Raw genomic sequence first — 165,323 nt, 5'->3', positions numbered from 1 at the left:
GGTGATGCTGCCAACTTACTGATTTAGTGTATGATGGTGTTTTTGAGGTGCTCCAGTGGCTTCTGTTTCTATCAGCTGTCCCTCCTGTTCAGCTACTGACGGGGTGGTGCGTAACGGCAAAAGCACTGCCGGACACCAGCGCTATCTCTGCTCTCACTGCCGTAAAACATGGCAACTGCAGTTCACTTACACCGCTTCTCAACCCGGTACGCACCAGAAAATCATTGATATGGCCATGAATGGCGTTGGATGCCGGGCAACTGCCCGCATTATGGGCGTTGGCCTCAACACGGTTTTACGTCACTTAAAAAACTCAGGCCGCAGTCGGTAACCTCGCGCATACAACCGGGCAGTGATGTGATTGTCTGCGCTGAAATGGACGAACAGTGGGGCTACGTCGGTGCTAAATCACGTCAGCGCTGGCTGTTTTACGCGTATGACAGGATACGGAGGACAGTTGTGGCGCACGTTTTCGGTGAACGCACTCTGGCCACACTGGAGCGTCTTCTGAGCCTGCTGTCACCCTTTGACGTGGTGATATGGATGACGGATGGCTGGCCGCTGTATGAATCCCGCCTGAAGGGAAAGCTGCACGTAATCAGCAAGCGATATACGCAGCGAATTGAGCGGCATAACCTGAATCTGAGGCAGCACCTGGCACGGCTGGGACGGAAGTCGCTGTCGTTCTCAAAATCGGTGGAGCTGCATGACAAAGTCATCGGGCATTATCTGAACATAAAACACTATCAATAAGTTGGAGTCATTACCCGTAAATCTGATCATTTTCGTACAGTAATTTTTCCACGGGGGTATTAAAGCGAAAGGTTACGCCCGCCTGCTCCGCCATGCGCGCCAGACGCTGGGTAAAGAGCTGACAGTCCCCGGTTTCATCATTCGGTAAGCGCAGTCCGCCGGTTAATTTATGCGCAACCTCAGCCAGAGCGGGTTCAACTTCCGCCAGTCGGCTGGATTCCAGGAGCTGATACGGCACCCCGGCATCTTCCAGCACGGCGATATCACGGGTGGCGTTCTCATACTGTTGCGCGGTGCGGAAGAGTTGTAGCGTTCCCCCCTGGCGGCCTTCATATTCGATACCGGTCGCGGCGCGTAGCGTTTTCAGGCAGTCGCGACTATATTCCGCCAGACGCACCATGCGGCCTTTATTTTCCATATAATGCCGGGTATCGCAGTTACGCAGCATTTGCCACATCCACTTCAGTTGAAACGGGGTGCCATCCAGACGCACCGCCAGCGGCGCATGGCGCTGGAACATCCATTTTATCGCCTTCAGCGGTACGCCAGGGGCCGCCCAGGGCGCCGCATATCCCGGTGAAATTTGTCCGGCATTCGCCGCGCTGGTTTCTTGCGCCGGGCCGGATTCGCGATCGATGACGGTGACATCATGCCCCGCCTGACTCAAATACCAGGCGCTGGTCACGCCAACTACGCCACTCCCCAGGATGACAACTCGCATAGCCACTCCGTTAATAGTAAAAGAACAATCTTCTGATTACATCTTGATAACCCAGATGAAAATATTATTCAACATATGACTTTTTTATGGTGACGTGCTTCACATATACCCTAAAGACAAGCGATCCCACTGGTTTGGGATCTCCTGCTACGCGGCATGGCTATACAGCATAAAATGATGCCAATACCCGTTTTTTTGCCGTTCAGATTGGAGGAAATCGCAAAGAAAAGTTTTCACGATCAAGTCGTTTTTTAACATGGTGTTCTATGCTTGAAAGGAGGCGCTCCATACAGAGAGCGTCGCCAACAATGAGGGTGCGCGAATGGCAACGATTGATTCCATGAACAAGGACACCACACGTTTGAGCGATGGACCCGACTGGACATTTGATCTGCTGGATGTCTATCTGGCAGAGATAGACCGCGTGGCGAAACTCTACCAACTGGATACTTACCCGCACCAAATTGAAGTCATCACTTCCGAACAGATGATGGACGCCTACTCCAGCGTCGGGATGCCGATCAACTATCCGCACTGGTCGTTTGGCAAAAAGTTCATTGAGACGGAACGTCTGTATAAGCATGGTCAACAAGGACTGGCTTATGAAATTGTGATCAACTCTAATCCCTGCATTGCCTACCTGATGGAAGAAAACACCATCACCATGCAGGCGCTGGTCATGGCGCACGCCTGTTACGGCCACAACTCCTTTTTTAAAAATAATTATCTCTTCCGGAGCTGGACGGATGCCAGCTCTATCGTCGATTACCTGATTTTCGCCCGGAATTACATTACCCGCTGTGAAGAACGCTACGGAGTGGATGAAGTAGAAAAACTGCTCGACTCCTGCCACGCGCTGATGAATTACGGCGTCGATCGCTATAAGCGCCCGCAGAAAATCTCGTTGCAGGAAGAGAAAGCGCGACAAAAAAGCCGGGAAGAGTATCTACAAAGCCAGGTGAATATGCTGTGGCGCACGCTGCCAAAACGCGAGGAAGAAAAAACTGTCGCCGAAGCACGCCGCTTTCCCGCTGAACCGCAGGAAAACCTGCTCTATTTTATGGAGAAAAACGCCCCGTTGCTCGAGCCGTGGCAGCGCGAAATTCTGCGCATCGTGCGTAAAGTCAGCCAGTATTTTTATCCGCAGAAACAGACTCAGGTCATGAACGAGGGCTGGGCGACCTTCTGGCACTACACCATCCTGAACCATCTGTATGATGAAGGCAAAGTGACGGAACGCTTTATGCTGGAGTTTTTACACAGCCATACCAATGTCGTATTTCAGCCGCCCTATAATAGCCCCTGGTATAGCGGAATTAACCCCTATGCGCTCGGCTTTGCCATGTTCCAGGATATCAAACGTATTTGTCAGTCGCCCACGGATGAAGATAAATACTGGTTTCCGGATATTGCCGGTTCCGACTGGCTGGAAACGCTGCACTTCGCCATGCGCGATTTTAAAGATGAAAGCTTTATCAGCCAGTTCCTGTCGCCAAAAGTGATGCGTGATTTCCGTTTCTTCACGGTACTTGATGATGACAGGCATAATTATCTGGAGATCTCCGCCATTCATAACGAAGAAGGTTATCGGGAGATTCGATCAAAACTGTCGTCACAGTATAACCTGAGCAACCTGGAGCCGAATATTCAGGTCTGGAATGTGGATTTACGCGGCGACAGATCGCTGACGTTGCGTTATATCCCGCATAACCGCGCACCGCTGGATAAAGGCCGCAAAGAGGTGCTGAAACATGTGCATCGGTTATGGGGCTTTGATGTGATGCTGGAGCAACAAAATGAGGATGGCAGCGTAGAACTGCTGGAGCGTTGTCCGCCGCGCATGAACACGCTGTAATCGAGATGCTGCCCGGTAGTGTTTGCGTCTACCGGGCATCGCGGGATTATCGTCCCTGAATCGCTAAATCGCCGGGCAGATTTTTCTGCATCCGATGCCAAATCTCGCCGCTGTCATGCCCATAACGCCGCACCGTTTCATACACCTGGTCGTGCGCGCCCTGCTCGCATAACGACGATAATTTATGATAGAAACCCAGTGCCAGACTGCGCGCTTCCGGATTGGCGAAATAGTGGCGACCAATGCGGGTGTATAACCCTTTCATGCCGTTCAGGATCAAGCCGTAAATAGGATTGCCGGAGGCAAATGCCAGACCACGAAAGATGTTATAGTCCAGATCGGCGAATGCATCGGCATGGTCGGCCACTTCGTGGGCAGTGGCCAGCACTTCCTGCGCCTTATCCGGGTGTTGACGCAATGCGGTACGAATAAAGATAGTAGAAATATTGGTACGCACCGACAACAAATTGTCGATCAGTTGCGGAACGCTTTCATGATCAAGGCGGGCCAGCGTTTCAAGGATATTCAGCCCTGACGTTTCCCAAAAATTATTAACCTTTGTCGGTTTGCCATGCTGAATGGTCAGCCAGCCATCTCGCGCCAGCCGCTGTAACACCTCGCGTAATGTCGTGCGCGTCACGCCGATCAGTTCGGAGAGTTCTCGTTCTGCCGGTAAGATCGTGCCAGGAGGAAAGCGGTTATTCCAGATACTTTCAATAATATACTCTTCCGCGAAACCCGCCGGGCTCTGCGCCTTAATGACCATAGTGAGATTTCCATTACACAGCAAAACATAGTTGTACTCATCATACCAGACGGGCGTAACACCTGATAGCGGACGCAATGAAGAAAAAGGGGATCAAGGCACCATTTCTGATATCGCCTGCCAATATCGTTAAGGACTTGCTTGCATTCGTCGCGCTCGCTACTCTCTGTGTTTAAACATAAAAACGCTATTTCATTTTTCTAGGTAAGGAAAAATTTCATGGAGATCTCATGGGGTCGCGCCATGTGGCGCAACTTTTTAGGCCAGTCGCCCGACTGGTACAAACTGGCACTACTTGTCTTTTTAATTGTTAACCCATTCATTTTCTTAGCTAATCCCTTTATTGCCGGTTGGCTGCTGGTGGCAGAGTTTATCTTCACTCTGGCGATGGCGTTAAAGTGTTACCCCCTGCTGCCCGGCGGGTTACTGGCCATTGAAGCCGTCATCATCGGTATGACCAGCGCCGCCCATGTACGTGAAGAGGTTGCCGCCAACCTGGAAGTCTTGCTGCTGCTGATGTTTATGGTGGCAGGCATCTACTTTATGAAGCAGTTATTGCTGTTTATTTTTACCCGTCTGTTACTCAGTATCCGCTCGAAGATGGTTCTGTCGCTGGCCTTTTGCGTCGCCGCCGCATTCTTGTCGGCTTTCCTTGACGCGCTTACCGTCGTTGCGGTGGTGATCAGCGTCGCCGTCGGTTTTTACGGGATTTACCATCGTGTGGCCTCATCGCGCGGCGAAGAGAACGATATGCTGGACGACAGCCATATCGATCCGCATTACAAAACGGTGCTGGAGCAATTCCGCGGATTCTTGCGCAGTCTGATGATGCATGCAGGCGTGGGGACGGCGCTGGGCGGCGTCATGACCATGGTCGGGGAGCCGCAAAACCTGATCATCGCTAAAGCGGCTGGCTGGCATTTCGGCGACTTCTTTTTGCGGATGTCGCCTGTCACCGTCCCGGTACTGGTATGTGGACTGTTAACCTGTATGCTGGTCGAGAAAATGCGCTGGTTTGGCTATGGCGAAACGTTGCCCGAAAAAGTCCGCGACGTCTTGCAGCAATTCGACGATCAAAGCCGTAAGAAGCGCACCCGCCAGGATAAAATTAAACTAATAGTCCAGGCGATTATTGGCGTCTGGCTGGTTACCGCCCTCGCCCTCCATCTCGCGGAGGTGGGACTGATTGGTCTGTCGGTCATTATTCTGGCCACCGCGTTAACGGGTGTCACCGATGAACACGCCATCGGCAAAGCGTTTACCGAGTCGCTGCCGTTTACTGCGCTGTTAACCGTTTTCTTCTCTATTGTGGCGGTTATTATCGATCAACATCTTTTCGCGCCGATTATTCAGTTCGTCTTGCAAGCCTCTGAACACGCGCAGCTAACGCTGTTCTATCTCTTTAACGGCCTGTTGTCCTCCATCTCAGATAACGTCTTTGTCGGCACCATTTATATCAACGAAGCGAAGGCGGCAATGGAAAACGGCGCTATCAGCTTAAAACAGTTTGAGCTTTTAGCCGTGGCCATCAATACCGGTACTAACCTGCCATCGGTAGCGACGCCAAATGGTCAGGCGGCATTCTTATTCCTGCTGACCTCCGCGCTGGCGCCGTTAATCCGTCTCTCCTATGGCCGTATGGTCTGGATGGCGTTACCGTACACTATCGTACTGACCCTGATAGGGCTACTGTGCGTCGAATTCACTCTTGCGCCGGCCACCGAATGGATGACTCAGGCAGGATGGTTAGCAACGCTTTCGTAACGTTTGGCCGGGCAATACACCGCCCGGCTCCGATTTTTGCCTGATAATTATCCAATTACACATTATTTCATTTCCCGCTAGTGGCGCACGAATTGAATTGGTTTACACTGCGGTCTCTACGCATGTTGCAGGGAAATTATTATGTTGCGATTTTTAAACCAGTGCTCACGGGGTCGGGGCGCATGGTTACTGATGGCGTTTACCGCCCTGGCGCTGGAAATGGTGGCGCTGTGGTTCCAGCACGTCATGTTACTTAAACCTTGCGTGCTATGTATTTACGAACGTTGCGCCCTGTTTGGCGTGATGGGCGCGGGTCTGGTCGGCGCAATAGCGCCGAAAACGCCGCTGCGATACGTGGCAATGGTTATCTGGATTTACAGCGCCTGGCGGGGTCTACAACTGGCGTATGAACATACGATGATTCAGTTGCATCCCTCGCCGTTCATGACCTGTGACTTTATGGCGCGCTTTCCAGACTGGTTGCCGTTGGGTAAATGGCTGCCGCAGGTGTTTGTGGCATCCGGTGATTGCGCCGAGCGCCAGTGGTCGTTTTTAACGCTGGAGATGCCGCAATGGCTGTTGGGGATCTTTGCCGCTTACCTTGTGGTGGCGATAGCCGTCGTCATAGCCCAGGCATTTAAGCCTAAAAAACGCGACCTGTTCGGTCGTTGATACACACGCTCCTTCGGGAGCGTTTTTTTGCCCGAAGCGTTGTTTGCCAGTGATTGAAAGGTGTATATTAAATACATCTTTCAATCACCACATCAGGGAGATGCCTTATGTCCCACTTACGCATCCCGGCAAACTGGAAAGTTAAACGCTCTACCCCCTTTTTCACCAAAGAGAATGTTCCGGCGGCACTGCTCTCTCATCACAACACAGCGGCAGGCGTTTTCGGACAACTCTGCGTGATGGAAGGCACCGTGACCTACTATGGCTTTGCGAATGAAACCGCGACAGAACCAGAAGTGAAAGTGGTGATTAATGCCGGGCAATTCGCCACCAGTCCGCCGCAATACTGGCATCGGGTAGAGCTGAGCGATGATGCGCGGTTCAACATTCATTTTTGGGTAGAGGAAGACCATCAGGGCGAGGAAATGTATCAACAGAAAAAAGCCTGACATCGGTAAACCAGTCACCACTGGGCGGCGTCCCGCCCAGTAGCCAGGTGATTAATGGCGCTAATTAAACGCTAGAGTAGTTTAATTTTAACGTGGTATCCCTCAAGCCCTTTCATCGTTTCTCGCGGCGCGAACTCTATTTCGGAAACCTCTTGCCCGGTTTTCTTCCGTAGTTCGGCGACCTTTTTGCTAATGAGTGCCGCGATTTCCTCTTCTGCTTTATGTGTCAACTCTTCGCTGTTCATTGATTTCCTCCTTTGAACTCGCAAACGGCTAAGCGCAATAAGACAGTGTCGTCATGGACGCGCTACTATTTTAACGTACAAAAAATTATAGGCTATCTTTCTGAGGATTATCAGGATGTTTCGCTTTAGAAGATGTAAAAAACCGCCTGGCACAGACGGTGCATCAGGCGGTTGGTTAATAGCACAAGACGCTATCTACGAGGATCTTCAACCTCATTCTGGGTATCCGGGTCGAGAGGATCGTCTCCCTCTGGCGTATCCGGAATATTTTCACCAGGAAGCGGCTCATCCTCTGGTAATGGATCGACTAAATCAGGACGTTCAGACATAAAGCCTCCAACGAACCATAGTTATTAAAGATACCCTACAGCACTACTTTTGGTTTTTCTTTGGATTTTTTCCTTCGTCTTCGGGTGTCTTATCAGGCTTCCTGGGCTGATCCTTTGAAACGCGCAACGGTTGGTTATTCATGGGGTAACTCCTCAGGATAGGCAGCGATATACTGCTTTGAAAGTATAGAGTCGCCGCCATACGTGCGCGAGCGCAGCGACAAGGCGCGTCAGGGAAGAAGAGAAGGCAGTGATAACGCCAGGTGACGGAATTTGCACGCAATTCCTGGTTTCAGGGGCCGCCTGGCGTAAATTAAAGAATTGTAAACAATCAGCCGTTTTGCCGAAGACTTATTCTGCCCACGACGGTTTATTTAAAATATGATCCTGCCAGTCCCGTACTTCAGATTCTTTAACCGCGATATGACGGACAGAAATTCGCTCGCCATGCATAGCGGCTTTCGATCCAGTCAGCAGCGGATGCCACGTCGGCAAGGGCTTACCTTCCGCTAACAAACGGTAGGCGCAGGTCATCGGCAACCATTCAAAGTCTGGCAAGTTTTCGCGAGTGAGTTTGATACAGTCGGGTTCAAATTCAAAACGGCGCTCATAATGGCGGCACTGGCACGTTTTGATATTTAATTGCCTGCACGCCACGTTGGTGAAGTAGATTTCATCTGTATCTTCATCCATCAGCTTATGCAGGCAGCATTGACCGCAGCCATCGCACAACGACTCCCACTCGGCATCGGTCATTTCATCCAGGGTTTTACGTTGCCAGAAAGGTGTATCGCTCATTAAAGTATCCGCCATTGCACTAAAGCTGCACCTTATAACCAGTCTGGCCTGCAGATGCAAGTTTTACCGCCGCTGAAGGCGGCAAGCAGATTTTACAGAACGCGGGTAGACAACGTTTCGCCATTAAAACGAATGTCCAGCTCATCGCCGCTTAATAATGGCCCCACGCCTGCCGGCGTGCCGGTTAGCACCACGTCCCCGGCTTTGAGCGTAAAATAGCGGCTCATATAGGCGATAAGGGGCACAATAGGATGAATCATATCCGCGGTCGACCCTTGCTGGCGAACCTCGCCATTAACGTTAAGTCCGATAACCGTATTTTGCGGATCGCCGCAGAAGGCCGCGACAGGGATGAAGCCTGAAATCGGACATGCGTTATCAAAACCTTTGGCTTTTTCCCAGGGCTGTCCTGCCTTTTTCATTTTCCCTTGAATATCGCGCAGGGTTAAATCAAGCGCCACGCCATAACCGGCTATCGCTTTACGTACATGATCTTCGGTCGCCTGGCGGAGCGTTGCGCCAATCAGCACAGCAAGCTCAACTTCATGATGAACAGCCCCCATATCCGCCGGAATCGCCAGCGGCTGGCGAATATCACACAATGCGGTTTCCGGCTTGATAAAAAGCACGGGTTCTTCCGGCGTCGCGCTGCCCATCTCCTTGATGTGATTTGCGTAATTACTGCCCACGCAGACCACTTTACTTACCGGGTAATCAAGCAAGGCACCTTGCCAGTTACGATGTTGATACATATTTTCCCCTAAGATCATGATGGAATTCAGGCGCGGCGCCGAATACCGTTTAACGGTCAGCGGGCGACGTATTTTGTCCCACCGAAGAAAGATGTTGTTTCAGCAAATCTTCCGGCGGCGGCGGCAATTGTAAATAATAGCCCTGCTCGCTTAACGCCTGTTTTACTTTTTCGAGCTCGGCATTGACTAATTTTTTACGTCCATCAAGCGGCAGCATCATCGCTAACTGCGGCTGACCGAATCCTTTCATCAACGCTTCAGGCACCCGCGAAAAATCGTCTTTTTTTTCGACATACAAATAGGTTTGATCGCGCTTGCTACTTCTATAGATCACACAAAACATACTTTTACTCTGAATTAACGGGATGGTGACTTGCCTCAATATAATACTGACTATAACATGCCTTCTGGACTTCGGAATATCACTCCGTATCGGAGATGATAAATAGCAAATTGAGTAAGGCCAGGATGTCAAACACGCCAATCGAGCTTAAAGGCAGTAGCTTCACCTTATCAGTGGTTCATTTGCATGAAGCGGAACCAGAGGTTATTCGTCAGGCGTTAGAAGACAAAATAGCGCAGGCTCCTGCGTTTTTAAAACACGCCCCTGTCGTTATTAACGTTAGCGGTCTTGAAAGCCCGGTAAACTGGCCGGAACTGCATAAGATCGTGACCTCAACCGGCTTACGCATTATCGGCGTGAGCGGCTGTAAAGACGCCAGCCTGAAAGTAGAAATCGATCGGATGGGTCTTCCTTTACTGACTGAAGGTAAAGATAAAGCGGTTCGGCCTGCGCCCGCTGAGCCGGCAACGCCCAGCGAACCGCCGCAAAACGCTAATCCCATCACAAAAACGCGATTAATTGATGTTCCGGTTCGTTCCGGTCAGCGCATTTATGCTCCACAATGTGATCTGATTGTTACAAGTCACGTCAGCGCTGGCGCAGAACTTATCGCTGACGGCAATATCCATGTCTATGGCATGATGAGAGGTCGCGCGCTGGCAGGGGCGAGCGGCGATCGGGAAGCGCAAATTTTTTGTACCCATCTGACGGCAGAACTGGTCTCTATCGCAGGTGTTTACTGGCTGAGTGATAAAATCCCGGCAGAATTTTATGGCAAAGCGGCGCGCCTGCGTTTAGCAGACAACGCTTTGACAGTTCAACCGTTGAATTGATCCCTTTTTAACAAGGAATTTTTATGGCACGCATTATTGTTGTTACTTCGGGTAAAGGGGGCGTTGGCAAGACCACCTCCAGCGCGGCCATCGCTACAGGTTTGGCCCAGAAGGGAAAGAAAACTGTCGTCATTGATTTTGATATCGGACTGCGTAACCTCGATCTGATTATGGGGTGCGAACGTCGTGTCGTTTACGATTTTGTAAACGTCATTCAGGGCGATGCGACACTGAATCAGGCGCTGATCAAAGATAAGCGTACTGAAAATCTCTTCATTCTTCCGGCGTCGCAGACCCGGGATAAAGACGCGCTAACGCGCGAAGGCGTCGCTAAGGTACTGGACTCACTGAAAGCGATGGACTTTGAGTTCATCGTTTGCGACTCGCCGGCGGGTATCGAAACCGGGGCGCTGATGGCGCTCTATTTTGCCGATGAAGCGATCATCACGACTAACCCGGAAGTCTCTTCTGTCCGTGACTCGGACCGTATTCTGGGTATTCTGGCATCGAAATCTCGTCGCGCAGAAAATGGCGAAGAACCGATTAAAGAACATCTCCTGTTGACGCGCTACAATCCAGGCCGCGTAAATAAAGGCGACATGCTCAGCATGGAAGATGTACTGGAGATTCTGCGTATTAAACTCGTCGGGGTGATCCCGGAAGATCAATCCGTACTGCGCGCATCGAACCAGGGCGAACCGGTGATTCTTGACGCCACTGCGGATGCGGGTAAAGCCTATGCAGATACCGTAGATCGTCTGTTGGGAGAAGAACGTCCTTTCCGCTTCATTGAAGAAGAGAAGAAAGGTTTCCTCAAACGCCTGTTCGGAGGATAAATTATGGCATTACTGGATTTTTTTCTCTCGCGGAAAAAGAGTACCGCTAATATTGCAAAAGAGCGGTTGCAAATCATTGTCGCGGAACGTCGCCGTAGCGATGCCGAACCGCATTATTTACCGCAGTTACGTAAAGATATTCTTGAGGTCATTTGTAAATACGTACAAATCGATCCGGAAATGGTTACCGTCCAGCTTGAGCAAAAAGATGGCGATATCTCCATCCTTGAACTTAACGTAACGCTGCCGGAAGCCGAAGAGTCAAAATAAGCTCTTTTATGGGAAAATTCCTGGATTAAAAAAGGCAGAAGAATCTGCCTTTTTTATTTTTTTACATTATTCCGAATACGGACATTTATTTCACTGGCCGTTTTCCCGGCAATTACCGTCGTTAACGCGGATACTCCTGCAACAGAAGAGTTAACTTCTCCGCCATCAGTTCGGCGCGCCAGCCGGAAATCAATTCCGGTTGCCCATTTTGCGGTTTTAATTTCCAGTGCCAGTTAAGCAACTGATTAATCTGCCGACGCGATGCCAGTAGCTCGCCGCTGACGTGATGTGACGCGCTCACCTCCGCCACCAGCGCTTTGATGGCCTTAAACGCTTTGCGATAGCCCGGCATGTCCATCAGATTCAACAGGGGTTCCGGCAATGCCTCTTCCGGTAATGCCTGCGCTTTCGCCACCAGCGATATCAACGTCTTGCCGTGAAAACGAATCTCGCTGCCGGAAAGCCCCAGGCTATCCAGCTCACCGAGACTGCCCGGCATATAACGCGCGACCGCCCACAGATTTTCTTCACGCACAACAAAGTTCACCGCCATATCACGCTCACGCGCCTTACGTAGCCGCCAGTCAGCTAAAAGTTGCAGACAGGCTAACTGGCGGGTACGCAGTTGCCAGGCATTGGTGATATCCCGCCATGCTTCTTCCGGCGCCTGAATCTCCTGACGACGCTGCTGCATCAATCGGCATTCATCAAGCGCGGCAGGCAGCCATCCTGCGGCTTCAGTTTCAATCATCAGCTTTTTGGCGATCGGTAACAGATACCAGACATCCGCCGCCGCGTATTCACACTGACGCTCGCTTAAAGGCCGGGCTAACCAGTCGGTACGAGATTCGCTTTTATCCAGCGCCACGCCCGTATACTCTTCTACCATCGCCGCAAATCCCCACGACAGCGGACGCCCGCAAAACGCCGCCAGGATTTGCGTATCAATCAGGGGTTCCGGCAGTTCGCCAAACGCATTCAGAAATACTTCCAGATCTTCGCTACCCGCGTGCAGAAATTTGGTGATTCCCGTATCGCGCAGCACCGCTTTTAACGGCGACCAGTCGCTGATGCCGAGCGGATCGATCAGGGCGACATTTGCCCCGTCAAATAACTGGATCAATCCTAACTGCGGGTAATAGGTGCGGGTACGGACAAATTCCGTATCTAAAGCAATAGCCGGACATGCGCGGACAGCCTCACACAGGCTCGCCAGCGCATCGTCCGTTTCAATCATTTGGTAATTCAAATCGTGTTCTCTTTGGTTCGCGCCAAAAAAAACGCCGGCTTAACCGGCGTCTCTCGTTAGCTGACTTAACGCTCAGGCTTTATTGTCTACTTTGCCACGGGCTTCGTCACGCAGTTCTCGTCGTAAAATTTTCCCAACGTTAGATTTTGGTAATTCCTCGCGAAACTCTACCTGTTTGGGCACCTTATATCCGGTCAGATGGCGACGGCAGAAGGTGATCAACGCATCGTCAGTCAATGCCGGATCTTTCTTAACCACAAAAAGCTTCACCGCTTCGCCGCTACTACCGGAAGGCACGCCAACCGCCGCGACTTCCTGCACGCCAGAATGCTGCATCACCACATCTTCAATTTCGTTTGGATAAACGTTGAAACCAGAAACCAGAATCATATCTTTCTTACGATCGACAATCCGCAGAAAGCCGTCTTCATCCATAACCGCAATATCGCCCGTATGCAGCCAGCCATCTTTAATGATTTCATCCGTCGCGTCAGGACGCTGCCAGTATCCCAGCATAACCTGCGGACCTTTCACGCAAAGCTCTCCGGCCTCACCCGGCGCGACTTCGTTGTCATCGTCATCCACCAGTTTGGCTTCTGTTGACGGTACTGGCAGGCCGATACTGCCGCTGTGATAATCAATATCATGCGGGTTGACGCTCACCAGCGGGGCGCACTCGGTCAGCCCGTAGCCTTCCAGCAGGTATTGCCCGGTCAGCTTTACCCAACGTTCCGCAACGACGTTTTGCACCGGCATCCCGCCGCCGGCTGACAGATGCAGCGAAGAAAAATCCAGCTGTTGAAACTCTTTATTATTGAGCAGAGCGTTGAATAGCGTATTAACGCCAGTCATCGCCGTAAATGGATATTTCGCCAGCTCCTTGACCAGGCCGGGGATATCACGCGGATTGGTAATCAGCAGGTTTTGCCCACCCAGCTCGATAAAAAGCAGACAGTTCATGGTTAAGGCAAAAATGTGATACAGCGGCAGCGCGGTCACTACCAGCTCTTTCCCCGGGTGCAGCAGCGGCCCATAGGTCGCTTTCACCTGCTCCAGATTCGCCAGCATATTGCGGTGGGTCAACATCGCGCCTTTCGCTACGCCCGTCGTACCGCCGGTATATTGCAGGAAAGCCAGATCTTCAGCGACAACCTCGGGTTTGACATACTGCATACGGTAGCCATGCTGTAGCGCGCTGCGAAACGAGATCGCATCTGGCAAGTGGTATTTTGGCACCAGACGCTTGATGTATTTCACGACAAAGTTAACAACCGTACCTTTGGCGGTAGAAAGCTGGTCGCCCATCCGCGTCAGAATAACGTGCTGTACCGACGTTTTCTCGACCACTTTTTCCAGCGTATGGGCAAAGTTAGAAACAATAATGATTGCCGCCGCGCCGCTATCGTTAAGCTGATGCTCAAGTTCGCGCGGCGTGTAAAGCGGGTTAACGTTCACCACAATCATGCCGGCGCGTAAAATACCAAATAGCGCGACGGGATACTGCAACAGGTTTGGCATCATCAGCGCCACACGGTCGCCTTTTTTGAGTCCCAGCCCTTGTTGTAAATAAGCCGCAAATGCCCGACTACGTTCTTCTAATTTGCGGAAGGTCATTACCTCCCCCATATTGACGAACGCAGGCTGATCGGCATAGCGCGTCGCCGCATGTTCAAACAGTTCAACCAGGGATTGATAACGGTCAGGGTTGATCTCCGCCGGAACATCAGCAGGATAACGGTTAAGCCAAACCTTCTTCAATGCATCACCTCTAAAATGAGTGTTCGTCGTCATCACAACCCCAGTTAATAAACAAGTCGTTAACATTATATTAACTCAGCGTACCAGTTTATTAATTACGCAACTGAAAGGTTGCGAAGCGCGTCACTATTTATTTTTATTATGTCTCTATGAATGCAGAAACAGCGGACCAGCCGCTGTTTCTTTTATTGATAAAACAAAGAGTTACTCTGTTACTATCGTCTGAACCTCCGCGGGTCCAGGGTTATACCATCCCCAACCGCCATAGCCATAAGGCCAGGCGCGTCCGCCGTAAAACCACGGATCGATCGGCTGTGGAGGCATGACGACCTGCTGAACAAGATGCCAGCGTTTATAGCCGGTAGCCTGCATCAGCATAAATTTATACGGCGTATTGCCGATTTTACCGTCAACCGTGCCGGTTATCGGGCCGACAACGGTAACTAACTGGCCACGGAAGTCCACCGGGTCCAGAAAACCGTTCACATCGGCAAAAATTCTGCCGCGCGAGGCTTCGCCCAGAACAGGACGCGCGCCGCTGTCGAGCGGTACGGTCGCGATTTCAAGCCGGGTTTTTCCCTGCTGATTTTGTACCGCCACAACTTTACCGCCGAAACGCGCCTCTTGCCCGATATAGAGTTGTGGCGCATTCATCACCCGCACCAAATCCTGCTGCGGCGTCGGACTCGAACCTTTAATGGCATCCGGGATAGTCACGCAACCACTCAGCATAAGCGCGAAAGCGCACGCCAGCGCCCCTTTTATTAACCTTTTTTGAACCGCCATGATGCGACTCCTTTTTCTCGACCTCTATTCCACCCCACAGCATAAAGTATGGGGGGTAATAGTAGTGAGAGTCATTCTTTGCCGGGAAGTTTCTTCCACGCCACTTCGTTACGCAAATAAACCGGCTCGGCATGTTCCACGGCAACGGTCTCTCCTGCCGCCAGCTTTTGACTGGCGATGGGCAACATATCTTCCGCTGCCGGGAGCGACACCTCCCCATCATGAAGCGTCAGGCCGCACTCCTTCGCCAGATCGGGCCATGCGGACCAACCCGTTCCTACGGTCGCCCACTCGCCGGAAAGCTGTTTCAACCGCTCACCGACCCGTTCCGGTTTCAGCACCGCTTCCGTCTCTTCGCCCTGCCAGACGCCCTGCGCATCACGCTGGTATTCCGCCCAGTACACTTCGCCCATCCGCGCGTCAATCGCGGCGAGTACGCGGGTCGCGCCGGTTTTACGCCACGCGCCCTGCGCCATCGTGGCAAGCGTCGAAACACCGATCATCGGCAGATTTGCCCCTAACGCCAGCCCTTGCGCAATGCCAATGCCGATACGCACGCCGGTAAAGCTGCCCGGGCCGCGCCCAAACGCCAGCGCATCTATCTCATTGAGCGAGACGCCGCCGGCGGCCAGAATCTCCTGCACCATGGGCAGGATACGTTGAGTGTGTTCTCGTGGACAAAGCTCAAAGTGAGCATTGATAGTACCGTTGTTCCACAGGGCGACAGAACAGGCCTCTGTGGCGGTATCGATAGCCAGAATTCGCATGAGGTTTCGTGCTTAGATCAATAAAATAGCGCGCATCTTACCATACTCCGTAACAAATTACTCGGCGGATGGAATCGCAAGAAAGCGAACGGCACGGGCGATATCACGCGTGCGCGGCGCAGGAGGCAGGCTGGCGAGAAACGTGGCGCCATAGGGCCGCATCACCAGCCGGTTATCACAAATCACTAACACCCCGCGATCGTCCGCATCGCGAATCAGCCGCCCTACTCCCTGCTTCAGCGTAATCACCGCGTCGGGCAGTTGAACCTCATCAAACGGATCGCCGCCGCGCAAACGACAGTCTTCCATTCGCGCTTTTAACAGCGGGTCGTCCGGGGAAGTAAACGGCAATTTGTCGATAATCACCAACGATAACGTATCGCCGCGCACGTCCACCCCTTCCCAGAAGCTGCTGGTGGCGACGAGCAGCGCGTTGCCGGCGCTAACAAATTGCTGTAACAGTTGGCCTTTACTGGTTTCCCCTTGCAACAATACCGGCAGCGTCATGGTGGCGCGAAACTGCTCCGCCAAATCGCGCATCATGGCGTGCGAGGTGCACAGCATAAAACATCGCCCGTTATTGGCTTCGATAATCGGCCTGAGCATAGCAGCCAACTGTCGCGCCGCGCCGGGCTGGTTGGTTTGCGGTAGGTTACGCGGTACGCAGAGTAACGCCTGGCGCGTATAGTCGAATGGGCTGGGCAGCAGCATGGATTCTGCCTGTTCAATTCCCAGACGGGCGGTAAAGTGGTGAAGATCATCATTTACCGACAACGTGGCCGAGGTAAAAATCCAGCTACCGGGTTTCTGTTCCATCACTTCTTTGAATTTGTCCGCCACGGTGAGCGGCGTCAGCGCCAGGGTGAAATGGCGCGAGGTGCACTCATACCAGTAGCTGTATCCCGGCTGATTGATCTCTTTTAAGCGTTTCAGCCGTGAACGGTATAGCGTGGCGCGTTCAAAAGCCGCATCCAGCAGCGCCGAACGGCCCAGCGACAGCTTCGCCACGTCGTAACAAAGCTCCAGCGTATCATCCAGCAGTAAAAATGCCCGTTGGATACGTGGGTCGGCTAACAGTTCACGCAAATTTCCCCGGTAGCCGGGCTCCCCCAGTTGCAGACGAAAATCCTGGGCGCTCTGGGCAAGGCGATCGGCGCATTTTTGCAACTGTTGAGTGTCTTTCAGTTCCGTCCGGTAGGCGATGGTGATGTCTTTTGCTAAATCCAGCAACTGACGGCTGGAGAGCGATTGTCCGAAATACTGGCTGGCGATGTCAGGCAGTTGGTGGGCTTCATCGAAGATCATTACTTCAGCCTGAGGGATAAGTTCGCCAAACCCGCTCTCTTTAACCACCATATCCGCAAGAAAAAGGTGGTGGTTTACAATCACCACATCCGCGTCCATCGCCTTTTTACGCGCTTTCACCACAAAGCACTCTTTGTAGAGCGGGCAATCGCTGCCAAGGCAGTTGTCGTTGGTACTGGTGACCAGCGGCCAGGCCTGGGAATCCTCCGCCACGCTGACGCAGGTGCTGATATCGCCATCCCGCGTCTGATTTGACCAGGAGCGCAGCAATATCACGTCGCTTAACGTTTGTACCGGTAAATCGCCGCCCGCCAGCGCTTGTTGTTCCAGACGCTCCAGGCAGAGGTAGTTTGAACGTCCTTTCAACAGGGCCGTCTTACCAGTAAACGCCAACGCTTTTGCTACCGTCGGCAGATCGCGGCTGTAGAGTTGATCCTGCAACGCTTTCGACCCGGTCGAAATAATGACTTTTTTCCCGGCGCGCAACGCCGGAGCGAGGTAAGCATAGGTCTTCCCGGTTCCGGTGCCGGCTTCAACAACCAGAGGCTGCGCATTTTCAATCGCTTGTGTTACGGCAACCGCCATTTGTCGCTGTGGTTCGCGCGGTTTAAAGCCGGTTATCGCTTTGGCCAGTTGGCCATCTGCTGCAAAATCGTCCGTCACACTGCCCCCTGTTAATTTGCACAGGGGATTATGTCAGGGTAGAAAGGCTTACGCCAGCTACAGAGGTGACGGCGGCGCCACATTGTGGCAGTCTTGAGCCATTCTAATGGAAAGCAAATGAGGAATAAGTGATGTCTATCGTGCGTATTGATGCCGAAGATCGTTGGTCAGACGTGGTGATCTACAATAATACGCTGTGGTATACCGGCGTGCCGGAAAACCTCGACGCCGATGCTTTTGAGCAAACGGCGAATACTCTGGCGCAAATTGATGCGGTGCTGGAAAAACAGGGCTCCAGTAAGTCACGTATTCTGGATGCCACTATTTTCCTGAGCGATAAAGCGGATTTTGCCGCCATGAATAAGGCGTGGGATGCGTGGGTCGTCTCAGGCCATGCGCCGGTACGCTGTACCGTACAGGCCGGGTTGATGAACCCGAAATATAAAGTTGAGATTAAGATTGTCGCGGCGGTATAAGCCGGTTATTCGTCTTCATCCTCAAAACGCGCCACTATCCGTTCGCCGGTATGGTTGGCGCGAAGTTCGCCCGCCACCTGGGCAATCGCTTCTCCGCTGCTCATACCTTGCGACATCAATTCCTGGATACGTTCTACGGCTTTTTGCTGTTGTTCATGACTGAGTGAAGGTAAACCTGCAAACATGATTAACTCCTGCTAAATTGTTAGCGCTAATTATTTCACGCTACCCGGCGGTAAGCCAGTAGTGTTGTAACGAGTCAGGAATGATGAAGACGTTATCTCCCACTGTTATCACCTTACCCTGGCGTCCGGACGCCGCTGAACACTATTTTGCGCCCGTAAACCATTTGCCCTGGGCGATGCTGCTGCATTCAGGTGATGCTATTCATCCCTATAACCGTTTTGATATTCTGGTCGCCGATCCTGTCACCACGCTGACCACGCGCGCGCAGGAAACCACGGTATGTACTGCGCGCACGACTACCGTCACTCTCGACGATCCGTTACACGTTTTGCAGACTCAACTGGAGGCTCTGCCTTTTCATCCTCAGCCTGACCCTGACTTACCCTTTCAGGGCGGCGCGCTGGGTCTGTTTGGTTATGATTTAGGGCGGCGTTTCGAAATTCTGCCCGATACTGCCGCGCGCGATATCGCTTTACCCGATATGGCGATTGGCCTTTACGACTGGGCGCTGATTGTCGATCACCATAAACAGGTGGTGTCGCTGATAAGCTATCACGATGCAGACGCCCGATATCGCTGGCTCACCAGCCAGCGCGCGCCAACCCGAACGCCCTTCAGGCTTACCTCGGCCTGGCAATCCAATATGACGCGTTGCGAGTATGGCGAGAAGTTTCGTCAGGTGCAGGCCTGGCTGCACAGCGGGGACTGCTATCAGGTCAATCTTTCCCAGCGTTTTCAGGCGAGCTACGAGGGTGATGAGTGGCAGGCTTTCGAACGCCTTAACCGCGCAAATCGCGCCCCGTTCAGCGCCTTTCTTCGTTTACATGACGGCGCCATATTGAGCCTTTCTCCCGAGCGTTTTATCCAACTGGAGAATGGTCATATTCAGACGCGCCCGATCAAAGGTACGCTTCCACGGCTTAACGATCCGCAGGCGGATCGTCAGCAGGCGCAGAAACTGGCTAATTCAATGAAAGATCGCGCTGAAAATTTGATGATCGTCGATTTGATGCGTAACGACATTGGCCGGGTCGCCGTGCCGGGTTCAGTGAAAGTGCCGGAACTGTTCGTCGTCGAACCATTTCCTGCCGTTCACCATCTGGTTAGCACCATTACCGCCCGTTTACCGGACTCGCTTCATGCTACCGACCTGCTGCGCGCGGCTTTCCCCGGCGGCTCCATTACCGGCGCGCCTAAAGTGCGGGCGATGGAAATTATCGACGAACTGGAGCCGCAGCGACGCAACGCCTGGTGCGGTAGCATCGGTTATCTGAGTTTCTGCGGCAAGATGGATACCAGTATTACTATCCGCACCGTCACGGCAACGCAGGGCCAACTCTATTGTTCAGCCGGCGGCGGTATCGTGGCCGATAGCAACGAAGAAGCGGAATATCAGGAAACTTTTGATAAAGTTAATCGTATCCTGCACCCACTGGAGAACTAATACGTGGATACCAGCCGTCTGACGCTCGATCATTTCTTATCGCGCTTTCAGCTTTTGCGCCCGCAGATAACTCATGAAACGTTAAACCAACGTCAGGCCGCCGTACTGATCCCTGTGGTTCGCCGCCCCCAACCGGGGCTGCTGTTGACCCAGCGGGCTATTCATTTGCGCAAACACGCCGGACAGGTCGCCTTTCCCGGCGGGGCCGTGGACAGTACCGATGCTTCGCTTATCGCCGCAGCGCTTCGCGAAGCGCAGGAGGAAGTCGCCATCCCGCCGCAAGCCGTGGAAGTGATTGGCGTTTTACCGCCGGTAGACAGCGTGACCGGTTTTCAGGTCACCCCGGTGGTCGGCATTATTCCGCCAAATCTCCCCTGGCGCGCCAGTGAAGACGAAGTGTCTGCGGTGTTTGAAATGCCGCTGGCGCAAGCGTTGCAACTGGGTCGATATCATCCGCTTGATGTTTACCGTCGCGGCAATTCGCACCGCGTATGGCTCTCCTGGTATGAGCATTATTTCGTCTGGGGCATGACCGCAAACATTCTTCGTGAGCTGGCGCTGCAAATCGGCGTAAAGCCCTGACTGTACACAACGCCATTCACGTTGCCTCAAGGCGGTAACAATCGCCTCCCCCAAAGAGGCAGCCTGAAGGGCAACGTGTATATACTTAACTTTACGCGCGCAAGACACGACTTGAGATTACTGTCGCAATATTAGTAAAAACGCGGTTATTCATTAGTTTAATTCATGTGAATAGTTAAGCTGATGCCAGCGTTCCCTCTTACACTATGCGCAGTTATAACATCGTAACCGGAAGCCCCGGTTGCCCTGTCAGGAGTATTATCGTGATTAGCCTATTCGACATGTTTAAGGTAGGGATTGGTCCCTCCTCTTCCCACACTGTTGGCCCGATGAAGGCCGGTAAACAGTTCGTCGATGACCTGGTCGAAAAAGGATTACTGGATAACGTTACCCGCGTCGCTGTCGATGTCTACGGCTCGCTGTCGCTGACGGGGAAAGGTCACCATACCGATATCGCCATTATTATGGGTCTGGCGGGTAATGAACCCGCTACCGTGGATATTGATAGTATCCCCGGTTTTATTCGCGACGTCGAAACGCGCGAGCGTCTGTTACTGGCCCAGGGACGTCACGAAGTCGACTTCCCGAAAGATGACGGAATGCGTTTTCACAACGGCAATTTGCCGCTGCATGAAAACGGGATGCAGATCCACGCCTGGCATGACGACACGGTCATTTATAGCAAGACGTACTATTCCATCGGCGGCGGCTTTATCGTTGATGAAGAGCATTTCGGCCAGGAAGCGACGAATGAGGTTACTGTACCTTATCCGTTTAAATCGGCGAAAGAAATGCTGGAGTATTGCAACAGCACCGGCCTTTCACTCTCCGGCATGGTGATGCAAAACGAACTGGCGCTGCATAGCAAGAAAGAGATTGAAGAGTATTTCGGTCACGTCTGGCAAACCATGCAGGCTTGTATTGATCGCGGTATGAATACCGAAGGCGTTCTGCCGGGGCCGCTGCGCGTACCGCGTCGCGCCTCCGCGCTGCGTCGTATGCTGGTTTCCAGCGATAAGCTTTCCAGCGATCCGATGAACGTCATTGACTGGGTGAACATGTTTGCTCTGGCGGTGAACGAAGAGAACGCCGCAGGTGGTCGCGTCGTGACGGCGCCAACCAACGGCGCGTGCGGCATCGTGCCTGCGGTACTGGCTTACTACGACCATTTTATTGAGTCTGTCAGCCCAGATATTTACACCCGCTACTTCCTGGCGGCAGGCGCTATTGGCGCGCTGTATAAGATGAACGCGTCTATTTCCGGCGCGGAAGTCGGCTGTCAGGGTGAAGTCGGGGTCGCCTGTTCGATGGCGGCGGCAGGCCTTGCTGAACTGTTGGGCGCCAGCCCGGAACAGGTTTGCGTTGCCGCTGAAATCGGCATGGAGCATAACCTGGGGCTGACCTGCGACCCGGTTGCCGGTCAGGTGCAGGTGCCGTGTATCGAGCGTAACGCCATTGCTTCGGTTAAAGCGATTAACGCTGCGCGTATGGCCATGCGTCGAACCAGCGCGCCGCGCGTCTCGCTGGATAAAGTCATCGAAACGATGTACGAGACCGGAAAAGACATGAACGCAAAATACCGCGAAACGTCGCGCGGCGGGCTGGCCATTAAAGTCCAGTGTGATTAAACGCCGTTTCCCCTCCCTTCGCCCATCTGCTACGGATGGGCGAAATTTTTATCTCTTCCTCGTCGACTCCACGTTTCCCCACTACACTTGCTGTGTCGCGGTTGGCTTTTGTCGCCAACGCTTATTGGGCGGCCCGCATGCAAACAGCACAACGGATCATCAATCATTATCGCCGTAATCGTTTCATTGTTTGCACGATTTGTGCACTGGTCACGCTCATTCTTACGCTGAGCATCCGATTTATTTCGGAGCGGAACTTAAATCACCATCGCACGGTTGCATTCGCGAATCATGCCGTTGATGCGCTGGATAATGTGCTGCATCCTCTCCTGGTCGGACGAAACATACTGCTACCCTTACTTGAGCTTCCGTGCGCGACCGCGCATTTGCCGTTGCGTAAGCAAGCCGCCCGCCTGCAAACCATTCGTTCTATCGGGCTGGTAAAAGAGGGAATTCTCTACTGCTCAAGCATTTTTGGCGCCCGTAATACTCCCATACGCCAGCTTCAGCCCGATCTTCCCGCAGCTGGCGATCTGCTGCTACTTTCCACGGACCAATCGTTACTCAAGGGAAGCCCGATCCTCATTCAGTGGTATCCCGCCTCTGCCAATGGACAGGATGGCGTGATGGAAATTGTGAATATTGGCTTGCTGACGACTATGCTACTTGAGCCGCAGCAGCCGCAAATTACCAGCGCCAGCCTGACGGTCGGCAAACGGCACCTGTTATATGGTCGGGGCGTGGTCGATACTCTTCCGGAATTAAAAAAAGATGAAGAGCGTTACCAGCTTTCATCGCGGCATTTCCCTTTTACTATCAGCGTCAGCGGGCCGTCGGCAGGCGTACTGGCGTTCAAACATCTCCCGACGCAGTTACCGCTGGCCGTATTGCTTAGCCTGTTGATCGGTTATATCGCCTGGCTGGCAACGGCCAGCAGAATGAGCTTTTCCTGGGAGATTAATCTGGCCCTTGCCGAACGGGAGTTTGAGCTATTTTGTCAGCCGTTGCTTAATGCCCGCACGCAGCAGTGTACCGGCGTTGAAATCCTGTTACGCTGGAACAACCCACGCCAGGGCTGGATCTCTCCGGATGTTTTTATTCCTATCGCCGAAGAGCATAACCTGATAGCGCCGCTGACCCGCTATGTGATTGCGGAAACCATTCGGCAACGGCACTACTTCCCCATCAACCATCAGTTTCATATCGGCATCAATGTGGCGGCAAGCCATTTCCGACACGGCGTGCTTCTCAAGGATCTTAATCAGTACTGGTTTAGTGCGGAACCTGTTCAGCAACTGGTGCTGGAGCTCACGGAACGCGACGCGTTGCTTGACGTTGATTACCGCCTGATGCGCGAGCTGCATCGTAAAGACGTGAAGTTAGCCATCGATGATTTTGGCACAGGAAACAGCTCGCTCTCCTGGCTGGAAAAACTGCGGCCGGATATTTTGAAAATCGATAAATCCTTCACCGCCGCCATCGGTACCGATGCGGTCAATTCAACGGTGACCGATATTATTATCGCGCTGGGGCAAAGACTGAATATTGAACTGGTGGCGGAAGGGGTCGAAAACCAGACGCAGGCACAGCATTTGCGCCAGCATGGCGTGCAAATGTTACAGGGCTATCTCTATGCGAAGCCGATGCCCATTAGCGAATTTCCACAGTGGCTGGCGGGCAGCGCGCCGCCGCCCGCCCGGCATAACGGACAGATTATGTCCGCGATGCCGCATCTATAGACTTGATTCCTGCGTGTGACGTTATTCCTCTTCGTCGTGGGCAGGCTGTTCTTTAACAATCCGAACCAGATCGACACGATAGTCGTTGGCCTCGACAATGGTGATCCGCAGTGGCGGAACATCAATGACATCGCCTACACGAGGAATATGGCCATTAGCGGCGATCACTAACCCCGCGACCGTCGCAATATCGCCCTCTTCGTTCACCAGATGGTCAACTTCCAGCGCCTGCTGTAGCGCATGAAGATCGGTGCCGCCCTTCACTATCCAGCCCTCGGCATCGGCAACGATTTCCGGCGTTTCATCGGCATCCGGGAACTCACCGGCAATCGCTTCCAGCACATCCAGCGGCGTAACCAGCCCCTGCACCACGCCGAACTCGTTAGTGACGATAACGAAACTGCCGCGCGCGCGACGCAAAACGCCTAACAGATTGATAGGATCAAGCGTTTCCGGCACCACTATCGCCGGGGAAGACGCGGCGATAGCCGCAACGTCCGCGCCCTCTTCCAGCGCCACCAGCAACTCTTTCGCCCGAACGATACCGATAATTTCATCCAGCTCGCCCCGACATACCGGGAACAGGCTATGCGGAGAAGAGAGTAACTGCTGACGGATTTCAGCTACGCTGAGATTCGCATCCACCCAACTAATTTCGCCTCGCGGCGTCATAATGCCGCGCAGGGAGCGCGACGCCAGAGTCAGTACGCCGTTAATCATGTAGCGTTCTTCTTCGGCGAAGGCGCCTTCCGACACCGATATAGCGGCCGGGCTATCCGTTTCATGTTGCGTACTCGCCTGGCGTTTACCGCCCATCAGACGCAGGATAGCGTCCGCAGTACGCGCGCGCAGCGGCAACGTGGACTGATGACGAATAAAGTTGCGGCGCGCAATCTGGTTAAACACCTCGATAACGATCGAGAAACCAATTGCCGCGTACAGGTAGCCTTTCGGAATATGGAAACCGAACCCTTCCGCCACCAGGCTCAAGCCGATCATCAGCAGGAAACTCAGACAGAGCACCACCACCGTCGGATGCTGGTTGACAAAACGGGTCAGCGGTTTTGACGCCAGTAGCATCACCGCCATCGCAATCACCACCGCCGCCATCATAACCGGCAGATGGTTTACCATACCTACCGCCGTAATCACGGCGTCCAGCGAGAAGACCGCATCCAGGATGACAATCTGCGTGACTACCACCCAGAAGCTCGCATAGCCTTTACCGTGTCCGGTGTCATGCTCGCGGTTTTCCAGACGTTCATGCAGCTCGGTGGTCGCTTTAAACAGCAGGAATATACCGCCCAGCAGCATAATTAAATCGCGGCCGGAGAAGGTAAAATCCCAGACGGTAAAGAGCGGCTTTGTTAAGGTCACCAGCCACGAAATAATGGACAGCAGCGCCAGACGCATAATCAGCGCCAGCGAGAGCCCGATAAGACGCGCTTTGTCACGCTGCTTTGGCGGCAATTTATCGGCGAGGATCGCGATAAAGACCAGGTTATCGATACCCAGGACAATTTCCAGGACGACGAGCGTGAGTAAACCCACCCAAATTGAGGGATCCATTAATAATTCCATGACAAGCTCCTGCTTAAGGAATGACTAAACGGCGCCCACAACATCTCAAAGGATGCAGGCGGTAACGCAATAAACAAAGTAAGGCTATGGCAAGATATGCCAGATTGACAGGCGCAAAACGGCCAAAGAGTGAAATGACGTCGGTGACGATCCATACAACGGGCTGCTGCCCTATACCCCATTCTAATTAAACGGAAGCTAAACATAACAGAGACAACTGGTTTTTGGCAAAGATTTACCTTCCTTTGCAAAGAGATGTAACCGGGATATTTTACACTTCGAAATTTCTCATTATCGAAAACAAAATTACGGATCTCCATCACACAAAATATTTTTTTCGATATCTAAAATAATTCACGAAAATCATGCGTTTTTCGTTGTAACCCTCATCTGAATCGATTCGCTTGCGGACGGCGATTCAAAAAATACATCTGTCAAGTTGATGTGTTGACAATAATAAAGGAGGTAGCAAGTGACCATTGCTATTGTTATAGGCACACATGGTTGGGCTGCAGAGCAGTTACTTAAAACAGCCGAAATGCTGTTAGGCGAGCAGGAAAACGTCGGCTGGATCGATTTCGTTCCAGGCGAAAATGCCGAAACGCTGATCGAAAAGTACAACGCTCAGTTGGCTAAACTCGATACCAGTAAAGGCGTGCTATTTCTCGTTGATACATGGGGAGGCAGTCCGTTTAATGCTGCCAGCCGCATTGTCGTCGATAAAGAGCGCTATGAAGTTATTGCCGGCGTCAACATCCCGATGCTGGTCGAAACGTTTATGGCTCGTGACGACGATCCGAGCTTTGACGAGCTGGTCGCACTGGCGGTAGAAACCGGTCGTGAAGGCGTAAAAGCGCTGAAAGCGAAACCGGTAGAAAAAGCCGCGCCAGCGCCAGTCGCCGCCGCGCCAAAAGCGGCCGCACCGGCAAAACCGATGGGCCCGAATGATTATATGGTTATCGGGCTTGCCCGTATTGATGACCGCCTCATTCACGGTCAGGTCGCTACCCGCTGGACCAAAGAGACCAATGTCAGCCGTATTATTGTTGTGAGCGATGAAGTCGCGGCGGATACCGTACGTAAAACGCTGCTGACGCAAGTTGCGCCGCCGGGCGTTACGGCGCATGTGGTTGACGTCGCGAAAATGATTCGCGTCTACAATAACCCGAAATACGCCGGTGAACGCGTGATGCTTCTGTTTACCAATCCTACCGACGTCGAGCGCATCGTTGAGGGCGGCGTGAAAGTCACTTCCGTGAACATTGGCGGTATGGCCTATCGTCAAGGTAAAACGCAGGTGAACAACGCCGTTTCCGTCGATGAAAAGGATATCGAAGCCTTTAAAAAGCTCAACGAGCGCGGCATCGAGCTTGAGGTGCGTAAAGTTTCCACCGATCCGAAACTGAAAATGATGGATTTAATTGCCAAAGTGGCGAAATAACCGCCGGCATTTAATTAGCTTTCACACTTAAGATAGCAATAGGAGAAGTACAATGGAGATTACCACTCTTCAGATTGTGCTGGTGTTCATCGTCGCATGTATCGCAGGTATGGAGTCGGTACTTGATGAATTTCAGTTCCACCGTCCGCTGATCGCCTGTACCTTAATCGGCGCCGTTCTGGGGGACATGAAAACCGGTATTATCATCGGCGGTACTCTGGAAATGATCGCGCTGGGCTGGATGAACATCGGTGCTGCCGTTGCGCCTGATGCCGCACTGGCGTCCATCATCTCTACCGTTCTGGTCATCGCCGGGCATCAAAGCATTGGTGCCGGTATCGCGCTGGCGATTCCGCTGGCGGCAGCAGGCCAGGTACTGACCATTATCGTACGTACCATCACCGTGGCATTCCAGCACGCGGCGGACAAGGCGGCTGAAAACGGCAACCTGACGGCGCTCTCCTGGCTGCACGTTTCTTCTCTGTTCCTGCAGGCAATGCGTATCGCTATCCCGGCGGTTATCGTTGCCATCTCCGTAGGCACCAGCGAAGTACAGGGAATGCTGAATGCGATTCCTGAAGTCGTCACAGGCGGTCTGAACATCGCCGGCGGCATGATCGTCGTGGTTGGTTATGCGATGGTTATCAACATGATGCGCGCAGGCTACCTGATGCCGTTCTTCTACCTCGGTTTCGTCACCGCGGCTTTCACAAACTTCAACCTGGTCGCACTGGGTGTCATCGGCGCAGTGATGGCTATTCTTTACATCCAGCTGAGCCCGAAATACAACCGTGTAGCGGGCGCGCCTGCAGCGGCTGCTGGCAATAACGATCTCGACAACGAACTGGACTAACAGGTGAGCGAAATGGTTGATATGACTAAAACTACCACCGAGAAAAAACTCACTCCGAGCGATATTCGCGGCGTATTTCTTCGTTCTAACCTGTTCCAGGGGTCATGGAACTTCGAACGTATGCAAGCGCTGGGCTTCTGCTTCTCTATGGTGCCGGCGATTCGTCGCCTGTATCCGGAGAATAATGACGCGCGTAAACAGGCGATTAAACGTCACCTGGAGTTCTTTAACACCCATCCTTACGTTGCGGCGCCGGTACTGGGCGTGACGCTGGCAATGGAAGAAAAGCGTGCGAACGGCGCAGAGATTGACGATGGCGCTATCAACGGTATCAAAGTCGGTCTGATGGGACCGCTGGCAGGCGTCGGCGACCCTATCTTCTGGGGTACCGTCCGTCCGGTATTCGCGGCGCTGGGCGCAGGTATTGCAATGAGCGGCAGCCTGCTTGGTCCGCTGCTGTTTTTCATCCTGTTTAACCTGGTGCGTCTGGCGACCCGCTATTATGGCGTGGCTTATGGCTACCGCAAAGGCGTCGATATCGTTAAAGATATGGGCGGCGGCTTCCTGCAAAAACTGACTGAGGGGGCGTCAATCCTCGGCCTGTTTGTCATGGGGGCATTGGTTAACAAGTGGACGCATGTGAATATCCCGCTGGTGGTCTCCACCATCACCGGTCAGGATGGTCAGACACGCGTTACCACCGTGCAAACCATTCTCGACCAGCTGATGCCGGGTCTGGTTCCGCTACTGTTGACCTTTGCCTGTATGTGGCTGCTGCGTAAGAAAGTTAACCCGCTGTGGATTATCGTGGGCTTCTTCGTCATTGGTATCGCCGGCTACTCCGTAGGACTGCTGGGCCAGTAAGACTGTTGTACACTACCGGGGCCAAACGGCCCCGTTTTTTTATTTCTCTGGAGGATAAATGACTATCACGGACCTGGTGCTGATTCTCTTTATTGCCGCATTATTGGCTTACGCTCTCTACGATCAGTTCATCATGCCCCGTCGCAATGGCCCCACTCTGCTTTCTATAGCCCTGCTCCGCCGCGGTCGCGTAGACAGCGTTATCTTCGTTGGGTTGGTCGCCATCCTTATTTATAACAACGTAACCAGCCACGGAGCGCAGATGACCACATGGTTATTAAGTGCGCTGGCGTTAATGGGGTTTTATATATTCTGGATCCGCACGCCACGGATCATCTTTAAACAACGTGGCTTTTTCTTCGCCAATGTCTGGATAGAATATAACCGTATTAAAGAGATGAATTTATCGGAAGACGGCGTACTGGTGATGCAATTAGAACAACGACGCTTGCTTATCCGTGTACGCAATATCGACGATCTGGAAAAAATATATAAACTTCTTATTGAAAATCAATAATCTAAGATATAGCCTCAACTATGTTTTTCGAATTTTATTTCGAATCATAATATAGCTAAGGCTATATTTCCTATTGACCAATTGTTATTTAATTTAACGTTTTATTGATGAACAAATCTAAATGAAAATCGTTTTCAATTAGAAGACAAATAATATTTTATCGCTGTTGTTTTATATTCTAAAAATATGTTAATGTTGCGCCGTCAATTGGGGAGTAGCCGATTTCCAGACTCCGGAAATGTACGCGTCAACATACTCGTTGCAAAACGTGGCGCGTACGGACCAGCCGCCGCTGGTCAGGCGAGACCATAGGCGCATCAACTGCTGTGTATTTCGTCACAGAATGGCGACATGCATGTTTGCTGGGGGCAGTGATGTGTTTAATGGATACCCCGGTCAGGACGCTGTCATGCACTTTACTGCTACTGTTCTTCTCGCTTTCGGCATGTCGATGGATGCTTTCGCGGCATCAATTGGCAAAGGCGCCACCCTACATAAACCCAAATTCTCAGAAGCGTTGCGTACCGGCCTTATCTTTGGCGCGGTTGAAACGCTGACCCCGTTAATCGGCTGGGGGCTGGGGATATTGGCGAGTAAATTCGTTCTGGAATGGAACCACTGGATAGCCTTTGTTCTGCTGATCTTTCTGGGCGGACGCATGATCATCGAAGGTATCCGCGGCGGTAGCGATGAAGATGAAACACCGTTACGTCGCCACAGCTTTTGGCTATTAGTCACGACGGCTATCGCGACCAGCCTCGATGCGATGGCGGTTGGCGTCGGTCTGGCGTTTTTGCAGGTAAACATCATCGCTACCGCATTAGCTATCGGTTGCGCCACGCTTATCATGTCCACCCTCGGAATGATGATCGGTCGCTTTATCGGCCCAATGCTGGGTAAGCGTGCTGAAATTCTCGGCGGGGTCGTACTGATAGGAATTGGCGTCCAGATCCTCTGGACGCATTTTCACGGTTAACGGTTACGCTGCCAGAGATGAAGGTTGAAATCCGTCTGGCAGCTAAGTCCGGCGCTGGCGGCCAGTTGTTCCCACACGTCTGGCCTGGCGCGCCAGGCAAATGGCGTCATTTGCAACAGTGCTACAGCCGCTTCGGCGGTGAGCTGCATGTGATAAGCAAGGCGGGTACTCTGCAGCAATGTGAATCCGTCGAGCTGCTCGGTATACGGCGCATGTAAACGCACCTCATCATAAATGAGCCCTTTTAGTTCCATCAGATGATGAGGCCCCGGCGTGGCGGTAACGACCCAACCACCAGGTTTCACCACACGCGCCAATTCCTGCGCCTTACACGGGGCGTAGATTCTGATCACCGCATCCATTGACGCATCGGCAAAGGGCAGTCGATGGCTTGACGCCACACAAAACTTCACCTGCGAATAGCGCTTCGCCGCCGCTTTGATCGCCGTTTTAGCAACGTCCAGTCCAAACGTGGTGACTCCCGGCAACGCCTCGGCAAAAGCATGAGTGTAATACCCCTCGCCGCAGCCGATATCCAGAATCGCCGTGGCCGACTGATCCAGCCGCTCGCGCAACAGGTTAATCACCGCATCGCGCAGCGGCTGATAATGGCCCGCATCAAGAAACGCTCTCCTCGCCTGCATCATTTCGGCGCTGTCGCCCGGATCGCGCGAACGTTTATGCTGTACCGGCAGCAGATTGATGTAGCCCTCTTTCGCCACATCAAACTGATGGCGCTGTGGACATATAACGCTGTTATTAATCTGCGTAAGCGGCTGATGGCAAAGCGGACAGGTAAACGACATGACAACTCCGGACTGGGGCGCTAAAGGGCGCAAGTGTAACGCGAATTGCGCCCCGGGAAAATCCTTTACGAGCCCGGAACCGCAACGTGGCTGCCATGCATCACCAGAAGGTGATCTGAATCGGCTGGCATACCGTCTGGCTCAACATTTTCCAGCCGCAGCACATCGCCCATGATCTGGCTGAATACGGGCGCAGATACCGCGCCGCCATAATAAGCCCCGTTTTGCGGATTATTAATCACCACCACCAGCGCAAATCTGGGGTTACTTGCCGGCGCGACGCCTGCGGTATATGCCACATACTTATCGACGTATTTACCATCATCGCCAATTTTTTTCGCCGTCCCGGTTTTGACCGCAATACGGTAGTCTCTTACTGCGGCTTTTGTTCCGCCGCCGCCAGGCAACGCGACGCTCTCCATCATATGTTCCACCTCGTGCACCAGTTCTTCCGGCATTACCCGCGTGCCGATCACGGGCGGATCAACTTTGGTGATCGATAACGGACGGTAGATACCAAAGCTGCCAATCGTGGCATAAACATGCGCCAGTTGCAGCGGCGTCACCATTAATCCATAGCCAAAAGCGAAGGTAGCGCGATCTAAATCACTCCAGTAACGGCGTTTCGGTAATAACCCGCTGCTCTCTCCGGTGAGACCCAGTCCGGTAGGCACGCCGAAACCAAAGCTTTTATAAGTATCCATTAATTTCTGCACCGGCATCGCCAGAGAAAGGTGAGAAACGCCGGTATCGCTGGATTTTTGCAAAATGCCGGTTAATGTCAGTTCCGGATAGTAACCGACGTCGCGGATACGGTGTCCATCGAGAGTAAAAGGATGGGTATCGATAACGCTGTCCGGCTGCACGATGCCCTGCTGTAACGCAGTCATAATGACCAATGGCTTCACAGTAGAACCGGGTTCGAAAGTATCGCTAATCGCGCGGTTACGAAAATCGTCCAACTGCGCGCCTTCACGGTTGTTCGGGTTGAAATCCGGGTAGCTCGCCATCGAGAGAATTTCACCCGTTGGGATGTTAATCAATACGGCAGCGCCGGATTCCGCTTTGTTCCAGATGACGGCGTTATCCAGCGCATCTTCGGTAACCGTTTGCAGACGTTCATCAATGCTAAGCTGAAGTTCATGAGCAGGAACCGGATTCACTTCCGTAATGTTCTCAATAACGTGACCAAATTTATCTTTACGCACCAGTCGGGAGCCCGGTTTTCCCGTCAGTTGCGCGTTAAAGCTCTTTTCAATACCTTCTATTCCCTGCCCGTCGATATTGGTAAAGCCGATCAAATTGGCCGCTACGTGTCCGGCAGGGTAAAAACGGCGCGACTCTTCCCGCAGGTTAATACCCGGTAGATTCAGTTTATCTATCCATTCGGCTTGCTGGGGTGAAACCTGGCGCGCGAGGTAGATAAAACGGCCAGCCGGGTTACTGTTTACCCGTTCCGCAAGCGTACTGAGCGACAGATGCAGGGCGCTGGCCAGCGCCTGCCAGCGCTCATTGTAGCCAACGCCGCCTTTGCTTATGATAGTCTTCGGATCGGCCCAGACAGCATTAACTGGAACACTCACCGCTAAGGGCCGCCCTTCTCTGTCGGTGATCATGCCGCGTGGAGAGGCCGTGGTCACTTCACGAAGCGAGCGCATATCTTCTTGTTTCACCAGTTTCGACGGCGTAACAATTTGCAACCATGCCACCCGCCCTAACAACAATGCCATACTGAGCAGAATGGCAATGCAAAGTAGTGCAAAACGTATGGGCGTAAAATTACGGGTATCGCCGTCGCTTTTCTTTTTCACCTGATCTCCAGCCGAATCATTTTTCAGGTGATTGATTTAACGGGAAACGGACGGAAAAACCAGAAAAAACAATGCTAATAACCTCGCGCCTTTGCAACAAATCGCTAACGAGAGCGCATCCAGACACATTTTGAAGGATATTGAATTAAAAAGCCCCGCTTTTAGCGAGGCTTTATATCTGAGGCTGACGCGACAAACGCATCAAATCAGTGGTGTCGATCAGATAGCTGTTACGTTAACAGCAGCCGGACCTTTCTGGCCGTCCTGAATTTCGAACTCAACGTTCTGGCCTTCCGCCAGAGTTTTGAAACCATTGCCCTGGATAGCGGAGAAGTGTACGAACACATCTTTGCTGCCGTCAGCCGGAGTAATGAAGCCAAAACCTTTGGATTCGTTGAACCACTTAACTTGACCTTTAATCTTTGCCATTTGCAAAATTCCTTAGAGTGTTTTCTTTGCCCGTAGGCATAACATAGATAAAACTGAGACATTACTGCTTGAGGCACTAATATAAGGTTCGGCAGAGAAGCGGTATTCAACGTCAACGTGTTTACTCAGGACTTCTTTACTGAAAATGCCACACATAAACAGAACTGTACCTCGTTTAACCCAAAGCCTGTTATCACATACAACGTTAATTATGGCAAGCCATTTTTAAACGTGTCTCGATCCGTCGCACAAATTACGAGAACCTTCACAAATTGACAGCACGTTTATGCAACAAAATTGCGAAAGATATATCCTCACGCGCTGACGGACTCCTGACAACGTCACTGCTGAAAAGCCATTTTTCTACCATAGCTCAATAACTTCGCTTCTTCCAGTGCATCAAATCACATTTAAAAGCTGTATTTTTCATATCACTTTTTATGCTGAGTTATGCATAAATTGTCACAATGATAAAAAACACCTTTTAATCAAAATAATAGAAAAGAAAAGCGATTTTCGACACCGCTTTTTGTGATGTTCTGCGTCTTTACAGAATGCCTTAAAATAATGAACAAACAATGACAATCCATAAAGAGAGAGAAACGTTTCGCTTTTAATAGAGAATGAGCGGTATCACAAAAATGCCATATGTCCATTTGTTATACATATAAAACTATGTTGCATATAAAGCCATATATTATGTAAGGTGTTGATGCTGTAGTATCAGTTGCAAACGGCAACGCGGAGAGATCCGACGGGGAAATGGGGCGTATGGCACTGGCGCCATTTGCGCCCCGGTAAGCATTATCGTTCTGCAACCAGACGAATGATGTCCTCATCCTCTTTTGGTTCGCTTGCCGCTGTTGCGGGTTCCGCTTCTTTTTCTGGTTCGTTTGCTTCGCAAAGGCGACGTAACAACGCGTTTTGCCGCTTCTGTTGATCCAATAACGCTTCGAGCAGTTCTATCTGCTCGTTGGCACGGGAACTTGCCCGGTTGACAAAGAACCAGAGCGCCAGCCCCACCACCAGAACCACCATTGATACTATTAAAGATGCAAGAGAAAACGCACCAGAGTTTAAAACGTCGTTCATTTCACCACCTCAATGTAGAGACGTCATTCTACCACTGCTACACGGGAAGGAAATCTCTGGTGTAAAACGTTTACCAGGGAATAAATTTATTGATGGCGCAAATACCGCTGAAAAATTGTACATCCTGATCGCACATGATATTAAACACCTGCGCCCACAGCAACAGGCATACTACCACCACGATGCCGAGAACGACCCATCGAAATTTTTTCACTCCACTCTCCGATCTTACATCTTATGTCGCTAAATTATCATGAGTTACTTAAACCAGGAGTAACTGTAGCGGCATTATATGTTTTTAGGAATGATTCACTTGTTTCAATCAATGTACACGCTACTCTTATTCTAACTAAAAAAGAAAAGAGGTAGTAATGCGTTTGATCATTCGCGCAATTGTATTGTTTGCCCTGGTGTGGATAGGCCTGCTGATGAGCGGCTATGGCGTCCTGGTGGGAAGTAAAGTGAACGCTGCGGGGCTGGGTTTACAGTGCCATTACCTGACCGCACGCGGCACCAGCACGGCGCAATATCTCCATACCAACAGCGGCATTATTGGCTTTTCCGACTGTCCCATTTTCAGAAAAATCGCCACCGTGGTGGATAATGGCTAAGCGGCAATAAATAATTTCACAGTGAAACTATCGCCAATAATTCCCCTATATTGGCTGTTGTTCATAAGTACTGTTAAATAATATTTTAATAACCGTTAAATAAGCCGACAGACATTATCTTCTTTTACGATTTCATCCCACCCGATGTTATAAAAAAAGCAGCTACATTTTTCGCAGCTGCTTTTTTTTTAACGTCATGCTAATAACGTTGCTTAGAAGGGATAATCGTTGTAACCCATTTGTTCAGAAATTTTACGCGCGGCGGCGTGTAACATAGCCACATATTCCTGTAGGCGTTCTTCTGAAAAACGCAGCGTCGGGAACGAAATGCTTAACCCTGCGATGACTACGCCAAAACGGTCAAATACCGGTACGCCGATACAACGTAACCCTTCTTCCTGTTCTTCGTTATCTTCACCGTAGCCTTGCGCACGCACTTCATCCAACAGCGGCAGCAACGCTTCAGTGCTGGTAATCGTGCGTCCAGTGCTTTGCTTATACTCTACACCGTCGAGAATCTGCTTAACCTCATCACGGTCGCGCCAGGCCAGAAGCACTTTACCGATGGCCGTACTGTACAGCGGATTACGACGCCCAATACGTGAGTACATCCGCAGATTGTACATAGAGTCAATTTTATGGATATAGACAATGCTGTCTTCATCCAGCGCGCCAAGATGGATAGTTTCTTTTGTCAGACGAGACAGTTCGCGCATCTGAATGTCCGCACTGCGGATGAGATCAACATTTTGCAAAGCTCGTGCGCCCAGCTCAAACAGCTTTAGCGTCAGAGAGTATTTTTCAGACTCCCCCTCCTGAGCCACGTAGCCCAGCGTTTTCATGGTTTGCAAAAAGCGATAAACGGTGCTTTTCGACATCATGACGCGCTGCGATAGCTCGGTAATCCCTATTTCACGCTCTTCACCCAGCGCCTGCAGAATGCCGAAAACTTTCAGCACAGAAGATACAGAATCAGGCTGCTTATCCAGATCTGCGTTTGCCATTTATCACCTCATTACGAGCGTTTTATAAAATTCAGAACGAGTTTTTATTATAATTTCACGCCAGGTCGCCCGCAATCCATCTTTGCTTACTTCGTTACAAATCTACGACATAACAACTCAGTATTAATGCTAACATTATTATTCAGCTCATAATTCCCCTTATTACAAAATACTTATGGAAAAAACACGGGCCGATGGCCTGCCCCTCCCGCAGAGATACGGCGCTATCCTGACGATTATTATCGGTATTTCGATGGCGGTTCTGGATGGCGCAATCGCTAATGTCGCGCTGCCAACCATTGCGACTGATTTACATGCCTCCCCTGCCAGCTCTATCTGGATTGTCAATGCATACCAAATCGCCATTGTCGTCTCACTGCTTTCCCTGTCTTTTTTAGGCGACATGTTTGGTTATCGCCGGATCTACAAATGTGGTTTAGTGGTATTTCTGCTTTCATCATTGTTTTGCGCGCTTTCAGACTCGCTGCAGATGCTGACGCTGGCGCGCATCGCGCAGGGATTTGGCGGCGCGGCGCTAATGAGCGTAAACACGGCGCTGATTCGTCTTATCTACCCCCAGCGTCATCTGGGACGAGGCATGGGAATTAACTCTTTTATCGTCGCAGTCTCTTCCGCCGCGGGTCCGACGATCGCCGCGGCGATTTTGTCCATCTCATCATGGAAATGGCTGTTTCTGATTAATGTCCCGTTAGGTATCATCGCGTTAATTCTGGCCATACGCTTTTTACCAGCAAACATCGCCCATGACACTAAGCCGCGCTTTGACTTACCGAGCGCGGTAATGAATGCGCTCACATTTGGCCTGCTGATTACCGCATTGAGCGGATTTGCCCAGGGACAGTCGCTAACGTTGATTGGCGCAGAGCTGCTCGTTCTGGTCGTGGTCGGGTTTTTCTTCGTGCGCCGCCAGCTTTCTTTGCCCGTCCCTTTGTTACCCATCGACTTGTTACGCATTCCGCTTTTTTCACTCTCGATCGGCACGTCAATTTGCTCGTTCTGCGCGCAAATGTTAGCCATGGTCTCGCTACCTTTTTATCTGCAAACCGTGCTGGGCCGTAGCGAAGTAGAAACCGGCCTGTTATTGACGCCCTGGCCACTGGCAACGATGGTGATGGCGCCGCTGGCGGGATACCTGATAGAACGTCTTCATGCCGGTTTGCTGGGGGCGCTGGGAATGGTGATAATGGCAGCCGGGTTGTTTGCGCTGGTCATGTTGCCAGCCTCCCCCTCCGATCTGAATATTATCTGGCCGATGATCCTTTGCGGCGCAGGGTTTGGCCTGTTCCAGTCGCCGAATAATCACACCATTATCACTTCCGCGCCGCGTGAGCGCAGCGGTGGCGCCAGCGGGATGCTGGGCACGGCGCGACTGTTAGGCCAAAGTACTGGCGCCGCGCTGGTAGCGCTGATGTTGAACCAGTTTGGCGATAGCGGTACGCATCTTTCTCTGCTCGCGGCGGCGATCCTGGCGACTCTCGCGGCGGTAGTGAGCGGTTTACGTATTACGCAGCCACGCGTTCAGGCGTAAAAAAAGCGCGTCATTCGACGCGCTTTTCATACTTGCCAGTGGGCTGATTATTTCAGGTACTCACCGCTACGTAGCGCTTCAATGCGTTTATCCAGCGGTGGGTGCGTCATAAACAGCTCGCTTAACGATTTCGATTTACCGTTAATACAAAACGCCATCATGCTGGTCGCTTCTTGCGGCTCGTAGCTGGTTTTCAGGCGCTGCAGCGCGGCAATCATTTTTTCACGGCCAACCAGCTTCGCCGATCCCGCATCGGCATGAAACTCACGGTAACGGGAGAACCACATGGTGATGATGCTCGCCAGAATACCGAAGACCAGTTCCAGCACCGTCGCAACGGCGAAATAGATTAGCGGATTACCGTTACTTCCTTCGCCTTCATCGCGGTTGCCGCCCAGAAAACCAGCGGCAATTTGCGCGATAATGCGCGAAATAAAGATAACGAAGGTGTTAACCACCCCCTGAATCAACGTCATCGTCACCATATCGCCATTGGCAATATGGCTGATTTCATGCGCAATGACGGCTTCCGCTTCGTCAGGGCTCATGTTTTGCAACAAACCGGTGCTCACAGCGACCAGTGAGGCGTCACGGCGTGCGCCCGTCGCAAACGCGTTAATGTCCGGCGCATGGTAGATAGCAACCTGCGGCATGGCGATACCGGCCTGGCGCGCTTGCGTTGCTACGGTGTTCATCAACCAGCGTTCTCTTTCATTGCGAGGCTGTTCAATAACTTCCCCTCCTACGGATTTTAACGCCATCCATTTGGACATCAGCAATGAAATAAAAGAACCGCCAAAACCAAACAGCAGCGCCATGATCAGCAAGCCTTGCACGCTGCTCGACTGTATCCCTGTCAGGCTCAGAACCAGCCCGAAAACGACCATCACGGCCAGGTTCGTCAGCAGGAAGAGCGCGATTCGCATCATAATTTTCTTTTAACCTCAATTTAACAAAGCGCACTATGCGATTACCCACATCGTATGGGTCTTATGGCTATTTTCAAGCATCACCAGGCGGTAAGTCACGAGAAAAACACAACTTTACATTTTGTAGCATTATCCTGACGACTTCTGCGCTTGTTAAAAAAAAACAGGCACAATTTTTTGTGCCTGTTTAGCGTTACTTATTGGCTGCCGCCTGCTCCGCTGGTTTTTCTTTTTCAAGATGCGCCAGGTCCAGAGCAATCTTCACCGTTTCATCAAGGTACGGGTCCGGCTCCTGGTAATCCTTTGGCAGATCGTCCAGTTTCTTCAGCAACGGTTTACCCTCACGTTTAAACCGATCGTTAATACGCGCCAGACGCAGAGCGTCTTCTTCATTGTTCTCTTTCTCACGCTGCGCATAATTCAGAGAGACGATGTTGCGCTTATCCTTCATGGCATTGAAACGTGCGATATCCTTCATGATGTACTGAAACTCAGGATCTTTGGCGATACGCGCGTTGTGTTCTTTCAATAATTCCGGGCCAAACGGGGCCAAATCGTCCGATTTCACGTATTTCGCCGCATCAATGCTATCCCACGGCAAGGCGTTATCTTCAAATTTTTCTCCGGTTTCCGTCTCTTCATTGCCAGTCGGCATGATGATATCCGGCGTGACCCCTTTACGCTGCGTACTGCCGCCGTTGACACGGTAAAACTTCTGAATGGTGTACTGCACCGAACCCAGCGCAGGCCATTCCGGGCGAAGCATCTGATCGTAAATTCGGTTTAGCGAACGATATTGTTGTACCGTCCCTTTACCGAAGGTCGGCTCACCGACAATCAGCGCGCGCCCATAATCCTGCATCGCGGCAGCAAAGATTTCCGATGCCGAGGCACTGAAACGATCGACCAGCACCACCAGCGGGCCTTTGTAGTAGACCACGCCGTCGGTGTCGCTATCCTCACGCACTTTGCCGTTATTGTCGCGCACCTGAACTATCGGACCAGAAGGGATAAACAGACCGGAAAGCGAAACGGCTTCCGTCAGCGCCCCACCGCCGTTTGAACGCAGATCGATAACGATGCTGTTAACGTTCTGTTTTTCCAGCTTCTGAAGCTGAACTTTGACATCATCGGTCAAGCCGACATAGAAGCCTGGAATATCCAGTACGCCAACTTTTTCCTTGCCGACGGTTTTCACCGACATTTTAACCGCGCGATCTTCAAGACGAATCCGTTCACGCGTCAGCGTGATAATACGCGTTTTCGTCCCTTTGCCAGCCGGCAGTATTTCCAGTCGAACCTTGCTGCCTTTTGGCCCTTTAATCAGCGCCACCACATCGTCAAGACGCCAGCCAATGACGTCGACCATCGGCTTTCCGGCTTGCCCTACGCCGACGATACGATCGCCGACGCTAATCGACTTGCTCTTCGCTGCCGGGCCGCCGGCAACCAATGAGTTAATGACAGTATAATCGTCATCCATTTGCAGCACCGCGCCGATACCTTCCAGAGACAGGCTCATTTCGGTATTAAACTGCTCGGTATTGCGGGGAGAAAGATAATTCGTATGTGGGTCGATTTCACGCGCAAAAGCGGTCATCGCCAGCGAGAACACATCTTCACTGTTGGTCTGCGCCAGGCGACGAATAGCGAATTTGTAGCGACGCGTCAGCGTTTCGCGAATTTCTTTGTCGCTCTTGCCGGTGAGTTTCAGACTGAGCTCATCGAATTTCACTTTACCATCCCACAGCGCATTTAGCTCAGCCTCATCTTTCGGCCAGGGCGCTTTACTGCGGTCCAGGTTAAACGTATCGTTTCCGGTGAAATCCATTGGCCGTTCCAGCACTTTTAGCGCGTACTGGTAACGTTCAAACCGGCGCTTTTGTGCCAGGTTATAAAGATCGTAAAAAACATCCAGCTTACCCGTGCGCAGCTCATCGCCCAACACGGTTTTCTTTTTCGCAAACTGCTCGACATCGCTCGCCAACAAAACGTTGTGGCTATAGTCGAGAAGATTCAGATAGCGATCAAAAATCTTTGCCGAAAATGCCTCATCCAGATCGAACTGGCGATAGTGGGAGCGGGTAAAACGCGACGTTACGCGCTCGCTCACCGTCGCATGTTGCGTCTCTTCCTTTAGTACGGGAATTTGATCGGCACGCGTAATATCTTCCACGGCGAAGGACTGGCCTGCTAATGCAAGCAGGCCAGCTAACGCGGTAAGCCTAAAAAAAGTGTTCATGCCAGGCCTGGCCTCCGTTTCAGAACACCAGGTGTTCTGCGCGTACAATCAAAGACATACCCGAATTCAGCTGTACACGGACACCATCTTTGGTGATTTCTAATACGGTGGCATCCATCGCATTATTACCCGCTTTCACCTTGAGGGACTGCCCTACGGTCAATACTGAAATATCAGAAACCGGCGTGTGCTTCTCTTCGCGAGGCGCACGCGGCGCTTTCGTCGTCGGTTTATCAGCGCGAGGTTTACGTTCAGCGCCTTCTTTACGACGCGCTACCGGGCGAGGTTTACGCTCGCGTCGCGGCGCGTCTTCTTTTTCGCCAGCCGCCGCGGCAGCTTCGCGTTTTTTCGCTTGCTGCTCTGCGCGCTGCGCCTGAACACGGGCTTTGGCTTCTTCAAGCTGCTTACGCGCATGTTCGACATGCTGTTCTTCCAGCTCGCCGCACGGATTGCCATCAAGGTCGACGCGCGTTGCGCCCGGCTTAACGCCGTACAGGTAACGCCAGCTTGAAGTATAAAGACGTAAAGCGGAACGAAGTTGCGTTTTGCTGAGGTTCATTTCGCCCCCAACTCGCTCTACCAGATCCTGAAAAATACCAATTTTCAGCGGGCGAGCTTCGCCTTCCGCACTAAAACAGTGAGGAAAACGCTCGGCCAGAAACGCGATAACTTCTTTACTGCTATTCAACTTAGGTTGATTTTCCATGAAATTTCCTGATTACAACGGACGTAGCCAACAAGCAGCAGGCATGAACAGGCGTCATTATAATGACGCCATCAGTAATTGCTACGTTATCCGTTGATTATCCTGCGACGCTCGCAAAGAATTTTTTGTAATCCGTCGTTGCAAGCACGGTTTCAAGCTGTGCGACCAGCGTACGCAGGCCGTGTTCATCTTCTTCGGTAAAACGGCCAAACGCCGTGCTATCTATATCCAGCACGCCGATAATCCGTTCGCCAACCGTGACAGGCAGCACAATTTCGGCGTTGCTGGCGGCATCACAGGCAATATGGCCGTCAAACGCATGAACATCATCAATACGTTGAACCTTATTCTGCGCTACCGCTGCGCCGCACACGCCGCGACCAACCGGAATCCGCACACAGGCGATTCGCCCCTGAAACGGCCCCAACACCAGCGTATCGCCTTCGAGGAGATAAAACCCTGCCCAGTTCACCTCGGTAAGACGTTCGAACAGTAGCGCGCTGGTATTCGCCAGCGTGGCCAGAAAACTGGTTTCACCTGCCATTAACGACTGAAAATCGCGGTTTAACGCCGCGTATAGTTCTGTTTTGCTCATTATATAATCACTTCGTGGTCTTACTCCTAAACACAGGCTATTAAAATAAGCATTAAATGCGTTCTTGCTCAAGATTATTCCTGTCATGAGTTAAGATTACATTATTCTAACACTTTGATTCACGATACATGGCTCTGAACACCTCACACGTCACGCCAACAAAAAAGCTAACGATCAGGTCAATTAGCGAAGCGCTGCCGCGCAGCCACTACCAGCGCTGCCCTGAATGCGACATGCTGTTCAGCTTGCCGGAGATGAGCGCTCATCAAAGCGCTTATTGTCCTCGTTGCCAGGCCAAAATTCGCGATGGGCGCGACTGGTCGCTGACGCGGCTGACCGCGATGGCGGTAACCATGCTGCTATTGATGCCGTTTGCCTGGAGCGAACCGTTACTCCATATCTACCTGTTGGGCGTACGCATTGATGCCAATGTGATGCACGGCATCTGGCAAATGACGCAGCAGGGCGATCCGTTAACCGCCGCAATGGTGCTCTTTTGCGTGGTGGGCGCGCCGCTTATTCTGGTTTTTTCAATTGCTTACCTGTGGTTTGGCAGCCTCCTCGGCATGAATCTGCGTCCAGTCCTGCTGATGCTGGAAAAACTGAAAGAGTGGGTGATGCTGGACATCTATCTGGTCGGTATTGGCGTTGCCTCTATCAAAGTGCAGGACTATGCCTTTCTGCAGCCGGGCATCGGGCTTTTAGCGTTCGTCTCGTTGGTGGTTCTTAGCATTCTGACTATGATTCATCTGAATGTGGAGCAACTATGGGAACGATTTTATCCGCAGCGCCCTGCTCAACGTGCGGACGAAAGATTGCGCGTCTGTCTTGGCTGCCACTTTAGCGGCTATCCGGATGCGAAAGGACGCTGCCCGCGTTGTCATATTCCGCTACGGTTACGCAGAAAACAGAGCATACAGAAGTGTTGGGCGGCCTTGCTGGCGTCTATTGTCTTTTTGCTGCCGGCAAACCTGCTGCCTATCTCGGTAATCTACATTAATGGCGGGCGTCAGGAAGATACTATCCTGTCGGGCATTATGTCGCTTGCCAGCAGCAATATCGCCGTCGCCGCCGTCGTTTTTATCGCCAGTATTTTGGTGCCGTTTACCAAAGTCATCGTGATGTTTACGCTACTGTTGAGTATCCATTTTAAATGCCAACAGGGACTGCGGACGCGAATTCTGTTGCTGCGTCTGGTGACATGGATAGGCCGTTGGTCGATGCTGGATCTTTTCGTTATCTCGTTAACCATGTCTCTGATTAATCGCGATCAGATTCTGGCTTTTACTATGGGACCGGCTGCGTTTTATTTCGGCGCAGCGGTAATTTTGACTATTCTTGCAGTGGAATGGCTGGATAGCCGCTTACTTTGGGATGCACATGAGTCAGGAAACGCCCGCTTCGAAGACTGAAGCGCAAATTAAAACCAAACGCCGTATTTCACCTTTCTGGCTGCTACCGCTTATCGCGCTAATGATCGCGGGGTGGCTGGTATGGGATAGCTACCAGGATCGCGGCAATAGCGTGACTATCGATTTTATGTCGGCGGATGGTATCGTACCAGGCCGGACTCCCGTTCGTTATCAGGGAGTAGAAGTCGGCACCGTGGAAGATGTCAGCCTGAGCAAAGATCTGCGCAAAATTGAAGTTCGCGTCAGTATCAAATCAGATATGGAAGATGCGTTGCGCGAAGAGACGCAATTCTGGCTGGTGACGCCCAAAGCCTCGCTGGCGGGCGTTTCCGGCCTGGATGCGTTGGTCGGCGGGAATTACATCGGTATGATGCCAGGTAAAGGCAAGCCCAGAGATCATTTCGTCGCCCTGGATACACAGCCTAAATACCGGCTTAGCAACGGCGATCTGATGATTCATCTCAATGCGCCGGATCTCGGTTCGCTTAATAGCGGTTCACTGGTCTATTTCCGTAAAATCCCTGTCGGACGGGTGTATGACTATTCGATTAACCCTAACAAACAGGGCGTGACGATTGACGTTCTGATTGAGCGACGGTTTACCGATCTGGTGAAAAAAGGCAGCCGTTTCTGGAATGTCTCCGGCATTGACGCCGATCTAAGCCTGAGCGGCGCGAAGGTGAAACTGGAGAGCCTCGCGGCCCTGGTCAATGGTGCGATTGCGTTTGATTCGCCGGACAATTCCAAACCCGCCGCCCAGGATGACACGTTCGGCTTATATAAAGATTTAGCCCACAGCCAACGAGGGGTAATCGTTAAACTTGAGCTGCCCAGCGGAGACGGTCTGAAGGCGGAATCTACGCCGCTCATGTACCAGGGACTGGAGGTGGGTGAGCTTTCTAAACTGACGCTCAACCCTGGCGGTAAAGTCACCGGAGAGATGACCGTCGATCCCAGCGTTGTTCCGCTGATGCGGGAAAATACGCGTATTGAGTTACGCAATCCCAAACTGTCGCTAAGTGACGCGAATATCAGTTCGTTGTTAACCGGAAAAACCTTCGAGCTGGTGCCGGGCGACGGCGAACCGCGCAGTGAATTTGTGGTGGTGCCGGGTGAAAAAGCCCTGCTGCATGAGGCGAATGCCTTAACCCTGACGCTGACGGCCCCGGAAAGTTACGGCATCGAACCGGGCCAGCCGTTAATTTTACATGGTGTAAAAATTGGCCAGGTCATTGAGCGCAACTTATCCAGTAAAGGCGTGTCATTCACCGTCGCGATTGAACCGCAGCACCGGGATTTGGTACAGGGCGACAGTAAATTCGTGGTCAACAGCCGGGTGGATGTCAAAGTCGGCCTTGACGGCGTAGAGTTCCTTGGCGCCAGCGCCAGCGAGTGGATTGACGGCGGAATTCGTATTTTACCCGGTACGAGCGGGAAGATGAAATCCACCTACCCGCTCTATGCTAACCTGGAAAAAGCGCTGGAAAATAGCCTCAGTGACTTACCGACTACCACCTTAACGCTGACGGCCGAAACGTTGCCGGATGTCCAGGCAGGTTCCGTCGTACTGTATCGAAAATTTGAAGTAGGCGAAGTCATCACCGTTCGCCCACGCGCCAATACCTTTGACATCGACCTGCATATTAAGCCGGAGTATCGCCACCTGTTAACCAGCAATAGTGTGTTCTGGGCGGAAGGCGGCGCGAAGGTGCAACTTAACGGCAGCGGCCTAACGGTACAGGCCTCGCCACTCTCCCGCGCGCTGAAAGGGGCCATTAGTTTTGATAACCTGAGCGGCGCCAGCGCCAGTCGGCGCAAAGGCGATAAACGCATTCTTTATGCTTCAGAAACCTCCGCTCGCGCGGTAGGCGGACAAATTACGCTGCACGCGTTCGACGCCGGAAAATTGGCGGAAGGGATGCCAATTCGTTACCTCGGTATTGATATCGGCCAGATCCAGACGCTGGAATTGATCACCGCACGTAATGAAGTGCAGGCAAAAGCCGTACTTTATCCGGAGTACGTACAGACATTTGCCCGCGCCGGGACACGTTTTTCCGTTATTACGCCACAAATTTCCGCGGCGGGCGTCGAGCATCTGGATACGATTCTCCAGCCCTATATTAACGTTGAGCCAGGACGCGGCGCGGCGCGGCGCGACTTTGAACTGCAGGAAGCCACGATTACCGACTCACGCTATCTGGATGGGTTAAGCATCGTCGTGGAGGCGCCAGAAGCTGGCTCGCTTAATATTGGCACCCCCGTCCTGTTCCGCGGTATCGAAGTGGGAACGGTCACCGGAATGTCCCTGGGGTCGCTCTCCGATCGCGTGATGATCACCTTGCGTATCAGTAAGCGTTACCAATATCTGGTGCGTAATAACTCCGTATTCTGGCTTGCCTCCGGCTATAGTCTCGACTTTGGTCTGACAGGCGGCGTGGTGAAAACGGGGACATTTAATCAATTCATCCGTGGCGGTATCGCCTTCGCTACTCCACCTGGTACGCCGCTGGCGCCAAAAGCGCAAGCCGGTAAGCATTTCCTGTTACAAGAGAGCGAACCGAAAGAGTGGCGTGAATGGGGCACCGCTCTGCCACGTTAAACACCAGGCTCCGGCGTACTCGCGCCGGAGCGTTTTATGCTACACTGCGCGCCTGTTTTTTTGCCGGCGATACACCTGTGGCTCAACACGCTGTCTATTTTCCTGACGCTTTTCTGACGCAAATGCGTGAAGCAATGCCTTCCACGCTCTCTTTTGATGAATTTATTTCGGCCTGCCAACGCCCGTTGCGCCGCAGTATACGCATCAATACGCTTAAAATCTCCGTGGCTGATTTCCTTGCCCTAATCGCGCCCTACGGCTGGTCGCTCACGCCAATTCCGTGGTGTCATGAAGGATTCTGGATCGAGCGCGATGATGAAGAGGCATTGCCGCTTGGCAGTACCGCTGAGCATTTAAGCGGCCTGTTTTACATTCAGGAGGCCAGTTCGATGCTGCCGGTCGCGGCCCTGTTCGCCGATGATAATCATCCGCAGCGGGTCATGGATATGGCAGCGGCGCCTGGCTCCAAAACCACGCAGATCGCTGCCCGCATGGGGAACCACGGCGCCATTCTGGCCAACGAATTTTCGGCCAGCCGCGTCAAAGTTCTGCACGCTAATATCAGCCGATGTGGAATCGCCAATACCGCACTGACGCATTTCGATGGCCGCGTATTTGGCGCTGCGTTACCGGAGATGTTTGACGCTATCCTGCTGGATGCGCCCTGCTCTGGCGAAGGCGTAGTACGTAAAGATCCTGATGCGCTAAAAAACTGGTCGCCAGAAAGCAATCTGGATATCGCGGCGACACAGCGGGAACTGCTCGACAGCGCTTTTCATGCTTTACGACCCGGCGGCACGCTGGTCTACTCCACCTGCACGTTAAATCGCCAGGAAAACGAAGCGGTCTGCCTCTGGCTGAAAGAGACCTACGCCGACGCCGTTGAATTTTTGCCGCTGGGTGATCTGTTTCCTGACGCTGACCGCGCCCTCACCCCGGAAGGCTTCCTGCACGTCTTCCCACAAATTTACGACTGCGAAGGATTCTTCGTCGCACGTCTGCGTAAAATGTCATCCCTTCCAGCCATGCCCGCGCCGGGGTATAAAGTGGGGACGTTTCCTTTTACCCCCCTCAAAGGCCGCGAAGCATTACACGTTACCCAGGCGGCCAACGCCGTCGGACTGCTATGGGATGAAAATCTCCATCTTTGGCAGCGTGAAAAAGAGGTCTGGCTGTTCCCGGCAGAAATTGAATCACTGATCGGAAAAGTCCGTTTTTCCCGGCTCGGCATTAAGCTGGCCGAAAGTCATAATAAAGGCTATCGCTGGCAACATGAGGCGACGATAGCCCTTGCCAGCCCGACTCATGCTCACGCGTTCGAACTTTCTGTGCAAGAGGCGGAGGAGTGGTATCGCGGTCGGGATATTTATCCGCAAACCCCCCCTGCCGCTGATGATGTCCTGGTGACGTTCCAGCATCAGCCACTTGGTCTGGCAAAACGTATCGGCGCCAGAATAAAGAACAGTTACCCGCGTGAACTGGTACGTGATGGCAAACTCTTTACTGGTAATAGTTAAAAGGCGCACAAAAAAACCGCACTTTTTGACTGGCGCTTTTGCGTACGTTGACTACGCTGAAAAATGGACGGCTAAACTGGTCGTACCACAATTAGCGTATTAACGGAGAGCACGATGATGAAAACCAGTGTGCGCATTGGCGCTTTTGAAATCGACGATGCCGAATTACATGGCGAATCGCCGGGGGAGCGAACGTTAACAATCCCCTGTAAATCCGATCCGGATTTATGTATGCAACTGGACGCCTGGGATGCCGAAACCAGCGTTCCCGCCATTCTCAACGGGGAACATTCCGTTTTGTTCCGTAATCATTACGATCCTAAATCTGATGCCTGGGTCATGCGTCTTGCCTGACTCAAAAAGAACCCGTCGCCAGGCGGGTTATTTATTCTTCCTTTTCTCATTTCCCCCCTGCGCTAACCTCTCCTACACTATCGTGTAAAGTAGTTAACATTGAGGATGTAATGTTCGCGCTGGTACTTTTTGTATGTTACCTGGATGGAGGATGCGAGGATATTGTCGTGGACATCTACGATACCGAGCAGCAATGTCTTTATTCGATGGACGATCAACGGATTCGCCATGGCGGCTGTTTTCCGGTAGAGGATTTTATCGACGGCTTCTGGCGACCTGCGCAGCAATATAGCGATTTTTAACCCTGGTCGCTGATACCGCTATTGTATCCGCGCTAACGTCAATTGCCCGCCAAATACCGCGCCCGTATCAATATAGTGTACGTTGGCAAAATCCATGCGCCGACGCAACGGCGTATGGCCAAACCAAAAATGATCGGCACCGCTAATCCCGCCGCGCTTATTTATGAGCCGTTCGCGGCTCCAGAGAACCTGATGTAAATCGACCTTTTTTTGCCATTGATAGGTTGACGCGGGGTAATCAGCATGAGCGATCACATGCGTGCTATGGCGGCAGCGAACTTCCAGTATCCAGGGCAGCCGCTGACAAAGAATAAAAAGCGCTTCAGCTTGCGCAGCGTGTTCAGCCGTCAGGCGGGTAAACCAGTCGCCACCATTCATCAACCACAGCGTCGACTGCGATGAGGCCCGCGCATCCAGCGCCATTTGTTCATGATTGCCGCGAACCGCCGTCATCCAGGACTCACGCAGTAAAGCCAGGCAACCCAGGCTGTCCGGGCCTCTATCAATGAGATCGCCCACAGAAACTAACAAGTCTTGTTGCGGATCAAATCGACACTCACGTAACTTTTTCATTAACATTGAAAAACAGCCGTGGATATCACCGACCACCCAGACATGCCGCCAATTCTTTGCCTCTATTCGCTGATAAATCTCTTCAGGCCGCATCATATTTTTCCTGTCGTTCATTATCCAGGACAGATATAAAAGGATAGCGTGTGCAGATTTTCTTGCTTAGTAAATGTGCTCTGTTGTAAATAGCGAATTTCATCAGTAGCGAGTAAATACTTTGTTATTATCGCAATAAAATATAACTGGCTGCGCCAGGGGAGTGTTATCCCCTGGCGCAGCGAGCTACTCACTATCGCCTGTTCACGTTCAATATTCTCCCTCCTTAAAAGCATGCCAAAAACATAAACCACATATCGACACCACAGGCTTCAGCACACTCTTGAGCTGAGTGAGTTGCAAGGCAAACCAGCGCCAATGCAGGTGTCGTTACCGTGGCGACCATCGCCCCCACAAACAGGAGCAGCATAATTTTTTTTAAAGGCGGCATAACCTCTCCTGACAGTTAACAGACCATTAATCCTTATCGAGACATCATCCGTGCGCGGGTATCATAGACTTAACAACACGCAGCGTTACAAAAAAAGCTGTCTGGTTATGCCGGTATTTAGAGTAATAACAATTATTTTAAGTTTTAAGGGTATCCATTTGATTTTTATATTAAAATAAAGATGACGACGTTTTGTTAAAAGCGTCGCCATAAAAATGAATATATACTTTCAGAAAATCTGCTATTAATTCATATGGTTAATAGCAGTATTGTGTTTGCTATCTTCAGGAGGCATTCTGAAGATGCTTATTCGCAATATTTTCTATAGTTAACTGAAATTGTTGTGGCGTTGGCATCGTCCCCTTATTAAACAGCGGCGTAACCTCTTTCATAACGATTTTCTCAGCATACGCTTTAAAAGACACCTGCTGATTATGATTTATAAACATATGCGGATATTTAATGCTTGCTGCAGCAATGAGGGGGACGACAAAAGGATTCGCCCCTGCCCCACCTGGAGTAAATACGCCGTTTTTTATCTCCCCAGGTAGCCCCGCATTCTGCGCAGCCTCTCCTATCTCTTTCAGAAAGGGGGTAATACTGACCCCTTTACTGATGAGTAATTTACAACAGTGATCTTTATTATTACTGTACACGGCTGATAACATGGCTTCGCATGTCTGACGAGCATAGGCCGGATCTTTACTCGCATTACCTTTGATATCCAGGCTATTGAGCTTTTGCAGCATAAAATCTTTAACAGTTTTACTGGTTAATACTGCCCTACCCTCAGAGGCGCTCCCACGATGAAAATGGCTAGTCGGTATGTCTGTTTGCAGATGCAGGCTCAAGCGATCTGACAGACTCGTCGACAGGCTGATAAAGCTATTTCTAACGGCAGTAATACTTTTTGCAAAAATGTCCTTCTCCGTTGTTTTTTCTTTTACTGGTTCAACGTCACTTCTATGGATTCTGTAGTGCTGGGTGGATAGTGTTATATTAGTCACGGTAGTTCTCCTTTTAGATAACTATGCATAGCTACACTTTATTTATATTTCTTGCTTTCAAAAAATAGCCACCTTCTCCACAACCATTTTTACTCATTGATCTGCATAAATTTTATTTTCCTGATGAATTTTGTTCTTCTGTCACTTAGCCTGTTTTTTTTCGGCACAAGGTGATCGACTTTTATCGAGGAACATTTTTATCGGGACAATCCTGAACAGGCAAAACATCACTTCAATTCAACTGCTGCGTCACACAAAACATTCATGAATATTATTATTTATGCTGATGTTGTTACGATTTTGCCCCCATTCAAACGCTGACTGTCAGTTATCCTGCCAGCGAGTTAGCTGCTTTTTCAAAACCTATAAAGTCGCCACGCCAAACCTCTCCACCACTGTAATCCTTATCTAAATATCAATTAATTAACTGATTTTTATATATTATGACTTTTCATGGCGTTCAGAAAAACTACAAATGAAATGGATTGACTCATCTATTAGTGGTCAAAAAAACGCGCTACGAGAAATAATCAGTAACAATTGCAACACTATTCCAATCATAACGTAAACTATATGATACCAGGCGATTATTATTGCTTTTAGGTAACATCTTTGTATGGCTGCTTTTAAGCAACAATACTCTAACACAACATATAACATTATAACTTACAATAGGTTAACAAATGGAATTACAGCTTATGCTTAACCACTTTTTCGAGCGCGTCAGAAAGGATGCAAATTTCAACGCATTTCTAATCGATCTGGAATATAATAATATCGCTTATTACATCTATTTTGTTGCTACCGGTAATGTGAAAATTATCACTCATGCAGGCCACTTCATTTCTATTAAAAGCAATAGAAAGCTGATTAAAGTCAATTCAACACCGAATACGCAATTAATAAAATTGACTTCAGCCAAACACTTTTCTGGGGAGCATTCCTATGAAAAATACTGTACCGATCTGGCAACAGCAGGCGTTTTTAAATGGATTGTGGAATTAAACCAAAAAACTCGACAATACTGGTCGAAAGACAACCAATTATTATATATAGAAAATGTGGTCATGCCGCTTTAACAAGCCAGGGTAATAATAGCGTCAGTCGTGACATCCGGCGTGTTGCGACTGCGGGTTATCCATTTAGAGACCATAATGAGAGTCTGACTGCGAGAGTTACCCTGTGCAGTCCGACCGACGCAGCAACGTTTGACACGATGCTCGACAATAGCATCTCCTGATGCAGGAGAAATGATATTCAAAGCGATATCGACTAAAAGCTCAAAATATTTGCCTGCTATTTATATTCTATCTAATTAATACCCTCCAGGAAGTGTGGCATAATTGCAGAATCTGTCAGGATTCCGGGAACATACCGGAGCGTAATCGAAAAACCATCTGGAGATGTATGAGCAAGGATGAAATCAGTTATCAAATTCTTTACCGGTACTCTCTGGAAAAGCTGTACAGTACTCTTACCAGAAGAGTAGATAACCTGCTGTCATTCGCCCTCGTTTTTCTCGGGGTCGGCGTCACCATAAACGTCGGGAGTCCCTTTATTCTGGGGCCAGGCATTGTGGGTATCGCCATACTAAAAAGAGTACTCCGCTTCGGCACGCGATCAGCACAGGCCGACCGGCAGTCCCGCGCCTGGCTGAAACTTTTTAATACTCAGCACCGCTTTCCTTCAGATAAAACACTGTTCCTTGCCTTCACATCGCTTGAGCAAGACGCGAGCGAAGTATGGTCCATGCTTATTGGTCCTGCCATCGTCATGACTGAGACCGCCCTCGGAAAAACGCCCATTGAGCCATTGACGGCGTGTGAAAAACTCTGCGCATTTTTGAGTGGCGCGACGAAATCCCAGCCAGCAGCTCGCAATTGACCTGTCTTCTAAACGTCTGTGCCATACCACAGAGATTTAGTATAAAATTAATTACGTTTATGTGGAGTGATCTCCTCCTAATATCGAACTGTACGAGCGCGACATACTGGCGAAGTTAAATCCTGAGCAGACGTGGAATGAGCTGCACCTGTTGATGGGGAATGTGGAGCCGGTGCTGCTGTGCTGGGAAAAGCCTGGGGAGTTCTGCCACCGGCAACTGGTTGCACGATGGTTCCGACGTGAGCTGGGAATTGCGGTTGAAGAGTACGATCCTCGGGCCACGCCGCAGTTTGATTTTTTTTGAGCCAGCCCCGTTTCGGCGGGGCTGGCTTTTGCGGGAATACCCTAACTTCAATTCAGGGTAATTTTTCTCGGTAAGTCACTCAATAGAAAAAAATCGACTGCAAATAAAAAATTATAATTCAATGAGCATTATTATAGATGAGATCAATGCCAACTCAGGTTTACTTACCTTACCTGCAACAAATTGGGCACCTTTAATTCGAAGGTTTTCTAACTCTTCTTTTAATTCTGAATTATTATGTTGCTTCAAATAAATTACACCTCTCATATCTACTTCAATACTTGCTTTCAAAAATTCTTTCCTATGCTTACACTCCGGATCTTTAGAAAGATCTTTTGGTAGGCTTATCAAACATTGTTGATAAGCCACCAATGTATCAATCAATTGAAGTCTTGAATTTTCCTTATATTGTGGCTTCCATTGATGTAATGATCTCCACGCTACACCTATACCAACAATCGTTGCAAAACACGATATACATGCAGCAATAGCGGCAACACCAGCCCACTTTGCTGCTTGCTGAGTCGCCACCAATGTGTCTAAGCTTATAAAATCAGTATCTACTTGCACTAAAAAACTCTCCCAAGTAAAAAGGCTTGAATTTACTTACTTTGTCTCAATATTGCAAGCTAATATAAACCTAAAAATATTTTATCCCTTACAGTCATTAAAATTCTAAATAGTTATTCGAAATAGCCCTATACCTTTTATTTCACTTGTAAATCGGAGGGTTGTTGCCACTCCATTAATAAACATCACAGCGTCTGCTCTGCTTTTTTACCATTGAGTTACTTCATGTGTCAATAAATTGAAAAATTTAACAACATTCAAATGAATCGCCACAGGTTTAACAGACACCTCAGAGTCATTTAAGATGACTTAAAGAGAGGTGCCCATGAGCGGTAAGCGTTATCCCGAAGAGTTTAAAATTGAAGCGGTCAAACAGGTTGTTGATCGTGGTTATTCTGTTTCCAGCGTTGCAACACGTCTTGATATCACCACCCACAGCCTTTACGCCTGGATAAAAAAGTACGGTCCGGATTCTTCCACTAATAAAGAACAGTCAGATGCTCAGGCTGAGATCTTCCGTCTCCAGAAGGAGCTGAAGCGGGTTACCGACGAACGGGACATATTAAAAAAAGCCGCGGCGTACTTCGCAAAGCTGTCCGACTGAGGTACGCCTTTATCCGTGACAACACCCGTTGCTGGCCTGTTCGCCTGCTCTGTCGGGTGCTGGATGTTCATCCCAGTGGCTTTTACGCCTGGCTTCAGCAGCCGCATTCACAGCGAGAGCAGGCGAACCAGATGCTGACCGGGCAGATCAAACAGTTCTGGCTTGAGTCAGGCTGCGTCTATGGTTATCGCAAGATCCACCTCGATCTGCGTGACACCGGGCAGCAGTGTGGGGTGAACCGTGTCTGGCGGCTGATGAAGCGGGCCGGCATAAAGGCTCAGGTCGGATACCGGAGCCCGCGGGCACGCAAAGGTGAAGACAGTATCGTGGCGCCTGACCGACTCCAGCGGCAGTTTAATCCGGATGCTCCCGATGAACGTTGGGTAACGGACATAACCTACATCCGAACCCACGAAGGCTGGCTGTATCTGGCCGTGGTTGTTGATCTGTTCTCCCGGAAAGTTATCGGCTGGTCAATGCAGCCCCGGATGACCAAAGAGATCGTCCTGAATGCGCTTTTGATGGCCTTGTGGCGGCGTAATCCGCAAAAGGCGGTGCTGGTTCACTCTGACCAGGGCAGTCAATATACAAGCTATGAATGGCAGTCGTTTTTGAAATCACACGGCCTGGAAGGCAGTATGAGTCGTCGTGGTAACTGCCACGATAATGCGGTCGCAGAAAGCTTTTTTCAGCTACTAAAACGTGAACGGATAAAGAAAAAGATCTACGGAACGCGGGAAGAAGCCCGCAGCGATATTTTTGATTACATCGAAATGTTTTATAACAGTAAGCGTCGGCATGGTTCGAGCGATAAGATGCCACCGACAGAATATGAAAACCGATATTACCGACGACTCGAAAGTGTCTAGATTATCCGTGGCAACTCAAAACTCGGTTATTTAATTGAAGTTCTGAAGAACATTCCTTATACCCATTTTAATTTTTTCTATTGCGGCTTCTACATTAGTAGCCTCCTTGTCAAAGATAGTTAAACCCTTATCCCGATCCAATGCCCCGTTGATTACCGCATGGTAAATTTTATGTCCTTCTGACAAATGTTCTCGAACTTCCTTCATAAATTTATCCAATGATGGGAAGTAGAGATATAACAATGCATCCATTCTGTCGTGAACATCGCCACCAGTTGAAAGCTCAGCCGCAAGCGAGTGTAACTGGTCCTCTGTTAATACTCCCTTAATCACTCGAAGTTGGTAAAGCTGGTAATTAATAGTCGCCTTTCCCCATTTTGAGACAAGGATGTGTAATTCCTCACCCTTTTCCCGAAGCATCGCGATACGCTCTTTCTCTTTTTCAAAAGAAACCTGTTTGTACCATCTGTTTTCGGCAAATTTATTTGCCAGAAATGCACCACCAAGTGCACCAGATAGCCCAGCAATAGCAGTAATCAACGCAGCCCAGGGAAACTGGACAGCAATAGAAGTAATCTCGGTAGCCATAAATCCCCCATATTATACAGGGATAATTTACCATTATCGAAGCCCCTCGTCGAAGAGCTTCTGTAATGCTTAAAAAACCATCGTCAAACTTAGCGGATGTTTATTATTCGGCCTGTTGTGCTGGCTGCTGCTCACACACTCCACCACCAGAATTAATACACCCACCGTTCGCTATAACCGCACTGGTTTCCGGCGCCACAGCAACATGCTTCACCGTTGTCCCGTTAGGGCCAGTTGCTTCGGTGTAAGTCGAGTACGCCGATAACGCGCACAGCGAAGCCGCCGCAAGTACAGCTAATACAATTTTTTTCATTTGGATTTCCTCAGTCAGAATTTACAAGATCACTTTTTCGCGATCATCGTCATTACCTTGTGCTCAACAACCTGAACGAACCGGCCACCGGCCCAGCCAGCGATTGAACAGACACTCCCCGCTGTTTCAGCGCTCCAGTTAAAGCGGATGGCAATGAGGATTGCCAGCAGCCCGGCGAACGACGCGACGATCAGTTGCAGAATGACACCAATGACAGTGACATCATCACCCACCAGCACACGAAACGCTGAATGCGCAATAGAGCCAAGCCAGATACAGCCGATCCAGAAGTATGCGGCCCAGGGCCAGTTAAGTTCAGGAAGTTTCATTGTCTGTCCGTTGATGGAAAGCGCCTCGCCCACGGTGTCAGGGTATGTGATATGTAGGTGGCTGATTGGGCGGGCGTGTAATTGAAGTGTGTTCAAAACCAAACCGTTCACATATTGTAAACGAAAAGCATCACTGGTATAATATTCACATAATGTAAACAGGCAGGTTTAACGCTTAATGCATGTCATATCAAAAGAGCCTTTTGATGAAGCGGCAAGACGATATCCCAATGACTCGTTAGCCATAAAAGCCCTGTATCGCTTAGTCCGCGAAAAAGATTTCTCTTCTCCGGCAGAGCTACGAAAGGTCATACCGAGTCTCGATAACTTTAAGTACCGTAACAAGTGGTGGGTACTGGATGTCGGAGGCAACAACCTGAGGGTGATCGCTTACATCAACTTTATAAACAAACGCTTTTATGTGAAACACATCGCCACTCACGCTGAATATGACAAGCTGACCCGCTACTACAGGGAGAATAAAGAATGATTGCCAACACCGCAAAAGCTATCGAAGCCACAAAGGCGCTGGTCGCCGCCGTTCCTTTCCTGGGTGGCAGCGCGTCAGAGAAAGATTATCGTGATGCGCTGGCGCTGGTTGATTATCTTATCGAAAATGACGATGAAAACCCGCTGATTGACTTCCTGGCAAGCAAAATTGCCGAGTACGAAGATAACAGCAAGCAGTTCGCCGAGTTCAACAAATCTGTTGCTGAAATGCCGGTTGGCGTTGCCCTGCTGCGCACGCTAATTGACCAGTACAAACTCTCATACTCAGATCTTAAAGAAGAAATCGGTTCCAAATCACTGGTAAGTCAGATCCTGTCCGGACAGCGCTCGTTAACGATTACGCACATCAAAGCGCTTTCAGCACGATTTGGCGTGAAACCTGAGTGGTTCTTATAAAACAACGCTTAGCAGTGGAAGCTGCTATTTGCCCTCACTTCCATTGGATGGTTTTGATGTGATCTGCAGAAAAAGATTGCCGCCAGGACATTTTCTGGCGGCGTATTACCTCGCCTGATATCGTTGCGATGCGAAAGTAACCAGATAAAAGGAGAGATAGATCATGAACGATATACCAGTAGATGGCCCGGTTATTCCTTTGAATATCGACGAAGTTAAAAAGGTAGAATTCTCCCCGGAAACAAAATCACTAACATGTTTTTGAAGAAGCATTATCAGGCGTACCTGCCGGATGCTGATATCGCTATCGTCCCTAATGGTATTGACCTGGAGGCCTATCAGAAAAACGCTGTACTACTGCAAAAGTCTGACCAGGGAATAACTCCGGAGAAAAAACGATTTTCTTTGCAGGCCGTATATCACCGGATAAGGGAGTGACTTTGCTTTTACAGGCGTTCGAACAACTCCTCAAGGAACGCAACAATATAGAGTTAGTTGTCGTTGGTAACTATATGAGTAAAAGTAAAGGTGAAAAAGCAACCTATCAGCGTGAGGTGCGGGAATTAGCAGTACGGCTAAAACCACACTGTCATATGGTTGGAGGTGTAACGCCTGAAGAGATATACAACTACTATTCGTTAGCAGATCTGGTTGTTATTCCCTTTCAATTCCAGGAACCGTTCTGCATGGTTGCAATTGAAGCAATGGGGGCAGGAAAGCCTGTACTGGTCAGTACACGCGGCGGGATGACTGAGCTCGTAAAAGAGGGGGATACCGGCTTCCATTTGCAGGAGCCAATGACCCCGGAGACCATTGCCAGGGACATTAATAAAGCGCTGGCATCCCCTGATTTAAACGATATTGCCTTACATGGACAACGTTGTGTGGAAGAGAAATTCCCGTGAGAAAAAGTAACCCAGCGGTTTGAGGAAGTGGTTAATAACTGGTTTAGATAATTAATGTGTATTAGCTCAAATGTGAGCTGACATATCTATGGCACAGCGCCAAACCTAATCTGACTGTCCGCCCTGTGCCAGAAGCGGACGCTGAACATGGTGTGTACAGGCCAACAGTACGATATATTTTAAAGCTACCTGATTGCAGCTTTCATAAAGCTATGGGTATTCAAATGCAGCAAAGCTATAAACCAGGCTTAATTAAATAATGCCTTTGCGAACCTACTTTAGGAAAGTCCGGTAGCGACATTTGAAGTATATAACCCTGTTTTTCATAAAAAGGGAGAGCCTGGAAGCTAAAGGTATCTACAAGTCCATGAACACAGCCTTTCCGCAAACCTTCTTTTTCGGCCATATCCATAAGTTTGCTCCCCAGACCGTTGCTCCTTGCAGATTCACTTACCCAAAGATAGTCGATGCAGAGCCACGGACCTTTTCTGTCAGCAATTAATCCGCCTACCATTTCGCCGCTTTCGTTTCTGCAGTAGACCCCAAGCTGCCCATTTTTACTAAAATCGACGAACTGAGCATTGTAGCTTCTTAATCCGGCTAATAGTTCTTCTTTATCAAATTCAGTAACTTGATGTGTAATTTGAATGTCCATACATATCCAATTGAACAAGTTTGCATTTGGAATATAACGTTATAAATAAGTTAATTAAATGTATCAATAGAAAGTTTGTTTTTACTCCTGGGGGCAGGCCACGTCCGCTACTCGCTTAAAGCAGACCGTCAGTTGGAGTCTGAGCTGGTACAATTAATGTGCCACTGGTTAGAAATCAGTAATACGATTTTATCAGGCTGATGCTCTGGCCTGTCAGGATTTGAGGTATCCACCCGGTTTACCAGCACCCTGTATTTGGCACCAGTGGAACCCACTTCCCGATCCAGGATATCCAGTACCCACCACCGAACCTTTTTCCCCAAAAGACATGAGCAACCTCAAGCGCCTTGTCTGGATGATAACCACGGCATGAAGTTTGATAACGCGTGGAATCAGGGCGTTTGGTACGCTCTCTGTTCAGCAACTAGACGCCCTTCTCCCCAGCCTTTCAGCGTTGAAAATTTGCCAGCGCTGGGTGAAAAGTGTAGGCGAATTATGAAAATCACTTCTGCCGTTTATACTTCGAAAAAGACGTTATCAAAAAGGTGGTTCGCAAGCACGGAGTTATTAAACCTTTACTTAACGAAATACGGTTTAAGTTGCTTGAATTGCAGCAGAAAGAAAACGACGGCTTGCTGATGCTGGACAAATTAAGCGAGCATGGCATCAATGGACTGATACGCCGTCAATAAAAGGAAGGGTGCATGGACGATCCCGTCACATCACCAATCACAACAGAAGAGCACAAAACAACATTTCACAGCGTAAAGGATAAAACACGATGCCATTTTCAATCAAAAACATATGTTCAGGTCCACAAGGACACTACCCAGAAATCTCCAGACCTATACAGAACAAGCCAGTACCGAGGAATTGCACACTGATCTCAACAACATGCAAAATACAGGAGTATACAGTATTCAGCAGATGTTCCTGCAGTTTTGAAATGCGCCCACCCGGTACAGAAGAAAGAACCCCACGACTAAAACTCTCAGCAACGGAGCTCTTATGGCTATCTAAAACAATAGAAACAGAGATGCGCAACACAAAAGAATGAGCCTATCAGTAATTCTGTGTAACTGCCCAGTTATTAAAGGTGATCGCTCAGGCGGTCACCGAACTCGATAATAAAACGGCTCATCGCCAGCCACCAGTTCTGGATCGGCATACTCCATTTTTTTGACGCATCCTTGATTGCCAGATAAATAACTTTTCGTACTGAGTCATCCGTTGGGAACACCTTGCGTTTCTTAATCGCGGCACGGATCACGCAGTTCAGGGATTCGATTGCGTTTGTCGTATAGATGGCCTTGCGGATATCCGGCGGATAACTGAAGAGCGTATTGAGGTTTTCCCGGTGCGCACGCCAGCTTTTGCTGATTTGCGGATATTTATCGTCCCGGACTTTCGCGAACGCATCCATCGCCATCAGTGCCGCCTCTTCGGTCGGGCCTGATAGACCATCTTCCGGCCGCTGGTGACGGCTTTGTAGTCTTTCCAGGCTACGTATTTCAGGCTGTTACGCACCATATGGATAATGCATAGCTGGATATGGGTTTGCGGGAAGACGCTGTTTATCGCATCCGGGCAGCCCTTCAGACCATCCACACAGGCAATCAGGATGTCCTTAACATCAGGAAGAAGCAGGTCTTCATAGCGGGTGGTGTACCGGGGCGAAAGCATTTCTCGCTTCATAGCCCACTGTTGCGGCATCCCCTGCCCGGCGAAGTACAACGTCCCCCATTCGCCTGGCGCGGTGAATATCATGTTCAGTTAAGGCGCTAGATAGCTACCCAGCATCTCCTCCACAAGAGGTCGCAGGCCATCCAAAAATGTCTTTTTCGCGCTCTCCATCGCTCTTGCTCCGATAGTGCGCTCTGCATCGGTATTACCGACAAGCCCAAACGGTCTCAGCTCTGTGTCAGACAGCATCCGGTACGTTTCCTCATAATCCGATATTTGCTTTTCACGAAGCGCGTTAACGCGTTCCGGCGCTTTGCGCTCCAGCACGCTGTGTAACGGCCCCCACTGCAGTATCCACTCCCTGAGCTCGCTTTTTTCAGCGGCTTTCACCTGAAGCTCCGCAGCCTGAAGGTCTGAAACCGTCACGCCGGATACGCCAAAGAAACGCATTTCTGCCGTCACGCTGGTCAGCCCGAGTGCTTTCTTCAGCTTATTCTGATACGCCAGATAGACTTCAACATCATCGGCCAAGGCCAGCGTTCCGGCCTTTTCCCGGGCAATCTGTTCCAGTTTTTCCAGACGGAACATCTCACGCCCCGTGGCAACCAGCGCCGCGAGATTGTTATCGTATTGCCCTTTTTCTGCATCATGTACCAGTTGCACGTTCTTCATCTGGTGCAGAGCAAGTGTGACCCGATCCTGGCAACTTGCTGTTGCCTCTGTTGCCATGGCAAAGGTTTTTGCTCTCAGCGCCTCATCTTCAGCCAGTTGTACCAGCCAGGACGATATCTGTGCCTTAAACCCCGCGTCCTTCATGAAGTTTTCCGTCTCACTCAGTCTGTCCAGGAAGAGGCTGAAGGCAGCAGCGTTATCTTCCTGTCCGAACATATGCCATCTGTCTGCAGGAGCCGGTTCGCCCTCCCGGGCAGGCACCAGCCAGCCAGCGGCCGCCAGGTGCAGTGCCCGGGCTTCCCGGGGGGCTGAGGCTCCCGCCATATCGAATAGTATCCTGGGGCCTGAATAGCCTGGCGCGCTGGTGATCTCCCGCAGCGCCTGCAGAGTGCGTTCAGACAGAGGATTGCCTTCCAGATTTACGCTTGCCTCTGAAGACAGACCCGTGATGCTTTCCGGCAGGCGGGTCAGTTGGTTATTGCGGGCATACAACCGTTGTAGGCCTGACGGCAGCGCCGGCAGGCGGGTCAACTGTGGGTTAGCATCAACCGACAGCGTCTGTAGTCCTTCCGGCAACGGCGGCAGGCGCACCAGTTGTGGATTGCGCTCGAGCGTCAGCAACTCCAGTCCTGCCGGCAACAGCGGCAGGCTGGTCAGTTGATTATCTGATACCGACAGCACCTGTAGTCCTGCCGGCAACGGCGGCAGGCTGGTCAGTTGGTTACCTGCTACCAACAGCCTCCGTAGTCCTGCCGGCAACGGCGGCAGGCGGGTCAGTTGATTACCTGCTACCGACAGCATCTGTAGTCCTGCCGGCAACGGCGGCAGGCTGGTCAGTTGGTTACGTGCTACCAACAGCATCTGTAGTCCTGCCGGCAACGGCGGCAGGCTGGTCAGTTGGTTACCTGCTACCGACAGCGTCTGTAGTCCTGCCGGCAACGGCGGCAGACTGGTCAGTTGGTTACCTGATACCGTCAGCACCACCAGTCCTGCCGGCAATGGCGGCAGGCTGGTCAGTTGGTTATCTTCGACAGTAAGTACCTCCAGTCCTGACGGCAACGGCGGCAGGCTGGTCAGTTGGTTATCTTCGACAGTAAGCACCTCCAGTCCTGACGGCAGCGTCGGCAGGCTGGTCAGATAATTATTATGAGGAATAACCAATGTTGTTATATGCGCTGGTAAACGGTCTGGTAAGGCGGTAAGGCCTGACTCTCCCACATTAAGCTCTCGACTGCCGTTATTCAGGCAGGTACATATTCTCTGTACCGTCGCAGCACGACCGCGTAACTCTTCTGCTGGCGCAGCCCCCTTCCATTCTGACCAGACAGCATCATACTCTGCTGGTGTCTGTGGAGCCGCCGGAGCCGGAAGGGGGGATACCTGGAGTGTCCCGGATGCCCCTTCCGCATGTTCTGTACATTCCTCTCCCTGTTCTATGTCCATGGTGAAGCGATATGTTTCATTGTGCCCCTGGCAATTCACGGTATAGTTCCCGGCGTCATCAAGGGTGACCGACAATATCTCCTGGTTGTCTGCATCCAGGATACAGAAGTGGCTTTCCCCGTGGCGGCCGGAGTGAATGCTTTCCTCGTATCCGGCATACACGAGCATCCTGAGCTGTTCAAATCTGCTGACTACATCCTCCCGCGTCGTTCCGACCGAAGGGTGGCAAATCGTCCAGATACATTCCTGCGCTTCAGTCTGGTGCGTTGAGCAGAAAAACTCCTTAATTTTTTCCCATAAGCTCATTTCAGGCGGGGTTGCAGATTGGGCTATACAGTTAATACGAAGATTAGTAATTGTGGCGGGAAGACATCCGCGTCCAACATGCAAGGGCATAATAAAAAACCTTTATAAATTTACAAATAATGTCTGTCTGGCGGACATCCTCTTTCCCTGGTCTTAATTTCACAATAAGGTTATCGACGGATTCATGGTCGTCCTGCCATGGCGGGCTTCAGTAGGTGCAGAAGAAAAATCCGTTATGATGACCGGATGGCGGGACTGTCATTTTGCAGCTAAAGGTGTCGATTTTTTCAGGGGCGCTTTCTACGATGACCAGATCATCCGGCATCAGCGCCCGGGCGTTCAATTTTGGCAGGCAGATCCCTGACCCTTGAGGTGCCAGGGTTACGTCCGGGAACGGTTATCGATCGCTGCCGGCTGGTAAGCAGAACTGATTTCATGATCAGTGCAGGAATCAGGAAAAATAGCCCGACCGGGAATATTCACCCGGATGGGCTGACAAAGAAATTTGTAAAAGCCAGAAAAATTTCAGACGTTAAATGTAGTGATAACCCACCGACATTTCACGAGATCCGTAGCCTGGCTGGTCGGCTGTACAAAGACGAACTCGGCGAGGAATTCGCTCAAAAACTCCTGGGCCACACCTCAGAGAACACCACGAAACTCTATCTCGATGAACGCGATAATAAAGCTTACGTGATGCTCTGATTTTGTTGTAAAAGAAATGTTAAACTGGATTTGGATGTGATATAACCAAAAAGACCGGAATACAGAAATTCGAGGAAATTTCGAGGAATTTCGAGGGGAAACACATAACCCATTGATTTATAATCTAAATAAAAAGAGACCGAATACGATTCCTGTATTCGGTCCAGGGAAATGGCTCTTGGGAGAGAGCCGTGCGCTAAAAGTTGGCATTAATGCAGGCTAAATCGCCTTGCCCTTTAAGAATAGATGACGACGCCAGGTTTTCCAGTTTGTGACGAAGGTGATTGAAAAAACCTGGCGTATTGTCTGTCATCAGAGATAAAAAAACCGTAAGCCTTTTCGTGAAGGTTTACGGTTTTTTATTAAAAATCAGTCAGCTATTGGATGGATCACAAAGCTTTTGCGCACGTTCGATAAACGGCGCCAGACTCATTTTCTCACCGGGCTTCGCCGGGTTATCGATTTGAATGACGGCAATAGGCTGAGCGCGCGTTTTACCCTCCGCTACTTGCTGTTCGGCAATGGCATTCAAGGGATACTGCACCAGCGTACTGGGGTTGATCACATAGAGCGCCTGGCCAGGCCGACAGGTCAACATGACCTCTTCCCGATTAAACGCCCACTTGTCTTTTCCTACTTCAAAACGACTTACGGTAATCACCTGCGGCGCCGCCAACGCTACGCCCGAAGTGGCCAGCAGAAGCGCCGGAAGGAGTATTTTTTTCATTCGTTATGCCAGTCCATCAGAAAGGTTCGAGGGTTGCAAACAGGCTGACGATCGCCAGAACTATGCCTCCAACTCCCCATTCAATTTGCGTCATCCTGACAAACCATAGGTCAGTCCGGGAATTTTCCTGTCGCATACGTGGTACGAGAACATACCGATTCGTCAGCGCAATTGCTACCATAAGCACCACCAGCGCACATTTTAACAAAAGCAACTGTCCATAGGTGGTCTGCCAGATGGCGGTAAATCCCGTGATAAATAGCGTGTTGCCAATGCCTGTGAGCAATACGCCCGCCACAAAAAAGTGACCATAACGAGAAAAACGCATCATGGCGCTAATAGCATGTTGACGCCAGCGTCCCTGAGCCATGCGCATACAATAAACCACTGGCAACAGCCCACCAAACCAGGCTGCGGCACAGAGTAAATGCAGAGCATGGTTAATCTGCTGTAATGTTCCCGCTACACCGTCGCGCATCGTCGCATGTCCAACGCCTGCCAGCAGGATAAACTGAGCAACGGTGAGAATAAGAAGCCGTCGTTGCATTTTTACCGGCGCAATGACTACCACCGCCAGCGTGACCAGCGCGAGGATAATTTGCCATATCCAGACCGCGCCAAAGCGGGTTTGCAGTACCGCGCCCCACACAGAGACGGAAAAAACATCGGGCCAGCCGCCACCCATCAGTCCGCCCTGAATTGCCAGCATAAAAGCCGCGCTGATAACGCTCCAGGCGGCGGCATGTCGTTGCAGATGTAAAAATCGACGCGTCATTAAACGACGAATTGATGCGGGTGCCAGCCAGGCGCCGTAAAGCGCGCAGCCGTAGACCAGCATCAAACTAGCAAAATGAATAAATCGGAGAGTTATCCAGACGAATGTCAGCATCATTTATTTCACGCTGAAGGTGTATTTCCCTTTTGTTTTATGTCCATCCACCGACACAACGTGCCAGTCTACCGTGTAAGCGCCAGATTTTAACGGCTGCTCAAGCGGGATAATCAACTGCGTTTTATCCTGTTCATTTCGCTTTGCCGGGCGCGTTTTGATGAGCTCTTGCTGAGGGCCAGTAATGGTTGCGCCGCTGAACCCTGGCTCAATCCCTTCAGAAAAATTCAGAGTCAGCGCCTGTGGCGAGGCCGTAACGGCAGCATTCGCCGCTGGATACTGATGCGTCAGGTGCGCATGTGCCCAGGCCGCTGGCGTCGCAAATGTCGATGCCAGCAACAGTAAAGCTAAACGTCGCGATGGTGCAGAAGAAGCCATATTCACTATTCCTTTTTGTTATGCCTACGTTACAAAGAATAACCTTCAACAATCAATGAGTCGAGGATCATCATTTCCACCTTGCCATTACCGCGGACTCTTAGTACCTTCTGGCGGCAACAAAAAAGGAGACGCGTATGAAAACGAATCTGGCTCAGCTTGAACAAGCGGAAATGGATAAAGTCAATGTGGACCTGGCGGCAGCCGGGGTGGCATTTAAAGAGCGCTACAATATGCCAGTTGTCGCGGAGGCGGTCGAACGTGAGCAGCCAGAGCACCTACGCGCCTGGTTTCGCGAGCGGCTGATTGCCCATCGTCTGGCTTCCGTATCACTATCCCGACTCCCTTACGAACCCAAAGTTAAATAAAAATTATATAACGTTACACTTCCTTACATGCAGACGACTACATTATAAGGCGATTCTTAACCTATGCTTTTTAGAATGGCTGTAGAGACTATGAAAAGGAAGTCATTATGTCCTCCTGGAAAATTGCTGCTGCGCAGTATGCGCCCCTGAACGCCTCGCCGGCGGAGCATGTCGCCCATCATCTGGAATATATTGAGCTTGCGGCTCGTCAACAGTGCGAACTGCTGGTCTTTCCGTCACTGTCGCTATTAGGCTGCGACGAAAGGAATAAATCGTTGCCCGCCCCGCCTGACGAGGCGCTTTTACAGCCGCTCACTCATGCGGCCGATACCCACCATATGACTATCATTGTGGGTATGCCTGTTGAGCATAACTGCCGCTTCGTAAAAGGCATCGCTATTTTTGCCCCATGGCTAACGTCGCCGCTCATGTTTCACAAAAGTCATGGCGCCTGTATTGCCAGGCAGCGAAGCGCTATCAACGTGGTGGATGAGCAGCCAGAAGGTGGTGATATAGATCCCTCATTTACGTTATTCACAACCAGTCAATGTCTTAACGAACCTGAACTACATGCTTCTACCTCACGCTTACAACGTTTTTCGCATAAATATGCGCTGGCCGTACTGATGGCCAATGCCTGTGGCAGTAGCGCGCTGTGGGATGAAAGCGGGCAACTTATTGTTCGTGCCGATTGCGGTTCGCTATTACTGACGGGTCTGCGCACAACGGAGGGTTGGCAAGGCGATATCATTCCATTACGCTAAGGTCTTTCGGTGAGGAATGAATCATGTTGCGGATTATAGACACGGAAACCTGCGGGCTGCAGGGCGGGATCGTAGAGATAGCCTCTGTAGATGTCATTGATGGCAACATTGTCAATCCCATGAGTCACCTGATACGCCCCGATCGCCCTATTACGCCGCAGGCGATGGCGATACACCGTATTACCGAAGCCATGGTCGCCGATAAGCCGTGGATTGAAGATGTCATACCGCTTTATTACGGTAGTGAGTGGTATGTCGCTCACAATGCCAGTTTCGACAGACGCGTATTACCTGAATTGCCGGGTGAGTGGATCTGTACCATGAAGTTGTCGCGACGCCTGTGGCCGGGAATAAAATACAGCAATATGGCGCTCTATAAATCGCGTAAACTAAGCGTACAAACGCCGCCGGGGCTGCATCATCACCGGGCGCTTTATGATTGCTATATCACCGCCGCCTTGCTGATTGATATTATGCGAACCACCGGCTGGACCGCGGAAGAGATGGTCAATATCACGGGCCGTCCTGCGCTGTTAACCACTTTCCCGTTCGGTAAATACCGCGGTAAGGCGGTATCTGAAGTCGCAAAACGCGATCCGGGCTATTTACGCTGGCTTTTTAATAACCTTGATAATATGAGCCCGGAACTTCGCCTGACGCTTAAACACTACCTGGAAGATGTTCAGGCTGGCGAGCAACGCAGCAATGGAACACCACAATAACCCGCGACGCTCACAAGCCATTGCGGGCGCACGTCTATGCGCTATGTAAGGTTCCCTGCGCCAGGCCGATTAAAAAGGCGAACTCCAGCGCGACGCCTTCGTAGGATTTAAACCGCCCCGACTTACCACCGTGCCCGGAGTCCATATCCGTACATAACAGCAGCAGACGTTGGTCCGTTTTTAGCTCGCGTAATTTTGCCACCCACTTCGCCGGCTCCCAGTATTGCACCTGGGAATCGTGCAATCCTGTCGTCACCAGCAGGTGCGGATAGTCCTGCGCTTTGACATTGTCATAAGGACTATAGCTTTTCATATAGTCATAATATTCAATATCCTGCGGGTTCCCCCACTCTTCAAACTCTCCTGTCGTTAGTGGGATCGACTCATCCAGCATCGTGGTTAATACATCAACAAAGGGTACCTGGGCAATAACGCCGTGGAAAAGCTCGGGGCGTTCGTTGATAGCGACGCCCATTAGCATTCCGCCCGCGCTCCCGCCCATCCCATAACACAGCGACGGTGAACCGTAACCCAGTTTTAATAAGGCATCGCAGGCATCAAGATAGTCATTAAAAGTATTCCGCTTTTTGAGGAATTTGCCATCTTCATACCACTGCTGCCCCAGCTCACCGCCGCCGCGAACGTGTACGATTGCGTAAACAAAGCCACGATCCAGCAAGCTCAGTCGGCTGCTGCTGAAGTCGGCGTCAATACTGGAACCGTAAGATCCGTAGCCGTAAACCAGAAGCGGATTTTGCCCTTTACGAAAATACTTCTGATGATAAACCAGCGATACCGGCACTTCGACACCGTCGCGTGCGGTGATCCACAGGTGTTCGCTCTGATAACAGCCAGAATCAAACCCAGGCACTTCCGTCTGTTTAAGTACCCGTCGCTCTCCGGTATCCATATCCAGTTCAAACAAGGTATCTGGCGTCGTCATTGAAGAATAGCCGTAACGCAGCCGGGAGGTCTCAGGTTCGGGATTATAGGCAAGCCACGTCACGTAGGCCGGATCGTCAAAGGCGATGCCTATCACTTCACGGGTTTTACGGTTAATTTGCCGCAGGCTGGTAAGCCCCCGTTGACGCTCTTCGACCACTAACCAGTCGGTAAACAGGGTAAACCCTTCCAGCATGATATGCTCGCGCGGAGGGATCAGCTCTTCCCAGGCGTTTTCATTGCGCACGCGGGTACGGTACAACCCAAAGTTTTTACCGTTCCGGTTAGAGCGCAGGTAAAACTTATGTTGATAGTGATCGAGACTATATTCGTGGTCTTTGCGGCGCGGTAAGAATGAAAACGGCTCGGCATCGGCCAGTTCCGCGTCAAGTAATAGCACTTCGCTAGTGGTGGCGCTGGCAAGATGAATTACCACATAATGCTGCGAAGTGGTTTTATGCAGGCTGACATAAAAGGTGTCGTCTTTCTCTTCATATACCAGTTCATCTTGCGATGACGGAGTGCCAATCGTGTGCCGCCAAACCTGATAGGGCAGCAGCGTCTTCTTATGCTTACGCACATAGTAAAGGGTCAGGGAATCATTGGCCCAGACAAATTCAGGCGCAACGTTATCCAGCAGTTCCGGATACCAGTTACCGCTTTCGAGGTTACGAAAACGCAACCCATACTGACGACGGGATAAATAATCTTCCGCCAGCGCCATGATGGTATTATCCGGCGTAATGGCAAGTCCGCCGAGCGTATAAAATTCGCTGTGCGCGGCCCGCTGGTTCGCATCGAGCAAGGTTTCCCACACATCCCACTCTTCGCTTAACGCCGATTGTCGTTGATAGATGGCATATTCGCAGCCGGGTTCATAGATATAACGGTAGCGATAGCCATTTTTCACATACGGAGCGGAAACTTCTCTGGGCGGGATACGATCGATAATTTCTTTTAGAATGCGGTCCTGTAACGCCTGCTGAGAGGTCATGACCTTCCGGCCATACTCATTTTCCTGATGCAGGTAATCAAGGACTTCCGGCTGCGAGCGAGTGTCATCTCGCAGCCAGTAATAATTATCAATGCGCGTATCGCCATGTACGGTCATGGCATAGGGAATTCGATTGGCTTTTGGCAACATGTCGTTTTTTCTTTTGCGTTAATATTTGTTATATATCACGCGGCAAACACAGCGGCGTAGCATGGTAGTCCCGGTCGCTCACCTCGGTAAGCGCCTGAGATGTCACTGCTTCGCCGCTATCCTGCAACATGAATGACGTAAACTATCCATCCTATAAGGGTGGCAAAAGACACGCATGATGCAAGCGAAACATGTTACTTAATGGCAGGTTATCAGCCTGGTAGCGCCTGTTTTTGCTGCTGCAAGTCCTGCTCGATACCGTCCCGAACCTCCTGAGGAATTTTTAGTGCGTCTCCTAACGCATTCAGATAGCTACGTTCCATAAAGTGGTCAATATCAATGGCGGCGCAGCTCAGGAAGTAGATTTCCAGGGCTTCTTCTTCATTGCGAACACCCTGTGCGAGACGTTGTGGATCAAGCGGCTGCTCAATAGCTTTTTCGATAAACACACGCCCTTGCTCTTCAACACCTGATTCTCGCAGTTGGTGCTCAATCGCCGCGCGTTCTTTGGCATCAATATGCCCATCGCTTTTTGCAGCAAAAACCAGCGCCAGGATCAGTCGCTCAGTGCGAACATCCAGCGGCGTACTTTGGCTGCCGAATTGCGGCTCCCCCTGATGCGCAGCGCGTACTTTATCTTTGTACTTATTCCACAATACGGAACCCGCTACCGCGCCGCCGCCCACCAGCAAAGCGCCAGTACCGTATTTAGTTAATAATTTGCGCGAAGACTTATTGGCGACCAACAGTCCAGCCAGACCGCCCAGCGCGCCGGGAACCAGCAGTTTATTTAACCCCTGTTCACCGGAAGGCGATGCAGAAGCGCCTTTTTGCCCAAGAAGTGATTGTAATTGGTTCAACCAGTTAGCCATAGTACCCCTCAAATACAGACCAATAATGGTCAAGCGTACCTGAGGGGATGTCAGGAATTGTCTGTTCCGGCAAAAGAAGCGCAAATTACGCTGCTAGCGGGGCTTATATTCCGCCTTGCCGGCTTTGCAATCAACGATGACCTGATAATGGATATCGGCGCTTTTACCGCGAACAGTTAGCGGAACTGTCCATTTATCATTTTGACCTACAACGTCCTGCACATTAACCCACGCGACCGGGTCAGCCTGCCCGACCTTTTTTTGGTCGTCTGCCCACCGCACGATACGATTTTGCTGGTAGTCGCGCTTCACGCTTGCCGCAATCCCCGCGGCATCCAGCCCTTCGCACTGCGGAAACTTAACCGATTTACTCTCGGTGGATGCCGCAAATGCCGATACGCTGGCGGATAACAACAGCAGGCTCAACAACGCTCCTCTTTTATTCATACTTTTCTCCTTAGCACAATGATTCAGGAAAAGCATGGTACAAAACGCCGGGAGCGCAAGTGTGGGTTCAGGCGGCTTGCTTTTTCGTTTTACTCGCGGCGTCCTTTTCAACCGCCTGCGGAGAAGGCAACTTACCGGTTTTGAGGATAGTGCTTAACACCTCTTTATGTTCCGCCAGCCACAGCGACAACGCCTCGCGCTGCCCATCTTCCAGCACGACTGGCGACTGCTCAAGCCAGGTATCAAGAAGATCGGCAGTATCGAGCATTTTGTCCCAGGCGTCGGCTTCCTTTTTACTGGTAAATGACATCTTCTCCTCACCCTCGCGAATGACTACGTATTTAACTTCAACCGCCATTTTGCAGCCCCTTATTTACCTGTGTTTATATACAGTATATTGCAAGGCGGCAAGAAAAGCAATCTATTCGAAAAGACATGCGCAAACGTTTTCGTATATACTGCGCGCAGGTAAATAAGGGGACAGAAATATGACGCTATTAGGCACTGCGCTGCGTCCGGCAGCAACGCGGGTGATGTTATTAGGGGCAGGAGAATTAGGAAAAGAGGTGGCGATTGAATGCCAACGCCTGGGGATCGAGGTTATCGCCGTCGATCGCTATCCTGATGCTCCCGCCATGCATGTGACTCACCGTTCACACGTCATTAATATGCTGGACGGCGAAGCGCTACGTCATGTGATTGCAGAGGAAAAACCGCATTATATCGTGCCGGAAATAGAAGCGATCGCCACCGATACGCTGCGCGAGCTGGAGGGCGAAGGGCTGAATGTCGTGCCTTGCGCCCGTGCAACGCAGCTCACGATGAACCGCGAAGGGATCCGTCGCCTGGCCGCAGAAGAATTAGGTCTGCCGACATCGACGTATCGCTTTGCCGACAGTGAGGCCAGTTTTCATGATGCGGTAGCCGCAGTGGGTTTTCCTTGCATCGTCAAACCGGTCATGAGCTCTTCCGGCAAAGGCCAGAGCTTTATCCGCTCGGCCGAACAACTCGCGCAGGCATGGGAGTATGCTCAACAGGGCGGACGCGCTGGCGCGGGTCGCGTGATTGTGGAAGGCGTGGTTAAATTTGATTTTGAAATTACGCTGCTCACCGTTAGCGCCGTCGATGGCGTGCATTTCTGCGCGCCGGTCGGTCATCGTCAGCAAGATGGCGACTATCGCGAATCCTGGCAGCCACAGCAGATGAGCGAACTGGCGCTGAAGCGGGCGCAAGAGATTGCTCGTCATGTGGTACTGGCGTTAGGCGGTCATGGTCTGTTCGGCGTTGAACTCTTCGTCTGTGGCGATGAAGTCATTTTCAGCGAAGTCTCCCCTCGTCCGCACGATACCGGAATGGTCACGTTGATTTCTCAGGATCTCTCTGAGTTTGCGCTGCATGTGCGCGCCTTTCTGGGAATGCCCGTAGGCGCTATTCGCCAGTATGGTCCCGCTGCCTCGGCCGTGATTCTGCCGCAGCTTACCAGTCGAAATGTGACGTTTGATAATGTACACGCGGCGGTAGGAGCCGGAGTGCAGGTACGGCTGTTTGGTAAGCCTGAGATCGACGGCAGCCGTCGTCTTGGTGTAGCGTTAGCGACAGGTGAAAACGTTGAAGAAGCGGTGATAAGAGCGAAAAAGGCCGCCAGCCGCGTGACGGTAAAAGGCTAATGCGCCATCGCCTGATGGCGACGTTAGCGCATTTTTATCAGACCTGCCTGATCGCCACTCGTAAGCCCGATAAGCAAGCGCCATCGGGCATTTAACTGTTTACTGCTTTGCGCCTTCTACCGCTTCGCGCGCCAGTTTGGTGATGCGATCGTAATCACCCGCTTCCAGCGCGTCGGCCGGCACCAGCCAGGAACCGCCGATGCACAACACGCTTTTCAGCGCCAGATAGTCACGATAGTTTGCCGGAGAGATGCCGCCAGTTGGGCAGAAACGTACCTGAGAGAACGGGCCGGCAATCGCCTGCAACGCTTTAGTGCCGCCATTCGCTTCCGCCGGGAAGAATTTGAACTCTTTCAGACCATAGTCCATGCCCAACATCAGTTCAGAAACGGTGCTAATACCGGGAATCAATGGGATAGTGCCTGCCGTCGCGGCTTTCAGCAGTGGCTCAGTCAGTCCCGGGCTAATCGCAAACTGCGCGCCCGCTTCCGTCACCTCCGCCAACTGCTGCGGATTGAGAACGGTTCCGGCGCCGACAATCGCTTCCGGCACGTCTTTAGCGATAGCGCGAATAGCATCCATCGCGCAGGCCGTACGTAAAGTCACTTCCAGAACGCGAACGCCCCCGGCCACCAGCGCTTTAGCCATCGGCACCGCGTGCTCCAGTTTATTGACTACAATGACCGGGACAACCGGGCCGGTGGTCAGGATTGCTTCTGCACTTGTTTTCCAGTTTTTCATCGGAATTCTTCTCTCGCCTGATTACTAGTGTGTCATCTTAAAAAGTGATACAGGTTGCGCCCTGCTCCGCACCCGACAGCTTTTCGCGCAGCGCGCCAAACAACTCACGCCCTGTTCCGACGCGCGACGCGCTCAGGTCCGGAATATGAGGCTGACGAGCGGCAAGTTCCGCCTCGTCGACCAGCAGAGTTAACTCACCTGTCTGCCCATTCACGCGAATGATGTCGCCATCGCGCACTTTTGCCAGTAAGCCGCCATCGTAGGCTTCCGGCGTTACGTGGATAGCTGAAGGCACTTTACCCGAAGCGCCTGAAAGTCGTCCATCAGTAACTAACGCGATTTTGAAACGGCGGTCCAATAATACACCAAGTGGCGGCATGAGTTTATGTAATTCTGGCATTCCATTCGCTTTTGGTCCCTGATGACGCACGACAACGACACAATCCCGGTCAAGCAGGCCCGCGTCAAACGCAGGCAGCACATCATGCTGACTTTCAAATACCATGGCAGGCGCTTCAATGATCTGGTTTTCAACCGGTACCGCAGACGTCTTCATTACTGCGCGCCCCAGATTACCGCTTAGCACCTTAGTACCGCCGTGAGGAGAGAACGGCTTATCAAAAGAGGCAATGACATCGTTATCCAGTGACCTTTCCGCGCCTTCACGCCAGTCCAGCTCGCCGTTGTTGAGCCAGGGCTCCAGCGTATAGCGTTTCAGGCCGAAGCCTGCGACAGTATTAACGTCTTCGTGCAGCAATCCGGCATTGAGCAGCTCACGCATCAATACCGGTACGCCGCCCGCCGCCTGGAAGTGGTTAATGTCCGCCGGACCGTTCGGGTACAGACGCGCCATCAACGGAACCACTTCCGACAAATCCGAGAAGTCATCCCAGTTGATCAGAATGCCCGCCGCGCGCGCCATTGCAACCAGATGCATGGTGTGGTTGGTGGAACCGCCGGTAGCCAGCAGCGCGACAATGCCGTTCACCACGACTTTTTCGTCGATCATTTTACCGAGCGGCATCCACGTATTGCCGTTGCCGGTAAGACGTGTTACCTGACGTGCGGCAGCGGCAGTCAATGCCTCGCGCAGCGGCGCATCCGGATGCACAAACGAAGAACCCGGCAACTGCATTCCCATAAACTCCACCACCATCTGGTTGGTGTTGGCGGTGCCGTAAAATGTACAGGTGCCCGGCGCATGGTAAGAGGCGGCTTCTGACTCCAGCAGCGCCATTCTGTCTACTTTTCCTTCCGCATATAGCTGACGAATACGGACTTTTTCTTTATTCGGCAGGCCGCTCGCCATCGGGCCTGACGGAACAAAAATCGCGGGTAAATGACCAAAAGAGAGCGCGGCCATCGCCAGCCCCGGAACGATTTTGTCGCATACGCCGAGGAATAACGCGCCGTCAAACATATTGTGAGAGAGGCCTACTGCTGCCGACATCGCTATCACTTCGCGGCTGAGTAATGACAACTCCATGCCATCCTGCCCTTGCGTAACGCCATCGCACATTGCCGGTACGCCGCCTGCGACCTGACCTACCGCATTCACGGAATGCAGGGCCTGACGAATAATCTGCGGATAATGTTCATACGGTTGATGCGCAGAGAGCATGTCATTGTAGGAGGTAATAATGGCGATATTATTGCGCAACATACTTTTCAGCGAGGCTTTGTCCTCTGGCTGACAGGCGGCGAAGCCATGCGCCAGGTTGCCGCAGGCCAGTTGAGATCGGTGGACCGTGGCGGTTTTCGCCTGCTCAATGCGGGCAAGATAGGCTTCTCGGGTCTGCTGCGAGCGTTCGACAATACGCTGTGTTACGCGTAACAAATTAGGATTCATAGAGGCTCCTGAAATTTATCTGTCCGGCTACCGGGTTTACCATGCGTTTCATCAATGTGGAAAGACAGTGAAATACATGATGTCCGGTGATAATGGGGCAAAATCGTTTCAGGCAGTGTAATAAAAAAAGCCTCGCAGGTGAATCCACACGAGGCTTAAAAGTGCAAAAATGATTCTACAATCTGTGTTAGATCATGTTACCGGTAAAATACCACCTAAGAGTGAGTGGCAAATTTACTCAAACTCATTCCACGAACGACCGTCACGGGTAATCATCGCCACGGACGCTACCGGTCCCCAGGTGCCCGCCTGATACGGCTTCGGCGCGTCGTTGTCCATCGCCCATGCTTCGGTAATGGAGTCCACCCACTTCCAGGCTTCTTCCACTTCGTCACGGCGGACAAACAGCGCCTGAATGCCACGCATCGTTTCCAGCAGCAGGCGCTCATATGCATCCGCCAGGTGCGTCTGATTAAAGGTCTCGGAGTAGCTCAGATCAAGCTTCGTGATCTGCAGATTATGCTTATGATCCAGCCCCGGTACTTTGTTAAGCACCTGAATATCTACGCCTTCATCCGGCTGCAGGCGAATCGTCAATTTGTTCTGCGGCAGGTCTTGCCAGGACTCTTTAAAGAGATTCAGTTCAGGCGTCTTGAAATAAACCACGACTTCAGAGCACTTGGTTGGCAGACGCTTGCCGGTACGCAGATAGAATGGCACGCCCGCCCAACGCCAGTTATCGATGTCGACGCGGATCGCGACGAACGTTTCGGTGTTGCTGCTTTTATTCGCGCCCTCTTCTTCCAGATAGCCCGGCACCTTTTGACCCTGCGCAAAGCCCGCGGTGTATTGACCACGAACCGTTTTTTCACGCACGTTGGAGCGATCAATACGGCGCAGCGATTTCAACACTTTGACTTTTTCATCGCGAATACTGTCGGCGCTCAGGTCAGACGGCGGTGACATGGCAATCATGCAGAGAATTTGTAGCAAGTGGTTCTGGATCATATCGCGCATCTGACCGGCCTGGTCAAAGTATCCCCAGCGCCCTTCAATCCCCACCTCTTCCGCTACGGTAATCTCAACGTGATCGATAGTGCGGTTATCCCAGTTATTAACGAATAACGAGTTGGCAAAACGCAGCGCCAGCAGGTTGAGAACCGTTTCTTTACCCAGATAGTGGTCGATACGATATACCTGGCATTCTTCAAAGTATTCGCCGACCCGATCGTTAATCTCACGCGAGGTCGCCAGCGAAGTACCCAACGGTTTTTCCATCACGACGCGCGCCGGTTTGGCGTTGAGTTTAGCCTCTCCTAACCCTTTGCAAATAGCGCCAAAGGTGCTGGGCGGCATCGCAAAATAGTTAATGGTGGTGCGGTTTTTTTGATCCAGCATATCGCCCAGGCGACTAAACGCAGGCGTATCGTTAACGTCAAGATTACAAAAATCCAGACGGCCGCTCAGCGTATCCCACAAGCCTTCATCAATTTTTTCCTTCATGAAGGTTTCCAGCGCCTCACGCACGACGTGGGTATAAGCTTCTTTATCCCAGTCCGCGCGCCCCACCCCAATGATACGGGTATCCGGATGGATCTGGCCGGCTTTCTCAAGCTGATACAGGGAAGGCAGCAGTTTCCGGCGCGCCAGGTCGCCTTTCGCGCCGAAAATGACCAGGTCACATGCCTGGGCTGTTTGCGTTACCGCCATGTCATTCTCCTCAGTTAATCTCCTGGTACTTTAGCCAGGATATCGTTGTAATTTTATTACACAGCACTGTACTGCTTTTACGAGATTACGGAAACCGTAAACGCCTTTTCATGGGTGAACCGGCGTTTGATTGGCAATATAATCGGCAAAACGCCTAATAAAATTGTCGCTTTTCCACACAAGCTGGAACTTAAAATCCGACGTCGGTCATGTAATGAAAAAAAACGACACCTTTTTTAGCCATTTTGCCCCCTTTGACAGCCGCCAGGAGTAATATCTAACAAAACGCGCTCGGTTTCGCGCATCATTGAAATCGCTAATACCCATGAGCCTTGCTAATCATGAATATGCTGGAAAAAGTCCAGTCTCAACTGGAACATTTAAGCAAATCTGAACGAAAAGTCGCCGATGTTATTCTGGCCGCCCCAGGCAGATCGATTCACTTAAGCATTGCCATGCTGGCCCAGGAAGCTAACGTTAGCGAGCCAACGGTGAACCGTTTCTGTCGCAGCATGAATACCCGCGGCTTTCCTGATTTTAAACTGCATCTGGCGCAAAGTCTGGCAAATGGCACCCCCTATGTTAATCGCAATGTGGATGAAGATGACAGTGTTGAGGCCTATACAGGAAAAATCTTCGAGTCCGCCATGGCCAGTCTCGACCATGTTCGTCAGTCGCTGGATAAATCGGCCGTCAACCGCGCCGTCGATTTACTGACCCAGGCAAAAAAAATCGCCTTTTTTGGTCTTGGTTCCTCCGCCGCAGTCGCGCATGACGCCATGAATAAGTTTTTTCGCTTCAATGTGCCGGTGATTTACTCCGACGATATCGTGCTGCAACGGATGAGCTGTATGAATTGTAACGATGATGACGTCGTCGTGCTCATTTCGCATACTGGCAGAACCAAGAGCCTGGTGGAACTGGCGCAGTTGGCGCGGGAAAACGATGCGATGGTGATCGCCCTGACCTCCGCTGGAACGCCGCTGGCGCGCGAAGCCACGCTGGCCATTACCCTCGACGTACCGGAAGATACAGACATTTATATGCCCATGGTCTCTCGACTTGCTCAGCTGACCGTGATAGATGTGCTGGCAACGGGATTTACTTTGCGTCGCGGGGCAAAATTCAGAGATAACTTGAAGCGTGTCAAGGAAGCGCTCAAGGAATCGCGTTTTGATAAAGAATTACTCATCAAGAGTGATGACCGCTAAAAGCAATAACAATGTTCTACCCTTTTCGTCATCCGGGGACGTTCATTTTATACCGTTAAGGTTTCGGAACGACCGGATCAATGTTCACGCAACACCAAGTTGTTTTAGTCAACGGAGTATTACATGTCCAGAAGGCTTCGCAGAACCAAAATCGTTACCACGTTAGGCCCGGCAACTGACCGCGATAACAACCTTGAGAAGGTTATCGCCGCGGGCGCAAACGTCGTACGTATGAACTTCTCTCACGGCTCGCCGGAAGATCATAAAATGCGTGCTGATAAAGTCCGTGAGATTGCCGCCAAATTGGGGCGTCATGTGGCTATTTTAGGCGACCTGCAAGGGCCAAAAATTCGCGTTTCCACTTTTAAAGAAGGCAAAGTGTTCCTCAATATCGGGGATAAATTTCTGTTAGACGCTAACCTGGGTAAAGGCGAAGGCGATAAAGAAAAAGTCGGCATTGATTACAAAGGGTTGCCGGCAGACGTCGTTCCTGGCGATATCCTGCTGCTTGACGATGGTCGAGTGCAGTTGAAAGTGCTTGAAGTCCAGGGCATGAAAGTCTTTACCGAGGTCACCGTCGGCGGCCCGCTGTCTAACAATAAAGGCATTAACAAGCTCGGCGGCGGACTTTCTGCTGAAGCGCTGACCGAAAAAGATAAAGCCGATATTCAAACCGCTGCGCTGATAGGCGTTGACTATCTGGCCGTATCCTTCCCGCGCTGCGGCGAAGATCTGAACTATGCACGCCGCCTGGCGCGCGACGCCGGCTGCGACGCGAAAATTGTGGCTAAGGTCGAACGCGCCGAAGCGGTATGCGATCAAAACGCCATGGACGATATCATTCTGGCCTCTGACGTTGTGATGGTCGCACGTGGCGACCTGGGCGTTGAAATCGGCGATCCGGAGCTGGTTGGTATCCAGAAGGCGCTGATTCGCCGTGCGCGTCAGCTAAACCGCGCAGTCATCACCGCAACGCAGATGATGGAGTCGATGATCACCAACCCGATGCCGACCCGTGCGGAAGTGATGGACGTGGCGAACGCCGTCCTGGATGGCACGGATGCGGTTATGCTGTCTGCCGAAACCGCAGCCGGTCAGTATCCTTCTGAAACCGTTGCCGCAATGGCGCGCGTCTGCCTGGGCGCAGAAAAAATCCCCAGCATCAATGTGTCTAAACACCGTCTCGACGTGCAGTTCGACAACGTTGAAGAAGCCATTGCCATGTCTGCGATGTATGCGGCAAACCATCTGAAAGGTGTTACCGCGATCATCACCATGACGGAATCCGGTCGTACCGCGCTAATGACTTCCCGTATCAGCTCCGGCCTGCCGATTTTCGCCATGTCGCGCCATGAACGCACGCTGAACCTGACCGCGCTCTACCGCGGAGTAACGCCAGTGCATTTTGATAGCGCGGCTGATGGCGTTGTCGCGGCGCATGAAGCTGTTAATCTGCTGCGCGATAAAGGGTATCTGGTTTCCGGCGACCTGGTTATCGTGACTCAGGGCGATGTCATGAGCACCGTCGGTTCAACCAATACCACGCGTATTTTGACCGTTGAGTAAAACTCCTCCACGCCTGTTCATCAGGTAGTACAGGGTTTGTCAGCATAAAGCCTCTCTTACGAGAGGCTTTATTTATTTGATGGGATAAAGATCTTTACGCTTATACGGCTGAATCTCGCCTGGCTTGCGGGTTTTGAGCAGCTTCAGGATCCAGGTGTACTGTTCCGGATGCGGGCCGACAAAAATTTCGACCTCTTCGTTCATCCGTCTGGCGATTGTGTGATCGTCAGCCGTGAGCAGATCGTCCATTGGCGGGCGAATCTGGATAGTCAGGCGATGCGTTTTACCATTATACACCGGGAAAAGCGGTATCACGCGTGCGCGGCACACTTTCATCAGCCGACCAATCGCAGGCAGCGTCGCTTTGTATGTCGCAAAGAAATCAACGAATTCACTATGCTCCGGGCCGTGATCCTGGTCCGGCAGGTAGTAGCCCCAGTAGCCCTGACGAACAGACTGAATAAAGGGTTTAATCCCGTCATTACGCGCATGCAAACGTCCGCCGAAACGCCGACGCACTGTGTTCCAGATATAGTCAAAAACCGGATTACCCTGATTATGAAACATCGCCGCCATTTTTTGCCCCTGAGAGGCCATCAGCATGGCTGGAATGTCGACGCCCCAACCATGCGGTACGAGAAAAATGACTTTTTCGTCGTTACGACGCATCTCCTCAATGATTTCCAGACCTTCCCAGTCAACACGCTGTTGGATTTTTTTCGGACCGCGCATCGCCAACTCAGCCATCATCGCCATTGCCTGTGGCGCGGTGGCGAACATCTCATCGACAATCGCTTCGCGCTCAGCTTCGCTACGCTGCGGAAAGCACAACGACAGATTAATTAGCGCCCGGCGACGAGAACTCTTCCCCAGCCGTCCGGCAAAACGCCCCAGCGTCGCCAGCAAAGGGTCGCGGAATGATGCCGGTGTTAGTGCGATCCCCGCCATTGCCGCAGCGCCCAACCAGGCGCCCCAATACTGCGGATAGCGAAAGGATTTTTCGAATTCAGGGATATACTCACTATTATTTTTTTTGGTTTCCATGCTTTTCCAGGGTCTGCTGACGCGAAAAGGAATTGTGAATAGTGTAGCGACGTCTGCGTCTCACACAAAACAAAAAAGCCGGCACACATCGCGTACCGGCTCTGTCAGCGCATTTGTTAATCGAAGCGCAGTTGCGGCAGAACCTCTTTCACCTGTGCCAGGTATTCACGACGATCTGACCCCGTCAGACCTTCCGTACGCGGCAATTTTGCTGTCAGAGGGTTAACGGCTTGCTGGTTGATCCATACCTCATAATGCAGATGCGGCCCTGTGGAACGCCCGGTGTTACCAGAAAGCGCAATACGATCGCCACGTTTCACTTTTTGCCCCGGTTTCACCAGCAGCTTACGCAAGTGCATGTAACGTGTGGTGTAGGTGCGTCCATGACGAATCGCAATGTAGTAACCGGCAGCGCCGCTACGTTTAGCGACCACGACCTCGCCATCCCCCACCGACAGCACCGGCGTACCCTGCGGCATCGCAAAGTCAACGCCACGATGCGGCGCAACGCGTCCGGTAACCGGGTTCAGACGACGCGGATTGAAGTTGGAGGAGATGCGGAACTGTTTGGCGGTCGGGAAGCGTAAAAAGCCTTTCGCCAGGCCAACCCCATTACGGTCATAGAATTTACCGTCAGCGGCGCGAATGGCGTAGTAATCTTTACCATCGGAACGCATCCGCACGCCCAACAACTGACTCTGTTCACGCTTGCCATCCAGCATCTCGCGCGACATCAGAACCGAAAATTCATCGCCCTTTTTCAGCTTCCGAAAATCCATCTGCCACTGCATGGCTTTTATCACTGCGCTGATTTCGCTGCTGGTTAAACCGGCCTCTTTCGCGCTGGCGACAAAGCTACCCCCTACCGTACCTTTCAGCAGACTGTTAACCCAGTCCCCCTGCTGCATTTCACTGCTCATTTTAAAACCGTTGGCAGTGCGATCGTAGGTACGCGTTTCACGGCGGGAGACTTCCCATGTCAGACGCTGTAAATCGCCATCGGCGGTCAGTGTCCAGGAAAGCTGTTGGCCAATTTTCAGATTGCGCAGCTCCTTATCAGAAGCGGCAAGTCGGCTAATATCGCTCATATCGATGCCGTACTGATTCAGAATGCTGCTTAACGTATCGCCTGTGGAGACGACGTATTCATGGACGCCGACTTCGCCTGCGGTTTTATCGTCCAGCTCATCCTGAGGAATAGCTTCATCTTCCTGCGCGGCCTGATCGATGGGTTCGCTGGCCTCCGGTAAGAGGGAACGAATCTCGCTTTTCTCCAGTTCAATAGTTTTAACGATTGGTGCGGATTCTGGGTGGTAAACATAGGGCCGCCATACGGCGACGGCCAGTGTCAGAACGGTAAGTGACCCCAGCATAACGCGGTGGGGTCGGGGCAGATTATTAAATGCCAGGGCGACAGAGCGGGCTATCTGTTGCACGTATTCACTTCCTCGTTAATCTCCTTTCAGGCAGCTCGCATACTGGTTGGCTAATTGGCTTAAAAACGCTGAATAGCTTGTTTTACCCAGTTTAATGTTCGTCCCGAGGGGGTCCAGTGTTCCCATTCGAACGGATGTCCCTCTCGCCACGGCTTCCACGACCGCTGGCCTGAATTGTGGCTCAGCAAAAACGCAGGTTGCTTTTTGCTCAACCAACTGTGTTCTTATTTCATGTAAACGCTGCGCGCCAGGTTGTATCTCAGGGTTCACGGTAAAGTGACCGAGCGGGGTGAGTCCGTAGTGTTTTTCGTAGTAACCGTAGGCGTCATGAAAAACGAAATACCCTTTCCCCTTGAGCGGCGCGAGCTCGTTACCGACCTGTTTATCGGTTGCGGCTAATTGTGCCTCAAAATCCTTCAGGTTGGCGTCGAGTTTGGCTCGACTTTGCGGCATAAGTTCCACTAATTTTTCATGGATTGCAACCGCTGTAGCCCGCGCTATCTCTGGGGAGAGCCAAAGATGCATGTTATATTCGCCGTGATGGTGATGTACGTCACCTTTTTCCTCATCGGCGCCCGTATGCGCATGTTCATCCTCATCATCATCCGCGCCCTTCATGAGTAACGGTTTTACATCGGCAAGTTGCGCAATGGTAACCTGCTTATTATCAGGGATATTCCTGACCGACTTCTCCATAAAGGCTTCCATTTCCGGGCCAACCCAGACGACTAAGTCCGCGCCCTGTAAGCGTTTTACGTCTGATGGACGCAATGAATAATCATGCTCGGATGCCCCATCCGGAAGTAATACTTGCGTATCCGTAACGCCATCAGCAATGGCGGAAGCGATAAACCCAAGTGGTTTAAGCGAAGCGACAACGGCGGCGTCGGCAGCCTGGGTTGCACTCCCCCAAAGCGCGGCGGATAATGCTGCGAAAAGAAGCGTATTTTTCTGTAACATAATGCGACTAATCATCGTAATGAATGTGTGAAATGTGATATTATAACATTCTATCACTTCTGCAAGCCTAAAATTAACATGACAAGTTTAGTTTCACTGGAAAACGTCTCGGTCTCATTTGGTCAACGCCGCGTCCTCTCTGACGTGTCGCTTGAATTGAGCCCCGGAAAAATTTTAACGCTTCTCGGCCCTAACGGCGCGGGGAAGTCAACGCTTGTACGCGTGGTTTTAGGACTGGTAGCCCCTGATGAAGGGGTGATCAAGCGCAACGGGCAACTCCGTATCGGCTATGTCCCGCAAAAGCTCTATCTCGATACCACGCTTCCGCTGACGGTAAACCGATTTTTACGTTTACGTCCCGGCACGCAAAAAACGGATATTCTCCCGGCGCTTAAACGCGTTCAGGCCGGACATTTGATTGACGCGCCCATGCAAAAACTCTCCGGCGGCGAGACACAGCGCGTACTGCTGGCGCGTGCTCTGCTTAACAGGCCGCAGTTGCTGGTACTTGATGAGCCGACGCAAGGCGTGGATGTCAACGGCCAGGTCGCGTTATACGACCTTATCGATCAGCTGCGTCGCGAACTCGATTGCGCCGTGTTGATGGTGTCACATGATCTACATCTGGTCATGGCAAAGACGGATGAAGTGTTATGCCTGAACCATCATATTTGCTGTTCCGGCGCGCCGGAAGTGGTGTCTATGCATCCGGAATTTATCTCTATGTTTGGCCCGCGAGGCGCGGAGCAATTAGGGATTTATCGCCATCATCATAATCATCGCCACGATTTACAGGGTCGTATTGTACTGCGCCGGGGAAATGGTCACTCATGATTGAATTATTACTGCCCGGCTGGCTGGCCGGGATGATGCTGGCGTGCGCCGCTGGTCCTTTGGGCTCATTTGTGGTCTGGCGTCGGATGTCCTATTTTGGCGATACGCTGGCTCACGCGTCGCTTCTGGGCGTGGCGTTTGGCCTGTTGCTGGACGTTAACCCCTTTTATGCGGTAATCGCCGTTACGCTGCTGCTGGCCGCCGGTCTGGTATGGCTGGAGAAGCGTCCTCACCTCGCGATTGATACCTTACTGGGCATTATGGCGCACAGCGCCTTATCTTTAGGACTGGTCGTGGTCAGCCTGATGTCCAACGTCCGCGTTGATTTAATGGCTTATCTGTTTGGCGATTTGCTGGCCGTCACGCCGGAAGATCTTATCTCGATCGCTATTGGGGTCGTTATTGTGCTGGCCATTCTCTTCTGGCAGTGGCGCAACTTGCTGTCAATGACTATCAGTCCGGATCTTGCCTTTGTCGATGGCGTGAAGTTACAGCGCGTGAAGCTGCTATTGATGCTGGTAACGGCGTTAACTATCGGCGTAGCGATGAAGTTTGTCGGAGCGCTGATCATTACGTCGCTGCTGATTATCCCCGCCGCAACCGCGCGTCGCTTTGCCCGTACGCCGGAACAGATGGCGGGCGTCGCCGTTGGTGTAGGTATGATAGCGGTTACAGGTGGACTGACCTTCTCAGCCTTATATGATACCCCAGCAGGGCCATCCGTAGTGCTGTGTGCCGCGCTGCTGTTTATCTTCAGTATGATGAAAAAGCAGGCAAGCTAAGCGTGTGTTGCCCGGTGACGCTGCGCTTACCGGGCCTACAAAATCGCCCAGGTCTGATGAGCGCAGCGACTTCAGGCGCTAAGGCATCTCTGGCGGCGTGATCCCGAAATGGTTCCAGGCGCGCACCGTTGCCATACGCCCACGCGGCGTGCGCTGCAAAAAGCCTTGCTGAATCAGATACGGCTCCAGCACATCCTCAATGGTTTCACGCTCTTCGCCAATCGCCGCCGCCAGATTATCCAGTCCCACCGGGCCACCGAAGAATTTATCAATAACCGCCAGCAGCAGCTTGCGATCCATATAATCAAACCCTTCCGCATCGACGTTCAGCATATCCAGCGCCTGCGCGGCAATTTCCGCTGAAATAGCCCCGTCATGCTTCACCTCGGCGAAATCACGCACACGTCTGAGCAGGCGGTTGGCTATACGCGGCGTACCGCGCGCCCGACGCGCCACTTCCAGCGCGCCGTCATCGCTCATCTCAAGCCCCATGTGCCTTGCGCTGCGCCCGACGATGTGCTGCAGATCGGGCACCTGGTAGAACTCCAGGCGCTGCACAATACCAAAACGGTCGCGTAGCGGCGAGGTCAGCGAACCTGCTCGCGTCGTCGCGCCAATGAGCGTAAACGGCGGCAGATCGATCTTAATTGAACGTGCGGCAGGCCCTTCGCCAATCATAATATCCAGCTGGTAATCTTCCATCGCCGGATAGAGTACCTCTTCCACCACCGGTGAAAGCCGGTGAATCTCATCAATAAACAGCACATCATGCGGTTCAAGATTGGTGAGCATAGCCGCCAGATCGCCTGCTTTTTCCAGCACCGGGCCGGACGTGGTTCGGAGATTGACGCCCATTTCATTGGCAACGATATTCGCCAGAGTCGTTTTACCTAACCCTGGCGGGCCGAAAATCAGCAAGTGATCTAGTGCGTCGCCACGCAGTTTTGCCGCCTGAATAAAGATCTCCATCTGGGAGCGCACCTGCGGTTGGCCGACATATTCCGCCAATAGCTTCGGGCGAATGGCGCGATCGGCGACGTCTTCTGCGATCGTGGCGCCTGCTGAAATCAGGCGATCTGCTTCTATCATCCTTTACCTCATAACGCGGCGCGTAACGCGTCGCGAATCAGTGTTTCACTGCTTGCATCCGGACGGGCGATCTTGCTTACCATCCGACTGGCTTCTTGCGGTTTATAACCCAGCGCCACCAGCGCAGCAACTGCTTCTTGTTCTGCATCTTCCGAGGTTGGGCTGGCCGGCGATGTCAATACCAGATCGACCGCTGGCGTAAAGAGATCGCCATGTAGCCCTTTAAAGCGGTCTTTCATTTCGACAATCAGCCTTTCGGCGGTTTTCTTGCCGATACCCGGCAGCTTCACCAGTGCGCCAAGCTCTTCGCGCTCAACCGCATTCACAAACTGCTGCGCCGACATGCCGGAGAGGATCGCCAGCGCCAGCTTAGGCCCGACGCCATTCGTTTTAATTAGCTCTTTAAATAGCGTGCGCTCTTGCTTATTGTTGAATCCGTACAGCAACTGCGCATCTTCACGCACCACAAAGTGGGTGAAGACGATTGCCTCCTGCCCGGCCTCCGGCAGCTCGTAAAAGCAGGTCATAGGCATATGTACTTCATAGCCTACGCCCCCTGTCTCCAGCAGCACGATCGGGGGTTGTTTTTCGAGAATAATGCCTCTGAGTCTGCCTATCACATGACGCTCCTGCGTAAAGGGCTGAAAAGATAATGCACTATCATAAAAAAAGACTGGATGTTTATCCAGATGAAAAACACGTATCCCGATATTTCTCTACTCCGACAACCCGCGATGGTTAACGACGGGTACGCTCCCCGCTGCGTACAAAATAAGTCGTACACTCATTGACAACTTTTTGCGTCCTACGCGAATAACTTTTTGCCAACATGCCGTGGCGCACGTTCGGTAGTCTTCAATAATGAGTATCCTGATAACACTAATAATGTATCCAGTACGAATGCCAACAGCGGAACATCGGGCCTCCCAAAAACAGACCCGAGAATAGATTTAATAATATTAACCACTAGCGCTGAATTTAATCGCATGTTGTTTTATCGTCGCGCGCAACAGATTTTAATTCGCCATGACACAATAAATATTGTACAAACTCATTTTTCATGCCATCGAAATTCACGGCTGGCATCCCTTCTGAATAACTATAATAAATATTCACATACTCTTCGCTACTAAAAAGTGCCTGTCGTTTTGCTGCTAACCCACGGCCTTTTGCTGCAATATACTGGAAGCAGTGGCCGCTGGCGCCACAGCTCCGCCCATCATCAACGATATATATATCGGCAGCGTTAAACAGCTGTTCCAGCCAGCACTGGCGAATCGTTCCGGCCGCACAAATCAAAAATAATGATGCGCTAATCATCCACCCGGATTTTTTTACCGATGTCATAGCCAGGAAAGCCATAAAGCACGCTGCCTGCACGCACAATACCAGTTTTTTATTCCCGGCAACCAAATGCCACTGGTTAAATACTAAGGTAATGAAAACTGAACTCAATGTTGCCAACAGTCTGGTTCTGAACCGCCTGGCAGGGAGAAGCAAAAATAATAATGAAATCGTCCCTGGCTTTAATAAAAAAACAACAGTATTAGCCTCTGCCATATCAATACTCAAACAATAACAAAAACTAATAAACAGATGAAAGATAATAGCAACAAAAATATAAGAAAAATAAAATACCCAACCTATTCTCATTGGTTTATCATCAACCACGTCATACTCCCTGTCAATATGAGAGATCAGATGATGAGAAATTTACCACCTTAATTCTCCCCCAAATATATTTGCGACATTAATTCCAATGAATGAAATATTCACCATACATATTTCGATGACACTAAGGCTTGTCATTTATCTGGTATAATGCTAACTACCCTGTAGAATAAATAAAAGGAATTTATTTCAAATAATGGAATGCAGAGATGAAAAAACATTATTCTGTCCAATATGAAACCGGGGATATCGTCTTTACCTGTATAAGTGCCGCGCTTTTCGGCCAGATATCCACCGCTTCACAGTGCTGGAGCAACCATGTTGGGATTATTATTGGTCATAATGGTGATGACTATCTGGTGGCGGAAAGTCGCGTCCCCCTCTCAACCGTCACCACGCTGTCACTGTTTATACAACGTTCAGCCGGACAACGTTACGCCGTTCGTCGCCTGTGCGGCGGTCTGACGGTCGAACAGAAACTCGCCATCATGGAGCAGGTTCCCGCCCGGCTGAATAAGTTTTATCACACGGGGTTTAAATATGAGTCATCGCGCCAGTTCTGCTCGAAATTTGTGTTTGATATCTATAAAGAAGCATTGTGTATTCCGGTAGGCGATATTGAGACATTCGAAGAATTACTTCACAGCAATCCTGATGCGAAACTCGCCTTCTGGAAGTTCTGGTTTTTAGGTTCAATCCCGTGGGATCGTAAGACGGTGACGCCAGCCAGCCTGTGGCAACATCCCAATTTAGAATTAATTAGTGCCTGTGGAATTGAAACCCCTCAACGCGAGGCTGAGGGAGAATGATTTAGCGCAACCTTCCCCGCGCCAGATTGAGTCGGCTCTCGCTCATTTGCATCGCGTTCTGGCTAACGTGGCAATGCGTAATGGCGATAGCCAGCGCATCTGCGGCATCGGCCTGCGGGTTAGCGGGGAGCTTTAGCAACGTACGAACCATATGCTGTACCTGGCTTTTTTCCGCGCTACCAATACCGACGACGGTTTGCTTCACCTGACGCGCCGCGTATTCAAACACGGGCAGTTCCTGATTGACCGCGGCGACAATCGCGACGCCGCGCGCCTGTCCCAGCTTGAGGGCTGAATCGGCGTTCTTCGCCATAAACACCTGTTCGATAGCAAAATAGTCCGGCTGGAACTGCGTGATGATTTCCGTCACGCCTGCGTATATGAGCTTCAAACGAGACGGCAAATCATCGACTTTGGTACGAATACATCCGCTGCCCAGATAGGTCAGTTGTCTGCCTACCTGGCGGATAACGCCATAACCGGTAATGCGCGAGCCGGGGTCAATACCGAGAATAATCGACACGCTATACCCCCTGCCCGCCGGCGTTTAACAGCACCATTACAGGGTCGCCGCCACCTCATCAGAGATCTCACCGTTATGGTAGACTTCCTGAACATCGTCACAGTCTTCCAGCATATCGATCAGACGTAGCAGTTTCGGCGCGGTTTCCGCATCCATATCCGCTTTGGTTGACGGGATCATGGACACTTCGGCGCTGTCCGCTTTCAGACCCGCCGCTTCCAGCGCGTCACGCACTTTACCCATCTCTTCCCAGGCAGTGTAAACATCAATCGCGCCATCATCATAGGTCACAACATCTTCCGCGCCAGCTTCCAGAGCGGCTTCCATGATGGTGTCTTCATCGCCTTTCTCAAAGGAGATGACCCCTTTCTTACTGAACAGGTACGCCACTGAGCCATCGGTACCCAGATTACCACCGCACTTGCTGAAAGCATGACGCACTTCCGCTACGGTACGGTTACGGTTGTCACTCAGACACTCAATCATAATGGCCGTGCCGCCAGGACCATAACCTTCATAGATGATGGTTTCCATGTTCGAGTCTTCATCACCACCCACACCGCGAGCGATGGCACGGTTCAGAGTGTCGCGGGTCATGTTGTTGGCCAGCGCTTTATCTACGGCCGCGCGCAGACGCGGGTTGGCATCCGGATCGCCGCCGCCCAATTTAGCTGCCGTTACCAGTTCACGAATAATTTTAGTGAAGATTTTACCGCGCTTGGCATCCTGCGCAGCTTTACGATGTCTGGTGTTGGCCCATTTACTATGACCTGCCATAAATATTTCCTCAAAAAAAGCGCGCCTTTTCAGGCGACGTTAATGACAAACTCTTCAATCGCTTGCCGGTTACTCCAGGACTTGGTAAGCGCCGCCGCGTCAGGCGCATCAAGCCACTGGTACGTCAGATGTTCAGTGAATATCACTTGCCGCTCATGCGGTAACGCAAGGCAGAACCAGAATTCTGTATTGTGCATGACGCCCGGCGCATAGCGATGACGTAAATGTGAAAAAATTTCAAACTCCACCGTACGTTGGCAGTCGATTAAGGTCAGTTGCTCTGCCGCAACATCAATCGTGACCTCCTCTTTGACTTCACGTACGGCGGCCTGCAACGCGGTCTCCCCTTCTTCTATGCTGCCAGTCACTGACTGCCAAAAATCCGGGTCGTCGCGTCGCTGCAACATTAGCACCCGTTTCGTATCCTGCGCGAAAATAACCACCAGGACCGAAACGGGGCGCTTGTACACTTTATCCTTCACGCGACCTCGTTGTTGGCTGTTGGGTGACGCCGCGCATTGATGAGACTCCCCCTTGCGGGCCGCCGCGATATCACGCGAATGATGTCGTGTACATTGTTCATATCAGTTATTCTCGGCTTTCTTCACAACCTGAATCCCCAACTCCGTCAACGCTGCCTGGTTGGCGAAACTCGGCGCTTCGGTCATCAGACACGCGGCGGCGGTCGTTTTCGGGAAGGCGATAACATCACGAATATTGTCGGTGCCGGTCAACAGCATGGTCAGACGGTCCAGACCAAACGCCAGGCCCGCATGCGGCGGCGTACCGTATTTCAACGCATCCAACAGGAAGCCGAACTTCTCGCGCTGCTCCTGCTCATTGATACCGAGAATACCAAATACGGTTTGCTGCATTTCACCGTTGTGAATACGCACCGAACCGCCGCCCACTTCATAGCCGTTAATCACCATATCGTAAGCGTTAGCGACGGCTTCTTCCGGCGCAGTTTTCAGTTCAGACGCCGTCATGTCACGCGGGGCGGTGAACGGATGGTGCATCGCGGTCAGACCGCCTTCGCCGTCGTCTTCGAACATCGGGAAGTCAATCACCCACAGCGGCGCCCATTTGTCTTCGTCGGTCAGGCTCAGGTCTTTGCCCAGTTTCAGACGCAGCGCGCCCAGCGCATCGGCAACCACTTTTTTGTTATCTGCGCCGAAGAAGATCATGTCGCCGTCCTGCGCGCCGGTACGTTCAAGGATAGCGTCGACAATGTCGGCGGTCAGGAACTTGGCCACCGGACTGTTAATCCCGTCCAGACCTTTCGCGCGCTCGTTAACTTTGATATATGCCAGGCCTTTCGCGCCGTAGATCTTAACAAAGTTACCGTAATCGTCGATCTGCTTACGGCTAAGCTGTGCGCCGCCAGGCACACGCAGCGCTGCCACGCGGCCTTTCGGATCGTTAGCCGGGCCCGCGAAGACCGCGAACTCTACCGATTTCAGCAGGTCAGCGACATCTACCAGTTCCATCGGGTTACGCAGGTCTGGCTTGTCGGAACCGTAGCGACGTTCCGCTTCGGCAAACGTCATGACCGGGAAATCCCCCAGATCCACGCCTTTCACTTCCAGCCACAAATGGCGCACCAGCGCTTCCATCACTTCGCGCACTTGTGGCGCGGTCATGAAGGAGGTCTCGACGTCGATCTGAGTAAACTCCGGCTGACGGTCAGCACGTAAGTCTTCATCACGGAAGCATTTTACGATCTGATAGTAGCGGTCGAAACCGGACATCATCAGGAGCTGTTTGAACAGCTGCGGCGACTGCGGCAGCGCGTAGAATTTACCTTTGTGCACGCGCGAAGGCACCAGATAGTCGCGCGCGCCTTCCGGCGTGGCTTTGGTCAGCATCGGCGTTTCAATATCAAGGAAACCGTGATCGTCCATAAAACGACGCACCAGGCTGGTAATTTTGGCGCGGGTTTTCAGGCGCTGCGCCATTTCCGGACGACGCAAATCCAGATAGCGGTACTTGAGACGCGCCTCTTCGGTATTAACGTGGTTAGCGTCAAGCGGCAGTGAGTCTGCGCGGTTGATGATAGTGAGAGAGGACGCCAGCACTTCAATTTCGCCGGTCGCCATATCCGCATTGACGTTTTTCGCGTCACGCGCACGCACGGTGCCCGTAACCTGAATGCAGAACTCATTACGCAGTTCAGAGGCCAGCTTTAACGCGTCCGCACGATCCGGATCGAAGAACACCTGCACAATACCTTCGCGGTCGCGCATATCGATAAAGATCAGGCTGCCAAGATCACGACGACGGTTGACCCAACCACACAGAGTCACCTGCTGCCCCACGTGGGACAGACGTAGCTGTCCGCAATATTCTGTACGCATGAGATATCCCTTAACTTAGCCGCAGGCGGATTGTTGCCTGCCATGCAGGCGACGAAGTCGCAGCTTTAGCTGTATGTCACAACTGGATGAAAAAAGGCGGCTATTATACTGGAAATTCTGCCGCACGATAAGAGTCAATCCAGCATGGGAGCGATAACTTGCCCGTTTCATGCGGTATCGACGCCTGGTTCATACTGACTGTACCCGGCTTTTTCACGCGGGTATTGCGTATGCTCACAAAAATTAACAATATTTGTCGCCGCTTTCCTCTTTAATCGCGCTTAAGGTGTAATGAAATCCGCTATTTTTAGGAGAGTGATTATCATGTTGAAACTCAACGCGACCACAACCGCCCTGGTGGTTATTGATTTACAGGAAGGAATTCTTCCGTTTGCCGGCGGCCCGTATACGGCAAATGAGGTGGTCGCCCGCGCCGCGCGGCTGGCGGAAAAGTGTCGTGCCAACGGCTCGCCCGTGGTTATGGTACGCGTCGGATGGTCTGATGATTATGCCGAAGCGTTAAAACAGCCGGTGGATGCCGCAACGCCTGCGCACGCGTTGCCGGAAAACTGGTGGACCTGGCCTACGGCATTGGGTAAAAAGGACAGCGATCTGGTAGTGACTAAACGCCAGTGGGGCGCGTTTTACGGCACCGACCTGGAATTACAGCTTCGCCGCCGGGGTATCGACACCATCATATTGTGCGGGATCTCAACCAATATCGGCGTCGAATCCACAGCGCGTAACGCCTGGGAGTTGGGATTTAACCTTATTATTGCCGAAGATGCCTGTAGCGCCGCCAGCAGTGAGCAGCATCAGAGCAGTATGACGCATATTTTCCCGCGCATTGGCCGGGTACGCAGCGTAGAGGATATTTTAAACGCCTTATGATCTACATTGGCTTGCCGCAATGGTCGCACCCGAAATGGGCGCGGCTCGGCATCACCAGTCTGGAAGAGTATGCCCGCCACTTTAACTGCGTGGAGGGCAACACCACGCTTTACGCGTTGCCGAAAGCGGAAATTGTCGATCGCTGGTATGCGCAAACTACGGACGATTTCCGTTTTTGCTTTAAATTTCCCGCCACCATTTCTCACCAGGCCGCGCTGCGTCATTGCGACGATCTGGTACAGGCGTTTTTTACCCGGCTGGCGCCGCTGGAAACGCGTATTGGCCAATACTGGCTGCAGTTGCCCGCCGCCTTTGGACCGCGCGATCTCCCCGCCTTATGGCAGTTTCTTGATGCGCTCCCCGCCACGTTTACCTATGGCGTAGAAGTTCGTCATCCGTGTTTTTTTGACAAAGGTGAGGATGAACAGCGGCTCAATCGCGGGTTACACGCGCGCGGCGTAAACCGCGTGATCCTGGATAGTCGTCCGGTACATGCCGCCCATCCCCACAGCGAGGCCGTCCGCGACGCGCAGCGAAAAAAACCCAAAGTTCCGGTACATGCGGTCGTGACGGCCAGCCATCCAATGGTGCGTTTTATCGGTAGCGATAATATGGCGCAAAACCGTGAATTTTTCGCCGCCTGGTTGCAGAAACTCCCGCAGTGGCGGCAGACCGCCACGCCTTTTCTGTTTTTACATACTCCGGATATCGCGCAGGCGCCGGAACTGGTGAATACGCTTTGGCATGATTTACGCAGCGTCTTACCGGAAATCGGCACTGCTCCGTCCATTCCACAGCAATCTTCTCTTTTCTGAAAATGCCCCCTATCATAGACAGTGCCATCAGCCATTTTAAAAGGGAGTTTGTATGGTAAGCGCGCTGTATGCCGTTTTGGGTGCGTTATTATTAATGAAGTTCTCTTTTAATGTCGTTCGCTTGCGAATGCAGTACCGTGTCGCCTATGGCGACGGCGGTTTTAGCGAATTGCAAAGCGCCATCCGTATTCATGGCAACGCGGTGGAATATATTCCTGTCGCGCTGGTGCTGCTGCTGTTTATGGAAATGAACGGCGCCGAAACGTGGATGGTGCATATCTGCGGCATCATTTTAATCGCCGGTCGGCTGATGCATTATTACGGTTTTCACCACCGCCTGTTCCGCTGGCGGCGGGCGGGGATGAGCGCGACCTGGTGCGCATTGTTGCTGATGGTGCTGGCAAACCTGTGGTATATGCCCTGGGAGTTGGTTTTCTCCCTGTATTAGCGCACAATATGCGCCTTTATTTTTCCCGGATGTATACGTTATGTCTCACCGCGACACGCTTTTTTCTGCGCCTATCGCCCGTCTCGGCGACTGGACTTTTGATGAACGAGTAGCCGAAGTTTTCCCCGACATGATTCAGCGTTCGGTACCAGGCTACTCCAACATCATCTCCATGATCGGCATGTTAGCTGAACGCTTTGTGCAGCCGAACACGCAGGTCTACGATCTGGGCTGCTCGCTGGGCGCCGCGACGCTGTCTGTTCGGCGTAATATCCGCCATGAGCATTGTCGCATTATCGCCGTCGATAACTCCCCGGCCATGATTGAACGCTGCCGCCGTCATATTGATGCGTATAAAGCGCCTACGCCGGTTGAAGTCGTTGAAGGCGATATCCGCGATATCACTATTGAAAACGCCTCGATGGTGGTGCTGAATTTTACCCTGCAATTCCTTGAACCTGCCGAACGCCAGGCATTGCTGGATAAGATTTACCTGGGGTTGAATCCCGGCGGCGCGCTGGTACTGTCGGAAAAATTTAGCTTTGAAGACGCGAAAGTGGGCGAGCTGTTATTCAACATGCACCACGATTTTAAACGCGCTAATGGGTACAGCGAACTGGAGATCAGCCAGAAGCGCAGTATGCTGGAAAACGTGATGCTCACCGACTCGGTGGAAACACATAAAGCGCGCCTGCGTCAGGCGGGTTTCGAACACAGTGAACTGTGGTTCCAGTGCTTTAATTTCGGGTCGCTTGTCGCGTTAAAAGCCGGAGTTGCCGCATGATCGAGTTTGGTAACTTTTATCAGCTCATTGCTAAAAATCATCTCTCCCACTGGCTGGAAACATTGCCCGCGCAGATTGCCGCCTGGCAACGCGAGCAGCAGCATGGCTTGTTTAAACAGTGGTCGAACGCGGTAGAATTTTTACCGGAAATTACGCCCTGGCGGCTGGATTTACTGCACAGTGTCACGGCGGAAAGCGAAACGCCGCTCAGCGAAGGTCAGCTAAAGCGTATTGATACATTGCTGCGTAATCTGATGCCGTGGCGTAAAGGCCCGTTCTCGCTTTATGGCGTAGATATTGATACCGAATGGCGCTCAGACTGGAAGTGGGATCGCGTACTGCCGCATCTGTCAGATTTAACTGGCCGGACGATCCTTGATGTCGGCTGCGGCAGCGGCTATCACCTGTGGCGGATGATTGGCGCGGGTGCACATCTGGCGGTCGGCATCGATCCTACACAGCTTTTCCTCTGCCAGTTTGAGGCGGTGCGTAAACTGTTGGGTAACGATCAGCGCGCGCATCTGCTGCCGTTGGGCATTGAACAACTCCCGGCGCTGAAAGCATTTGATACCGTCTTCTCGATGGGGGTGCTTTATCACCGTCGCTCGCCGCTGGAGCATCTGTGGCAGTTAAAAGATCAGTTGGTCAACGAGGGTGAACTGGTACTGGAAACGCTGGTCATCGACGGCGACGAAAATACCGTTTTGGTGCCGGGTGACCGCTACGCGCAGATGCGTAACGTCTATTTTATTCCTTCCGCGCCGGCATTAAAAAAATGGCTGGAAAAATGCGGCCTTGTTGATGTGCGTATCGCTGACGTTTGCGTCACTACCACCGAAGAGCAGCGCCGTACCGAATGGATGGTTACCGAGTCGCTGGCCGATTTCCTCGACCCGAACGATCGCAGCAAGACGGTGGAAGGCTATCCCGCCCCGCAGCGCGCGGTGCTGATTGCGCGTAAACCGTGATGGATTGTCGAATGATCGTTACGTATAGCACCGTTTCTCCAAAATAGTTCAAGTTGCAGCAAGGCGGCAACGCAGCAAATCCCCGGGAACGTAGGTAGCTACGTGACCGGGGTGCGCGAGGCGGCCAACGCTGCTGCGGCTTGAAATATGAAGGAGAAAAAAAGGCCCCTGTTGAATTGGCAGGGGCCTGGTACGAGCAAGCATCATATTGGGCGACATGATGCAACGGTAAAAATCATTTGGCCTGATGGCGAACAATGATTCCTTTCATTTCAGCGACCGCCGCACCCTCTACTCTATAGCGAGAATACTCGTCCGCCTGAATATCGGCAGACATCGATAACCCCTGATTGCGATAGCGCATCGGCGAAGGCAGTAAGACTCCGGCGGAACTGTGTACTTCCCGTACTCCGGCATCGAGGAAATTCTGCAGGTTATTTGCACGAACCCCCGCACCAGCCATAATGGTTGGAGCATCCCCCTGGGCAATAAGTTCCATAATTATTGATAAACCTTGCGCCGCATCGGCTTTTTGCCCGGAAGTCAGTACTCTTGCTACGCCTGCGTCAGCCAGATTCTTTAGCGCATTGAAGGGATTAGCGCACATATCGAAGGCGCGGTGGAATGTCACCGCCAGAGATCCGGCCGCCGCCATTATTTTTTCCATTCGCGACACATCGACATCCCCATCAACGGTCAACACGCCAGTAACCAGCCCGGGAAACCCCAACTCTCTGACGAGGCGGATATCTTCCAGCATGGCGGCAAATTCGCCGTCAGTGTAGTAAAAATCCCCGCCGCGAGGACGAATAATCGGATGTACGGGAATCGTAATATGCTCGCGCACGCTGCGTAAGACGCCCAGCGAAGGCGTAAGCCCCCCTTCTTTCGGCGCGGCGCACAGTTCGATACGATCCGCACCGTTTCGCTGCGCGGTGAGCGCGCATTCCATGCTGTAACAACAGATCTCAAGTAACGCCATATTCACTCCGCTCGGCAGGTTAATGGGCCGCCTGTTCGCTGGCGACAATCGCTTCAATCGACCATGGATGAAATTTTACCGTGATGCGGCCATCGGTCACGGCCAGCGTAGGGTTTGGCAAACGTTCATGCTCGCCCTGTGGCGAACTGGTTTTAACCACGATCCCCGGCTGACTAAGCCCCTCATCCGACAACAACGCCAGAGCCCTCGCGTTCAAGGTCTCCGGCTCGCCGGGCAGCACGATTTCAATATGCTCCCACCCTTCGTGTGGATAGCGTTTTTCTCCCGGCCACGGTAATTCAATAACAGAAAACCGCCAGTGTTCCACACATACCGGTTCATGCAGTTTAAACAGACAAATCGGCCTGCCGTTGATGATATTTTCCGACAGTAGCTCGCCGCATTGTTCAAAACCGCGACGCCAACGCTCCGCCGTCGTATTCTGGTGACAGCGCAATGAAATGTGATCGGCCTCAAGGGCGCTAATCTGCAGACCAAGGCGAGTGGAAAGTTCTCTGAACGCCAGAGTGAATCGCGGTAAATCTGCGGAAATATCATGCAGTTCATCAATGTGTTGCCAGTTCGCCATATCAGGACGCTCTTCTTGCTGTGAAAACCGCTAATTTACGCTGTTGCGCCCCGGTAACCAACCTTTGATTTGGTTGGGCGTTTATTGAATGCTTATGCAGATTATTGTTGCGTATATTTCAGGCGACGCGCCGCGCGCGCAATGCTGACGCCAACGGGCATTTGCAGTATACTCCCGCCCTAATTCTTAAACTGGCGCGGGCAATACAGCCCGCTTCATAAACGTAAGGTATTCCGGTGAATATTCAGGCTCTTCTCTCAGAAAAAGTTAGTCAGGCCATGATTGCTGCAGGCGCGCCTGCAGATTGCGAGCCCCAGGTTCGTCAGTCAGCCAAAGTTCAGTTCGGCGACTATCAGGCCAACGGCATGATGGCAGTTGCGAAAAAACTGGGTATGGCCCCCCGACAACTTGCAGAGCAGGTGCTGACTCATCTGGATCTCAGCGGCATCGCCAGCAAGGTTGAAATCGCCGGCCCTGGCTTTATCAATATTTTCCTCGAACCGGCTTTTCTCGCTGAACAGGTGCAACAGGCGCTGGCCTCCGATCGTCTGGGCGTTTCTCAGCCGACTCGTCAGACGATTGTCGTCGACTACTCCGCGCCCAACGTCGCGAAAGAGATGCACGTCGGTCATCTACGCTCCACGATTATCGGCGATGCGGCAGTACGCACGCTGGAGTTTCTGGGCCATCATGTTATTCGCGCTAACCACGTCGGCGACTGGGGCACCCAGTTCGGTATGCTTATCGCCTGGCTGGAAAAACAGCAGCAGGAAAACGCGGGCGACATGGCGCTGGCGGATCTCGAAGGATTCTACCGCGATGCGAAAAAGCATTATGACGAAGATGAAGCGTTTGCCGAGCGCGCGCGTAACTACGTCGTCAAATTACAGAGCGGTGATGCCTATTTCCGTGAGATGTGGCGTAAGCTGGTTGATATCACGATGACGCAAAACCAGATCACCTATGATCGCCTGAACGTCACTCTGACGCGTGACGATGTGATGGGCGAAAGTCTGTATAATCCGATGCTGCCGGGCATCGTCGCCGATCTGAAAGCCAAAGGCCTGGCGGTTGAAAGCGAAGGCGCAACGGTGGTTTTCCTTGATGAGTTTAAAAACAAGGAAGGCGACCCGATGGGCGTCATTATTCAGAAGAAAGATGGCGGTTATCTGTATACCACTACCGATATCGCCTGCGCCAAATACCGTTACGAAACGCTGCACGCCGACCGCGTGCTCTACTACATTGACTCCCGTCAGCACCAGCACCTGATGCAAGCCTGGACCATTGTGCGCAAAGCCGGTTATGTGCCGGATTCCGTTCCGCTGGAACACCACATGTTCGGCATGATGTTGGGTAAAGACGGTAAACCGTTTAAAACTCGCGCGGGCGGTACGGTGAAACTGGCGGACCTGCTGGATGAGGCGCTGGAGCGCGCGCGTCGTCTGGTGGCGGAGAAGAACCCGAATATGCCGGCTGACGAGCTGGAAAAACTGGCTAACGCCGTCGGTATTGGCGCGGTGAAATACGCCGATCTGTCAAAAAACCGCACCACTGACTATATCTTCGACTGGGATAATATGTTGGCTTTCGAAGGCAATACCGCTCCTTATATGCAGTATGCCTATACGCGTGTGCTGTCTGTTTTCCGTAAAGCGGACATCGACGAGCAGGCGCTGGCGAGCGCACCGGTTATCATTAGCGAAGATCGCGAAGCGCAGCTCGCTGCCCGTCTGCTGCAGTTTGAAGAAACCCTGACGGTGGTCGCGCGTGAAGGTACGCCGCACGTCATGTGCGCGTATCTGTATGACGTCGCCGGGCTGTTCTCCGGCTTCTACGAGCACTGCCCTATTCTCAGCGCCGAGAATGACGCGGTTCGCAATAGCCGCCTAAAACTGGCGCAACTGACGGCGAAGACGCTGAAACTGGGTCTGGATACGTTGGGTATCGAAACCGTAGAACGCATGTAAACGCGCCGTCGTTAACATCATCAGGCCTGATTCCGGGGAACGGACTCAGGCCTTTTTATTGCCACAGCGGTATATCTGTAACAAATCACAAGGAATGACACATTTCTATAGAGAGATGGAACATCTTTTACCTGTGCTGGCGCTGACCGCCCCGTATCATTAGGCGGCGGATTGTTCAGGTACAGGTAATGACTTTTAAAGACTTTGATGCGGAAGAGAAACTCTTCCTGAGACGTGTGATTGTGGCGTTTGGTGTAGTGGTTGTCTGCTTTGGTATCCTGATCTTCAACCTCTATAACTTGCAAATCCGCCAGCACCACTACTACACCACCCGTTCGAATGAGAACGATATCAAGATGCTACCCGTCGCGCCCACGCGCGGCATCATTTACGATCGCAACGGCATTCCGCTGGTGCGTAACGTAACCTGGTATGATATCGCGGTTACGCCCTATAAAATTGCCGATATGGATGCGCTGCTAAAACAGCTCACCCCTATTGTTGATCTCTCCCCCGACGATATCGCCGACTTTCGCCATGCGCTAAAATCCAGTAGCCTCTATCGTCCGGTGGTGCTCAAAAACGCGCTAACGGATGTTGAAATCGCACGCTTTGCGGTCAATCAGTTTCATTTCAACGGCGTCACGATCAATAGCTATCAGGATCGGCAGTATCCTTACGGCGCGGAGCTGGCGCATGTTCTCGGTTACGTGTCAAAGATAAACGATAACGACCTTAAAGCGCTGGATAAAAAAGGGCTGGCAGAGAATTACGCGGCGGACCATAACATCGGTAAACAGGGGATTGAGCGTTACTACGAAAACGATCTTCATGGCAAAACCGGTTATCAGGAGGTCGAGGTGGATAATCACGGGCGTATTGTCCGCCTGCTGAAAGACGTTCCTCCCATCGCGGGTAAGAACATTCACCTGACGCTGGATCTCCATTTACAAGAGTACATTGAAAGTTTGCTGGCCGGGCAGCGTGCTGCCGTACTGGTTGAAGATCCGCACGATGGTTCAGTGCTGGCGATGGTATCTATGCCCAGCTACGACCCGAACCCCTTTGTAAAAGGCATTAGCTATCAGGATTACGGCAAACTGCTGCACGATAAAAATCTGCCGCTGATCAACCGCGTGACGCAAGGGCTTTATCCCCCGGCGTCAACGGTTAAACCCTATATGGCGATGTCCGCGCTGTTATGCGGGATTATTACGCCGCAAACCACCTTCTTTGGCGCGCCAACCTGGACGCTTCCCGGCACGCAGCGTCATTACCGGGACTGGAAAAAAACCGGACACGGTATGCTGGATGTCACTAAAGCGATTGAGGAATCTGCGGATACCTTTTTCTATCAGGTCGCTTATATGATGGGTATTGACCGTATCGACACGATGTTGTCTCAGTTCGGCTATGGCAAACCGACGGGCATCGACCTTAATGAAGAGTATGACGGGCTGCTTCCCAGCCGCGCATGGAAACAGCGGGTCCATAAAAAAGCCTGGTATCAGGGCGATACCATCTCTGTCGGCATCGGCCAGGGTTACTGGATTGCCACCCCCATCCAGATGGTAAAAGCGATGGTGGCGCTCATCAACAACGGTAAGGTGATTGCCCCTCACCTGTTACTCAATGAAGAGAGCGGCAAAACGGTGGTTCCGTATCGTCCTTCCGGAACAGCGGCACAGATAGCCGATCCGGCGTCGCCATACTGGGGACTGGTGCGTCAGGCGATGTATGGCATGGCGAATGCACCCAACGGAACGGGCTATAAGTTCTTTCACACCGCGCCCTACGGCATTGCGGCCAAAAGCGGCACGTCGCAGGTATTTAGCCTGAAAGAAAATCAGACCTACAACGCGAAAATGATCCCCATTCGCCTGCGCGATCATGTGTTTTATACCGCTTTTGCACCGTATAAAAACCCTAAGGTCGCTATTGCCTTGATTCTGGAAAACGGCGGAAGCGACGGCGTTACCGCCGCGCCCATCATGCGAAAAATCCTTGACCACCTGTTTGATCCACAGGCTGATACCACGCAGCCGGGTCAGGCGCCATAGTCAAATAAGCAAAGCGCCATCAGACAAGGATACGGCCGGAATATCTGCATACATCAGAAATAGTTACGCAGATATTCCGTCAAACACAGCATTGCCATCGCCTGCCCGTAAGGCATAGAGGTCAACGGAATATGACGGTAAAAATCGAGATCGTGGCCCATGCCAGTGCCAAATGACGTTTGCAGCAGTTCGCCTTCCGGCGAGATATGTTTCACTATCCCCCGAATGGCTTTTTCCGCCACCTGCGCATAGTGCCGCCCGACATAGCGTTTGCGCACCGCTTTAAGAATACCGTAGGCAAAACCCGCCGTCGCCGACGCCTCAAGATAAGAGTGCGGATCGTCAAGCAGCGTATGCCACAAACCACTTTCATCCTGACATTTCGCCAGCGCGGCGATCTGCGCATTCAGTACCTGGACCAGGTAACGGCGCACGGCATTGTTTTCCGGCAAGTCCAGCAGTTCAAGAAAATCCGGGATCACAATGGTCAGCCAACTGTTGCCGCGCGCCCAGCGAGCGTTAGCGAAGTTATGATGACCGTCATAGCTCCAGCCGTGGAACCACAGCCCCGTCTCTTTATCCATCAAATTCTGCACGTGTAGCAGGAACTGATAGGTTGCCTCTTCCACATATTCCGGCCGGTTCAACAGCTTACCGATTTTCGCCAGCGGCAGCACCGTCATCATTAGCGTGTCGTCCCACATCTGCTGATGATTTTCCTCCGCCAGCGTGATGTGCTGCATTCCGCCGTGATCGGTACGGGGCATTTCATTCATCGCCCATTCGGCCCACGTTTCCAGCCACGGTAAATACGCTGGATTACGCGTCTCTTCATAGCGATACGCCAACGTTAAAAACGGCGCCATCGTATTAACGTTTTTCGTCGTCGCGCCTTCCGCAAAACGATCGGCAAACCAGTCATCAATGATCTTACGCATCGTCTGGTCGCCGGTCTGTTGGTAATAGTGATACATTCCGTACAGGCCCACGCCGTGCGTCCACTCCCATCCGGCCCAGCCTTTAGTATCGATCACGCGTCCGTCGTCCAGTCGCAATAAAAATTCGCCTGTCTCATCTTTAATATTGACCAGGTTATGCGTCACCTTTTGCACCAGGGCTTTTAGTTCATCTCTGGCGATAAAATGCTCAGGCTGACGCAATAGCGGACTGTGTTTGACTGGATAAACCATCATTTGCTTAACCTCTGTGTAATGTCGAATTCAGTACTGCGTGCAGTTTTACCGCCGACGCAGTCGATTCGCTACAGTAAAAGCTAAGCTGGGCGGAAACCTTTTTGTTTCTGCCATTGCCAGAGCGTAAATGGCAAAAACGCAAAGAGTCCGGCAACCTACCTCACTATTTTATAAAACGGCGTTTCTATTTATTCAAAAAGAGAGTCAGGTTTGCTATCTGGCAAAGAAAGGGGCGGTTAGCGGTAGTTCACAATCACCTGATTGCTCCGCACTTTTAACGCCGGGATAAGCCGGCCGCCGCCGGGGACTTCCCAGACAAAGCGGAGCGGCTCGACTGCGGGAACATGAGCAAAACCGTGGGTCGTGCCACTCTGACCATCAAGTTCTACGCAACGGGACTGGGAACATAAACGTACCCGTAAGCCCGCGGGAGTCGGGCCATTCAGTTCATAACGCCAGGCGACCAGCGTCATCACACCGGAAACCGGCTGGCGCGCCGACAATGGCGAAGACGATGCGGAAACACCCCGGTAATTTAAGGTTACGCCCATACCGCTATCCTGCCACGCGCCTTCGCCTGCGGCCTGAACCGTCAGGGGAAAGAGCAACAATGCCAGCCATTTACGCATTATTTTCCTCCAATGGTCGCCGTCATGCGGATATGACGGTTATCGGAAAGCTCAAGGTTCGACAACACCACCAGCTGCGGTAAACTGCGCCGCAAAAAGCGGGACAATAATGGACGTAGCGCATGGTTAACCAGTAATACCGGCGGCGCGCCCAGCATCTCCTGGCGAGAAAGCGCCTCTTGCGTCTGCGCCAGCAGGCGATCCGCCAACCCAGGCTCAAGTCCACCGCCGCCCTGCAATGCCTGAAGCAGCAAACGCTCCAGCGCGGTATCCAGGCCAATCACCTGCACTTCTTCATTACCGGGGAACCACTGTTGCGTAATCGCTCGCCCTAATGCCACGCGTACCACGGCGGTTAATTCATGCGGATCGCTTTGTAACGGCGCATGTTCCGCCAGCGTTTCCAGAATGGTGCGCATATCGCGAATAGGGACTTTTTCCGCCAGTAAGTTTTGCAGGACTTTGTGTAAAGTCGTGAGGGTCACGACGCCGGGGACCAGATCTTCCGTGAGTTTAGGCATCTCCTGAGAGACACGATCCAACAGTTGCTGCGCTTCCTGGCGGCCAAACAGTTCAGCGGAGAATTGGCCAATCAAGTGGTTAAGGTGCGTCGCCACAACGGTACTGGCTTCAACAACGGTAAAGCCCTGAATTTGCGCCTGCTCTTTCAGGGCGCTTTCAATCCAGATGGCATCAAGGCCAAAAGCTGGATCGACGGTTTTCTCGCCCGGTAGCGTTCCCGCCGCCGTGCCGGGGTTAATAGCCAGCCAGCGCCCCGGATAGGCGTCCCCGCTGCCGATCTCTACCCCTTTCATCAAAATACGGTAGCGCGCAGGCTGTAAATCCATATTGTCGCGAATATGGACAACCGGTGGCAGGAACCCCATATCCTGCGCGAATTTTTTACGAATGCTGCGAATACGTCCGAGCAATTCGCCATCCTGTTGAAAATCCACCATCGGGATCAGGCGGTAGCCTACTTCCATTCCCAGTGAATCCTCAAGCTGTACGTCATTCCAGGTGGCTTCGACCACCGAGTTATTTTCCGGCATTTTTACCGGCTGCGGCTCCTCCGGCGCTTTTTCTTCACGCCCGCGCAGCCACCATGCCAGGCCGAGCAAAGCGGCGGTAAAAAGTAAAAATACCAGGTTAGGCATTCCTGGCACCATGCCAAGCAGCCCCAGCACCGCCGCCGCCAGCAGCATCACCCTTGGATTACTGAACAGTTGGCCAACCATCTGCTCGCCTACATCCTGATCGGTACTGACGCGGGTCACAATGACGCCCGCCGCCGTGGAGATAACCAGCGCCGGGATCTGGGCGACCAGGCCGTCGCCAATGGTCAGCAGGGTGTAGCTTTCCGCCGCGCTGCCCATGCTCATTCCGTGCTGCAATACGCCGACCAGCAGCCCGCCGACCACGTTAATGACCATGATGAGAATACCGGCGATGGCGTCGCCGCGTACAAATTTACTTGCCCCGTCCATCGAGCCGTAGAAGTCGGCTTCCTGAGTGACTTCCGAACGCCGTTTTTTGGCCTCGTCTTCACCAATCAGACCGGCATTAAGATCGGCGTCAATCGCCATTTGCTTGCCGGGCATACCGTCCAGCACAAAGCGCGCGCCGACTTCGGCAATACGTCCGGCGCCTTTGGTGATGACCATGAAGTTGATAATGACGAGGATGATAAAAACCACAATCCCGATCGCGAAGTTACCGCCGACCAGGAAATGACCGAACGCCTCTACCACCTTTCCCGCCGCCGCCGCGCCGGTATGCCCTTCCATCAAAATAATGCGCGTTGAGGCAACGTTAAGCGCCAGACGCAGTAGCGTGGTAAACAGCAGAATGGTTGGAAACGCGGCAAAATCCAGAGTGCGCTGGGTAAACATCGCCACCAGCAGCACCATGATCGATAGCGCAATATTAAAGGTAAACAATAAGTCGAGGATAAAAGCAGGCAGCGGCAGCACCATCATCGACAAAATCAGCAGAATGAGGATCGGCCCGGCAAGAATTTGCCATTGCGTCGATTTCAGGTTGCTGGGCAGGCGCAGCATCGCGACCAGATTAGCCATCAGTAGTCTTCTCGTTCATAAAATCCAGCGCTTCTGGCACCGGAAGGTTCTCAGGTTGTGGAGGACGTTGCCCGCCCGCAAGCCGCCAGCGTTTAAGCTGCCAGACCCAGGCCAACACTTCCGCAACGGCAGCATATAACTGTCCGGGAATTTGCTGACCGATTTCGGCGTGGCGATATAATGCCCGCGCCAGCGGCGGCGCTTCTAAAGTGGGAACCCGATGTTCAGCGCCGATCTCGCGAATGCGCAGCGCTATTAATCCAGCCCCCTTCGCGACCACTTTCGGCGCGCTCATTTTGTTTTCGTCATACTGCAGCGCCACGGAATAGTGCGTCGGGTTAGTGACAATGACGTCCGCTTTCGGCACATCTTCCATCATGCGGCGCTGCGCGGCGGCGCGTTGCATCTGGCGAATTTTGCCCTTAACATGCGGATCGCCTTCGCTCTCTTTAAATTCGTCGCGAATGTCCTGCCGCGACATGCGTAATTTTTTCAGGTGGCTAAAGATCTGGAAAAACACGTCAAATCCCACCATCGGAATCACGCCCAGTACCACCAGTAACGCGCAGAGTCCAACCAGATCCAGCGCATTCCCCATTGCGACGATCGGCGACTCCGCCATCAGGCGCATCATTTGCGGCCAGTGATGCCAGAGATAAAAGCCGGTAACGCAGCCGACCAGCGTGGATTTCAACACCGCTTTTAGCAGTTCCGCGCCGGTCTGCGCCGAAAACATGCGCTTAATTCCCGGCAGCGGGTTTAATTTAGAAAATTTTGGCTGTAGCGACTTACCGCTAAAAATCAGGCCGCCAAGCATAACCGGCGAGATAAGCGCCACCAGCACCACGCCCGCGATGAGCGGTAGCAGTGCCATCATCGCCGCTTTAATCAGCAAAATTATCTGCCCCAGGATCAGGTTAGGATCGTTCACCATACGGTGATCGAAGTGCAGGCCTGCTGAGAGCATTCCCGCCAGTTGCCGCGCTAACGACTCGCCGCCGAACCAAATAATACAAACGCCCACCAGCAATATCAGCAGTGAGGTCAGTTCTCTGGAACGGGGGATCTGCCCTTCTTCCCGCGCTTTTTCAAGTCGGTGGGGTGTGGGGGCTTCTGTTTTGTCGTCGTCGCTCTCTTCTGCCACGCAGCAAACCCTGGATAGATTGATAAGCGAGAATGATGCCAGAACCGCTTTACGCCAATGGGCAGAGTAAGCGGTAAAAAAGGCGGGGTTTATGGCGTTAATAGAGATAGCCGGATACGATAAGAAAGTATCGTATCCGGCCGGGTTGACGGATTCGGACCCGATAAGCGCCGCGCCATCAGGTCAAAAAAGCTTAAAAGCCAAGACTGTCCAGCAGGTCGTCCACCTGATCCTGACTGGCAACGACGCCAGCTTTCGAGGTATCCACCTGCGGGCCGTTGAGCAAGCTTTCGTTCTCGCGTTTTGGTCGCGCGCTCTGTTCCGGGATGTTTTCCAGCAGCACCATTAACAACTGGCGTTCAATCTCCTGAATCACGTCCATCATGCGTTTGATCACCTGACCCGTCAGATCCTGGAAATCCTGCGCCATCATGATGTCCAGCAGTTGCGCGTTAGTAAAGCTGGTATGGCCCGGGACATCCCTGAGAAACTGGCGCGTATCCGTCACCAGTTCACGGGCGTCGGAAAGCTCGATCGGATTGTCAAACCACTCGTCCCAACGTTGGGTTAGCGCTTTCGCCTCTTTTTCCATCGCATCCTGATGCGGCTGCGAGGCTTCGACGCTGTTTAGCGCGCGTTCCGCCGCCTGCGCCGTCATCTGGACGACGTAATCCAGACGGTCGCGCGCATCAGGGATCGCCTCCGCCGCTTCGGCAATCGCCTGGTCCAGCCCCAGTTCACGCAGGCTGTCGCGCAGCATTCGGGTCAGACTACCGATGCGCGCAATGATGTCTCCTGCTGAGCCTTCATCAGCAGGCTTGATAGATGGTTGCATCATCATCGCATCCTCACATGCCCAGTTTCTCAAAGATTTTGTTGAGCTTCTCTTCCAGAGTCGCTGCGGTAAACGGTTTTACGACATAACCGCTGGCGCCAGCCTGTGCGGCGGCGATAATATTCTCTTTCTTGGCTTCCGCCGTGACCATCAACACGGGTAACGCCGACATGGCGCTATCGGCGCGAATGGTTTTCAGCAGCTCCAGGCCATCCATATTCGGCATGTTCCAGTCGGAGATAATAAAACCAAAGCCGCCCGCCTGGAGCTTGTTCAGAGCATCGACGCCGTCTTCGGCCTCTTCCACATTGTTAAATCCAAGCTCTTTTAAGAGGTTACGCACGATACGACGCATGGTCGAAAAGTCATCCACAACCAAAAATTTAAGCTCTTTATCCGCCATAAAATACTACTCCTGGTTCAAATACGTATCGCCTGTCCGGCACTGATTTTCGCCAGCATCTGCTGGCTTACCTGGCTAAGATCGACCACTTCGCTTACGCCACCCATATTGATGGCCTCGCGCGGCATGCCGAACACCACACAACTTGCTTCGTTTTGCGCAATGGTCCAGGCGCCAGCCTGGTACATCGCTAACATTCCAGCGGCGCCATCGTTGCCCATCCCCGTAAGAATGACGCCTACGGCGTTGCGCCCCGCGTGTTTCGCCACCGAATGAAACAGCACATCCACGGAAGGCCGATGCCGGTTTACCGGCGGGCCATCATGAATTTTGATTTGATAATTCGCCCCGCTACGCGCCAGCTCCATATGCTTGTCGCCGGGCGCAATGTAGGCATGACCTGGCAATACGCGTTCGCCGTCCTCCGCCTCCTTCACGCTGATTTGACAGAGTTTATTCAGACGCTCGGCAAACGAGCGGGTAAAGCCAGGCGGCATATGCTGCGTAATAATCACTGCCGGACTGGAAAGCGGCAGCGGTTGCAGCACATGTCGGATAGCTTCAGTACCGCCCGTTGAAGCGCCGATAGCAATCAGTTTTTCCGAACTGAGCAGCGGACCCGCTTTTAAGGTTGTCGGGGCCGCCATCGGTTTATGTGCGGCGATGCGGGCCCGCGCGGCGGTACGCACTTTTTCGGCGATCATCTCGCTATACGCCAGCATACCTTCACGAATGCCAAGCTGCGGTTTAGTGACAAAATCGATGGCCCCCAACTCCAGCGCCCGTAGCGTCACTTCGGAACCTTTCCCGGTCAGCGAAGAGACCATCACCACCGGCATCGGTCGCAGGCGCATCAGTTTTTCCAGAAAATCGAGGCCGTCCATACGCGGCATCTCAACGTCCAGGGTCAATACGTCCGGATTAAATTTTTTGATGAGATCCCTGGCGACCAACGGGTCCGGCGCAGTCGCCACCATCTCCATATCGCTATGGCTATTAATAATTTCAGTCATGATTTGGCGCATTAGCGCGGAATCATCAACTGACAATACCCTGATTTTACTCATGCTTTATCCTTACTTAGCGCATACACCGTCTGTCCGCGCAGGCTAAACTCGCGCACGAGGTTGCTAAAGTTTTCTGAGTGACCGGCAAACAACAGTCCGTCAGGTTTAAGGAGTGGAACAAAACGGCGCAGAATGTCCTCCTGAGTCGTTTTATCAAAATAGATCATGACGTTACGGCAAAAAATCGCGTCAAAGGGACCGGGTACGTTGTACTGCTTTTCCAACAAATTAACGGAGGAAAATTCAACATAATTGGCCAGTTCCTGACGCACGCGCACCAGTCCTTCATGCGGCCCCGTACCACGCATGAAGTAACGTTGTAGCTGCTGCGGCGATAACGTTTTCAGTTCGCTGAGGCGATAAATACCGCTTCTCGCTTTTTCCAGCACTTCAGTATCAATATCGCTGGCGAATACTTTCCAGCGACCGGGGGCCATCCCCAACGCATCCGCCAGCGTAATGGCGATACTGTAAGGTTCTTCTCCTGTCGATGCCGCCGCACTCCAGACGCGATACTCGCCGTGGCGGCGACGCGCATGTTCCGCAAGGATGGGAAAATGGTGCGCCTCGCGAAAAAAGGCGGTCAGGTTGGTAGTCAGAGCGTTGATAAAAGCCTGCCACTCAGCGCTGTTTTGATTAGCCTCCAGCATACTGAGATAACGGCCAAAATCATCCAGTCCCAGGGCACGCAGCCGACGGACCAGGCGGTTATAAACCATATCCCGCTTATGGTCGGCCAGCACGATCCCTGCGCGCTGGTAGATTAATTGACATATCCGACGAAAATGCGCGTCGGACAGCGCGAGGCGCTGTGTCATCTGTAACAATACTGACGTTTGCCCGGAGGGCAGAGATGATGTCATAGCGCCTTCTTAATCACATTCAAAGTACAACGGGCGCGCCCTGCGGCAGCGCCATGCTTCCCGTATTACACATTTTTTGCTTTTATCTATGCGAACCAGACGAAAGGTATCGGCGGGTTCGCAAATTAATCGAGAACCGACAGCGCACGTCGATCAGAAGGTTTCCCAGTTCGCATCATCCCCGGCGGCTAAGGGCCGCGGCGTATTGCCGGACTGAGCGTCCACTGATAAACGCATATCAGGTTTATTTGCCACCAGCGGTCGCGATGCCAGGCGGAAAGCCGATACCGCCTGGGTCAGACGGCTGGCCTGCTCTTCCAGCGCGGCGGCGGCCGCTGCGGATTCCTGAACCAGCGAGGCGTTCTGTTGCGTTACGCGATCCATTTCGGAAACGGCCAAAGCGACCTGATCGATACCCCGGCTTTGCTCATCCGAGGCGGAGGCGATTTCGCCCATGATATCCGTGACGCGCGTAACGGCATTGACGATGTCAGTCATGGTTTCCCCGGCGCTTTCCACCAGCACAGAACCGGTATCGACACGCGAGACGGAATCTTCAATCAACGCTTTTATTTCTTTCGCCGCCTGGGCGCTGCGGCTGGCCAGATTACGCACCTCGCCTGCCACGACCGCAAAACCGCGCCCCTGCTCTCCCGCGCGCGCCGCTTCTACCGCCGCGTTCAGCGCCAGAATGTTAGTCTGGAAGGCAATACCGTCGATAACGCTGATAATGTCAGCGATTTTTTTCGAACTGTCGGCAATTTCGTGCATGGTGTTTACCACGCCGTCGACCACTTTGCCGCCATGACGCGCGGTCTCGGAGGCGCTTTGCGCCAGTTGCGAAGCCTGACGGGCGTTATCGGCGTTTTGCTTCACGGTAGCCGTCAGTTGTTCCATGCTGGCCGCCGTCTCTTCCAGAGCGGATGCCTGCTGTTCGGTACGGGAAGAGAGGTCGGTATTACCGGCGGCAATTTCACTGGTGCCGGAATAAATCGCATCCGAACCTTCACGAACCTGCGTTACGGTGTCAATCAGCGAGCGTTGCATATGTTCAACCGTTCCCGCCAGTTCGCCAATTTCATTACGTCCTGAGACAGTGAGCGTTTTCGTCAGATCGCCGCTGGCAATTTCACGGATATGAGTAATCACTCGCGCTAATGGGTTAAGCAGGGCATGACGAATGCCGAACCAAACCACCATCAAAATCAGCACCAGCACGACCGCAAGCCCCCCCAGTTGCCATTGCGCAAAACGGTAGTCATGAGCGCTTTGATCAAATGTCTGGCGGTACAGGTTTTCGCTCACCCGGGCGTAATTGCCCAGCGCCTCGCCCAACGCGTTTTGCATTCCCTGGGTTGGCTGGGCGAAGTAGGCATCCATATTGCCATTGTCCAGAAACTGAATAAGTTCGGCTAATGCGGCCTGATAGCGCTGATATTTTTCATCGACGTTCGCGCTGGCCTCCGCCATCGCTGGCAATGGCGTCATGTTTTTGAAATTGGCGTAGTGCGCCGCCGCCTGTGCGAGAGTCGTTTTTGCATTCTGGAGTAAATCCGTTTTGGCGCTGCTCTGCTGGTTAGAAGCGTCCATCATCATGCGTGCGGCGGAGCGGCTCAGGTTAATGCGCGTTTGCAGCATTAAGTCCCATGTCGACGTGAGTTCGCTTTGTTGCTGACGTAATTCGTTAGAAATAACAAAACCTTGCTGGTTATGCTGTAATGAAGAAAACAGCAAACCACCGGAAACAAGCTGTAGCAGTGCGAAAACCCCCAGCACCATCATCAGCATTGTGACAACGCGGATACGGTTAAACATAAGGCACCTTCCTGATAACGAGTTATCAACGTTATCGGCACCTGCGGTGATAACTTTACTTTTGCAAAAAGGAAATACGCTGTTCCGGAAGACGATATTGACAATAATAGTGTCGCAGCGGCGATGCCGGCGCAAAATGCAGGGGCTGAGCGCGAGCGATGAACAGGCACTCTCACCGCTGGCGGAAGCATAACGGTGAATATTGCCGGATGGCGCGACGCCATCCGGCAACGTTATTACGCGACGTGTGATGCTGCGATATCCAGCAGCGCCATCTCTTCGCTGTTAAGCAGTTTTTCGATATTCACCAGAATCAGCATACGCTCGCCGAGCGCACCCAATCCCGTCAAATATTCTGTTGACAAGGTCACGGCAAATTCTGGCGCCGGACGGATTTGTTCCGCCGTTAATGACAGTACGTCAGACACACCGTCTACCACTATCCCGACGACGCGTTGCCCCAGATTCAGTACGATCACTACCGTATTGTCATCATACTCAACGTCGCCTTCGCAGAATTTCACGCGCAGATCGACAATGGGGACAATCACGCCGCGCAGGTTAGTCACCCCTTTTATAAAGGCCGGTGTATTGGCGATGCGCGTCACCTGGTCATAGCCACGGATCTCCTGCACTTTCAGGATATCGATGCCGTACTCTTCATTTCCCAGTGTAAACACCAGGAATTCCTGACCTGACGGCTCGCCGGCCAGTTTGCTTACATTACTCATACCGGTCATATTATTCCCTTCTCACTCAATCAGGCGGCTGTGATCGCCATACGTTGTTCGCGGTTTAAACCCTGCAATGCGGAAACATCAACAATCAGCGCGACGCTGCCGTCGCCCAGGATCGTCGCGGCGGAAATCCCCGGTACCTTGCGATAATTGCTTTCCAGATTTTTGACCACCACCTGGTGCTGACCGATGAGCTGATCGACCAGCAGCGCGTAACGGCGTCCCGCGCTTTGCAGGATCACAACAATGCCCTGCGTGGCTTCGGTTTTCGCCCCGTCCACGTCAAACACTTTCCACAATTCGACCAGCGGCAAATACTCGCCGCGAACTTCCAGAACCCGTTCGCCGCCCGCCAGCGGATGAAGATCCTCTTCACGCGGTTGCAGCGACTCCATCACCGCATTCAACGGCAGGATAAAAACTTCCCCCGCCACGCGAACCGACATCCCATCGAGGATGGCCAGCGTCAGCGGCAGCAGAATACGAATCGTGGTGCCGGAGCCTTGTTTTGACTGGATCTCAACGTGACCGCCCATCTCCTGAATGTTACGTTTCACCACATCCATGCCAACGCCGCGACCGGAGACATCCGTGACCTGTTCCGCAGTTGAGAATCCCGGCGCGAAGATCAACATGCCTACTTCATCGTCGGTCATGTTTTCATTCACCGCCATCCCCTGCGACATGGCCTTCGCCAGGATACGCTCACGGTTAAGCCCCGCGCCGTCATCGGTCACTTCAATACAAATATTCCCGCCCTGATGTTCTGCGGAAAGGATCAGATTGCCGACAACATTTTTCCCCGCCTCAAGGCGTTTTTCCGGCATTTCAATCCCGTGGTCGAGACTGTTGCGCACCAGGTGCGTCAGCGGGTCGATAATGCGTTCGATCAGGCTTTTATCAAGTTCAGTGGAGCTCCCCACCAGCGTCAGCTCTACCTGCTTGCCCAGTTTGCCCGCTAAATCGCGTACCAGACGCGGGAAACGGCTGAAGACGTACTCCATAGGCATCATACGAATCGACATCACCGACTCTTGTAAGTCGCGGGCGTTACGTTGTAACTGCCCCATACTGGTAATGAGATCGCCGTGGTTTACCGGGTCCAGCTCGTTAGAACGCTGGGCCAACATTGACTGGGTAATCACTAACTCGCCGACCAGGTTTATGAGCTGATCCACTTTCTCTACCGCCACGCGAATGCTGGTGGACTCGCGTTCACGCGCAGGTTTTTCGCGCCCCGCATGATGTTCATGGGCCGCGCTTTTGGCGGCTGGCGCAACGACTGCCGGAGACGCTACCGGTGCTACCTCGGTTTTCTCTTGCGCTTTTTCAACCGGCGCGGTGACCACTTTTTCAAAAGCGATCTGATCGGCCTCGATGACAAAACAGAGCACCGCGACAATGTCATCTTCCGCGACGCTGCCATCCAGAGTTGCCGACAGTGAATCCGCCCCCTTAACGACATCCGTCAGAGTAGCCAGATTGCCCAACTCTTCTTCAAGCAGATCGACCTCATTGGCTTTCAACCGTGAAAGTACAATGCGCAGTTTACTCTCGTCACGAGGCGATTCGGTTTCGGCTACGCTCTCTTCCTGGATCGCCGCGCTTAGTGCCGCGGTTTCTACGACCGCCGGCGTGGTTTCGCCTTTCGCCTCCAGCGCCAACTGGCGTAGCGCATTGCAGATATATTCGAAGCTTGCGGCATCCGGCTCTTCGGAGTTTTTATAGGCGTCGAGCTGTTCCTGCATAATATCTTTCGTTTCCAAAAACAGGTTGATAATGTCGGTATTGAGCTGCATTTCACCGCGTCGGGCTTCATCCAGCAGGTTTTCCATTAAATGCGTGGTTTCCTGCAGAATAGTGAAGCCGAATGTGCCCGCGCCGCCTTTAATGGAGTGCGCCGCGCGAAAAATGGCGTTCAGTTGTTCAGCGTCCGGGGATTCCGGCACCAAATCCAGCAGATGCTGCTCCATATCAGCCAACAGCTCGTCAGCTTCATCAAAAAATGTCTGATAAAAATCGCTAATATCCATGCTCACGCTATCACCTCGGTTCCGCTTTTGGCGATGTGGGTACGCTTGCCGGCGGGGCTGCCGCAGGCTGTTGTAATACACTTACCGGCTCATTCTGGCTTTCAGCGTTTTCATGCAAAATGGCCTGTTCCGCCTGTTTGTTTAACACCAGCAGGCTTATACGGCGGTTGATGGCGTCATCAGGACCGCGATCGCTCAGCCGCATCGTGGCGGCCATGCCAACCACCCGTAATACTTTTCCGTTATCCAGCCCGCCAGCGACCAGTTCGCGACGCGAGGCATTGGCGCGATCGGCGGATAACTCCCAGTTGCTATAGCCTTTTTCGCCGTTCGCGTAGGGAAAGTCATCGGTATGGCCGGCCAGGCTAATGCGATTAGGTATACCGTTTAACACTGGCGCAATCGCACGCAGGATATCGCGCATATACGGCTCAACTTCGGCGCTGCCGGTTTTAAACATCGGGCGGTTCTGGCTGTCGATAATCTGGATGCGCAACCCCTCCTGAACCAAATCAATTTTCAGATGCGGACGTAACGCGCGCAGTTTGGGATCGGATTCGATCAGTTGATCCAGATCGCCGCGCAGTTTGTTTAACCGACTCTGCTCCATCCGTTTTTTCAGCTCGTCGATATTCGGCTGCTTTTCCACTTCACCCTGCTGTTGGGTGTAATCATCGCCGCCGCCTGGTATCGGGCTCTCGCTATTGGCAATCCGATTCCCCCCCGTTACCGCGGTGGCCAACGGCGTACGAAAATATTCGGCAATCTGAATTAATTCTTTAGGGCTGGAGATGGAAATCAGCCACATCACCAGAAAAAAAGCCATCATCGCCGTCATAAAATCGGCGTAGGCAATTTTCCAGGAACCGTGCGCCCCGCCGCCGTGCGGTTTGTGCCTGCGGCGTTTTACGACGACAATGGGATGAGCCTGATTTTTCATGCTTCCTCAGTCGTCTGCTGCTGGTTTGGGTTTCTCACTGCGCGAACGTGTTCTTCCAACTCAATAAACGATGGACGCTCACTGGAATAAAGCGTTTTACGACCAAATTCCACGGCAATCGGCGGCGCATAGCCGTTCAGATTAGACAGCAGTGTAATTTTTACGCACTGCATCATCTTGGTGGTTTCGGCGCTCTTCTGGCGCAAAACGGTCGCTAACGGTGAAATGAATCCATAAGCCAGTAAAATACCGAGGAACGTACCTACCATGGCATGGGCAATCAGCGCCCCCAACTCCGCTGCCGGACGATCGGCTGAAGCCAGAGCGTGAACCACCCCCATTACCGCCGCGACGATACCAAAGGCAGGCAGCGAATCCCCCACCATCGCCAGACTGTTGGCAGGGACTTCCGCCTCGCTTTCATGGGTTTCAATCTCTTCATCCATCAACGCTTCAATTTCGAACGTATTCATGTTGCCGCTGATGATCAGGCGCAGATAATCGACAATAAAATCAAGCATTACCGCATCGGCCAGAATACGCGGATAACTGGCGAAGATTTCACTCTCTTTCGGATTTTCAATATCGCGTTCAAGGGAGAACATCCCCTGCTGGCGTGATTTGGCCATCAGGCGATAGAGCAACGCCAGCAAATCCATGTACATAGATTTCGTGTATTTCGAACGACGAAATAACAACGGGATCGCTTTCATCGTGCCTTTGATGGCTTTCCCGTTGTTGCCGACAATGAACGCCCCTATCCCCGCGCCGCCAATGATGACCAGTTCAGCAGGTTGATAGAGTGCCCCAAGGTGTCCGCCGGTCATGACATAACCGCCGAAAACTGTACCGATAACCACCAGGTAACCTAATAAGATAAGCACGACATCATCCTTCCGCTGTTGACTATGACAGGATGCGCAGTCGGGCGATTAACGCGAAGGCAAGGCAAAAAAAAGCAGCGGTAATGGCTTACCGCTGCTGGAGTGTTTGTCCACACCGTTTCGGTTAAACAGCCTGTTCGATCTGTTCATCCAGCAGTTGTGGAATAATATCGGCAGCATCTCGGGAAAGTTTACGTCTTTTTACTGCGCGGGATGGCGGCTGGCATAAACTACACGCAAAGCTGCCCACGGGCTGATGCGCATGGGTAATAAAGTTCCCACCGCAGCAGTTACAGCTCGACAATTCAAGCAACCCACTTTCAACAAAACGCACCAGCGTCCATGCGCGAGTCAGCGCCAACAACGGCCCTTCAGGCGGTTGCGGACACTGCTCAAGATAAAGCCGATAAGCTTTAATCACCGCATCCACACCGCTGCATAAGCCGGTCTTCAGTAAAAATTGCCAGGCGTTGCAGAACATGGAGGCATGAATATTTTGCTCCCAGGTCATAAACCAGTCTGTCGAAAATGGCAGCATCCCTTTAGGCGGCGGGCTACCGCGTAATTCTTTGTACAGCCTGATGAGGCGACCACGGCTGAGCTGTGTTTCGCTTTCCAGCATTTGTAGACGAGCGCCAAGATTAATCAACTCCATCGCCAACTGGATATCGCGAGCTTCCTGAACAATGCTTTTTTCACTCATTATCATGCCCTTTTCTTACGCGCCGTATCGTCCACTTCATTGAGCAGACGCGTTGAAAGCATGATACCTGTGTGAATCTGCTGTAAATCATCGACGCGCGAATCCTGAGTCAAACGGGTGATCGTCTGATGATCGTCAAACCGGAAATGACAAACTAACTGGTTCGTCTCCGCCAGTTTGACCATCTGCGGCAGGGTCAACGCGCCCAGTGTGTTTGCCATCTCTTCGTTGATACCGAGGCGGAACATCGCAGATGCTTTGTCCTGGACGATCAAACGCTGTGCAAGGAGTAAATATGACAAATTGATGTCATAAATGTGTTTTAGCAACTCGGATGTATGCATTGTTCCCATCCAGAATAACCAACTTTATTTTTGTGCGACGTAGCCGCACCCCGTGATGTCGCCGGGAAGGCCCGGTAAAAGAAGCAAAAAGGTCAAATGCATAGCAGCGCTCAGACATTGTGGACATTGTGACGTATAACGCAGCTTCCCACTGAGATTCGCCTTACACGTTTACATCAATTTTTACAAATGCCTAAGATTTTTCCTAATTCGACGCAACTCTACTCGTCAGCTTCGTGACATACAACGGAGCGGGACGGCGATTTTAGAAAATATGTGATGCAGATCACATAATTTAACGGAATACTTACGATAAAACCATCAGCATGGCTTTTACTTTGTTTAATTAATAACCTAATGTTCACTTTTTCTATTCCACACTGCTGAATAGGGGTACGTCAACACCAAATTCTTTTTTGTTTCTCTCTGTTAAAATAACACCAGGATAATAGATAACAGGCTATTATTTCTATTTTAGAAACGATTTTATTTTACCTTTAGTAAACAGTGGCTTAAATATTAAACGTTATTAATTAATCTCGTCACAGCATACGCCCTCCGCTGTTAAAAATAAGCTCATTTGATTTAACTTTTAGCTTTCATTGTTCACCCGTTTAAATGAAGCATCCTGGTGGTGTGTAAAAAGTGTCTTATGCCACGATTCTTTACATAAGAATAATTAATGATTAATTATGATGTCCTTCACATTAATGTGGCATTAGCGCATTGCAGAAATGCGATAAACAGAGTAAAGCTAAAGCACAATCTCATATTCTTGCAATCAAGGAGCGAGTTATGAGCTACACCCATATTCTTGTCGCCGTTGCCGTCACCCCGGAAAGTCACCAGCTACTGGCTAAAGCGGTCTCTATCGCCCGCCCTGTTCAGGCGAAAGTAAGCCTGATTACTCTCGCTTCCGATCCTGAACTGTATAACCAGTTCGCCGCGCCCATGATGGAGGATTTACGCGCGGTTATGCATGAGGAAACCGAGAATTTTCTTAAGATGCTGGGGGAAAAGGCGGATTATCCAATTGAACAAACTTTCATCGCATCAGGTGAGTTAAGCCAGCATATTTTGGCTGTGTGCCGCAAACACCATGTTGATCTGGTCATTTGCGGCAACCATAACCACAGTTTCTTTTCGCGCGCGTCCTGCTCGGCAAAAAGTGTCGTCAGCGCCAGTCAGGTAGATGTGTTGCTGGTACCGTTAGCGGGCGACTAGTCGCCGCTCGCGATATTTCAGGCCAGCTTAGGGAACGTCGCCACGTTGTTCTGCTGCTGACGCTCAGGGCTACGCGGCGTGACCTCCTTTAGGTCATGAATAAAACGCTCCTGCCAGCGGTTAATGTCATTTTTAACGATCACGTCCAGCATTTCCGCATGGCGCGAAATACGCTCGGCAAGGGGCATCGTTAACGCACGATTGAGCGCCGCCGCCACGTCATCCCGATCGTAAGGATTGACGATTAACGCCGACGTCAGTTCATTCGCCGCGCCGGCAAACTGTGACAGTACCAGTACGCCAGGATTAGCGGGGTCCTGCGCGGCGACAAACTCTTTCGCCACCAGGTTCATCCCGTCACGCAACGGGGTGACGAGCCCGACGTCTGAATAACGGAATATCTTCATTAACAGTTTACGGTCGAAATGCTGATTCAGATAATAGAGCGGCGTCCAGCCCAATTGTCCATATTTCCCATTAATCCGGCCTGCTTCCGTCTCAAGCTGGTGGCGAATATCCTGATATGCCTGTACTTCGCCGCGTGACGTAGGCGCAATTTGGGTATAACGAATTTTTCCCCGATGCTGCGGGTAGTTTTCCAGTAGTGCTTCATACGCCAGAAAACGTTCCGGCAGCCCTTTCGAATAATCCAGCCGCTCAACGGAAAAAATATTCTTCACATTTTTCAGTTCCGCCTTGAGCTGCGCCAGTTTAGGCGGCAACGGCCCGGCAGCCTGCAGAGCAATCTCATCGGGCTCAATACCGATAGGATACACTTCTGTCTGGAAGTCTTTACCCCACGCGATATGCTGCTTGCCACTGCGAGTCGTGACTCGCGTTTGACTCGAAAGGCTATCCAGAAAAGCCAGGCGATCATTTTCGGTCTGGAACCCTAGCAGATCAAAGTCACACAACTGCTCCAGCAGTTCATCATGCGGCGGTAAAGCGTTAAAAATCTCCGGGGTCGGGAATGGAATATGCAGGAAAAAACCAATTCGGTTGTTCACGCCGCGTTTACGCAGTTCGCTGGCGAACGGTAACAGGTGGTAGTCATGCACCCAAATGATGTCGTTCTCTTTAATGAGGGGCAATAACTTATCCGCTAATAACGCATTCACCCGCATATAGCCTTCCCATGCAGGACGCTGAAACTGTACCAGGTCCAGACGATAGTGGAACGCAGGCCAGAGAACCGCATTGGAAAATTGACAGTAATAATCTTCGTAGTCTTGTTCACTCAGGTTAAACGATGCCCAGGTAATATTACCTTTTGTCACCTTTTTTAATGGCTCATCCTCGTTACCTGTCTCGCCACTCCAGCCGAACCACAACCCGCCAGCCGCTTTTAGCGCGCCAAGCACGCCAACGGCGAGGCCGCCGGCGCCGCCTTTATTATCCGGGGGGGCAATTCGATTAGATACTACGACTAAACGACTCATAGCCATCTCTCCTGTTATTCATTACTTGTTGTTCTTGTTGTGGATAATTGATTTGTTCCAGCCAGCGCCAGACATCGGGTACGCTTTCCAGCCGCCATGCCGCCTGGGTTGCCCCGACGCCCACTTTTACGGAAATTCCGCCAGCGTGATTCACCACGCTAAAGCCAGCCTCATCGGTCAAATCGTCGCCCACAAAAACGGGAATCCGTCCCGCAAAGGGCGCCTCCTGCATAAAGGCGGCAATGGCTTCGCCTTTATTGGTTCCCTTAGGTTTGATTTCCACAACACATTTACCAGGCTGCAACGCCAGTTGCGGCCAGTGCTGCGTAACGTGTTGCGCAAGCGCCAACAGCGCCGCTTCATGTTCCGGAGCCTGACGGTAGTGCAGCGCAAACGCCATCCCCTTCGTCTCCAGCTCCGTTCCGGGCAGCGCTACAAGCGTCGAACGTAATAACGCCTCCACCTCACGGACTACCGCTTCAGGAAGGCGCACGATATGGGTTTTACCATTGATGTCACGACGCTCTGCCCCGTGAACGCCAGCGAGCGGAAAGCGAAAAGGCTTCGCCAAAGCATCCAGCTCAGTCATTGAACGCCCTGAAATCAATGCCAGTGCCCCTGCGTTGTGCGCCGCGAGACGGTCTAACAACTGAAGGATTTTATGCGGTACCACTACCTGATCGGGATGAGGCTTTATCTCTGCCAATGTGCCATCAAGGTCAAAAAAATACGCATAGTTCGCAGTGAGTTCGGGGGATACGGTTAACGGTTCTGCCACCCTGGTCTCCTCCTTATCATCATATTGAGACTCACAAACGGTCTCATTAGTCATGTAAGTATAGACAGTGTGACGCTGCTCGCCATTTAGAAAGACCATCGCCAGCCGGGGTAGCGGCTGGCGATGACGTGAAGCTATACTGTTTAGTTGAGTGTTAATTCATCAAATCGTACGCTTCGCTTTTTGCTTATAATGGTCGAAGATAACTGCTGCCAGAAGGATTCAGCCGCGAACCACGTACTGTGCAAAAGGTGAAATGTTGAACAGGTTCATCGCGTTCTCCACCGTTCCTGATATCAGTACGCTCGCCACCACATATGAGACTTTTCCGAGGCCGCCTTTCAGGAATACCCCCTAAGACACACGCAGAAATAACGATTAACTCATAACCCAGGGAAGTCATTGACCAGCATGACATAACCCAGAGCGAATTCATCAGCCAAAAGGCAGGAAAGCCAGCACATTAATCCATAACATCAGCCAGCTAATCCTTATGGCCCTGGGTGAATAACGATTACCAGGGATAATAGATATGTTCAGCCTGTTCGCGAACCGGCGCATCGTCTCCCAGCAGTCTGGCGGAAAGGGTTAGCGCGAAATCAAAGACATGACCCAAGCCTTTACCGCTAATTAAATTACCATCTTCAACAACGGGCGCATCCACATAGACACCTTCCGGAACCGCTTTCCACAGGTCGCCGGAACAGACATAACGACGCCCCTTCAGCAATCCGTGAGCACCCAGCACCCTTGCCGCCGCGGAACAGATAGGACAAATTAATTTGCCTGCCGCATCATGACGCGCAACGAAAGCGATCACCGCCGGATTAGCCGCCAGATTAGCGCTCCCCTGCGGACCGCCCGGCAGCACTACCGCATCGAAAAGCGCCTGCTGGCGTTCACTCAGCGTGCTGTCCGCAACCACAGGAATATCATGGTAACTCACCACCGCCCGTGATTCAGCACACGCCAGCGTTTCGACGTCGATATGCAAACGTCGCAGAATATCAAGAGTAACAATGGCCTCTGCTTCTTCAAATCCTGGTGCCAACAGCACCGCGACCTTTTTCATTGACTGCTCCTTGTTAACGAGTCACCCATCAAAACTGCGCTCAACCGAATAACGTGCTCGTATGATTAATGACATTAAAAATGATCTACCGCAAAATCGGCTAGTTTATAAAAACAGGCATATTTGCTCTCAACCGTTTATGCGTGTGATATCCAGACTGACTAATGTTTATTTTATTGAAATTACCATACTTGAAAGGCTCACCTCATGATCTGAAACAATGTTTCATAAATCAGAAAACCATATAATATCGTTTAACTTTCAAACGGTTGCAATTTCTCCACACTCAAAATCATTACACCTGAAAAAATCACACCGCTGAAAATGTAAAAAAAGATAAACAATTGCATTTAAGGATTTTCTTATTTTTATTGACGCGCTATTCTCATTACCGATCGATAAACAGGAAATGAGATCGCATAAGGGACTGGCGGAACGGAGTTCTTCTGCTAAGAGTATTTATTGTGCATAGAGGTAAGAATGTGACAACGGCCCGTTGCATTCTCGTCTGTCATGCACATCAACACTTTCTGGAAATAAGGATATTGTTATGGCAGCTGTAGGAATGGTTCAAAAGCTCAACACGCCAATGAACCTTGAGTTTTACGCATCAAATCTTTACCTCCATCTAAGCGAATGGTGTTCTGAACACAGTTTAACAGGCACCGCCACCTTTCTTCGTACCCAGGCGCAAGGCAACGTGACGCAAATGATGCGCATGTTTAATTTTATGAAAAACGCCGGCGCCACCCCTATCGTTAAAGCCATTGACGTTCCGGGTGAAGAGCTCTGCTCTCTGGAAGAATTGTTCCAGAAAACCCTGGAGGATTATCAGCAACGCGCCAGCACGCTGTCGCGTCTGGCAGATGAAGCGAAAGCGCTGAATGATGCCTCAACGCTTGATTTTCTCCATACCCTGGAAAAAGAGCAGCAGCAGGATGGCGTACTTTTACAAACTATTCTCGAAGAAGTTCGCAGCGCTAAACGAGCAGGGCTATGCCTGGCGCAAACCGATCAGCATCTCCTTAACGTCGTGACCTATCAGCATCACTGATAGCGGCACCCCGAGCGACAATATTGAGACGTTATGAGCCGGATAGCAACGCGAAGCAGCTTATCCGGCCTACACCGTTTCTGATCTGTTTGCCAGAGGTGGCGCCTGTCGCTACTGGCGTATTATCGGCACATCATGCCAGCCGACAGGCGCGAAACGCCTCTGTCTTGTCCGGGCATTACCCCAGCATCTCACGTACAAACGCTTCTATTTCTTTATTCTGGCCGTTTTCAAACAAACATTGCTGGAAACGCGGCCCTGAAACCGCCGTTTTAACCAGTTCAGGATCGATAGCCCGTAGTGTATCCAGATAATTCTCTTTGACGACCGCGGCCTTAACCTGGTTCAAAATGCCCGCATTGCGTACCTGCGGCGCTTTGCGCTCAGGCGGATACCCCTCGCCTTTACGCCCGGTAAACGCTTTTTCAAAGATGAAACGCACGTTCAGCTCAGCGCCCCAGCCAAAGCCTTTCGCAAATGGCAGGGACAACGCATTGCCGTTGTTGATCTGCGCAAACAGAAAAGCATCTGCCGGATCGATGCAATAGCCACAAATGACACCTGGATGAATATTTAACGACATCAGCGCGCCCTGACCGGTGCCACAGCCAGTAACCACAAAATCAACCGCGTTTGCATTAAGCAGAATACTCGCCATGATGCCTAAATGAATGTACGTCAGGTGATGGTCATTTTCGTCGCACATGCCGACGTTAAAAACGGGAAATCCCTTTTCATTGGCGACGGCGCTAAGTTCGTTATAAATGATGGCATTTTTGCTGGCCTGGCTATTTTCCATCATCAGTGCAATTTTCATCGTGTTCCTCCTGAATGCAGACGGTCGCGTCTGCGTAAATCATGACGTTTTGCCCACACTACACATTTGCGAACACGCATTCAAATTTAATGAAACCAAGTTTCATTAAATGAAGGGACGCTCACACATTTTCTGTTCCCGCTGTAAACCTCCTGCCGTTACCTTTAATCAAGGCGAATCCGTAAGTTATTCCAGCCATTGACGGTGCAAGACACGAGGTAGCATGGTCTGATACCGAACTGTCGGAGCGATTTTATGAAGCCTCTTATTTTTACTCTTTCACTGCTAGCCCTGACGGGATGCACCATTACTCGACAAGCGCAGGTCAGCGAAGCCAGCCCGATAAGCGGCATCGTGCGCCTGACGTATAACCAGCCGCTGTTTTTTACTTCACGGACAGATGACTATGTATCTCACGGGACCGCAACACGCGAATGCCAGCAGATGGGCTATGCCGATGCCGTTTCGTTTGGTCAGCCAGTAGGAACCTGTAGCATTTATGCGGGCTCGTTGTGTCTGAACACCCGATTTACCCTCTCCTGGCAGTGCCGGGGCGTTGCCGTCCCGCAAATCATGCCGCTTTATTATTAAGGCGGCTGGCTTAACGCCGACACCATGTACAATAGAGGAGAGTGCAGGGTCGCTATTGCCAGCATGAAGGTGCTGGCTTTCCTTTATTTTTATACGCTATACACTGGCGTTAATGCGTTTTATTCCCATTCGTATTTTTAATAATTAAATTTAATATTTTACCTTTTGCAAATAATAAAATAACAAATTATAGTGGCGCCACATTACTGTATATCTTTTGCTATTTGTGGAGCGGAACCATGCTGAAAACAGAAATGATCGACAAACTGAATGAGCAAATGAATCTGGAGTTGTATTCCTCCCTGCTCTATCAACAAATGAGCGCGTGGTGCAGCTATCACAGCTTTGAAGGCGCGGCCGCATTTCTTCGTCGCCATGCGCAAGAAGAGATGACGCATATGCAGCGCCTGTTTGACTACCTTACCGATACCGGAAGCCTGCCGCGCATTAATACCGTTTCTTCGCCCTTCGCTGAGTACACCTCACTGGATGAGCTGTTCCGCGCGACCTATGAGCATGAGCAGATTATTACGCAAAAAATTAATGAACTGGCTCATGCCGCAATGACCAGCCAGGATTATCCGACATTTAATTTCTTGCAGTGGTATGTGGCCGAGCAGCATGAAGAAGAAAAATTATTCAAATCTATTATTGATAAATTAACGCTGGCGGGAAAAAGCGGCGAAGGGCTTTATTTCATTGATAAAGAACTCTCCACCCTGGATACGCAAAATTAATCCAGCAAGTCCTTACACGGTGAGACGCGCTCTCACCGTGGCGTATTAATGGCGGCAGATTTTACTCTCATGCGTTGAAAAACCGTCCTCCACGGCAATAAACTTTCCTTTCGCCGCCAGAAACGCGACCAGTTCCGCCGCCGTCATATCTGACGCTGAACAGGTGTGAAATCGTGCCCGCTCGCCAAAGCGCGCTTTTATTGCCGCCTCCAGCGAGGTATGCGTGTACTGCTCGCCAGACTCAATCATCATGTTGAGTACTTCGTGACCGTGAATGGAATCCATAACCCCTCCTGAATAAAACTCGTAGCCTAATGTGTCCGTGTGCGAGCGACTTTGCGCTAGCGCAGGTTTGCGGCGGTTGTCTGCGTCTCCTCCCATATTCGCTTTTACGCCCGGAACTGTAAATTTTACAGTACACCCATTGTAACGACCATTTGACGAAAATAGCGTAATGCCTTACCCTGCGCCGCGGATATCACCGTTCTTTGTTACCGGGGTAGTAGAAAGCGTGAAAAACAGAACTCTGGGCAGTATTTTTATCGTGGCAGGCACCACTATCGGCGCCGGGATGCTGGCAATGCCGCTGGCAGCGGCTGGCGTTGGTTTCAGCGTCACGCTGGGATTGTTGATTGGCCTGTGGGCGCTGATGTGTTATACCGCGCTACTATTACTGGAGGTATATCAACACGTTCCGGCGGATACCGGGCTGGGCTCGTTGGCAAAACGCTATCTTGGACGTTACGGACAGTGGCTTACGGGATTCAGTATGATGTTCTTAATGTATGCGCTCACCGCCGCCTACATTTCCGGAGCCGGAGAATTACTGGCATCCAGTATTAATAACTGGCTTGGCGCCACGCTCTCGCCCGCTGCCGGAGTACTGCTGTTCACCTTTGTTGCCGGTGGGGTGGTGTGTGTGGGCACCTCGCTGGTCGACCTTTTTAACCGCTTCCTGTTTAGCGCAAAGATCATTTTTCTGGTCATCATGCTTGCGTTGCTCACGCCACATATTCATAAAGTAAATCTTCTTACGCTTCCTTTACAGCAGGGGCTGGCGTTATCCGCCATACCGGTCATTTTCACCTCGTTTGGTTTTCACGGAAGCGTACCGAGTATTGTGAGTTATATGAACGGCAACATTCGCCGGCTGCGTTGGGTCTTTATGACGGGTAGCGCCATTCCGCTAGTGGCCTATATTTTTTGGCAGCTCGCCACGCTGGGAAGTATCGACTCGCCGACATTCAGAGGGCTACTGGCCAGCCATGCCGGGTTAAATGGCTTGCTGCAGGCGCTCAGAGAAGTGGTCGCTTCGCCACATGTCGAACTGGCGGTCCACCTGTTCGCCGATCTGGCGCTGGCGACCTCTTTTCTGGGCGTAGCGCTAGGATTATTTGATTACCTGGCCGATCTCTTCCAGCGCCGCAGTACGGTGTCCGGACGCCTGCAAACCGGGCTGATTACCTTTCTGCCGCCGCTGGCGTTTGCGCTTTTCTACCCACGCGGATTTGTGATGGCATTAGGCTATGCCGGCGTAGCGCTGGCAGTGCTGGCACTGCTCATCCCTGCCATGCTGGTCTGGCAATGCCGTAAACAGAGCCCTCAGGCGGGATATCGTGTGGCAGGCGGCACGCCAGCGCTGGCGCTGGTGTTTATCTGCGGCATTGTCGTGATTGGCGTCCAGTTTTCGATCGCATTGGGGTTCCTGCCCGATCCAGGTTAACGCCAGGCAAAGATTACCGGGCCCGGACGCCGTCCAGGCTCGATAATCATCACGCTATGGCCGTTTACGAGCCATTAATGCAGGCAGCACTGCTTAAATTTTTTGCCGCTCCCGCATGGACAAGGATCGTTACGCCCCACTTTCACCTCTGCTTTTATCGGCATCTGTAGCGGCGTCGTGTGCGGATGCGCCATCCACCAGGCATGCAGCTCAAGCGCCGCGATACGGATAGCATCAACGCTTTTATCGAACGCTTCCGGGCTCATTTTATCCAACAGCGCAAAGTTTTCTTCCGTGCCGTGTAAGGCAATCGCTTCCAGCGCCGGTTTTAGCGTATCCGGCAAGTCAGACCAGTCGGACAGCGACACTCCGCGCATGTAACCAAAGCACCATTCTTCAACAATCGTTAATTCATGGCCATCAACTTCTCGCAGGCCAAACAGCGGCTCGAACTGTTCTGGATAGTCTTCAAGCCGGGCGGCTGTGTCCGCCATGTGCTGGAACACCAGATCCATAAATCGCGTCATTTCTTTTTCAGATGTCCAGCGCGGTACGTACGCGGGCCCCCCCCATATCGCGACCAGCCACTGTTCCGGCTCGATGGGACGCGGAGAACTTAGTACCGCAGTAATCAGACCGTCCAGCTCCGCGACATCCAAAATGGCCTGATCGGTATTGTATTTCGTCAGCACATCATCCAGCCATTCCAGCTCGTTCTCGTTTAATGGTTCCATTTTCATAACGCTTTTCCTCAGTGATAACTTCCGCCTGTAGGCCTCTTACATTGCAGCGGATAAAAATAATTTTTTTGCAGGCAGTTTGGATGGCAACCATCAGGGGCCAGATTAACACGAAATGAGGAGGATTCCGGAAGTTAACGCACAAAAGGAGGATCAGGGCGCAGATTTTCCGCCGGGAAGCGCTCGCCCCACACAAAAGCGAGAGATAGGTTTCTCGCTATATTATACTCATGCTAACTTATACCACCGCCGCGGACAGATAAAACCGCCCTCTCAAATAGAGCTTATTTTCAGTAAAAAAGTGTTTAATGAGTTCGTCTACCGCTTCTCTGTCAGCAGAAAAGGTTATTTCCATAAACAGCGTATCGTACCCTATTTTGATATTTTTTTTCTTACAGTAAACACGGATCTCATCCTGCACACTCAGCAACGGCAGGCTAAATGTGTATAGCGGTTGCGGTTCTTTTTTCGCCGCTTTCTCAAAAACTTTAGTGACCAGATCCCCAAGATCGCGCTCCGACCGGGCACCGTTATTAAAATGCAATAAATTACGTCTTTTTACCACCCAGCCTCCAGCCAGATACCGCCAACAATAACTCTCACTTCAATGTGTGAGGCAGATAATCACATCCAGAATCAGCTCCAGATAGTATTTCAAATAAACAGCCCGCACTATAGCGCATACTTTTTTCAGACACAGTTTACAGGGATACTCTCTTTATATCCACGCGCACGGCTGCCTTAATCATGTCTTCCGCGATAACACAGTTTGTCAACCTATTCTATATAACCAAGCTTAAACAGAACCTTACCAGCCAGCGATATCAGCTCAGGATTTTCAGGATAAAAACGCAGTAACGGCAAAAATACTGCCTCACCGATAATGCTCCGGCTATTAGCATGGTTTGGGCGCAATCCCCAGATATTCTGATAAGTCATCGGCACAACCTGCCCATTCATGGTTGTGTTACCGATATACAGCATAATATGCCCTGGAATATAGACCAGCGTAGTAAACGGCTTTCCGTATCTGGTGAGATAATCGATCCGCATTTGGGGATTTTTATGACTAAGATCGACCCCCCGTCCAGCAGACTCTACCTGCGCGGATGAATGTCTGGGCAGGAATATGCCAAACGGCATTAACAGGCTGCGGACTTCGGCTGAACAATCATTATAAAAGTTAAAATTTCCCCAACCGTAGGGGGCGCCGTGCATTGCTTTCATTAGCACGGCGATATTTTCCGGCGTCATTTTCCACGGCATAGCCGTAAACTCGTTACCGCTTAGCCAGACCCAATGGATAGACGCACGACCATTGCTATCGCGAACTGGCGCCGCAATCAGGAACTGGCCCGCCCGTTGATGTCGGAACGGTAAAATAGTGCCCGGTCGCCCGGTGAAATAATAGACGCCTGCGGCATGGACAGAAACCGGCGCGTTGATAAATGCCCCCAGTTGCTTATAAGCAAGCAAAACCCACTGTGTTATAAATTTCTGATCCGTACTGGCAATATCTTCACTATGAACCCAGCCAGTTACCGCTGGTGAAACGACATATTGCCAGCGTTGGTCTTTGCTCTTCGCCAGCGTATAGACCGGCGTACCGGGACGCAGCGAAGACATTTGTAAATTATCAAACGGGTACCCCTCGCCCGCCTGACGGGGATCGTTAAAGAGCGGGTCGTCCGTTGGCAGCGCTCTGACTAAACTTTCTCTGACCATAATGCCTCGCCGGGAGGCATGATAGATATTGTCAATCTGCGTATGCGTATTCCCTCTAACCTCCTCTTTCCAGCGAGAGGTATAAAGTCTGAAGTTTTCCCCCCAATAAGCACTGCCGTCGCTAAGAAACTGCTTAATACTGGCATCCCGGACCTGTGCTGCGTTTTTTTTCAGCAATGCGGTAATATAAAAACCATTCCACGGCGAGTGCGCTTCACTGTCCATTCCGAAATAATGAGATTTTAGTGCGTTAAAGTAGCGTTGTTGGGTAGCACTATCAATAACCGGAATAGTGTAATCAGCCGAGTCCGGAGGTATCCATTTATCAACCGACTGTGAATAATCCGCTAACGGAAAGCGTGTTTTTGTCGGGTCAATATAGCTCCCTGTGAGAATTTCATCTTTGGCTGTTGATCGGTTGGTCGTCTGGTGGCAAGCGGTGAGGCACAATGGTATCAATAAAACGGCCCAGGTTTTCTTTTGCATCATCATCTCCGTAAAGCGGGGAAAGCATAATATAGAGACTGACCAAAACCGCCATTCACGAAAACCCGAAATTATCTGTAGTTGACCTGTTATTAAGACAATATTGCAAAACGTGATTAAAGCATGAAGCGGATCACATTACCTAGTGATGAATATTAGTTCGCTATCTACCTTTAATTAAATTGTGCAGAAAACACCCCTGAACAGTTATATACTCGTTTAATTTGCATAAATACTCCACTGGCCCGCCCCTGTTTTTTTCAGACAATACATACTGTAGCGCGTCAGTTCTACTTTTTTTATATACTCTGCAAAGTCATTTTCATCGACGTTGCCAATAAAATTACGCGCATCACATGTCGAAGAGGAAAGCTCACCGGGAAGAGAGTAGGTTACGATTGCACTCTCAGGCTCATACAAAATAAAAAAAAGTAAAAAAGCGCAACCTACAATCCCAATATTAATGAAGCTAATAAATAATTTTGCATTATCGGTATATTTCACTGGCAGACCTACTCTCTTTAATAAAGCAGGCATAAAACATATCAGCATTTTTTATAGAGATTAATGGATTTTATCGGCTGATTTACCCGACGTTTAGTATTTACCAGCCATAAGTTCTTGCGGGTCGGTAGCACATAACTGCTGTACTGGCAGAAATGCCGCTACCGGTGTTTTTTTACTGTGTATCGCGCTGGAAAGTTCACGCTCGCGGTCGGCATACAAACTGAAGGCACAAAAAAACCACCCGTAGGTGGTTTCACGACACTGCTTATTGCTTTGATTATTCTTGTCTTTCCCATGGTACCCGGAGCGGGACTTGAACCCGCACAGCGCGAACGCCGAGGGATTTTAAATCCCTTGTGTCTACCGATTCCACCATCCGGGCTCGGGAAAAATTGGAGGCGCGTTCCGGAGTCGAACCGGACTAGACGGATTTGCAATCCGCTACATAACCGCTTTGTTAACGCGCCAAATTTTTTGGCTTTTCAGCCAGCATCCGCTTTACGCCAATGCTTTTAAACTGGAGCGGGAAACGAGACTCGAACTCGCGACCCCGACCTTGGCAAGGTCGTGCTCTACCAACTGAGCTATTCCCGCAGTATCAAGCAACTTTGTTAATCACTTGATTTTGTTATCGTCTGGCAATCAGTGCTGCCGTTCGATGCGTTGCATTCTACTTACCTGACGCACTGAGTCAACGATATTTTTCGTCACTCACGATCGTTTGCTGAAATTTGCGGCGAAACGATCACTGATCAAGCAAATCTCCGCGTGCAGCGCTCAAATATTGCAACATGGACCACAACGTTAGCACCGCTGCGACAAAGAAAAGCGCGATCCCGGCATACTCTACCCAGATATTCGGACGCCACAAGAGCCACGCCAGCGCCACCATCTGCGCGGTAGTTTTGACTTTACCGATCCAGGAGACAGCTACACTACTGCGTTTGCCCAGCTCCGCCATCCATTCACGCAGAGCAGAGATAATAATTTCGCGGGCTATCATCGTCGCCGCAGGTAACGTCACCCACCAGCTATGATAATGCTCGGTGACCAGCACCATGGCGATCGCTACCAGCACCTTGTCGGCGACGGGGTCGAGGAAAGCGCCGAAACGCGTACTCTGGTTCCAGCGTCGCGCCAGAAAGCCGTCAAACCAGTCGGTAATAGCGGCAATACAGAAAATCAGCGCGCTGACCATCGGCGCCCAGGCGAACGGCAAATAAAACACCACGACAAAGAATGGAATCAGGATGACGCGAAACAGCGTGAGCAACGTAGGGATATTAAATTGCATAGTGACGGGTAACTATCTGTTGTCAGTGAAATTACCCCTATGTTGCTACAGTGGCCTCAATGTTTCAACGACCAGAAGATCTTTTCTGCCAGACCTTGCGAAATACCCGGCACTTTTGCAATTTCTTCTACGCTGGCGTTACGTAGCCCTTGCAAACCGCCCATATATTTCAGCAGCATCTGGCGACGTTTAGGCCCAACGCCTTCAATGGTTTCCAGCGTACTGGTATTTTTAACCTTCGCGCGTTTTTTACGGTGCCCGCCGATCGCGTGATCGTGCGACTCATCGCGAATATGCTGAATAACATGCAGCGCCGGCGAGTCCGGCGGCAGGCTAAACCCCTCGCCTTCCGGTTCAAAAAAGAGTGTTTCCAGACCGGCCTTTCTGTCCGCGCCTTTGGCGACGCCGAGCAGCAAAGGGCGATGCTTATCCCAGGGGACATCGAGCTCAGCGAAAACGGCTTTCGCCTGGGCGAGCTGCCCTTTTCCGCCGTCGATCAGAATAACGTCCGGAATCTTACTTTCTTCTATGGCCTTGCCATAACGCCGACGTAGCACCTGATTCATCGCCGCGTAGTCATCACCCGGCGTGATGCCCGCGATATTATAACGACGATACTCAGCGCGTAACGGCCCGTTAGCGTCAAATACCACACAGGATGCGACCGTTTGCTCCCCCATGGTATGGCTGATGTCAAAACATTCCATCCGCTTGATCGCAGGAAGTTTTAATACCGCCGCCAGCGCAGTCAAACGCTGCGTGATGGTGGACTGCTGCGAGAGTTTAGTGATTAAGGCCGTTGCCGCGTTTGTCCGCGCCAGCTTGAGATAACGGGCGCGATCGCCGCGCGGTTTTGTCTGAACATGAATACGCCGTCCGGCAAGTTCCGACAACGAGTCGGCGAGCAGCGTTTTATCACTAAGATTAAAATCGAGCAGTATCTCGCCCGGTAGCGTGCGCATCTGGCTACCCTGCAGGTAAAACTGCCCGACAAAGGTTTCCACCACTTCGCCCAGTTCCGTACCGCCAGGCACTTTTGGAAAATAGCTGCGGCTGCCCAGCACCTTACCCTGGCGAATAAACAGCACATGCACACAGGCCATACCCGCATCAAAAGCCACGCCGATAACGTCGAGATCGTCGCCCGCATTGGAGACAAACTGTTTTTCCGTGACCCGGCGTACCGCCTGGATCTGATCGCGAATACGCGCCGCCTCTTCAAATGCCAGATCCTGGCTGGCCTTTTCCATCCGGGCAATCAGCTGTGTTAAGACCTGGTCGTCCTTACCGGACAAAAACAACCGGACATACTCCACCTGTTGCGCATACTCCTCCTCGCTGACCAGTCCTGCAACGCAGGGGCCTAAGCAGCGGCCAATCTGGTATTGCAGGCAAGGACGCGAGCGGTTGCGATACACGCTGTTTTCGCACTGGCGGATAGGGAAAATTTTCTGTAACAGCGCCAGCGTTTCCCGCACGGCATAGCCATTAGGAAATGGGCCGAAGTACTCGCCTTTCGCATGTTTGGCGCCACGGTGCATCGCCAGACGCGGATGGGTATCGCCGCTCAGAAAAATAAAAGGATAGGATTTATCATCACGCAACAACACGTTGTAACGCGGTTGATACAACTTGATGTAATTATGCTCAAGCAGCAGCGCTTCCGTTTCGGTATGCGTTACCGTGACATCAATGTGTTGAATTTGCGCAACTAGCGCTTCGGTTTTACGCGAAGCCAGGTTGCTGCGAAAGTAGCTGGAAAGACGCTTTTTCAGGTCTTTTGCTTTACCGACATAAATAACCGTACCGCCGGCGTCATACATACGATAGACACCGGGTTGGCTGGTAACGGTTTTCAAAAACGCCTTTGCGTCAAATATTTCACTCACTGGCTTGTTAACGTCTCCGCATTACACAGGCCATGGCGGATTGCCAGGTGAGTCAGCTCAACATCACCATGAATGTTTAATTTACTGAACATACGATAGCGATAGCTGTTCACCGTTTTAGGACTGAGATTCAGCTGTTCTGAAATCTCATTGACCTTCTGACCCTTGGTGATCATCAGCATAATCTGCAACTCGCGTTCAGACAAACTGGCGAACGGCGTTTCCGTTTTTGCAGGCTCGATCTGACTGAGCGCCATCTGCTGAGCGATATCGGAGGCGATATAACGTTGTCCGGAATACACCGAACGAATAGCGCTCACCACCTCCTGAGGCGCAGCGCCTTTGCTGAGATAGCCAGCTGCGCCAGCCTGCATCACTTTGGCGGGCAACGGGTTCTCCGTATGGACGGTCAGCATGATCACTTTGATATCCGCTGTCGATCGGGCAATTTTACGCGTCGCCTCAAGGCCGCCAATACCGGGCATGTTCATATCCATCAGCACGACGTCAACGGCGTTAGTACGGCACCATTTTACCGCATCCTCTCCGCAGCACGCTTCACCGACAACTTTAATGCCCTTTATATCTTCAAGAATGCGTCGTATCCCTGCGCGCACCAGTTCGTGGTCATCAACAAGAAGAACGTTGATCAAAGGAATATCTCCAGAATAGGGATAACGCTACTGATAGTTAATCGCCCTTATATTAGCTGGTTTTATCTCAACTTTGAAACGTAAAAAAACACCGGGTATTCGATTTTGCTCTCGTTTTTGGAAATTATGTTGTACGTCGTGTGGCAACTGCCAACGTTGTAGCCCCTTCTGACGGCGCTGTCCCGGGCTGCTATTTCATAATGGTGACAAAAATTTCACGTTCCGCTGTCTAAACACTAATTAGGGAATCAACTTTGTAACAATAATTAACGAGTAAAATACGCGTAATAAACAAAGAATGAAGAAAATATATGCATCACGCGGCAACGTTTATTTTGTGGGTAACCCCCTCCGCTTTTTGATCAAAAAACAACCACTGCTATTTTTAGCGTAGCTTATGGTATACTCCGCCGCCTTAACATCTGCTATCGCACATTTTCACTGAAACATAACGAGGAAAATAAATGAGTACGCCTGATTTTTCCACCGCTGAGAATAATCAAGAACTGGCTACTGAAGTCAACTGCCTGAAAGCCATGTTAACGCTGATGCTGCAGGCGATGGGCCAGGCCGATGCTGGGCGCGTGATTCTTAAAATGGAAAAACAGATCGCGCAGATGGATGATGAAGCACAAGCGGCGGTATTTTCCAGTACGGTTAAGCAAATTAAACAGGCTTACCGCCAGTAGTAAAAAACCGGCTGTTAGCATCGCTTTCAGCCGGTTTCGCGTCTGGCGCGAAGCATCGTCAGCACGTCATATCAGACCTGTCGCCGCAGCGTAGCAGGCAATCTGTGTTTTATTTGGCGCATTGAATTTCTTCTGCATGTTTTTCTGATGGAAGTTAACGGTATTTTCAGAAATCGACAGAATAATGGCGATCTCCGATGAGGTCTTCCCTTCCGCCGTCCACTTCAGAATCTCTTTCTCACGTTTACTGAAACGCATCTCAGGCGCCATCACCATGTCGTCTTCAAATCTTGTCAGCGCCGAAAGACTCTCCCGCGCCAGCAGTTGTAACCTCAGCTCCACTTCATCGTAGGTAAACGAGGAGCAGCGTAAACTGCTACGGGAGAAAGATAAAAAGCCCAGCGCCCGGTTCGGCAACATCACACATTGGGTTACGCCTCTGCGTAATCCGAAACGCTGGGCGGCATCCCACATCGCCTGCGCTTCATGAAATAGCACGTCATCCCAATGTAAATGACCTTGCCTGAAATTTTCCGGCTTTAATACCGGATCGATCGCGAAATAGTTTTCGGACTGGTAATGCGTTACCCACGCCGGAGGATAAGTGGTACGAAGCGATATTTTAGGCCGGGTAAAGGGGACGGGATGACGAACACACAGGGCATAATAATCAAATTCCAGCCGCTGTGTCTGATATTGCAATTCAGTATAAACATCCTCTGCTGCCGCCATCTCCTGAAAGCGTAACAACATTGCGCGTCGCCAGGTGAAGAAATCATTTTCCTGCATATTTTATGGTCACGCCTTTGATATTGATAATCATTATTATGAATGGCTTAAATTAACACATAAATAGTGTTTATATATAAGAAATATCGGACGAAACGTAGAATACTTGAGCGGCATTACAGTTTTTTGGTTTCCGCCTGAGAGCGAGGTTAATAATCTGGCAGAATGACTTCATAATTATTCATTGCGCTCGCCCAAGGCGCGGCTAATTCGGGCGAGCGTTGAAAAGGTATTATTTCACTAAAAATTTCTCAAGGAACTGGCGGGTACGCGGATGCTGAGGGTCGGCGAACAAGGTTTTCGCCGGCCCCTGCTCAACGATTTGCCCCTGATCCATAAATATCGCCCGATCAGCCACGTCACGCGCAAAGCCCATTTCGTGAGTAACGATCACCATCGTGCGCTTTTCCTGCGCCAGCTGGCGAATCGTATTAAGCACCTCGCCGACTAATTCAGGATCAAGCGCCGACGTCGGCTCATCAAACAGAATCACTTCCGGGCGCATCGCCAGCGCGCGTGCAATCGCCACGCGCTGCTGTTGCCCGCCCGACAGGCGGCGCGGATAACGGGTCTCTTTACCGGCCAACCCGACTTTGGCTAACAGTTCCCGCGCCAGCGCCGTCGCCTCGGCTTTCGGCTCTCCCTTTACAATCACCGGACCTTCAATGATATTTTCCAGCACGGTACGATGCGGGAACAGGTTAAAACTCTGAAAGACAAAGCCGACATGCTGACGCAACTGGCGAATCAACCCTTTTTGCTGGCTGAATGGGCGGGCGGTATCGATGATAATATCGCCCACTTTAATGGTGCCCGCTTCCGGTTGTTCCAGTAGGTTAATACAGCGTAATAACGTTGTCTTCCCTGAGCCGCTCGGGCCGATAATGGCGACGACTTCTCCGGGCTTCACCTCAAGGTCAATACCGTGCAGCACCGTTTGACCATGAAATTTTTTGACCAGGTTGGTGACTTCGATCGCACTCATTTTGGCTCTCTCTCCTGGCGGTTAAGTTGGTTTTCAAAATAGTTTTGCAGTGCCGATAAGACGGTCGCCATTACCCAGTAGATTAACGACGCGGCCAGATACATGGTAAACACCTCCAGCGTTCGCGAGGTAATTAACTGCGCCTGGCGGAACAACTCCGGCACCTGAATCGTCGCGGCGAGCGACGTATCTTTCACCAGGCTGATAAAGCTGTTGCTCAACGGCGGAAGCGCAACGCGAGCCGCCTGCGGCAAAATAGCGCGACGTAGCGTTTGCCACGGCGTCATGCCAATGCTCGCCGCCGCTTCCCATTGTCCCTTGTCGATAGCCGAGATCGCCGCGCGCAGCGTCTCGGACGTGTAAGCCGCGGTATTGAGCGATAAACCAATCATCGCCGCCGGGATAGGGTCCAGCTCAATCCCAAATTGCGGCAGGCCGTAATAGATCATAAATAACTGGGCGATAAGCGGCGTACCGCGAAAAATCGAGATATAAAAGCGCGCCAGCCAGCGAACCGGCCATAGCGGAGACATCCGCATCAGCGCCAGCACAAATCCCAGCAGCAGACCAAAAAACATACCGCCAATACTCAGTTGCAGGGTAAAGACGGCGCCTTTAAGCAAATACGGCAGCGATTCAATAACCAGTTGGATACTTTCTTGCATTCGCGTTGATTACCTGGAGGTTATACATGAGGATGGTAGGCAAACAGCGCAGGCGCCCCACCGGTGTGAATAAAGAGAATCGGCCCGTCATCGTTAAAGCGTTTCTGGCTGATGCCGTCTATCAGACCCGCCATCGCTTTACCGGTATATACCGGATCCAGCAGCACTCCCTCCAGGCTCGCCAGCAGTTTCACCGCCTCCATCCCCGCGTCATTTGGCACGCCGTAACCCGGGGCAAAATAGTCATCCCATAAATGAATATCCGCCGTCGCCGTCAGCGCCAGCTGACCGGCAATAGCCTGCTGCAAGGCAATCACTTTGGGTTTCTGCTCGGCGACAGAACGTGAAACGGTCACGCCAATCAGTTCGACATCCGGCATCAGATGTTCCAGCCCGACAGCTAACCCGGCGTGCGTTCCGGCGCTGCCGGAGGCCACCACCACCGAAGAGAGCCCGACGACCTCTTCACACTGCTGGGCGATTTCCAGGGCGCTCTCTACGTATCCCATTGCGCCCAGCGCGCTGGAGCCGCCGACCGGAATCACATAGGGCCTGAACCCTTGCGCTTCAATGCGCGTCGCCAGCGTTTGCAGCTGCGCATCCGGATCGGTTAGCGCATCGCACATCTCAATTTGCGTATTAAATAAATCCAGTAACAGGCGATTACCATTCGTCAGGTAATTTTCCGCGGTGGTACCGATTGGATTTTCCAGCAAGGCGACGCAATGCAGTCCCAATTTGGCCGCGACTGCCGCCGTCTGACGGACATGGTTCGACTGAATCGCCCCTGCGGTTATCAGCGTATCCGCCCCTTCTCGCAGCGCGTCGGCCACCAAAAACTCCAGCTTGCGCAGTTTATTGCCGCCCATTGCAATGGGCGTAACGTCATCGCGCTTAATGTAAATCTCACGGCCAAGATAATCAGACAATCGCGGCAGGTATTCGAGCGGGGTCGGCGCGCCAATAAGCTCCAGGCGAGGGAAGCGCGTTAAGTGATGTAGTGGCATTGAGCCTCCGGTAACGTTGTGGTGTGTTCTTTTTATTATGCACGTTGATCCAACGGAAATAAAAAAGGCGCCGATTCACGCGCCTCCGTTTGCTGACATAGTATGAGGTTGATATTGCCCGGCGGCGCACTGCCTGCCGGGCAACGTAGAGCATTATTGGGTCACGTCAGCGCCAAACCATTTTTCAGAGAGCGCTTTTAAGGTGCCATCTTTTTGCATTTCCGCAATGGCGTTATCTACCGCCTTCAGCAAGTCTTCGTTGCCTTTACGTAACGCAACGCCGGACTCCTGACGCGAAAACGCATCACCGGTGACGGCCAGCGTACCTTTGGTTTTTTTCACCAGATCCAGCGCCGCCAGACGATCGACTAAAATCGCGTCAATACGGCCTACGCGCAGATCCTGATATTTTGTAGGATCATCGTCATAGGTACGGATATCCACGCCCTGCACATGTTGACGTAGCCACTCTTCATAGTTAGTCCCCAGCCCAACGCCGACTTTTTTGCCCTGCAGATCGGCCGCCGTTTTGATCGTGCCTTCATTGCCTTTTTTCACCAGCGCCTGAACGCCGGAGACAGTGTAAGGCGTAGAGAAATCATATTTTTTCTTGCGGACGTCTGAAATCGTGACCTGGTTTATCACTACATCAATGCGTTTAGCGTCCAGCGACGCCAGTATTCCGTCCCATTTGGTCGGCTTCAACGACGCTTTAACGCCCAGATGTTTTGCCAACGCCTCGGCGAAATCGACTTCAAAACCGGTTAATTTGCCGTCTTCGCCCTGAAAGCTAAACGGCGGATAGGTACCTTCCAGCCCTACCAGCAGCGTGCCGCGTTCTTTAACTTTGTTCAGCAAACCCTCATCGGCAAAGCTCTTCGCGCTCATTCCCGCCACCAGCGCTACAGCCATTACTCCCATCAGTGCCTGACGTCCCAGCAGTGCTAATTTCATAGTAACCCCGAATATTGCCGTTAATGACCATAGACTGTGTCCCGCCATGGCGCATCGTCACGTCTCGCGAACCTTTGGGGGACTCAGCCTAATGTAGAAGGTTTGCCACGTTTCACCAACACGACTCTGCTACATCTTATGCTTTTTTAATATATATCAGAACTGGCGGTAAAGGGGGATTTCTGTCTGGGCGCAATCTGCTGATGCGCTTTATATTGCTGGTATTTACGTAGTGCGATACGGTAATTATTGGTGCTGGTTTCCGGCAACCATGGCGCCAGGCTTTCATCGAGAAAACCGTCCTGCAGCAGATCGTGGGAAATGTTTTGCTCGCTGAGGTAATTGCCAAGACGTCGTAAACGCACGACATATTCCCGCACCGTGCCATGACTCATCTCGGTTTGTTCAAACAAATACTGTTTGAAACCGATAATATCGAAAAAATCACTCTGCTTTTTGCAGTGCAAATCGCCGCAAAAGCGACATAGCGCCACCCACTCCTTCTGCTCCCGCTGCCAGGCAGCGTCGTCAAGTAGCATATCCAGCTGTGAAATAGCGATTTTATTAACGATCTTGCCACGGCGAACCAGCGTAATGCGGTCGAGCAGTTTGTGACAATGCGCGCAATGCGTCTGGCTGTGTTTAAAGTCTTTAAGATAGCGGCTCAAGGGCCGCCTTTTAGGTTGCTGCACCGTCATGAGAACTCCTGGTAGTCTATACGTTGTGCGGCACTTTTCGGGTGCGACCATGCGCGACCTATAACTTACCCAGTTTGGTGCGTAATCGTTTGATGGCCTGACTATGCAACTGGCTGACCCGCGATTCGCCAACTTCCAGTACCGCGCCAATCTCTTTGAGATTGAGCTCTTCCTGGTAATACAGCGTTAACACCAGTTGCTCGCGTTCCGGCAGCGATTCAATCGCGTCCATTACCCGCTGTCGCAGGTCGCCCTCCAGCAGTTGATGTAACGGGTTTTCCTGTTGATGTTCTTCAGTCACCAGTTCGATGCTATCGCCATGCTCTTCCCGCCACTCATCGTAAGAGAAAAGTTGGCTGTTGTTGGTATCGAGCAACATCTGACGATACTCCGCAACAGGGATGCCAAGACGTTCCGCCACTTCGGTTTCCGTCGCATTACGCCCCAGTTCCTGCTCCAGTTGTCCCATCGCCTGCGCCACTTCGCGGGCATTACGCCGGACGCTACGCGGCACCCAATCGCGGCTGCGTAATTCATCCAGCATCGCCCCACGAATACGCTGCACTGCGTAAGTGGTAAATGCCGTTCCTTGCAAAGCGTCATATCGGTCGACCGCATTTAATAACCCGATGCCGCCCGCTTGTAGCAGATCGTCCAGTTCCACGCTCGCCGGCAATCGCACCTGCAGGCGCAATGCTTCGTGACGCACCAGCGGTACATAACGCTGCCACAGCGAGTGTTTATCCATTACACCTTCAGCGGTATACAGTGAATTCACGATAAACAGCCCTGCGTTAAATGAGTTATCGGCATGATTATCCGTTTCTACAGAGGGTTCTATCGAAGGAATAAGGCTATAAAAGAAGGGTTATTTCACTTATGTAACCTGTAGCGCCTTTTTAGCGGCTCAAAGAGCAGAATAAAATCAGCCAGATAGGACAAACGGGATGCGCAAGCGCCCACCCCGAACAAAACTATGTCAGAAGATGAATCATCGACAGATCGTCGCCAGTACGCACCGTTTCTATATGGCGATGAAAATTCTTCGCCACCTCGCTGTTATGCTGGCTGCGGGAGTGAAAACTATACACAATATTGGTAACGTCATCCCACTCTATACGCCCGCGCTCATGCACGCTGGCTGCCGTTAATAGCTTAATAAAGGCATATTCCGCCACGATAATATACAGCGCGCGTAACGGGTCGACATTCGGCTGGTTGGGGAAATTATTTTCCCAAATTTTATAGAGAATTAAATTTCTGAAAGCCCAGTTCTTCTGCTGCTCATCCGCCTGTAAACAGCGCGCTAATGAGGACTCAATATCGCTCACCTTCTGCTCCATTGAAACGCCCTCTTCCGCCGTCAGCACCCGCAGAAGACACTGGATGTAGTGATCGAGGACATAGCTTCCTCTGCTCGGTGGGAGAGCCCTGAAATAATCCTGCATCAACAGTACCAGGGATGTTTTGAATTTCTTATCCGGCGTAATATTAGCGAGTTCCTGAGTTAACGAACCGGACTGCAGCTGGGAAACTAACGTGCCATACACTTGCTCAATCTCCCCTAATGCAGCGTCATCAATCCGGGGAAACTTCTGCACATACATTACAAACTTGATCAACGCGTATAATGCCGCATCCGGATTGCTGGCAGCATGGTTAATCAAACTCAGGCAAAACAAGTTAAGTAGTTTTTGCTGTGGGGAGAATAGCGGCGCGGTATTGTACTTCTGCTGTATGATCGCCTTTTCATTGAGTGCTACCGCATCAGCATCGTTTAAAATATGCGCAGTCACTTCCGGGCAGGCAAGGCTTAGAGAATGTCGTACCTCGTTTTTATAAGTATGGAACACCCGCGGAAACGTAGTGCAGGTATAACTTAATGCTTTAGCTCCCAGTGTTTTTTGTACCCTGCACAGACGATCGTCATCCAGATAAGGGCAGCTGCCTGTCCCAGATGGTAATTTAATCTCCCCCCAGTTATTTGGGTCTTTCTTTAAAAGAATAATACTATTTTTGGCAATCTCTCTGATGGTTACATCCTTGCTGGTAAGGTACTTTTTGACCGTCGTCTTATCCAGCGTGATTTTCCAGCCCTTACAACAGTGGTCGCGGCAGGCCGAGCCAGAACAGGAAAAGCGGGTGACAAAGGCAGGTTCAGTGACGGTGATTTCTTTCATTACACAGGCTCCGGAATTAAAAAAGGCAGCTTTCGCTGCCTTGATTGTGTACCACGTGTCGGTGAATCAATCGCCGGATTAACGCAGTAAAGAGAGGACGTTTTGCGGAACCTGGTTAGCCTGCGCCAGAACGGAAGTACCAGCCTGCTGCAGAATCTGCGCTTTAGACATATTAGAAACTTCCGTTGCATAGTCAGCATCTTCGATACGGCTACGCGCGGAGTTCAGATTGGTTACCGTATTGCCAAGGTTGGTAATGGCTGAATCAAAACGGTTTTGAATTGCCCCCAGAGAAGAACGAACTGCGTCCACTTTTGACAATGCAGAATCAATTGAAGCCAGTGGGTTAGCGGTACTTTTCTTAGCAGCGGCAGCGTCTTCATTGATTAATGTACTAACGCCAGAAGCTGTTTTGTCAATAAACATGGTTTTGCCTGCTAAGGTGATCTTATCACCCGTGGCGTTAGCAGTATATTCAGCCCCATTTACTGTAATTTTACTTTCGCCTTTAACAGCATTGTTTGCTTCCAAATCAGAAAGTTTCGCACTCTCGTTTTTGGTTTTATCATCAAAAGTAAACTGACCGTTCACTACAGATGTAAAAACATTTTTGCTTGATTGTAAGGTAGCAGCATCAACATTCGCCGCACCACCGGTAATATCAGCGACAGTTAACGTAACTTTTTCACCATTGATGGTAGTAGAAACCTTACCATTACCGTCATTACCAGTTTTTGTATCAATAGTAAAAGTCACGCCTTTATAATCAAAGGTATCTCCTTCCTTACCACCCTTAATGGCACCAGCTATCGCTTTGGCTTCAGCGGTACCAGCAGTAGATTTAGTGGTCTTAAAGAGGTCAACCGCAGTGTTATTTTCCGCATCGTCAGTTGTTAACTGACCGTTTGCTGCATTTACATATACTTTTTTCGGTGCTGCTGCATCAGTCACTACAGCACCGGAATTAATATCTACACGATATTTATCGGCACCCGCTGCATAGGTGTCGTAACCCGTAACATTCTTGAAGCTGGACTTCAGATCACCCACTGTCGCTTCTTTTGGCCCATTAACATTGAACCCATCAAGGCCAAGGCTTTTCACATCAATTTTTTGCAGATCGATGGTAATGGTTTCACCATCGTTAGCACCAACCTGGATTTTCATCTGGTTGTCCTGAGACAGGACTTTAACACCGTTAAATTGAGTCTGATTAGAAACGCGATCGATTTCTTCCAGACGTTGCTGAATTTCATCCTGGATAGATTTCAGATCGGAATCAGAGTTAGTCCCGTTAGTGGCCTGAACAGACAACTCACGCACACGCTGCAGGTTGTTGTTAATTTCGTTCAGCGCACCTTCAGTGGTCTGCGCAATAGAAATGCCGTCGTTAGCGTTACGGGAAGCCTGAGTCAGACCTTTGATATTAGACGTGAAACGGTTAGCAATCGCCTGGCCTGCCGCATCGTCTTTCGCGCTGTTGATACGCAGACCAGAGGACAGACGCTCAATAGCGGAACTCAGTGAGGACTGAGATTTGTTCAGGTTATTCTGGGTCAACAGCGACAGGCTGTTTGTATTAATGACTTGTGCCATGATCTTTTCCTTATCAATTACAACTTGATGTTATTGGGCTGTTGCCCACGGTTTCTCACCGTAACCCTTGTATCGGCACCTGAATTTCGAACTTTAGAAAATTTTTCACTTCCCCCGATCTTTTTCTTAGCCTGCGAAATAGCCGCTTTATGCATCATTATTCCACGCATTATTTTTGCAAAATTATCATTAAACTTTGCTTCCAGATTGCCGATAACGCGTTTAACTACTGTTTGCAATCGAAAGGAAGATGGCATGGCTTCAATTTCATCATTAGGTGTAGGGTCAAACTTACCTCTGGATTCACTGCTGACTAAACTGACCAACGCTGAAAAAGGACGCTTAACGCCGATCACACAGCAGCAGAGTGCTAATACGGCCCGTCTAACGGCATACGGTACTTTAAAAAGTGCACTGGAGAAGTTTCAAACAGCAAACACGGCGTTAAATAAAGCCGATCTGTTTAAAAGTACGAATGTCACCAGCAGTACAGAAGACCTGAAAGTCTCGACGGAAGCTGGGGCCGCACCTGGAACTTATGTGGTTAGCGTAACTCAGTTAGCACAAGCACAATCTTTGAGTACAGCAACCAAAATTACATCTACCAAAGAAGTGCTGGGAGATACCACATCTGACAGCCGTACCATAAAAATTGAACAGAAAGGCCGTAAAGAACCACTTGAAATCAAACTCACTAAAGATCAAACCTCTTTAGAGGGTATCCGTGACGCCATTAATGATGCTGACAGTGGTATTTCCGCCAGTATCGTTAAAGTTAAAGAAGGCGATTATCAGCTTGTACTGACCGCAGATAGTGGCACGGATAATCAAATGACTATCTCTGTGGAAGGCGATAGCAAACTCAGCGATCTGTTGTCCTATGATAGTAATACTGGCACGGGCAAAATGAAGCAACTGGTTGCTGCAGATAATGCTTTGTTAACCGTTAACGGCATTGATATTGAGCGACCGAGTAATAAAATCACTGACGCTCCACAAGGCGTGACGCTTGAACTAACCAAAGAAGTAAAAGATGCCCGTATTACCGTCACAAAAGATAATGAAAAGGCGACCGAAGCCGTCAAAGGTTGGGTTGATGCCTACAACTCACTGCTTGATACCTTTAGTTCATTAACAAAATATACAGAGGTTGATCCAGGGGCTGAAGAACAGGACAAAAACAACGGTGCACTACTTGGAGATACCGTGGTGCGAACGATTCAAACTGGAATCCGCGCTCAGTTCGCTAATGGTGCAAGTACAGGTACATTTAAGACCCTGAATGAAATTGGTATTACTTCTGATGGTACCACCGGAAAACTAAAAATTGATGATACCAAGCTTAAAAAAGCGCTGGATGAAAATACCGCTTCTGTACGTGAGCTGCTGGTAGGTGATGGTAAAGAAACGGGGATCACCACCAAAATTGCCACCGAAGTGAAAGGTTATCTGGCCGATGACGGCATTATTGACAGCGCCCAGGACAGTATTAACGCCACGCTGAAAAAACTAACTAAGCAATATCTGACCGTCAGCAGTAGCATTGACGACACCGTTGCCCGTTACAAGGCCCAGTTTACCCAACTGGATACCATGATGAGTAAGCTGAATAACACCAGTACTTATTTGACCCAGCAATTTAATGCTATGAACAAGTCCTGATAACAGAGGTTACCATGTACACCGCGAGCGGTATCAAAGCTTATGCGCAAGTCAGCGTGGAAAGCGCCGTGATGAGCGCCAGCCCGCATCAGTTGATTGAAATGTTGTTTGATGGCGCGAATAGCGCTCTGGTGCGCGCTCGCCTGTTTTTAGAACAAGGCGATGTTGTCGCGAAAGGTGAAGCGTTAAGCAAAGCCATCAATATTATCGATAACGGGCTGAAAGCCGGTCTCGATCAGGAAAAAGGCGGTGAGATTGCGACGAATCTTTCCGAGCTATACGACTATATGATTCGCCGTTTACTGCAGGCTAATTTGCGTAACGACGCTCAGGCCATCGAAGAAGTGGAAGGGTTACTCAGCAATATTGCAGAAGCCTGGAAACAGATTTCACCGAAAGCATCTTTCCAGGAGTCTCGTTAATGACCTCAACCGTGGAGTTTATCAACCGTTGGCAGCGTATTGCGCTGCTCAGTCAATCGCTGCTTGAACTTGCGCAGCGAGGTGAATGGGATCTCTTACTGCAACAAGAGGTCTCCTATCTGCAAAGTATTGAAACGGTGATGGAAAAGCAAACTCCACCGGGCATTACGCGAAGTATTCAGGATATGGTCGCCGGATACATCAAACAAACGCTGGATAATGAGCAGCTCCTGAAAGGGCTGCTGCAACAGCGACTGGATGAACTCAGCAGTTTGATCGGACAATCCACCCGCCAAAAATCACTCAACAACGCTTATGGCCGTCTTTCCGGTATGTTACTCGTGCCAGACGCGCCTGGCGCCTCATAATATTTTCCCGTCTCGTATGAAAATTCTTCCATACTCCAGAGGTCGGCTAAACGACTTCTGGAGCACGGAAGATGAAAAACCCCACGTTATTGCAGTACTTCCACTGGTATTATCCCGACGGCGGTAAACTCTGGTCTGAGCTGGCGGAACGTGCTGATGGGCTGAATGATATCGGTATCAATATGGTCTGGCTACCGCCCGCCTGTAAAGGCGCCTCCGGCGGCTATTCCGTAGGCTATGATACCTACGACCTGTTTGACCTCGGCGAATTTGACCAAAAAGGAACTATCGCGACAAAGTACGGCGATAAACGCCAGTTACTGACGGCGATAGACGCGCTAAAAAAAAATAATATTGCGGTGCTGCTCGACGTCGTCGTGAACCACAAAATGGGCGCAGACGAAAAAGAACGTATCCGCGTTCAGCGCGTGAATCAGGATGACCGCACGCAAATCGATGACAACATCATTGAATGCGAAGGCTGGACGCGCTACACCTTCCCTGCCCGCGCGGGCCAGTATTCCAACTTTATTTGGGACTACCACTGTTTCAGCGGCATTGATCACATCGAGAATCCCGACGAAGACTGCATTTTTAAGATCGTCAATGACTATACCGGCGATGGCTGGAACGATCAGGTTGATGATGAGATGGGTAATTTCGACTATCTGATGGGTGAAAATATCGATTTTCGCAATCACGCGGTTACGGAAGAGATTAAATATTGGGCTCGTTGGGTCATGGAACAAACCCACTGTGACGGCTTTCGCCTGGACGCGGTAAAACATATACCCGCCTGGTTTTATAAAGAATGGATTGAGCATGTACAGGCGGTTGCACCAAAACCGCTGTTTATTGTCGCAGAATACTGGTCGCATGAAGTGGATAAACTGCAAACGTACATCGATCAGGTCGACGGGAAAACCATGCTGTTCGACGCGCCGTTGCAGATGAAATTTCATGAAGCCTCGCGCCAGGGCGCGGAGTATGACATGCGCCACATTTTCACCGGCACGCTGGTAGAAGCCGACCCTTTTCATGCGGTGACGCTGGTCGCTAACCACGATACACAACCGTTACAGGCGCTGGAAGCGCCGGTAGAACCCTGGTTCAAACCATTGGCCTATGCGCTGATCCTGCTTCGTGAAAACGGCGTGCCGTCGGTGTTTTATCCCGATTTATACGGCGCCAGCTATGAGGATAGCGGCGAAAATGGCGAGATCTGTCGGGTCGACATGCCGGTGATTAACCAACTGGATCGGCTGATCCTTGCTCGTCAGCGTTTTGCGCACGGTATACAAACTCTCTTTTTCGATCATCCTAACTGTATCGCCTTTAGTCGCAGCGGTACTGAAGAGAATCCGGGCTGTGTGGTTGTACTTTCCAATGGCGACGACGGTGAAAAAACCCTCCTGCTCGGCGACAATTACGCTAACAAGACCTGGCGTGATTTTCTGGGAAACCGCAATGAGCATGTTGTAACTAATGATCAAGGCGAAGCGACGTTCTTCTGCAACGCAGGCAGCGTCAGCGTGTGGGTCATTGAGGACGTGTGATGAGCGTTCCCGGCGGCAGAGCGCTGCCGGGAAGCGAAATTACGGCAGCGGCGTCGGCAGCGGCGTTTTTTCTAACGCGGCGGCGCACTCCGGCGTCGGACGAGCGACCCGTTGCAGCGTCATGCCATCATATTCCAGGGTATTCCCGTCGCGCTCAATTTCATAGAGCTCACGCTTAACCGTAACATTGGTTAAGTCATCGGAGAGCATGGTCAGCTTGCCCGGCAGAGCAATAACGCGCTGCCATTGGCGGCAGTCCAGCGTATCGCCTTCTTTAGTCACTACCAGGCTGGCGATAGCTTCAGGGCTCACCAGCTTACGTTGCGGGCCTTTTGACTGCCAGTACCCTTCCAGACCGGCCGGCGCGGGCGTTTTCACCACATCATTATAGTTTTCCACCTCGGCGCATCCGGCCAGAACCAGCAATGCGCCAACGATCGCTACTTTTTTCATCATTCATCCTGCATCAGAAGAAAGAGGAATTGTGGCATTAAAGCCCTGACGCCGCCAGCCTTTCCAGGCGCTGGCCGCAATTTGATCCAGTCGGTATTACTGCTTATTAGGTGTAGGCAAATTCTGTGATCGGTGTAGTATGCGCACTTCTTGTTTCACACCTTCTGAGTTCAGAGGCTAAACACATGTCATGGCAACACTTCAAGCAAACCTGGTTAATTAAATTCTGGGCGCCGGCCCCTGCGGTGATCGCAGCCGGTATTCTCTCTACCTACTATTTTGGCATCACCGGCACGTTTTGGGCCGTGACGGGCGAATTTACCCGCTGGGGCGGGCAAATTTTGCAGCTTTTTGGCGTTCATGCCGAACAGTGGGGCTACTACAAGCTGATTCATCTGGAAGGTACGCCGCTGACGCGTATCGACGGAATGATGATCCTCGGCATGTTCGGCGGCTGTTTCGCCGCGGCGCTGTGGGCCAACAACGTAAAATTGCGTATGCCGCGCAGCCGAATCCGTATCGTACAGGCGGTGGTCGGAGGCATGATCGCTGGCTTCGGCGCGCGTCTGGCGATGGGGTGTAACCTGGCCGCCTTTTTTACCGGGATCCCGCAGTTCTCCCTACACGCGTGGTTCTTTGCGCTGGCGACCGCTATCGGCTCCTGGTTCGGCGCCCGCTTTACGTTGCTGCCGATATTTCGCATACCGGTGAAAATGCAAAAGGTCTCCGCGGCTTCGCCACTGACGCAGAAACCGGATCAGGCAAGACGGCGTTTCAGGCTCGGTATGCTGGTCTTTATCGGCATGATTGGCTGGGCGTTATTAACGGCAATGCATCAGCCGAAACTGGGGCTGGCGATGCTGTTCGGCGTCGGGTTTGGGCTGCTGATCGAGCGCGCGCAAATCTGCTTTACTTCGGCCTTTCGCGATCTGTGGATCTCCGGACGCGCCCATATGGCGAAAGCGATTATTTTCGGCATGGCGGTCAGCGCTATTGGTATTTTCAGCTACGTGCAGTTGGGCGTTGCACCTAAAATTATGTGGGCTGGCCCGAATGCGGTCATTGGCGGACTGCTGTTCGGTTTTGGCATCGTGCTGGCGGGCGGCTGCGAAACCGGCTGGATGTACCGCGCCGTAGAAGGCCAGGTGCATTACTGGTGGGTAGGCCTCGGCAATGTCATCGGTTCGACCATCCTGGCTTACTACTGGGATGATTTCGCGCCCGCGCTGGCGACCAGTTGGGATAAAGTTAACCTGCTGAATACCTTTGGTCCGCTGGGGGGGCTGCTGGTCACCTATCTGTTGTTATTTACCGCGCTGATGTTAATTATCGGCTGGGAAAAACGTTTTTTCCGCCGTGCGGGGCTGACGCCTGCTAAGGAATCTGTATGAAAAATATCGTCCCTGATTACCGTCTGGATATGGTTGGCGAACCTTGCCCGTACCCGGCGGTCGCCACTCTGGAAGCGATGCCGCAGCTAAAAAAAGGTGAGATCCTGGAAGTGGTGAGCGACTGTCCGCAGTCCATTAATAATATTCCACTGGATGCGCGCAATCACGGTTATACGGTGCTGGATATCCAACAGGATGGCCCGACAATTCGTTATCTGATTCAAAAATAAGCGCATACTCCCGCTGTACGTTACGGCGGGAGACCTTTTTACGGCATAACCGGCAAAAATCTACAACGCATAAAAGAAATCAGACAAGGTCGTCTTGTGCGCCGTGGCATAAATCTATTATATAACGTATACCGTTTTAATTTTGTCTGAGCCGATGAAAAACCCAGGGTTATTTTAATCAAAACATAAAACAATTATTATTTTCCGTCTACGCCATAAAAGACTATCAGGTATTTATATTTTTACTCACTGACACCATCAGGTGATGATTTATGCACAGCAGAAGCCCAAAAAATGATAAAAATTATTTTCATCTCCATTATTGGAGTCGTCTGTCTTGCCGCTGCCCGTTACTCACCCGTCACAGTGGTCAATGCACATCCGAGCGCCATTGCCCGCTGTCTCGCTGATAATCTGTCCCCGTATGGGTATATACTGGATCTCCATGAAACAGATATTCCAGGCATTAATAAAGAATTTACCGTGTATTATCGCAACGGCGCATATATTGCAGGAACATTCTGGATTGCAAACTCAATGACAATCGCGTCAGAACGAATAGTAGGAATGAATGGCGTCAGTAAACAGGCGTACCCTATTTTTAATAAGTCCCTGCAACAATGTGCAACCCGCTTATCAATAAAATGAGCGCGCCTCGCAAAAAACAAGCCCACATAATCACGCACTGGTTGCATGGGCGTCGCGTCCCCCGCCGCTGACTTAGGTAAGCGCCCGGGAGTTCGCTGCGGATGTGTTGTCAACCCTGGCTTAAACCTGCATGGACATGACTTCCTGATACGCGGCGACCAGCTTGTTGCGCACCTGAATCCCCATTTGCATGGAGACGGACGCTTTTTGCATATCGGCCATTACGTCATTAAGCGCAATGCCCGGCTCACCCAGAGTGAATTTTTCCGCCTGAACGCGCGCCGCCGTCTGTCTGTCGCTAATACGATCCAGCGCAGCATGTAGCTGGCCGGCAAAACTCACCGTCGACTGCGAGTGCGTGTCTTGCCCGCGCGCGGCCATCGCCGTCGCCTGTAACTGGCTAATAACCCCTTCAATCCCCTGTATTGCTGCCATGCTATTCCCCTGGATGATTTTTTACGCAGCAGAGATTACCAGTTTGTCAATAAGATAAAGGCGTTAAATAACGATAAAAAACCTCGGTTTTTAGCGCATAGAAAAATTCGAAACCACAAATAATGAGACCGTCAATTTTTCGAGTTTGCTGACCCGGGAGTGAGTCTTGTTCCACTTTGCAAAAAACGCCGTCCACGATCAGTCACGAGGTGCGAGATGAGTGCGACTGCATCGACTGCAACCCAACCTAAACCTCTCGAGTGGCTTAATCGCCTACGCGCGAATCCCCGAATTCCGTTAATTGTGGCGGGTTCCGCTGCCGTGGCGATCGTCGTTGCGATGGTGCTGTGGGCCAAAACGCCCGATTACCGCACGCTATTTAGCAACCTTTCCGATCAGGACGGCGGCGCGATCGTCGCGCAGTTGACCCAGATGAATATCCCCTATCGCTTTGCCAATGGCAGCGGCGCGATTGAAGTGCCCGCCGACAAAGTGCATGAGCTGCGTCTGCGTCTGGCGCAGCAGGGGCTGCCTAAAGGCGGCGCGGTAGGCTTTGAACTGCTTGATCAGGAAAAATTCGGTATCAGCCAGTTCAGCGAGCAGGTGAATTATCAGCGCGCGCTGGAAGGTGAACTGGCCCGGACGATCGAGACGCTGGGTCCGGTAAAAAGCGCCCGCGTTCACCTGGCGATGCCAAAGCCGTCGCTATTTGTGCGGGAACAAAAATCCCCTTCTGCTTCCGTCACCGTCACACTTGAACCGGGACGGGCGCTGGATGAAGGACAAATTAGCGCCGTGGTACATCTGGTTTCCAGCGCTGTCGCCGGTTTGCCGCCAGGAAACGTCACTCTGGTCGATCAATCCGGTCATCTGCTCACGCAATCCAATACCAGCGGTCGCGACCTTAATGACGCGCAATTAAAATTTGCTAATGATGTGGAAAGCCGTATCCAACGCCGTATCGAAGCCATTCTGTCGCCTATCGTCGGGAACGGTAATGTTCACGCTCAGGTAACCGCCCAGTTGGATTTTGCCAATAAAGAGCAGACGGAAGAGCACTACAGCCCGAACGGCGATGCGTCGAAGGCCACCCTGCGTTCACGTCAGTTGAATATTAGCGAACAGGTAGGCGCGGGCTATCCCGGCGGCGTGCCTGGCGCGCTGTCGAACCAACCAGCGCCGCCTAACGAGGCGCCGATCGCCACGCCGCCGACCAATCAACAAAACGCGCAGAATACGCCACAAACCAGCACCAGTACCAGTACCAACAGTAACAACGCTGGCCCGCGCAGTACACAACGTAATGAAACCAGTAACTACGAAGTGGACCGCACCATTCGTCACACCAAAATGAATGTAGGCGATATTGAGCGTCTCTCCGTGGCCGTCGTGGTGAATTACAAAACGCTGGCGGATGGCAAACCGCTGCCATTGACCGCCGATCAGATGAAACAGATCGAGGATCTAACCCGTGAGGCGATGGGTTTTTCTGATAAACGCGGCGATACGCTAAACGTGGTGAATTCACCGTTTAGCGCAGTGGATGACACCGGCGGCGAACTGCCCTTCTGGCAACAGCAGTCCTTTATCGATCAGTTGCTCGCGGCAGGTCGCTGGTTGCTGGTGCTGGTGGTGGCCTGGATTCTGTGGCGCAAAGCAGTACGTCCGCAGTTGACGCGCCGCGTTGAAGAAGCGAAAGCGGCGCAGGAACAGGCACAGGTTCGCCAGGAAACCGAAGAAGCCGTGGAAGTACGCCTTAGCAAAGACGAGCAGCTCCAGCAACGCCGAGCTAACCAGCGTCTGGGCGCCGAGGTGATGAGCCAGCGTATTCGCGAAATGTCAGACAACGATCCGCGCGTGGTGGCGCTGGTCATTCGCCAGTGGATGAGTAACGATCATGAGTAATCTTAGCGGTACCGATAAAAGCGTCATTTTGTTGATGACCATTGGCGAAGACCGGGCGGCAGAGGTGTTTAAACACCTCTCCACCCGCGAAGTACAGGCGTTAAGTACGGCGATGGCTAACGTGCGTCAGATCTCCAACAAACAACTGACGGACGTACTATCAGAGTTTGAGCAAGAAGCGGAGCAGTTCGCCGCGCTGAATATCAACGCCAACGAATACCTGCGCTCCGTACTGGTTAAAGCGCTGGGCGAAGAACGCGCCTCCAGCCTGCTGGAAGATATTCTGGAAACGCGCGATACCACCAGCGGTATCGAAACGCTCAACTTTATGGAACCGCAGAGTGCCGCCGACCTGATTCGCGACGAACACCCGCAGATTATCGCCACCATTCTGGTCCACCTCAAACGCAGTCAGGCCGCCGATATTCTGGCGCTGTTTGACGAGCGTCTGCGTCATGATGTGATGCTGCGTATCGCGACATTTGGCGGCGTACAGCCGGCGGCGCTGGCGGAGTTGACCGAAGTGCTGAATGGCCTGCTCGACGGTCAGAACCTGAAACGCAGCAAAATGGGCGGCGTAAGAACCGCGGCGGAAATTATCAACCTGATGAAAACGCAGCAGGAAGAAGCGGTTATTACCGCTGTGCGCGAATTCGACGGCGAACTGGCGCAGAAAATCATCGACGAGATGTTCCTGTTCGAAAATCTGGTGGATGTGGACGATCGCAGTATCCAGCGTCTGTTGCAGGAAGTGGATTCCGAATCGCTGCTGATCGCTCTGAAAGGCGCCGAACCGCCATTACGCGAGAAGTTCCTGCGCAATATGTCCCAGCGCGCCGCCGATATCCTGCGCGACGACCTTGCCAACCGTGGCCCGGTTCGTCTGTCTCAGGTGGAAAACGAGCAGAAAGCGATTCTGCTTATTGTGCGTCGTCTGGCGGAAACCGGCGAAATGGTGATTGGCAGCGGCGAGGATACCTATGTCTAATGAATTGCCGTGGCAAGTCTGGACCCCCGACGATCTCGCCCCGCCGCCGGAGACGTTTGTGCCGGTTGAGGCTGATAACGTGACCTTGACAGACGATACGCCGGAGCCCGAACTCACTGCCGAACAGCAGCTGGAGCAGGAGCTGGCGCAGCTAAAAATACAGGCCCATGAACAAGGTTATAACGCCGGGCTGGCGGAGGGACGGCAAAAAGGACACGCGCAGGGATACCAGGAAGGGTTAGCGCAGGGGCTGGAGCAAGGACAAGCCCAGGCGCAGACGCAGCAGGCGCCGATTCATGCCCGTATGCAGCAGTTAGTGAGCGAGTTTCAGAACACGCTTGACGCGCTCGATAGCGTTATCGCCTCACGGCTGATGCAAATGGCCCTGGAGGCTGCGCGTCAGGTCATCGGCCAAACGCCGGCGGTGGACAACTCGGCGCTGATTAAACAGATTCAACAACTGTTGCAGCAAGAGCCGCTCTTTAGCGGCAAGCCGCAGTTGCGCGTGCATCCGGACGACTTACAGCGGGTGGAAGAGATGCTGGGCGCCACGCTCAGTCTTCACGGATGGAGGTTACGCGGCGATCCAACGTTGCATCACGGCGGGTGTAAAGTCTCTGCCGATGAGGGCGATCTGGACGCCAGCGTCGCTACTCGCTGGCAAGAGTTGTGTCGCCTGGCGGCGCCGGGAGTGCTCTGATGACCACGCGCCTGACCCGCTGGCTTACCGCGCTCGACAACTTTGAAGCCAAAATGGCGTTATTGCCGGCGGTGCGTCGTTATGGACGTTTAACCCGCGCCACTGGCCTGGTACTGGAGGCCACCGGTCTCCAGCTTCCGCTGGGCGCCACCTGCATTATTGAGCGCCAGGACGGCCCTGAAACCAAAGAGGTGGAATCGGAAGTCGTCGGTTTTAACGGCCAGCGTCTGTTTTTAATGCCGCTGGAAGAGGTCGAAGGCATTCTGCCCGGTGCCCGCGTTTACGCCCGTAACGGGCATGGCGACGGTCTGCAAAGCGGCAAACAGCTACCGCTCGGCCCGGCCCTGCTTGGTCGGGTGCTGGATGGCGGCGGTAAACCGCTCGACGGACTGCCTGCGCCGGATACGCTGGAAACCGGCGCGTTAATCACGCCGCCGTTTAACCCGCTACAGCGAACGCCAATCGAACATGTGTTGGATACCGGCGTACGCGCTATCAACGCGTTGTTAACCGTAGGGCGCGGTCAGCGTATGGGACTCTTTGCCGGTTCCGGCGTCGGTAAGTCGGTTCTGCTTGGCATGATGGCGCGCTACACGCGGGCGGACGTGATTGTCGTGGGACTTATCGGCGAACGTGGCCGCGAAGTTAAAGATTTTATCGAAAATATTCTCGGCCCCGACGGCCGCGCGCGTTCGGTGGTGATCGCCGCCCCGGCGGATGTTTCGCCACTGCTGCGAATGCAGGGCGCCGCCTATGCCACCCGCATCGCCGAAGACTTTCGCGATCGCGGACAGCATGTGTTGCTGATTATGGATTCGCTGACGCGCTATGCGATGGCACAGCGTGAAATTGCGCTGGCAATCGGCGAACCGCCAGCCACCAAAGGTTATCCGCCCTCGGTGTTCGCAAAGCTACCGGCGCTGGTCGAGCGTGCCGGTAATGGTATCCATGGCGGCGGCTCTATCACCGCGTTTTATACCGTGTTGACCGAGGGGGACGACCAACAAGATCCCATTGCCGACTCGGCACGCGCAATCCTCGACGGACACATTGTCTTGTCCCGCCGTCTGGCGGAGGCCGGGCACTATCCGGCCATTGATATAGAGGCGTCAATCAGCCGGGCGATGACCGCGCTCATTACCGAGCAGCACTATGCGCGGGTACGGCTATTTAAACAGTTGCTTTCCAGTTTCCAGCGTAACCGCGATCTGGTCAGCGTCGGCGCCTATGCCAAAGGTAGCGATCCGATGCTCGATAAAGCCATTACCTTATGGCCGCAACTGGAAGCGTTTTTACAGCAAGGCATTTTTGAACGGGCCGACTGGGAGGACTCTCTGCAGGCGCTCGATTTAATTTTCCCGACGGTGTGATAAAGCAGGAGGGCGACGATCATGGCACAACATGGCGCTCTGGAAACACTCAAAGATCTGGCCGAAAAAGAGGTAGATGACGCGGCGCGTTTACTGGGCGAAATGCGTCGCGGCTGCCAACAGGCGGAAGAACAGCTCAAAATGCTGATCGATTATCAGAATGAGTATCGCAGTAATTTGAACACCGATATGGGCAACGGCATCGCCAGTAATCGCTGGATCAACTATCAGCAGTTTATTCAGACACTGGAAAAGGCGATAGAGCAGCATCGCCTCCAGCTTACGCAGTGGACGCAAAAAGTCGACCTGGCGCTGAAGAGCTGGCGTGAGAAAAAGCAGCGACTTCAGGCCTGGCAAACCTTACAGGACCGACAAACCGCGGCAGCGCTGTTAGCTGAAAACCGCATGGATCAGAAAAAGATGGATGAATTTGCTCAGCGTGCAGCAATGAGGAAACCCGAATGATCACCCTGCCCCAACTGATCACCACCGATACCGACATGACCGCGGGTCTGACGTCAGGAAAAACCACCGGTTCAGCCGAGGACTTTCTGGCGCTCCTGGCGGGCGCGTTAGGCGCAGACGGCGCACAGGGCAAAGACGCCCGCATCACGCTGGCCGATTTACAGGCGGCAGGCGGCAAGTTATCGAAAGAGCTACTGACCCAACATGGCGAGCCGGGCCAGGCGGTGAAGCTTGCCGACCTGCTGGCGCAAAAAGCGAATGCGACGGATGGAACGCTTACCGATCTGACACAAGCGCAGCATCTACTGTCTACGCTAACGCCATCGTTGAAAACCAGCGCTCTGGCCGCACTGAGTAAGACGGCGCAGCATGATGAGAAAACGCCCGCGCTGAGCGATGAGGATCTTGCCAGTCTGAGCGCCTTATTCGCCATGCTGCCCGGACAACCTGTCGCGACGCCTGTCGCCGGAGAGACGCCGGCTGAAAATCACATCGCCTTGCCGTCACTGTTGCGCGGCGACATGCCATCGGCGCCGCAGGAAGAGACACATACGCTCTCTTTTAGCGAGCATGAAAAAGGGAAAACCGAGGCGTCGCTTGCGCGCGCCAGCGACGATCGCGCCACGGGGCCATCACTGACGCCGCTGGTGGTCGCTGCCGCCGCGACCAGCGCGAAAGTGGAGGTGGATAGCCCGCCCGCGCCAGTAACGCATGGCGCGGCAATGCCGACGCTCAGCAGCGCCACGGCGCAACCGCAACCGCTACCTGTCGCCTCAGCCCCGGTACTCAGCGCGCCGTTAGGCAGCCATGAATGGCAGCAAACGTTCAGTCAGCAGGTCATGTTATTTACGCGTCAGGGACAGCAAAGCGCGCAGCTTCGATTGCATCCGGAAGAGTTAGGTCAGGTGCATATTTCGCTCAAGCTGGATGACAATCAGGCGCAGCTCCAGATGGTATCGCCGCACAGCCATGTCCGCGCCGCGCTGGAAGCCGCCCTGCCCATGTTGCGCACTCAGTTGGCGGAAAGCGGCATTCAGTTGGGACAAAGCAGCATCAGTAGCGAAAGCTTTGCCGGACAGCAGCAGTCTTCATCGCAACAACACTCTTCCCGCGCCCAACACACGGACGCGTTTGGCGCTGAAGATGACATAGCGTTAGCGGCGCCGGCCTCGCTTCAGGCCGCCGCGCGCGGCAATGGCGCAGTGGATATCTTCGCCTAACGCCAGAGGTAGCATGATTATCCGCGTCTTTTCCACGCTTTGTCGTGGACAGGACACGGGATAATCAGCCAATAAGCAGTACCGAAACAGGAAGCCCGTATCAGATGACTGACTCCGCGATTAACAAAAAGAGCAAACGCTCGATTTGGATACCTTTGCTGGTGTTGATTACCCTCGCCGCCTGCGCGACCGCCGGTTATAGCTACTGGCGTATGCAGCAGCAACCGACCACGAACGCTAAAGCGGAACCGGCTCCGCCGCCCGCGCCGGTATTTTTTGCGCTGGATACGTTTACCGTCAATCTGGGCGATGCGGATCGCGTGTTGTATATCGGCGTGACCCTGCGTCTGAAAGACGAAGCGACACGCGCGCGATTAAATGAATATCTGCCGGAAGTGCGCAGCCGTCTGCTGTTGTTGTTTTCCCGCCAGAATGCCGCCGAGCTCTCAACAGAAGCTGGCAAACAAAAACTGATTGCCGCCATTAAAGAGACGCTGGCCGCGCCGCTCGTTGCCGGACAACCAAAACAGGTCGTCACTGACGTGCTTTATACAGCTTTTATTCTGCGGTAACGATATGGGCGATAGTATTCTTTCTCAGGCTGAAATCGATGCGCTGTTGAACGGCGACAGCGACACCAAAGACGAACCCACTCCCGGTATCGCAAGCGATAGCGATATTCGCCCTTACGATCCCAATACCCAGCGTCGCGTCGTGCGTGAACGCTTGCAGGCGCTGGAGATTATTAACGAGCGTTTCGCACGCCAGTTCCGGATGGGATTATTTAACCTGCTGCGCCGCAGCCCGGATATTACCGTGGGCGCCATACGTATTCAGCCGTATCACGAATTTGCGCGTAACCTGCCGGTACCGACCAACCTGAACCTGATCCACCTGAAGCCGCTACGCGGCACCGGGCTGGTGGTGTTCTCGCCGAGTCTGGTGTTTATTGCCGTCGATAACCTGTTCGGCGGCGACGGCCGCTTTCCGACCAAAGTCGAGGGCCGCGAGTTTACCCATACGGAACAGCGGGTCATCAACCGTATGTTGAAACTGGCGCTGGAAGGCTATAGCGACGCATGGAAAGCCATTAATCCGCTGGAAGTGGAGTATGTGCGTTCCGAAATGCAGGTGAAATTTACCAATATCACCACCTCGCCGAACGATATCGTCGTCAATACGCCGTTTCATGTGGAGATCGGCAATCTGACCGGTGAATTTAACATCTGTCTGCCATTTAGCATGATCGAGCCGCTGCGTGAGCTGCTGGTGAATCCGCCGCTGGAAAACTCGCGCCATGAAGATCAGAACTGGCGTGATAACCTGGTACGCCAGGTTCAGCACTCTGAACTGGAGCTGGTGGCCAATTTTGCCGATATTCCGTTACGTCTTTCCCAGATTTTGAAGCTGAAACCCGGCGATGTACTGCCGATTGAAAAACCCGACCGCATTATTGCTCATGTGGACGGCGTTCCGGTACTCACCAGCCAATATGGCACCGTAAACGGACAGTATGCGCTACGCGTAGAACATTTGATCAACCCAATTTTGAATTCGCTGAATGAGGAACAGCCCAAATGAGTGACATGAATAATCCGTCCGATGAGAATACTGGCGCATTGGATGATCTGTGGGCTGACGCGTTAAACGAGCAAAAAGCGACCACCAATAAAAGCGCCGCCGACGCGGTTTTCCAACAGCTTGGCGGCGGCGATGTCAGCGGTGCTATGCAGGATATCGATCTGATTATGGATATCCCGGTCAAACTGACCGTAGAGCTGGGCCGCACGCGAATGACCATTAAAGAACTGCTGCGTCTGACGCAGGGGTCGGTCGTCGCGCTGGACGGGCTGGCGGGCGAGCCGCTGGATATCCTGATTAATGGCTACCTGATTGCCCAGGGTGAAGTGGTCGTCGTGGCGGATAAATACGGCGTACGTATCACCGATATTATTACGCCATCCGAGCGTATGCGTCGTTTGAGTCGTTAATGATGAAGACAGAGGCCACGGTTTCTCAGCCCACCGCGCCAGCCGGATCGCCGCTCATGCAGGTGAGCGGCGCATTAATTGGCATTATTGCGCTCATTCTGGCGGCGGCCTGGGTGATTAAGCGTATGGGATTCGCGCCCAAAGGAAATAGCGTCCGGGGGCTCAAGGTGTCAGCCAGCGCCTCGCTTGGCCCGCGCGAACGCGTGGTGATTGTCGAGGTCGAAAATGCGCGTCTGGTACTGGGCGTGACCGCCTCGCAGATCAACCTGCTGCACACCCTCCCGCCCGCGGAGAATGACACGGAAGCGCCCGTTGCCCCACCGGCGGATTTCCAGAACATGATGAAGAGCTTACTCAAGCGTTCCGGGAGATCCTGATGCGCCGTTTGTTATTTCTTTCTCTGGCGGGTCTGTGGCTTTTTAGTCCCGCCGCCGCTGCGCAACTGCCGGGGCTTATCAGCCAACCATTAGCGGGCGGAGGCCAAAGCTGGTCATTATCCGTCCAGACGCTGGTATTCATCACCTCGCTGACGTTTCTGCCGGCGATTTTACTGATGATGACGAGCTTCACGCGTATCATCATTGTTTTTGGCCTGTTGCGTAACGCGCTGGGCACGCCCTCGGCACCGCCAAATCAGGTGTTACTCGGGCTGGCGTTGTTTTTGACCTTTTTTATTATGTCGCCCGTCATTGACAAGATTTACGTGGATGCTTACCAGCCGTTTAGCGAGCAGAAAATTTCTATGCAGGAAGCGCTGGATAAAGGCGCGCAACCGTTACGCGCGTTCATGCTGCGCCAAACCCGCGAAGCCGATCTGGCGCTGTTTGCCCGTCTGGCCAACAGCGGTCCGTTACAGGGACCGGAAGCAGTACCGATGCGTATCCTCCTGCCCGCTTATGTCACCAGCGAATTAAAGACGGCGTTTCAGATCGGTTTTACGATTTTCATCCCTTTTTTGATTATCGACCTGGTGATCGCCAGCGTATTGATGGCGTTGGGGATGATGATGGTGCCGCCAGCGACAATCGCCCTACCGTTTAAGCTGATGCTGTTTGTGCTGGTCGATGGTTGGCAATTGCTTGTGGGGTCGCTGGCCCAAAGCTTTTACAGTTAGAGGCGCAAAATGACTCCTGAATCCGTCATGATGATGGGCACCGAGGCGATGAAAGTCGCTCTCGCCCTGGCTGCGCCGCTGTTACTCGTCGCGCTGATTACCGGCCTCATTATCAGCATCTTGCAGGCCGCGACTCAGATTAATGAAATGACGCTGTCGTTTATCCCTAAAATCGTCGCGGTATTCATCGCAATTATCGTTGCCGGCCCGTGGATGCTCAACCTGCTGCTGGACTACGTACGCACTCTGTTCAGCAATTTACCTTATATCATCGGATAAACAGAACGATGATTCAGGTTACAAGCGAGCAATGGCTATACTGGCTGCATCTCTATTTCTGGCCTTTGCTGCGCGTACTGGCGCTGATTTCAACGGCGCCCATTCTCAGTGAGCGCGCTATTCCCAAGCGGGTAAAACTGGGGTTGGGAATAATGATTACCCTCGTTATCGCGCCGTCGCTACCGGCAAACGATACGCCGCTTTTTTCTATTGCCGCCTTATGGCTGGCGATGCAACAAATTCTGATCGGTATTGCGCTGGGATTTACCATGCAATTCGCCTTTGCGGCGGTGCGTACCGCAGGTGAGTTTATCGGTCTGCAAATGGGGCTTTCCTTTGCCACCTTCGTCGACCCGGGCAGCCACCTGAATATGCCGGTTCTGGCGCGTATTATGGATATGCTCGCCATGCTACTGTTTCTCACCTTTAATGGCCATTTGTGGCTTATTTCGCTGCTGGTCGATACCTTCCATACTCTGCCCATCGGTAGTAACCCGGTGAACAGTAATGCATTTATGGCGCTCGCCAGGGCCGGTGGGCTCATTTTCTTAAACGGACTGATGCTGGCATTGCCGGTCATTACCCTCCTGCTTACGCTCAACCTGGCGCTGGGGCTATTAAACCGCATGGCGCCGCAGCTCTCGATATTTGTTATCGGTTTCCCGCTTACCCTCACCGTCGGCATTATGCTGATGGCCGCGCTAATGCCATTAATTGCGCCGTTTTGCGAACATTTATTCAGCGAAATTTTCAATTTGCTTGCTGATATTGTTAGCGAGATGCCGATAAATAATAACCCATAATTTTTATCCTGTTTTACTAAGGTTTATCCGAAAATAAATTTTAAAAAACATTCACCAGGATATATCCGCTGCCCCTTATTTGTTTTTACTTCACTCACATAACGCAACATTCACTTTACTTTAAGATGATTCCTGGCAAATTATATGTAACTTTACGGGATAGTAAGTTCGCCTGAAAAACCGCGTAAGCGTTGTCTAAGGTGACTATTCGTGTTCCGTCTGATTATGGTGAGTTATTCAGGTAAGGGGAATTATCGTTACGCATTGAGTGAGGGTATGCCATGTCAACGATTATTATGGATTTATGCAGTTACACCCGGCTAGGGTTAAGCGGGTATCTGGTCAGCAGAGGGGTGAAAAAAAGGGAAATCAACGACATCGAAACCGTTGACGAACTCGCTATCGCTTGTGGCGCGCATCAGCCTTCGGTGGTGTTTATTAATGAGGACTGTTTCATTCATACGCCTTCAGACAGTCAACAAATAAAGCAAATCATTAATCAACATCCTGACACGTTATTTATTGTTTTTATGGCAATTGCTAATGTGCATTTTGATGAATATTTATTAGTAAGAAAAAACTTATTGATTAGCTCGAAATCGATTAAACCTGACTCGCTGGATACCATTCTTGGCGATATTCTGAAAAAAGAGTCGGGTATTTCAGGAACCATAAATTTACCAACATTATCGTTAAGTCGAACTGAATCCAGCATGTTGCGAATGTGGATGGAAGGTCAGGGAACCATTCAGATTTCTGACAGAATGAATATTAAAGCAAAAACAGTATCCTCCCATAAGGGGAATATAAAAAGAAAGATAAAAACGCATAATAAACAAGTGATCTATCACGTAGTGCGGCTGACAGATAACGTCACTAACGGCATTTTTGTTAACATGCGCTGAGACATCCGGACTGGCAATGTACCTCCAGTCCGGCTCAATTAGTCCTGCTCCGCCTTCTCGACAAAAATACCATCCTGGTGACCTGACTCATTGAAGAACCAGATGCCGAGCGGGTAATCCTCCAGCGAAACCAGGTACATTGTGCCTTCACTAAATTCTTCCACTGCCAGTACCACGCCTGGTCGGCGGGGACCGCCGTCCGTTTTAACGGTTACCCGATCATTCACCTTCATCATTTTCCTCCTGTCGCTTTGTGCCAGTGTAGAACAATTTTCTGCGTCTGACAGCGCCTTGCTGGCGTGTTTGCTGGTTTTCTCAACGGTCTATACTTAGGCTGTCAGGAACCCGTGAGGTAGTGAAGATGAAAACGGCAAAAGAGTACAGTGATACGGCCAAGCGCGAAGTGAGCGTCGATGTAGATGCGCTACTGGCGGCCATCAATGAAATCAGCGAAAGCGAGGTTCACCGTAGCCAGGAAGATCCTGAGCGGGTGAGCGTAGACGGACGGGAATATCATACATGGCATGAATTAGCTGAAGCATTCGAGCTGGATATTCATGATTTTAGTGTAACAGAAGTAAACCGTTAAAAATGGCCGAAAAAAATCCCGGCCCTACGGGTCGGGATCAAACTTGCTTATGCAAGAAGCACTTGAAAATTCGTTACACCAGGAAATCTGATGTGAGATTTACCTTATCTGCAATTTTTTTGCATGACAAGTAAATATTTTTTACATGAATGATTAAGCGCGCTAATAGTTCGGTAGCAAAAGTGTGACAACGCATGTGCTGCCTGGAAGCGACGGGATCGGTTCCAGTTAGCGTTCGACTTCTTTCGGGTGTGCTTTAGGACTTTTCCTGGAAATAAGCCCGCCGTTGCAACGGAAAATGAGGAAAAAATGCTCTCAATCCATGACCCCTTGCTGATTTTTACCGATCTGGACGGCACACTGCTGAACAGCCACACTTTTGAGTGGCAGCCCGCGGCCCCCTGGCTTACTCGCCTGCATGAAAGCGGCGTGCCCGTGATCCTCTGTAGCAGTAAAACCGCGGCTGAAATGCTCCAGCTCCAGACGACGTTAAATCTACAGGGACTGCCGCTGATTGCGGAAAACGGCGCGGTGATCCAACTGGACGTTCATTGGGAAGACCATCCCAACTATCCCCGTCTGATAGCCGGTATTTCTCACAACGAAATCCGCCTCGTCCTGCATAAATTGCGTGAAAAGGAACAGTTTAAGTTCACCACGTTTGATGACGTTGACGATCAGGTGATAAGCGAATGGACGGGCCTAAACCGGGCACAGTCTGCCCTAACCCGTCTGCATGAAGCGTCGGTGTCGCTGATCTGGCGCGATAGCGATGAACGCATGGCGCAGTTTGTCACCCATTTAAATGACCTGGGACTGCAATTTGTCCATGGCGCCCGTTTCTGGCATGTGCTGGACGCCTCCGCCGGTAAAGATCAGGCTGCTAACTGGCTGATAGAAGCATATCGTCGGCAGTGGCGCGCGCGTCCTCTGACGTTGGGGCTAGGAGACGGCCCCAATGATGCGCCTTTACTGGATGTGATGGATTATGCGGTTGTCGTCAAAGGGCTAAACCGGGAGGGTGTACATTTGCGTAACGACGATCCTCAGCGCGTCTACCGTAGCCAGAACGAAGGGCCGGATGGCTGGCGCGAAGGAATGGACTATTTCTTTTCCCGCTCCTGAGTCGCGTCGCTGGCGCAAATACGGTTACGTCCGGACTGTTTGGCGTAATAAAGCCGTTTGTCGGCCAGTGACTGCAACTGCTCAAAATCATAGTCGCCGTATTCCTCCGCGCTACTGATCCCCATTGACGCGCTGATACGAAGCGTCGTGCTTTTCGTCACCAGAATCTCTTTGTCATTAATGCGCTGGCGTATGCGTTCGGCAATCTGCAGCGCCTGCGCTTTCGTCGCGCCGGGCAGCACGATACAAAACTCTTCGCCCCCTACCCGTCCGGCGATGTCGTGCGCTCGAATGGTGCTGCCAATGAGCCCAGCGGCATGGGACAACACGCGATCGCCTGCCTGATGACCAAAGCGATCGTTAACGCTTTTAAAATAATCTAAATCCAGCTGTATCACAGAAAATGGCTGGCGGGCTTCCCGATAGCGCTTTGCCAGCCTGGACGCTTTTTCAAACAGCGCGCCACGGTTATACAGCCGGGTCAGCGGATCGTGCCATGCCTGCCATTGCAGCGAATTTTGCAGAACAAACATGTTTTTGACCATATGTCGAATAACGCCCCAGGAGATCAACAGCATCGCCGTAAAAAGCACCCATAACAGCGTCAGCGCGATACTAATACTGCCAAAATTCCCTTGTATGCCTTCACGTAATGTATGCACGCGCAGCAGGACGCCATCAAAATGATCCAGCCGCTCCCAGCTTACATAATGCGTTCCTAAACGCAGCCCGCCCAGGGTATCTTTTTCTATTTCACGCGCCAGTAAGGCGCGCTCACGGTCATTTAACGTATTCGCGGTTTGTTGTTCCGGCGCGGAGTCCGTCAACAAACGGAGATGGTTATCGTATAGCTGATATTCCCCTTCAATATCCTTTTCGGCCGCATCGCGCAGGAACCGCTGTAATGACGCGACGGGAATATCCATTGCCAGTACGCCATACCAGTAATTATCGTGATCCAGCGGTAGACTGGCTGTCACTTTTTTCTGCTCGTCAGTAACATAGGGCTGTGCGGAGGTAAACCACCGCACGCCGCGCTGTGGGTTACGCCGTTGGCTTTGCTCGATAAACCAGGGCTGAGTCACGTACTGATAGTAACGGGAGACAATATCGCTACCGTACGCCGTAGGGAGAGTTGAGAGGTAAAACCCTGAGCGAGAAACATACATCGTCTCCAGCGTCAGCATGGCTGATGAGCGCGCCAGACGCGCCAGATACCCTAACTCCAGCGTGGCGGTTAATTCATTTGCCAGGTCACGACTCTCCCGCGAAAGAAGCGTCGTCCGGGCGACAAATTGATCGGAAACGCCATATAACGGCAATGTCCGCCGCTTATCCAGCTCCAGTTGCCAGAAATGTCTGACGCGTCGTTGCTCAAACTGCGTCACCGCGCTTTGCAATGCGGAAAAAGCCAGCGGCGCCACCAGTGCTTCATGCATACCGTTGCGTAAAAAGATCAACCTGTCCATGTTGAATTGCAGTTGGCGGTCAAGGACATTCGCGACGCTCCCCAGATGATTGCGCTGACTGGCGACATACGCGTCTTTCAGTATCATCACTTCCCGCCAGGTAAGTAGCGTCGAGAACAGCATCACGATCAGAAAACAGGTGTTGACGACATGACCGGGACCAAAACGCCGCGCCAGCTTTTTAAACCAGCCTTGATTGTCTAACAGTGTTTCGTGCGGCACCCTGGTAACTCCTGGTTATTGATACAACTCCCCCTGATGGCTTACGGTAGCCAGACCTCATCAAGGGATACCACTCAATCCTGGCATAACCAGGTAGCAGCATGTCGCAGCGCGACGACTCTTTTTCTCCACAGCAAAACGCCCGGCATTAACCGGGCGTTTTGTCATCGGGCTTCGTCCCGCACGCGCCTTTCCTTGCCTGGCACGAGCTCATTCTCATGGAATGCCTCCCGCTTTACGCCAAAACCATCATACCAGCGACACTCTACCATTCCGCTGGAATAACCGGTGACGATCATCCGGGG

Annotated in this window: 179 protein-coding genes, 3 tRNA genes, 6 pseudogenes and 1 riboswitch (1 of these 189 only partly in view); of the genes and pseudogenes, 82 read left to right on the top strand and 106 right to left on the bottom strand. The window is 51.7% G+C overall.

Features of this window, described 5'->3' with window-relative positions; genetic code table 11:
- The first annotated feature begins 55 nt into the window (after positions 1 to 55).
- Positions 56 to 753 (top strand): IS1 family transposase gene (locus ABVN36_RS13585; protein WP_223367361.1). Its coding sequence is split into 2 segments (ribosomal slippage): positions 56 to 305 and positions 305 to 753, totalling 699 coding nucleotides; the frame shifts between segments, so codons are not numbered across the junction.
- 13 nt (positions 754 to 766) lie between these two features.
- Here the strand turns inward: ABVN36_RS13585 and ABVN36_RS13580 are convergent.
- Positions 767 to 1,474: pseudogene (locus ABVN36_RS13580) on the bottom strand (D-amino acid dehydrogenase); the annotation flags it as partial.
- Between the two features lie 322 nt (positions 1,475 to 1,796).
- Between ABVN36_RS13580 and ABVN36_RS13575 the strand changes: the two are divergent.
- On the top strand, positions 1,797 to 3,329 hold the full coding sequence (locus ABVN36_RS13575) for a SpoVR family protein (protein WP_000190832.1): 1,533 nt from the start codon (positions 1,797 to 1,799) through the stop codon (positions 3,327 to 3,329).
- A gap of 46 nt (positions 3,330 to 3,375) precedes the next feature.
- On the opposite strand, the gene fadR is transcribed toward ABVN36_RS13575, so the two are convergent.
- The gene (gene fadR, locus ABVN36_RS13570; protein WP_000234826.1) at positions 3,376 to 4,095 is read right to left on the bottom strand and encodes a fatty acid metabolism transcriptional regulator FadR; all 720 of its coding nucleotides are present in this window, start codon (positions 4,093 to 4,095) and stop codon (positions 3,376 to 3,378) included.
- 219 nt (positions 4,096 to 4,314) lie between these two features.
- On the opposite strand from fadR, the gene nhaB reads away from it, so the two are divergent.
- From nhaB to ABVN36_RS13555, 3 genes are all read left to right on the top strand, one after another.
- Positions 4,315 to 5,859, top strand: a complete 1,545-nt coding sequence (gene nhaB, locus ABVN36_RS13565) for a Na(+)/H(+) antiporter NhaB (RefSeq protein ID WP_000406435.1) — start codon at positions 4,315 to 4,317, stop codon at positions 5,857 to 5,859.
- A 141-nt stretch (positions 5,860 to 6,000) separates the two neighbouring features.
- Positions 6,001 to 6,531, top strand: a complete 531-nt coding sequence (gene dsbB / locus ABVN36_RS13560; RefSeq protein WP_000943475.1) for a disulfide bond formation protein DsbB — start codon at positions 6,001 to 6,003, stop codon at positions 6,529 to 6,531.
- 107 nt (positions 6,532 to 6,638) lie between these two features.
- Positions 6,639 to 6,980 (top strand): DUF1971 domain-containing protein, encoded by a 342-nt coding sequence (locus ABVN36_RS13555; protein ID WP_000018967.1) that lies wholly within the window; start codon positions 6,639 to 6,641, stop codon positions 6,978 to 6,980.
- Positions 6,981 to 7,051: 71 nt separating this feature from the next.
- Here the strand turns inward: ABVN36_RS13555 and ABVN36_RS13550 are convergent, their stop codons facing one another.
- The 5 genes from ABVN36_RS13550 to ABVN36_RS13530 form a co-directional block, all read right to left on the bottom strand.
- Entirely contained in the window at positions 7,052 to 7,225 is a 174-nt protein-coding gene (locus ABVN36_RS13550; RefSeq protein ID WP_001083582.1) for a GnsA/GnsB family addiction module toxin, read from the bottom strand.
- 191 nt (positions 7,226 to 7,416) lie between these two features.
- Entirely contained in the window at positions 7,417 to 7,554 is a 138-nt protein-coding gene (locus ABVN36_RS13545) for a hypothetical protein (RefSeq protein ID WP_001519337.1), read from the bottom strand.
- Positions 7,555 to 7,905: 351 nt separating this feature from the next.
- The gene (locus ABVN36_RS13540; protein WP_001285703.1) at positions 7,906 to 8,352 is read right to left on the bottom strand and encodes a YcgN family cysteine cluster protein; all 447 of its coding nucleotides are present in this window, start codon (positions 8,350 to 8,352) and stop codon (positions 7,906 to 7,908) included.
- 92 nt (positions 8,353 to 8,444) lie between these two features.
- Complete coding sequence (locus ABVN36_RS13535; RefSeq protein ID WP_001519895.1) at positions 8,445 to 9,104, bottom strand: fumarylacetoacetate hydrolase family protein; 660 nt, start codon at positions 9,102 to 9,104, stop codon at positions 8,445 to 8,447.
- Positions 9,105 to 9,153: 49 nt separating this feature from the next.
- Positions 9,154 to 9,447, bottom strand: a complete 294-nt coding sequence (locus tag ABVN36_RS13530) for a YcgL domain-containing protein (RefSeq protein WP_001525604.1) — start codon at positions 9,445 to 9,447, stop codon at positions 9,154 to 9,156.
- Positions 9,448 to 9,572: 125 nt separating this feature from the next.
- On the opposite strand from ABVN36_RS13530, the gene minC reads away from it, so the two are divergent.
- Genes minC through minE form a run of 3 tightly spaced genes read left to right on the top strand, consistent with a single transcriptional unit; the run spans position 9,573 to position 11,386 of the window.
- A complete protein-coding gene (gene minC, locus ABVN36_RS13525) occupies positions 9,573 to 10,280 on the top strand; it encodes a septum site-determining protein MinC (RefSeq protein ID WP_023138817.1) in 708 nt (235 codons plus the stop codon).
- 23 nt (positions 10,281 to 10,303) lie between these two features.
- The gene (gene minD, locus ABVN36_RS13520) at positions 10,304 to 11,116 is read left to right on the top strand and encodes a septum site-determining protein MinD (protein ID WP_000101047.1); all 813 of its coding nucleotides are present in this window, start codon (positions 10,304 to 10,306) and stop codon (positions 11,114 to 11,116) included.
- A 3-nt stretch (positions 11,117 to 11,119) separates the two neighbouring features.
- Positions 11,120 to 11,386, top strand: a complete 267-nt coding sequence (gene minE / locus ABVN36_RS13515) for a cell division topological specificity factor MinE (protein ID WP_001185666.1) — start codon at positions 11,120 to 11,122, stop codon at positions 11,384 to 11,386.
- Positions 11,387 to 11,507: 121 nt separating this feature from the next.
- Here minE and rnd read toward each other — a convergent pair whose 3' ends face one another.
- From rnd to ABVN36_RS13490, 5 genes are all read right to left on the bottom strand, one after another.
- Positions 11,508 to 12,635, bottom strand: coding sequence for a ribonuclease D (gene rnd / locus ABVN36_RS13510; RefSeq protein ID WP_001109124.1), 1,128 nt, complete (start codon positions 12,633 to 12,635; stop codon positions 11,508 to 11,510).
- 72 nt (positions 12,636 to 12,707) lie between these two features.
- A complete protein-coding gene (gene fadD, locus ABVN36_RS13505; protein ID WP_000758418.1) occupies positions 12,708 to 14,393 on the bottom strand; it encodes a long-chain-fatty-acid--CoA ligase FadD in 1,686 nt (561 codons plus the stop codon).
- Between the two features lie 204 nt (positions 14,394 to 14,597).
- Positions 14,598 to 15,179: a Slp family lipoprotein gene (locus ABVN36_RS13500; protein ID WP_000290594.1), complete on the bottom strand. Its 582-nt coding sequence runs from the start codon at positions 15,177 to 15,179 to the stop codon at positions 14,598 to 14,600.
- Positions 15,180 to 15,250: 71 nt separating this feature from the next.
- Complete coding sequence (gene tsaB / locus ABVN36_RS13495; protein ID WP_001221008.1) at positions 15,251 to 15,946, bottom strand: tRNA (adenosine(37)-N6)-threonylcarbamoyltransferase complex dimerization subunit type 1 TsaB; 696 nt, start codon at positions 15,944 to 15,946, stop codon at positions 15,251 to 15,253.
- Positions 15,947 to 16,003: 57 nt separating this feature from the next.
- The gene (locus ABVN36_RS13490) at positions 16,004 to 17,914 is read right to left on the bottom strand and encodes an ATP-dependent DNA helicase (protein WP_000128801.1); all 1,911 of its coding nucleotides are present in this window, start codon (positions 17,912 to 17,914) and stop codon (positions 16,004 to 16,006) included.
- A gap of 131 nt (positions 17,915 to 18,045) precedes the next feature.
- Here ABVN36_RS13490 and ABVN36_RS13485 point away from each other — a divergent pair, with 131 nt between their 5' ends.
- Positions 18,046 to 18,390 (top strand): RidA family protein, encoded by a 345-nt coding sequence (locus tag ABVN36_RS13485; protein WP_023138818.1) that lies wholly within the window; start codon positions 18,046 to 18,048, stop codon positions 18,388 to 18,390.
- A gap of 5 nt (positions 18,391 to 18,395) precedes the next feature.
- Here ABVN36_RS13485 and ABVN36_RS13480 read toward each other — a convergent pair whose 3' ends face one another.
- Positions 18,396 to 18,575, bottom strand: a complete 180-nt coding sequence (locus ABVN36_RS13480) for a YoaH family protein (RefSeq protein WP_000457328.1) — start codon at positions 18,573 to 18,575, stop codon at positions 18,396 to 18,398.
- 80 nt (positions 18,576 to 18,655) lie between these two features.
- Here ABVN36_RS13480 and pabB point away from each other — a divergent pair, with 80 nt between their 5' ends.
- The 4 genes from pabB (at position 18,656) to ABVN36_RS13460 (ending at position 23,969) form a co-directional block, all read left to right on the top strand.
- On the top strand, positions 18,656 to 20,020 hold the full coding sequence (gene pabB, locus ABVN36_RS13475) for an aminodeoxychorismate synthase component 1 (RefSeq protein WP_023994269.1): 1,365 nt from the start codon (positions 18,656 to 18,658) through the stop codon (positions 20,018 to 20,020).
- Positions 20,021 to 20,023: 3 nt separating this feature from the next.
- Positions 20,024 to 20,602 carry a CoA pyrophosphatase gene (locus tag ABVN36_RS13470; RefSeq protein WP_000381531.1) on the top strand — a complete coding sequence of 193 codons (579 nt, stop codon included), beginning with the start codon at positions 20,024 to 20,026 and terminating at the stop codon, positions 20,600 to 20,602.
- 263 nt (positions 20,603 to 20,865) lie between these two features.
- Entirely contained in the window at positions 20,866 to 22,230 is a 1,365-nt protein-coding gene (sdaA, locus tag ABVN36_RS13465; RefSeq protein WP_000624277.1) for an L-serine ammonia-lyase, read from the top strand.
- Positions 22,231 to 22,367: 137 nt separating this feature from the next.
- On the top strand, positions 22,368 to 23,969 hold the full coding sequence (locus ABVN36_RS13460) for an EAL domain-containing protein (protein WP_023138820.1): 1,602 nt from the start codon (positions 22,368 to 22,370) through the stop codon (positions 23,967 to 23,969).
- Positions 23,970 to 23,990: 21 nt separating this feature from the next.
- Here the strand turns inward: ABVN36_RS13460 and yoaE are convergent, their stop codons facing one another.
- Positions 23,991 to 25,550, bottom strand: a complete 1,560-nt coding sequence (gene yoaE, locus ABVN36_RS13455; RefSeq protein WP_000421815.1) for a CNNM family cation transport protein YoaE — start codon at positions 25,548 to 25,550, stop codon at positions 23,991 to 23,993.
- Complete coding sequence (locus ABVN36_RS13450; protein ID WP_370739650.1) at positions 25,538 to 25,705, bottom strand: protein YoaL; 168 nt, start codon at positions 25,703 to 25,705, stop codon at positions 25,538 to 25,540. Before ABVN36_RS13450 ends, yoaE begins: the two co-directional genes overlap by 13 nt.
- A gap of 317 nt (positions 25,706 to 26,022) precedes the next feature.
- Between ABVN36_RS13450 and manX the strand changes: the two genes are divergently transcribed.
- From manX to mntP, 5 genes are all read left to right on the top strand, one after another.
- A complete protein-coding gene (gene manX / locus ABVN36_RS13445) occupies positions 26,023 to 26,991 on the top strand; it encodes a PTS mannose transporter subunit IIAB (RefSeq protein WP_000150521.1) in 969 nt (322 codons plus the stop codon).
- A 52-nt stretch (positions 26,992 to 27,043) separates the two neighbouring features.
- The gene (gene manY / locus ABVN36_RS13440; protein WP_000406918.1) at positions 27,044 to 27,844 is read left to right on the top strand and encodes a PTS mannose transporter subunit IIC; all 801 of its coding nucleotides are present in this window, start codon (positions 27,044 to 27,046) and stop codon (positions 27,842 to 27,844) included.
- 12 nt (positions 27,845 to 27,856) lie between these two features.
- Positions 27,857 to 28,708 (top strand): PTS mannose transporter subunit IID, encoded by an 852-nt coding sequence (locus ABVN36_RS13435; RefSeq protein WP_001518647.1) that lies wholly within the window; start codon positions 27,857 to 27,859, stop codon positions 28,706 to 28,708.
- A gap of 58 nt (positions 28,709 to 28,766) precedes the next feature.
- Positions 28,767 to 29,225, top strand: a complete 459-nt coding sequence (locus ABVN36_RS13430) for a DUF986 family protein (protein WP_000156280.1) — start codon at positions 28,767 to 28,769, stop codon at positions 29,223 to 29,225.
- Between the two features lie 196 nt (positions 29,226 to 29,421).
- A riboswitch (yybP-ykoY riboswitch) is annotated at positions 29,422 to 29,523 on the top strand.
- Between the two features lie 111 nt (positions 29,524 to 29,634).
- A complete protein-coding gene (mntP, locus tag ABVN36_RS13425; protein ID WP_001518359.1) occupies positions 29,635 to 30,201 on the top strand; it encodes a manganese efflux pump MntP in 567 nt (188 codons plus the stop codon).
- On the opposite strand, the gene rlmA is transcribed toward mntP, so the two are convergent.
- The 6 genes from rlmA to mgrB all read right to left on the bottom strand — a co-directional run bounded on the left by rlmA (position 30,198) and on the right by mgrB (position 34,553).
- Positions 30,198 to 31,007, bottom strand: a complete 810-nt coding sequence (gene rlmA, locus ABVN36_RS13420; RefSeq protein ID WP_000010920.1) for a 23S rRNA (guanine(745)-N(1))-methyltransferase — start codon at positions 31,005 to 31,007, stop codon at positions 30,198 to 30,200. The two genes, mntP and rlmA, sit on opposite strands and share 4 nt — an antisense overlap.
- A 65-nt stretch (positions 31,008 to 31,072) precedes the next feature.
- Positions 31,073 to 32,818 (bottom strand): peptidoglycan glycosyltransferase FtsI, encoded by a 1,746-nt coding sequence (ftsI, locus tag ABVN36_RS13415; protein ID WP_023138821.1) that lies wholly within the window; start codon positions 32,816 to 32,818, stop codon positions 31,073 to 31,075.
- Between the two features lie 219 nt (positions 32,819 to 33,037).
- Complete coding sequence (cspE, locus tag ABVN36_RS13410; RefSeq protein ID WP_001062678.1) at positions 33,038 to 33,247, bottom strand: transcription antiterminator/RNA stability regulator CspE; 210 nt, start codon at positions 33,245 to 33,247, stop codon at positions 33,038 to 33,040.
- 12 nt (positions 33,248 to 33,259) lie between these two features.
- Entirely contained in the window at positions 33,260 to 33,403 is a 144-nt protein-coding gene (locus tag ABVN36_RS13405; RefSeq protein WP_001537930.1) for a DUF2627 domain-containing protein, read from the bottom strand.
- Positions 33,404 to 34,051: 648 nt separating this feature from the next.
- A complete protein-coding gene (locus ABVN36_RS13400) occupies positions 34,052 to 34,339 on the bottom strand; it encodes a YebO family protein (RefSeq protein ID WP_001000660.1) in 288 nt (95 codons plus the stop codon).
- 70 nt (positions 34,340 to 34,409) lie between these two features.
- Positions 34,410 to 34,553 (bottom strand): PhoP/PhoQ regulator MgrB, encoded by a 144-nt coding sequence (mgrB, locus tag ABVN36_RS13395; RefSeq protein ID WP_000714547.1) that lies wholly within the window; start codon positions 34,551 to 34,553, stop codon positions 34,410 to 34,412.
- A gap of 157 nt (positions 34,554 to 34,710) precedes the next feature.
- Here mgrB and yobH point away from each other — a divergent pair, with 157 nt between their 5' ends.
- Positions 34,711 to 34,950 carry an invasion protein YobH gene (gene yobH / locus ABVN36_RS13390; protein ID WP_001236780.1) on the top strand — a complete coding sequence of 80 codons (240 nt, stop codon included), beginning with the start codon at positions 34,711 to 34,713 and terminating at the stop codon, positions 34,948 to 34,950.
- Positions 34,951 to 35,162: 212 nt separating this feature from the next.
- Here the strand turns inward: yobH and kdgR are convergent, their stop codons facing one another.
- Complete coding sequence (gene kdgR / locus ABVN36_RS13385) at positions 35,163 to 35,954, bottom strand: DNA-binding transcriptional regulator KdgR (protein WP_001262195.1); 792 nt, start codon at positions 35,952 to 35,954, stop codon at positions 35,163 to 35,165.
- 175 nt (positions 35,955 to 36,129) lie between these two features.
- Between kdgR and ABVN36_RS13380 the strand changes: the two genes are divergently transcribed.
- Positions 36,130 to 37,503 carry an MFS transporter gene (locus ABVN36_RS13380; RefSeq protein ID WP_000416139.1) on the top strand — a complete coding sequence of 458 codons (1,374 nt, stop codon included), beginning with the start codon at positions 36,130 to 36,132 and terminating at the stop codon, positions 37,501 to 37,503.
- Positions 37,504 to 37,550: 47 nt separating this feature from the next.
- Here ABVN36_RS13380 and htpX read toward each other — a convergent pair whose 3' ends face one another.
- The 4 genes from htpX to ABVN36_RS13360 all read right to left on the bottom strand — a co-directional run bounded on the left by htpX (position 37,551) and on the right by ABVN36_RS13360 (position 41,975).
- Positions 37,551 to 38,432, bottom strand: a complete 882-nt coding sequence (gene htpX, locus ABVN36_RS13375) for a protease HtpX (protein ID WP_000984498.1) — start codon at positions 38,430 to 38,432, stop codon at positions 37,551 to 37,553.
- Positions 38,433 to 38,625: 193 nt separating this feature from the next.
- A complete protein-coding gene (gene prc, locus ABVN36_RS13370) occupies positions 38,626 to 40,674 on the bottom strand; it encodes a carboxy terminal-processing peptidase (protein WP_001091237.1) in 2,049 nt (682 codons plus the stop codon).
- 19 nt (positions 40,675 to 40,693) lie between these two features.
- Positions 40,694 to 41,380, bottom strand: coding sequence for an RNA chaperone ProQ (gene proQ / locus ABVN36_RS13365; protein ID WP_000431401.1), 687 nt, complete (start codon positions 41,378 to 41,380; stop codon positions 40,694 to 40,696).
- 97 nt (positions 41,381 to 41,477) lie between these two features.
- Positions 41,478 to 41,975 (bottom strand): GAF domain-containing protein, encoded by a 498-nt coding sequence (locus tag ABVN36_RS13360; protein WP_001518229.1) that lies wholly within the window; start codon positions 41,973 to 41,975, stop codon positions 41,478 to 41,480.
- A 128-nt stretch (positions 41,976 to 42,103) separates the two neighbouring features.
- On the opposite strand from ABVN36_RS13360, the gene yebS reads away from it, so the two are divergent.
- The 5 genes from yebS (at position 42,104) to ABVN36_RS13335 (ending at position 48,162) form a co-directional block, all read left to right on the top strand.
- Positions 42,104 to 43,387, top strand: coding sequence for a membrane integrity lipid transport subunit YebS (yebS, locus tag ABVN36_RS13355; protein WP_001207294.1), 1,284 nt, complete (start codon positions 42,104 to 42,106; stop codon positions 43,385 to 43,387).
- Complete coding sequence (locus ABVN36_RS13350) at positions 43,356 to 45,989, top strand: PqiB family protein (RefSeq protein ID WP_001529852.1); 2,634 nt, start codon at positions 43,356 to 43,358, stop codon at positions 45,987 to 45,989. The genes yebS and ABVN36_RS13350 overlap by 32 nt, the downstream gene beginning before the upstream one ends.
- 77 nt (positions 45,990 to 46,066) lie before the next feature.
- A complete protein-coding gene (gene rsmF, locus ABVN36_RS13345) occupies positions 46,067 to 47,506 on the top strand; it encodes a 16S rRNA (cytosine(1407)-C(5))-methyltransferase RsmF (RefSeq protein WP_033903650.1) in 1,440 nt (479 codons plus the stop codon).
- 117 nt (positions 47,507 to 47,623) lie between these two features.
- Positions 47,624 to 47,860, top strand: coding sequence for a YebV family protein (locus tag ABVN36_RS13340; RefSeq protein ID WP_024131167.1), 237 nt, complete (start codon positions 47,624 to 47,626; stop codon positions 47,858 to 47,860).
- 110 nt (positions 47,861 to 47,970) lie between these two features.
- Complete coding sequence (locus ABVN36_RS13335; RefSeq protein ID WP_000457838.1) at positions 47,971 to 48,162, top strand: YebW family protein; 192 nt, start codon at positions 47,971 to 47,973, stop codon at positions 48,160 to 48,162.
- 18 nt (positions 48,163 to 48,180) lie between these two features.
- Here the strand turns inward: ABVN36_RS13335 and pphA are convergent, their stop codons facing one another.
- The 4 genes from pphA to sopE2 form a co-directional block, all read right to left on the bottom strand.
- Complete coding sequence (gene pphA, locus ABVN36_RS13330; RefSeq protein WP_000986168.1) at positions 48,181 to 48,831, bottom strand: protein-serine/threonine phosphatase; 651 nt, start codon at positions 48,829 to 48,831, stop codon at positions 48,181 to 48,183.
- A 17-nt stretch (positions 48,832 to 48,848) separates the two neighbouring features.
- Positions 48,849 to 49,064 carry a hypothetical protein gene (locus tag ABVN36_RS13325; RefSeq protein WP_024132346.1) on the bottom strand — a complete coding sequence of 72 codons (216 nt, stop codon included), beginning with the start codon at positions 49,062 to 49,064 and terminating at the stop codon, positions 48,849 to 48,851.
- Entirely contained in the window at positions 49,055 to 49,219 is a 165-nt protein-coding gene (locus ABVN36_RS13320) for a hypothetical protein (RefSeq protein WP_001134851.1), read from the bottom strand. The genes ABVN36_RS13325 and ABVN36_RS13320 overlap by 10 nt, the downstream gene beginning before the upstream one ends.
- 284 nt (positions 49,220 to 49,503) lie before the next feature.
- Complete coding sequence (gene sopE2 / locus ABVN36_RS13315) at positions 49,504 to 50,226, bottom strand: SPI-1 type III secretion system guanine nucleotide exchange factor SopE2 (protein WP_000182076.1); 723 nt, start codon at positions 50,224 to 50,226, stop codon at positions 49,504 to 49,506.
- 683 nt (positions 50,227 to 50,909) lie between these two features.
- On the opposite strand from sopE2, the gene ABVN36_RS13310 reads away from it, so the two are divergent.
- The 3 genes from ABVN36_RS13310 to ABVN36_RS13300 all read left to right on the top strand — a co-directional run bounded on the left by ABVN36_RS13310 (position 50,910) and on the right by ABVN36_RS13300 (position 52,414).
- Positions 50,910 to 51,305, top strand: coding sequence for a DUF1398 domain-containing protein (locus tag ABVN36_RS13310; RefSeq protein WP_000422887.1), 396 nt, complete (start codon positions 50,910 to 50,912; stop codon positions 51,303 to 51,305).
- 328 nt (positions 51,306 to 51,633) lie between these two features.
- Entirely contained in the window at positions 51,634 to 52,110 is a 477-nt protein-coding gene (locus tag ABVN36_RS13305; RefSeq protein WP_023138823.1) for a hypothetical protein, read from the top strand.
- Between the two features lie 151 nt (positions 52,111 to 52,261).
- Entirely contained in the window at positions 52,262 to 52,414 is a 153-nt protein-coding gene (locus ABVN36_RS13300) for a hypothetical protein (RefSeq protein WP_157794946.1), read from the top strand.
- Between the two features lie 111 nt (positions 52,415 to 52,525).
- Here ABVN36_RS13300 and ABVN36_RS13295 read toward each other — a convergent pair whose 3' ends face one another.
- On the bottom strand, positions 52,526 to 52,984 hold the full coding sequence (locus ABVN36_RS13295; protein ID WP_001195655.1) for a hypothetical protein: 459 nt from the start codon (positions 52,982 to 52,984) through the stop codon (positions 52,526 to 52,528).
- A gap of 325 nt (positions 52,985 to 53,309) precedes the next feature.
- Between ABVN36_RS13295 and ABVN36_RS13290 the strand changes: the two genes are divergently transcribed.
- A protein-coding gene (locus tag ABVN36_RS13290) for an IS3 family transposase (RefSeq protein WP_112324583.1) occupies positions 53,310 to 54,457 on the top strand; the annotation gives its coding sequence in 2 pieces (ribosomal slippage) (positions 53,310 to 53,547 and positions 53,547 to 54,457; 1,149 coding nt in all).
- Positions 54,458 to 54,487: 30 nt separating this feature from the next.
- Here ABVN36_RS13290 and ABVN36_RS13285 read toward each other — a convergent pair.
- The 3 genes from ABVN36_RS13285 to ABVN36_RS13275 form a co-directional block, all read right to left on the bottom strand.
- Positions 54,488 to 55,045, bottom strand: coding sequence for a hypothetical protein (locus tag ABVN36_RS13285; RefSeq protein WP_000179886.1), 558 nt, complete (start codon positions 55,043 to 55,045; stop codon positions 54,488 to 54,490).
- Between the two features lie 103 nt (positions 55,046 to 55,148).
- On the bottom strand, positions 55,149 to 55,358 hold the full coding sequence (locus tag ABVN36_RS13280) for a hypothetical protein (protein WP_023137948.1): 210 nt from the start codon (positions 55,356 to 55,358) through the stop codon (positions 55,149 to 55,151).
- A 29-nt stretch (positions 55,359 to 55,387) separates the two neighbouring features.
- Positions 55,388 to 55,687, bottom strand: a complete 300-nt coding sequence (locus ABVN36_RS13275) for a hypothetical protein (RefSeq protein WP_000775225.1) — start codon at positions 55,685 to 55,687, stop codon at positions 55,388 to 55,390.
- Between the two features lie 178 nt (positions 55,688 to 55,865).
- Between ABVN36_RS13275 and ABVN36_RS13270 the strand changes: the two genes are divergently transcribed.
- From ABVN36_RS13270 to ABVN36_RS13260, 3 genes are all read left to right on the top strand, one after another.
- Positions 55,866 to 56,177 carry a type II toxin-antitoxin system HigB family toxin gene (locus ABVN36_RS13270; RefSeq protein ID WP_000558157.1) on the top strand — a complete coding sequence of 104 codons (312 nt, stop codon included), beginning with the start codon at positions 55,866 to 55,868 and terminating at the stop codon, positions 56,175 to 56,177.
- Positions 56,174 to 56,593 (top strand): type II toxin-antitoxin system HigA family antitoxin, encoded by a 420-nt coding sequence (locus ABVN36_RS13265; protein ID WP_000561389.1) that lies wholly within the window; start codon positions 56,174 to 56,176, stop codon positions 56,591 to 56,593. Before ABVN36_RS13270 ends, ABVN36_RS13265 begins: the two co-directional genes overlap by 4 nt.
- A gap of 434 nt (positions 56,594 to 57,027) precedes the next feature.
- Complete coding sequence (locus ABVN36_RS13260) at positions 57,028 to 57,498, top strand: glycosyltransferase (RefSeq protein ID WP_023137950.1); 471 nt, start codon at positions 57,028 to 57,030, stop codon at positions 57,496 to 57,498.
- A 235-nt stretch (positions 57,499 to 57,733) separates the two neighbouring features.
- Here ABVN36_RS13260 and ABVN36_RS13255 read toward each other — a convergent pair whose 3' ends face one another.
- A complete protein-coding gene (locus ABVN36_RS13255; RefSeq protein WP_023137951.1) occupies positions 57,734 to 58,153 on the bottom strand; it encodes a GNAT family N-acetyltransferase in 420 nt (139 codons plus the stop codon).
- A gap of 369 nt (positions 58,154 to 58,522) precedes the next feature.
- Here ABVN36_RS13255 and ABVN36_RS13250 point away from each other — a divergent pair, with 369 nt between their 5' ends.
- Positions 58,523 to 58,792, top strand: coding sequence for a hypothetical protein (locus tag ABVN36_RS13250; RefSeq protein ID WP_077908593.1), 270 nt, complete (start codon positions 58,523 to 58,525; stop codon positions 58,790 to 58,792).
- A 165-nt stretch (positions 58,793 to 58,957) separates the two neighbouring features.
- The gene (locus ABVN36_RS13245; RefSeq protein ID WP_001576018.1) at positions 58,958 to 59,098 is read left to right on the top strand and encodes a hypothetical protein; all 141 of its coding nucleotides are present in this window, start codon (positions 58,958 to 58,960) and stop codon (positions 59,096 to 59,098) included.
- A 145-nt stretch (positions 59,099 to 59,243) separates the two neighbouring features.
- Here ABVN36_RS13245 and ABVN36_RS13240 read toward each other — a convergent pair.
- The 3 genes and pseudogenes from ABVN36_RS13240 to sspH3 all read right to left on the bottom strand — a co-directional run.
- Positions 59,244 to 59,785 (bottom strand): annotated as a pseudogene (locus ABVN36_RS13240) (transposase); the annotation flags it as partial.
- A gap of 9 nt (positions 59,786 to 59,794) precedes the next feature.
- Positions 59,795 to 59,893 (bottom strand): annotated as a pseudogene (locus tag ABVN36_RS13235) (DUF4113 domain-containing protein); the annotation flags it as partial.
- Between the two features lie 33 nt (positions 59,894 to 59,926).
- On the bottom strand, positions 59,927 to 62,347 hold the full coding sequence (sspH3, locus tag ABVN36_RS13230; protein ID WP_024149295.1) for a type III secretion system effector SspH3: 2,421 nt from the start codon (positions 62,345 to 62,347) through the stop codon (positions 59,927 to 59,929).
- Between the two features lie 261 nt (positions 62,348 to 62,608).
- Here sspH3 and ABVN36_RS13225 point away from each other — a divergent pair.
- Positions 62,609 to 62,962 (top strand): annotated as a pseudogene (locus ABVN36_RS13225) (tyrosine-type recombinase/integrase); the annotation flags it as partial.
- A 373-nt stretch (positions 62,963 to 63,335) separates the two neighbouring features.
- Here the strand turns inward: ABVN36_RS13225 and ABVN36_RS13220 are convergent.
- Genes ABVN36_RS13220 through yobA form a run of 3 tightly spaced genes read right to left on the bottom strand, consistent with a single transcriptional unit; the run spans position 63,336 to position 64,956 of the window.
- Positions 63,336 to 63,689: a YebY family protein gene (locus tag ABVN36_RS13220; RefSeq protein ID WP_000722368.1), complete on the bottom strand. Its 354-nt coding sequence runs from the start codon at positions 63,687 to 63,689 to the stop codon at positions 63,336 to 63,338.
- 16 nt (positions 63,690 to 63,705) lie between these two features.
- Entirely contained in the window at positions 63,706 to 64,581 is an 876-nt protein-coding gene (gene copD / locus ABVN36_RS13215; protein ID WP_023137953.1) for a copper homeostasis membrane protein CopD, read from the bottom strand.
- Positions 64,582 to 64,956, bottom strand: coding sequence for a CopC domain-containing protein YobA (gene yobA / locus ABVN36_RS13210; protein ID WP_000168393.1), 375 nt, complete (start codon positions 64,954 to 64,956; stop codon positions 64,582 to 64,584).
- A gap of 137 nt (positions 64,957 to 65,093) precedes the next feature.
- Here yobA and ABVN36_RS13205 point away from each other — a divergent pair, with 137 nt between their 5' ends.
- The 3 genes from ABVN36_RS13205 to exoX all read left to right on the top strand — a co-directional run bounded on the left by ABVN36_RS13205 (position 65,094) and on the right by exoX (position 66,810).
- Positions 65,094 to 65,324, top strand: a complete 231-nt coding sequence (locus tag ABVN36_RS13205; RefSeq protein WP_000856224.1) for a DNA polymerase III subunit theta — start codon at positions 65,094 to 65,096, stop codon at positions 65,322 to 65,324.
- A gap of 107 nt (positions 65,325 to 65,431) precedes the next feature.
- Positions 65,432 to 66,088 (top strand): carbon-nitrogen hydrolase family protein, encoded by a 657-nt coding sequence (locus tag ABVN36_RS13200; protein WP_000100257.1) that lies wholly within the window; start codon positions 65,432 to 65,434, stop codon positions 66,086 to 66,088.
- 23 nt (positions 66,089 to 66,111) lie between these two features.
- Positions 66,112 to 66,810, top strand: coding sequence for an exodeoxyribonuclease X (gene exoX / locus ABVN36_RS13195; RefSeq protein WP_000944282.1), 699 nt, complete (start codon positions 66,112 to 66,114; stop codon positions 66,808 to 66,810).
- A gap of 34 nt (positions 66,811 to 66,844) precedes the next feature.
- On the opposite strand, the gene ptrB is transcribed toward exoX, so the two are convergent.
- From ptrB to yebG, 4 genes are all read right to left on the bottom strand, one after another.
- Positions 66,845 to 68,896, bottom strand: a complete 2,052-nt coding sequence (gene ptrB / locus ABVN36_RS13190) for an oligopeptidase B (RefSeq protein ID WP_000936999.1) — start codon at positions 68,894 to 68,896, stop codon at positions 66,845 to 66,847.
- Between the two features lie 212 nt (positions 68,897 to 69,108).
- Entirely contained in the window at positions 69,109 to 69,768 is a 660-nt protein-coding gene (locus tag ABVN36_RS13185; RefSeq protein WP_000024707.1) for a tellurite resistance TerB family protein, read from the bottom strand.
- A gap of 93 nt (positions 69,769 to 69,861) precedes the next feature.
- A complete protein-coding gene (gene yebF / locus ABVN36_RS13180; protein ID WP_001042123.1) occupies positions 69,862 to 70,215 on the bottom strand; it encodes a protein YebF in 354 nt (117 codons plus the stop codon).
- A gap of 67 nt (positions 70,216 to 70,282) precedes the next feature.
- Positions 70,283 to 70,573 (bottom strand): DNA damage-inducible protein YebG, encoded by a 291-nt coding sequence (yebG, locus tag ABVN36_RS13175; protein WP_000257723.1) that lies wholly within the window; start codon positions 70,571 to 70,573, stop codon positions 70,283 to 70,285.
- Between the two features lie 130 nt (positions 70,574 to 70,703).
- Between yebG and purT the strand changes: the two genes are divergently transcribed.
- Positions 70,704 to 71,882, top strand: a complete 1,179-nt coding sequence (gene purT / locus ABVN36_RS13170) for a formate-dependent phosphoribosylglycinamide formyltransferase (RefSeq protein ID WP_112324584.1) — start codon at positions 70,704 to 70,706, stop codon at positions 71,880 to 71,882.
- A 99-nt stretch (positions 71,883 to 71,981) separates the two neighbouring features.
- On the opposite strand, the gene kdgA is transcribed toward purT, so the two are convergent.
- The 3 genes from kdgA to zwf all read right to left on the bottom strand — a co-directional run bounded on the left by kdgA (position 71,982) and on the right by zwf (position 76,182).
- Positions 71,982 to 72,623: a bifunctional 4-hydroxy-2-oxoglutarate aldolase/2-dehydro-3-deoxy-phosphogluconate aldolase gene (gene kdgA / locus ABVN36_RS13165; protein ID WP_000800494.1), complete on the bottom strand. Its 642-nt coding sequence runs from the start codon at positions 72,621 to 72,623 to the stop codon at positions 71,982 to 71,984.
- 37 nt (positions 72,624 to 72,660) lie between these two features.
- Positions 72,661 to 74,472 (bottom strand): phosphogluconate dehydratase, encoded by a 1,812-nt coding sequence (gene edd / locus ABVN36_RS13160; protein ID WP_001069113.1) that lies wholly within the window; start codon positions 74,470 to 74,472, stop codon positions 72,661 to 72,663.
- Between the two features lie 234 nt (positions 74,473 to 74,706).
- A complete protein-coding gene (zwf, locus tag ABVN36_RS13155; protein WP_000301711.1) occupies positions 74,707 to 76,182 on the bottom strand; it encodes a glucose-6-phosphate dehydrogenase in 1,476 nt (491 codons plus the stop codon).
- 341 nt (positions 76,183 to 76,523) lie between these two features.
- Here zwf and ABVN36_RS13150 point away from each other — a divergent pair, with 341 nt between their 5' ends.
- Both ABVN36_RS13150 and pyk read left to right on the top strand, forming a co-directional pair.
- Entirely contained in the window at positions 76,524 to 77,393 is an 870-nt protein-coding gene (locus ABVN36_RS13150; RefSeq protein ID WP_020898861.1) for a MurR/RpiR family transcriptional regulator, read from the top strand.
- A 123-nt stretch (positions 77,394 to 77,516) separates the two neighbouring features.
- The gene (gene pyk / locus ABVN36_RS13145; RefSeq protein ID WP_000091156.1) at positions 77,517 to 78,959 is read left to right on the top strand and encodes a pyruvate kinase; all 1,443 of its coding nucleotides are present in this window, start codon (positions 77,517 to 77,519) and stop codon (positions 78,957 to 78,959) included.
- 72 nt (positions 78,960 to 79,031) lie between these two features.
- Here the strand turns inward: pyk and lpxM are convergent, their stop codons facing one another.
- The 3 genes from lpxM to znuA all read right to left on the bottom strand — a co-directional run bounded on the left by lpxM (position 79,032) and on the right by znuA (position 82,399).
- Positions 79,032 to 80,003 carry a lauroyl-Kdo(2)-lipid IV(A) myristoyltransferase gene (gene lpxM, locus ABVN36_RS13140; protein ID WP_000448401.1) on the bottom strand — a complete coding sequence of 324 codons (972 nt, stop codon included), beginning with the start codon at positions 80,001 to 80,003 and terminating at the stop codon, positions 79,032 to 79,034.
- Between the two features lie 116 nt (positions 80,004 to 80,119).
- The gene (gene mepM, locus ABVN36_RS13135) at positions 80,120 to 81,439 is read right to left on the bottom strand and encodes a murein DD-endopeptidase MepM (RefSeq protein WP_001184028.1); all 1,320 of its coding nucleotides are present in this window, start codon (positions 81,437 to 81,439) and stop codon (positions 80,120 to 80,122) included.
- A gap of 15 nt (positions 81,440 to 81,454) precedes the next feature.
- On the bottom strand, positions 81,455 to 82,399 hold the full coding sequence (znuA, locus tag ABVN36_RS13130; protein ID WP_000939597.1) for a zinc ABC transporter substrate-binding protein ZnuA: 945 nt from the start codon (positions 82,397 to 82,399) through the stop codon (positions 81,455 to 81,457).
- A 78-nt stretch (positions 82,400 to 82,477) separates the two neighbouring features.
- Between znuA and znuC the strand changes: the two genes are divergently transcribed.
- Both znuC and znuB read left to right on the top strand, forming a co-directional pair.
- Positions 82,478 to 83,233: a zinc ABC transporter ATP-binding protein ZnuC gene (gene znuC, locus ABVN36_RS13125; protein ID WP_000203023.1), complete on the top strand. Its 756-nt coding sequence runs from the start codon at positions 82,478 to 82,480 to the stop codon at positions 83,231 to 83,233.
- Positions 83,230 to 84,015, top strand: coding sequence for a zinc ABC transporter permease subunit ZnuB (gene znuB, locus ABVN36_RS13120; RefSeq protein WP_000571512.1), 786 nt, complete (start codon positions 83,230 to 83,232; stop codon positions 84,013 to 84,015). Before znuC ends, znuB begins: the two co-directional genes overlap by 4 nt.
- 78 nt (positions 84,016 to 84,093) lie before the next feature.
- On the opposite strand, the gene ruvB is transcribed toward znuB, so the two are convergent.
- The 3 genes from ruvB to ABVN36_RS13105 all read right to left on the bottom strand — a co-directional run bounded on the left by ruvB (position 84,094) and on the right by ABVN36_RS13105 (position 86,775).
- Positions 84,094 to 85,104, bottom strand: a complete 1,011-nt coding sequence (ruvB, locus tag ABVN36_RS13115) for a Holliday junction branch migration DNA helicase RuvB (RefSeq protein WP_000568504.1) — start codon at positions 85,102 to 85,104, stop codon at positions 84,094 to 84,096.
- Positions 85,105 to 85,112: 8 nt separating this feature from the next.
- Positions 85,113 to 85,724: a Holliday junction branch migration protein RuvA gene (gene ruvA, locus ABVN36_RS13110; RefSeq protein ID WP_000580335.1), complete on the bottom strand. Its 612-nt coding sequence runs from the start codon at positions 85,722 to 85,724 to the stop codon at positions 85,113 to 85,115.
- A 358-nt stretch (positions 85,725 to 86,082) separates the two neighbouring features.
- Positions 86,083 to 86,775, bottom strand: coding sequence for a hypothetical protein (locus ABVN36_RS13105; protein WP_023137955.1), 693 nt, complete (start codon positions 86,773 to 86,775; stop codon positions 86,083 to 86,085).
- A gap of 209 nt (positions 86,776 to 86,984) precedes the next feature.
- On the opposite strand from ABVN36_RS13105, the gene ABVN36_RS13100 reads away from it, so the two are divergent.
- Positions 86,985 to 87,584, top strand: coding sequence for a YebB family permuted papain-like enzyme (locus tag ABVN36_RS13100; protein WP_023137956.1), 600 nt, complete (start codon positions 86,985 to 86,987; stop codon positions 87,582 to 87,584).
- Between the two features lies 1 nt (position 87,585).
- Here the strand turns inward: ABVN36_RS13100 and ruvC are convergent, their stop codons facing one another.
- From ruvC to aspS, 4 genes are all read right to left on the bottom strand, one after another.
- Positions 87,586 to 88,107 carry a crossover junction endodeoxyribonuclease RuvC gene (ruvC, locus tag ABVN36_RS13095; protein WP_000022509.1) on the bottom strand — a complete coding sequence of 174 codons (522 nt, stop codon included), beginning with the start codon at positions 88,105 to 88,107 and terminating at the stop codon, positions 87,586 to 87,588.
- A gap of 36 nt (positions 88,108 to 88,143) precedes the next feature.
- On the bottom strand, positions 88,144 to 88,884 hold the full coding sequence (locus ABVN36_RS13090) for a YebC/PmpR family DNA-binding transcriptional regulator (protein WP_000907242.1): 741 nt from the start codon (positions 88,882 to 88,884) through the stop codon (positions 88,144 to 88,146).
- Between the two features lie 29 nt (positions 88,885 to 88,913).
- Positions 88,914 to 89,366 carry a dihydroneopterin triphosphate diphosphatase gene (gene nudB / locus ABVN36_RS13085; RefSeq protein WP_000653693.1) on the bottom strand — a complete coding sequence of 151 codons (453 nt, stop codon included), beginning with the start codon at positions 89,364 to 89,366 and terminating at the stop codon, positions 88,914 to 88,916.
- A gap of 102 nt (positions 89,367 to 89,468) precedes the next feature.
- Complete coding sequence (aspS, locus tag ABVN36_RS13080; RefSeq protein ID WP_001258629.1) at positions 89,469 to 91,241, bottom strand: aspartate--tRNA ligase; 1,773 nt, start codon at positions 91,239 to 91,241, stop codon at positions 89,469 to 89,471.
- Between the two features lie 324 nt (positions 91,242 to 91,565).
- Here aspS and ABVN36_RS13075 point away from each other — a divergent pair, with 324 nt between their 5' ends.
- Genes ABVN36_RS13075 through cmoB form a run of 5 tightly spaced genes read left to right on the top strand, consistent with a single transcriptional unit; the run spans position 91,566 to position 95,147 of the window.
- Positions 91,566 to 92,132: a hydrolase gene (locus ABVN36_RS13075; protein ID WP_000916146.1), complete on the top strand. Its 567-nt coding sequence runs from the start codon at positions 91,566 to 91,568 to the stop codon at positions 92,130 to 92,132.
- Positions 92,129 to 92,947, top strand: a complete 819-nt coding sequence (locus ABVN36_RS13070; protein ID WP_023137957.1) for a DUF72 domain-containing protein — start codon at positions 92,129 to 92,131, stop codon at positions 92,945 to 92,947. The genes ABVN36_RS13075 and ABVN36_RS13070 overlap by 4 nt, the downstream gene beginning before the upstream one ends.
- Before the next feature lie 52 nt (positions 92,948 to 92,999).
- Positions 93,000 to 93,395, top strand: coding sequence for an MAPEG family protein (locus ABVN36_RS13065; RefSeq protein ID WP_000252975.1), 396 nt, complete (start codon positions 93,000 to 93,002; stop codon positions 93,393 to 93,395).
- 40 nt (positions 93,396 to 93,435) lie between these two features.
- Complete coding sequence (gene cmoA / locus ABVN36_RS13060) at positions 93,436 to 94,179, top strand: carboxy-S-adenosyl-L-methionine synthase CmoA (RefSeq protein WP_000019609.1); 744 nt, start codon at positions 93,436 to 93,438, stop codon at positions 94,177 to 94,179.
- Positions 94,176 to 95,147 carry a tRNA 5-methoxyuridine(34)/uridine 5-oxyacetic acid(34) synthase CmoB gene (cmoB, locus tag ABVN36_RS13055; RefSeq protein WP_023137958.1) on the top strand — a complete coding sequence of 324 codons (972 nt, stop codon included), beginning with the start codon at positions 94,176 to 94,178 and terminating at the stop codon, positions 95,145 to 95,147. Before cmoA ends, cmoB begins: the two co-directional genes overlap by 4 nt.
- 235 nt (positions 95,148 to 95,382) lie before the next feature.
- Here the strand turns inward: cmoB and cutC are convergent, their stop codons facing one another.
- On the bottom strand, positions 95,383 to 96,129 hold the full coding sequence (gene cutC / locus ABVN36_RS13050) for a copper homeostasis protein CutC (RefSeq protein WP_023137959.1): 747 nt from the start codon (positions 96,127 to 96,129) through the stop codon (positions 95,383 to 95,385).
- Positions 96,130 to 96,148: 19 nt separating this feature from the next.
- The gene (locus ABVN36_RS13045; RefSeq protein ID WP_000024794.1) at positions 96,149 to 96,718 is read right to left on the bottom strand and encodes a VOC family protein; all 570 of its coding nucleotides are present in this window, start codon (positions 96,716 to 96,718) and stop codon (positions 96,149 to 96,151) included.
- Positions 96,719 to 96,954: 236 nt separating this feature from the next.
- On the opposite strand from ABVN36_RS13045, the gene argS reads away from it, so the two are divergent.
- Both argS and mrdA read left to right on the top strand, forming a co-directional pair.
- Positions 96,955 to 98,688, top strand: coding sequence for an arginine--tRNA ligase (gene argS / locus ABVN36_RS13040; protein WP_023137960.1), 1,734 nt, complete (start codon positions 96,955 to 96,957; stop codon positions 98,686 to 98,688).
- A gap of 188 nt (positions 98,689 to 98,876) precedes the next feature.
- Positions 98,877 to 100,748 carry a penicillin-binding protein 2 gene (mrdA, locus tag ABVN36_RS13035; protein WP_023137961.1) on the top strand — a complete coding sequence of 624 codons (1,872 nt, stop codon included), beginning with the start codon at positions 98,877 to 98,879 and terminating at the stop codon, positions 100,746 to 100,748.
- A 53-nt stretch (positions 100,749 to 100,801) separates the two neighbouring features.
- Here mrdA and ABVN36_RS13030 read toward each other — a convergent pair whose 3' ends face one another.
- The 15 genes from ABVN36_RS13030 to flhD all read right to left on the bottom strand — a co-directional run bounded on the left by ABVN36_RS13030 (position 100,802) and on the right by flhD (position 116,416).
- Positions 100,802 to 101,941 carry a glycoside hydrolase family 105 protein gene (locus ABVN36_RS13030; RefSeq protein ID WP_000989909.1) on the bottom strand — a complete coding sequence of 380 codons (1,140 nt, stop codon included), beginning with the start codon at positions 101,939 to 101,941 and terminating at the stop codon, positions 100,802 to 100,804.
- A gap of 236 nt (positions 101,942 to 102,177) precedes the next feature.
- The gene (gene flhe, locus ABVN36_RS13025; RefSeq protein WP_001233619.1) at positions 102,178 to 102,570 is read right to left on the bottom strand and encodes a flagellar protein FlhE; all 393 of its coding nucleotides are present in this window, start codon (positions 102,568 to 102,570) and stop codon (positions 102,178 to 102,180) included.
- The gene (gene flhA / locus ABVN36_RS13020; RefSeq protein WP_000002392.1) at positions 102,570 to 104,648 is read right to left on the bottom strand and encodes a flagellar biosynthesis protein FlhA; all 2,079 of its coding nucleotides are present in this window, start codon (positions 104,646 to 104,648) and stop codon (positions 102,570 to 102,572) included. The genes flhe and flhA overlap by 1 nt, the downstream gene beginning before the upstream one ends.
- On the bottom strand, positions 104,641 to 105,792 hold the full coding sequence (gene flhB, locus ABVN36_RS13015; protein WP_001748515.1) for a flagellar biosynthesis protein FlhB: 1,152 nt from the start codon (positions 105,790 to 105,792) through the stop codon (positions 104,641 to 104,643). The genes flhA and flhB overlap by 8 nt, the downstream gene beginning before the upstream one ends.
- Before the next feature lie 193 nt (positions 105,793 to 105,985).
- A complete protein-coding gene (gene cheZ, locus ABVN36_RS13010) occupies positions 105,986 to 106,630 on the bottom strand; it encodes a protein phosphatase CheZ (RefSeq protein WP_000983586.1) in 645 nt (214 codons plus the stop codon).
- 10 nt (positions 106,631 to 106,640) lie between these two features.
- Complete coding sequence (gene cheY / locus ABVN36_RS13005) at positions 106,641 to 107,030, bottom strand: chemotaxis response regulator CheY (RefSeq protein WP_000763861.1); 390 nt, start codon at positions 107,028 to 107,030, stop codon at positions 106,641 to 106,643.
- Positions 107,031 to 107,047: 17 nt separating this feature from the next.
- Positions 107,048 to 108,097 (bottom strand): protein-glutamate methylesterase/protein glutamine deamidase, encoded by a 1,050-nt coding sequence (gene cheB / locus ABVN36_RS13000; protein ID WP_000036392.1) that lies wholly within the window; start codon positions 108,095 to 108,097, stop codon positions 107,048 to 107,050.
- Complete coding sequence (gene cheR / locus ABVN36_RS12995; protein ID WP_000204362.1) at positions 108,094 to 108,960, bottom strand: protein-glutamate O-methyltransferase CheR; 867 nt, start codon at positions 108,958 to 108,960, stop codon at positions 108,094 to 108,096. The genes cheB and cheR overlap by 4 nt, the downstream gene beginning before the upstream one ends.
- A 153-nt stretch (positions 108,961 to 109,113) precedes the next feature.
- Entirely contained in the window at positions 109,114 to 110,775 is a 1,662-nt protein-coding gene (tar, locus tag ABVN36_RS12990) for a methyl-accepting chemotaxis protein II (RefSeq protein ID WP_023137962.1), read from the bottom strand.
- A 236-nt stretch (positions 110,776 to 111,011) separates the two neighbouring features.
- Entirely contained in the window at positions 111,012 to 111,515 is a 504-nt protein-coding gene (gene cheW, locus ABVN36_RS12985) for a chemotaxis protein CheW (RefSeq protein ID WP_000147295.1), read from the bottom strand.
- A 20-nt stretch (positions 111,516 to 111,535) separates the two neighbouring features.
- Positions 111,536 to 113,551: a chemotaxis protein CheA gene (gene cheA, locus ABVN36_RS12980; RefSeq protein WP_000061307.1), complete on the bottom strand. Its 2,016-nt coding sequence runs from the start codon at positions 113,549 to 113,551 to the stop codon at positions 111,536 to 111,538.
- A gap of 4 nt (positions 113,552 to 113,555) precedes the next feature.
- A complete protein-coding gene (gene motB / locus ABVN36_RS12975) occupies positions 113,556 to 114,485 on the bottom strand; it encodes a flagellar motor protein MotB (RefSeq protein ID WP_000795653.1) in 930 nt (309 codons plus the stop codon).
- A complete protein-coding gene (motA, locus tag ABVN36_RS12970) occupies positions 114,482 to 115,369 on the bottom strand; it encodes a flagellar motor stator protein MotA (protein WP_000906312.1) in 888 nt (295 codons plus the stop codon). The genes motB and motA overlap by 4 nt, the downstream gene beginning before the upstream one ends.
- A gap of 124 nt (positions 115,370 to 115,493) precedes the next feature.
- Positions 115,494 to 116,078 carry a flagellar transcriptional regulator FlhC gene (gene flhC, locus ABVN36_RS12965; RefSeq protein WP_000605987.1) on the bottom strand — a complete coding sequence of 195 codons (585 nt, stop codon included), beginning with the start codon at positions 116,076 to 116,078 and terminating at the stop codon, positions 115,494 to 115,496.
- Complete coding sequence (flhD, locus tag ABVN36_RS12960) at positions 116,075 to 116,416, bottom strand: flagellar transcriptional regulator FlhD (protein ID WP_001518146.1); 342 nt, start codon at positions 116,414 to 116,416, stop codon at positions 116,075 to 116,077. Before flhD ends, flhC begins: the two co-directional genes overlap by 4 nt.
- A 682-nt stretch (positions 116,417 to 117,098) precedes the next feature.
- On the opposite strand from flhD, the gene ABVN36_RS12955 reads away from it, so the two are divergent.
- Together ABVN36_RS12955 and uspC are read left to right on the top strand one after the other, a co-directional pair.
- Entirely contained in the window at positions 117,099 to 117,215 is a 117-nt protein-coding gene (locus ABVN36_RS12955) for a hypothetical protein (RefSeq protein ID WP_001617301.1), read from the top strand.
- Positions 117,212 to 117,640, top strand: coding sequence for a universal stress protein UspC (gene uspC / locus ABVN36_RS12950; protein WP_000122606.1), 429 nt, complete (start codon positions 117,212 to 117,214; stop codon positions 117,638 to 117,640). The genes ABVN36_RS12955 and uspC overlap by 4 nt, the downstream gene beginning before the upstream one ends.
- A 17-nt stretch (positions 117,641 to 117,657) precedes the next feature.
- On the opposite strand, the gene otsA is transcribed toward uspC, so the two are convergent.
- The 4 genes and pseudogenes from otsA to ABVN36_RS12930 form a co-directional block, all read right to left on the bottom strand.
- On the bottom strand, positions 117,658 to 119,079 hold the full coding sequence (otsA, locus tag ABVN36_RS12945) for an alpha,alpha-trehalose-phosphate synthase (RefSeq protein WP_000089042.1): 1,422 nt from the start codon (positions 119,077 to 119,079) through the stop codon (positions 117,658 to 117,660).
- A complete protein-coding gene (gene otsB, locus ABVN36_RS12940; protein ID WP_023137963.1) occupies positions 119,054 to 119,857 on the bottom strand; it encodes a trehalose-phosphatase in 804 nt (267 codons plus the stop codon). Before otsB ends, otsA begins: the two co-directional genes overlap by 26 nt.
- Positions 119,858 to 120,079: 222 nt before the next feature.
- Positions 120,080 to 120,260, bottom strand: a pseudogene (araH, locus tag ABVN36_RS12935) (L-arabinose ABC transporter permease AraH); the annotation flags it as partial.
- Between the two features lie 111 nt (positions 120,261 to 120,371).
- Positions 120,372 to 120,929, bottom strand: a complete 558-nt coding sequence (locus ABVN36_RS12930; protein WP_020898904.1) for a DJ-1/PfpI family protein — start codon at positions 120,927 to 120,929, stop codon at positions 120,372 to 120,374.
- A gap of 550 nt (positions 120,930 to 121,479) precedes the next feature.
- Between ABVN36_RS12930 and ABVN36_RS12925 the strand changes: the two genes are divergently transcribed.
- Complete coding sequence (locus tag ABVN36_RS12925) at positions 121,480 to 121,983, top strand: non-heme ferritin-like protein (protein ID WP_000741707.1); 504 nt, start codon at positions 121,480 to 121,482, stop codon at positions 121,981 to 121,983.
- A gap of 178 nt (positions 121,984 to 122,161) precedes the next feature.
- On the opposite strand, the gene ABVN36_RS12920 is transcribed toward ABVN36_RS12925, so the two are convergent.
- Positions 122,162 to 122,800: an RpiB/LacA/LacB family sugar-phosphate isomerase gene (locus tag ABVN36_RS12920; protein ID WP_000684804.1), complete on the bottom strand. Its 639-nt coding sequence runs from the start codon at positions 122,798 to 122,800 to the stop codon at positions 122,162 to 122,164.
- Between the two features lie 255 nt (positions 122,801 to 123,055).
- Here ABVN36_RS12920 and ABVN36_RS12915 point away from each other — a divergent pair, with 255 nt between their 5' ends.
- On the top strand, positions 123,056 to 123,391 hold the full coding sequence (locus ABVN36_RS12915; RefSeq protein WP_000803229.1) for a YecR-like lipofamily protein: 336 nt from the start codon (positions 123,056 to 123,058) through the stop codon (positions 123,389 to 123,391).
- A gap of 239 nt (positions 123,392 to 123,630) precedes the next feature.
- Entirely contained in the window at positions 123,631 to 124,128 is a 498-nt protein-coding gene (ftnA, locus tag ABVN36_RS12910) for a non-heme ferritin (protein ID WP_000920618.1), read from the top strand.
- Between the two features lie 45 nt (positions 124,129 to 124,173).
- Here ftnA and ABVN36_RS12905 read toward each other — a convergent pair whose 3' ends face one another.
- The gene (locus ABVN36_RS12905) at positions 124,174 to 124,413 is read right to left on the bottom strand and encodes a YecH family metal-binding protein (protein WP_000377238.1); all 240 of its coding nucleotides are present in this window, start codon (positions 124,411 to 124,413) and stop codon (positions 124,174 to 124,176) included.
- A gap of 226 nt (positions 124,414 to 124,639) precedes the next feature.
- On the opposite strand from ABVN36_RS12905, the gene tyrP reads away from it, so the two are divergent.
- Positions 124,640 to 125,851: a tyrosine transporter TyrP gene (gene tyrP / locus ABVN36_RS12900; protein WP_001562965.1), complete on the top strand. Its 1,212-nt coding sequence runs from the start codon at positions 124,640 to 124,642 to the stop codon at positions 125,849 to 125,851.
- A 74-nt stretch (positions 125,852 to 125,925) separates the two neighbouring features.
- Here tyrP and ABVN36_RS12895 read toward each other — a convergent pair whose 3' ends face one another.
- The 10 genes from ABVN36_RS12895 to uvrY form a co-directional block, all read right to left on the bottom strand.
- Positions 125,926 to 126,591, bottom strand: coding sequence for a YecA family protein (locus ABVN36_RS12895; RefSeq protein ID WP_000781521.1), 666 nt, complete (start codon positions 126,589 to 126,591; stop codon positions 125,926 to 125,928).
- A gap of 238 nt (positions 126,592 to 126,829) precedes the next feature.
- The gene (locus tag ABVN36_RS12890; RefSeq protein ID WP_000240837.1) at positions 126,830 to 127,156 is read right to left on the bottom strand and encodes a glucose-6-phosphate dehydrogenase; all 327 of its coding nucleotides are present in this window, start codon (positions 127,154 to 127,156) and stop codon (positions 126,830 to 126,832) included.
- Positions 127,157 to 127,368: 212 nt separating this feature from the next.
- Entirely contained in the window at positions 127,369 to 128,808 is a 1,440-nt protein-coding gene (locus ABVN36_RS12885) for an SH3 domain-containing C40 family peptidase (protein ID WP_077908594.1), read from the bottom strand.
- 213 nt (positions 128,809 to 129,021) lie between these two features.
- Complete coding sequence (locus ABVN36_RS12880) at positions 129,022 to 129,354, bottom strand: hypothetical protein (protein ID WP_023137966.1); 333 nt, start codon at positions 129,352 to 129,354, stop codon at positions 129,022 to 129,024.
- A gap of 250 nt (positions 129,355 to 129,604) precedes the next feature.
- A tRNA-Leu gene (locus tag ABVN36_RS12875) sits at positions 129,605 to 129,691 on the bottom strand.
- Between the two features lie 11 nt (positions 129,692 to 129,702).
- Positions 129,703 to 129,776, bottom strand: a tRNA-Cys gene (locus tag ABVN36_RS12870).
- A 51-nt stretch (positions 129,777 to 129,827) separates the two neighbouring features.
- A tRNA-Gly gene (locus tag ABVN36_RS12865) sits at positions 129,828 to 129,903 on the bottom strand.
- A 151-nt stretch (positions 129,904 to 130,054) separates the two neighbouring features.
- Positions 130,055 to 130,603, bottom strand: a complete 549-nt coding sequence (gene pgsA / locus ABVN36_RS12860; RefSeq protein ID WP_001160192.1) for a CDP-diacylglycerol--glycerol-3-phosphate 3-phosphatidyltransferase — start codon at positions 130,601 to 130,603, stop codon at positions 130,055 to 130,057.
- Between the two features lie 56 nt (positions 130,604 to 130,659).
- Complete coding sequence (uvrC, locus tag ABVN36_RS12855) at positions 130,660 to 132,492, bottom strand: excinuclease ABC subunit UvrC (protein ID WP_001289464.1); 1,833 nt, start codon at positions 132,490 to 132,492, stop codon at positions 130,660 to 130,662.
- Complete coding sequence (gene uvrY / locus ABVN36_RS12850) at positions 132,489 to 133,145, bottom strand: UvrY/SirA/GacA family response regulator transcription factor (RefSeq protein WP_000611323.1); 657 nt, start codon at positions 133,143 to 133,145, stop codon at positions 132,489 to 132,491. Before uvrY ends, uvrC begins: the two co-directional genes overlap by 4 nt.
- 311 nt (positions 133,146 to 133,456) lie before the next feature.
- Here uvrY and ABVN36_RS12845 point away from each other — a divergent pair.
- Positions 133,457 to 133,613 (top strand): annotated as a pseudogene (locus ABVN36_RS12845) (hypothetical protein).
- The gene (locus ABVN36_RS12840; protein ID WP_000106483.1) at positions 133,610 to 133,834 is read left to right on the top strand and encodes a DUF2594 family protein; all 225 of its coding nucleotides are present in this window, start codon (positions 133,610 to 133,612) and stop codon (positions 133,832 to 133,834) included. The pseudogene ABVN36_RS12845 and the gene ABVN36_RS12840 overlap by 4 nt, the downstream one beginning before the upstream one ends.
- A gap of 66 nt (positions 133,835 to 133,900) precedes the next feature.
- On the opposite strand, the gene sdiA is transcribed toward ABVN36_RS12840, so the two are convergent.
- From sdiA to ABVN36_RS12790, 10 genes are all read right to left on the bottom strand, one after another.
- Entirely contained in the window at positions 133,901 to 134,623 is a 723-nt protein-coding gene (gene sdiA / locus ABVN36_RS12835; protein ID WP_001157167.1) for a transcriptional regulator SdiA, read from the bottom strand.
- 232 nt (positions 134,624 to 134,855) lie between these two features.
- Positions 134,856 to 135,608 carry an L-cystine ABC transporter ATP-binding protein TcyN gene (tcyN, locus tag ABVN36_RS12830; protein WP_001273033.1) on the bottom strand — a complete coding sequence of 251 codons (753 nt, stop codon included), beginning with the start codon at positions 135,606 to 135,608 and terminating at the stop codon, positions 134,856 to 134,858.
- Positions 135,605 to 136,273, bottom strand: a complete 669-nt coding sequence (gene tcyL, locus ABVN36_RS12825; protein WP_001158238.1) for a cystine ABC transporter permease — start codon at positions 136,271 to 136,273, stop codon at positions 135,605 to 135,607. The genes tcyN and tcyL overlap by 4 nt, the downstream gene beginning before the upstream one ends.
- Before the next feature lie 20 nt (positions 136,274 to 136,293).
- Positions 136,294 to 137,280 carry a D-cysteine desulfhydrase gene (gene dcyD, locus ABVN36_RS12820; RefSeq protein WP_001128188.1) on the bottom strand — a complete coding sequence of 329 codons (987 nt, stop codon included), beginning with the start codon at positions 137,278 to 137,280 and terminating at the stop codon, positions 136,294 to 136,296.
- Between the two features lie 153 nt (positions 137,281 to 137,433).
- A complete protein-coding gene (tcyJ, locus tag ABVN36_RS12815; protein ID WP_000761634.1) occupies positions 137,434 to 138,234 on the bottom strand; it encodes a cystine ABC transporter substrate-binding protein in 801 nt (266 codons plus the stop codon).
- Positions 138,235 to 138,380: 146 nt separating this feature from the next.
- On the bottom strand, positions 138,381 to 138,932 hold the full coding sequence (gene fliZ, locus ABVN36_RS12810) for a flagella biosynthesis regulatory protein FliZ (RefSeq protein WP_000218080.1): 552 nt from the start codon (positions 138,930 to 138,932) through the stop codon (positions 138,381 to 138,383).
- Positions 138,933 to 138,990: 58 nt separating this feature from the next.
- Positions 138,991 to 139,710: an RNA polymerase sigma factor FliA gene (locus ABVN36_RS12805; RefSeq protein ID WP_001087453.1), complete on the bottom strand. Its 720-nt coding sequence runs from the start codon at positions 139,708 to 139,710 to the stop codon at positions 138,991 to 138,993.
- 196 nt (positions 139,711 to 139,906) lie between these two features.
- Positions 139,907 to 141,112 (bottom strand): flagellin lysine-N-methylase, encoded by a 1,206-nt coding sequence (gene fliB / locus ABVN36_RS12800; protein WP_023137967.1) that lies wholly within the window; start codon positions 141,110 to 141,112, stop codon positions 139,907 to 139,909.
- Between the two features lie 78 nt (positions 141,113 to 141,190).
- Complete coding sequence (locus ABVN36_RS12795; protein WP_231923106.1) at positions 141,191 to 142,708, bottom strand: flagellin; 1,518 nt, start codon at positions 142,706 to 142,708, stop codon at positions 141,191 to 141,193.
- Positions 142,709 to 142,725: 17 nt separating this feature from the next.
- Positions 142,726 to 142,965, bottom strand: coding sequence for a hypothetical protein (locus tag ABVN36_RS12790; RefSeq protein WP_001141165.1), 240 nt, complete (start codon positions 142,963 to 142,965; stop codon positions 142,726 to 142,728).
- Here ABVN36_RS12790 and fliD point away from each other — a divergent pair.
- The 4 genes from fliD to amyA all read left to right on the top strand — a co-directional run bounded on the left by fliD (position 142,964) and on the right by amyA (position 146,716).
- Entirely contained in the window at positions 142,964 to 144,370 is a 1,407-nt protein-coding gene (fliD, locus tag ABVN36_RS12785) for a flagellar filament capping protein FliD (protein ID WP_023137969.1), read from the top strand. The two genes, ABVN36_RS12790 and fliD, sit on opposite strands and share 2 nt — an antisense overlap.
- 14 nt (positions 144,371 to 144,384) lie before the next feature.
- A complete protein-coding gene (gene fliS, locus ABVN36_RS12780; RefSeq protein ID WP_000287764.1) occupies positions 144,385 to 144,792 on the top strand; it encodes a flagellar export chaperone FliS in 408 nt (135 codons plus the stop codon).
- Positions 144,792 to 145,160, top strand: coding sequence for a flagella biosynthesis regulatory protein FliT (gene fliT, locus ABVN36_RS12775; protein WP_000204899.1), 369 nt, complete (start codon positions 144,792 to 144,794; stop codon positions 145,158 to 145,160). Before fliS ends, fliT begins: the two co-directional genes overlap by 1 nt.
- 71 nt (positions 145,161 to 145,231) lie before the next feature.
- Entirely contained in the window at positions 145,232 to 146,716 is a 1,485-nt protein-coding gene (amyA, locus tag ABVN36_RS12770; protein WP_050901239.1) for an alpha-amylase, read from the top strand.
- A gap of 39 nt (positions 146,717 to 146,755) precedes the next feature.
- On the opposite strand, the gene yedD is transcribed toward amyA, so the two are convergent.
- Positions 146,756 to 147,169 carry a lipoprotein YedD gene (yedD, locus tag ABVN36_RS12765; RefSeq protein ID WP_000754694.1) on the bottom strand — a complete coding sequence of 138 codons (414 nt, stop codon included), beginning with the start codon at positions 147,167 to 147,169 and terminating at the stop codon, positions 146,756 to 146,758.
- A 185-nt stretch (positions 147,170 to 147,354) separates the two neighbouring features.
- On the opposite strand from yedD, the gene yedE reads away from it, so the two are divergent.
- The 3 genes from yedE to ABVN36_RS12750 all read left to right on the top strand — a co-directional run bounded on the left by yedE (position 147,355) and on the right by ABVN36_RS12750 (position 149,438).
- Positions 147,355 to 148,560, top strand: coding sequence for a selenium metabolism membrane protein YedE/FdhT (gene yedE, locus ABVN36_RS12760; RefSeq protein WP_001519382.1), 1,206 nt, complete (start codon positions 147,355 to 147,357; stop codon positions 148,558 to 148,560).
- On the top strand, positions 148,557 to 148,790 hold the full coding sequence (gene yedF, locus ABVN36_RS12755) for a sulfurtransferase-like selenium metabolism protein YedF (RefSeq protein WP_000790504.1): 234 nt from the start codon (positions 148,557 to 148,559) through the stop codon (positions 148,788 to 148,790). Before yedE ends, yedF begins: the two co-directional genes overlap by 4 nt.
- A 294-nt stretch (positions 148,791 to 149,084) precedes the next feature.
- Complete coding sequence (locus tag ABVN36_RS12750) at positions 149,085 to 149,438, top strand: hypothetical protein (protein ID WP_000590435.1); 354 nt, start codon at positions 149,085 to 149,087, stop codon at positions 149,436 to 149,438.
- Positions 149,439 to 149,558: 120 nt separating this feature from the next.
- On the opposite strand, the gene fliE is transcribed toward ABVN36_RS12750, so the two are convergent.
- Entirely contained in the window at positions 149,559 to 149,873 is a 315-nt protein-coding gene (gene fliE, locus ABVN36_RS12745) for a flagellar hook-basal body complex protein FliE (protein WP_000719037.1), read from the bottom strand.
- A 216-nt stretch (positions 149,874 to 150,089) separates the two neighbouring features.
- Here fliE and fliF point away from each other — a divergent pair, with 216 nt between their 5' ends.
- The 14 genes from fliF to rcsA all read left to right on the top strand — a co-directional run bounded on the left by fliF (position 150,090) and on the right by rcsA (position 161,613).
- On the top strand, positions 150,090 to 151,778 hold the full coding sequence (fliF, locus tag ABVN36_RS12740; RefSeq protein WP_023137970.1) for a flagellar basal-body MS-ring/collar protein FliF: 1,689 nt from the start codon (positions 150,090 to 150,092) through the stop codon (positions 151,776 to 151,778).
- Positions 151,771 to 152,766 carry a flagellar motor switch protein FliG gene (fliG, locus tag ABVN36_RS12735; RefSeq protein WP_000067735.1) on the top strand — a complete coding sequence of 332 codons (996 nt, stop codon included), beginning with the start codon at positions 151,771 to 151,773 and terminating at the stop codon, positions 152,764 to 152,766. Before fliF ends, fliG begins: the two co-directional genes overlap by 8 nt.
- A complete protein-coding gene (gene fliH, locus ABVN36_RS12730; RefSeq protein WP_000064158.1) occupies positions 152,759 to 153,466 on the top strand; it encodes a flagellar assembly protein FliH in 708 nt (235 codons plus the stop codon). The genes fliG and fliH overlap by 8 nt, the downstream gene beginning before the upstream one ends.
- Positions 153,466 to 154,836 (top strand): flagellar protein export ATPase FliI, encoded by a 1,371-nt coding sequence (gene fliI, locus ABVN36_RS12725; protein ID WP_000213257.1) that lies wholly within the window; start codon positions 153,466 to 153,468, stop codon positions 154,834 to 154,836. Before fliH ends, fliI begins: the two co-directional genes overlap by 1 nt.
- A 21-nt stretch (positions 154,837 to 154,857) precedes the next feature.
- Positions 154,858 to 155,301: a flagellar export protein FliJ gene (gene fliJ, locus ABVN36_RS12720; RefSeq protein WP_000046981.1), complete on the top strand. Its 444-nt coding sequence runs from the start codon at positions 154,858 to 154,860 to the stop codon at positions 155,299 to 155,301.
- Complete coding sequence (fliK, locus tag ABVN36_RS12715) at positions 155,298 to 156,521, top strand: flagellar hook length control protein FliK (protein ID WP_023137971.1); 1,224 nt, start codon at positions 155,298 to 155,300, stop codon at positions 156,519 to 156,521. The genes fliJ and fliK overlap by 4 nt, the downstream gene beginning before the upstream one ends.
- Positions 156,522 to 156,625: 104 nt before the next feature.
- The gene (gene fliL, locus ABVN36_RS12710; protein WP_000132169.1) at positions 156,626 to 157,093 is read left to right on the top strand and encodes a flagellar basal body-associated protein FliL; all 468 of its coding nucleotides are present in this window, start codon (positions 156,626 to 156,628) and stop codon (positions 157,091 to 157,093) included.
- A 4-nt stretch (positions 157,094 to 157,097) separates the two neighbouring features.
- Positions 157,098 to 158,102, top strand: coding sequence for a flagellar motor switch protein FliM (gene fliM / locus ABVN36_RS12705; protein ID WP_000502811.1), 1,005 nt, complete (start codon positions 157,098 to 157,100; stop codon positions 158,100 to 158,102).
- Positions 158,099 to 158,512 (top strand): flagellar motor switch protein FliN, encoded by a 414-nt coding sequence (fliN, locus tag ABVN36_RS12700; RefSeq protein WP_001282111.1) that lies wholly within the window; start codon positions 158,099 to 158,101, stop codon positions 158,510 to 158,512. The genes fliM and fliN overlap by 4 nt, the downstream gene beginning before the upstream one ends.
- Positions 158,512 to 158,889 carry a flagellar biosynthetic protein FliO gene (fliO, locus tag ABVN36_RS12695; RefSeq protein WP_000978276.1) on the top strand — a complete coding sequence of 126 codons (378 nt, stop codon included), beginning with the start codon at positions 158,512 to 158,514 and terminating at the stop codon, positions 158,887 to 158,889. The genes fliN and fliO overlap by 1 nt, the downstream gene beginning before the upstream one ends.
- Entirely contained in the window at positions 158,889 to 159,626 is a 738-nt protein-coding gene (fliP, locus tag ABVN36_RS12690; RefSeq protein ID WP_001253411.1) for a flagellar type III secretion system pore protein FliP, read from the top strand. Before fliO ends, fliP begins: the two co-directional genes overlap by 1 nt.
- A 9-nt stretch (positions 159,627 to 159,635) precedes the next feature.
- The gene (gene fliQ / locus ABVN36_RS12685) at positions 159,636 to 159,905 is read left to right on the top strand and encodes a flagellar biosynthesis protein FliQ (protein WP_000187355.1); all 270 of its coding nucleotides are present in this window, start codon (positions 159,636 to 159,638) and stop codon (positions 159,903 to 159,905) included.
- 8 nt (positions 159,906 to 159,913) lie between these two features.
- Entirely contained in the window at positions 159,914 to 160,708 is a 795-nt protein-coding gene (gene fliR, locus ABVN36_RS12680; protein ID WP_000616953.1) for a flagellar biosynthetic protein FliR, read from the top strand.
- 281 nt (positions 160,709 to 160,989) lie between these two features.
- Entirely contained in the window at positions 160,990 to 161,613 is a 624-nt protein-coding gene (gene rcsA / locus ABVN36_RS12675) for a transcriptional regulator RcsA (RefSeq protein WP_000103971.1), read from the top strand.
- A 38-nt stretch (positions 161,614 to 161,651) separates the two neighbouring features.
- On the opposite strand, the gene dsrB is transcribed toward rcsA, so the two are convergent.
- Positions 161,652 to 161,846, bottom strand: a complete 195-nt coding sequence (dsrB, locus tag ABVN36_RS12670; protein WP_000867218.1) for a protein DsrB — start codon at positions 161,844 to 161,846, stop codon at positions 161,652 to 161,654.
- Between the two features lie 128 nt (positions 161,847 to 161,974).
- On the opposite strand from dsrB, the gene yodD reads away from it, so the two are divergent.
- Both yodD and ABVN36_RS12660 read left to right on the top strand, forming a co-directional pair.
- Entirely contained in the window at positions 161,975 to 162,202 is a 228-nt protein-coding gene (gene yodD, locus ABVN36_RS12665) for a YodD family peroxide/acid resistance protein (protein WP_000844798.1), read from the top strand.
- Positions 162,203 to 162,511: 309 nt separating this feature from the next.
- Positions 162,512 to 163,327 (top strand): mannosyl-3-phosphoglycerate phosphatase-related protein, encoded by an 816-nt coding sequence (locus tag ABVN36_RS12660; protein ID WP_023137972.1) that lies wholly within the window; start codon positions 162,512 to 162,514, stop codon positions 163,325 to 163,327.
- On the opposite strand, the gene dgcQ is transcribed toward ABVN36_RS12660, so the two are convergent.
- Positions 163,306 to 165,018 (bottom strand): cellulose biosynthesis regulator diguanylate cyclase DgcQ, encoded by a 1,713-nt coding sequence (gene dgcQ / locus ABVN36_RS12655; protein WP_001119833.1) that lies wholly within the window; start codon positions 165,016 to 165,018, stop codon positions 163,306 to 163,308. The genes ABVN36_RS12660 and dgcQ overlap by 22 nt on opposite strands.
- A gap of 164 nt (positions 165,019 to 165,182) precedes the next feature.
- On the bottom strand, positions 165,183 to 165,323 hold the 3' portion of the coding sequence (locus ABVN36_RS12650; RefSeq protein ID WP_000232161.1) for a YodC family protein. The gene runs 45 nt beyond the window's last position; the window shows 141 of its 186 coding nt (coding positions 46–186); its start codon lies beyond the right edge, outside the window; it ends in the stop codon at positions 165,183 to 165,185.

The sequence above is a fragment of the Salmonella sp. SJTUF15581 genome, assembly GCF_043356775.1.
In the GTDB taxonomy this organism is placed as follows: Bacteria; Pseudomonadota; Gammaproteobacteria; order Enterobacterales; family Enterobacteriaceae; genus Salmonella; species Salmonella enterica.
Note: the sequence above shows the minus strand (reverse complement) of the source record. Positions and strands in the feature narration are given on the sequence as shown.

What these genes read in the sequence shown, in the direction of transcription:
- kdgR (WP_001262195.1), bottom strand. Translation starts at nt 35,954, where the DNA reads ATGGCAAACGCAGATCTGGATAAGCAGCCTGATTCTGTATCTTCTGTG.
- fliH (WP_000064158.1), top strand. Translation starts at nt 152,759, where the DNA reads ATGTCTAATGAATTGCCGTGGCAAGTCTGGACCCCCGACGATCTCGCC.
- flhC (WP_000605987.1), bottom strand. Translation starts at nt 116,078, where the DNA reads ATGATAATGAGTGAAAAAAGCATTGTTCAGGAAGCTCGCGATATCCAG.
- yedD (WP_000754694.1), bottom strand. Translation starts at nt 147,169, where the DNA reads ATGAAAAAAGTAGCGATCGTTGGCGCATTGCTGGTTCTGGCCGGATGC.
- fliK (WP_023137971.1), top strand. Translation starts at nt 155,298, where the DNA reads ATGATCACCCTGCCCCAACTGATCACCACCGATACCGACATGACCGCG.
- prc (WP_001091237.1), bottom strand. Translation starts at nt 40,674, where the DNA reads ATGAACACTTTTTTTAGGCTTACCGCGTTAGCTGGCCTGCTTGCATTA.
- ABVN36_RS13500 (WP_000290594.1), bottom strand. Translation starts at nt 15,179, where the DNA reads ATGGCGGTTCAAAAAAGGTTAATAAAAGGGGCGCTGGCGTGCGCTTTC.
- ABVN36_RS12905 (WP_000377238.1), bottom strand. Translation starts at nt 124,413, where the DNA reads ATGGATTCCATTCACGGTCACGAAGTACTCAACATGATGATTGAGTCT.
- ABVN36_RS13305 (WP_023138823.1), top strand. Translation starts at nt 51,634, where the DNA reads ATGAGCAAGGATGAAATCAGTTATCAAATTCTTTACCGGTACTCTCTG.
- ABVN36_RS13100 (WP_023137956.1), top strand. Translation starts at nt 86,985, where the DNA reads ATGAAAAAACATTATTCTGTCCAATATGAAACCGGGGATATCGTCTTT.
- fliQ (WP_000187355.1), top strand. Translation starts at nt 159,636, where the DNA reads ATGACTCCTGAATCCGTCATGATGATGGGCACCGAGGCGATGAAAGTC.
- ABVN36_RS13250 (WP_077908593.1), top strand. Translation starts at nt 58,523, where the DNA reads ATGAAGTTTGATAACGCGTGGAATCAGGGCGTTTGGTACGCTCTCTGT.
- ABVN36_RS13220 (WP_000722368.1), bottom strand. Translation starts at nt 63,689, where the DNA reads ATGAAAAAAATACTCCTTCCGGCGCTTCTGCTGGCCACTTCGGGCGTA.
- fliB (WP_023137967.1), bottom strand. Translation starts at nt 141,112, where the DNA reads ATGAAAGAAATCACCGTCACTGAACCTGCCTTTGTCACCCGCTTTTCC.
- ABVN36_RS13245 (WP_001576018.1), top strand. Translation starts at nt 58,958, where the DNA reads ATGTTCAGGTCCACAAGGACACTACCCAGAAATCTCCAGACCTATACA.
- ABVN36_RS13270 (WP_000558157.1), top strand. Translation starts at nt 55,866, where the DNA reads ATGCATGTCATATCAAAAGAGCCTTTTGATGAAGCGGCAAGACGATAT.
- yebF (WP_001042123.1), bottom strand. Translation starts at nt 70,215, where the DNA reads ATGAATAAAAGAGGAGCGTTGTTGAGCCTGCTGTTGTTATCCGCCAGC.
- ABVN36_RS13310 (WP_000422887.1), top strand. Translation starts at nt 50,910, where the DNA reads ATGGAATTACAGCTTATGCTTAACCACTTTTTCGAGCGCGTCAGAAAG.
- ABVN36_RS13275 (WP_000775225.1), bottom strand. Translation starts at nt 55,687, where the DNA reads ATGAAACTTCCTGAACTTAACTGGCCCTGGGCCGCATACTTCTGGATC.
- ABVN36_RS13340 (WP_024131167.1), top strand. Translation starts at nt 47,624, where the DNA reads ATGAAAACCAGTGTGCGCATTGGCGCTTTTGAAATCGACGATGCCGAA.
- flhA (WP_000002392.1), bottom strand. Translation starts at nt 104,648, where the DNA reads ATGGCTAATCTGGTCGCGATGCTGCGCCTGCCCAGCAACCTGAAATCG.
- znuC (WP_000203023.1), top strand. Translation starts at nt 82,478, where the DNA reads ATGACAAGTTTAGTTTCACTGGAAAACGTCTCGGTCTCATTTGGTCAA.
- dsrB (WP_000867218.1), bottom strand. Translation starts at nt 161,846, where the DNA reads ATGAAGGTGAATGATCGGGTAACCGTTAAAACGGACGGCGGTCCCCGC.
- fliG (WP_000067735.1), top strand. Translation starts at nt 151,771, where the DNA reads ATGAGTAATCTTAGCGGTACCGATAAAAGCGTCATTTTGTTGATGACC.
- fliM (WP_000502811.1), top strand. Translation starts at nt 157,098, where the DNA reads ATGGGCGATAGTATTCTTTCTCAGGCTGAAATCGATGCGCTGTTGAAC.
- fliI (WP_000213257.1), top strand. Translation starts at nt 153,466, where the DNA reads ATGACCACGCGCCTGACCCGCTGGCTTACCGCGCTCGACAACTTTGAA.
- ABVN36_RS13430 (WP_000156280.1), top strand. Translation starts at nt 28,767, where the DNA reads ATGACTATCACGGACCTGGTGCTGATTCTCTTTATTGCCGCATTATTG.
- fliS (WP_000287764.1), top strand. Translation starts at nt 144,385, where the DNA reads ATGTACACCGCGAGCGGTATCAAAGCTTATGCGCAAGTCAGCGTGGAA.
- ptrB (WP_000936999.1), bottom strand. Translation starts at nt 68,896, where the DNA reads ATGTTGCCAAAAGCCAATCGAATTCCCTATGCCATGACCGTACATGGC.
- ABVN36_RS13285 (WP_000179886.1), bottom strand. Translation starts at nt 55,045, where the DNA reads ATGGCTACCGAGATTACTTCTATTGCTGTCCAGTTTCCCTGGGCTGCG.
- cmoB (WP_023137958.1), top strand. Translation starts at nt 94,176, where the DNA reads ATGATCGAGTTTGGTAACTTTTATCAGCTCATTGCTAAAAATCATCTC.
- ABVN36_RS13255 (WP_023137951.1), bottom strand. Translation starts at nt 58,153, where the DNA reads ATGGACATTCAAATTACACATCAAGTTACTGAATTTGATAAAGAAGAA.
- cspE (WP_001062678.1), bottom strand. Translation starts at nt 33,247, where the DNA reads ATGGCAAAGATTAAAGGTCAAGTTAAGTGGTTCAACGAATCCAAAGGT.
- pabB (WP_023994269.1), top strand. Translation starts at nt 18,656, where the DNA reads ATGATGAAGACGTTATCTCCCACTGTTATCACCTTACCCTGGCGTCCG.
- sspH3 (WP_024149295.1), bottom strand. Translation starts at nt 62,347, where the DNA reads ATGCCCTTGCATGTTGGACGCGGATGTCTTCCCGCCACAATTACTAAT.
- manY (WP_000406918.1), top strand. Translation starts at nt 27,044, where the DNA reads ATGGAGATTACCACTCTTCAGATTGTGCTGGTGTTCATCGTCGCATGT.
- pyk (WP_000091156.1), top strand. Translation starts at nt 77,517, where the DNA reads ATGTCCAGAAGGCTTCGCAGAACCAAAATCGTTACCACGTTAGGCCCG.
- fliD (WP_023137969.1), top strand. Translation starts at nt 142,964, where the DNA reads ATGGCTTCAATTTCATCATTAGGTGTAGGGTCAAACTTACCTCTGGAT.
- ABVN36_RS13405 (WP_001537930.1), bottom strand. Translation starts at nt 33,403, where the DNA reads ATGTGTGGCATTTTCAGTAAAGAAGTCCTGAGTAAACACGTTGACGTT.
- ABVN36_RS12955 (WP_001617301.1), top strand. Translation starts at nt 117,099, where the DNA reads ATGATTAATTATGATGTCCTTCACATTAATGTGGCATTAGCGCATTGC.
- lpxM (WP_000448401.1), bottom strand. Translation starts at nt 80,003, where the DNA reads ATGGAAACCAAAAAAAATAATAGTGAGTATATCCCTGAATTCGAAAAA.
- minC (WP_023138817.1), top strand. Translation starts at nt 9,573, where the DNA reads ATGTCAAACACGCCAATCGAGCTTAAAGGCAGTAGCTTCACCTTATCA.
- ABVN36_RS13480 (WP_000457328.1), bottom strand. Translation starts at nt 18,575, where the DNA reads ATGTTTGCAGGTTTACCTTCACTCAGTCATGAACAACAGCAAAAAGCC.
- exoX (WP_000944282.1), top strand. Translation starts at nt 66,112, where the DNA reads ATGTTGCGGATTATAGACACGGAAACCTGCGGGCTGCAGGGCGGGATC.
- fliN (WP_001282111.1), top strand. Translation starts at nt 158,099, where the DNA reads ATGAGTGACATGAATAATCCGTCCGATGAGAATACTGGCGCATTGGAT.
- ABVN36_RS13575 (WP_000190832.1), top strand. Translation starts at nt 1,797, where the DNA reads ATGGCAACGATTGATTCCATGAACAAGGACACCACACGTTTGAGCGAT.
- mrdA (WP_023137961.1), top strand. Translation starts at nt 98,877, where the DNA reads ATGACTTTTAAAGACTTTGATGCGGAAGAGAAACTCTTCCTGAGACGT.
- purT (WP_112324584.1), top strand. Translation starts at nt 70,704, where the DNA reads ATGACGCTATTAGGCACTGCGCTGCGTCCGGCAGCAACGCGGGTGATG.
- rlmA (WP_000010920.1), bottom strand. Translation starts at nt 31,007, where the DNA reads ATGTCGTTTACCTGTCCGCTTTGCCATCAGCCGCTTACGCAGATTAAT.
- znuA (WP_000939597.1), bottom strand. Translation starts at nt 82,399, where the DNA reads ATGTTACAGAAAAATACGCTTCTTTTCGCAGCATTATCCGCCGCGCTT.
- fliR (WP_000616953.1), top strand. Translation starts at nt 159,914, where the DNA reads ATGATTCAGGTTACAAGCGAGCAATGGCTATACTGGCTGCATCTCTAT.
- ABVN36_RS13550 (WP_001083582.1), bottom strand. Translation starts at nt 7,225, where the DNA reads ATGAACAGCGAAGAGTTGACACATAAAGCAGAAGAGGAAATCGCGGCA.
- fliL (WP_000132169.1), top strand. Translation starts at nt 156,626, where the DNA reads ATGACTGACTCCGCGATTAACAAAAAGAGCAAACGCTCGATTTGGATA.
- rcsA (WP_000103971.1), top strand. Translation starts at nt 160,990, where the DNA reads ATGTCAACGATTATTATGGATTTATGCAGTTACACCCGGCTAGGGTTA.
- ABVN36_RS12895 (WP_000781521.1), bottom strand. Translation starts at nt 126,591, where the DNA reads ATGAAAATGGAACCATTAAACGAGAACGAGCTGGAATGGCTGGATGAT.
- cutC (WP_023137959.1), bottom strand. Translation starts at nt 96,129, where the DNA reads ATGGCGTTACTTGAGATCTGTTGTTACAGCATGGAATGCGCGCTCACC.
- tar (WP_023137962.1), bottom strand. Translation starts at nt 110,775, where the DNA reads ATGTTTAACCGTATCCGCGTTGTCACAATGCTGATGATGGTGCTGGGG.
- flhe (WP_001233619.1), bottom strand. Translation starts at nt 102,570, where the DNA reads ATGCGTAAATGGCTGGCATTGTTGCTCTTTCCCCTGACGGTTCAGGCC.
- tcyN (WP_001273033.1), bottom strand. Translation starts at nt 135,608, where the DNA reads ATGAGTGCGATCGAAGTCACCAACCTGGTCAAAAAATTTCATGGTCAA.
- fliE (WP_000719037.1), bottom strand. Translation starts at nt 149,873, where the DNA reads ATGGCAGCAATACAGGGGATTGAAGGGGTTATTAGCCAGTTACAGGCG.
- ABVN36_RS13335 (WP_000457838.1), top strand. Translation starts at nt 47,971, where the DNA reads ATGTTCGCGCTGGTACTTTTTGTATGTTACCTGGATGGAGGATGCGAG.
- ABVN36_RS13325 (WP_024132346.1), bottom strand. Translation starts at nt 49,064, where the DNA reads ATGCTTTTAAGGAGGGAGAATATTGAACGTGAACAGGCGATAGTGAGT.
- ABVN36_RS12880 (WP_023137966.1), bottom strand. Translation starts at nt 129,354, where the DNA reads ATGCTGATATGTTTTATGCCTGCTTTATTAAAGAGAGTAGGTCTGCCA.
- ABVN36_RS13185 (WP_000024707.1), bottom strand. Translation starts at nt 69,768, where the DNA reads ATGGCTAACTGGTTGAACCAATTACAATCACTTCTTGGGCAAAAAGGC.
- aspS (WP_001258629.1), bottom strand. Translation starts at nt 91,241, where the DNA reads ATGCGTACAGAATATTGCGGACAGCTACGTCTGTCCCACGTGGGGCAG.
- ABVN36_RS12840 (WP_000106483.1), top strand. Translation starts at nt 133,610, where the DNA reads ATGAGTACGCCTGATTTTTCCACCGCTGAGAATAATCAAGAACTGGCT.
- proQ (WP_000431401.1), bottom strand. Translation starts at nt 41,380, where the DNA reads ATGGAAAATCAACCTAAGTTGAATAGCAGTAAAGAAGTTATCGCGTTT.
- flhD (WP_001518146.1), bottom strand. Translation starts at nt 116,416, where the DNA reads ATGCATACATCCGAGTTGCTAAAACACATTTATGACATCAATTTGTCA.
- ABVN36_RS13380 (WP_000416139.1), top strand. Translation starts at nt 36,130, where the DNA reads ATGGAAAAAACACGGGCCGATGGCCTGCCCCTCCCGCAGAGATACGGC.
- ABVN36_RS13530 (WP_001525604.1), bottom strand. Translation starts at nt 9,447, where the DNA reads ATGTTTTGTGTGATCTATAGAAGTAGCAAGCGCGATCAAACCTATTTG.
- ABVN36_RS13030 (WP_000989909.1), bottom strand. Translation starts at nt 101,941, where the DNA reads ATGATGGTTTATCCAGTCAAACACAGTCCGCTATTGCGTCAGCCTGAG.
- ABVN36_RS13045 (WP_000024794.1), bottom strand. Translation starts at nt 96,718, where the DNA reads ATGGCGAACTGGCAACACATTGATGAACTGCATGATATTTCCGCAGAT.
- znuB (WP_000571512.1), top strand. Translation starts at nt 83,230, where the DNA reads ATGATTGAATTATTACTGCCCGGCTGGCTGGCCGGGATGATGCTGGCG.
- kdgA (WP_000800494.1), bottom strand. Translation starts at nt 72,623, where the DNA reads ATGAAAAACTGGAAAACAAGTGCAGAAGCAATCCTGACCACCGGCCCG.
- pgsA (WP_001160192.1), bottom strand. Translation starts at nt 130,603, where the DNA reads ATGCAATTTAATATCCCTACGTTGCTCACGCTGTTTCGCGTCATCCTG.
- ABVN36_RS12930 (WP_020898904.1), bottom strand. Translation starts at nt 120,929, where the DNA reads ATGAAAAAGGTCGCGGTGCTGTTGGCACCAGGATTTGAAGAAGCAGAG.
- ABVN36_RS13090 (WP_000907242.1), bottom strand. Translation starts at nt 88,884, where the DNA reads ATGGCAGGTCATAGTAAATGGGCCAACACCAGACATCGTAAAGCTGCG.
- ABVN36_RS13360 (WP_001518229.1), bottom strand. Translation starts at nt 41,975, where the DNA reads ATGAGCAAAACAGAACTATACGCGGCGTTAAACCGCGATTTTCAGTCG.
- fliZ (WP_000218080.1), bottom strand. Translation starts at nt 138,932, where the DNA reads ATGACGGTGCAGCAACCTAAAAGGCGGCCCTTGAGCCGCTATCTTAAA.
- copD (WP_023137953.1), bottom strand. Translation starts at nt 64,581, where the DNA reads ATGATGCTGACATTCGTCTGGATAACTCTCCGATTTATTCATTTTGCT.
- ABVN36_RS12920 (WP_000684804.1), bottom strand. Translation starts at nt 122,800, where the DNA reads ATGAAAATTGCACTGATGATGGAAAATAGCCAGGCCAGCAAAAATGCC.
- dsbB (WP_000943475.1), top strand. Translation starts at nt 6,001, where the DNA reads ATGTTGCGATTTTTAAACCAGTGCTCACGGGGTCGGGGCGCATGGTTA.
- ABVN36_RS12790 (WP_001141165.1), bottom strand. Translation starts at nt 142,965, where the DNA reads ATGCCATCTTCCTTTCGATTGCAAACAGTAGTTAAACGCGTTATCGGC.
- fliO (WP_000978276.1), top strand. Translation starts at nt 158,512, where the DNA reads ATGATGAAGACAGAGGCCACGGTTTCTCAGCCCACCGCGCCAGCCGGA.
- amyA (WP_050901239.1), top strand. Translation starts at nt 145,232, where the DNA reads ATGAAAAACCCCACGTTATTGCAGTACTTCCACTGGTATTATCCCGAC.
- yobH (WP_001236780.1), top strand. Translation starts at nt 34,711, where the DNA reads ATGCGTTTGATCATTCGCGCAATTGTATTGTTTGCCCTGGTGTGGATA.
- ABVN36_RS13555 (WP_000018967.1), top strand. Translation starts at nt 6,639, where the DNA reads ATGTCCCACTTACGCATCCCGGCAAACTGGAAAGTTAAACGCTCTACC.
- ABVN36_RS13280 (WP_023137948.1), bottom strand. Translation starts at nt 55,358, where the DNA reads ATGAAAAAAATTGTATTAGCTGTACTTGCGGCGGCTTCGCTGTGCGCG.
- ABVN36_RS12915 (WP_000803229.1), top strand. Translation starts at nt 123,056, where the DNA reads ATGAAGCCTCTTATTTTTACTCTTTCACTGCTAGCCCTGACGGGATGC.
- cheY (WP_000763861.1), bottom strand. Translation starts at nt 107,030, where the DNA reads ATGGCGGATAAAGAGCTTAAATTTTTGGTTGTGGATGACTTTTCGACC.
- ABVN36_RS12660 (WP_023137972.1), top strand. Translation starts at nt 162,512, where the DNA reads ATGCTCTCAATCCATGACCCCTTGCTGATTTTTACCGATCTGGACGGC.
- sdiA (WP_001157167.1), bottom strand. Translation starts at nt 134,623, where the DNA reads ATGCAGGAAAATGATTTCTTCACCTGGCGACGCGCAATGTTGTTACGC.
- fliT (WP_000204899.1), top strand. Translation starts at nt 144,792, where the DNA reads ATGACCTCAACCGTGGAGTTTATCAACCGTTGGCAGCGTATTGCGCTG.
- mntP (WP_001518359.1), top strand. Translation starts at nt 29,635, where the DNA reads ATGCACTTTACTGCTACTGTTCTTCTCGCTTTCGGCATGTCGATGGAT.
- ABVN36_RS13200 (WP_000100257.1), top strand. Translation starts at nt 65,432, where the DNA reads ATGTCCTCCTGGAAAATTGCTGCTGCGCAGTATGCGCCCCTGAACGCC.
- yebS (WP_001207294.1), top strand. Translation starts at nt 42,104, where the DNA reads ATGGCTCTGAACACCTCACACGTCACGCCAACAAAAAAGCTAACGATC.
- ABVN36_RS13205 (WP_000856224.1), top strand. Translation starts at nt 65,094, where the DNA reads ATGAAAACGAATCTGGCTCAGCTTGAACAAGCGGAAATGGATAAAGTC.
- ABVN36_RS13320 (WP_001134851.1), bottom strand. Translation starts at nt 49,219, where the DNA reads ATGCCGCCTTTAAAAAAAATTATGCTGCTCCTGTTTGTGGGGGCGATG.
- zwf (WP_000301711.1), bottom strand. Translation starts at nt 76,182, where the DNA reads ATGGCGGTAACGCAAACAGCCCAGGCATGTGACCTGGTCATTTTCGGC.
- cheB (WP_000036392.1), bottom strand. Translation starts at nt 108,097, where the DNA reads ATGAGTAAAATCAGGGTATTGTCAGTTGATGATTCCGCGCTAATGCGC.
- ABVN36_RS13075 (WP_000916146.1), top strand. Translation starts at nt 91,566, where the DNA reads ATGTTGAAACTCAACGCGACCACAACCGCCCTGGTGGTTATTGATTTA.
- ftnA (WP_000920618.1), top strand. Translation starts at nt 123,631, where the DNA reads ATGCTGAAAACAGAAATGATCGACAAACTGAATGAGCAAATGAATCTG.
- nhaB (WP_000406435.1), top strand. Translation starts at nt 4,315, where the DNA reads ATGGAGATCTCATGGGGTCGCGCCATGTGGCGCAACTTTTTAGGCCAG.
- ABVN36_RS13400 (WP_001000660.1), bottom strand. Translation starts at nt 34,339, where the DNA reads ATGAACGACGTTTTAAACTCTGGTGCGTTTTCTCTTGCATCTTTAATA.
- tsaB (WP_001221008.1), bottom strand. Translation starts at nt 15,946, where the DNA reads ATGCGAATTCTGGCTATCGATACCGCCACAGAGGCCTGTTCTGTCGCC.
- uspC (WP_000122606.1), top strand. Translation starts at nt 117,212, where the DNA reads ATGAGCTACACCCATATTCTTGTCGCCGTTGCCGTCACCCCGGAAAGT.
- tcyL (WP_001158238.1), bottom strand. Translation starts at nt 136,273, where the DNA reads ATGCAAGAAAGTATCCAACTGGTTATTGAATCGCTGCCGTATTTGCTT.
- ABVN36_RS13540 (WP_001285703.1), bottom strand. Translation starts at nt 8,352, where the DNA reads ATGAGCGATACACCTTTCTGGCAACGTAAAACCCTGGATGAAATGACC.
- ABVN36_RS13435 (WP_001518647.1), top strand. Translation starts at nt 27,857, where the DNA reads ATGGTTGATATGACTAAAACTACCACCGAGAAAAAACTCACTCCGAGC.
- dcyD (WP_001128188.1), bottom strand. Translation starts at nt 137,280, where the DNA reads ATGCCACTACATCACTTAACGCGCTTCCCTCGCCTGGAGCTTATTGGC.
- yoaE (WP_000421815.1), bottom strand. Translation starts at nt 25,550, where the DNA reads ATGGAATTATTAATGGATCCCTCAATTTGGGTGGGTTTACTCACGCTC.
- edd (WP_001069113.1), bottom strand. Translation starts at nt 74,472, where the DNA reads ATGAATCCTAATTTGTTACGCGTAACACAGCGTATTGTCGAACGCTCG.
- minE (WP_001185666.1), top strand. Translation starts at nt 11,120, where the DNA reads ATGGCATTACTGGATTTTTTTCTCTCGCGGAAAAAGAGTACCGCTAAT.
- fliP (WP_001253411.1), top strand. Translation starts at nt 158,889, where the DNA reads ATGCGCCGTTTGTTATTTCTTTCTCTGGCGGGTCTGTGGCTTTTTAGT.
- yobA (WP_000168393.1), bottom strand. Translation starts at nt 64,956, where the DNA reads ATGGCTTCTTCTGCACCATCGCGACGTTTAGCTTTACTGTTGCTGGCA.
- ABVN36_RS13065 (WP_000252975.1), top strand. Translation starts at nt 93,000, where the DNA reads ATGGTAAGCGCGCTGTATGCCGTTTTGGGTGCGTTATTATTAATGAAG.
- cmoA (WP_000019609.1), top strand. Translation starts at nt 93,436, where the DNA reads ATGTCTCACCGCGACACGCTTTTTTCTGCGCCTATCGCCCGTCTCGGC.
- fadR (WP_000234826.1), bottom strand. Translation starts at nt 4,095, where the DNA reads ATGGTCATTAAGGCGCAGAGCCCGGCGGGTTTCGCGGAAGAGTATATT.
- ABVN36_RS13535 (WP_001519895.1), bottom strand. Translation starts at nt 9,104, where the DNA reads ATGTATCAACATCGTAACTGGCAAGGTGCCTTGCTTGATTACCCGGTA.
- minD (WP_000101047.1), top strand. Translation starts at nt 10,304, where the DNA reads ATGGCACGCATTATTGTTGTTACTTCGGGTAAAGGGGGCGTTGGCAAG.
- yodD (WP_000844798.1), top strand. Translation starts at nt 161,975, where the DNA reads ATGAAAACGGCAAAAGAGTACAGTGATACGGCCAAGCGCGAAGTGAGC.
- ABVN36_RS12925 (WP_000741707.1), top strand. Translation starts at nt 121,480, where the DNA reads ATGGCAGCTGTAGGAATGGTTCAAAAGCTCAACACGCCAATGAACCTT.
- motB (WP_000795653.1), bottom strand. Translation starts at nt 114,485, where the DNA reads ATGAAAAATCAGGCTCATCCCATTGTCGTCGTAAAACGCCGCAGGCAC.
- ruvB (WP_000568504.1), bottom strand. Translation starts at nt 85,104, where the DNA reads ATGATAGAAGCAGATCGCCTGATTTCAGCAGGCGCCACGATCGCAGAA.
- yedF (WP_000790504.1), top strand. Translation starts at nt 148,557, where the DNA reads ATGAAAAATATCGTCCCTGATTACCGTCTGGATATGGTTGGCGAACCT.
- ABVN36_RS13450 (WP_370739650.1), bottom strand. Translation starts at nt 25,705, where the DNA reads ATGGATCGTCACCGACGTCATTTCACTCTTTGGCCGTTTTGCGCCTGT.
- ABVN36_RS13350 (WP_001529852.1), top strand. Translation starts at nt 43,356, where the DNA reads ATGAGTCAGGAAACGCCCGCTTCGAAGACTGAAGCGCAAATTAAAACC.
- ABVN36_RS13545 (WP_001519337.1), bottom strand. Translation starts at nt 7,554, where the DNA reads ATGTCTGAACGTCCTGATTTAGTCGATCCATTACCAGAGGATGAGCCG.
- ABVN36_RS12885 (WP_077908594.1), bottom strand. Translation starts at nt 128,808, where the DNA reads ATGATGATGCAAAAGAAAACCTGGGCCGTTTTATTGATACCATTGTGC.
- yebG (WP_000257723.1), bottom strand. Translation starts at nt 70,573, where the DNA reads ATGGCGGTTGAAGTTAAATACGTAGTCATTCGCGAGGGTGAGGAGAAG.
- cheR (WP_000204362.1), bottom strand. Translation starts at nt 108,960, where the DNA reads ATGACATCATCTCTGCCCTCCGGGCAAACGTCAGTATTGTTACAGATG.
- fliJ (WP_000046981.1), top strand. Translation starts at nt 154,858, where the DNA reads ATGGCACAACATGGCGCTCTGGAAACACTCAAAGATCTGGCCGAAAAA.
- ABVN36_RS13485 (WP_023138818.1), top strand. Translation starts at nt 18,046, where the DNA reads ATGTCTATCGTGCGTATTGATGCCGAAGATCGTTGGTCAGACGTGGTG.
- otsA (WP_000089042.1), bottom strand. Translation starts at nt 119,079, where the DNA reads ATGAGTCGTTTAGTCGTAGTATCTAATCGAATTGCCCCCCCGGATAAT.
- ABVN36_RS13070 (WP_023137957.1), top strand. Translation starts at nt 92,129, where the DNA reads ATGATCTACATTGGCTTGCCGCAATGGTCGCACCCGAAATGGGCGCGG.
- pphA (WP_000986168.1), bottom strand. Translation starts at nt 48,831, where the DNA reads ATGATGCGGCCTGAAGAGATTTATCAGCGAATAGAGGCAAAGAATTGG.
- ABVN36_RS13150 (WP_020898861.1), top strand. Translation starts at nt 76,524, where the DNA reads ATGAATATGCTGGAAAAAGTCCAGTCTCAACTGGAACATTTAAGCAAA.
- ABVN36_RS12750 (WP_000590435.1), top strand. Translation starts at nt 149,085, where the DNA reads ATGATAAAAATTATTTTCATCTCCATTATTGGAGTCGTCTGTCTTGCC.
- ABVN36_RS13460 (WP_023138820.1), top strand. Translation starts at nt 22,368, where the DNA reads ATGCAAACAGCACAACGGATCATCAATCATTATCGCCGTAATCGTTTC.
- cheW (WP_000147295.1), bottom strand. Translation starts at nt 111,515, where the DNA reads ATGACCGGTATGAGTAATGTAAGCAAACTGGCCGGCGAGCCGTCAGGT.
- cheZ (WP_000983586.1), bottom strand. Translation starts at nt 106,630, where the DNA reads ATGATGCAACCATCTATCAAGCCTGCTGATGAAGGCTCAGCAGGAGAC.
- fliF (WP_023137970.1), top strand. Translation starts at nt 150,090, where the DNA reads ATGAGTGCGACTGCATCGACTGCAACCCAACCTAAACCTCTCGAGTGG.
- ABVN36_RS12795 (WP_231923106.1), bottom strand. Translation starts at nt 142,708, where the DNA reads ATGGCACAAGTCATTAATACAAACAGCCTGTCGCTGTTGACCCAGAAT.
- ABVN36_RS13265 (WP_000561389.1), top strand. Translation starts at nt 56,174, where the DNA reads ATGATTGCCAACACCGCAAAAGCTATCGAAGCCACAAAGGCGCTGGTC.
- htpX (WP_000984498.1), bottom strand. Translation starts at nt 38,432, where the DNA reads ATGATGCGAATCGCGCTCTTCCTGCTGACGAACCTGGCCGTGATGGTC.
- yedE (WP_001519382.1), top strand. Translation starts at nt 147,355, where the DNA reads ATGTCATGGCAACACTTCAAGCAAACCTGGTTAATTAAATTCTGGGCG.
- tcyJ (WP_000761634.1), bottom strand. Translation starts at nt 138,234, where the DNA reads ATGAAATTAGCACTGCTGGGACGTCAGGCACTGATGGGAGTAATGGCT.